The 226,337-nt window shown below is 70.9% G+C and carries 205 protein-coding genes, 6 tRNA genes, 1 other RNA gene, 3 pseudogenes and 1 riboswitch (1 of these 216 only partly in view); of the genes and pseudogenes, 125 read left to right on the top strand and 90 right to left on the bottom strand.

The window, feature by feature from the left end; all coding sequences use genetic code 11:
- A protein-coding gene (locus ACIRU3_RS03335) for an FtsK/SpoIIIE domain-containing protein (protein WP_404051870.1) crosses the window boundary here: on the bottom strand, positions 1–2,323 show its 5' portion. The gene continues 1,400 nt to the left of window position 1, outside the view; only the first 2,323 of its 3,723 coding nucleotides appear in the window; its start codon is at positions 2,321–2,323; its stop codon lies beyond the left edge, outside the window.
- Between the two features lie 406 nt (positions 2,324–2,729).
- On the opposite strand from ACIRU3_RS03335, the gene ACIRU3_RS03340 reads away from it, so the two are divergent.
- From ACIRU3_RS03340 to ACIRU3_RS03355, 4 genes are all read left to right on the top strand, one after another.
- Positions 2,730–4,418 (top strand): serine/threonine-protein kinase, encoded by a 1,689-nt coding sequence (locus ACIRU3_RS03340; protein WP_404050676.1) that lies wholly within the window; start codon positions 2,730–2,732, stop codon positions 4,416–4,418.
- 111 nt (positions 4,419–4,529) lie between these two features.
- On the top strand, positions 4,530–5,762 hold the full coding sequence (locus ACIRU3_RS03345; RefSeq protein WP_404050679.1) for a serine/threonine-protein kinase: 1,233 nt from the start codon (positions 4,530–4,532) through the stop codon (positions 5,760–5,762).
- 84 nt (positions 5,763–5,846) lie between these two features.
- On the top strand, positions 5,847–6,953 hold the full coding sequence (prfB, locus tag ACIRU3_RS03350; protein ID WP_404050681.1) for a peptide chain release factor 2: 1,107 nt from the start codon (positions 5,847–5,849) through the stop codon (positions 6,951–6,953).
- A 291-nt stretch (positions 6,954–7,244) separates the two neighbouring features.
- Positions 7,245–8,111, top strand: coding sequence for a hypothetical protein (locus tag ACIRU3_RS03355; RefSeq protein WP_404050684.1), 867 nt, complete (start codon positions 7,245–7,247; stop codon positions 8,109–8,111).
- Between the two features lie 94 nt (positions 8,112–8,205).
- Here ACIRU3_RS03355 and ACIRU3_RS03360 read toward each other — a convergent pair whose 3' ends face one another.
- On the bottom strand, positions 8,206–8,397 hold the full coding sequence (locus tag ACIRU3_RS03360) for a hypothetical protein (protein WP_404050687.1): 192 nt from the start codon (positions 8,395–8,397) through the stop codon (positions 8,206–8,208).
- Between the two features lie 231 nt (positions 8,398–8,628).
- On the opposite strand from ACIRU3_RS03360, the gene ftsE reads away from it, so the two are divergent.
- The 5 genes from ftsE to ssrA all read left to right on the top strand — a co-directional run bounded on the left by ftsE (position 8,629) and on the right by ssrA (position 12,613).
- Positions 8,629–9,318, top strand: coding sequence for a cell division ATP-binding protein FtsE (gene ftsE / locus ACIRU3_RS03365; RefSeq protein WP_189949054.1), 690 nt, complete (start codon positions 8,629–8,631; stop codon positions 9,316–9,318).
- Between the two features lie 28 nt (positions 9,319–9,346).
- Complete coding sequence (ftsX, locus tag ACIRU3_RS03370) at positions 9,347–10,264, top strand: permease-like cell division protein FtsX (RefSeq protein WP_404050690.1); 918 nt, start codon at positions 9,347–9,349, stop codon at positions 10,262–10,264.
- 67 nt (positions 10,265–10,331) lie between these two features.
- Positions 10,332–11,510, top strand: coding sequence for a S41 family peptidase (locus ACIRU3_RS03375; protein WP_404050692.1), 1,179 nt, complete (start codon positions 10,332–10,334; stop codon positions 11,508–11,510).
- A gap of 77 nt (positions 11,511–11,587) precedes the next feature.
- Positions 11,588–12,130: an SsrA-binding protein SmpB gene (smpB, locus tag ACIRU3_RS03380; RefSeq protein ID WP_404051873.1), complete on the top strand. Its 543-nt coding sequence runs from the start codon at positions 11,588–11,590 to the stop codon at positions 12,128–12,130.
- 114 nt (positions 12,131–12,244) lie between these two features.
- Positions 12,245–12,613, top strand: a transfer-messenger RNA (tmRNA) gene (gene ssrA / locus ACIRU3_RS03385).
- Between the two features lie 71 nt (positions 12,614–12,684).
- On the opposite strand, the gene ACIRU3_RS03390 is transcribed toward ssrA, so the two are convergent.
- Entirely contained in the window at positions 12,685–13,905 is a 1,221-nt protein-coding gene (locus ACIRU3_RS03390) for an MFS transporter (protein ID WP_404050694.1), read from the bottom strand.
- Between the two features lie 84 nt (positions 13,906–13,989).
- Between ACIRU3_RS03390 and ACIRU3_RS03395 the strand changes: the two genes are divergently transcribed.
- The 4 genes from ACIRU3_RS03395 (at position 13,990) to ACIRU3_RS03410 (ending at position 19,885) form a co-directional block, all read left to right on the top strand.
- Positions 13,990–14,961 (top strand): LysR family transcriptional regulator, encoded by a 972-nt coding sequence (locus ACIRU3_RS03395; RefSeq protein ID WP_404050696.1) that lies wholly within the window; start codon positions 13,990–13,992, stop codon positions 14,959–14,961.
- Positions 14,962–15,186: 225 nt separating this feature from the next.
- Positions 15,187–16,437, top strand: coding sequence for a hypothetical protein (locus tag ACIRU3_RS03400; protein WP_404050698.1), 1,251 nt, complete (start codon positions 15,187–15,189; stop codon positions 16,435–16,437).
- Positions 16,437–18,638, top strand: coding sequence for a glycosyltransferase (locus tag ACIRU3_RS03405; RefSeq protein WP_404050701.1), 2,202 nt, complete (start codon positions 16,437–16,439; stop codon positions 18,636–18,638). Before ACIRU3_RS03400 ends, ACIRU3_RS03405 begins: the two co-directional genes overlap by 1 nt.
- Positions 18,635–19,885: an acyltransferase gene (locus ACIRU3_RS03410; protein WP_404050703.1), complete on the top strand. Its 1,251-nt coding sequence runs from the start codon at positions 18,635–18,637 to the stop codon at positions 19,883–19,885. The genes ACIRU3_RS03405 and ACIRU3_RS03410 overlap by 4 nt, the downstream gene beginning before the upstream one ends.
- 67 nt (positions 19,886–19,952) lie before the next feature.
- Here the strand turns inward: ACIRU3_RS03410 and ACIRU3_RS03415 are convergent, their stop codons facing one another.
- Positions 19,953–20,159: a hypothetical protein gene (locus ACIRU3_RS03415; protein WP_404050705.1), complete on the bottom strand. Its 207-nt coding sequence runs from the start codon at positions 20,157–20,159 to the stop codon at positions 19,953–19,955.
- Positions 20,160–20,305: 146 nt separating this feature from the next.
- Between ACIRU3_RS03415 and ACIRU3_RS03420 the strand changes: the two genes are divergently transcribed.
- On the top strand, positions 20,306–21,679 hold the full coding sequence (locus ACIRU3_RS03420; RefSeq protein WP_404050708.1) for a nitrate/nitrite transporter: 1,374 nt from the start codon (positions 20,306–20,308) through the stop codon (positions 21,677–21,679).
- A gap of 85 nt (positions 21,680–21,764) precedes the next feature.
- The gene (locus tag ACIRU3_RS03425) at positions 21,765–22,925 is read left to right on the top strand and encodes a uroporphyrinogen-III synthase (RefSeq protein ID WP_404050711.1); all 1,161 of its coding nucleotides are present in this window, start codon (positions 21,765–21,767) and stop codon (positions 22,923–22,925) included.
- Positions 22,926–22,940: 15 nt separating this feature from the next.
- Here ACIRU3_RS03425 and ACIRU3_RS03430 read toward each other — a convergent pair whose 3' ends face one another.
- Positions 22,941–23,435 carry a DUF1772 domain-containing protein gene (locus ACIRU3_RS03430; protein WP_404050714.1) on the bottom strand — a complete coding sequence of 165 codons (495 nt, stop codon included), beginning with the start codon at positions 23,433–23,435 and terminating at the stop codon, positions 22,941–22,943.
- 365 nt (positions 23,436–23,800) lie between these two features.
- On the opposite strand from ACIRU3_RS03430, the gene ACIRU3_RS03435 reads away from it, so the two are divergent.
- Positions 23,801–24,253 carry a helix-turn-helix domain-containing protein gene (locus ACIRU3_RS03435; protein ID WP_404050717.1) on the top strand — a complete coding sequence of 151 codons (453 nt, stop codon included), beginning with the start codon at positions 23,801–23,803 and terminating at the stop codon, positions 24,251–24,253.
- 27 nt (positions 24,254–24,280) lie between these two features.
- On the opposite strand, the gene ACIRU3_RS03440 is transcribed toward ACIRU3_RS03435, so the two are convergent.
- Entirely contained in the window at positions 24,281–24,820 is a 540-nt protein-coding gene (locus ACIRU3_RS03440; RefSeq protein WP_404050720.1) for a peptidoglycan-binding protein, read from the bottom strand.
- Between the two features lie 328 nt (positions 24,821–25,148).
- On the opposite strand from ACIRU3_RS03440, the gene ACIRU3_RS03445 reads away from it, so the two are divergent.
- The 6 genes from ACIRU3_RS03445 to ACIRU3_RS03470 all read left to right on the top strand — a co-directional run bounded on the left by ACIRU3_RS03445 (position 25,149) and on the right by ACIRU3_RS03470 (position 32,210).
- Positions 25,149–25,742: a CGNR zinc finger domain-containing protein gene (locus tag ACIRU3_RS03445; RefSeq protein WP_404050723.1), complete on the top strand. Its 594-nt coding sequence runs from the start codon at positions 25,149–25,151 to the stop codon at positions 25,740–25,742.
- A 269-nt stretch (positions 25,743–26,011) separates the two neighbouring features.
- On the top strand, positions 26,012–26,596 hold the full coding sequence (locus tag ACIRU3_RS03450; RefSeq protein WP_030167252.1) for a sigma-70 family RNA polymerase sigma factor: 585 nt from the start codon (positions 26,012–26,014) through the stop codon (positions 26,594–26,596).
- A gap of 59 nt (positions 26,597–26,655) precedes the next feature.
- Positions 26,656–27,420: an anti-sigma factor family protein gene (locus ACIRU3_RS03455; RefSeq protein WP_404050725.1), complete on the top strand. Its 765-nt coding sequence runs from the start codon at positions 26,656–26,658 to the stop codon at positions 27,418–27,420.
- Positions 27,421–27,480: 60 nt separating this feature from the next.
- Positions 27,481–29,859: a HelD family protein gene (locus tag ACIRU3_RS03460; protein ID WP_404050728.1), complete on the top strand. Its 2,379-nt coding sequence runs from the start codon at positions 27,481–27,483 to the stop codon at positions 29,857–29,859.
- A 357-nt stretch (positions 29,860–30,216) separates the two neighbouring features.
- Positions 30,217–31,632, top strand: a complete 1,416-nt coding sequence (locus ACIRU3_RS03465) for an NAD-dependent malic enzyme (RefSeq protein WP_404050731.1) — start codon at positions 30,217–30,219, stop codon at positions 31,630–31,632.
- A 296-nt stretch (positions 31,633–31,928) separates the two neighbouring features.
- On the top strand, positions 31,929–32,210 hold the full coding sequence (locus ACIRU3_RS03470; protein WP_067001509.1) for an HU family DNA-binding protein: 282 nt from the start codon (positions 31,929–31,931) through the stop codon (positions 32,208–32,210).
- Positions 32,211–32,343: 133 nt separating this feature from the next.
- Here the strand turns inward: ACIRU3_RS03470 and murA are convergent, their stop codons facing one another.
- Positions 32,344–33,684 carry a UDP-N-acetylglucosamine 1-carboxyvinyltransferase gene (gene murA / locus ACIRU3_RS03475; protein WP_404050734.1) on the bottom strand — a complete coding sequence of 447 codons (1,341 nt, stop codon included), beginning with the start codon at positions 33,682–33,684 and terminating at the stop codon, positions 32,344–32,346.
- A 277-nt stretch (positions 33,685–33,961) separates the two neighbouring features.
- Here murA and ACIRU3_RS03480 point away from each other — a divergent pair, with 277 nt between their 5' ends.
- The 13 genes from ACIRU3_RS03480 (at position 33,962) to ACIRU3_RS03540 (ending at position 50,706) form a co-directional block, all read left to right on the top strand.
- A complete protein-coding gene (locus ACIRU3_RS03480; protein ID WP_404050736.1) occupies positions 33,962–34,534 on the top strand; it encodes a YqgE/AlgH family protein in 573 nt (190 codons plus the stop codon).
- Positions 34,535–34,563: 29 nt separating this feature from the next.
- Entirely contained in the window at positions 34,564–34,854 is a 291-nt protein-coding gene (locus ACIRU3_RS03485) for a DUF3039 domain-containing protein (protein ID WP_404050737.1), read from the top strand.
- 200 nt (positions 34,855–35,054) lie between these two features.
- Positions 35,055–36,347: an extracellular solute-binding protein gene (locus tag ACIRU3_RS03490; RefSeq protein ID WP_404050740.1), complete on the top strand. Its 1,293-nt coding sequence runs from the start codon at positions 35,055–35,057 to the stop codon at positions 36,345–36,347.
- Complete coding sequence (locus tag ACIRU3_RS03495; protein ID WP_404050743.1) at positions 36,344–37,330, top strand: carbohydrate ABC transporter permease; 987 nt, start codon at positions 36,344–36,346, stop codon at positions 37,328–37,330. Before ACIRU3_RS03490 ends, ACIRU3_RS03495 begins: the two co-directional genes overlap by 4 nt.
- Positions 37,327–38,172 (top strand): carbohydrate ABC transporter permease, encoded by an 846-nt coding sequence (locus tag ACIRU3_RS03500; protein WP_404050745.1) that lies wholly within the window; start codon positions 37,327–37,329, stop codon positions 38,170–38,172. Before ACIRU3_RS03495 ends, ACIRU3_RS03500 begins: the two co-directional genes overlap by 4 nt.
- Positions 38,173–38,182: 10 nt before the next feature.
- Positions 38,183–39,817: a beta-N-acetylhexosaminidase gene (locus ACIRU3_RS03505; RefSeq protein ID WP_404051875.1), complete on the top strand. Its 1,635-nt coding sequence runs from the start codon at positions 38,183–38,185 to the stop codon at positions 39,815–39,817.
- Positions 39,818–40,062: 245 nt separating this feature from the next.
- The gene (locus ACIRU3_RS03510; RefSeq protein WP_404050747.1) at positions 40,063–40,956 is read left to right on the top strand and encodes an FAD binding domain-containing protein; all 894 of its coding nucleotides are present in this window, start codon (positions 40,063–40,065) and stop codon (positions 40,954–40,956) included.
- Positions 40,953–42,539, top strand: a complete 1,587-nt coding sequence (locus ACIRU3_RS03515; RefSeq protein WP_404050748.1) for a 2Fe-2S iron-sulfur cluster-binding protein — start codon at positions 40,953–40,955, stop codon at positions 42,537–42,539. The genes ACIRU3_RS03510 and ACIRU3_RS03515 overlap by 4 nt, the downstream gene beginning before the upstream one ends.
- Positions 42,536–44,845 carry a xanthine dehydrogenase family protein molybdopterin-binding subunit gene (locus tag ACIRU3_RS03520; protein WP_404050750.1) on the top strand — a complete coding sequence of 770 codons (2,310 nt, stop codon included), beginning with the start codon at positions 42,536–42,538 and terminating at the stop codon, positions 44,843–44,845. Before ACIRU3_RS03515 ends, ACIRU3_RS03520 begins: the two co-directional genes overlap by 4 nt.
- Positions 44,842–44,970: a hypothetical protein gene (locus ACIRU3_RS03525; RefSeq protein WP_404050752.1), complete on the top strand. Its 129-nt coding sequence runs from the start codon at positions 44,842–44,844 to the stop codon at positions 44,968–44,970. The genes ACIRU3_RS03520 and ACIRU3_RS03525 overlap by 4 nt, the downstream gene beginning before the upstream one ends.
- A gap of 231 nt (positions 44,971–45,201) precedes the next feature.
- Complete coding sequence (locus ACIRU3_RS03530) at positions 45,202–46,362, top strand: SUKH-4 family immunity protein (RefSeq protein WP_404050755.1); 1,161 nt, start codon at positions 45,202–45,204, stop codon at positions 46,360–46,362.
- Between the two features lie 61 nt (positions 46,363–46,423).
- Positions 46,424–46,618, top strand: a complete 195-nt coding sequence (locus tag ACIRU3_RS03535) for a hypothetical protein (protein ID WP_404050758.1) — start codon at positions 46,424–46,426, stop codon at positions 46,616–46,618.
- 239 nt (positions 46,619–46,857) lie between these two features.
- Positions 46,858–50,706 (top strand): S8 family peptidase, encoded by a 3,849-nt coding sequence (locus ACIRU3_RS03540; RefSeq protein WP_404050761.1) that lies wholly within the window; start codon positions 46,858–46,860, stop codon positions 50,704–50,706.
- 270 nt (positions 50,707–50,976) lie between these two features.
- Here the strand turns inward: ACIRU3_RS03540 and ACIRU3_RS03545 are convergent.
- Positions 50,977–51,051: transfer RNA gene (locus tag ACIRU3_RS03545), tRNA-Cys, on the bottom strand.
- Between the two features lie 200 nt (positions 51,052–51,251).
- Between ACIRU3_RS03545 and ACIRU3_RS03550 the strand changes: the two genes are divergently transcribed.
- From ACIRU3_RS03550 to ACIRU3_RS03565, 4 genes and pseudogenes are all read left to right on the top strand, one after another.
- A complete protein-coding gene (locus ACIRU3_RS03550) occupies positions 51,252–52,688 on the top strand; it encodes an MFS transporter (RefSeq protein ID WP_404050764.1) in 1,437 nt (478 codons plus the stop codon).
- Positions 52,689–52,939: 251 nt separating this feature from the next.
- Positions 52,940–53,312, top strand: a pseudogene (locus ACIRU3_RS03555) (type II toxin-antitoxin system death-on-curing family toxin).
- A 202-nt stretch (positions 53,313–53,514) separates the two neighbouring features.
- Positions 53,515–55,308: a DEAD/DEAH box helicase gene (locus tag ACIRU3_RS03560; RefSeq protein ID WP_404051878.1), complete on the top strand. Its 1,794-nt coding sequence runs from the start codon at positions 53,515–53,517 to the stop codon at positions 55,306–55,308.
- A 283-nt stretch (positions 55,309–55,591) separates the two neighbouring features.
- A complete protein-coding gene (locus ACIRU3_RS03565) occupies positions 55,592–56,233 on the top strand; it encodes an IclR family transcriptional regulator (RefSeq protein WP_404050766.1) in 642 nt (213 codons plus the stop codon).
- Positions 56,234–56,303: 70 nt separating this feature from the next.
- Here the strand turns inward: ACIRU3_RS03565 and ACIRU3_RS03570 are convergent, their stop codons facing one another.
- The gene (locus ACIRU3_RS03570; protein ID WP_404050769.1) at positions 56,304–57,851 is read right to left on the bottom strand and encodes a PucR family transcriptional regulator; all 1,548 of its coding nucleotides are present in this window, start codon (positions 57,849–57,851) and stop codon (positions 56,304–56,306) included.
- Between the two features lie 102 nt (positions 57,852–57,953).
- Here ACIRU3_RS03570 and ACIRU3_RS03575 point away from each other — a divergent pair, with 102 nt between their 5' ends.
- The 4 genes from ACIRU3_RS03575 to ACIRU3_RS03590 all read left to right on the top strand — a co-directional run bounded on the left by ACIRU3_RS03575 (position 57,954) and on the right by ACIRU3_RS03590 (position 61,091).
- Entirely contained in the window at positions 57,954–58,892 is a 939-nt protein-coding gene (locus ACIRU3_RS03575; protein ID WP_404050770.1) for a chorismate synthase, read from the top strand.
- Entirely contained in the window at positions 58,889–59,998 is a 1,110-nt protein-coding gene (gene menC / locus ACIRU3_RS03580) for an o-succinylbenzoate synthase (RefSeq protein ID WP_404050773.1), read from the top strand. Before ACIRU3_RS03575 ends, menC begins: the two co-directional genes overlap by 4 nt.
- Positions 59,999–60,038: 40 nt before the next feature.
- Entirely contained in the window at positions 60,039–60,830 is a 792-nt protein-coding gene (locus tag ACIRU3_RS03585) for a S16 family serine protease (protein ID WP_404050776.1), read from the top strand.
- 75 nt (positions 60,831–60,905) lie between these two features.
- Positions 60,906–61,091 carry a DUF5808 domain-containing protein gene (locus tag ACIRU3_RS03590; RefSeq protein WP_404050778.1) on the top strand — a complete coding sequence of 62 codons (186 nt, stop codon included), beginning with the start codon at positions 60,906–60,908 and terminating at the stop codon, positions 61,089–61,091.
- Here the strand turns inward: ACIRU3_RS03590 and ACIRU3_RS03595 are convergent.
- Together ACIRU3_RS03595 and ACIRU3_RS03600 are read right to left on the bottom strand one after the other, a co-directional pair.
- Positions 61,084–61,254, bottom strand: a pseudogene (locus ACIRU3_RS03595) (ATP-binding cassette domain-containing protein); the annotation flags it as partial. The gene ACIRU3_RS03590 and the pseudogene ACIRU3_RS03595 overlap by 8 nt on opposite strands.
- A gap of 38 nt (positions 61,255–61,292) precedes the next feature.
- Positions 61,293–61,778 (bottom strand): Lrp/AsnC family transcriptional regulator, encoded by a 486-nt coding sequence (locus ACIRU3_RS03600; RefSeq protein ID WP_404050781.1) that lies wholly within the window; start codon positions 61,776–61,778, stop codon positions 61,293–61,295.
- A 122-nt stretch (positions 61,779–61,900) separates the two neighbouring features.
- Between ACIRU3_RS03600 and hppD the strand changes: the two genes are divergently transcribed.
- Positions 61,901–63,049: a 4-hydroxyphenylpyruvate dioxygenase gene (gene hppD, locus ACIRU3_RS03605; protein ID WP_404050784.1), complete on the top strand. Its 1,149-nt coding sequence runs from the start codon at positions 61,901–61,903 to the stop codon at positions 63,047–63,049.
- 9 nt (positions 63,050–63,058) lie between these two features.
- On the opposite strand, the gene ACIRU3_RS03610 is transcribed toward hppD, so the two are convergent.
- A complete protein-coding gene (locus tag ACIRU3_RS03610) occupies positions 63,059–64,549 on the bottom strand; it encodes a tetratricopeptide repeat protein (RefSeq protein WP_404050787.1) in 1,491 nt (496 codons plus the stop codon).
- 92 nt (positions 64,550–64,641) lie between these two features.
- On the opposite strand from ACIRU3_RS03610, the gene ACIRU3_RS03615 reads away from it, so the two are divergent.
- Positions 64,642–66,057, top strand: coding sequence for an FAD-binding oxidoreductase (locus tag ACIRU3_RS03615; RefSeq protein ID WP_404050789.1), 1,416 nt, complete (start codon positions 64,642–64,644; stop codon positions 66,055–66,057).
- Between the two features lie 17 nt (positions 66,058–66,074).
- Here ACIRU3_RS03615 and ACIRU3_RS03620 read toward each other — a convergent pair whose 3' ends face one another.
- Positions 66,075–66,488 carry an SsgA family sporulation/cell division regulator gene (locus ACIRU3_RS03620; RefSeq protein WP_404050792.1) on the bottom strand — a complete coding sequence of 138 codons (414 nt, stop codon included), beginning with the start codon at positions 66,486–66,488 and terminating at the stop codon, positions 66,075–66,077.
- 234 nt (positions 66,489–66,722) lie between these two features.
- On the opposite strand from ACIRU3_RS03620, the gene ACIRU3_RS03625 reads away from it, so the two are divergent.
- Both ACIRU3_RS03625 and ACIRU3_RS03630 read left to right on the top strand, forming a co-directional pair.
- The gene (locus tag ACIRU3_RS03625) at positions 66,723–68,222 is read left to right on the top strand and encodes an RDD family protein (protein WP_404050795.1); all 1,500 of its coding nucleotides are present in this window, start codon (positions 66,723–66,725) and stop codon (positions 68,220–68,222) included.
- 74 nt (positions 68,223–68,296) lie between these two features.
- Complete coding sequence (locus ACIRU3_RS03630; protein WP_404050798.1) at positions 68,297–69,070, top strand: RDD family protein; 774 nt, start codon at positions 68,297–68,299, stop codon at positions 69,068–69,070.
- A gap of 71 nt (positions 69,071–69,141) precedes the next feature.
- Here the strand turns inward: ACIRU3_RS03630 and ACIRU3_RS03635 are convergent, their stop codons facing one another.
- Positions 69,142–69,378 carry a hypothetical protein gene (locus ACIRU3_RS03635; protein WP_404050800.1) on the bottom strand — a complete coding sequence of 79 codons (237 nt, stop codon included), beginning with the start codon at positions 69,376–69,378 and terminating at the stop codon, positions 69,142–69,144.
- 361 nt (positions 69,379–69,739) lie between these two features.
- Between ACIRU3_RS03635 and ACIRU3_RS03640 the strand changes: the two genes are divergently transcribed.
- Complete coding sequence (locus ACIRU3_RS03640; RefSeq protein ID WP_404050803.1) at positions 69,740–72,094, top strand: immune inhibitor A domain-containing protein; 2,355 nt, start codon at positions 69,740–69,742, stop codon at positions 72,092–72,094.
- Positions 72,095–72,215: 121 nt separating this feature from the next.
- Positions 72,216–72,545, top strand: coding sequence for a hypothetical protein (locus ACIRU3_RS03645; RefSeq protein ID WP_404050805.1), 330 nt, complete (start codon positions 72,216–72,218; stop codon positions 72,543–72,545).
- 128 nt (positions 72,546–72,673) lie between these two features.
- Here ACIRU3_RS03645 and ACIRU3_RS03650 read toward each other — a convergent pair whose 3' ends face one another.
- Both ACIRU3_RS03650 and ACIRU3_RS03655 read right to left on the bottom strand, forming a co-directional pair.
- Positions 72,674–73,267: an isochorismatase family protein gene (locus ACIRU3_RS03650; protein ID WP_404050807.1), complete on the bottom strand. Its 594-nt coding sequence runs from the start codon at positions 73,265–73,267 to the stop codon at positions 72,674–72,676.
- Positions 73,268–73,394: 127 nt separating this feature from the next.
- On the bottom strand, positions 73,395–74,741 hold the full coding sequence (locus ACIRU3_RS03655; RefSeq protein WP_404050810.1) for a nicotinate phosphoribosyltransferase: 1,347 nt from the start codon (positions 74,739–74,741) through the stop codon (positions 73,395–73,397).
- Between the two features lie 139 nt (positions 74,742–74,880).
- Here ACIRU3_RS03655 and clpS point away from each other — a divergent pair, with 139 nt between their 5' ends.
- The 9 genes from clpS to ACIRU3_RS03700 all read left to right on the top strand — a co-directional run bounded on the left by clpS (position 74,881) and on the right by ACIRU3_RS03700 (position 82,604).
- Positions 74,881–75,198 carry an ATP-dependent Clp protease adapter ClpS gene (clpS, locus tag ACIRU3_RS03660; protein ID WP_067315022.1) on the top strand — a complete coding sequence of 106 codons (318 nt, stop codon included), beginning with the start codon at positions 74,881–74,883 and terminating at the stop codon, positions 75,196–75,198.
- A gap of 12 nt (positions 75,199–75,210) precedes the next feature.
- Positions 75,211–75,816, top strand: a complete 606-nt coding sequence (locus ACIRU3_RS03665; protein ID WP_404050812.1) for a DUF2017 domain-containing protein — start codon at positions 75,211–75,213, stop codon at positions 75,814–75,816.
- Positions 75,817–76,157: 341 nt separating this feature from the next.
- Positions 76,158–77,576, top strand: a complete 1,419-nt coding sequence (locus tag ACIRU3_RS03670) for an amino acid permease (RefSeq protein WP_404050815.1) — start codon at positions 76,158–76,160, stop codon at positions 77,574–77,576.
- A 145-nt stretch (positions 77,577–77,721) separates the two neighbouring features.
- On the top strand, positions 77,722–78,144 hold the full coding sequence (locus tag ACIRU3_RS03675; protein WP_404050817.1) for a Mov34/MPN/PAD-1 family protein: 423 nt from the start codon (positions 77,722–77,724) through the stop codon (positions 78,142–78,144).
- Positions 78,145–78,231: 87 nt separating this feature from the next.
- Complete coding sequence (locus ACIRU3_RS03680; protein ID WP_020940333.1) at positions 78,232–78,327, top strand: putative leader peptide; 96 nt, start codon at positions 78,232–78,234, stop codon at positions 78,325–78,327.
- Positions 78,328–78,445: 118 nt separating this feature from the next.
- Positions 78,446–78,724 (top strand): MoaD/ThiS family protein, encoded by a 279-nt coding sequence (locus ACIRU3_RS03685; RefSeq protein WP_404050820.1) that lies wholly within the window; start codon positions 78,446–78,448, stop codon positions 78,722–78,724.
- A 16-nt stretch (positions 78,725–78,740) separates the two neighbouring features.
- Positions 78,741–79,691, top strand: coding sequence for a PLP-dependent cysteine synthase family protein (locus ACIRU3_RS03690; RefSeq protein WP_404050823.1), 951 nt, complete (start codon positions 78,741–78,743; stop codon positions 79,689–79,691).
- Between the two features lie 269 nt (positions 79,692–79,960).
- Positions 79,961–82,030 (top strand): putative Ig domain-containing protein, encoded by a 2,070-nt coding sequence (locus ACIRU3_RS03695; RefSeq protein ID WP_404050826.1) that lies wholly within the window; start codon positions 79,961–79,963, stop codon positions 82,028–82,030.
- Between the two features lie 121 nt (positions 82,031–82,151).
- Positions 82,152–82,604: a hypothetical protein gene (locus ACIRU3_RS03700; RefSeq protein WP_404050829.1), complete on the top strand. Its 453-nt coding sequence runs from the start codon at positions 82,152–82,154 to the stop codon at positions 82,602–82,604.
- A 132-nt stretch (positions 82,605–82,736) separates the two neighbouring features.
- Here the strand turns inward: ACIRU3_RS03700 and ACIRU3_RS03705 are convergent, their stop codons facing one another.
- Positions 82,737–83,189 (bottom strand): type II toxin-antitoxin system PemK/MazF family toxin, encoded by a 453-nt coding sequence (locus ACIRU3_RS03705; RefSeq protein WP_404050832.1) that lies wholly within the window; start codon positions 83,187–83,189, stop codon positions 82,737–82,739.
- A 239-nt stretch (positions 83,190–83,428) separates the two neighbouring features.
- On the opposite strand from ACIRU3_RS03705, the gene ACIRU3_RS03710 reads away from it, so the two are divergent.
- Positions 83,429–84,181, top strand: a complete 753-nt coding sequence (locus tag ACIRU3_RS03710; protein ID WP_404050835.1) for an MBL fold metallo-hydrolase — start codon at positions 83,429–83,431, stop codon at positions 84,179–84,181.
- Positions 84,182–84,249: 68 nt separating this feature from the next.
- Here the strand turns inward: ACIRU3_RS03710 and ACIRU3_RS03715 are convergent, their stop codons facing one another.
- The gene (locus tag ACIRU3_RS03715) at positions 84,250–85,503 is read right to left on the bottom strand and encodes a PTS transporter subunit EIIC (protein ID WP_404050837.1); all 1,254 of its coding nucleotides are present in this window, start codon (positions 85,501–85,503) and stop codon (positions 84,250–84,252) included.
- Positions 85,504–85,632: 129 nt separating this feature from the next.
- Positions 85,633–86,922, bottom strand: coding sequence for a PTS transporter subunit EIIC (locus tag ACIRU3_RS03720; protein ID WP_404050839.1), 1,290 nt, complete (start codon positions 86,920–86,922; stop codon positions 85,633–85,635).
- A gap of 188 nt (positions 86,923–87,110) precedes the next feature.
- On the opposite strand from ACIRU3_RS03720, the gene ACIRU3_RS03725 reads away from it, so the two are divergent.
- The 3 genes from ACIRU3_RS03725 (at position 87,111) to ACIRU3_RS03735 (ending at position 88,686) form a co-directional block, all read left to right on the top strand.
- On the top strand, positions 87,111–87,344 hold the full coding sequence (locus tag ACIRU3_RS03725) for a glucose PTS transporter subunit EIIB (protein WP_393738207.1): 234 nt from the start codon (positions 87,111–87,113) through the stop codon (positions 87,342–87,344).
- A 77-nt stretch (positions 87,345–87,421) separates the two neighbouring features.
- A complete protein-coding gene (gene rph / locus ACIRU3_RS03730; protein ID WP_404050841.1) occupies positions 87,422–88,159 on the top strand; it encodes a ribonuclease PH in 738 nt (245 codons plus the stop codon).
- A 125-nt stretch (positions 88,160–88,284) separates the two neighbouring features.
- The gene (locus ACIRU3_RS03735) at positions 88,285–88,686 is read left to right on the top strand and encodes a hypothetical protein (RefSeq protein WP_404050844.1); all 402 of its coding nucleotides are present in this window, start codon (positions 88,285–88,287) and stop codon (positions 88,684–88,686) included.
- 28 nt (positions 88,687–88,714) lie between these two features.
- On the opposite strand, the gene ACIRU3_RS03740 is transcribed toward ACIRU3_RS03735, so the two are convergent.
- From ACIRU3_RS03740 to ACIRU3_RS03760, 5 genes are all read right to left on the bottom strand, one after another.
- Positions 88,715–89,467: a DUF1707 domain-containing protein gene (locus tag ACIRU3_RS03740; RefSeq protein WP_404050846.1), complete on the bottom strand. Its 753-nt coding sequence runs from the start codon at positions 89,465–89,467 to the stop codon at positions 88,715–88,717.
- 9 nt (positions 89,468–89,476) lie between these two features.
- On the bottom strand, positions 89,477–90,445 hold the full coding sequence (locus ACIRU3_RS03745; RefSeq protein ID WP_404050848.1) for an ATP-binding cassette domain-containing protein: 969 nt from the start codon (positions 90,443–90,445) through the stop codon (positions 89,477–89,479).
- Between the two features lie 3 nt (positions 90,446–90,448).
- Positions 90,449–91,213: an ABC transporter permease gene (locus tag ACIRU3_RS03750; protein WP_404051881.1), complete on the bottom strand. Its 765-nt coding sequence runs from the start codon at positions 91,211–91,213 to the stop codon at positions 90,449–90,451.
- Positions 91,214–91,262: 49 nt separating this feature from the next.
- On the bottom strand, positions 91,263–92,063 hold the full coding sequence (locus tag ACIRU3_RS03755; protein ID WP_404050851.1) for an ABC transporter permease: 801 nt from the start codon (positions 92,061–92,063) through the stop codon (positions 91,263–91,265).
- 130 nt (positions 92,064–92,193) lie between these two features.
- Positions 92,194–92,610, bottom strand: coding sequence for a hypothetical protein (locus tag ACIRU3_RS03760; protein ID WP_404050852.1), 417 nt, complete (start codon positions 92,608–92,610; stop codon positions 92,194–92,196).
- An 864-nt stretch (positions 92,611–93,474) separates the two neighbouring features.
- Here ACIRU3_RS03760 and ACIRU3_RS03765 point away from each other — a divergent pair.
- Positions 93,475–95,964: a transglycosylase domain-containing protein gene (locus tag ACIRU3_RS03765; protein WP_404051884.1), complete on the top strand. Its 2,490-nt coding sequence runs from the start codon at positions 93,475–93,477 to the stop codon at positions 95,962–95,964.
- Positions 95,965–95,979: 15 nt separating this feature from the next.
- Here ACIRU3_RS03765 and ACIRU3_RS03770 read toward each other — a convergent pair whose 3' ends face one another.
- The 3 genes from ACIRU3_RS03770 to ACIRU3_RS03780 all read right to left on the bottom strand — a co-directional run bounded on the left by ACIRU3_RS03770 (position 95,980) and on the right by ACIRU3_RS03780 (position 97,211).
- Positions 95,980–96,300, bottom strand: a complete 321-nt coding sequence (locus ACIRU3_RS03770; protein ID WP_404050855.1) for a DMT family transporter — start codon at positions 96,298–96,300, stop codon at positions 95,980–95,982.
- Positions 96,301–96,337: 37 nt separating this feature from the next.
- Positions 96,338–96,408: riboswitch (guanidine-III (ykkC-III) riboswitch) on the bottom strand.
- Positions 96,409–96,456: 48 nt separating this feature from the next.
- A complete protein-coding gene (locus ACIRU3_RS03775; protein WP_404050858.1) occupies positions 96,457–96,816 on the bottom strand; it encodes a GroES family chaperonin in 360 nt (119 codons plus the stop codon).
- 65 nt (positions 96,817–96,881) lie between these two features.
- Positions 96,882–97,211: a DUF3618 domain-containing protein gene (locus ACIRU3_RS03780; RefSeq protein ID WP_404050861.1), complete on the bottom strand. Its 330-nt coding sequence runs from the start codon at positions 97,209–97,211 to the stop codon at positions 96,882–96,884.
- A 92-nt stretch (positions 97,212–97,303) separates the two neighbouring features.
- Between ACIRU3_RS03780 and bcp the strand changes: the two genes are divergently transcribed.
- The 4 genes and pseudogenes from bcp (at position 97,304) to ACIRU3_RS03800 (ending at position 99,329) form a co-directional block, all read left to right on the top strand.
- On the top strand, positions 97,304–97,771 hold the full coding sequence (bcp, locus tag ACIRU3_RS03785; protein WP_404050863.1) for a thioredoxin-dependent thiol peroxidase: 468 nt from the start codon (positions 97,304–97,306) through the stop codon (positions 97,769–97,771).
- A gap of 139 nt (positions 97,772–97,910) precedes the next feature.
- A complete protein-coding gene (locus ACIRU3_RS03790; RefSeq protein ID WP_404050866.1) occupies positions 97,911–98,564 on the top strand; it encodes an HNH endonuclease in 654 nt (217 codons plus the stop codon).
- Positions 98,561–99,233 (top strand): annotated as a pseudogene (locus tag ACIRU3_RS03795) (HNH endonuclease). The gene ACIRU3_RS03790 and the pseudogene ACIRU3_RS03795 overlap by 4 nt, the downstream one beginning before the upstream one ends.
- 13 nt (positions 99,234–99,246) lie before the next feature.
- Positions 99,247–99,329 (top strand) — tRNA-Leu (locus ACIRU3_RS03800).
- 40 nt (positions 99,330–99,369) lie between these two features.
- On the opposite strand, the gene rdgB is transcribed toward ACIRU3_RS03800, so the two are convergent.
- From rdgB to ACIRU3_RS03815, 3 genes are all read right to left on the bottom strand, one after another.
- The gene (rdgB, locus tag ACIRU3_RS03805) at positions 99,370–99,972 is read right to left on the bottom strand and encodes an RdgB/HAM1 family non-canonical purine NTP pyrophosphatase (RefSeq protein ID WP_404050869.1); all 603 of its coding nucleotides are present in this window, start codon (positions 99,970–99,972) and stop codon (positions 99,370–99,372) included.
- Positions 99,973–100,017: 45 nt separating this feature from the next.
- Positions 100,018–101,484: an MFS transporter gene (locus ACIRU3_RS03810; protein ID WP_404050871.1), complete on the bottom strand. Its 1,467-nt coding sequence runs from the start codon at positions 101,482–101,484 to the stop codon at positions 100,018–100,020.
- A gap of 81 nt (positions 101,485–101,565) precedes the next feature.
- The gene (locus ACIRU3_RS03815) at positions 101,566–102,918 is read right to left on the bottom strand and encodes a DUF445 domain-containing protein (protein ID WP_404050873.1); all 1,353 of its coding nucleotides are present in this window, start codon (positions 102,916–102,918) and stop codon (positions 101,566–101,568) included.
- A gap of 165 nt (positions 102,919–103,083) precedes the next feature.
- Between ACIRU3_RS03815 and ACIRU3_RS03820 the strand changes: the two genes are divergently transcribed.
- Positions 103,084–104,418, top strand: a complete 1,335-nt coding sequence (locus tag ACIRU3_RS03820; protein WP_404050876.1) for an SGNH/GDSL hydrolase family protein — start codon at positions 103,084–103,086, stop codon at positions 104,416–104,418.
- A gap of 50 nt (positions 104,419–104,468) precedes the next feature.
- Here ACIRU3_RS03820 and ACIRU3_RS03825 read toward each other — a convergent pair whose 3' ends face one another.
- Entirely contained in the window at positions 104,469–104,918 is a 450-nt protein-coding gene (locus ACIRU3_RS03825) for a hypothetical protein (RefSeq protein ID WP_404050879.1), read from the bottom strand.
- Positions 104,919–105,070: 152 nt separating this feature from the next.
- Here ACIRU3_RS03825 and ACIRU3_RS03830 point away from each other — a divergent pair, with 152 nt between their 5' ends.
- Positions 105,071–106,060, top strand: coding sequence for a GlxA family transcriptional regulator (locus ACIRU3_RS03830; protein WP_404050881.1), 990 nt, complete (start codon positions 105,071–105,073; stop codon positions 106,058–106,060).
- 9 nt (positions 106,061–106,069) lie between these two features.
- Here ACIRU3_RS03830 and ACIRU3_RS03835 read toward each other — a convergent pair whose 3' ends face one another.
- Positions 106,070–106,372, bottom strand: a complete 303-nt coding sequence (locus tag ACIRU3_RS03835; RefSeq protein ID WP_404050883.1) for a hypothetical protein — start codon at positions 106,370–106,372, stop codon at positions 106,070–106,072.
- A 166-nt stretch (positions 106,373–106,538) separates the two neighbouring features.
- Between ACIRU3_RS03835 and ACIRU3_RS03840 the strand changes: the two genes are divergently transcribed.
- Positions 106,539–107,123: a GNAT family N-acetyltransferase gene (locus ACIRU3_RS03840; RefSeq protein ID WP_404050886.1), complete on the top strand. Its 585-nt coding sequence runs from the start codon at positions 106,539–106,541 to the stop codon at positions 107,121–107,123.
- 88 nt (positions 107,124–107,211) lie between these two features.
- Here ACIRU3_RS03840 and ACIRU3_RS03845 read toward each other — a convergent pair whose 3' ends face one another.
- Complete coding sequence (locus ACIRU3_RS03845) at positions 107,212–107,724, bottom strand: GNAT family N-acetyltransferase (protein ID WP_404050889.1); 513 nt, start codon at positions 107,722–107,724, stop codon at positions 107,212–107,214.
- 440 nt (positions 107,725–108,164) lie between these two features.
- Between ACIRU3_RS03845 and ACIRU3_RS03850 the strand changes: the two genes are divergently transcribed.
- Both ACIRU3_RS03850 and ACIRU3_RS03855 read left to right on the top strand, forming a co-directional pair.
- A complete protein-coding gene (locus ACIRU3_RS03850; RefSeq protein WP_404050892.1) occupies positions 108,165–109,064 on the top strand; it encodes an inositol monophosphatase family protein in 900 nt (299 codons plus the stop codon).
- A 96-nt stretch (positions 109,065–109,160) separates the two neighbouring features.
- Positions 109,161–109,397 carry a chaplin gene (locus tag ACIRU3_RS03855; RefSeq protein ID WP_404050894.1) on the top strand — a complete coding sequence of 79 codons (237 nt, stop codon included), beginning with the start codon at positions 109,161–109,163 and terminating at the stop codon, positions 109,395–109,397.
- A gap of 83 nt (positions 109,398–109,480) precedes the next feature.
- On the opposite strand, the gene ACIRU3_RS03860 is transcribed toward ACIRU3_RS03855, so the two are convergent.
- From ACIRU3_RS03860 to ACIRU3_RS03870, 3 genes are all read right to left on the bottom strand, one after another.
- Positions 109,481–109,948: a hypothetical protein gene (locus tag ACIRU3_RS03860; RefSeq protein ID WP_404050897.1), complete on the bottom strand. Its 468-nt coding sequence runs from the start codon at positions 109,946–109,948 to the stop codon at positions 109,481–109,483.
- 84 nt (positions 109,949–110,032) lie between these two features.
- Positions 110,033–110,257 (bottom strand): DUF397 domain-containing protein, encoded by a 225-nt coding sequence (locus tag ACIRU3_RS03865; protein WP_404050900.1) that lies wholly within the window; start codon positions 110,255–110,257, stop codon positions 110,033–110,035.
- Positions 110,257–110,901: a hypothetical protein gene (locus tag ACIRU3_RS03870; protein WP_404050902.1), complete on the bottom strand. Its 645-nt coding sequence runs from the start codon at positions 110,899–110,901 to the stop codon at positions 110,257–110,259. Before ACIRU3_RS03870 ends, ACIRU3_RS03865 begins: the two co-directional genes overlap by 1 nt.
- Before the next feature lie 193 nt (positions 110,902–111,094).
- Between ACIRU3_RS03870 and ACIRU3_RS03875 the strand changes: the two genes are divergently transcribed.
- Entirely contained in the window at positions 111,095–112,372 is a 1,278-nt protein-coding gene (locus ACIRU3_RS03875; protein WP_404050904.1) for a transcriptional regulator, read from the top strand.
- On the opposite strand, the gene ACIRU3_RS03880 is transcribed toward ACIRU3_RS03875, so the two are convergent.
- Positions 112,353–113,015 (bottom strand): HAD family hydrolase, encoded by a 663-nt coding sequence (locus tag ACIRU3_RS03880; protein WP_404050907.1) that lies wholly within the window; start codon positions 113,013–113,015, stop codon positions 112,353–112,355. The two genes, ACIRU3_RS03875 and ACIRU3_RS03880, sit on opposite strands and share 20 nt — an antisense overlap.
- 127 nt (positions 113,016–113,142) lie before the next feature.
- Here ACIRU3_RS03880 and ACIRU3_RS03885 point away from each other — a divergent pair, with 127 nt between their 5' ends.
- The gene (locus ACIRU3_RS03885; RefSeq protein ID WP_404050910.1) at positions 113,143–114,180 is read left to right on the top strand and encodes a YDG/SRA domain-containing protein; all 1,038 of its coding nucleotides are present in this window, start codon (positions 113,143–113,145) and stop codon (positions 114,178–114,180) included.
- 45 nt (positions 114,181–114,225) lie between these two features.
- On the opposite strand, the gene ACIRU3_RS03890 is transcribed toward ACIRU3_RS03885, so the two are convergent.
- Positions 114,226–115,239, bottom strand: a complete 1,014-nt coding sequence (locus tag ACIRU3_RS03890) for a hypothetical protein (RefSeq protein WP_404050913.1) — start codon at positions 115,237–115,239, stop codon at positions 114,226–114,228.
- A 179-nt stretch (positions 115,240–115,418) separates the two neighbouring features.
- Between ACIRU3_RS03890 and ACIRU3_RS03895 the strand changes: the two genes are divergently transcribed.
- Entirely contained in the window at positions 115,419–116,213 is a 795-nt protein-coding gene (locus tag ACIRU3_RS03895; RefSeq protein WP_404050914.1) for a class E sortase, read from the top strand.
- Between the two features lie 45 nt (positions 116,214–116,258).
- Here the strand turns inward: ACIRU3_RS03895 and ACIRU3_RS03900 are convergent, their stop codons facing one another.
- The gene (locus ACIRU3_RS03900) at positions 116,259–117,662 is read right to left on the bottom strand and encodes an MFS transporter (RefSeq protein ID WP_404050917.1); all 1,404 of its coding nucleotides are present in this window, start codon (positions 117,660–117,662) and stop codon (positions 116,259–116,261) included.
- A 68-nt stretch (positions 117,663–117,730) separates the two neighbouring features.
- Between ACIRU3_RS03900 and ACIRU3_RS03905 the strand changes: the two genes are divergently transcribed.
- The 4 genes from ACIRU3_RS03905 to ACIRU3_RS03920 all read left to right on the top strand — a co-directional run bounded on the left by ACIRU3_RS03905 (position 117,731) and on the right by ACIRU3_RS03920 (position 120,504).
- A complete protein-coding gene (locus ACIRU3_RS03905) occupies positions 117,731–118,258 on the top strand; it encodes a winged helix-turn-helix transcriptional regulator (protein WP_404050919.1) in 528 nt (175 codons plus the stop codon).
- 51 nt (positions 118,259–118,309) lie between these two features.
- Positions 118,310–118,633, top strand: coding sequence for a DUF6412 domain-containing protein (locus ACIRU3_RS03910; protein WP_404050922.1), 324 nt, complete (start codon positions 118,310–118,312; stop codon positions 118,631–118,633).
- A gap of 155 nt (positions 118,634–118,788) precedes the next feature.
- Entirely contained in the window at positions 118,789–119,505 is a 717-nt protein-coding gene (locus ACIRU3_RS03915) for a YidC/Oxa1 family membrane protein insertase (RefSeq protein ID WP_404050924.1), read from the top strand.
- Positions 119,506–119,646: 141 nt separating this feature from the next.
- Positions 119,647–120,504, top strand: coding sequence for a fumarylacetoacetate hydrolase family protein (locus tag ACIRU3_RS03920; RefSeq protein WP_404050926.1), 858 nt, complete (start codon positions 119,647–119,649; stop codon positions 120,502–120,504).
- Positions 120,505–120,724: 220 nt separating this feature from the next.
- On the opposite strand, the gene ACIRU3_RS03925 is transcribed toward ACIRU3_RS03920, so the two are convergent.
- The 3 genes from ACIRU3_RS03925 to ACIRU3_RS03935 form a co-directional block, all read right to left on the bottom strand.
- Positions 120,725–121,600 carry an LLM class F420-dependent oxidoreductase gene (locus ACIRU3_RS03925; protein WP_404050929.1) on the bottom strand — a complete coding sequence of 292 codons (876 nt, stop codon included), beginning with the start codon at positions 121,598–121,600 and terminating at the stop codon, positions 120,725–120,727.
- 85 nt (positions 121,601–121,685) lie between these two features.
- Entirely contained in the window at positions 121,686–122,186 is a 501-nt protein-coding gene (locus ACIRU3_RS03930) for a heme-degrading domain-containing protein (RefSeq protein ID WP_404050932.1), read from the bottom strand.
- Positions 122,186–123,253, bottom strand: coding sequence for a Gfo/Idh/MocA family oxidoreductase (locus ACIRU3_RS03935; RefSeq protein ID WP_404050935.1), 1,068 nt, complete (start codon positions 123,251–123,253; stop codon positions 122,186–122,188). Before ACIRU3_RS03935 ends, ACIRU3_RS03930 begins: the two co-directional genes overlap by 1 nt.
- 56 nt (positions 123,254–123,309) lie before the next feature.
- Here ACIRU3_RS03935 and ACIRU3_RS03940 point away from each other — a divergent pair, with 56 nt between their 5' ends.
- The 14 genes from ACIRU3_RS03940 (at position 123,310) to ACIRU3_RS04005 (ending at position 137,284) form a co-directional block, all read left to right on the top strand.
- A complete protein-coding gene (locus ACIRU3_RS03940) occupies positions 123,310–124,437 on the top strand; it encodes an ROK family protein (RefSeq protein WP_404050937.1) in 1,128 nt (375 codons plus the stop codon).
- Between the two features lie 274 nt (positions 124,438–124,711).
- Positions 124,712–125,638, top strand: a complete 927-nt coding sequence (locus ACIRU3_RS03945) for a hypothetical protein (protein WP_404050940.1) — start codon at positions 124,712–124,714, stop codon at positions 125,636–125,638.
- Positions 125,639–125,695: 57 nt separating this feature from the next.
- Positions 125,696–126,451, top strand: coding sequence for a GntR family transcriptional regulator (locus ACIRU3_RS03950; protein ID WP_404050941.1), 756 nt, complete (start codon positions 125,696–125,698; stop codon positions 126,449–126,451).
- Positions 126,452–126,580: 129 nt separating this feature from the next.
- The gene (locus tag ACIRU3_RS03955) at positions 126,581–127,705 is read left to right on the top strand and encodes a TIGR03364 family FAD-dependent oxidoreductase (RefSeq protein ID WP_404050944.1); all 1,125 of its coding nucleotides are present in this window, start codon (positions 126,581–126,583) and stop codon (positions 127,703–127,705) included.
- Positions 127,706–127,710: 5 nt separating this feature from the next.
- Positions 127,711–128,409 carry an HAD family hydrolase gene (locus ACIRU3_RS03960; RefSeq protein WP_404050946.1) on the top strand — a complete coding sequence of 233 codons (699 nt, stop codon included), beginning with the start codon at positions 127,711–127,713 and terminating at the stop codon, positions 128,407–128,409.
- A 1-nt stretch (position 128,410) separates the two neighbouring features.
- On the top strand, positions 128,411–129,457 hold the full coding sequence (locus ACIRU3_RS03965) for an ABC transporter ATP-binding protein (RefSeq protein ID WP_404050949.1): 1,047 nt from the start codon (positions 128,411–128,413) through the stop codon (positions 129,455–129,457).
- On the top strand, positions 129,450–130,355 hold the full coding sequence (locus ACIRU3_RS03970) for a 2-aminoethylphosphonate ABC transporter permease subunit (protein ID WP_404050951.1): 906 nt from the start codon (positions 129,450–129,452) through the stop codon (positions 130,353–130,355). Before ACIRU3_RS03965 ends, ACIRU3_RS03970 begins: the two co-directional genes overlap by 8 nt.
- A complete protein-coding gene (locus tag ACIRU3_RS03975) occupies positions 130,342–131,139 on the top strand; it encodes an ABC transporter permease (RefSeq protein WP_404050954.1) in 798 nt (265 codons plus the stop codon). Before ACIRU3_RS03970 ends, ACIRU3_RS03975 begins: the two co-directional genes overlap by 14 nt.
- A gap of 57 nt (positions 131,140–131,196) precedes the next feature.
- A complete protein-coding gene (locus ACIRU3_RS03980) occupies positions 131,197–132,249 on the top strand; it encodes a 2-aminoethylphosphonate ABC transporter substrate-binding protein (RefSeq protein WP_404050956.1) in 1,053 nt (350 codons plus the stop codon).
- 221 nt (positions 132,250–132,470) lie between these two features.
- On the top strand, positions 132,471–133,961 hold the full coding sequence (locus tag ACIRU3_RS03985; RefSeq protein WP_404050959.1) for an alkaline phosphatase family protein: 1,491 nt from the start codon (positions 132,471–132,473) through the stop codon (positions 133,959–133,961).
- Between the two features lie 104 nt (positions 133,962–134,065).
- Positions 134,066–134,845 carry an HAD-IIA family hydrolase gene (locus tag ACIRU3_RS03990; RefSeq protein WP_404050960.1) on the top strand — a complete coding sequence of 260 codons (780 nt, stop codon included), beginning with the start codon at positions 134,066–134,068 and terminating at the stop codon, positions 134,843–134,845.
- Between the two features lie 106 nt (positions 134,846–134,951).
- A complete protein-coding gene (locus ACIRU3_RS03995) occupies positions 134,952–135,512 on the top strand; it encodes a hypothetical protein (protein WP_404050963.1) in 561 nt (186 codons plus the stop codon).
- A 14-nt stretch (positions 135,513–135,526) separates the two neighbouring features.
- Complete coding sequence (locus ACIRU3_RS04000) at positions 135,527–136,183, top strand: class F sortase (protein ID WP_404050966.1); 657 nt, start codon at positions 135,527–135,529, stop codon at positions 136,181–136,183.
- 78 nt (positions 136,184–136,261) lie between these two features.
- Positions 136,262–137,284 (top strand): glycoside hydrolase family 6 protein, encoded by a 1,023-nt coding sequence (locus ACIRU3_RS04005; RefSeq protein ID WP_404050969.1) that lies wholly within the window; start codon positions 136,262–136,264, stop codon positions 137,282–137,284.
- A 66-nt stretch (positions 137,285–137,350) separates the two neighbouring features.
- Here ACIRU3_RS04005 and ACIRU3_RS04010 read toward each other — a convergent pair whose 3' ends face one another.
- From ACIRU3_RS04010 to ACIRU3_RS04025, 4 genes are all read right to left on the bottom strand, one after another.
- Positions 137,351–139,288, bottom strand: coding sequence for a galactose oxidase-like domain-containing protein (locus ACIRU3_RS04010; RefSeq protein ID WP_404050972.1), 1,938 nt, complete (start codon positions 139,286–139,288; stop codon positions 137,351–137,353).
- Positions 139,285–141,306, bottom strand: coding sequence for a glycosyltransferase family 2 protein (locus ACIRU3_RS04015; RefSeq protein WP_404050974.1), 2,022 nt, complete (start codon positions 141,304–141,306; stop codon positions 139,285–139,287). The genes ACIRU3_RS04010 and ACIRU3_RS04015 overlap by 4 nt, the downstream gene beginning before the upstream one ends.
- A gap of 311 nt (positions 141,307–141,617) precedes the next feature.
- Positions 141,618–142,340, bottom strand: a complete 723-nt coding sequence (locus tag ACIRU3_RS04020) for a FadR/GntR family transcriptional regulator (protein WP_404050976.1) — start codon at positions 142,338–142,340, stop codon at positions 141,618–141,620.
- Between the two features lie 131 nt (positions 142,341–142,471).
- Positions 142,472–142,545, bottom strand: a tRNA-Lys gene (locus tag ACIRU3_RS04025).
- A gap of 197 nt (positions 142,546–142,742) precedes the next feature.
- Here ACIRU3_RS04025 and ACIRU3_RS04030 point away from each other — a divergent pair.
- The 6 genes from ACIRU3_RS04030 to ACIRU3_RS04055 all read left to right on the top strand — a co-directional run bounded on the left by ACIRU3_RS04030 (position 142,743) and on the right by ACIRU3_RS04055 (position 148,663).
- The gene (locus ACIRU3_RS04030; protein WP_404050979.1) at positions 142,743–143,882 is read left to right on the top strand and encodes a peptidoglycan-binding protein; all 1,140 of its coding nucleotides are present in this window, start codon (positions 142,743–142,745) and stop codon (positions 143,880–143,882) included.
- 60 nt (positions 143,883–143,942) lie between these two features.
- Positions 143,943–145,112, top strand: a complete 1,170-nt coding sequence (locus ACIRU3_RS04035; RefSeq protein ID WP_404050981.1) for an SPFH domain-containing protein — start codon at positions 143,943–143,945, stop codon at positions 145,110–145,112.
- 138 nt (positions 145,113–145,250) lie between these two features.
- Positions 145,251–145,865, top strand: a complete 615-nt coding sequence (locus ACIRU3_RS04040) for a lytic polysaccharide monooxygenase (RefSeq protein WP_404050984.1) — start codon at positions 145,251–145,253, stop codon at positions 145,863–145,865.
- Positions 145,866–145,966: 101 nt separating this feature from the next.
- Complete coding sequence (locus tag ACIRU3_RS04045; RefSeq protein ID WP_404050987.1) at positions 145,967–146,398, top strand: DUF3592 domain-containing protein; 432 nt, start codon at positions 145,967–145,969, stop codon at positions 146,396–146,398.
- Between the two features lie 87 nt (positions 146,399–146,485).
- The gene (locus ACIRU3_RS04050) at positions 146,486–146,950 is read left to right on the top strand and encodes a DUF3592 domain-containing protein (RefSeq protein WP_404050990.1); all 465 of its coding nucleotides are present in this window, start codon (positions 146,486–146,488) and stop codon (positions 146,948–146,950) included.
- A gap of 39 nt (positions 146,951–146,989) precedes the next feature.
- Positions 146,990–148,663, top strand: a complete 1,674-nt coding sequence (locus tag ACIRU3_RS04055) for an AMP-binding protein (protein ID WP_404050992.1) — start codon at positions 146,990–146,992, stop codon at positions 148,661–148,663.
- 56 nt (positions 148,664–148,719) lie between these two features.
- Here ACIRU3_RS04055 and ACIRU3_RS04060 read toward each other — a convergent pair.
- The 6 genes from ACIRU3_RS04060 to ehuB form a co-directional block, all read right to left on the bottom strand.
- Positions 148,720–148,793: transfer RNA gene (locus ACIRU3_RS04060), tRNA-Lys, on the bottom strand.
- 99 nt (positions 148,794–148,892) lie between these two features.
- Positions 148,893–149,651: an IclR family transcriptional regulator gene (locus ACIRU3_RS04065; protein ID WP_404050995.1), complete on the bottom strand. Its 759-nt coding sequence runs from the start codon at positions 149,649–149,651 to the stop codon at positions 148,893–148,895.
- A 211-nt stretch (positions 149,652–149,862) separates the two neighbouring features.
- The gene (gene ehuA, locus ACIRU3_RS04070; RefSeq protein WP_404050998.1) at positions 149,863–150,639 is read right to left on the bottom strand and encodes an ectoine/hydroxyectoine ABC transporter ATP-binding protein EhuA; all 777 of its coding nucleotides are present in this window, start codon (positions 150,637–150,639) and stop codon (positions 149,863–149,865) included.
- 10 nt (positions 150,640–150,649) lie between these two features.
- Positions 150,650–151,300, bottom strand: a complete 651-nt coding sequence (gene ehuD / locus ACIRU3_RS04075; protein WP_404051001.1) for an ectoine/hydroxyectoine ABC transporter permease subunit EhuD — start codon at positions 151,298–151,300, stop codon at positions 150,650–150,652.
- Positions 151,297–152,016, bottom strand: coding sequence for an ectoine/hydroxyectoine ABC transporter permease subunit EhuC (gene ehuC / locus ACIRU3_RS04080; RefSeq protein WP_404051003.1), 720 nt, complete (start codon positions 152,014–152,016; stop codon positions 151,297–151,299). Before ehuC ends, ehuD begins: the two co-directional genes overlap by 4 nt.
- The gene (gene ehuB, locus ACIRU3_RS04085) at positions 152,013–152,939 is read right to left on the bottom strand and encodes an ectoine/hydroxyectoine ABC transporter substrate-binding protein EhuB (protein WP_404051005.1); all 927 of its coding nucleotides are present in this window, start codon (positions 152,937–152,939) and stop codon (positions 152,013–152,015) included. Before ehuB ends, ehuC begins: the two co-directional genes overlap by 4 nt.
- 47 nt (positions 152,940–152,986) lie before the next feature.
- Between ehuB and ACIRU3_RS04090 the strand changes: the two genes are divergently transcribed.
- A complete protein-coding gene (locus ACIRU3_RS04090) occupies positions 152,987–153,481 on the top strand; it encodes a DUF3830 family protein (protein WP_404051007.1) in 495 nt (164 codons plus the stop codon).
- Here the strand turns inward: ACIRU3_RS04090 and ACIRU3_RS04095 are convergent.
- Together ACIRU3_RS04095 and ACIRU3_RS04100 are read right to left on the bottom strand one after the other, a co-directional pair.
- Entirely contained in the window at positions 153,462–154,850 is a 1,389-nt protein-coding gene (locus tag ACIRU3_RS04095) for an amidase (protein WP_404051010.1), read from the bottom strand. The two genes, ACIRU3_RS04090 and ACIRU3_RS04095, sit on opposite strands and share 20 nt — an antisense overlap.
- 16 nt (positions 154,851–154,866) lie before the next feature.
- Positions 154,867–155,820 carry a D-2-hydroxyacid dehydrogenase gene (locus ACIRU3_RS04100; protein WP_404051013.1) on the bottom strand — a complete coding sequence of 318 codons (954 nt, stop codon included), beginning with the start codon at positions 155,818–155,820 and terminating at the stop codon, positions 154,867–154,869.
- Between the two features lie 130 nt (positions 155,821–155,950).
- On the opposite strand from ACIRU3_RS04100, the gene ACIRU3_RS04105 reads away from it, so the two are divergent.
- The 3 genes from ACIRU3_RS04105 to ACIRU3_RS04115 all read left to right on the top strand — a co-directional run bounded on the left by ACIRU3_RS04105 (position 155,951) and on the right by ACIRU3_RS04115 (position 158,668).
- Positions 155,951–156,754, top strand: coding sequence for a decarboxylase (locus ACIRU3_RS04105; RefSeq protein WP_404051016.1), 804 nt, complete (start codon positions 155,951–155,953; stop codon positions 156,752–156,754).
- Positions 156,751–157,482: a decarboxylase gene (locus tag ACIRU3_RS04110; RefSeq protein WP_404051019.1), complete on the top strand. Its 732-nt coding sequence runs from the start codon at positions 156,751–156,753 to the stop codon at positions 157,480–157,482. The genes ACIRU3_RS04105 and ACIRU3_RS04110 overlap by 4 nt, the downstream gene beginning before the upstream one ends.
- 70 nt (positions 157,483–157,552) lie before the next feature.
- On the top strand, positions 157,553–158,668 hold the full coding sequence (locus ACIRU3_RS04115; RefSeq protein WP_404051022.1) for an LLM class flavin-dependent oxidoreductase: 1,116 nt from the start codon (positions 157,553–157,555) through the stop codon (positions 158,666–158,668).
- Here the strand turns inward: ACIRU3_RS04115 and ACIRU3_RS04120 are convergent.
- Positions 158,647–160,458 (bottom strand): putative bifunctional diguanylate cyclase/phosphodiesterase, encoded by a 1,812-nt coding sequence (locus tag ACIRU3_RS04120; RefSeq protein ID WP_404051025.1) that lies wholly within the window; start codon positions 160,456–160,458, stop codon positions 158,647–158,649. The two genes, ACIRU3_RS04115 and ACIRU3_RS04120, sit on opposite strands and share 22 nt — an antisense overlap.
- A 365-nt stretch (positions 160,459–160,823) precedes the next feature.
- On the opposite strand from ACIRU3_RS04120, the gene ACIRU3_RS04125 reads away from it, so the two are divergent.
- Positions 160,824–162,038, top strand: a complete 1,215-nt coding sequence (locus tag ACIRU3_RS04125; RefSeq protein WP_404051887.1) for a M6 family metalloprotease domain-containing protein — start codon at positions 160,824–160,826, stop codon at positions 162,036–162,038.
- A gap of 150 nt (positions 162,039–162,188) precedes the next feature.
- Here the strand turns inward: ACIRU3_RS04125 and ACIRU3_RS04130 are convergent.
- The 7 genes from ACIRU3_RS04130 to ACIRU3_RS04160 all read right to left on the bottom strand — a co-directional run bounded on the left by ACIRU3_RS04130 (position 162,189) and on the right by ACIRU3_RS04160 (position 168,353).
- A tRNA-Lys gene (locus tag ACIRU3_RS04130) sits at positions 162,189–162,262 on the bottom strand.
- Positions 162,253–162,927 carry a bifunctional DNA primase/polymerase gene (locus ACIRU3_RS04135; protein ID WP_404051889.1) on the bottom strand — a complete coding sequence of 225 codons (675 nt, stop codon included), beginning with the start codon at positions 162,925–162,927 and terminating at the stop codon, positions 162,253–162,255. The genes ACIRU3_RS04130 and ACIRU3_RS04135 overlap by 10 nt, the downstream gene beginning before the upstream one ends.
- A 15-nt stretch (positions 162,928–162,942) precedes the next feature.
- Complete coding sequence (locus ACIRU3_RS04140; protein ID WP_404051027.1) at positions 162,943–163,314, bottom strand: hypothetical protein; 372 nt, start codon at positions 163,312–163,314, stop codon at positions 162,943–162,945.
- Between the two features lie 84 nt (positions 163,315–163,398).
- Complete coding sequence (locus ACIRU3_RS04145) at positions 163,399–164,736, bottom strand: AAA domain-containing protein (RefSeq protein ID WP_404051029.1); 1,338 nt, start codon at positions 164,734–164,736, stop codon at positions 163,399–163,401.
- Positions 164,733–166,331 carry a hypothetical protein gene (locus ACIRU3_RS04150; RefSeq protein ID WP_404051032.1) on the bottom strand — a complete coding sequence of 533 codons (1,599 nt, stop codon included), beginning with the start codon at positions 166,329–166,331 and terminating at the stop codon, positions 164,733–164,735. Before ACIRU3_RS04150 ends, ACIRU3_RS04145 begins: the two co-directional genes overlap by 4 nt.
- Entirely contained in the window at positions 166,322–167,512 is a 1,191-nt protein-coding gene (locus ACIRU3_RS04155; protein WP_404051034.1) for a hypothetical protein, read from the bottom strand. Before ACIRU3_RS04155 ends, ACIRU3_RS04150 begins: the two co-directional genes overlap by 10 nt.
- On the bottom strand, positions 167,409–168,353 hold the full coding sequence (locus tag ACIRU3_RS04160; protein WP_404051036.1) for a phosphatase PAP2 family protein: 945 nt from the start codon (positions 168,351–168,353) through the stop codon (positions 167,409–167,411). The genes ACIRU3_RS04155 and ACIRU3_RS04160 overlap by 104 nt, the downstream gene beginning before the upstream one ends.
- 213 nt (positions 168,354–168,566) lie before the next feature.
- On the opposite strand from ACIRU3_RS04160, the gene ACIRU3_RS04165 reads away from it, so the two are divergent.
- Positions 168,567–169,163 carry a histidine phosphatase family protein gene (locus ACIRU3_RS04165; protein ID WP_404051039.1) on the top strand — a complete coding sequence of 199 codons (597 nt, stop codon included), beginning with the start codon at positions 168,567–168,569 and terminating at the stop codon, positions 169,161–169,163.
- A gap of 129 nt (positions 169,164–169,292) precedes the next feature.
- On the opposite strand, the gene ACIRU3_RS04170 is transcribed toward ACIRU3_RS04165, so the two are convergent.
- Positions 169,293–170,762 carry a hypothetical protein gene (locus ACIRU3_RS04170; protein WP_404051042.1) on the bottom strand — a complete coding sequence of 490 codons (1,470 nt, stop codon included), beginning with the start codon at positions 170,760–170,762 and terminating at the stop codon, positions 169,293–169,295.
- Between the two features lie 265 nt (positions 170,763–171,027).
- Here ACIRU3_RS04170 and ACIRU3_RS04175 point away from each other — a divergent pair, with 265 nt between their 5' ends.
- Entirely contained in the window at positions 171,028–171,441 is a 414-nt protein-coding gene (locus ACIRU3_RS04175) for a hypothetical protein (RefSeq protein WP_404051045.1), read from the top strand.
- Between the two features lie 34 nt (positions 171,442–171,475).
- Positions 171,476–172,345 carry a spermidine synthase gene (locus tag ACIRU3_RS04180; RefSeq protein ID WP_404051047.1) on the top strand — a complete coding sequence of 290 codons (870 nt, stop codon included), beginning with the start codon at positions 171,476–171,478 and terminating at the stop codon, positions 172,343–172,345.
- Positions 172,346–172,406: 61 nt separating this feature from the next.
- Here ACIRU3_RS04180 and ACIRU3_RS04185 read toward each other — a convergent pair whose 3' ends face one another.
- Complete coding sequence (locus ACIRU3_RS04185) at positions 172,407–172,913, bottom strand: hypothetical protein (protein WP_404051049.1); 507 nt, start codon at positions 172,911–172,913, stop codon at positions 172,407–172,409.
- 99 nt (positions 172,914–173,012) lie between these two features.
- Between ACIRU3_RS04185 and ACIRU3_RS04190 the strand changes: the two genes are divergently transcribed.
- The 4 genes from ACIRU3_RS04190 to ACIRU3_RS04205 all read left to right on the top strand — a co-directional run bounded on the left by ACIRU3_RS04190 (position 173,013) and on the right by ACIRU3_RS04205 (position 178,022).
- Positions 173,013–173,720, top strand: coding sequence for a response regulator transcription factor (locus tag ACIRU3_RS04190; RefSeq protein WP_404051052.1), 708 nt, complete (start codon positions 173,013–173,015; stop codon positions 173,718–173,720).
- Positions 173,717–175,093 carry a sensor histidine kinase gene (locus tag ACIRU3_RS04195; protein WP_404051054.1) on the top strand — a complete coding sequence of 459 codons (1,377 nt, stop codon included), beginning with the start codon at positions 173,717–173,719 and terminating at the stop codon, positions 175,091–175,093. Before ACIRU3_RS04190 ends, ACIRU3_RS04195 begins: the two co-directional genes overlap by 4 nt.
- Positions 175,094–175,268: 175 nt before the next feature.
- Positions 175,269–176,735, top strand: a complete 1,467-nt coding sequence (locus ACIRU3_RS04200; RefSeq protein WP_404051057.1) for a cellulose binding domain-containing protein — start codon at positions 175,269–175,271, stop codon at positions 176,733–176,735.
- Positions 176,736–176,915: 180 nt separating this feature from the next.
- Positions 176,916–178,022: an SH3 domain-containing protein gene (locus ACIRU3_RS04205; protein WP_404051059.1), complete on the top strand. Its 1,107-nt coding sequence runs from the start codon at positions 176,916–176,918 to the stop codon at positions 178,020–178,022.
- 66 nt (positions 178,023–178,088) lie between these two features.
- Here the strand turns inward: ACIRU3_RS04205 and ACIRU3_RS04210 are convergent, their stop codons facing one another.
- The 4 genes from ACIRU3_RS04210 to ACIRU3_RS04225 form a co-directional block, all read right to left on the bottom strand.
- Positions 178,089–179,519: a GH1 family beta-glucosidase gene (locus ACIRU3_RS04210; RefSeq protein WP_404051061.1), complete on the bottom strand. Its 1,431-nt coding sequence runs from the start codon at positions 179,517–179,519 to the stop codon at positions 178,089–178,091.
- A gap of 111 nt (positions 179,520–179,630) precedes the next feature.
- Positions 179,631–180,527 (bottom strand): carbohydrate ABC transporter permease, encoded by an 897-nt coding sequence (locus ACIRU3_RS04215; RefSeq protein WP_404051063.1) that lies wholly within the window; start codon positions 180,525–180,527, stop codon positions 179,631–179,633.
- Complete coding sequence (locus ACIRU3_RS04220; protein WP_404051066.1) at positions 180,524–181,549, bottom strand: carbohydrate ABC transporter permease; 1,026 nt, start codon at positions 181,547–181,549, stop codon at positions 180,524–180,526. Before ACIRU3_RS04220 ends, ACIRU3_RS04215 begins: the two co-directional genes overlap by 4 nt.
- The gene (locus tag ACIRU3_RS04225) at positions 181,546–182,874 is read right to left on the bottom strand and encodes an ABC transporter substrate-binding protein (RefSeq protein WP_404051069.1); all 1,329 of its coding nucleotides are present in this window, start codon (positions 182,872–182,874) and stop codon (positions 181,546–181,548) included. Before ACIRU3_RS04225 ends, ACIRU3_RS04220 begins: the two co-directional genes overlap by 4 nt.
- 306 nt (positions 182,875–183,180) lie before the next feature.
- On the opposite strand from ACIRU3_RS04225, the gene ACIRU3_RS04230 reads away from it, so the two are divergent.
- Complete coding sequence (locus ACIRU3_RS04230) at positions 183,181–184,236, top strand: LacI family DNA-binding transcriptional regulator (RefSeq protein ID WP_404051073.1); 1,056 nt, start codon at positions 183,181–183,183, stop codon at positions 184,234–184,236.
- Between the two features lie 1,090 nt (positions 184,237–185,326).
- Here the strand turns inward: ACIRU3_RS04230 and ACIRU3_RS04235 are convergent.
- The 5 genes from ACIRU3_RS04235 to ACIRU3_RS04255 form a co-directional block, all read right to left on the bottom strand.
- Positions 185,327–185,914 (bottom strand): TetR/AcrR family transcriptional regulator, encoded by a 588-nt coding sequence (locus tag ACIRU3_RS04235; protein WP_404051074.1) that lies wholly within the window; start codon positions 185,912–185,914, stop codon positions 185,327–185,329.
- Positions 185,915–186,202: 288 nt separating this feature from the next.
- Positions 186,203–186,275, bottom strand: a tRNA-His gene (locus tag ACIRU3_RS04240).
- Positions 186,276–186,383: 108 nt separating this feature from the next.
- Positions 186,384–186,986: an oligoribonuclease gene (gene orn, locus ACIRU3_RS04245; RefSeq protein ID WP_404051077.1), complete on the bottom strand. Its 603-nt coding sequence runs from the start codon at positions 186,984–186,986 to the stop codon at positions 186,384–186,386.
- Between the two features lie 133 nt (positions 186,987–187,119).
- A complete protein-coding gene (locus ACIRU3_RS04250; RefSeq protein WP_404051080.1) occupies positions 187,120–188,337 on the bottom strand; it encodes a helix-turn-helix domain-containing protein in 1,218 nt (405 codons plus the stop codon).
- Positions 188,338–188,716: 379 nt separating this feature from the next.
- Positions 188,717–188,974: a hypothetical protein gene (locus ACIRU3_RS04255; protein ID WP_404051083.1), complete on the bottom strand. Its 258-nt coding sequence runs from the start codon at positions 188,972–188,974 to the stop codon at positions 188,717–188,719.
- Positions 188,975–189,289: 315 nt separating this feature from the next.
- On the opposite strand from ACIRU3_RS04255, the gene ACIRU3_RS04260 reads away from it, so the two are divergent.
- Positions 189,290–189,817 (top strand): universal stress protein, encoded by a 528-nt coding sequence (locus ACIRU3_RS04260; protein WP_404051086.1) that lies wholly within the window; start codon positions 189,290–189,292, stop codon positions 189,815–189,817.
- A 141-nt stretch (positions 189,818–189,958) separates the two neighbouring features.
- Positions 189,959–190,519, top strand: coding sequence for a GPR1/FUN34/YaaH family transporter (locus ACIRU3_RS04265; protein WP_404051088.1), 561 nt, complete (start codon positions 189,959–189,961; stop codon positions 190,517–190,519).
- Between the two features lie 69 nt (positions 190,520–190,588).
- On the opposite strand, the gene glmS is transcribed toward ACIRU3_RS04265, so the two are convergent.
- Positions 190,589–192,406, bottom strand: a complete 1,818-nt coding sequence (glmS, locus tag ACIRU3_RS04270; RefSeq protein WP_404051091.1) for a glutamine--fructose-6-phosphate transaminase (isomerizing) — start codon at positions 192,404–192,406, stop codon at positions 190,589–190,591.
- A 37-nt stretch (positions 192,407–192,443) separates the two neighbouring features.
- Positions 192,444–192,701, bottom strand: coding sequence for a hypothetical protein (locus ACIRU3_RS04275; protein ID WP_404051094.1), 258 nt, complete (start codon positions 192,699–192,701; stop codon positions 192,444–192,446).
- A 165-nt stretch (positions 192,702–192,866) separates the two neighbouring features.
- On the opposite strand from ACIRU3_RS04275, the gene ACIRU3_RS04280 reads away from it, so the two are divergent.
- The gene (locus ACIRU3_RS04280; RefSeq protein ID WP_404051095.1) at positions 192,867–194,465 is read left to right on the top strand and encodes a fibronectin type III domain-containing protein; all 1,599 of its coding nucleotides are present in this window, start codon (positions 192,867–192,869) and stop codon (positions 194,463–194,465) included.
- Positions 194,466–194,539: 74 nt separating this feature from the next.
- Here ACIRU3_RS04280 and ACIRU3_RS04285 read toward each other — a convergent pair whose 3' ends face one another.
- Positions 194,540–195,421, bottom strand: a complete 882-nt coding sequence (locus ACIRU3_RS04285) for a DUF4429 domain-containing protein (RefSeq protein WP_404051098.1) — start codon at positions 195,419–195,421, stop codon at positions 194,540–194,542.
- A 122-nt stretch (positions 195,422–195,543) separates the two neighbouring features.
- On the opposite strand from ACIRU3_RS04285, the gene ACIRU3_RS04290 reads away from it, so the two are divergent.
- Entirely contained in the window at positions 195,544–197,085 is a 1,542-nt protein-coding gene (locus tag ACIRU3_RS04290) for a beta-N-acetylhexosaminidase (RefSeq protein WP_404051891.1), read from the top strand.
- Positions 197,086–197,147: 62 nt separating this feature from the next.
- Here ACIRU3_RS04290 and ACIRU3_RS04295 read toward each other — a convergent pair whose 3' ends face one another.
- From ACIRU3_RS04295 to ACIRU3_RS04340, 10 genes are all read right to left on the bottom strand, one after another.
- Entirely contained in the window at positions 197,148–198,917 is a 1,770-nt protein-coding gene (locus tag ACIRU3_RS04295) for an IucA/IucC family protein (protein ID WP_404051101.1), read from the bottom strand.
- Positions 198,914–199,444, bottom strand: a complete 531-nt coding sequence (locus tag ACIRU3_RS04300) for a GNAT family N-acetyltransferase (protein ID WP_404051103.1) — start codon at positions 199,442–199,444, stop codon at positions 198,914–198,916. The genes ACIRU3_RS04295 and ACIRU3_RS04300 overlap by 4 nt, the downstream gene beginning before the upstream one ends.
- Complete coding sequence (locus ACIRU3_RS04305; protein WP_404051105.1) at positions 199,441–200,718, bottom strand: lysine N(6)-hydroxylase/L-ornithine N(5)-oxygenase family protein; 1,278 nt, start codon at positions 200,716–200,718, stop codon at positions 199,441–199,443. The genes ACIRU3_RS04300 and ACIRU3_RS04305 overlap by 4 nt, the downstream gene beginning before the upstream one ends.
- Positions 200,702–202,168, bottom strand: coding sequence for a lysine decarboxylase DesA (desA, locus tag ACIRU3_RS04310; protein ID WP_404051108.1), 1,467 nt, complete (start codon positions 202,166–202,168; stop codon positions 200,702–200,704). The genes ACIRU3_RS04305 and desA overlap by 17 nt, the downstream gene beginning before the upstream one ends.
- A gap of 138 nt (positions 202,169–202,306) precedes the next feature.
- Positions 202,307–203,161 carry a siderophore-interacting protein gene (locus tag ACIRU3_RS04315; RefSeq protein ID WP_404051111.1) on the bottom strand — a complete coding sequence of 285 codons (855 nt, stop codon included), beginning with the start codon at positions 203,159–203,161 and terminating at the stop codon, positions 202,307–202,309.
- 44 nt (positions 203,162–203,205) lie between these two features.
- The gene (locus ACIRU3_RS04320; protein ID WP_404051114.1) at positions 203,206–204,252 is read right to left on the bottom strand and encodes an ABC transporter substrate-binding protein; all 1,047 of its coding nucleotides are present in this window, start codon (positions 204,250–204,252) and stop codon (positions 203,206–203,208) included.
- Positions 204,253–204,390: 138 nt separating this feature from the next.
- Complete coding sequence (locus ACIRU3_RS04325) at positions 204,391–205,551, bottom strand: acyl-CoA dehydrogenase family protein (protein WP_404051116.1); 1,161 nt, start codon at positions 205,549–205,551, stop codon at positions 204,391–204,393.
- Positions 205,552–205,556: 5 nt separating this feature from the next.
- A complete protein-coding gene (locus ACIRU3_RS04330; RefSeq protein ID WP_404051119.1) occupies positions 205,557–206,498 on the bottom strand; it encodes a hydroxymethylglutaryl-CoA lyase in 942 nt (313 codons plus the stop codon).
- Positions 206,495–208,429, bottom strand: coding sequence for an acetyl-CoA carboxylase biotin carboxylase subunit (locus ACIRU3_RS04335; protein WP_404051122.1), 1,935 nt, complete (start codon positions 208,427–208,429; stop codon positions 206,495–206,497). Before ACIRU3_RS04335 ends, ACIRU3_RS04330 begins: the two co-directional genes overlap by 4 nt.
- Before the next feature lie 11 nt (positions 208,430–208,440).
- Positions 208,441–210,057, bottom strand: a complete 1,617-nt coding sequence (locus ACIRU3_RS04340) for a carboxyl transferase domain-containing protein (RefSeq protein WP_404051124.1) — start codon at positions 210,055–210,057, stop codon at positions 208,441–208,443.
- Between the two features lie 97 nt (positions 210,058–210,154).
- On the opposite strand from ACIRU3_RS04340, the gene ACIRU3_RS04345 reads away from it, so the two are divergent.
- From ACIRU3_RS04345 to ACIRU3_RS04360, 4 genes are all read left to right on the top strand, one after another.
- A complete protein-coding gene (locus ACIRU3_RS04345) occupies positions 210,155–210,760 on the top strand; it encodes a TetR/AcrR family transcriptional regulator (RefSeq protein WP_404051125.1) in 606 nt (201 codons plus the stop codon).
- Positions 210,761–211,002: 242 nt separating this feature from the next.
- Complete coding sequence (locus ACIRU3_RS04350) at positions 211,003–212,160, top strand: acyl-CoA dehydrogenase family protein (RefSeq protein ID WP_404051127.1); 1,158 nt, start codon at positions 211,003–211,005, stop codon at positions 212,158–212,160.
- Positions 212,161–212,195: 35 nt separating this feature from the next.
- The gene (tesB, locus tag ACIRU3_RS04355; protein ID WP_404051130.1) at positions 212,196–213,062 is read left to right on the top strand and encodes an acyl-CoA thioesterase II; all 867 of its coding nucleotides are present in this window, start codon (positions 212,196–212,198) and stop codon (positions 213,060–213,062) included.
- A gap of 414 nt (positions 213,063–213,476) precedes the next feature.
- Positions 213,477–213,833, top strand: coding sequence for a hypothetical protein (locus ACIRU3_RS04360; RefSeq protein WP_404051133.1), 357 nt, complete (start codon positions 213,477–213,479; stop codon positions 213,831–213,833).
- A 65-nt stretch (positions 213,834–213,898) separates the two neighbouring features.
- Here the strand turns inward: ACIRU3_RS04360 and ACIRU3_RS04365 are convergent, their stop codons facing one another.
- Positions 213,899–214,687, bottom strand: coding sequence for a phosphatase (locus ACIRU3_RS04365; protein ID WP_404051136.1), 789 nt, complete (start codon positions 214,685–214,687; stop codon positions 213,899–213,901).
- Between the two features lie 65 nt (positions 214,688–214,752).
- Complete coding sequence (locus ACIRU3_RS04370) at positions 214,753–216,675, bottom strand: helix-turn-helix domain-containing protein (protein ID WP_404051138.1); 1,923 nt, start codon at positions 216,673–216,675, stop codon at positions 214,753–214,755.
- Between the two features lie 202 nt (positions 216,676–216,877).
- Between ACIRU3_RS04370 and ACIRU3_RS04375 the strand changes: the two genes are divergently transcribed.
- Genes ACIRU3_RS04375 through ACIRU3_RS04385 form a run of 3 tightly spaced genes read left to right on the top strand, consistent with a single transcriptional unit; the run spans position 216,878 to position 221,057 of the window.
- Positions 216,878–218,338: a sodium:solute symporter gene (locus ACIRU3_RS04375; protein WP_404051141.1), complete on the top strand. Its 1,461-nt coding sequence runs from the start codon at positions 216,878–216,880 to the stop codon at positions 218,336–218,338.
- A 56-nt stretch (positions 218,339–218,394) separates the two neighbouring features.
- A complete protein-coding gene (gene speB / locus ACIRU3_RS04380) occupies positions 218,395–219,375 on the top strand; it encodes an agmatinase (protein WP_404051144.1) in 981 nt (326 codons plus the stop codon).
- A complete protein-coding gene (locus tag ACIRU3_RS04385; RefSeq protein WP_404051146.1) occupies positions 219,372–221,057 on the top strand; it encodes a thiamine pyrophosphate-binding protein in 1,686 nt (561 codons plus the stop codon). The genes speB and ACIRU3_RS04385 overlap by 4 nt, the downstream gene beginning before the upstream one ends.
- A 109-nt stretch (positions 221,058–221,166) precedes the next feature.
- Here the strand turns inward: ACIRU3_RS04385 and ACIRU3_RS04390 are convergent, their stop codons facing one another.
- Both ACIRU3_RS04390 and ACIRU3_RS04395 read right to left on the bottom strand, forming a co-directional pair.
- The gene (locus tag ACIRU3_RS04390; protein WP_404051149.1) at positions 221,167–221,520 is read right to left on the bottom strand and encodes a peptidase inhibitor family I36 protein; all 354 of its coding nucleotides are present in this window, start codon (positions 221,518–221,520) and stop codon (positions 221,167–221,169) included.
- 151 nt (positions 221,521–221,671) lie between these two features.
- Complete coding sequence (locus ACIRU3_RS04395; protein ID WP_404051152.1) at positions 221,672–223,987, bottom strand: ArnT family glycosyltransferase; 2,316 nt, start codon at positions 223,985–223,987, stop codon at positions 221,672–221,674.
- A gap of 314 nt (positions 223,988–224,301) precedes the next feature.
- Between ACIRU3_RS04395 and ACIRU3_RS04400 the strand changes: the two genes are divergently transcribed.
- Both ACIRU3_RS04400 and ACIRU3_RS04405 read left to right on the top strand, forming a co-directional pair.
- Positions 224,302–225,225 carry a serine hydrolase gene (locus ACIRU3_RS04400; protein ID WP_404051155.1) on the top strand — a complete coding sequence of 308 codons (924 nt, stop codon included), beginning with the start codon at positions 224,302–224,304 and terminating at the stop codon, positions 225,223–225,225.
- Between the two features lie 53 nt (positions 225,226–225,278).
- Positions 225,279–226,307 carry an esterase-like activity of phytase family protein gene (locus ACIRU3_RS04405; RefSeq protein WP_404051157.1) on the top strand — a complete coding sequence of 343 codons (1,029 nt, stop codon included), beginning with the start codon at positions 225,279–225,281 and terminating at the stop codon, positions 226,305–226,307.
- The last annotated feature ends 30 nt before the right edge of the window (positions 226,308–226,337 follow it).

Genomic DNA, 226,337 nt, shown 5'->3' on the forward strand with positions numbered 1-226,337 from the left:
GAGTGGCGGCCGTGGTCTCGGCGAGGCAGAGGACATGGATCCCGGCCCGCGGCCCGGCCACGGCCAGCCGCGCCAGGGCTTCCCGCAGGGAGGCCCCGCCGGGGTCCCCGTCGACGACGACGAGGGTGTACGGGCCCGGGAAGCCGCCGATTCCGTCCAGCTCGCTGCCTTCCCTGGCCCAGGACGGGCGGCGGGCGGAAGTGGTCCGGTGCGGGGAGGCGGAGGCCGCGGCGGCGTGGTGGGCCGTCCCGGGTGCCGTCCCCGCCGTGGCGGGCGGTACCTGTCCGGCGGGGCCGGTGGACGGTTCGCCTGCGGCCCGGGGTGCCGTGCCGCCCACGTCCGCGGCGGAGCCGGAGAGCGGTCCGGCGGGGCGGCCCGGATCCGCCGCGGAGACCTGGGACGCCGAGGCCGGCTGGGCCGCGGTACGGCCCGTCGCCGCGTGTTCCTCCACCCGGCGCAGGAGTTCCCCGGTGCGGGCCGCCGCCTGTTCTCGGTCGTAGGCCAGCAGCAGGCGGCAGTCCTGGCCGTGACCCGGGCGGACGTGCGGGAGCCAGCCGAGCCAGGACCACTCGGCCGTGCGCTCCTCCTCGGGGCGGCCGCGGTCCGCGCTGATCAGCACAACTTCGAGGAGATCGGGGGAGTGCAGCGCGGCCAGCTGGGCCAGCACCGCGCGGGCCAGCCCGGACAGCCGGGGGCGCGGACCGGCCAGGCCCAGCGCGCCCGCCTCGCGCAGCGCCGCGGTCACCGGTACCGCGGGCAGCACGCCCGAGCCGTCCGGTGTGCTCCGGTCCGCCGTGCCGAGCCGCACGGTGAGCGCCTCCGGGTGACCCGGCCCCCGCTCCCACAGCCGGGGCCCGGGACCCAGCGCCGACAGCAGCAGCGCGGCGGGGTCCGGCCAGGTGTCCGGCAGTTGCGGGAGGTCGGCCGGCGGAGTGCCGGCCGCACCGGCCTCCGTGGCGCCGTACGTCTCCTGCCCGGCCGCCGGCTGCTCACCGCGCGCGCCGGCCAGCCGCCGTGCCCACGCGCCGAGTCCGCCCCGGCGGCGGCCGCCCTGGGGAGCGTCGGTGCCCCGCAGCGGAGTGTCCTTGCGGCCGCTGCCGCTTCCCCCGTGCGGGCCGGAAGAGGCGGTGTCCGGTGCCGCGCCCCGAGTCGTCGCACCGGCGGGTGCGCTGCCGGGCCGGGGGTCCGGGCCGTCGACGCCGTACCGCCCCGCGCGGGTGTCCCCGCCGCGGGCAGCCGTACCGGGCATTCCGGGTGCGGGGGGTGCGCCGCCCGGCCCGCCGGCCCCGAAGCCGTCCCCGCCGCCGGCGGCCGGACCCGGTGCCCACCTGCCTCCGTCCCGGCTCTCGATGCTCGGTGCCCCGGCCTGACCGGGTACCGCCGGCTGTTCGCCGCGCCGGTGCCCCTGAGCCCCCGCGCCGCCGTGCTCCTGAGCCCCCGCGCCGCCGCCCGAGGCGTCCCAGCTCGCCGTGCCGTAGGCGTGATGCGTCGGCCCGGCGGGGCCCTCGGCACCAGCGCCCGGGACGGCAGCCACGCGATCCACGCGCGCGTGTCCGGTGGCTCCGGCAGCGGCGGCCCCGGCGTCCGCACCGGGCACCGAGTCGCCCCCGGATCCGCCCGCCGCTCCCGGATCACGGGTGTCCCCGGCCCCGGGTGCGAGCCTTACGCAGCCCTCCCCGTCCGGCACCGTCCGTACCCGGGCCCCGGGGCCGCCGGACGGAGTGACCCGCAGAGCGGACTCGCCGATCCTCAGCAGTGCCCCCGGAGGGAACCGCACGGCGCGCTCGCCCAGGCGTGTGCCGTCCAGGGCCGTGCCGTTCGTGGAGCCGAGGTCGGCCACCGAGACGCGGCCGTCGGCGGCGACCGTGACCGCGCAGTGGAGGCGGGAGACGTCCGGGTCGTCCAGCGGGACGTCGGCGTCCAGGGAGCGGCCGACGGTGATCCGGCCGCCGTGCAGGAGATGGACCCCGCCCGCGTCCGGGCCCGCGACCACGTGCAGCTGGGTCTGGGCGTCGTCCAGCTCGGGATGCGGCTCGGGGGCCGCCGGGGCGCCCAGGGACAGCACCGCGCCGTCGACCAGGGGAGGCTCGCCGAGGGTGCAGCGGCGCAGGTCGAGCCGCTCCGCGCCCGCGTACAGGACCACCGGGGAGCCACCGGAGTCCCGGCCTGTGCCGCCGTCTCCGGTGACCGCCGCGGCCAGTGCCGATGCCACCGCGGCAAGGTCCGTGCCCGTGGGCGCCGTGACCAGCACGTCCCGGCTCGCGGCGCGGCCCCGCTGCGGGGACGGGCCCGGCGGATCTACGACGGTCAGCCGGATCTGCATCGCCGTCAGCGGTCCCTTCTGCCCGGGCGCGGACATCCCCCACCCCCGCACGAGCACGTCGGCCAGTACTGCACGCATCCTCGCACCTGTCACTGACAACGCGCCCGCGGCCCCGTGCCAAGTGATCTTGATTGGTCAGCTCTGCCCCCAAAAGTGCCTGACCAGTTGCGCATCGATGATCAGTTGAGATCGGTCACGTCCGGGACCTGGCAACCGGTAGACCGGGGTGAGCGTCTTTCCTTCGAACCCGTGGGACCGTCCGACTCCTTCGGATACATCGAACGCATCGAACACATCGAGCCCTTCGAACATGGACGGGAACGCTTACGTAGTGCCATGGGGGGCGGCACTACAGTGGGTCGGAACATCGGCAACACAGGCAAGCAAGCAGCAGGGAGCGCGTGACGTGCGGCCAGTCGGCAGCAAGTACCTGCTCGAGGAGCCGCTCGGGCGCGGCGCCACGGGCACCGTCTGGCGTGCCCGCCAGCGCGAGACCGCGGGCGCCGAGGCGGCCGTGGCCGGCCAGCCCGGCGAGACGGTCGCGATCAAGGTCCTCAAGGAGGAGCTGGCCGGCGATCCGGACATCGTGATGCGGTTCCTGCGGGAACGCTCCGTCCTGCTCCGGCTCACCCACCCCAACATCGTCCGGGTCCGCGACCTGGTCGTCGAGGGTGATCTGCTGGCCCTGGTCATGGACCTCGTCGAGGGCCCCGATCTGCACCGCTACCTGCGCGAGAACGGCCCCTTCACGCCGGTCGCCGCCGCGCTGCTGACCGCGCAGATCGCCGACGCCCTCGCCGCGAGCCACGCCGACGGCGTCGTCCACCGCGACCTGAAGCCCGCCAACGTGCTGCTGCGGCAGTACGACGGCCAGATGCACCCGATGCTGACCGACTTCGGCATCGCCCGGCTCGCCGACTCCCCGGGGCTGACCCGCACGCACGAGTTCGTCGGCACGCCCGCGTACGTGGCCCCGGAGTCCGCCGAGGGCCGGCCGCAGACCTCGGCCGTCGACATCTACGGCGCCGGCATCCTGATGTACGAGCTGGTCACCGGCCGCCCGCCGTTCTCCGGGGGCAGCGCTCTCGAGGTGCTGCACCAGCACCTGAGCGCCGAGCCGCGCCGCCCCTCCACCGTCCCGGACCCGCTGTGGACGGTCATAGAACGCTGCCTGCGCAAGAACCCCGAGGAGCGGCCCAGCGCCGAGAACCTCGCGCGCGGGCTCCGGGTCGTGGCCGAGGGCGTCGGCGTGCACGCGAACTCCGCCCAGATCGCCGCGGCCGAGGGCGTCGGTGCCCTGCTGGCCCCGGACCCGGCCCCGGCCGCCGTCCCGGGCGTGCCCGGCGCCGCCGACCCCACCCAGGTGCTGCCGACGAACGCGCCGCAGGGGGCGTACGACCCGAACGGCGCGACCAGCGTCCTGCCGCCCACCGGCGGCCCCGCCGGCGCCGCCGACCCCACCACCGTCCTGCCGAACACCGGCGCGGCCGACCCGACGTCCGTCATGCCGCCGATGCCCCAGGGGCAGCCGGGCCAGCAGGGGCAGCAGCCCGAACAGCCGCACCCCTGGCAGACCCAGCTGCGTGCCGCCCGGGACCGCAACGAGCAGACGCAGATCCAGTACCTCGCCCCCGACGAGGACCCGCTGCGCCGTCGCCCCCAGCGGCAGGTCGCCCGGCCGCAGCAGCAGCCGCGCCAGGCCCCGCAGGCGCGCCCGCAGCAACCGCAGCAGCGCGGCAGGCAGCGCCCGCCGGCCGGGGGGTACGGCTACCCGCAGCAGCAGCCCCAGCAGTACGCCCCGCAGCAGCAGCCCCAGCGGTACGCACCGCCCGCCCCGGAGCCGCAGCGGCCCGCGCGCGAGCCCCGGCCGGCGCGGCAGCGCGGCGCCAACCCGATGAAGATCCCGGGCCTCGGCTGCCTGAAGGGCTGCCTGTTCACGATCGTCATCCTGATCGTCGCCGGCTGGCTGGTCTGGGAGCTGACCCCGTTGCACACCTGGGTCGGCCAGGGCAGGGGCTACTGGGATCAGCTGAGCGACTGGGCCGGGAAAGTGGGCCACTGGGCCAAGAAGCTGGGCTCTTCCTCCGGCAACTGATCGCTGGTTTGGGAATTTGTCGACATCTGGCGGGTGATTTCCGTCTCCGCGGTGAAGGTTGGCTCCTCGGACGCGTAGTTTTAGCGACAACACGCGTCTGTAGGAGCAGTCTTGGCACGGAAGATCGGCAGCCGGTACTCCGCCAACCAGATTCTGGGGCGGGGCAGCGCCGGCACGGTGTGGCTGGGCGAGGGACCGGAGGGTCCCGTCGCCATCAAGCTGCTGCGTGAGGACCTCGCGTCCGACCAGGAGCTCGTCGGGCGCTTCGTCCAGGAGCGCACCGCCCTGCTCGGCCTGGAGCACCCGCACATCGTCACCGTGCGCGACCTCGTGGTCGACGGCAACGACCTGGCCCTGGTCATGGACCTGGTGCGCGGTACCGATCTGCGCACACGCCTCGAGCGTGAGCGGCGGCTCGCGCCCGAGGCGGCCGTGGCGATCGTCGCGGACGTCGCCGACGGGCTCGCGGCCGCCCACGCGGCCGGCGTCGTGCACCGGGACGTGAAGCCCGAGAACGTCCTGCTGGACATGCAGGGCCCGCTCGGCCCCGGCGGGGCCCATCCGGCGCTGCTCACCGACTTCGGCGTCGCCAAGCTGATCGACTCACCGAAGCGGACCCGGGCCACGAAGATCATCGGCACGCCGGACTACCTGGCCCCGGAGATCGTCGAGGGCCTGCCGCCGCGGGCCGCCGTGGACATCTACGCGCTGGCCACGGTCCTGTACGAGCTGCTCGCGGGCTTCACGCCGTTCGGCGGCGGTCATCCGGGTGCGGTGCTGCGCCGGCACGTCACCGAGACCGTCGTACCGCTGCCCGGCATCCCCGACGAGCTGTGGCAGCTGCTCGTGCAGTGCCTGGCGAAGGCACCCGCCTCCCGGCTGCGCGCCTCGGAGCTGGCGGCCCGGCTGCGGGAGCAACTGCCGCTGCTGGCCGGGATGCCGCCGCTGGACGTGGACGAGCCGGACGCCGAGTCCCCGGAGGAGGGTCCGGAGGAGGCGCCGGCACCGGCACCGGCCGCACCCGGTGAGCCGGTACGGCGCCGGGGCGCGGTGTCCCTGGTGCCCGGAGCCAAACCGGACTCCAACCGGGACACGCACACCTCGATGCGGGTGCCGGCGCCCGACGAGCTGGCCGGGGGAGCGCGGGGCACGGCGCGTGCCCCGCGGGCGTCGGGTGCGCCTCGGCCGGGGTCGGCACGGCATCGCGCCGTCGCCCGGCGCCGCAAGATCACCCTCGGCGTCGCGGGAGTGGTCCTGGCCGCGGCCGTCGGTGTCGGGGCGTGGGCGGCGACCTCGGGGGACGACCGGCCGCCGCAGGACACGCACAGCACGACGACGCCGTGAGCCGCCAGGGGCTCGGCCCCGGCCCGCGGGGGCCGGCCGGCGCACCCTGCCCTGGCCGCTCGGCGGAGCCGTTACGCTGGAGGCGTGGCAGTCGTCGATGTATCCGAAGAGCTGAAGTCCCTCTCCTCGACCATGGAGTCGATCGAGGCCGTCCTGGACCTCGACAGGCTGAGGGCAGACATCGCCGTGCTCGAGGAGCAGGCGGCCGCGCCGTCCCTGTGGGACAACCCGGACGAGGCGCAGAAGATCACCAGCAAGCTCTCCCACCTCCAGGCCGAGGTCAGGAAGGCGGAGGCGCTGCGCGGCCGGATCGACGATCTCGCCGTGCTCTTCGAGATGGCCGAGGAGGAGGACGACCCGGACACCCGCGCCGAGGCCGAGTCCGAGCTCGCCGCCGTCCGGAAGTCGCTGGACGAGATGGAGGTCCGGACGCTGCTCAGCGGTGAGTACGACTCCCGTGAGGCGCTCGTCAACATCCGCGCCGAGGCCGGTGGCGTCGACGCCGCCGACTTCGCCGAGAAGCTGCAGCGCATGTACCTGCGCTGGGCCGAGCAGCACGGCTACAAGACGGAACTCATCGAGACGTCGTACGCCGAAGAGGCCGGCATCAAGTCGACCACCTTCTCCGTGCAGGTGCCGTACGCCTACGGCACCCTCTCCGTCGAGCAGGGCACGCACCGCCTCGTGCGCATCTCGCCCTACGACAACCAGGGGCGGCGCCAGACGTCCTTCGCCGGTGTCGAGGTGCTGCCCGTGGTCGAGCAGACCGACCACATCGAGATCGACGAGTCCGAGCTGCGCGTGGACGTGTACCGGTCCTCCGGGCCCGGCGGCCAGGGCGTCAACACCACCGACTCCGCGGTGCGCCTCACCCACCTCCCCACCGGCATCGTGGTCTCCTGCCAGAACGAGCGGTCGCAGATCCAGAACAAGGCCACCGCGATGAACGTCCTCCAGGCCAAGCTGCTGGAGCGGCGCCGGCAGGAGGAGCAGGCCAAGATGGACGCCCTCAAGGGCGACGGCGGCAACTCCTGGGGCAACCAGATGCGTTCGTACGTCCTGCACCCGTACCAGATGGTGAAGGACCTGCGGACCGAGTTCGAGGTGGGCAACCCGGAGGCCGTGTTCAACGGCGAGATCGACGGTTTCCTGGAGGCCGGCATTCGCTGGCGCAAGCAGCAGGAGAAGTAACTTTATCGACATGACAACTGTCGCCCCTCGGGCGGCAGTTGTCATATGTCTGGGTTTTACATCACACTCACAGGCTCCAACTCATAGCAAACGCCGCCCCATCGGACATTGCGCGCGCAACGGCCTTGACGTTGCTTTGAAAAATGGGAAGGGTGAAGCGTGGCATGCGTATCTCTGGGGCGCATGTGAACCGGGGGAATTGACGCAGATCTCGTCACAGCTGCCTCCGTCGATCACGGCAAGCCCCACGCGCCGCCTCATTGACGAACAGCTACTGGGGGTAGCAACCATATGACGAAGAAGACGCGGATCCGGGTCGCGCGGATAGCCGCCGGCGCCGTGATCGCGGCCGGCGCCTCGCTGACCGCCGCGGGGGCCGCCTCGGCCCTCGACCTCGGTGTCGAGGCGGGTCCCATCAGCATCGGTGTGAGCACCGACGGCGGCGACGACGACGGTGGCGCCTCGGTGGGTGTGACGGAAGGCACGTCCACCGGTACCTCGGGCGGTGACGACACCACCGGCGGCACCACGACCGGCGGTGACGACACCACCGGCGGCACCACGACCGGCGGTGACGACAGCACCGGCGGCACCACCACGATCGGTGGCGTCATCGGTGGCGACGACAGCACCGGTGGCACGACGGGCGGTGACGACAGCAACGGCGGCACCTCGACCGGCGACGACAACGGCGGTACGACGACCGGCGGTGACGACAGCACCGGCGGCACCACGGGCGGTGACGACACCACCGGCGGCACCACGACCGGCGGTGACGACTCCACCGGTGGCAATGGCAACTCGGGCGGCAACGGCAACTCGGGCGGCACTGGCGACTCCGGTGGCAACGGCAACTCGGGTGGCAACGGCAACTCGGGTGGCAATGGCAACTCGGGTGGCAACGGCAGCACCGGCGGCAACGACCACACCACCCCCGACGGCGGTGGCAACGACAACGCGTCCCAGGAGGAGGGCTCCTCGGCCCTCACCGACACGGGCTCGGACACCTCGGCCCAGGGCGGCGACAAGCAGCTCGCCGAGACGGGTGCCGGGCAGACCGCGTTCCTGCTCATCGGTGCCGCGACGATGATCGCCGGCGGTATCGGCTTCCGTGTCCTGCCGCGTCTGGCGAACGGCCGGGGCGGCGCAGCCGCCTGAGCGTAGCCCTACGGTCACTCACTGTAGGCAAGGCGTAGGCCGAAGGGCCCGGAGCACGGCGCTCCGGGCCCTTCCGGGCGTACCTACGGTCTTCTTACGCGGTCTGGTGCGCCAGCAGCGCCACCGCGGCGATCAGCACCGCGAGCAGCGCGATCAGCGCCATGGGGTTCAGCCCCGCGAAGAAATGCTCCTGCTGCAGCCGCTCGCGGTTGGCACGGCACACCGGGCACCGGCCCTCGCTCACGGGCGACGCGCAGTTCGCGCACACCAACCGGTCGTACGTCATGCGCTCGCCCTCCTTGCACCGGCCATCACCCATACAACGCGCACGGGAACGAGAACGTTCCCCTTCCACTCTGCCAGGTTCCCGCGGAAAGGGCGCGGGCGCTCGGAGAAGCCCGAATCCAGGCCGTACAAAAACGCACAAGCCTCACCCAACCCCGACCGGACACTGCGCTTGCGCACCTGGTTCGCGTATGGTCACGCTCATCTACCCCCGGCGACCCGTGGTGCATCCGTGATCCGATTCGACAACGTCTCCAAGGTCTACCCCAAGCAGACCCGCCCAGCCCTCCGGGATGTCTCCCTGGAAGTGGAGAAGGGCGAGTTCGTCTTCCTCGTGGGGTCCTCCGGCTCCGGAAAGTCCACCTTCCTGCGGCTCGTCCTCCGCGAGGAGCGGTGCAGCCACGGCCAGGTGCACGTCCTGGGCAAGGATCTCGCGCGCCTCTCCAACTGGAAGGTGCCGCAGATGCGCCGCCAGCTGGGGACGGTCTTCCAGGACTTCCGGCTCCTGCCGAACAAGACGGTCGCGGAGAACGTGGCCTTCGCGCAGGAGGTGATCGGCAAGTCGCGCGGCGAGATCCGCAAGTCCGTGCCGCAGGTGCTCGACCTCGTCGGGCTCGGCGGCAAGGAGGAGCGGATGCCGGGCGAGCTGTCCGGTGGTGAGCAGCAGCGCGTGGCCATCGCGCGGGCCTTCGTCAACCGGCCCAAGCTGCTGATCGCGGACGAGCCCACCGGCAACCTCGACCCGCAGACCTCCGTCGGCATCATGAAGCTGCTCGACCGGATCAACCGGACGGGCACCACCGTCATCATGGCGACGCACGACCAGAACATCGTGGACCAGATGCGCAAGCGCGTCATCGAGCTGGAGAAGGGCCGCCTCGTCCGTGACCAGGCCCGCGGCGTCTACGGCTACCAGCACTGACGAGGAACGAAAGGCTTAACCAGACGCCATGCGCGCCCAGTTCGTCCTGTCGGAGATCGGTGTCGGTCTCCGCCGCAATCTGACGATGACCTTCGCCGTCATCGTCTCCGTCGCCCTGTCCCTGGCCCTGTTCGGCGGTTCGCTGCTGATGAGCGACCAGGTGAGCACCATGAAGGGCTACTGGTACGACAAGGTCAACGTCTCGATCTTCCTGTGCAACAAGAGCGATGCGCAGTCGGACGTCAAATGCGCCAAGGGCGCGGTCACCGAGGACCAGAAGAAGCAGATCCTCGTCGACCTGGACAAGATGTCGATCGTCGAGCACGTCTCGTACGAATCGCAGGACCAGGCGTACAAGCACTACAAGGAGCAGTTCGGCAACTCCCCGCTGGCCGGCTCGCTGACGCCGGACCAGATGCAGGAGTCGTACCGCATCAAGCTCAAGGACCCGCAGAAGTACCAGGTGATCGCGACCGCGTTCAACGGGCGTGACGGTGTGCAGTCGGTGCAGGACCAGAAGGGCATTCTGGACAACCTCTTCCAGCTGCTGAACCTGATGAACCGGGCGGCGCTCGGCGTGATGGCGCTGATGCTGCTCGTCGCGCTGCTGCTGATCGTCAACACCGTGCGCGTCTCCGCGTTCAGCCGTAGGCGCGAGACCGGGATCATGCGTCTGGTCGGTGCCTCGGGCTTCTACATCCAGGCGCCGTTCATCATGGAGGCGGCGGTCGCCGGCCTCATCGGCGGCGGTCTGGCCTGCGTTTTCCTTGTCGTGGGGCGGTATCTGACCATCGACCACGGCATGGCGCTGTCCACCAAGCTCACGCTCATCAACTTCGTCGGCTGGGACGCGGTGTTGACCAAGCTCCCGCTGATCCTCGCCACCAGTGTGCTCATGCCGGCGTTGGCAGCGTTCTTCGCGCTGCGCAAGTACCTGAAGGTGTGACGCATGCCAAGAGGGCCGTACGGGCGTCCGGCCGTACGGCCCTTCGCGTTGTCCTAGACTCACCGCCATGTCAGGCCGCGACCTGTTCTGCCAGCCCCGCCGCATCCGCCGCGGGGCCGCCCTGACATTGGTCTTCGCCGGTGTCCTGGTCGCGGGCGCCGCCACCGGCTCCTTCCCGGACACCGGCCAGGCGGGCGGCCCGGGCCGCAAGGACTCCGCGGGGGCGGCGCGTACGGTCCCCCGGCACGAGGACGTGCAGGAGGCCGCCGCCGAGGCCATGGCCGACGGCAAGTCGCCGATGGAGGCCGCCGAGCGGGCCGTCAGCCGCAGCGGGGACCGCTGGGGCGCCGTCTACTCCGAGGGCGAGTACCAGGAGTTCCAGGAGGCCCTGGACGGCCAGTACACCGGCGTCGGGCTGTGGGCGCGGCGCGAGCGGGACGGCCGTATCGAGGTGACCAGGGTGCAGCCACGCTCACCCGCCGCGGACGCCGGGATCCACCGGGGCGACCGGCTGCGCAGCGTCGACGGCAGCAAGGTCGACGGGCGGCCGGTCACCGACGTGGTCTCCTTACTCCGCGGCGACGCCGAGGACGCGCCCGCCGGCACGACGGTCACCCTCGGCCTGCAGCGCGGCACGCGCGCGTGGACCGAGACCCTGCACCGGGCCCGCCTGTCCACGGACTCGGTGACCGTCCGCAAGCTGCCCGGCGGGGTCACGGTCATCCGGATCGCCTCCTTCACCAAGGGCTCGGGCGCCGCGGTCCGCGCCGCCGTACGGCAGGCCCCCCTCGGCACCGGAATCGTGCTCGACCTGCGAGGGAACTCCGGAGGCCTGGTCACCGAGGCGGTGGACACCGCCTCCGCCTTCCTCGACGGCGGCCTGGTCGCCACCTACGACGTCGACGGCGCCCAGCGCGCCCTGCACGCCAAAGGCGGCGGCGACACCGCCCGGCCCCTGGTCACCCTGGTCGACGGGGGCACGATGAGCGCGGCCGAGATGCTCACCGGCGCCCTCCAGGACCGGGGCCGCGCCGTCGTGATCGGCTCGCGCACCTTCGGCAAGGGCTCCATCCAGATGCCGACGGAGCTGCCCGACGGCTCGGTGGCCGAGCTGACCGTGGGCCACTACCGCACCCCCTCCGGCCACGCCGTGGACGGCCGGGGCATCACACCGGACCTGGAGACGGGGGCGGAGGCCCTCCGGCGGGCCGAAACGGTCCTCACCGGCCTGGGCGACCCCTCGTAGCTCCCGTAGCTCCCGTTAATGCGCTTCCCCCGCACCCCCTCCATGGTGCGAAAATGGTCGGCACTATGAGCAAGGGAATGTACGTACCGAAGGAGTCCCAGCCCAAGCAGGGCGGGGCGGCCGCGAAGGCCAGGGACGGCGAGAAGGGCGGCAAGCGCAAGATCGTCGCCCAGAACAAGAAGGCCCGGCACGACTACGCGGTCATCGACACCTACGAGGCCGGCCTCGTGCTCACCGGCACCGAGGTCAAGTCGCTGCGTGAGGGACGGACCTCGCTGACAGACGGCTTCGTCCAGATCGACCGGGGCGAGGCGTGGCTGCACAACGCCCACATCCCCGAGTACCACCAGGGCAGCTGGACCAACCACTCCGCGCGCCGCAAGCGCAAGCTCCTCCTGCACCGCGAGGAGATCGACAAGCTGGAGTCCAAGTCCCAGGAGACGGGTCACACGATCGTGCCCCTCGCCCTGTACTTCAAGGACGGCCGGGCGAAGGCGGAGATCGCCCTCGCCCGGGGCAAGAAGGAGTACGACAAGCGGCAGACCCTGCGGGAGAAGCAGGACCGGCGGGAGTCGGACCGGGCGATCGCGGCGGCGAAGCGCAAGGAGCGGGGAGCCTAGCCTTCCAGGCCGCCGGGAATGAGCTGGCATCGTCGTGCGTCGGTCACGTACGATGGGACTGTGCTCCACAGCGAGTGCGCACCCTCTTCACGGAGGGGTTTGAAAAATCAACATGGGGATGATCGGTTTCGACAGCGGATGTCGAAGCAGGGGAAGCGTGTCGAGGAAGCGGCAATGATCTCGTAAACCATATGTCGCAAAAAATAATCGCCAACACCAAGCGCGATTCCTTCGCCCTCGCTGCCTAAGTAGCGACTTGCGAAGTGTCAGCCCGGGGCTGTTCCCGACCCGGATCCTGGCATCAGCTAGGGAACTAAACCTTGATCCCGGTCACGGGGTGAAGAGGGAAATCTAACAGTGACTGGGCCCGTCGGCGACTTGTTCGCGTGATCGCCGGGGCCGAGAAAATCACAGCGAACTGCACACGGAGAAGCCCTGATTCTGCACCGTTGGACGCGGGTTCGATTCCCGCCATCTCCACGATCGGAAGTCTTCCGAGCCTTCCGTACCCCATGTGGGCAAGGGCCCCGTCGCTCAGAGCGGCGGGGCCCTTGTCATGGGCGGCCGACGGTCGCCGCCGAGTCGATCAGCAGGGCGGTGACCGCTGCCACCACCGGGACCGCGAAGGCGGACGACGGTGAGACGTGCTCCACCGCCCACCCGCCGGCCGCCGAGCCGCACGCGATCCCGGTGAGCAGACCGGTCACCACCAGGCTCATCCCTTCGTTCAGGCGGTCCGCGGGGGTACGCGCCTGTACCAGGGTCATCGCCGTCACCATCGTCGGCGCGGTCGCCATGCCCGCCACGAGCAGCCCGCCCGCCAGGAACGTGAGGGAACCGGTGGTGGTGGCCGCCAGCCAGGGCAGAGTCATCAGGGCGGCCATCGCCAGCAGGCAGTGCGAGAAGCGGAGACCGGCCGGCTTCAGCGCCCCGTACAGCAGGCCCGCCGCGCACGACCCCGCCGCCTGCAGCGCCAGCACGACACCGGCCGCCGTACGGTGTCCCTGCGCGTCGGCGTAGGCGATCGTCACGACCTCCATCGAACCGAACACCGCGCCGGTCGCCACGAAGCAGGCCAGCAGCGGCGGTATCCCCGGGCTCTGCAGCGGTGACGGCGCCTTCGAACGGGCCCGCGGCGGGGGCTCGGTCGTCCGCTGCGCGGTGAACAGCAGCATGCCGGCCAGCAGCAGCACGGCACCGGCGAGCGTGCCCGCCTCCGGGAAGAACGTCCCGGTCAGGAAGGACGCCAGTACCGGGCCCAGCATGAAGCACAACTCGTCGGCCGCCTGCTCGAAGGAGTTCGCGGTGTGCAGCGCGCCGGGGTCGTCGCGCAGCAGATGGGCCCAGCGGGCCCGGGACAGTCCGCCGATGTTGGGGGTGGCCGCGGTGGCGGCGTACGCGGCGAACAGGCTCCAGTCCGGGGCGTCGTAGCGCACGCACAGCAGCAGCGCGAGGCTGCCGAGGACGGCCGTGAGCGTGGCCGGTACGGCGATGCGGGCCTGCCCGTGCCGGTCGACGAGCCGCGCGATCCAGGGCCCGGCCACCCCGGTCGCCGCGAGCCCGGTCGCGGTGACGGCGCCGGCGAGGGCGTACGAGCCCCGGGACCCGGCGATCATCACGACCGCGCTCACGCCGAACATGCCTATGGGGAGGCGGGCGATCAGGTTGCCGGCGGTGAAGGCGCGGGTGCCGGGGAGGGAGAAAAGACGGCGGTATCCAGTGAGTTGCTCCTGCCTGTCGTGTATTCGGCTGTCTTCGGTGGTCTGTTGCGGCATGGCTCAACACTCGCCCGGAGTGGATCACGGGGTCCAACACCTTCTCGGCACCGATTCACGCACCTGCGTTGTAAATTCAACGCCATGCCTGCCCCAGCCTCCCTCGATCCCCGCCTCCTGCGCGCCTTCGTCGCCGTCGCCGAGGAGCTGCACTTCACCCGTGCCGCGGCCCGCCTGTACATCGCCCAGCAGGCGCTCAGCCGGGATGTGCGGCGGCTGGAAAGGGAGCTGGGTACCGAGCTGTTCGTGCGCACCACCCGCCAGGTGACGCTCACCGCGGACGGCGAGCGTCTGCTGCCGCACGCCCGGCGGGTGCTCGCCGCCCAGGACGGCCTGCTCGCCGCCTTCGGTCAGGCCCGGCCGCTGCTGGTCGACCTCAACTCCGCGGGTCTGGTCACCGGCCGTCGCGTCCTGCACCGGGCCCGGGAGCTCGCCCCCGACTGCGAGCTGATGGCCCGCTACGAGAGCGGCCTCACGGGAGCGGCGGCCGAGCTGCTCGCCGGACGCCTGGACGCCTCGTTCGGGCGGTTCGCGGGGCTGGACCCGGCCCTGCGCTCCGGCCTGGAGCAGCAGCCCGTGCGTTACGAGCCGATGGCCGTGGTCCTGCCCGAGGACCACCCCCTGGCGGCCCGGCCGGAGGTTCCGCTGGCCGCGCTGGCCGGGGAGACGGTGTACGCCGGTGCCGGGAACCCGCGCACCCGCGAGTGGACCGACCTGGCCCTTCACCTCTTCGAGGGGCGCGGCATCCGTCTGGCGTCCCCCGTTCCGCTGGCGGTCGGGGACGAGGAGTTCGAGCGGATCATGGCCAAGACCCGCAACCTGATTCTGGCTGTGGTGGACTTTCCGGCCATGCCACGCAGTGTGCTTCGGCCACTTGTCGACCCCGTTCCGCTGTCGCCCGTGTCGCTGGTCTGGCGGAAGGGGCTGGTCCATCCCGGGTTGGATGCGCTGCGCAGAGCCGCGACCGAGATCGCGGGGGCTGCAGGGTGGCTGCGACGGCCCGCCGACCGATGGATTCCAGCCATCGACGAGGACGTGATGAGCGTCCACAAGTGACACGTGGCAAACACAGAACCTCCGCGTGCGCTACATTCATGGCCTGAGCACGGTGTGGTAAAGGGGGCGCTCGGACCGGGTGGGGGCCTGGTTCGGTCGACGGGTGCTCGGAGTCGTAAGCGCACCCAGAACTGTCCCGTGGGGGGATGTGCGCGCGTGAAACAGTGGCGAGAAGACGCCCAACCGGAATGGCCCGAAATCGCATCCGCGACGTGGAACATTCCGGTGGCCGGGGGCGAGACGCAGGCGTTTCCGGAGACCGGAGCCCATCCGGGCGCCGGGGCGTTTCCGGACACCGAGATACTCCGGGGCGGTCGTGCCGCCCTGACCGAGGCCGACGAGACGGCCGTGATCCCGCAGGCACGCAGACCCGCCGACTTCCGCCGGGCTTCCGCGCCGGATCACCGGCAGGTTCCCGCGCCGGATCACCGGCAGGTTCCCGCGCCGGATCACCGGCAGGTTCCCGCGCCGGATCACCGGCAGGTTCCCGCGCCGGACCACGGCCGGGCTTCCGCGCCGGATCACCGGCGGGCTCCCGCAGGGCGCCACCGCCAGGCGCCCGCGCCGGACGCAGAGCGGACCGCCGTACTGCCCTCCGTGTCGGCCGACGGCTTCGCCCCGGCTGCCGCCGACGCCTTCCACAAGCCCGCCGGCGCCCTGCGCGACCCCTGGGACGAGTCCGCCACGGCCTCCGCCTCCGTGCCGGCCCCCGCCGGCCGCGTCAGCGGCGATGCCACCCACGACCCGCACGAGGTGACGGTCCAGCTCGACGCCGTCCAGCTCGGCGACGTCCAGCTGAGCCCGGCCGCGAGCGCCCCGCGCGGCGCCGGCCGCGACGACGGCCCGGTCTTCGTCGACGAATCGGGCCGCCGCAGCCGCCGCTTCCGCCGTCTGGGCATGCTCGTCGGCCTCGCCTGCGCCGTCTACGCCGTCGTCATGGTCGTCACTCTGCTGTCCGGCAGCTCGGACGCGCCCTGGCTGCCCGTGCCGCAGAACGAGGACAAGCCGGCCGGCCAGGTGGACACCTCGCCGGCGCCCGCCGACTCGGCCCAGCCCTCCGGCAGCGGCAGCGCCTCGCCCGGCGCCACCCCGACCACCGGCGGCGGTACGACCCCGTCGCCGGGCACCACCGCGTCTGCGCCCGGCAGCAGCTCGGGCACCGACGCCGGCCGGCCGGGCAGCTCGGCCGACCCGCGGCCGACGGCCCCCAAGTCCACCAACGGCTCGGCGGGCAGCGGCGGTTCGTCCCCCGACATCGAGCCCACCACCCCGGCCGGCAGCACCGGGACGACCCCGAGCAGCCCGGCCGACGGCTCGGCCGGTCCCACCGAGTCCCCGGTCGGGGGCAGCGCGGGCGCCGGTTCCGACGGCGACTCGGTGGCCGACGCGCAACCGGCCTCGCCGCCCCTCGCAATCGCCGCGGCGCCGGCCCCCGGCGCCGCCTCCCTCACCCCGTCCCCGGAGCACAACCTCTGATGGCATCCCGCACCCGCCGTCACGGTGCCGAACGCGGAGCCCGTGACGGCTCCCGCCGCCGACGCCTGCCCATGCGCCTGCTGCTGCCGCTGCTCGTCCTCGTCGCGCTCGTCGCGATGCTGATGCTGCGCGGCTACGTCCACAGCGAGATCCTCGCCGACCACCGCATCCAGCCCGAGGCATCCACCGACAAGGTGCCGGAGAAGATCCTGGACGGCGGCCCGGTCATCGACACCCGCAGCGGCCGCACCACCAGCATGCGCATCCCGGACCATCGCCTGGTCCTCACCTTCGACGACGGTCCCGACCCGGTATGGACCCCGAAGGTGCTCGATGTGCTCAAGGAGCACCACGCGCACGCCGTCTTCTTCGTCACCGGCACCATGACCTCCCGCTACCCGGAGCTGGTCAAGCGCATGGTGGACGAGGGCCACGAGGTCGGTCTGCACACCTTCAACCACCCCGACCTCTCCTTCCAGAGCAAGAGGCGCATCGACTGGGAGCTGTCCACCAACCAGCTCGCGATCTCCGGCGCCGCCGGCATCCGCACCTCGCTCTTCCGGCCGCCGTACTCGTCGTTCGCCGACGCCATGGACGACAAGTCCTGGCCGGTGACCCAGTACCTCGGCACCCGCGGCTACATCACGGTCGTCAACAACACCGACAGCGAGGACTGGAAGAAGCCCGGCGTCGACGAGATCATCCGCCGCGCCACCCCGCACGGCGGCAAGGGCGCCATCGTCCTGATGCACGACTCCGGTGGCGACCGCCACCAGACCGTGCAGGCGCTCGACCGGTTCCTGCCCACGCTCCAGCAGCAGGGCTACACCTTCGACAACCTCACCGAGGCCCTGGACGCGCCCAGCGCGCACACCGAGGTGACCGGGCTCGACCTGTGGAAGGGCCGGGCGTGGATCTTCCTGGTCTCCGCCTCGGACAGCATCACCAGCGTTATGGTCGTCGGGCTCGCGGTGATCGGCGTCCTCGTCATCTCCCGCTTCGTCCTCATGCTCCTGCTGTCCGGAGCCCACGCCCGCCGGGTCCGCCGCAAGGGCTTCCGCTGGGGACCGCAGGTGACCGAACCGGTGTCGGTGCTGGTCCCGGCGTACAACGAGGCCAAGTGCATCGAGAACACCGTCCGTTCGCTGATGGCGAGCGAGCACCCCGTCGAGGTGATCGTCATCGACGACGGCTCCACGGACGGCACCGCCCGGATCGTGGAGGCGATGGGCCTGCCGAACGTCCGGGTCGTGCGGCAGCTGAACGCGGGCAAGCCGGCCGCCCTCAACCGGGGGCTGGCGAACGCGCGTCACGACCTGATCGTCATGATGGACGGCGACACGGTCTTCGAGCCGCCCACGGTCCGCGAACTGGTCCAGCCGTTCGGCGACCCCCGCGTGGGCGCCGTCGCCGGCAACGCCAAGGTCGGAAACCGTGACTCGCTCATCGGCGCCTGGCAGCACATCGAGTACGTGATGGGCTTCAACCTCGACCGCCGCATGTACGACATCCTGCGCTGCATGCCGACCATCCCGGGTGCCGTCGGGGCGTTCAGAAGGTCCGCACTGCAGCGCGTCGGTGGCATGAGCGACGACACCCTCGCCGAGGACACCGACATCACCATGGCCCTGCACCGCGACGGCTGGCGTGTGGTGTACGCCGAGAAGGCCCGGGCCTGGACCGAGGCACCCGAGTCGGTCCAGCAGCTGTGGTCCCAGCGCTACCGCTGGTCGTACGGCACCATGCAGGCGATCTGGAAGCACCGGCGCGCCGTGCTGGAGCGGGGCCCCTCGGGCCGCTTCGGCCGCGTGGGCCTGCCGCTCGTCTCCCTGTTCATGGTGCTGGCCCCGCTGCTGGCCCCCCTGATCGACGTGTTCCTGCTCTACGGCGTCGTGTTCGGCCCGACGCAGAAGACCATCGTGGCCTGGCTCGGTGTGCTCGCCGTCCAGGCGGTCTGCGCGGCCTACGCCTTCCGCCTGGACAAGGAACGCATGACCCATCTCATCTCGCTGCCCCTGCAGCAGATCCTCTATCGCCAACTCATGTACGTCGTGCTGCTCCAGTCCTGGATCACGGCACTCACCGGCGGCCGGCTGCGCTGGCAGAAGCTGAGGCGCACGGGTGTCGTCGAGGCGCCCGGAGGCCCGGTGCCGACCCAGCGCAGTCGCCGGAGCAGCAGTGATCGGAGGCCCGTGGCATGACCCACGGATACACGACCGGGATCCCGGAGTCGACGCCGTCCTACGGCATTCCCGAGCAGCGGGTCGCGGAGCCGGCGTCCGCGCCGGCCCCGGCCCCGAAGAAGCCGGGCCGCGACCGCTACCTGGACCTCCTGCGCTCGATCGCCCTGGTCCGCGTGGTGGTGTACCACCTCTTCGGCTGGGCCTGGCTGACCGTGCTGTTCCCCTCCATGGGCGTGATGTTCGCGCTGGCGGGCTCGCTGATGGCACGCTCCCTGAACCGCCCTGCCGCAAGCGTGATCAAGAGCCGGGTCCGGCGGCTTCTGCCTCCCCTGTGGGCGTTCAGCGCGCTGGCGCTGGCGCTGATGCTCGCGGGCGGCTGGAACCCGGTGAAGGACCCGGACAACGGCGGCACGTGGGGCCTGATCAAGCTGATCGACTACGTCGTCCCGCTCGGCGCCCCGCCCTTCCCCTGGCACCTCGGCTCCAAGTCGGGTTTGCTGGAGGACACCTGGGCCGTGCAGGCGGTGGGCCCGCTGTGGTACCTGCGCGCGTACCTGTGGTTCGTGGTCGCGTCCCCGCTGCTGCTGTGGGCCTTCCGCCGCTTTCCGTGGCCGACGCTGCTGGCCCCCCTGGGCCTGACGGCGATCGTCGGCACGGGCCTCGTCACGATCCCCGGCGAGACGGGCAACGCGGTGACGGACTTCGCGGTCTACGGGGGCTGCTGGGTCCTGGGCTTCGCCCACCACGAGGGTCTGCTGGCGAAGATCCCCCGCTATGTGGCGGTCTCGGTCTCGGCCCTGCTGATGGCCTTCGGCCTGTGGTGGGCCTCGGGCCATCTGGGCCCCGACGGCTGGGACCTCAACGACATCCCGCTGGCCCAGGCCTGCTGGTCCTTCGGCTTCGTCGTCATCCTGCTGCAGTACTCCCCGTCCTGGCAGGAGCTGCCCGGCCGGCTGGCCCGCTGGGACAAGCTGGTCACGCTCTCCAACAACCGGGCCGTCACGATCTACCTGTGGCACAACATGCTGATCATGGCCACGGTCCCGATCATCGACCAGGCGTACGACCTCCCGTTCATGCAGAGCGACCGCGCGGTGGCCGCGCTGGACTCCAGCTACATGCTGTGGATGTTCTTCCTGGTCTGGCCCCTGATCGGCCTGGCCATCCTGGCCTTCGGCTGGATCGAGGACATCGCGGCGAAGCGGAGCCCGAGGCTGTGGCCGAACGGGGTCAGGCGCGGCGGGGGCCGCCGCAGGTCCGCGTGAGCCGCTGACACGCGGGCGCGGCCGGGGCAGGCCCCCTGAGCGGGCGTGATCCGGCCGGGCCGCCCGCTCACTCGTCGAACCACGCCACCAGCCGCACGCGGTCGTCGCCGTGCACGCCGGCCAGGGCGCCCATGATCGTCCAGACCGGGCTCCAGGTGCCGTCGGGCGGGACGGCGTCGCGGCGGCGGGAGCGTTCGACGCGGAAGACCGAGGCACCGGACTCCCCCTGCGTCCCCTCCGGCCACAGGCCGGGAAGGGAGGACCGGTCCCTCACCTGTTCCCTCACCGCCTTCCCGGGCCGTGAGTGAGAGCAACGTTCCCTTCCGGTCACCCACAGCCACAGGCAGGAAACGCGCCCTCCCTACCTTCGGGACTCATCACCCGTGAACCACCTGAGCCCCGGAGCCCCGTGGAGGCGTCATGACAGCCCCAGTCCCAACCCGTGGAAGCGGCCGCTGGATCGAGCGCTGGGATCCGGAGGACGAGGGATTCTGGCAGGAGACCGGGGAGAAGGTGGCCAGGCGGAACCTGTGGTTCTCCGTGTTCTCCGAGCACATCGGGTTCTCGATCTGGACCCTGTGGTCCGTGCTCGTGCTCTTCATGGGGCCCGAGTACGGGCTCACCCCCGCCGACAAGTTCCTGCTGACCTCCGTGGTCACCCTGGTCGGCGCCGTCGTCCGGGTGCCCTACACCTTCGCCGTCGCGGTCTTCGGCGGACGGAACTGGACGATCGTCTCCGCCGGCCTGCTGCTGGTGCCGACGATCGCCGCCTTCGTCGTCATGAAGCCGGGGACGTCCTTCTCGACCTTCCTCCTCGTGGCGCTCCTCGCGGGCATCGGCGGCGGCAACTTCGCCTCCAGCATGACCAACATCAACGCCTTCTTCCCGCTCAGGAAGAAGGGGTGGGCCCTCGGGCTCAACGCCGGCGGCGGGAACATCGGCGTCCCGGTCATCCAGCTGGCCGCCCTCGCGATCATCGGGGCCAGCGGTGGGCCGCGCGTGCTGCTCGGGATCTACATCCCGCTGATCGTCGTCGCCGCTGTCCTTGCCGCGGTGTTCATGGACAACCTCGCCTCCGTGAAGAACGACACGGGCGCCGCGAAGGACGCCGCCAAAGACGCCCACACCTGGATCATGGCGTTCCTCTACGTCGGGACGTTCGGGTCGTTCATCGGGTACAGCTTCGCCTTCGGCCAGGTGCTGACCAACCAGTTCGGGCGCACCCCGCTGCAGGCCGCCTACCTCACCTTCATCGGCCCGCTGCTCGGTTCCCTCATCCGGCCCCTCGGCGGCCGGCTCGCCGACCGGTTCGGCGGGGCCCGCATCACCCTGTGGAACTACGTCGGCATGGCCGCCGCCACCGCCGTACTCGTCGTCGCCAGCATGCAGAAATCGCTGCCGCTGTTCGTGTCGGTCTTCGTGGTGCTGTTTGTGCTGAGCGGGCTCGGGAACGGGTCGACGTACAAGATGATCCCCGGGATCTTCCAGGCCAAGGCGGTTGCCAAGGGACTCCGAGGGGAGGCGGCGGCCGCCCACGGCCGGCGGCTCTCCGGCGCCTCGATGGGGCTCATCGGGGCCGTCGGCGCGCTCGGCGGTGTCGGCATCAACCTCGCCTTCCGGCAGTCTTTCCTGTCGTACGGCTCCGGCACCGGCGCGTTCGTCGCCTTCCTCGCCTTCTACGGCGCCTGCTTCGTGGTCACCTGGGCCGTATACCTCCGCCGTCCGGCCGGGCAGGTTCACGCCAACGTTGCAGCTTCGGAGGCGAAGCCGCAGCTCAGCTACGCCGAGGTGTGACGTAACACCGGCGACATCAAGCCGAACCGAGCCTGTCACGCGCCATTGACAGGCTCGTTCGGCATGCAGGCCAGGTAGGAGACTCATGTACGACGAACAGCAGCAGCCCGGACGACCGGGACACGGGCCTCTCGCGGGCTTCACCGTGGGTGTGACCGCCGCGCGACGCGCCGACGAGCTGGGCGCGCTGCTCCAGCGGCGCGGGGCTGCCGTCCTGCACGCGCCCGCCCTGCGCATAGTGCCCCTGGCCGACGACGGCGACCTGCTCGCCGCCACCAAGGAGATCATCGACCGGGCGCCGGACGTCGTGGTGGCCACCACCGCGATCGGGTTCCGGGGCTGGATCGAGGCCGCCGACGGATGGGGGCTCGGAGAGCCGTTGCTCGACCGGCTGCGCGGGGTGGAGCTGCTGGCCCGCGGGCCCAAGGTGAAGGGGGCCGTACGGGCCGCCGGACTCACGGAGGAGTGGTCGCCGTCCAGCGAGTCCATGGCCGAGGTGCTCGACCGGCTGCTGGAGGAGGGCGTCGACGGGCGCCTGATCGCCGTACAGCTGCACGGGGAGCCGCTGCCGGGATTCGTGGAGGCGCTGCGGGCCGGGGGAGCGGAGGTCGTTCCGGTGCCGGTGTACCGGTGGATGCCGCCGGAGGACATCGGCCCCGTGGACCGGCTGCTGGACGCCGTCGTCTCGCGCGGGCTGGACGCGGTCACCTTCACCAGCGCGCCGGCCGCCGCGTCGCTGCTGTCGCGGGCCGAGGAGCGCGGGCTGCTCGGCGAGGTGCTGGTCGCGCTGGGCCATGACGTGCTGGCCGCCTGCGTGGGCCCCGTCACCGCGGTGCCCCTGCAGGCGCGGGGCGTGGACACCGTACAGCCGGAGCGGTTCCGGCTCGGGCCGCTCGTGCAGCTGCTGTGCCAGGAACTGCCCGCACGGGCGCGGGTCCTGCCGGTCGCCGGGCACCGGGTGGAGATCCGGGGCCACGCGGTGCTGGTGGACGGCGAGCTGCGGCCGGTGCCGCCGGCCGGGATGTCGCTGCTGCGGGCGCTGTCACGGCGCCCGGGCTGGGTGGTGGCCCGGGCCGATCTGCTGCGCGCGCTGCCCGGCGCCGGCCGGGACGAGCACGCGGTGGAGACCGCGATGGCCCGGCTGCGTTCGGCTCTCGGGGCACCGAAGCTGATCCAGACCGTGGTCAAGCGGGGCTACCGGCTGGCGCTGGACCCGGCCGCGGACGCGAAGTACGCGGACGAGTGAGCAGCCGGCCCGCGGCTACGCGGGCCCGGCGGCTCCACGCGTCAGCACGAGTGCCCGTGCCAGGCACCCCAGCGCCACCGTGGACAGCACCGTCCGTACGACGTTCCACGCCACCCAGGGGCCCTCGAAGTGCTCCCGCAGGGAAGCGGGATCGCCCTGTCCCGCCAGGCCGTTGTTCAGCGGGATGTTGAAGGCCACCGTGACGAGGAACGCGAGCGCGTACGCCGCCAGGGCCGCCCACACCCATCGGCCGGGCGCCGAGCCCCGCAGTTGCCATGCCGACGCCCCCGTCAGCACCAGCGCCCCCATGAAGCTCAGGAAGAACACCGGGTTCTGGATCACGTCATTGATGTTGCGCATGACCTCGACGTACGTCCGGTCGTCGCTGCGGGCCAGCGCCGGCATCACCGCGCAGGCGAAGACGTAGAAGACCCCGGCGATCAGACCCATGGTGATCGTGGCCGCGCCCAGGACGACCCTGCCGGTCCGTGTTTCCCTCGTGTTCGTCATGCTTCCAGCCAACCGGAGCGGTCCCGCCGCGGACATGGCCGAAGCGCGCACCCTCATACGCGTGCGTCCAGCCGGGTCTCGGGCGCGGCCGCCGTACGACGTTCTGGGTACCGCCTCGGAGCAACGGGCCGAGGGACGCGGGCCGGCGGCCCGCCGCAGGAGGCGCCCGGCCCACCACTCGGGTCCGTTCCTCCCCCGGGCGGGCCCGGCCGCCCCGCCCGGCCGCGCACGTGCGACCGCGAGTGCTCCGGGTCGACGGGCGCGCGCTCTGCCGGACGCCGTCGGCCGGGCGTCAGGCTGACGCCGGACTGTGGCGGGGAGAAGCCGCACCCGCGGGCGGGGCGGCGAGCACACGGGGGGACGGAATGACACGCTGGCAGCCCCTGCCGACTTCGCTGCCGAGAGAGGCACGGCACCTGGTCGAGCAACTGCGCGTCCTCAAGGGCCGTACCGGACTCAGCCTCGCCGGACTGGCCCGGCGCAGCGCCTACAGCAAGTCGTCCTGGCAGCGCTATCTGAGCGGGGCCAAACTGCCGCCGCGGGGAGCGGCGCAGGTGCTGTGCCGGCTGGCGGGAGCGGACCAGGCGCGGCTGATGGCGCTGTGGGAGCTGGCCGATCAGGCCTGGCCACGCGGCCCGTCGGAGCCCGCCGGGCCGCCGGAGACCGAGACAGTGGCCATGGCCGTGGCCGTGGCCGAGCCGGAACCGCACGGCGTGGGGCCCGGGAGGTGGCGGACGGCGGCGCTGGTCGCGTTCGCCGTCATCGTGGTGCTGGTGGCGGGGCTGCTGTGGCGCTGCCCCGGGGGCGGGCGACCGTAGGGCCGCCCGCCCCGGGACTCGGTGCCGTCAGCCGCGCTGGTCGTAGTACGCGAGCTTCCAGGGCCCGGTGCCCTTGATCCGCACCCGGTACTTGCCGCTGATCCGCTTGAAGGTGACGTTCCGTGCGTCACCCTGGTAGGTCACGACGCTGCCCGCGGACGGGCCGACGAGCCAGCGCTGGGCGAAGGCCCAGCTCTGGTCGGTGACGACGCCGTCGTTCTCCGAGAGGCCGTAGTGCTCCTGCCACCACTGGGTGGCCGACTCCGTCTCCGGGCCGAACGAGCCGTCGATCCGGCTCTTGGTGAAGTTGTGCCAGTCGCCGTCGTCGTCCTGCCACTTGGCGCCGTCCGCGTACAGGACGGTCTCCCACAGGGCCGTGGCGTTGCTCTCGGCGTGGTCGTCGACGCCGAGGTCCTCCTCGTCCCCCCAGTCGTCGCCGACCGCGCCGCCGCCGTCGATGCCGTGGTACGGGGCGGCATTCGCGGCCGGCGCCAGGGCCAGGCCGGTGGCTCCGGCGCCCAGCAGCGCGGCCACCGCCATCGTGATGGCCTTCGTGCGCATGCTCATGAACGTTTCCTTTCTGAACCGCCGTCCCCCGTGGGTCCCCCCTGGGGCGGCTCGCTGTGCGTTCGCAGGACAAAGAGTCACGGCGGTGAGGGCGGGCGGCGAGGCCTGACCGGGTATCTGGACCGAACGGGGACGACCCGCGCTCCGGGCACCGGCGTCCCCGCCGGGAACGGGCCGGACGGAAACCCCGTGGGACGGGGCGAAGCGGTGCGGGGAGCGGTCACGGGTGTGCACAGTGCCGGTACGAGGGGTTCCGGCCGCCCGCCGGGCCGGGCACTGTGAGGAGGAGCGACGGAACGGTTCCCCTGTCCTAGGCGGTGACAGGCACATGGCACTGGGTACGGCCACGGTCTCGTACGAGCTGCGCTTCGACGCGGGCCGGATCTCTCTGGATCTCCTCGCGACCACGCACCCGGTGGAACGGCTGGACGCCGTCGAGCCGTTGTGCGCGTGGATCAGCAGGTCCGGGCTGGTGCCGCCGGGCACCGAGCTGGGCCGGGCCGACGACTCCTGGCTGGCGGGGTTCCGGGAACTGCGCGGACACATCGGGCAGTTGGTGCGCGGCGCGGGACCTGCGGACTCGCGGTCGTACGATCGCGCGCTCGGCCGTCTCAACGAGGTCGCCCGTGCCGCGCCCCCGGCCGTGTGCGCGGTGCGCGGTGCGGACGGCACGCTGGTGCGGGAGTTGGAGCGGGCGCCCGAGTGCGCGGGGCTGCTCGCCGTCGTCGCGCGGGACGCCGTGGAGCTGCTGACCGATCCCGTGGCGCGGGCGGCCGTCCGCGAGTGCGAGGGGGACAACTGCCCCGTCGTGTACCTGGACACCTCCCGGGGGCGCCGGCGGCGCTGGTGCTCCAGCGAGGTCTGCGGGAACCGCGAGCGGGTCGCCCGGCATCGGCGCCGGGCGGCCCTCGCGCAGGCCTGAGTGTCCGGTTCGGCCCTTCTGTCGCATTGCACCCTTGCGACACCCGGAGTGATTTCGGCAACATCGCGTTTGCCCGCGGCGCCGCACCGGCGGCTCGGCCATCCCCGACGATGTGTCGGAAATGTAAAGATCACGCGGTGGGAATGTGCTCCCATGTCCCGCTCGTCACGTCAGTTCCAAGAAAACTGTCACCTCACGTTGAACACCACGGCGCCTCCGTCCGTACGGGTGGGCGAGCGACCGACTGGGGGAACCCCCGGACACCGGAGGTGGGCGTGCGCAAGGATGCGGCCGTGGCCAATGAACGTGGATCGAGGGCCCGACATCGCATGTCCTCACAGCCCTCGGAACCGGATGAGGAGCTGATGCGTGCTCTGTACCGCGAGCACGCCGGACCTCTGCTTGCGTATGTCCTCAGGCTGGTCGCCGGAGACCGGCAGCGCGCCGAGGACGTCGTGCAGGAAACACTCATCCGTGCCTGGAAGAACGCCGGTCAGCTCAATCGGGCGACCGGTTCGGTACGCCCCTGGCTGGTGACGGTCGCTCGCCGCATCGTCATCGACGGCCACCGCAGCCGGCAGGCCCGGCCGCAGGAGGTCGATCCGTCGCCGCTGGAGGTCATCCCCGCGGAGGACGAGATCGACAAGGCGCTGTGGCTGATGACGCTGTCGGACGCGCTCGACGACCTGACCCCGGCCCACCGGGAAGTGCTCGTCGAGACCTATTTCAAGGGGCGTACCGTCAACGAGGCGGCCGAAACCCTGGGTATACCCAGCGGCACTGTCCGCTCCCGGGTTTTCTATGCCCTGCGGTCGATGAAGCTGGCACTGGAGGAGCGGGGGGTGACGGCGTGATGAGCGGATACGGGGGTATGCAAGGGTTCGGCACGGGTGGTTCGGGTATGTCTGGGTCCATGCAGGGATCACAGGCCCCGAACGAGCACGAAACCGTCGGCGCCTACGCCCTCGGGATCCTCGACGATGCCGAAGCAACCGCTTTCGAGGCCCATCTGGCCGGCTGCGAGTGGTGCGCCCAGCAACTGGACGAGCTGGCCGGGATGGAGCCGATGCTGGCCGCCCTCGCCGATCTGCCGGGTTCCGGCAGCACGCCCGCGATCGGCGAGTCGCTGTCCGCGAGGCCCAGCCCGCGACTGGCCGACAAGCTGGTCGACGAGGTCTCCGAACGCCGAGCGCAGAAGCGGCGCAAGGGCTTCTACATGGTCGCGGCCGCGGCGGCGCTGATCATCGGCGGCCCCGTCGCCGTCATGGCGGCCAGTGGCGGCAGCGACTCGGGTCAGTCCGGCACACCGCTGGCGGCCACCGCGCAGACCACCTTCGACCAGCTGCCCCACAAGGTCTCGGGCGCGGACAGTGCCACGGGCGCCTCCGCGACCGTCGCCATGGGCGAGAAGAACTGGGGCACCTCGACGGTCCTCCAGCTCAAGGGGGTCAAGGGTCCGCTCAAGTGCTCCCTGGTCGCCGTGGCCAAAAGCGGCGAGCGCCAGACGCTGGGCTCCTGGTCCGTCCCGAAGTGGGGCTACGGCATTCCGGACGCCAAGACGCCGGAGGCCAAGAACCCGCTCTACATAGGCGGCGGCACGGCCCTCAAGCCGAACGAGATCGACCACTTCGAGGTGATGACCTTCGACGGGAAGAAGCTCGTCGAGGTGGACGCGTAGCTTCTGCGGGCCCCCTTCGCGTACGGTTGACGGCTGCCCAGCACGTCAGAAGGGGGCCCGGTGGCCGCTCCTCAGGTTCAGCAGTCCGCGGTCGGCTCGGTACACGACGCACACGACTCCGTACGTGACCGAGAGATCAGCGTCGAGCAGGAACACCTGGACCGGGTGTACCGGCGTCTCGAGGAGAAGATTCACGAGGCCGAGTTCCTGATGAACGACGCGGCCAAGCGCGGCCAGGTCGGCACGCCGGGCGCGCTGGCCGAGCGCGACGCGCAGGTCTTCCGGGCAGGCGTCCACCTGAACCGGCTGAACAACGAGTTCGAGGACTTCCTCTTCGGGCGGATCGACCTGCTGCTCGGCAAGGACGGCAAGAAGGGCCCCGACGGGGCGTACACCGCGGTGGAGCCCGCCGAGGGCGCGGTCCGCCCCGACCGCACCGCCGACATCGCCGAGACCCTGCACATCGGCCGGATCGGTGTGCTCGACGAGGACTACTCGCCGCTGGTCATCGACTGGCGGGCACCGGCCGCCGCGCCCTTCTACCGGTCCACCCCGAAGGACCCCGGCCGGGTCGTACGGCGCCGGGTCATCCGCTCCAAGGGCCGCCAGGTCCTCGGCGTCGAGGACGACCTGATGCGCCCCGAACTGACGGCGTTCCTCGACGACCGCGAGCTGCCCGTCATCGGCGACGGCGCGCTGATGGCCGCCCTCGGCCAGGCCCGCAGCCACACCATGCGGGACATCGTCTCCTCCATCCAGGCCGAGCAGGACCTGGTCATCCGCGCCCCCGCCGCCTCCGTCACCTACGTCGAGGGCGGCCCGGGCACCGGGAAGACCGCGGTCGCCCTGCACCGTGCGGCCTATCTGCTCTACCAGGACCGCAGACGCTATGCGGGCGGCATCCTGATCGTCTCGCCGACCCCGCTGCTTGTGGCCTACACCGAGGGAGTGCTGCCCTCGCTCGGCGAGGAGGGCCAGGTCGCCATCCGCGCGATCGGCTCGCTCGTCGACGGTGTCGAGGCCACGGTGTACGACGCTCCGTCCGTGGCCCGCGCCAAGGGCTCGTACCGGATGCTGAAGGTGCTGCGGAAGGCCGCCCGGGGTGCCCTGGAGCTGGGGCGCGGCGGCGCCGGCCCGGTCGGTCAGCTCGCGCTGGACGACGACGCCGACACCGCGCCCGAGGCTCCCGCGGGCCCGCCCGCGCGGCTCCGGGTGGTCGCCTTCGGGCGCCGCCTCGAACTGGAGGCCGCCGAGCTGGAACGTATCCGCCGCACCACCCTCAGCGGCACCGCGCCGGTCAACCTGCTCCGCCCCCGTGCCCGCAGGCTGCTCCTGGACGCCCTGTGGGCGAAGTCCGGCGCGGCCGGCCGGCACACCGACCCGGAACTGGCCGCCGAGCTGCGTTCCTCCTTCGACGAGGACATCACGAGCGAGGACCCGTTCATCGCCTTCCTCGACGCCTGGTGGCCCGAGCTGACCCCGAAGGGGGTGCTCTCCGCCATGGCGGACGAGCGGTGCCTCGGACGCTGGGCCCGCCGGATCCTCAACCCCGGAGAGGTCCGCAGGGTCGCCCGCTCGCTGAAGCGGGACGGGTACTCCGTGCACGACGTCGCCATGCTGGACGAGCTGCAGGCGATCCTCGGTGTCCCGGCCCGGCCGCGGAAGAAGCGCGAGCTCGACCCGCTGGACCACCTCACCGGCCTGGAGGAGCTGATGCCGGTGCGCGAGGAGACCCAGCGGGAGCGGGCCGAGCGGCTCGCGCAGGAGCGCACCGAGTACGCGCACGTCATCGTGGACGAGGCGCAGGACCTCACGCCGATGCAGTGGCGCATGGCCGGGCGCCGGGGCCGGCACGCCACCTGGACGGTCGTCGGCGACCCGGCCCAGTCCTCCTGGTCCGACCCGGACGAGGCCGCAGAGGCCCGCGACGAGGCGCTCGGGACCCGCCCCAGGCGCCGCTTCCAGCTCACCGTGAACTACCGCAACCCGGCCGAGATCGCCGAGCTGGCCGCCAAGGTCCTCGCCCTCGCCATGCCCGGCTCCGAGGCGCCCTCCGCCGTACGGTCCACAGGGGTCGAACCGAGGTTCACCGTCGTACGGGACTCCCTGGAGAAGACCGTGCGCGCGGAGGCCGAGCGGCTTCTCGACCTGGTGGACGGCACGGTCGGTGTGGTCGTCGCGATGAACCGGCGCGCGGAGGCCCGGCGCTGGCTGGCCGGGCTCGGCGACCGGGTGGTGGCGCTCGGCAGCCTGGAGGCCAAGGGCCTGGAGTACGACGCGACGGTCGTCGTGTCCCCGGCGGAGATCGCCGACGAGTCCCCGGCGGGCCTGCGGGTGCTGTACGTGGCGCTGACCCGGGCCACCCAGCAGCTGACGGTGGTCTCGGCCGACCGGGACGAACCGGACGCGGCGGGCGTGCCGGACCTGCTGCGGGACTGAGAACCTCAGGAACTCTCGGTACGGGAATGGGCGTACGGGATCTGTTTGTTAGCCTTGGTGTGGCACCGGCCCGATCCAAGCCCCCGGGCCCAACCTTCGTCGCTACGAGCGACCACTTGCCGCGAGGCGAGCATGGCGGGTCGGTGTCATGAACGTGTGGGAGGCCCACGTCACTGATGTGACGTGGGCCTCTTTCTTTGCCCCGCCCGTTCTCGTATGGTGGAAGTTGTTTTCCGAAGTTGCCCGCCTCTCATGAACAAAACGTCCGCAATCCAGGGCGACTACCACGTACTCAGGGGTAGGTGCGACGATCGGACGGCACAACTCGCGACACGGTGAAAGCAGAGGAAGTCGGCCATGGCAACGGCGCCCAGCGTCTCCTACTCGATGACCATCCGGCTGGAGGTGCCCGCGAGCGGAACCGCCGTCTCGCAGATCACCAACGTCGTGGAGTCCTCCGGAGGCTCGGTCACCGGCCTCGACGTCACCGCGTCCGGGCACGAGAAGCTCCGCATCGACGTCACGATCGCGGCCACTTCCACGGCCCACGCCGAGGAGGTCGTCGGCAAACTCCGCGGCATCGAGGGCGTCACCCTCGGCAAGGTCTCCGACCGTACGTTCCTGATGCACCTCGGCGGCAAGATCGAGATGCAGTCCAAGCACCCGATCCGCAACCGTGACGACCTGTCCATGATCTACACGCCGGGTGTGGCCCGGGTGTGCATGGCGATCGCCGAGAACCCCGAGGACGCCCGCCGCCTCACCATCAAGCGCAACTCCGTTGCGGTCGTGACGGACGGCTCCGCCGTGCTGGGCCTCGGCAACATCGGCCCGAAGGCCGCCCTCCCTGTCATGGAGGGCAAGGCGGCCCTCTTCAAGCGCTTCGCCGGCATCGACGCCTGGCCGCTGTGCCTGGACACCCAGGACACCGACGCCATCGTCGAGATCGTCAAGGCGATCGCCCCCGGCTTCGCCGGCATCAACCTCGAGGACATCTCCGCGCCCCGCTGCTTCGAGATCGAGGCCCGGCTGCGCGAGGCCCTCGACATCCCCGTCTTCCACGACGACCAGCACGGCACCGCGATCGTCGTCCTCGCCGCCCTGACCAACGCGCTTCGTGTCGCGAGCAAGGCGATCGAGGACATCCGGGTCGTCATGTCCGGCGCCGGCGCGGCCGGTACGGCCATCCTCAAGCTGCTGCTCGCGGCCGGCGTGAAGAACGCCGTCGTCGCCGACATCCACGGCGTCGTGCACGCCGGCCGCGAGGACCTGGTGAACGCCCCGGCCGACTCCCCGCTGCGCTGGATCGCCGACAACACCAACCTCGAGGGCCTCACCGGCACCCTGAAGGAGGCCGTCCGCGGCGCCGACGTCTTCATCGGCGTCTCTGCCCCGAACGTCCTGGACGGCGACGACGTGGCCGCCATGGCCGAGGGTGCCATCGTGTTCGCGCTCGCGAACCCGGACCCCGAGGTCGACCCCGCAATCGCCCGCCAGACGGCCGCCGTTGTGGCCACCGGCCGCTCGGACTTCCCGAACCAGATCAACAACGTGCTGGTCTTTCCGGGTGTCTTCCGCGGTCTGCTGGACGCCCAGTCCCGCACGGTCAACACCGAGATGATGCTCGCCGCCGCGAAGGCCCTCGCCGACGTGGTGAGCGAGGACGAGCTGAACCCGAACTACATCATCCCGAGCGTCTTCAACGACAAGGTCGCGGGTGCGGTCGCCGGAGCGGTGCGCGAGGCGGCGAAGGCGGTCGGCGCGGCGTCGTAGCCGCCCGTACCCTAGGGTGCAAGGGTGCTGTGAGACCGACCTGTGCGGGGCTGTGAGGATCGACACGGCAGCCCCCGCACCGGCGCGTCGTGGAACCCCCCACCGGCGGGTGCCCTCTAGGGTGACGGCCGAGCAGGCGCTGTTCGTGTGACTCCCTAGGGTGTTCTCACGACTCCTACGGGTGCCGGATTGGCTTTCCCGCCGCAGGTAGGGGCAGGATGCGTCTCTGGGCGCGAGCGCATAGGCATCGATCTCACCTCACGCCTCAACGGCAAGAAGAACACGGGAGTAACAACATGAACCGCAGTGAGCTGGTGGCCGCGCTGGCCGACCGCGCCGAGGTGACCCGCAAGGACGCCGACGCCGTTCTGGCCGCGTTCGCCGAGGTCGTCGGCGACATCGTCTCCAAGGGCGACGAGAAGGTCACCATCCCCGGCTTCCTGACCTTCGAGCGCACCCACCGTGCCGCTCGTACCGCGCGCAACCCGCAGACCGGTGAGCCCATCAACATCCCGGCCGGCTACAGCGTGAAGGTCTCCGCGGGCTCCAAGCTCAAGGAAGCGGCCAAGGGCAAGTGACCTTGCGGCCTTGTGCCGACGGGACGGTACAGGGCTGTAAGACGCTGATGGGGCGGCACCCGGTCTTCCGGGTGCCGCCCCATCGTGCTTTCGTCCGAGCGCCGGCCCCGAACGCGGGCCGCACCGGTTTCCGCTAGCCGAGCGCCTTGCCCGGCAGCTCCACCTTCGCGCCGAGTTCCACGAGCTTCTCCATGAAGTTCTCGTAGCCGCGGTTGATCAGCTCGATGCCGTGGACCCGCGAGGTGCCCTCGGCCGCGAGGGCCGCGATGAGGTACGAGAAGCCGCCGCGCAGGTCGGGGATGACCAGGTCGGCGCCCTGCAGCCGGGTCGGTCCCGAGACGACCGCGGAGTGCAGGAAGTTGCGCTGGCCGAAGCGGCAGTCGGAGCCGCCCAGGCACTCGCGGTACAGCTGGATGTGCGCACCCATCTGGTTGAGCGCGGAGGTGAAGCCGAGCCGGGACTCGTACACCGTCTCGTGGATGATGGACAGGCCCGTGGCCTGCGTCAGAGCCACCACCAGCGGCTGCTGCCAGTCCGTCTGGAAGCCGGGGTGCACGTCCGTCTCCAGCGCGATGGACTTCAGCTGGCCGCCCGGGTGCCAGAAGCGGATGCCCTCGTCGTCGATCTCGAAGGCACCGCCCACCTTCCGGTAGGTGTTCAGGAACGTCATCATCGAGCGCTGCTGGGCGCCGCGGATGTAGATGTTGCCGTTGGTCGCCAGCGCGGCGGAGGCCCAGGACGCGGCCTCCAGACGGTCCGGGAGGGCCGCGTGGGTGTAGCCGCCGAGCTGGTCCACACCGGTGATGCGGATCGTGCGGTCGGTGTCCATCGCGATGATCGCGCCCATCTTCTGCAGAACGCAGATGAGGTCCTCGATCTCCGGCTCGACGGCCGCGTTGGACAACTCCGTGACGCCCTCGGCCAGTACGGCCGTCAGCAGCACCTGCTCGGTGGCGCCGACGGACGGGTACGGCAGCCGGATCTTCGTACCGCGCAGGCGCTGCGGCGCCTCCAGGTACTGCCCGTCCGCGCGCTTCTCGATGGTCGCGCCGAACTGCCGCAGCACGTCGAAGTGGAAGTCGATCGGCCGGCCGCCGATGTCACAGCCGCCGAGGCCCGGGATGAACGCGTGGCCGAGGCGGTGCAGCAGCGGACCGCAGAAGAGGATCGGGATCCGGCTCGAACCCGCGTGGGCATCGATGTCAGCGACGTTCGCGCTTTCCACATGGGTCGGGTCGAGCACCAGCTCACCGGGTTCCTCACCCGGACGGACCGTCACCCCGTGCAGCTGGAGCAGGCCGCGTACGACGCGCACGTCACGGATGTCCGGAACGTTGCGCAGTCGACTCGGCGCGCTGCCCAGCAGGGCGGCGACCATGGCCTTCGGTACGAGGTTCTTCGCACCGCGGACACGGATCTCGCCCTCCAGCGGGGTGCCGCCGTGGACAAGCAGGACATCGTCGTTGACGGTCATGAATCTCGCGTTCCGATGAGTCGGGCAGGGGTCGGCCGATCACTTTGCGCAGGGGCCGGAAAGACAGGGTAATCGCCGATCACCCCCCTCCCGTAAGCCCAAGGACCACCCAGTCGCGTCATAGCTGTGTCACAACACGAACCGTTCCCTGCCGGGCACATGGGGTCACCGGTGAACGGGCGTGCGCCGGGGCCGCCCCCGTACGCCCTGAGCTGCGTTCACTCCCGCACCCGGATTGGCTCCCCACTCCAGGGAAAGATGCGGGATCATGTCTGGCATGACCGAGGTGTCCTCGCTCACAGGGCGGCTGCTCGTGGCCACGCCGGCCCTGGCGGACCCGAACTTCGACCGCGCGGTGGTGCTCCTCCTCGACCACGACGAGGAGGGCTCTCTCGGCGTCGTCCTCAATCGCCCCACCCCGGTGGACGTGCGCGACATCCTGGAAGGCTGGGCCGCTCTCACCGGCGAGCCCGGTGTGGTCTTCCAGGGCGGCCCCGTCTCGCTGGACTCGGCGCTCGGCGTTGCGGTCATCCCGGGCGGCGCGGGCGGCGAGCGCGCCCCGCTCGGCTGGCGGCGGGTGCACGGCGCGATCGGTCTGGTGGACCTGGAGGCCCCGCCCGAACTGCTCGCCTCGGCCCTCGGCTCCCTGCGGATCTTCGCCGGTTACGCCGGCTGGGGCCCCGGCCAGCTGGAGGACGAGCTGGTGGAGGGCGCCTGGTACGTCGTCGAGTCCGAGCCGGGGGACGTGTCCTCGCCCGCCCCGGAGAGACTGTGGCGCGAGGTGCTGCGCCGCCAGCGCAACGAGCTGGCGATGGTGGCCACGTATCCCGACGACCCGTCGCTCAACTGATGCCTGTGAGCTTCAGTACCCTTGCTGATATGAGCACTCTTGAGCCCGAGCGCGGGACTGGTACGGGAACCCTCGTAGAGCCGACGCCACAGGTGTCCCACGGCGACGGCGATCACGAGCGCTTCGCCCACTACGTCCAGAAGGACAAGATCATGGCGAGCGCCCTCGACGGGACTCCCGTCGTGGCGCTGTGCGGCAAGGTGTGGGTGCCGGGCCGCGACCCGAAGAAGTACCCCGTGTGTCCCATGTGCAAGGAGATCTACGAGTCCATGGGCAGCGGCGGCGACGACAAGGGCGGCAAGGGCGGCGACAAGAAGTAGGGCTGCCCCCGCCCGGCTGAGGACAGCACGGCCCCCGGGACGCGTCGAGGCGCGTCCCGGGGGCCTTTGTGCTTTCTGGTCACAGAGTGGTTGAGACCTCTTGTCGGCATGTTCATGTTGTCCATAGCCTCCGTGGTGTTGTGCAGAGCGAAACAGTCATTGCATATGTTGCAACGCACTTATCTCCGGAGGAACGCTCCATGAAGCTGTCCGCCCCACTCGCCGCGCTGCTCACCCTCGTCGTCGCCACCGCCTGTGCCCCGCAGTCCTCCTCCAACTCCGCCTCCGACAAGGACGAGAAGACCGGCACTCTCAGGGTCTGGCTCTTCCAGGAGGTCGGGAACGAGCCGAAGAAGAAGGTCGTCGACTCCGTCGTCGCCGCCTTCCGGAGGGACCACGAGGACACCAAGGTCGACGTCGAGTACATCCCGGTCGAGACCCGCGCCCAGCGCGTCAAGGCCGCCTTCAACGACCCGTCCTCCGCGCCCGACGTCATCGAGTACGGCAACACCGACACCGCCGGCTACGTCCACGACGGCGGACTCCTCGACATCACCAAGGAGTTCTCGGCCTGGAGCGAGGCGAAGAACACCGACCCGACGGCCCGGCAGTCGGTCACGGTCGACGGAAAGGTCTACGGCGCGCCCTTCTACGTCGGCGTCCGCGCCCTGTACTACCGCACCGACGTCTTCGGCGAACTCGGCCTGAAGCCGCCGAGGTCCATGGCAGAGCTGGCCACCACGGCCCGTACGATCCGCGCCGCGAAACCCGACCTGTACGGCCTGGTCGTCGGCGGCGCCTACACCTACGGCGCCATGCCCTTCATCTGGGCCAACGGCGGCGACCTGGCCACCGGCAAGGGCGGCTCGTACGCCTCCGCGCTCGACAGCGCCGCGGCCCGCAAGGGCATCAAGGCCTACACCTCCTTGTTCTCCGACGCCAACTGCCCCGCCGCCAAGTGCGCGGGCATGGGCGGCAACGACACGGTGACCGCCTTCGCCGCGGGCAAGGCCGGCATGGCGATCGGCGGCGACTTCAGCCACGCGGCCGTGGAGGCCGGGAAGGTGAAAGGCAAGTACGCCGTCGTACCGCTGCCGGGCGTGGCCCCGGGCTCCGTCGCCCCGGCCTTCGCGGGCGGCAACAACATCGGCGTCCTGAAGAGCACCACCCACCGCACGCTCGCCGTGGACCTCATGGAGCGGCTGGCCGCCAAGAAGACGCAGTCCGCCCTGTTCGACGCGATGGGCTTCCTGCCGACCTTCACGGACGTCCGCGACCGGGCAGCTGCCCGGCAGCCGTTCGTGAAGCCGTTCGTGCAGACGCTCTCGGCCGGCACCAGGTTCGTCCCCGCCTCGCCCGCCTGGTCGCAGATCGACTCCTCGCTCGTCCTGCCGACGATGTTCCAGGAGGTCATCAGCGGCAAGAAGAGCGCGGACGCTGCCGCGAAGGAGGCGGCGGCGAAGATGAACTCCGCGTTCGGCTCTGTCGGATGACGGCGCCCGACAGCTCGTGGGGTGCGGGGCGTCGGTGGGTGCGGGAGGCGGGCGGCCGGTCGCGCCCATACGGCGGCAGCCGCCGATTCGGCCCCGCCCCGCGCACCTCGGCGGGCGGCCGGACGCCCTGGATCTATCTCGCGCCCGCTCTTGTCGTGCTCGGCGGCCTGCTCGTCTACCCCGTCTACCAGCTCGGGCTGATCTCCTTCTTCCAGTACACCCAGGCCCAGGTCAGCGGGGGCGAACCCACCGTCTTCCGGGGGTTCGGCAACTACGCCGACCTGTTCTCCGACGGGCAGTTCTGGCAGGTGCTGCTGGCCACCGTGGTCTTCGCGGCGGCCTGCGTGGTCTCCACCCTCGCCGTCGGCTGCGCGCTCGCCGTGCTCCTCACACGCGTGCGTGCCGTACCCCGGCTGGCGCTGATGCTGGCCGCGCTCGGCGCCTGGGCGACCCCGGCCGTCACCGGCTCCACGGTGTGGCTGTTCCTGTTCGACCCTGACTTCGGCCCGGTCGACCGGGTGCTGGGGCTCGGGGACCACTCGTGGACGTACGGGCGCTACAGCGCCTTCCTGCTCGTCCTCCTCGAAGTGGTCTGGTGCTCCTTCCCGTTCGTGATGGTGACGGTCTACGCCGGGATCCGCGCCGTACCGCATGAGGTGCTGGAGGCCGCGGCCCTGGACGGCGCCTCGCAGTGGCGGATCTGGCGCTCGGTGCTCGCACCGATGCTCCGGCCGATCCTCACCGTCGTCACCATCCAGTCGGTCATCTGGGACTTCAAGGTCTTCACGCAGATCTACGTCATGACGGGCGGCGGCGGCATCGCCGGGCAGAATCTGGTGCTGAACGTGTACGCCTACCAGAAGGCGTTCGCGTCGTCCCAGTACGGCCTCGGCTCGGCGATCGGCGTGGTGATGCTGCTGATCCTGCTCGCCGTGACGCTGGTGTACCTGCGGCTGCTGCGCCGTCAGGGGGAGGAGCTGTGAAACTTCTTCGTGTGCGTGTGCGGCGGCCGTGGCGGTCGGCGGCGGAGGTCTCGGCCCTACTGATCGCGGCCGCCGTCGCCTTCCCGCTGTACTGGATGGTGCTGAGCGCCTTCAAACCGGCCGGCGAGATCGAGTCCGACCGGCCCCGGCCGTGGACGCTCTCGCCTTCCCTGGACTCCTTCCGGCGGGTCTTCGGGCAGCAGGAATTCGGCCGGTACTTCGTCAACAGCCTTGTGGTGGCGGGCAGCGTGGTGATCGTCTCGGCGGTGATCGCGTTTCTCGCCGCGACCGCCGTCACACGATTCCGTTTCCGCTTCCGGACCACCTTGCTGATCATGTTTCTGGTGGCCCAGATGGTGCCCGTGGAAGCCCTCACCATCCCCCTGTTCTTCCTCATGCGGGACTTCGGTCAGCTGAACACCCTCGGCTCGCTGATCCTGCCCCACCTCGCCTTCTCGCTGCCCTTCGCGATCTGGATGCTGAGGGGGTTCGTGAAAGCCGTGCCGGAAGCGCTGGAGGAGGCCGCGTACCTGGACGGGGCGAGCCGCGGACGATTCCTCTGGCAGATCCTTTTCCCGCTGGTCTTCCCGGGCCTCGTGGCCACCAGCGTGTTTTCCTTCATCTCGGCCTGGAACGACTTCCTGTTCGCCAAGTCCTTCATCATCAGCGACACGTCCCGGTCGACCCTGCCGATGGCCTTGCTGGTGTTCTACAAGCCGGACGAGCCGGACTGGGGCGGGGTCATGGCCGCGTCCACGGTGATGACGATTCCGGTGCTGGTCTTCTTCGTACTCGTACAGCGACGCCTGGTCTCGGGACTGGGCGGAGCGGTCAAGGACTGACATGACAGACATGGTGGAAGTGATCCCGGCTCCGGCGCGCTGTTCGTGGAACGCCGCCGGGTACACGAGCCTCGACAGCGAAACGGCCCTGGAGGCCCGGCCCGGCACGGAGGGCGTCGCACGCTGGCTGCGCGCCACCGTCGGTGCGGCGTCCGGCCTGCCGTTTCCGGAGGCGGACGGCCGTGACAACCGCATCGTGCTGAGCATCGAACCCGGCCTGCCCCCCGAGGGCTACCGCGTCGTCATCGACGAGTATCCGTTCCGTATTCAGGGCGGCAGCGCGGCCGGCGTCTTCTACGGAGCCCAGACCCTCCGGCAGCTGCTCGGCCCCGACGCGTTCCGCCGCGCGCCGCTGCGGCCGGACCAGGACTGGGACCTGCCGCGGATCACCGTCGACGATTCCCCCCGTTTCCGCTGGCGCGGCCTCATGCTCGACGTCGCCAGGCACTTCATGCCCAAGGAAGGTGTCCTGCGCTACCTGGACCTGATGGCAGCGCACAAACTCAACGTCTTCCACTTCCACCTGACGGACGACCAGGGCTGGCGGATCGAGATCAAGCGCTACCCGAAGCTGACCGAGGCCGCCTCGTGGCGGGCGCGGACGAAATTCGGTCACCGGGCCTCGCCGCTGTGGGAGGAGAAGCCGCACGGGGGTTACTACACCCAGGACGACATCCGGGAGATCGTCGCCTACGCCGGCGAGCGGCATATCACCGTCGTCCCGGAAATCGACGTACCGGGCCACTCGCAGGCCGCCATCGCCGCATATCCGGAACTCGGCAACACCGACGTCGTCGACACCACCGCCCTGACCGTCTGGGACACCTGGGGGATCTCCTCCAACGTACTCGCCCCCACCGACACCACCCTGCGCTTCTACGAGGGGGTGTTCGAGGAAGTCCTGGAGCTGTTCCCGGCGGACGCCGCCGAGTTCTCGGCGTTCGTTCACGTCGGCGGCGACGAATGCCGCAAGGAGCAGTGGAGCGAGTCGGTGGCCGCCAAGACCCGCATCACGGATCTCGGGCTCGCCGACGAGGACGAGTTGCAGTCGTGGTTCATCGGGCACTTCGACCGGTGGCTCGCCGAACGCGGGCGCCGGCTCATCGGCTGGGACGAGATCCTGGAGGGCGGACTGGCGCCGGGAGCCGCGGTGTCCTCGTGGCGCGGCTACGGAGGCGGGGTCGCGGCCGCGCAGGCCGGGCACGACGTCGTCATGTGCCCGGAGCAGTACGTCTACCTGGACCACCGGCAGGCCCCGGGCGAGGACGAACCCGTGCCGATCGGCTTCGTGCGCACCCTGGAGGACGTCTACCGGTTCGAGCCCGTTCCGCCCCGGCTCACCCCCGAGGAGGCCCGGCATGTGCTGGGCACCCAGGCCAACGTGTGGACCGAGGTGATGGAGGACGCCGCGCGGGTGGACTACCAGACCTTCCCGAGGCTCGCCGCCTTCGCCGAGGTCGCCTGGAGCCGGCTGCCCGCCCCGCAGGAGCGGGACTACGCGGACTTCGAGCGCCGTATGGCCGCCCACTACCGGCGACTTGACGCCCTCGGCGTCGCCTACCGGCCGCCCACCGGACCACGGCCGTGGCAGCGGCGCCCCGGCGTGCTCGGCCGCCCGATCGAGGGCCCGCCCCCGAACCGCTAGGGAACCGATATAGAACAGACAGCATAAAAACCCGCCAGGGTCACCGAAGAGTGGCAATTCGCGCGCACCGGTGATGCCGTGCGAAAACGGACCATCTCGCAGATGAGGGGGGCGAATGCCCCCTAGCGGACCCCCGCGTTCGGGGCTTGCGAAGATGTGCCAGAGTTGCCACGTCCGCCCTGTGAGCACGTACCGTACGGCCACACAGGTGGGACCAGGTGGGGCAGCGGGAAGGGGCAGCCGGTTTGACCACGCACGCACCGCAGGCGGCGCAGGCCGTCACGCTGCCCACGACGCTGGACGAGGCCGTGGCGGCGCTCACCGCCATGCCCACGGCCGTCCCCGTGGCGGGCGGCACCGACCTGATGGCCGCCGTCAACTCCGGTCAGCTCAGGCCCGCCGCCCTGGTGGGCCTCGGGCGGATCAGCGAGATCCGCGGCTGGCAGTACCAGGACGGCCACGCGCTGCTCGGCGCGGGCCTCACGCACGCACGCATGGGCCGCCCCGACTTCGCGGCCCTGATCCCGGCGCTCGCCGCCGCCGCGCGCGCCGCCGGGCCGCCGCACATCCGCAACGCGGGCACCCTCGGGGGCAACATCGCCTCGGCCGCCCCCACCGGGGACGCGCTGCCGGTGCTGGCCGCCCTCGAGGCGACGCTGATCATCGCGGGCCCGGCCGGATCCGGCCGGGAGATCCCGGTGTCGCATCTGCTGGCCGGCGTGGAGATGCTGCGCGGCGGCGAACTCATCGGCTTCGTGCGCGTGCCCCTGCTGCACGCCCCCCAGGTCTTCCTGAAGGCGACCGGACGCACCGGCCCGGGCCGCGCGGTGGCCTCCGTGGCCCTCGTGCTCGACCCGGCCCGGCGCGGGGTGCGGTGTGCCGTCGGTGCCATAGCGCCGATGCCGCTCAGGCCCCTGGAGGCCGAGCAGTGGGTCGCCCGGCTCATCGACTGGGACAACGACCGCGCGCTCGTCCCGGAGGCCCTGAACGCCTTCGGGGAGTACGTCGCCGCGGCCTGCATCCCCGACCCGGCCCCGGAGCCGGACGGCTCCGTGGCCCCGCTGCCGCCCGCCGTACTGCACCTGCGGCGAACCGTCGCCGCGCTGGCCCGACGAGCACTGGGGAGGGCACTGTCGTGACCGACGACCAGCACGGAGAGGGCACGCCCCAGGGCGGCGGACGCTGGAACCCGCTGCCCCAGGGCGACTACGACGACGGCGCCACCGCCTTCGTCAAGCTCCCCGAAGGCGGCATCGACGCCCTGCTGTCCGGTGACAGTCCCCTGGCCGCACCGGGCCACGGCTATGTGCCGCCGCAGATAACGGCCACCCCGGGAGCGAGCGACCCGGCCGCCACCGGTACGTGGACGATGCCCGCCGACGGCCGGCAGTGGCCCGACCCGAACGCCGTGCCCCAGGAGCAGGCGGCGGACGACCGGTTCACCTACCACCCCGCCGCCACGCAGCAGTGGACCTTCGAGGAGCCGGCGGCCTCGCCCGCCCCCGGGCACGACGTCACCGGCCAGTGGTCCATCCCCGTCGCCGGGGGTGATCTTCCCGACGAATCGGGCGAGTTCACCACGTCCTCCCTGGTCGAGCAGTGGGGCGGCACCCCGCCGGCCACCCTCCCCGGCGGCGCGCCCGCGCCCTGGGCGACGGAGACCGCGGGACAGCCGTGGGGACAGCCCGAGCCCGACGCCGGACCCCGCAGGGCCGACGGGTCCCCGGCACCGGAGTACGCGCCCACGGCGCCGTACGCCCCGGCCGGGCCCGCCCAGGCCCCTGACGGCCCCGCCGGCAGCCCGGCGCCGCACGGCGGTTCCGGGGCCCCCTCGGCCGCACCGGAGGCCGGGGAAGCGCCGGACACGGCCGCACCAGAGACCCCTGTGGACCCCGGGCCCCCGGCCGACGCACCGGACACGGCCGGAGCGGACCCGGCCGGTGCGCCGGAGGACACCGAGGCCGCCGAGCCCGCCGCGCAGGCGCGGGCCGACGACGACCCGGATGCTCCGGAACAGGACGCAGCCGCGGGCCCCGCCCGGGGCGCCCCCGCGCCGAACGACGACCACCCCCTCGCCTCCTTCGTCCTGCGGGTCAACGGCACCGACCGCCCCGTCACCGACGCCTGGATCGGCGAGTCCCTGCTCTACGTGCTGCGGGAACGGCTCGGCCTCGCCGGAGCCAAGGACGGCTGCTCGCAGGGCGAGTGCGGCGCCTGCAACGTGCAGGTCGACGGACGCCTGGTGGCCTCCTGTCTGGTCCCGGCGGTCACCGCGGCGGGCAGCGAGGTCCGAACCGTCGAGGGCCTGGCCGCGGACGGGCAGCCCTCCGACGTGCAGCGGGCCCTCGCCCGGTGCGGTGCCGTGCAGTGCGGATTCTGCGTACCGGGCATGGCGATGACCCTGCACGACCTGCTGGAGGGCAACCCCGCCCCGACCGAGCTGGAGACCCGGCAGGCCCTGTGCGGCAACCTGTGCCGCTGCTCCGGCTACCGGGGCGTCCTGGAGGCCGTCAAGGAGGTCGTCGCCGAACGCGAGGCGCACACCGCCGCCGAGGCCGGGACGGACGCGGACGAGGCACGTATTCCGCACCAGGCGGGCCCGGGCTCCGGCGGCGTCAACCCGTCGGCGTTCGAGACACCGGGCGTCTTCGACAGCCCGGGCACATTCGGTGCACCGGGACCGCAGAACCGGCACTACGGCCAGGACGGAGGCCAGGTGTGAGCAACGAAACGGTCACCGCGACCACTGCCGCGGAAGCGGCCCCCGCCGTCGATCCGTTGCCGCACGGCCTGGGCGCCTCGCTGCCGCACGCCGACGCCCGGGCCAAGACCGAGGGCACCTTCCCGTACGCGGCCGACCTGTGGGCCGAGGGCCTGCTGTGGGCGGCCGTACTGCGCTCCCCGCACGCGCACGCGCGCATCGTGTCCATCGACACCACCCACGCGCGCGAGATGCCCGGCGTACGGGCCGTCGTCACCCACGAGGACGTGCCCGGCACCCCCCGCCACGGCCGGGGCACCCCCGACCGCCCGGTGTTCGCCTCCGAGGTCGTACGCCATCACGGCGAGCCCATCGCCGCCGTGGCCGCCGACCACCCCGACACCGCGCGCATGGCGGCCGCCGCCGTCATCGTCGAGTACGAGGTGCTCGACCCGGTCACCGACCCGGAGCAGGCCTTCGAGGCCGAACCCCTGCACCCCGACGGCAACCTGATCCGGCACATCCCGCTGCGCCACGGCGACCCGGACGCGGCCGGCGAGATCGTCGTGGAGGGCCAGTACCGCATAGGGCGCCAGGACCCGGCCCCCATCGGCGCCGAGGCCGGTCTCGCGGTGCCGCGGCCCGACGGCGGCGTGGAGCTGTACCTGGCCTCCACCGACCCGCACGCCGACCGCAACACGGCCGCGGCCTGCTACGGCCTGTCCCCCGATCGGGTGAAGATCGTCGTCACCGGGGTGCCCGGCGCCACCGCCGACCGCGAGGACCAGGGCTTCCAGCTCCCGCTCGGCCTGCTCGCCCTCAAGACCGGCTGCCCGGTCAAGCTCACGGCCACCCGCGAGGAGTCCTTCCTCGGCCACGTCCACCGCCACCCGACGCTGCTGCGCTACCGCCACCACGCCGACGCCGAGGGCAAACTGGTGAAGGTCGAGGCGCAGATCCTCCTCGACGCGGGCGCCTACGCCGACACCTCCGCCGAGGCACTCGCCGCCGCAGTCTCCTTCGCCTGCGGGCCGTACGTCGTCCCGAACGCCTTCATCGAGGGCTGGGCCGTACGCACCAACAACCCGCCCTCCGGCCATGTGCGCGGCGAGGGTGCCATGCAGGTGTGTGCCGCCTACGAGGCGCAGATGGACAAGCTCGCGAAGAGACTGGGCGTGGACCCGGCCGAGCTGCGCCTGCGCAACGCGCTCGCGACCGGAGACGTCCTCCCGATCGGCCAGACGGTGACCTGTCCGGCACCGGTGGCCGAACTCCTCCAGGCGGTCCGTGACTTCCCCCTGCCTGCCCTCCCCAAGGACACTCCCGAGGACGAGTGGCTGCTGCCCGGCGGCCCCGAGGGCGCGGGCGAGCCGGGCGCGGTGCGCCGGGGCGTCGGCTACGGCCTGGGCATGGTGCACATGCTCGGCACGGAGGGCGCCGACGAGGTCTCCACGGCGACCGTGAAGGTCCACGACGGCGTCGCGACCGTGCTGTGCGCGGCCGTGGAGACGGGCCAGGGCTTCACCACGCTCGCCCGTCAGATCGTCCAGGAGACGCTCGGCATCGACGAGGTGCACGTGGCACCGGTCGACACCGACCAGCCCCCGGCCGGCGGGGGCTGCCGCGGCCGCCACACCTGGGTGTCGGGCGGCGCGGTGGAACGCGCGGCCAAGATGGTCCGCACCCAGCTCCTCCAGCCGCTGGCACACAAGTTCGGCATGTCGACGGAGCTGCTCCAGATCACCGACGGCAAGATCACCTCGTACGACGGCGTGCTGTCGACGACCGTCACCGAGGCGATGGACGGCAAGGAGCTGTGGGCCACGGCCCAGTGCCGCCCGCACCCCACCGAGCCGCTGAACGCCGAGGGCCAGGGCGACGCGTTCGTCGGCCTCGCCTTCTGCGCGATCCGCGCGGTGGTGGACGTGGACATCGAACTCGGCTCGGTCCGGGTGGTGGAGCTGGCGGTCGCCCAGGACGTGGGCCGGGTGCTGAACCCGTCGCAACTCGCCTCGCGCATCGAGGCGGGCGTCACCCAGGGCGTGGGCATCGCCCTCACCGAGAACCTGCGTACGCCCCGCGGTCTGATCCGCCATCCCGACCTGACCGGATACGCCCTGCCGACCGCGCTGGACGCGCCGGACATCCGGATCGTGAAGCTGGTCGAGGAACGGGACGTGGTCGCACCCTTCGGCGCCAAGTCGGTCAGCGCGGTGCCGGTGGTGACGTCCCCCGCGGCGATCGCCTCCGCGGTCCGCGCGGCCACCGGACGCCCGGTCAACCGCCTCCCGATCCGTCCGCAGGCCGCCGTGGTGACGCCCCAGTGAGCAGCACGCCGCCCGAGGAGCCGCGCTACGAGCCCCCGCCCGGCGTGGGCAAGTTGTTCCTGTGGATCGTGCTGTTCGCCGTGGCGGCCCTGGCCGTCGTCCTGGGCGGCATCTACTTCACCTGAGGAACCGCCTCCGGGGGAACCGCCTCCCACGCCCCGGGGAATTGGTCCAGACGAATTGTCCCCGTGCGGAACGGACGTGCCCCGGCCGGCGTCCTTTATCCACGGGCGTTGTCAGTGGTGCGGCGTAGTGTCCTGGGCAGTGAGGGACGGCCGCTTCCGACGGGAGGCCGGAGGGCGGCCGGGCATGCCCTGCCCAGGGACCGACGCACCGAGGAAGATCGCGGGGGAGCGATGAGCACGACCGACGCCGGGATTCCGGCGATCACGCTGACCGAGGCGGAGCTGGACCGGTACGTCACGCACGCACCGACGCGCGGACTGCTCACCGGCCCCGGACTGCCCGCGGACACCGACCTGTTGACGTTCTCCCCCCTCCGCGCGCACGGCCTGCGCACCCTCGGCGACGCCACGGACGGCCCCTTCCGCCTGGCGGAGGAGCTGCGCAACCGCCTGGTGATAGGCGAACTTCTCAACCCCGCGGGGATGGAGCGCGAGTCGATCCTGCTCGACGGCGACACGGGCGAGCTCACGACGGCCTACCTCCTCGACCCCTGCGACCCCCGCCCCTTCGCCCCCTCCCTGGACACCCTTCTGCGCTTCGCCGCGGTCACGGAGGAACTCGCAGGCCTCCGAGGCCGTTTCTCCTCACTCTCGGGCCAGTACGGCCCCAAGACGGTGACCGAGGCCTCCCGCCGCCTCCTCACCCTCTTCGAGGAGGGCACGGACGGCGAGGTCCCGGCGTACTGGAAGGCGGCGGCCCTGATCCGTCCGCTGGCGCTCATCGCCGGCCCCGGCACGGCTTCCGGCCTCACCCTGGACGTCCCCGCCCGTGTGCTGGACCAGGAGTTCGGCCCCGGCCGGGTGGCCCGCTTCGAGGAGGTCGACTTCCCCGCCACGCTCACCCACGAGCCGACCCGCCGCTTCCTGCGGGAGACGGGCCTGCCGGAGGAGGCGGTCCTCTTCCACGCCGACACCGACGTCCCGCTGCCCACCCTCACCGAGTACTTCACCGGCGAACGCGCCGACGACTATCCGCTGGACGCCCTCCCCGCCCACTGCGACCACCTGATCCGCCTCGGCTACCTGATCGAGGACAACAGCCTGGTGATCGACGGCAGAACGGGCGCGATCCTCACCTTCAGCGAGCCCGAGGCGACGCTCCACCCCCTGAACACCGACGCCTCCACCCTGGCCTTCACCCTCTGGCTCCTGCACCACGAGCGCACGATCGACGAACACCTGGCCAACGAGCTGACGACGGCCGCCTACGACCACCTGGCCGCGGCCATGATCCAGACCCTGACATCGCTGGACCCCACGGGCCTGTCCGCGAACACCGACTGGCACTACTGGACGGAGCTGTTCCAGGACGAGGCGGGCGGGGTGCTCTGAAGCGTGCGGCCCCTGCGTTCCCCGGCCGTAGGCTCGGTCCACCGAACCGAGGGAGGGAAGCATGCGCATCGTGCGCGTCGTCACCACCGTCGAGGAATTCAACGCCCCCGACGGCTTCACCGACTGGTCCCACGAGAGCCGGTCCAACTACCTGGCCGAGCTGCAGCGCAGCGGGGGCTACAAGGTGCTCGCCCGCACGGAGAGCCTGTCGGCGCCCGACGCGACCGAGAACGTCGCAGCGACCGCGTCCGACTGAACAGCCACAGCGGTTGAAGACCGGCGGGGACGACCCGGCGCCCCTGCTCCAACACCCGGCCCGCAAACCGGCTTCGGACGCCCGTCCTCGGTCGCTCCCCCAGCGGTGCCCTTGCGCGGCCGGTGTCGCAATTGGAGCATGTCGCAGTTGCGACACCTGAGGCCGGTGACAGGTTGAGCTGCATCAACGGATGCTTTCGGACAGCTTGCGCCCCCAGCTGTACGAGAGGTGTCTCACTGATGTCCAGAATCCGCCTGACGGCGGCAATATCGGCAGGGTTGGCACTGGTTGCCGGATTCATGCCAGTCGCATTCGCGGCACAGACGGCGGCTACCGGGACCACCACTCGTCCCGCCGCTGTGCCGGGGGCCCACTCCGTGACCGTCCGGCTGGTGACCGGTGACCGGGTGACCGTGACGACGCTGCCCGGCGGACGGCACACCGCGTCGGTGCGGCCCGCACCCGGGCGCGAGCACATCCCCTTCCAGACGCTGGAGGGGGACGACAAACAGTTGACCGTGATGCCGTTCGACGCCGAGGCGCTGGTGTCGGCCGGCACCCTGGACCGGCAGCTGTTCAATGTGACGGCACTGATCTCCCAGGGCTACGACGAGGCACGCACCTCCGCGCTGCCGCTGATCGTCTCCTCACGGCCGGAGCCGTCGCGGGCCGGGGCCAGGGTCACCGCACGGGCAGCGAAGACAGCCGCGGCCACGGCCGACCGCCTGGTGGCGCTCAACGCGTCGGCGACGCCCTCCCGTGACCTGGAGAGCATCCACGCGCGGTCGGTGCGGGTCGCCGGCCACGACCTGGGGAAGTTCTGGAAGACGCTGAACCCCGGCGGAGCGCCGGACGCCGCCCGCACCGCGGTCACCCCGCGTATCTCGCTGGACGGCAAGGTGAAGGCGCTGCTGGACCGCAGCACGGCGCAGATCAACGCCCCCACCGCCTGGAAGGCCGGCTACGAAGGCCAGGGCGTCAAGGTGGCCGTGCTCGACACCGGTGTCGACGCCAGTCACCCCGACCTCGTCGACCGCATCGCGGAGGCCAAGGACTTCTCCGGCAGTGGGAACACCGGCGACCACTTCGGCCACGGCACCCACGTCGCCTCGATCGTCGGCGGCAGCGGCGCCGCCTCCGACGGCACCCGACGCGGTGTCGCACCCAAGGCCGACCTGCTGATCGGCAAGGTGCTGGACGACAACGGCTACGGCGACGAGTCGGGCATCATCGACGGAATGGAGTGGGCGACCGCCGAGCACGCCAAGGTCGTCAACATGAGCCTCGGGGCGGACGAGCAGACCGACGGCACCGACCCGCTCAGCCAGGCCGTCGACAACCTGACCGCCTCCACCGGCACGCTCTTCGTGATCGCGGCGGGCAACTCGGGCCCGGGCCGGTCCACCGTCGGCACGCCGGGCGCAGCCGACTCCGCGCTGACCGTGGGCGCCGTCGACCGCGACGACTCCCTGGCCTCCTTCTCCAGCCGCGGCCCGCGCTTCGGCGACGACGCGGTCAAGCCCGATGTGACCGCCCCCGGCGTGGGCATCGTCGCCGCCCGCGCGGCCGGCACCACCCTGGGCGACCCGGTCGACGCCAACTACGTCGCGCTGTCCGGGACCTCCATGGCCACCCCGCACGTCGCCGGCGCCGCCGCGCTGCTGGCCCAGCAGCACCCGGACTGGACCGCCCAGCAGCTCAAGGACGCCCTGATCAGCACCGCGCACACGGTGCCAGGCACCAAGGTGACCGAGCAGGGCGGCGGCCGCATCGACGTGGCAGCGGCCATCGGCCCGGTCACGGCGACCGGTTCCGTCACCCTCGCCCCGCTGACAACCGGTGGCACGCAGGGGCAGCAGCAGGCGGCCACCATGCGCTACACCAACACCGGCGATCACCCGCTCACCCTCTCCCTGGTCGCCGATCTGGCCACCGAGACCGGGCACGCGATCCCCGACGGGGTGGTCAGCCCCGACTCCAGCACCGTGCAACTGGCCCCCGGTGCCACCGCCGACGTGCCGCTGCGCACCGACGCGACCCACGCGGTCCGCGGCAAGTTCTACGGATACGTCACCGCGAAGTCCGCCGACGGCACCGTGCTCGCCCACACCACCGTCTCCCTCGTGGTGCACGCCCCCCAGCACCGGCTGACCGTGGTCTACCGCGACCGCGACGGCAAGATCGTGCCCGGCTCACTGCCGACCATCTGGGGCCCCGACGGGTTCGTGAACTACACGGATCGCGAAGCGGGAGTCGCCGTCGTGGAAGAGGGCACGTACAACATCAACTCCGGTTTCTACGACCGGACCGATGACGGCGAAGAGGCCGGTCAGATCGTCGACCCCGAGGTGAAGGTCACCAAGGACATGACGGTGACGCTGAATGCCGCCGATGTCACCGAGGTGAAGATCCGCACGCCGCGCCCCGCCGAGCAGCACGGCGTCCTCAGCACCATGTTCTACCGCCAGATCGACGGTCACGGCCTGCTCCAGGGCGCCCTGTTCTTCGACACCGTCAAGCGGCTCTATGTCAGCCCCACTGCTCCGGTCACCGACGGTGCCTTCGAGTTCTCCTCGCGCTGGCAGATGACGGCCCCGCAGCTGCGGGCCAAGGTCTCGGGCAGCTCACAGCAGTTCGCCCCGTACTACCAGCCGACCTCCCCGGTCTTCGGGGACCAGGGCGCGCGGCTGACCGCTGTGGCCGTCGGCCTGGCGGCGGCGCCCGACTTCCGCGGGGCGCGCGGCAAGCTGGCCGTCGTACGGGACGACAACTCCGCCTGGTACGACCGACGGGCTCTCGCGCAGGCCGCGGCGGCCGCCGGAGCCAAGGCGCTGCTGCTCGTGCAGCCCGAGGGTTTCTCCGACTGGACCCGGTGGCAGCCGAACGGTGACCGGATGGCCCTGCCCACCATGCAGACCTCCTGGAAAAACGGGACGGCTCTGCTGGAGCGCATGGCGAAGGGCGCCGCGACGGTGGAGTTCTCCGGCACCGTCCGCAGCCCGTACCTGTACGACGTGATGCAGGTCTCGAAGGGCTCCATCCCCAAGCAGGTGGTCCACACCGTCTCGGATCGGAACAGCGCGGAGGTCCGCAGTACGTACACCCGCACCGGTGCCTCGTCGTGGGCGAGCGAACAGCGTTTCGGATGGCGGCCGTTCGAGGACACCGCGTGGAACCAGTACAGCCGCTACGTTCCGGTGGGACAGGAACGCGTCGAGTACGTGAGCGCCGGGGACACGCTGTGGCAGCACGTCGTGCACCACAGCGTCGTCGACAACGTCGACTTCCCGCTGCAGGCCGGCATGCATGACGACCCGCACACCTACCAGCCCGGCCGGCGCGCCACGGAGCGGTGGTTCGGAGCAGTGGTCCGCCCGTCGATCCCGCGTGGCAAGGGCCTGCCGTCGGTGCGCAACGGCGACACCCTGTCGGTGTACGTCCCGGAATTCAATGACTCCGGCCCCGGCCACTGGTCGTTCGCGGAGAGCGACCCCTTCGGTGGAATCGGCGGCGGCGTCGGCACGGCTTCCGTGAACGACACGGCCAAGGCAGTGCTGTACCGGAACGGGGAGCAGATCGCCACGTCCGACAACGGTGCGTGGGGCAACTTCGAGGTGCCCGCGGGCAACGCCGAGTACCGGCTCGACCTGACCACCGCCCGCGTCTCGGACGACTGGCACTTCGGCACCCACAGCAACACCTCGTGGACGTTCCACTCGGGCACCGCGGCCGACACGACCCTGCTGCCGCTGCTCCAGCTCGACTACGACGTACCGGCCGACGCACAGAACGCGGCCGGCGCGGCGCGCGCGCACGCCCTCGGCCTGACCGTCCGCATGCAGGACGGCATGGCAACCCCCCGCGGGGTGACGCTGAAGGTCGAGGCGTCGTACGACGACGGGAAGAGCTGGGCCGCCGCGCGCACCGCGCGGGACGGCGGTGCCGGTCGGTTCACCGCCACCGTGCAGCGGCCGTCGAGCGTACACGGCGACGCGTACGTGACACTGCGGGTCACCGCCACGGACGCCGACGGCAACAGCGTCCAGCAGACCGTGAATCGCGCCTACCTGCACCACGGGACCGCGTGAGCCGCCGGGAACGCTGAAGCCGACCGGTCCGGCTGAACCACGGCGGGTGCCAGGGCCCTCAGGACCCTGGCACCCGCCGGGTCGTCTGCGCCTGGCGACGGGCCTTCTGATCTTGTGCTGAGCCCAGGTCCAGATCGACTCCGAGCGCCTCTCTGACGCTCCGATGCAGGGCAGAAATGGTTTCCCCGGCGGGATTCGAACCTGCAAACGGCCGGAAGGGTGGCACCCGGCATGGGGTGCCACCCTTCCGCTCCGCCTGCTCAAGGCAGATGGAGGCCGTGGCGGGAATTGAACCCGCGTACCTCGCTTTGCAGGCGAGTCCCTGGGCCACTCGGGCACACGGCCGTGTCGGTCGCCTTGGTGGCGGGCCGGACTTGGTGCATTGACCGTACGGTGGGGCCGAGGAGCCGTTCAAGGGAAGCTCCGGTGCTGCAACGAGGCTGCCACACGGCGTTCATGAAGCGTGGGGTGTACGACCAAGGTCGCAGGGCGGGTGGGACCACCGACAGGGGTCAAACCGGGTTGTGGGACTTACTCTGGCGAGCATGACCGCCCTCGAATCTCCTGACACCGCTGTGGTGGCTGATGCCGCCGGCACAGAGGGCGGTGTGCTGAGCCGGTCGTACCGGGCACTCAGCATCGGGATCGTGTCCGTCGTGCTGCTCATCGCGTTCGAGGCGACCGCCGTCGGGACCGCGATGCCCGTCGCGGCGCGGGAGCTTGACGGGGTGGCGCAGTACGCGTTCGCCTTCTCGGGGTATTTCACGACCAGCCTCTTCGGGATGGTGCTCGCCGGGCAGTGGTCCGACCGGCGAGGCCCGCTCGGGGCACTGACCACGGGCATCGGCGCCTTCGCCGCGGGGCTCGTCGTCGCCGGGACGGCCCAGGTCATGTGGGTGTTCATCCTGGGACGGGCCGTACAGGGGTTCGGCGGCGGGCTGGTCATCGTCGCGTTGTACGTCGTCGTCGGGCGCGCCTACCCCGAGCGGCTGCGGCCCGCGATCATGGCCGCCTTCGCCGCCGGCTGGGTCGTACCGTCCATCGTCGGGCCCCTCGCCTCGGGCGCCGTGACGGAGCACCTGGGCTGGCGGTGGGTCTTCCTCGGCATACCCGTCCTGGTGGTCTTCCCGCTCGCACTGGCGCTGCCGCAGATACGGCGCAGAGCGGCAGGGCCGGTGGAGGGCACCGAGGACTCCGCCTCCTTCGACCGACGCCGTATCCGCCTCGCCCTCGCCGTCTCCCTCGGCGCCGGGCTCCTCCAGTACGCCGCCCAGGACCTGCGGTGGCTCTCCCTGCTCCCCGGGCTCGCCGGAGCCGCCCTGCTGGTGCCCGCCGTCCTCGGCCTGCTGCCGCGCGGCACCTACCGCGCCGCCCGCGGGCTGCCCTCCGTCGTGCTGCTGCGCGGGGTGTCCGCGGGGTCCTTCATCGCCGCCGAGTCCTTCGTCCCGCTGATGCTGGTCACCCAGCGGGGGATGTCGCCGACGCTGGCCGGCTTCTCGCTGGCCGCGGGCGGGGGAACCTGGGCGCTGGGCTCGTGGGTGCAGTCCCGGCCGCGCGTGGAGCCGTACCGGGAGCGGCTGATGACCGCGGGGATGGTGCTGGTGGCCGCCGCGATCACCGCCGCGCCGAGTGTGCTCGTGCAGGCCGTGCCCGTCTGGACCGTCGCCGTCGCCTGGGGCTTCGGCTGCTTCGGCATGGGGCTGGTGATCTCCTCCGCCAGCGTGCTCCTGCTCCACCTGTCCGCCCCTGCGGAGGCCGGCTCCAACTCCGCCGCGCTGCAGATCTCCGACGCCCTCTCCAACGTCGTCCTCCTGGCGGCGGCCGGTGCGGCCTTCGCGGCCCTGGGCGGCGGCAGCACGGCAGCCGCCACGGCCACCGCGTCCGGCGCCGCTCACCCCGCCGCCTTCGCCGCGGTGTTCCTTCCGATGGCGGGGGTGGCGCTGGTGGGGGCATGGGTGACCAGGCGATTGCGGGAGCGCTGAGCCCTCCGCGAACCGGTCGCCGGGCCCTGGCGGCGCGCCCTGGCCCTTCCGCATGCATGAGCTGACCCTCTCTCCCCCGACCCCGCCGTCCAGCAGGAGCTGGACGACCTCGCGGACGCGTCCGGCCGCCCGACCGAGGAGGTGGTGCCGGGGGCCGTACGCAGGTGTCTGCACGAGGAGGGGACAGCCGTCCGCGCCCTCGCCGAGCGCCTCGCCCACAGCCACGCCGACCTGCTGAGGAGGCTCGGCGAATGAGCCGCCATCTCACCGTCGCCGACGCCACCGCCATCGCCGAGGTCGCCTTCGGCGGCCGTCCGCCCGAGGCGCGGGAGCCCGGGCTGCCGGCCTCCGCCCTGCACCGGCCCCGCGCCCGGATGTTCGGTACGGCCGCCTACGAGGACCTGTAGGAGCAGGCCGCCACCCTGCTGCACGCTCTCGCCGCCAACCCCCCTGGTCGACGGCAACAAGCGCACCGCCTGGCCGGCGACGGCCGTCTTCCTCGCCCGCAACGGGGTCGATCTCGCCGACGCCGACCAGGACACCGCATACGACCTGGTCATCGATGTGGCCTCCGGCAAGGCGAGCGACGTGGCGGTGATCGCGGGGCGGCTGCGGCGGCTGTGACGTGGATCCCACCCTGGGGGGACCAGGCCCCGTCCGGCCGTTGACGGCGGCAGGGCGCCGGTAGGGTGGCCCGGTTGTCATACGTAGCCGAGCCGCCCGCCCGTCACCCACCACCGCCCCGACCGACACTCCTCCAGCGCCGAAAGCCTGGGGGGACCCCAGCGCGTCGGCCCTTGGAATCGACCCCTTGACCACGGAGACCGTGACTACTACAGCCGCTTCCTCCTCCCACCACCTTTCCCCCGCCTTCCCGGGCCGCGCGCCCTGGGGTACCGCCAGCAAGCTGCGTGCCTGGCAGCAAGGGGCGATGGAGAGGTATGTCCAGGAGCAGCCGCGCGACTTCCTCGCCGTCGCCACGCCCGGCGCCGGCAAGACGACCTTCGCGCTGACCCTCGCCTCCTGGCTGCTGCACCACCACGTCGTGCAGCAGGTGACCGTGGTCGCGCCGACCGAGCACCTGAAGAAGCAGTGGGCGGAGGCCGCGGCCCGGATAGGGATCAAGCTCGACCCCGAGTACAGCGCGGGCCCGATCGGCAAGGACTACGACGGGGTCGCCGTCACGTACGCCGGTGTCGGTGTGCGCCCCATGCTGCACCGCAACCGGGTGGAGCAGCGCAAGACGCTCGTCATCCTCGACGAGATCCATCACGCGGGTGACTCCAAGTCCTGGGGCGAGGCGTGCCTGGAGGCGTTCGAGCCCGCGACCCGCCGGCTCGCGCTGACCGGTACGCCGTTCCGGTCCGACACCAACCCCATCCCCTTCGTGACGTACGAGGAGGGGCAGGACGGGATCAGGCGGTCCGCCGCCGACTACACCTACGGCTACGGCAATGCCCTCGCCGACCATGTCGTCCGGCCCGTCATCTTCCTTTCCTACAGCGGCAACATGCGCTGGCGCACGAAGGCCGGCGACGAGGTCGCCGCCCGGCTCGGCGAGCCGATGACGAAGGACGCGATCAGCCAGGCCTGGCGTACCGCCCTGGATCCGCGCGGTGACTGGATGCCCAGCGTGCTGCGCGCCGCCGACCAGCGGCTGACCGAGGTCAGGAAGGCCATCCCGGACGCCGGTGCCCTCGTCATCGCCTCCGACCAGGACTCCGCCCGCGCCTACGCCAAGCTCATCCGCGAGATCACCGGCACCAAGGCCACCCTCGTCCTGTCCGACGACGCCGGCGCCTCGAAGCGGATCGACGAGTTCAGCGCCAACACCGACCGCTGGATGGTCGCGGTGCGCATGGTGTCCGAGGGCGTCGACGTGCCGCGGCTCGCGGTCGGCGTGTACGCCACCACCATCTCGACACCCCTCTTCTTCGCGCAGGCCGTCGGGCGTTTCGTACGGTCCCGGCGGCGTGGCGAGACCGCCTCGGTGTTCCTGCCGACCGTTCCGGACCTGCTGACCTTCGCCAACGAGATGGAGAAGGAGCGGGACCACGCCCTCGACAAGCCGAAGAAGGAGGGCGAGGAGGACCCGTACGCCGAATCCGAGAAGGAGATGGAGGAGGCGAACAAGGAACAGGACGAGGACACCGGCGAACAGGACATGCTGCCCTTCGAGGCGCTGGAGTCCGACGCCGTCTTCGACCGGGTCCTCTACGACGGCGCCGAGTTCGGCATGCAGGCCCACCCGGGGAGCGAGGAGGAGCAGGACTACCTCGGGATCCCGGGACTGCTGGAGCCGGATCAGGTGCAGATGCTGCTGCAGAAGCGGCAGGCCCGGCAGATCTCGCACAGCCGCAAGAAGCCGGACTCCGAGGCCGATCTGCTCGAACTGCCCGCCGAGCGGCGCCCGGTGGTCAGCCACAAGGAGATGATGGAGCTGCGCAAGCAGCTCAACACCATGGTCAGCGCGTACGTCCACCAGAGCGGCAAGCCGCACGGGGTGATCCACACCGAGCTGCGGCGGCTGTGCGGTGGCCCGCCGAGCGCGGAGGCGACGGCCGGACAGCTGCGGCAGCGGATCGCCAAGGTGCAGGAGTGGGCCACGCGCATGCGCTGACCCCGTCGTCCGTGTGCGTATCAGGACGAATGCTGGCAGTCCGTCCCCACGCCTGCCCGGATTCTGGACGGAGACTTCCGCTCAGCGAACCGGCTTCGCTACTGTCCCGCTACGCACACGCCCCGTGGCAGCGCCGCCGCGGAGCGCAGCCGTGAAGCGACATGACCCGGAGCCGCCGGGCCGTCCTGCCGATCGGCGGCCTCTGAGGCGCGTCGCCGACGGGACTCGGTGATGCATCCGTCGCCCAGGGGTTGCCGACCTCACCATCAAAGGAGTGGGCGTCGTGACCGCGGAGACCTCTCAGACGCTCGACCGGGGACTGCGTGTCCTCAAGCTGCTGGCCGACACGGACCACGGACTGACCGTCACCGAGCTTTCCAACAAACTGGGCGTGAACCGCACTGTGGTGTACCGGTTGCTCGCCACGCTGGAGCAGCACGCACTGGTGCGCCGTGATCTGGGCGGGCGGGCCAGGGTCGGGCTCGGAGTGCTGCGCCTCGGCCGGCAGGTGCATCCGCTGGTACGGGAGGCCGCGCTGCCCGCGCTGCGCTCGCTCGCCGAGGACATCGGCGCGACGGCGCATCTGACGCTGGTCGACGGGACGGAGGCGCTGGCGGTCGCCGTGGTCGAGCCGACGTGGACGGACTATCACGTGGCCTACCGGGCCGGTTTCCGGCATCCGCTGGACCGGGGAGCCGCGGGCCGGGCGATTCTGGCCGCACGGCAGTCGCAGTCGGCCGATCCCGGGTACACGCTGACGCACGGCGAGCTGGAGGCGGGTGCCAGCGGCGCCGCGGCCCCGCTCGTCGGTGTGACGGGTGTGGAGGGCAGCGTGGGCGTGGTGATGCTGGCGGACTCCGTGCCCGAGAGGGTGGGGCCGCGCGTGGTCGACGCGGCACGGGAGGTCGCGGAAGCGTTGCGCTGAGCGGGACCGCGGCCGGACCGTACGGCGGACAACCAGGTTCCCGCGCACCGGGAGCGGTGCGCGCGGCGGCTCAGGCGCCGGCTGTGCCGAGCCCGGCCAGCGTCCTCAACTGCAGCCACAGCACCAGCCGTTCGTCGGGGTCGTCCAGGTCGACCCCGATGTGCTGCTGGAGCTGTCTGAGGCGGTACCGGCAGGTGTTGGGGTGCACCGCGAGCAGCCTGGCCGCGCCCGCCATGTCGCAGCCCGCGTCGAACCAGCAGACGAGCGTGCGGGCGTACTCCGTACCGTTCCCGGCGTCGTACGCCAGCACCCGCCGCCAGGTGCCCGCGCTCAACTCCCGCCGTTCGCCCATCACTTCGGAGAGCCGCAGCAGCGTCACGCGCGGCCGCACCTCGTCCACCGTGGCGACCGGCAGGTCCGCGTCCAGTACCCGCAGCACCAGGTCCGCGTCGGCCCGGGAGTCCGCCAGGCCGCCCGCGTCCGGCACCACCTCGCCCAGCGCCGCCCGCACCGGCACCCGCAGCGCCTGCCCGGCCCGTCCGACGATGTCCTCGGCCAGCTTCCGGTGCCGTTCACCGGGCGCCGGGAGCACGGCGTACACCACCCCGTCCGCCAGCACGCACGCCTGCCGCCCGTAGCGCGCCTCGCACTGCAGCCGTACGACGTCCAGCAGGCGCAGCGCGGTGCGTTCGGCGTCCGGCACGCTCGCTGCGGCGTCCAGCACGAACGCGGCCACCCGGGCCGGGCCCTCGATCCCGAGCCGCTGGGCGGCCGTCGGCGCGTCGGCCGTGCCGTCCAGCAGGCGGCGCAGCAGGTCGCCGCCCCGGTGCCGGGCCAGTTCGCGGGCCGCGCGGGCCCGGAGCAGGAGCAGCGCGGCCGTGGAGGCGCCCTGGGCGAGGGTGTCCTCGGCATCGGGGGCGAGCGCGCCGGCGTCGATCACCCACACCGAGCCGAGCGTCTCCCCGGCGGCCCGCACCGGCATCGCCAGCCGGGGCAGGCCGGAGCCGGTCAGCGCGGGCAGCCGCACCGGCCGGTCGGCCGCGAACAGCCGCCGGTACTGCTCGGTGTTCTCCGTGCTGGCCGGCACCTGCAGGCCGAGGATGCCCTGTCGCCGGTCCTCGTCCACCTGCTGCCCGGGGACGGTCGAGTAGGCGAGGATCCGCTGCCGGGGGTCCTCGACGGCGGTGGCCCCGCCGGCCGCCGCCGCGATCGCGTCGGCCAGGGCGAACAGGTCACCGAGGCCGGTGTCGGTGGCGGTGGCGGGCCGGGCGCCGATGGCCGAGGCCAGCAGCAGGTGCACCTGGTGCCAGGCCGCGTCCTCGGCGACCGACAGCAGCGCCACGCCGTGCGCCTCGGCCTCCCCGACCGGCCCGTCCGCGCCCCGCACCACGACCCCGGTCAGCCCGGCCTCCGCCGCCGCCCGCACCAGCGGCCCCGCCTCGGCCGCCCGTACTCCGACCGCCAGCAGCAGCGCCCCGGGCAGCCGGGGAAGCGGGGCCCGGCCGTCGTAGAGCACCGCCTCGGTGACCGGCACGTCCTGTCCGGCGGGGGCGGTGTGCAGGTGCAGGGCGGGGCCGCCGACCACGTCCAGGAGGTCGCCCAGGGTGCACGCGTCCATGGCAGTCCTCGAAGGGCGGCTTGGCTGATACTGAAACGAACGTACGCATCCCTTGGCCGCTCGCACAACACGCGGCTCTCCGCCGCCTCCGAGACTCGTGCCATGACAGCAGGAGTCCTGGCAGCAGGAGTCACCCTTCGCAGCGTCCGCGACGTCGCCGGGCTCACGGCCGTGGCCGACTACTTCAGCGACGTCTGGCAGACCGCCCGCACCGCCCCGCCCTATCCGGCCGAGGTGCTGCACAGCCTGGTGCACGCCGGCGGTGCCGTGCACGCCGCGTACGACGGGCACCGGCCGGCCGGTGCCTCCGTCGCCGTGCTCGCACCGGAGCGGGGCACGTACTCCCTGGTGGCCGCAGCCGACCGGGGCCTCGGGTCCGTGGTGAAGCGGGCCCAGCGCGAGTGGGCCGTCGGCGTCGGCGCCCGCACCATGCGCTGGACCTTCGACCCGCTGGTCGGCCGCAACGCCCGCTTCAACCTCGTGAAGCTGGGGGCCGTCGGCACGGACTACCTGGTCGACTTCTACGGCCCCATGGCGGACGGCGTGAACGACGGCGACGAGAGCGACCGGATGACGGTGAGCTGGGACCTCACGGCGCCGTCGGCCTCGTACGGCACGGAGACCTCGTACGGCACCGAGACCTCGTACGGCACGGAAGCCCCGTTCGCCACGGAGGGCTCGTACGGCACGGAGGCCTCGCACGGCACCCTGACCCCGCACGGTACGGACGGCTCGTACGACGTGCGGGACCGCGATCTGGCGCCCGCCACCCACACCGCCCCCGACGGCGGCACGCTCGCCCGCCGCGACCTCGGCGACCGGTTCGTCTTCTGCCGCGTCCCCGACGACATCGTGGAGCTGCGTGCCGTCGACCCCGTCCTGGCGCTGCGCTGGCGCTACGCCGTGCGCGAGGTCCTTACGGAGGCCTTCGCGGAGGGCTTCCGGGCGACGGACATGTCCCGCGACGGCTGGTACACGCTCACCCGCCCCCGCTCTCGGCTGCGCTCGAGCGGGGGGACCCCCGTGGAGGGGGCCGCATGAAGCTGGAGCGCGTGGAGATCGTGCATGTGGCGATCCCGCTGGTCACGCCCTTCCGTACGTCCTTCGGCACGATGACGACGAAGGACACCTTTCTGCTGCACGTCGTCACCGACGAGGCCGAGGGCTGGTCGGAGTTCGCCGCCGACCCCGAGCCGCTGTACTGCTCGGAGTTCGTGGCCGGAGCCGAACTCGTGCTGCGCGACTTCCTGCTGCCCCGCGCGGCCGCTCTCCCGCACCTCACCACCGCCGCGCTGGCCCCCGCGACGGCGAAGATCAAGGGGCACGAGCTGGCGAAGGCGGCCCTGGAGACGGCGGTCCTGGACGCGGAGCTGCGCTCCTACGGCATGCCGCTCGCGACCTTTCTCGGTGCCGTACGGGACCGGGTCCCCGCCGGGGTCTCCGTCGGCATCAAGAACTCGGTGCCCGAACTGCTGGACGACGTCGAGCGCCACCTCGCCGAGGGGTACGTCCGCATCAAGCTGAAGATCGAGCCCGGCTGGGACGTCGAGCCGGTCCGGGCGGTCCGCGAGCGCTTCGGCGCCGGGCTGCCCCTCCAGGTCGACGCCAACACCGCCTACACCCTCGCGGACGCCGAACACCTGCGGAGGCTGGACGAGTTCGGGCTGCTGCTGATCGAGGAGCCGCTGGAGGAGAACAACCTCCACGCCCACGCGCGGCTCCAGCAGCGGCTGACCACCCCCGTCTGCCTGGACGAGTCCCTGCACCACGCCCGCGACACCGCCTCCGCGATCGCCATGGAGGCCTGCCGGGTGGTGAACGTCAAACCCGCCCGGGTCGGCGGCTACCTGGAGGCCCGCCGGGTCCATGACGTGGCCCTCGCGCACGGGGTCCCGGTGTGGTGCGGCGGCATGCTGGAGACGGGCATCGGCCGCGCCCCCAACCTGGCCCTGGCCGCCCTGCCCGGCTTCACCCTGCCCGGCGACACCTCGGCCTCCTCGCGCTACTTCGCCGAGGACATCACCGAGCCCTTCGTCCTGGTGGACGGCCATCTTCCGGTTCCGGCCGCGCCCGGCATCGGCATCGAGCCGCTCCCGGACGCGCTGCGGCGGTTCACCCGGGAGCGACGGGACCTGTACGCCGCATGAGGGGCCGAGGGCGCGGAGGGCCGTCACGTAGATTGATCCTGTGCTCTCACGTCTCACGCGCCCCCAGGCCGTCGCCGTCTGCGCCCTGCCCGTCGTGGCCCTGCTCGCCACGGCGGTGTTCGCGCCGCTGCCGTTCTCGGTGGCGCAGCCGGGGATGACGGCGAACGTGCTCGGCGAGAACCAGGGCACCCAGGTGATCACCGTCTCCGGTGCGCCGACCCGGAAGACCAGCGGGCAGCTGCGGATGACGACCATCGAGGCGACCGGCCCGGACGCCCAGGTCTCCCTCGGGGACGTGTTCGGCAACTGGTTCCGTACGGACCGGGCCGTCATGCCCCGTGACTCGGTCTACCCGAGCGGCAACAGCGTCAAGGAGATCGAGAAGCACAACGCGGAGCAGATGCAGCAGTCCCAGGACGCGGCGACCCAGGCGGCGCTGAAGTACCTGGACCTGAGCGCCGACAAGGTCAAGGTCGACCTGAAGCTCGCCGACGTGGGCGGGCCCAGCGCGGGACTGCTGTTCACCCTGGGGATCATCGACAAGCTCGACGGTGACGGCGGCGGCGGTGACCTCACGGGCGGCCGGAACATCGCCGGTACGGGGACGATCGACGCCGCGGGGAAGGTCGGCGCGGTCGGCGGGGTGGCCCTGAAGACGCAGGCGGCCCGCCGGGACGGGGCCACCGTCTTCCTGGTGCCGAAGGCCGAGTGCGCCGATGCCAGGTCCGAGCTGCCCGAGGGGCTGCGGCTGATTCCGGTGACCACGCTCGAGACCGCGGTGGACTCCCTGGTGGCGCTGGAGAAGGGGACGGGCTCGGTCCCGAGCTGCTAGCGCGTTGACCTGCGGGTATCCTGGGTTCAGGGGGATCCGGACCTCGTCAGGGGACCGGCTCTCGTCAGGCGGGTCATGGATCGGGACGAACGCCGCTACGTGTTCGGGATCTTCTGCTTCGACCGGGACGATCCCGCTCTGCTGGTGCCCAGGCGCCACGGGTGGGGGACCACCCTGAACTACGGTCACCCGATGGCCTGGGTCTGGACGGCCGCCGTCCTTGCCGTCGTCGGCTTGATCATCTGGCTGGGCGGACGCTGACCGCCGCCCCGCGTCTCGGGAACAGCCCCGAGGACCGGACGGCGTACCCGACCCGGCGGCGCAGCCCCACCGGGTCGATGCCTGTGACGTCCTCGCCGTCGATGCGGACACGGCCGCCGGTCGGCTCGGTCAGCCGGTTGATCATCCTGAGCGTCGTGGACTTCCACGAACAGACCGATCGTCGCCGACGACGGGACGTGTCTACTGGTTCCCTTCCCTGCTGTCCTCGGATGCCTGTTCCACCAGCGGGATGATCCGCAGCGGAACGGGGTTCTCCATGACGATCGCCGTGGAGGCCCGGACGATGCCGTCAAAACCGACGACCAGGTCGATCACCCGCTGGAGATCGGCGTTCGAGCGGGCCACCAGGCGGCACAGCATGTCGCCGCTGCCGGTGGTGGTCAGCAGCTCCAGCACCTCCGGCACCGTCGCCAAGTACGCCCGGACATCGGGCCCTTGGCCCTGGCGGATCTGCAGCGTGGCGAACGCGGTGACCGGGTAGCCGAGGGCCGCCGGGTCCACCTGCGGCCCGAATCCGCGGATCACTCCATTCGACTGAAGACGGTCCAGCCGGGCCTGGACCGTCCCGCGGGCGACCCCCAGCCGCCGGGACATCTCCAGCACGCCGATGCGCGGCTCCCGAGCCAGAAGCACGATGATCCGCCCGTCCAGATGATCGATCGCCACAGCCCCTCCCGGGGTGGTCATCCTGTACAGAGCGACTGCAGAAACGGTCACACCACTGCGCAGATTGTCCAGTGAACAAGGAAACTATTGCGCACCTTGCAGGCTGGGGCCACCCTTCCGCTATGACGCAGACCACAGACCACACTCCCGTCACGACCGCCCGGCAGGCCGACCCCTTCCCGGTCAAGGGAATGGACGCGGTCGTCTTCGCCGTGGGCAACGCCAAGCAGGCGGCGCACTACTACTCCACCGCCTTCGGCATGCAGCTGGTCGCCTACTCCGGACCGGAGCACGGCAGCCGCGAGACCGCGAGCTATGTCCTGGAGAACGGCTCCGCCCGCTTCGTCTTCACGTCGGTGATCAAGCCGAGCACCGACTGGGGCCGCTTCCTCGCCCAGCACGTGGCCGAGCACGGCGACGGCGTCGTCGACCTGGCCATCGAGGTCCCGGACGCCCGTCGCGCGTACGACTACGCGATCGAGCACGGTGCCCGCTCCGTCGCCGAGCCGTACGAGCTGAAGGACGAGCACGGCACGGTCGTCCTCGCCGCGATCGCCACCTACGGCGAGACCCGCCACACCCTTGTCGAGCGCACCGGCTACGACGGCCCGTACCTGCCCGGCTTCGTGGCGGCGGACCCGATCGTCGAACCGCCCGCCCAGCGCACCTTCCAGGCCATCGACCACTGCGTCGGAAACGTCGAACTCGGCCGCATGAACGAGTGGGTGGCGTTCTACAACAAGGTCATGGGCTTCACGAACATGAAGGAGTTCGTGGGCGACGACATCGCCACCGAGTACAGCGCGCTGATGTCGAAGGTCGTCGCGGACGGCACCCTCAAGGTCAAGTTCCCGATCAACGAGCCCGCGATCGCCAAGAAGAAGTCCCAGATCGACGAGTACCTGGAGTTCTACGGCGGCGCCGGCGTCCAGCACGTCGCGCTCAACACCAACGACATCGTGCAGACCGTCCGCACCATGCGCGCGGCCGGCGTCCGGTTCCTCGACACCCCGGACTCGTACTACGACACCCTCGGCGAGTGGGTCGGGGACACCCGTGTCCCGGTCGACACCCTGCGGGAACTGAAGATCCTGGCCGACCGCGACGAGGACGGCTACCTCCTGCAGATCTTCACCAAGCCGGTCCAGGACCGGCCGACCGTCTTCTTCGAAATCATCGAGCGGCACGGCTCGATGGGCTTCGGCAAGGGCAACTTCAAGGCGCTGTTCGAGGCGATCGAACGCGAGCAGGAGAAGCGCGGCAACCTGTAGGCCCTGCGCCTAGGAGGTACCGGCGGGCAGGGGCTCGTCCGGTACCTCTCCCAGTTCCTGCAGCGCCGCCTGCGCCGCGGGAACCCGCAACGGCGAGAAGTACGGGTTGATCCGCAGCGCCTCCTGAAGATGCCGCCGGGCAGACCCGTCCTCCTCCAGATCGCGCTCGATCATGCCCCGGTGGAACGCGTACAGCGCGCTGCGCACCCCGCCCCCCTTGGCCTTGTCCGTCGCCATCGAGGCGTACACCATCGCCTGCGTGTCGTCGCCGGCCCGGTGCAGTGCCCAGCCGAGGGCGTCGGCCACCTCGATACCGGGCTGGCGCTGCCACTCCTCCTCCAACCGCGCCACCGCCTCCTGCGCGTCCCCGTGGTCCGCCTCGAACTGCCCGACCAGCAGCTCCATGTCCACCCCGCCCGCCGTCGCGCGCCGCACCCGCTCCCGCAGCAGGTCGTACTGGTCCCGGGCGGCTGAGTACTGCCCCAGCGACTCGTACAACTCGCCCAGTTCCAGCGTGTCCTGGGGATCCGGCTGCTTGACGAGGGCCGTCCGGTACGCGGCGAGCGCCTCGTCGGTGCGGCCCAGCGCGGCCAGCGCCCGCCCCTGCCCGGCGCGCGCCGCCCGCTGGTCGGGATCGAGGCGTACGGCCGCCTCGAAGTGCCGCAGCGCGTCCTCCCGGTCGCCCCGCTCCCAGGCCAGCTGCCCGACCCCGGTCAGATAGGCGGCCTGCTCCGCGGGTGTGCCGGCGGCCGCCGCCGCGTCCGTCAGCTGGGCCACGGCGTCCTCGCGCCAGCCCCGGTCCCGGTAGACCGCCGAGGCCCGCGCCATCACCGCGGGCCGCGCGGACCCGCCGGTGCGCAGCCCCATCAGCTTGTCCAGGGTGCTCCGGGCCGCCTGGTAGTCGCCGAGCCCGGTGTAGGCGTCGATCAGCGGCGGATACGCCGTCCAGCGTTTCGGCCCCAGCTTCAGCGCCTGCTCGCCGTACCGCTTCGCCGTCGGAAAGTCCCGGCGTGCGTTCGCCAGCGCGGCCAGCCCGCCCAGCGCCTCCGCGTTCTCCCGGCTCCCGGTGGTCCGTGCCTCCATCGAGGTCCGCAGCGCGCGCTCCGCCTTCGGATAGTTCGCCGCGTCGGCGCTGCGCCGCCCCTGCTCCAGGTACGCGGCCCCCAGCACCGCCCATGCCTGCGCGTCCCGCGGACGCGCCCGCACCCTGCTCTCCTGCTGCCGGATGAGCGCCGCCAGCTGGGGCAGCGCGGCCGGCACCCCGGAGGTGACCGCGGTCAGCGCCTGCGCCGGCACCTGGGCCCGCGGGCCCGGCGCGGGCGGTGCGGCCCGCCGGTGCGGCTCGGCCGGCAGCAGCGTCAGGACCGCGCCCGCCGCGGCCCCGCCCGCCAGCGCGGTGACCAGCACGCGCCGCAGCCACCGCCGGGAGCGGCGCGGCGGAGGCGGCTCGGCCACCAGGGACGTACCGGGACCGGAGCGGCCGTACTGTCGGATCTCCATACCGCTCACTCTGCGTCAGCGCGCCGAGGACATCCGGGTGGCCCAAGGGAGGCACGGACGGGGTTCACACCGATGGCCCCGGGTGCGACGCTGTGATCATGAGCCGTATCGAAGCGCATCGCGACGACGATGCCGCAGCAACCGGTAATCTCACCGACCGGCTCCTGGCCGGCCTGCCCGCCGAGGCCGTTCTGACCGACCCCGACATCACCGCCTCCTACGCCAACGACATGGCGAGCTTCTGCCCGGCCGGCGCCCCCGCCGTCGTCGTCCTGCCGCGCACGGTCGAACAGGTCCAGCACGTCATGCGCACCGCCACCGAGCTGCGCGTCCCGGTCGTGCCGCAGGGCGCCCGCACCGGCCTGTCCGGCGGTGCCAACGCCACCGACGGCTGCGTCGTGCTGTCCCTGACCCGGATGGACCGCATCCTGGAGATCAGCCCCGTCGACCGGATCGCCGTCGTCGAACCGGGCGTCGTCAACGCCGCGCTCTCCCGCGCGGTCGAGGAACACGGCCTGTACTACCCGCCGGACCCCTCCAGCTGGGAGATGTGCACCATCGGCGGCAACATCGGCACGGCGTCGGGCGGCCTGTGCTGTGTGAAGTACGGAGTGACCGCCGAGTACGTCCTCGGCCTGGAGGTCGTCCTCGCCGACGGCCGCCTGATGTCCACCGGACGCCGTACCGCGAAGGGCGTGGCGGGCTACGACCTGACCCGGCTCTTCGTCGGCTCCGAGGGCTCGCTCGGCATCGTCGTCCGCGCGGTCCTGGGGCTCAGGCCCAAGCCGCCCCAGCAGCTCGTCCTGGCCGCCGAGTTCGCGTCCGCGGCCGCCGCCTGCGACGCGGTGTGCCGGATCATGGAGGGCGGTCACGTGCCGTCCCTCCTCGAACTGATGGACCGTACGACCGTCAAGGCGGTCAACGACCTCGCCCACATGGGTCTCCCGGAGACCACCGAGGCGCTGCTGATGGCCGCCTTCGACACCCCGGACCCCGCCGTCGATCTCGCCGCCGTCGGCGCGCTGTGCGAGGCCGCCGGCGCCACCCAGGTCGTCCCGGCCGAGGACGCGGCCGAGTCCGAACTCCTCCTCCAGGCCCGGCGGCTCTCGCTGACCGCGCTGGAGGCGGTGAAGGGCACGACGATGATCGACGACGTGTGCGTGCCCCGCTCGAAGCTCGGCGCGATGCTGGAGGGCGTCGAACGGATCGCCGCCAAGTACGGGCTCACCATCGGCGTCGTCGCACACGCCGGCGACGGCAACACACACCCCACCGTCTGCTTCGACGCCCTCGACCCCGAGGAGTCCCGGCAGGCCCGCGAGTCCTTCGACGAGATCATGGCCCTCGGCCTGGAACTCGGCGGCACCATCACCGGCGAACACGGGGTGGGCGTGCTGAAGAAGGAGTGGCTGGCGCGGGAGATCGGCCCGGTCGGAGTGGAGATGCAGCGGGCGGTGAAGCAGGTCTTCGACCCCCTCGGCATCCTCAATCCCGGCAAGCTGTTCTGATCTCTCCCGTACCGCCCTCACCGGGCGAGCAGCTGGTCGAGCGCGTCGTCCATGCCCAGCTGCCCGCCCTCACTCCCCGGGGGCACCGCCCGCAGCGTCCGCTCCAGCCAGGCGGAGACCTGGGCGGCCGGACCCTCCAGCAGGGCGTCCCCGTCCGGCGAGCTGAGCGCCATCAGGACGACACTGCGCCCGTCGACCTTGGTCGGCCACACCCGCACATCCCCGTGCCCGCACGGCCGGAACACCCCCTCCACCAGGAGTTCCCGGGCGAACGTCCAGTTGACGGGGTGCTCGGAGTTGATGTGGAAGGCGATGTGGATGGCATAGGGGTCTTCGGAGCGGTAGCTCAGCCGGGCCGGGACCGGGATGCTCCGCTCGGGCGACAGGATGAGCTTCAACTCCAGCTCCCGCTCCACCACGGTGTGGTTCATGACCTGTGTGTCCTCTCTGCCGGGGCCGCTCGGAGTGGGCCCGTACCGGGGGAGAGAGGGCAGGGGCCCGGCCATTACGCGGGTTCCGGGAAATCTTTCCGGCGCGGGTGTGGGAGCCGTGTACGGCGTTGCCCGGAAAGGGGCGGGTCCGGCGGGACTGGCGGTGCGGCATGCCCGGGTCTGATAGATGTGGAGGCTCCCAGCAAACCCCCGAGCAGATACGGGACGACGGACATGAGCGCCCCAACCCCGGCCCCCGGTGACGACAGGCCCCGTGAGGGCTACTACCCGGACCCGTCCATCCCCGGCTACGTCCGGTACTGGAACGGCGCCTCCTGGGTGCCGGGCACCAGCCGGCCGGCGCCGAAGGACGGCGAGCCGCTCGCTCCGCCGCCCGGCGCGCGCCCGGCGGCCGCGTCCGTCGAGGAGACGGGCCCGCACTTCTTCGACGAGGACCCGCAGCCGGGGCCCTCCGGGCAGGACCAGGTCTCCGCCTGGGGTGCCGACCCGAGGATCCCCGCCGACACCCCGTCCCAGCCGGCGGGCCAGGCCGCCCGGGCCGACGGCACGGCGTCGATCCCGCCCGCGGAGGACGCGCCCGACCCCGGCGGCACGTTCATCTTCCGCCGCCCGGTCCCGGGCCCCGCGGCGGTCACGGACGACGGGACGATGACATTCCGCCCGGTGCACGGACAGGGACCAGGGCACGGACAGGGACAGGGACAGGGACAGCAGCCCGGCCCCGGCGGTGCCCCCGGCCAGGGCGCCGCGGGCACTTCCGGCGCGCCCGGTTTCGGCCCGGGGCCGGGAGGCCCGGGTGCGGGTGGCTTCGGGACTCAGGGTCCGGTCGGGGCACCGCACGCGGGACCGGCCGGCTCCAGCGGCCCGAGCGGCGCCGGAGCGGGCGGACTCGGCGGCCCCGGCGTGCAGGGCCCCGTAGGGGCGCCCCCACCGCAGGCCGGCTTCAGTGCCGGAAAGGCGGCCGCCGCCCGGGCCGCTGCCGCCCAGCCCCCCCAAGCTCCCCAGGCGCCCCGGGCTTCCGCGGCCCCCGCCGCCGTAGCCCCCTCGGTGCCCCAGCAGTCCATGCCTCAGCAGGCGGCGGCAACTCCGATGGCCCCGGGGCCCGGTGGCGGTCAGGCCTCCTGGGCCCAGCAGGTGCACCAGCTGGCCGGGGGCGCGGACGAGCAGCCCGTGGCGCCGTGGAAGCCGCCGGTGGACGACGTGTTCCAGGCGGCGGCCCGCCGGCAGGCCGCGGCCCGGCCGGCCGGTCTCGGCAAGCGGTTCGCCGCCCGCCTGATCGACAGCCTGGTCATCGGTGCCGTCACCGCCGCCGCGGCGGTACCGCTCGGCGGCCGGGCGGTCGACCACGTCCAGCAGAAGATCGACGAGGCCAAGCTGTCCGGCCGGGCCGTCACCGTGTGGCTGCTCGACGGCACGACCGGCACCTCCCTCGGCATCGTCCTCGCCGTCCTGCTCCTCTTCGGCGTCCTGTACGAGGTGCTGCCCACCGCCAAGTGGGGGCGGACTCTCGGCAAGAAGCTGTGCGGTGTGGAGGTCCGGGACATCGAGGCGCACGAGCCGCCGACGTTCGGCGCGGCCCTGCGCCGCTGGCTGGTCTACAGCATTCCCGGCCTGCTCGGCATCGGGATCGTCGGCGTGCTGTGGTGCCTGTTCGACCGGCCCTGGCGCCAGTGCTGGCACGACAAGGCGGCCCACACCTTCGTCGCGGACTGACCTGAGCGGGCCGCCGTACCCCGTACGGCCGCCCGCCGGGTGCGGAGCCGGGGAGTTCGCGGTCCACTCGGGCCATGAGCAGCGAACCGCCCGCCGGCTCCGGAGAGCAGCCCCCCGAGGACGACCCGTTCAGGAAACGGCCCCCGTCGGACCAGGGGCCGGGCTCGCCGTACGACACCCCGCACGGCGCCCAGCAGCCCCCGCCCCCCGGGGGCCAGCCCCCGCCGGGCGGTGGACAACCACCTCCGCCGGGCGGTCAGCAACCGCCCCCGGGCGGTCAGCCGCCGCCCTACGGTGGCGAGCAGCCGCCCCCGTTCGGTGGTGGCAGCCCGTACGGCGGCGGCCCCTACGGAGGTGGCGGGCCGTACGGCGCCGGCGGTCCCGGCTACCCCTCCGATCCGCTGGCGGGCATGCCTCCGCTCGCCGACAGCGGCAAGCGGACCCTCGCGCGGATCATCGACATCATCCTCGTCACCATCGTCGCCGTACTGGTCAACCTGCCCTTCGGGATCACGGTGAACAGCGACGCGATCGAGACCAGCAAGGTGTTCGTGGAGGCGGTGATCGGCATCGTGCTCTATGTCGGCTACGACACCTTGATGACGGCCAAGTGGGGGCAGACCCTCGGCAAGAAGTGGCTGGGCATGAGGGTGGCCGACCTCACCGACGGCTCCACGCCCTCCACCCAGACCGCTCTGATCCGGGCGCTGGTGCTCTGGCTCCCGGCCCTGTTCTGCTGCTCCTGCCTCTGGATCGCGGTCAGCGGCGGCTGGAGCTTCTTCGACAAACCGTACAAGCAGGGCCTGCACGACAAGGCGGCCAAGACGGTGGTGGTCGAGGTCGGTTGAGGTGTTATGGGTGCCCATACGAGAGCGGCGGGTCCGTGACGGTCACGGACCCGCCGCTCTCGTGACGGCGGTCAGAGCGTGGTGGGGACCCGCTCGCTCTCCGGGGCGGTCTCGGCGGACGGTGCGACGGAGCGCGGCTTGGGCAGTGGCACCGTCATCGCGACGAGCAGTCCGAGCGCGAGCGCGGCCAGGGCGATGACGGTGACCCCGAGGCCCGAACTCGTCTGGGACAGCAGCAGCATGGCGAGCGTCGAGAAGATCACGGTGCACGAACCGTAGGCGAGCTGTGCGGCGGTCGGACGAGGCATGGCAATCGTGTCCTCGGAAGGTGAAGATGGGGGGCGCCATTCGACTCTCTTCGCGTGCATGCCCGAGCCGGACGCCTGGTAAGCGTGACCTAACCCACGGTACGGGTGCACAGGGGGCGCACGGAGTCATGGGGTCTGCCGAGCGGGCCGGCTCACGCGCCGCTCGACCGACACTCCAGCGTGTTCGTAAAGCGAACGCCGACTCCGCATAGTGCACTTGTCCTGCTCAAGTCAAGGTCTGTCTTTTCTTCTAAACCTCTAGTCAAATTACGTCACTTGAACACGCGTTGAACGTGCGCGCGCGGACCCTCCATGACCCGGGACCCCCTGTCCGTGTGCGCGGCGCGGGGGAGGAACTCAAGTGACCAGTAGATCCTGGACGTTCAGAGCAGCCGCAATCGGTGTGGCGCTCGCGGCGGCTTCCGCCACCTTCACGACCTTCGCCGTCGCGGAGGCGAGCACCACGACCCGGTCCGCCGCCGTGAACCGGCACGACCCGGCACCGGTGAAGCAGCAGAAGCACGACCTCGACGGCCCCATGAGCAAGACCCAGAAGGCTCAGCGCCAGGAGGCCCTGAACCAGCTCATATCGGGCAAGACCAAGGCCAAGGACCGCAACGGTTCGAAGGTCGTCCAGCTCAAGAGCAAAAAGGGCGACAGCAAGTACGTCGAGCTGAGCCGCGAGAAGACCGACAAGATCTTCACGATCCTGGTGGAGTTCGGGGACCAGACGGACCCCAAGTACGGCGGCACCCCCGGCCCGCTGCACAACAAGATCGCCGCGCCGGACCGCAAGAAGGACAACAGCACGGCCTGGCAGAAGGACTACAACCAGAAGCACTACCAGGACCTCTACTTCGGCACCGGCAAGAAGACCGAGTCGCTGAAGAAGTACTACGAGAAGCAGTCCTCGGGCCGCTACTCGGTCGACGGTGAGGTCTCGGACTGGGTCAAGGTCCCGTACAACGAGGCCCGCTACGGCAACAACGCCTGCGGCTCCACCAACTGCCCGAGCGTGTGGAACGTCGTCAGCGACGGCCTGAACTCCTGGGTCGCCAAGCAGAAGGCGGCCGGCAAGTCCGACGCCGCCATCAAGGCGGACCTGGCCAAGTACGACCAGTGGGACCGTTACGACTTCGACGGCGACGGCAACTTCAACGAGCCCGACGGCTACGTCGACCACTTCCAGATCGTGCACGCCGGTGAGGACGAGTCCGCGGGCGGCGGCGCCGAGGGCAAGGACGCGATCTGGGCCCACCGCTGGTACGCCTTCGGCACCGACGCCGGTGCCACCGGCCCCGCGGACAACAAGCTCGGCGGCGCGCAGGTCGGCGACACCGGTGTCTGGGTCGGCGACTACACCATCCAGCCGGAGAACGGCGGACTCGGTGTCTACGCCCACGAGTACGGCCACGACCTCGGTCTGCCGGACGAGTACGACACCAACGGTGGCGACAACTCCACCGGCTTCTGGACCCTGATGTCCTCCGGTTCCTGGCTGGGCACCGGCAAGGAGTCCATCGGTGACCTGCCGGGCGACATGAACGCCTGGGACAAGCTGCAGCTGGGCTGGCTGAACTACGACTCCGCCAAGGCCGGCGTCTCCTCCTGGCACAAGCTGGGCCTCGCCGAGTACAACACCAAGTACCGCCAGGCGCTGGTCGTCTCGCTGCCCCAGAAGGCGGTCAAGACCGAGATCGTCACCCCGGCGCAGGGCGCGACCCAGTGGTGGAGCGGCAGCGGTGACAACCTCAAGAACACGCTGACCCGTTCGGTCGACCTGACCGGCAAGGCCTCGGCCACGCTGGGCCTGGACGGCTGGTTCGACATCGAGAACGGCTACGACTACCTCTACACCGAGGTGTCGACCGACGGCGGCGCCAACTGGACCGCCCTGGACGGCACGGTCGACGGCCAGGCCATCCCGCGCGACGGCTCAGGCAAGCCGGCCCTGACCGGCACGGTCGACGGCTACAGGAAGCTGTCGTACTCGCTGGACGCCTACGCGGGCAAGAAGGTCGACCTGCGCTTCCGCTACCAGACCGACGGCGGTGTGGCGCAGAAGGGCTTCGCGGCCGACGAGATCACGGTGACCGCGGACGGCGCGGCGCTCTTCTCCGACAACGCCGAGACGGCGGACGCGGCTTGGACCGCCACCGGCTTCTCCCGCATCGGCGCGTCCTTCACCAAGGACTACAAGCAGTACTACATCGCCGAGAACCGCCAGTACGTGTCGTACGACAAGACCCTCAAGGTCGGCCCGTACAACTTCGGCTCGGCGGCGCGCCCGGACTGGGTGGAGCACTACCCGTACCAGAACGGTCTGTTGATCTGGAAGTGGGACACCTCCCAGGCGGACAACAACACCAACGTCAACGACCACCCGGGCACCGGTCTGATCCTGCCGGTCGACGCGCACTGGAAGGCGCTGAAGTACTCCGACGGCACCCTGCTGCGCAACCGCATCCAGGCCTACGACTCGCCGTTCAGCCTGGACGCCACGGACGGCTTCACGCTGCACAAGGCGGACAAGGCGACCAAGATCAAGTCGCAGAAGGGGGTGTCGGTCTTCAACGACCACACCAGCTCCTACTACGACGCGTCTAACCCGACCGGTGGTGTCAAGATCACTGACACCAACACGAAGATCAAGATCGGCAAGCAGGCCAAGGATGGCTCGACGATCGAGCTGGAAGTCGGCCCCGCGGTGAAGTAGCGGATAATTCCGCAGGTCAGAAGCGTATCGGCGGTGACCCCCTGGCGGGTCGCCGCCGATCGTGTTTAGGTGCGTCCTGTGGCTCGCTTATTGACACCGACCGAAACGGGGATGTGACCGCATGGCCGCAGGAGGCTTCTGCAAGCTGCCGAACGGCACGGTGGTGGTGGCACTCAACCTGCCCAGCCCCGCCGACGGCGCCGCCGGGGTACGGGTGCTGGTGCACGCCCAGAACCGTGCCCGGGCACTGACCCGCCTGCGCAACCTGGGCCTGCGCGCGATCTACCTGCGGGGCAACGCGGCCCCGCCGAGCCCGGACGAGATCACCGCGGTGCTGCACCACCCCGACGGCCTGATATGGCGTACGGCCGCGGACAACGGTGTCACCGTGCCCGAGCTGTGGCACCCCATCCGAGCGTTGCTTCGCAGGTCGGCGGTGGTGCAGAGCTGAGGGGGCCGGGCGGGGAGCTCGGGCGGCTAGTCGGCTGCGGGTCCGCTGTGGCCGGTCGCGCGGTTCCCCGCGTTCCTGGTCGGGCCGCCTTGCCCGGCGCTGCCGGATCCCCGCGGCTCAACGGTGTCCTAGCCGCTGACGACCGGCTTGCCGGTGAGTTCGACTCCCGCCTCGCGCAGCTCCTCCAGGGCCCGCTCGGTCGTCTCCGGGCCCACTCCCGCGGTCAGGTCCAGGAGGACCTGGGTGCGAAAGCCCTCCCGGGCGGCGTCCAGCGCGGTGGCGCGTACGCAGTGGTCCGTGGCTATGCCGACCACGTCGACCTCGTCGATGTGCCGGTCCCGCAGCCACTCGGCCAGCGTGACCCCGTTCTCGTCGGCGCCCTCGAAGCCGCTGTACGCCGCCGAGTACGCCCCCTTGTCGAACACCGCGTCCACCGCCCCGGACGCGACGGCCGGCGCGAAGTTCGGGTGGAAGCCCACCCCCTCCGTGCCCGCGACACAGTGCGCGGGCCAGGAGCGGACGTAGTCGGGGTTGTCGGCGAAGTGACCCCCGGGCGCGATGTGATGGTCGCGGGTGGCCACCACGTGGCGGTAGCCGGAGCCGGCCGCCTGGCCGATCAGCTCGGTGACGGCGGCGGCGACGTCGGCACCACCGGCCACCGCGAGGCTGCCCCCTTCGCAGAAGTCGTTCTGCACGTCTACGACGATCAAGGCGCGGCGCATGGTGGGTGTCCTTCGCTGCGGGTCCCCCCTGCTCCAAGAGGCCGGGGGAAGGTTAAGTAACTGAGCCTAGAGACTTTGGAGCCTGTTCGGGAGGGGGCGTTGACAGGGGACGGACGGCGGTCGCGCTCTAGCTACCCGAGCGCCCCTGGACGTACTCCGTCGGAATGACGGGTTCCCCCCGGGAGAGCTGCGTAGCGGACAGCGGCAGGTTGCCCCGCGCGGCGATGTGCCGCTCGCGGGCCGCGTCGAGCGGCTCGCGCGCGACGACCTCGCCGCCCTTGACCAGCTGCACCAGCAGCTGCCGGTCGTCCGGCCCGGCAGGCAGCGGCCCGGTCCCGATCACCTCGGCCTCGGCCACCCCGTCCTCGTCCAGCCGGCGCACCGCCCACTTGCGTCCGCCGATGGAGGTCTTGCCCCCGCTGGACTTCTTCGCGACCGCCACCAGCGGCGCCTCCGGGTCGCCGGACTCGGCCCGGGCGACCAGCTTGTAGACCATCGAGCAGGTCGGGTGCCCGGAGCCGGTGACCAGCTGGGTGCCGACGCCGTACGCGTCCACGGGCGCCGCCGCAAGCGAGGCGATCGCGTATTCGTCCAGGTCCGAGGTCACGATGATCTTGGTGTCCCGGGCGCCCAGCTCGTCCAGCTGATGCCGCACCCGGTGCGCGACCAGCAGCAGGTCGCCGGAGTCGATGCGCACCGCCCCCAGCTCGGGTCCGGCCACCTCCACCGCCGTACGGACGGCCTCGGCGACGTCATAGGTGTCGACCAGCAGCGTGGTGCGCCGGCCGAGGGATTCCACCTGGGCCTGGAAGGCGTCCCGCTCGCGGTCGTGCAGCAGGGTGAAGGCGTGCGCCGAGGTACCGACGGTCGGGATGCCGTACCGGAAGCCGGCCGCGAGGTCGGAGGTGGTCGCGAAGCCGCCGATGTACGCGGCCCGTGAGGCGGCCACGGCGGCCAGCTCGTGGGTGCGGCGGGCGCCCATCTCGATCAGCGGCCGGCCGGCGGCGGCGGAGGCCATCCGGGAGGCGGCGGCCGCGATCGCCGAATCGTGGTTGAGGATGGAGAGGATCACGGTCTCCAGCAGGACGCACTCGGCGAAGGAGCCCTCGACCCGGATGATCGGTGAGCCGGGGAAGTACACCTCGCCCTCGGGGTAGCCCCAGATGTCACCGCTGAAGCGGTAGCCGGCGAGCCACTTCAGGGTCTGCTCGTCCACGATCCTCCGCTCCCGCAGGAAGCCGAGGACACCCTCGTCGAAGCGGAAGTTCTCGACCGCGTCGAGGACGCGTCCGGTACCCGCCACCACCCCGTAGCGGCGCCCGTCCGGCAGCCGCCGGGTGAAGACCTCGAACACGCTGCGCCGCTCGGCCGTACCGGCATTCAGAGCGGCCTGCAGCATCGTCAGCTCGTACTGGTCCGTGAAGAGCGCCGTCGAGGGAACGTCCACCGGCAGCCCAAGGTCCGCCACGTTCACCGAATCCTCCCCAAGATCGTGACATTCCGGCAACCCCGGGCCCGGCCGGGGGTCCGGGGGTCGCCCCCCGGTGAGTGCAGCATGGCAAGCATCGTAACCCCATTTCGTCAGTGTGACGATTTATGGGGCGCGTGGCAGCATGGGCTGTGTGACGTCACCCGCGCCCGTAGAGATCGAACGCACCGAGTCGGCGGAGGAGGTCTTCGCCGTACCCGAGCCCGACGTCCCCTGGGTCACGATCGTCCACAACGACCCGGTCAATCTGATGAGCTATGTGACGTACGTATTCCAGGCGTACTTCGGCTATCCGAAGGACAAGGCCACCAAGCTCATGCTCGACGTCCACCACAAGGGCCGAGCGGTCGTCTCCAGCGGCAGTCGCGAGGAGATGGAACGCGACGTGCAGGCGATGCACGGCTACGGTCTGTGGGCCACCCTCCAGCAGGACCGGAAGTAGCGAACGCCCTTCATGCCCGGACACTTCGAACCGATCCCCGGCGGCGGTGCCGCCGTCGCGCTCGACGACGTCGAGATCTCCATCATCCGGTCGCTGGCCGTCCAGCTCCTGGAGCTCATCGGGCCCGGCCCCGGCGCGGACACCCCCGAGGACCCGCTGGCCGAGCTGTTCGCCGAGGGCCCGAGCGAGCCGCCCGCCGACCCCGTCCTGCGCAGGCTCTTCCCGGACGCCTACAGCGATCCGGAGAAGGCGCCCGACTCCCCGGCCGAGGCCGAGGAGCGGCGTGCGCACTCCGCAGAGTTCCGCCGCTTCACCGAGAACGACCTCAGGACCGGCAAGCGGGAGAACGCCCTCGCGGTGATCCGCACCCTGAACGAGCTGTCCCCGGTGGACGAGGGCGGAGCGATCCTCAAGCTGTCCCCGGAGGAGTCGAGGCGGTGGCTCGGCGCGCTCAACGACCTGCGGCTGGCGATCGGTGCCCGGCTGGACATCACCGACGAGGACGACACCGATCTGCTCTACCGGCTCCCGGACGAGGACCCGCGCAAGCCGATGGTGATGGCCTATCTGTGGCTGGGCGGCCTCCAGGAGACGCTTGTGACCACCCTTTTGGCATAACGTGTCGGATTTCATGTTCGCTCAGAGGACGCTCAAATCCGGATAACGATCGCGTCACCGTCTCGGCCTGATTTGCCGCTTTAGGGCGTTCTTTGTCCGCTTTTCCCTGTGCGATGCGCCACAATGCGCCCCTGTGATCAATGTTGCGGCCGTGATAAATCTTCACGACCGCCCGGCCGACACCACCCATGTCCGGCCGGGTGCGCCACCGAGCCGGCGACCGCCGGCCAGGCAGGAGCGGACTCGCGAGAACCCGCTCAGCTCCATCAATCCGGGGGGATCGAAACCCGATCCGAGGCCGACGAAAGGCCCGGTTCGGCATGGAGAAAGGCGCACCACACATGACCTCTGAGAAGGTCACCGAAGCCCCTGAGGAGGGCTACGAGCGCGGTCTCGGCAGCCGTCAGGTCCAGATGATCGCGATCGGCGGCGCGGTCGGCGTCGGCCTGTTCCTGGGAGCCGGGGCGAACATCGCCAAGGCCGGTCCCAGCCTGATCTTGATGTACGCCCTCGCCGGCGTCATCATCTTCTTCATCATGCGGGCACTCGGCGAGCTGCTGCTCTACCGCCCGGTTTCCGGCTCCTTCGCGGAGTACTCCCGCGAGTTCCTCGGCCCGTTCTTCGGCTACTTCACCGCCTGGACGTACTGGCTGATGTGGGTGGTCACCGGCATGGCCGAACTGACGGCCGCCGCCATCTATGTCAACTACTGGTTCCCGTCGGTCCCGCAGTGGGTGACGGCGCTCGTCTTCCTGGTGATTCTCTTCGGGGTCAACCTGATCTCCGTGAAGCTCTTCGGTGAGCTGGAGTTCTGGTTCTCGATGGTCAAGGTCACCGCCCTGATCGGCATGATCGTGATCGGCCTGGGCGTGCTCACCTTCGGCTTCAGCGCCGCCGGTGACACCGCCACCGTGTCGAACCTGTGGCAGTTCGACGGCTTCTTCCCCAAGGGCATCGGCTCCTCCCTGATGACCCTGCAGGGCGTGATGTTCGCCTACCTCGCCGTCGAGCTGGTCGGCGTGACCGCGGGCGAGTCCGAGGACCCGGAGAAGACCCTCCCGAAGGCCATCAACACCCTGCCCTGGCGTATCGCCCTGTTCTACGTGGGTGCCCTCACCGTCATCCTGTGCGTGGTCAAGTGGACCGAGTTCGCACCGGGCGTCAGTCCCTTCGTGAAGGCGTTCGCGATGATCGGCATCCCGGCCGGCGCCGGCATCGTCAACTTCGTGGTGCTCACCGCCGCCCTGTCGTCGTGCAACTCGGGCATGTACTCCACCGGCCGCATGCTGCGCACCCTGGCGGACAACGGCGAGGCCCCGCGGGTCTTCTCCAAGCTGTCGTCCACCAAGACCCCGGCACTCGGCATCACCGTGTCCGTCGCCTTCATGGGCATCGGCGTGGTCCTGAACTACATCGTCCCGGAGAAGGCGTTCGGCTACGTCACCTCCGTCGCCACCGCGGCCGGCATCTGGACCTGGCTGATGATCCTGATCAGCCACGTCCTCTACCGCCGCGCGGTCGTCGCGGGCCGGCTGCCCGCCTCGTCCTTCCCGGCGCCGGGCGGCTCGGTGTGCTCGTACATCGCCATCGTGTTCCTGCTCTTCGTCACCGGCCTGATCGCGTACGACGGCGACTCCCGCGTCTGCCTCTACGTGATGGCGGTCTGGGCGGTCGCGCTCGGCATCGGCTGGCTGGTCCTGAAGAACCGCAGGCCGGAGATCGCCGACCGCGACGAGCGGGCCTTCGAGAAGGTGGGCTGACCACCGGGGAGACCATCCCCATGGACGTCCGGCCGCCGGGAGTACTCGTGGCACCCCTGGCGGCCGCCGCTCAGGACGTCCATCATGTGGGCCGTCCCGTACCACACCTCGGTACGGGACGGCCCCTCTGCTTATCCTGACCCCCATGCTGACCATCACCCAGGCGCTGTACGACCAGATCGTCGCCCACGCACGCGGGGACCACCCCGACGAGGCGTGCGGCGTGGTCGCCGGCCCGGCGGGCGCCGGCCGCCCCGAGCGCTTCATCCCCATGCTGAACGCGGCCCGCTCGCCCACCTTCTACGAGTTCGACTCGCAGGATCTGCTCAAGCTCTACCGCGAGATGGACGACCGCGACGAGGAGCCGGTGATCATCTACCACTCCCACACGGCGACCGAGGCCTACCCCTCCCGGACCGACATCGGCTACGCCAACGAACCCGGCGCCCACTATGTCCTGGTCTCCACCGCCGACACCGACGGCCTCGGGGAGTTCCAGTTCCGCTCCTTCCGGATTCTCGACGGCGAGGTCACCGAGGAAGACGTCGAGGTCGTGGCTGCGTACTGAGGGTCCCTGACCACAGTTCGGTCAGAGTTCATCCAGCATGCGAGATCACATTCCAGGACCCGGACCGGGAATCGATACGATGAGCCCATGGTTCTGAACGACGTGAGCGAGAAGACGCCGGGCATCCTGCTCGTGGCGCGGCTGCACGTCGACCTGTGCAGGCTGAACAGCGCCATCTGTTGACGTTCCCCGCCGCCGTACGGCCGCTGCCGTGGCGCTTCCCCGGTGCCGAAAAGCCCGGGGGACCCCCGGGCGCGCGCACACCGAATCGACGAACCCTTTCCGACAGGAGCCCGCAACCATGGCCATCGAGGTCCGCATCCCCACCATCCTCCGCACGTACACCGACGGCCAGAAGGCGGTCGACGGCGCCGGGGAGACCATCGCCGACCTGTTCGCCGACCTCGAGACCCGGCACGCGGGCATCCAGGCCCGCATCGTGGACAACGGCCAGCTGCGCCGCTTCGTCAACGTGTACCTGAACGACGAGGACGTCCGCTTCGTCGACGGCATCGACACCAAGCTGACCGACGGCGACACCGTGACGATCCTGCCGGCCGTCGCCGGTGGCATGGCCTGATCGGCCGCTGAGCCCGATGCGCTACGACTCCCCGCTGGCTGCGGTGGGCAACACCCCTCTGGTGCGCCTGCCGCGGCTGTCGCCGTCCGCCGACGTCCGGATCTGGGCCAAGCTCGAGGACCGCAACCCGACCGGCTCGGTCAAGGACCGCCCGGCCCTGCACATGATCGAGCAGGCGGAGAAGGACGGCCGGCTCACCCCGGGCTGCACGATCCTGGAGCCCACCTCCGGCAACACCGGCATCTCCCTCGCGATGGCCGCCAAGCTCAAGGGCTACCGCATGGTGTGCGTGATGCCCGAGAACACCTCGCAGGAGCGCCGGGACCTGCTCGGCATGTGGGGCGCCGAGATCATCTCCTCCCCGGCCGCCGGCGGCTCCAACACCGCCGTGCGGGTGGCCAAGGAGCTGGCCGCCGAGCATCCCGACTGGGTGATGCTCTACCAGTACGGCAACCCGGACAACGCGGGCGCCCACTACGCCACGACCGGCCCGGAGATCCTCGCCGACCTCCCGTCCGTCACCCATTTCGTCGCGGGCCTCGGCACGACCGGCACCCTGATGGGCGTCGGCCGCTATCTGCGCGAGCACAAGCCGGACGTGAAGATCGTCGCCGCCGAACCGCGCTACGACGACCTGGTCTACGGCCTGCGCAACCTCGACGAGGGCTTCGTGCCGGAGCTGTACGACGCCTCCGTCCTCACCACCCGCTTCTCGGTGGGCTCCGCCGACGCGGTCACCCGCACCCGTGAACTCCTCCAGCAGGAGGGCATCTTCGCCGGTGTCTCCACCGGTGCCGCCCTGCACGCGGCGATCGGTGTCGGCAAGAAGGCGGTGAAGGCCGGCGAGAGCGCCGACATCGTCTTCGTCGTGGCCGACGGCGGTTGGAAGTACCTCTCCACCGGTGTCTACACGGCGGCCACCACCGAGGAGGCCATCGAGACGCTCCAGGGTCAGCTCTGGGCATAGCGCCCCTGTTCTACGGGCCAACTACGCGCCATCCCCCTCCTATGAGGGGGCCAATCCCCTCCTATGGAGGGGCAAAGAATTCCCTGCGGTACTGCCGGGGGTCCGCGCCCCGGGTCTACGTTCCTCCCGCACCCTGTCATGTCACGCTCATCCGACATCCAGGGCGTCTGTGAGTGTCATGCTCATGACTCGCGGCCGCCGCCGCTACGCGCGTCACGGGCCTGCCAACCAGTGCGAGAAACCCCACTTCCCGATGGAGGCAGTACCCCATGCGTGAGTCACGCCCGAGCGGGCGGAGACGGAGTCTGCGAAGACTCGTCTCCGTCGCCCTCCCCGCCCTCGCCCTGACCGTCGCCGGACTGGCGGCGGCACCCACGGCCGGTGCCCAGGCCGCCGCCGCTCCCGCGCCCCACATCTCCCGGGCCGCACAGAACGCCAAGGCCCTGATCGCCCCGGAGCACCAGACCTTCCACTCCACCGGCAAGGCCGGACAGAAGGTCCCCACGACCCGTCTGTGCGCCACCGCGAAGCCGGGCCACGCGTCCTGTTTCGCCCAGCGCCGCACCGACATCAGGCAGCGGCTCGCCTCGGCGCTCGCCGCGGCCGCGCCCTCAGGCCTCTCCCCGGCCAACCTGCACAGCGCCTACAACCTGCCCTCGACGGGCGGCAGCGGCCTGACGGTCGCCGTGGTCGACGCCTACAACGACCCCAACGCCGAGTCGGACCTGGCCACTTACCGCTCCACCTACGGCCTGTCCGCCTGCACCAAGGCCAACGGCTGCTTCAAGCAGGTCAGCCAGACCGGTTCGACCACCTCGCTGCCCTCCAACGACACCGGCTGGGCCGGCGAGGAGGCCCTCGACATCGACATGGTCAGCGCGGTCTGCCCGAACTGCAACATCACCCTGGTCGAGGCCAATTCGGCGAACGACACCGACCTCGGCATCGCCGAGAACGAGGCGGTCTCGCTCGGCGCCAAGTTCGTCTCCAACAGCTGGGGCGGCTCCGAGGACTCCTCCCAGACCAGCGAGGACACCCAGTACTTCAAGCACCCGGGCGTCGCGATCACCGTCTCCTCCGGTGACGAGGCCTACGGCGCCGAGTACCCGGCGACCTCCCAGTACGTGACCGCCGTCGGCGGCACCGCGCTCACCACCTCCTCCGGCTCCCGCGGCTGGAGCGAGTCGGTGTGGAAGACCAGCTCCACCGAGGGCACCGGCTCCGGCTGCTCCGCCTACGACCCGAAGCCCGCCTGGCAGACCGACACCGGCTGCACCAAGCGCATGGAGGCCGACGTCTCCGCGGTCGCCGACCCGGCCACCGGCGTGGCGGTCTACGACACCTACGGCGGCTCCGGCTGGGCGGTCTACGGCGGCACCAGCGCCTCCGCCCCGATCATCGCCGGCGTCTACGCACTCGCGGGCACCCCGGGCTCCGGCGACTACCCGGCGAAGTACCCGTACACCCACACGAGCAACCTGTACGACGTGACCAGCGGCAACAACGGCTCCTGCACCACCTCGTACTTCTGCACCGCCCGCACCGGCTACGACGGCCCGACCGGCTGGGGCACCCCGAACGGCACCACCGCCTTCACCGCCGGCACCAGCAGCGGCAACACGGTGACCGTCACCAACCCGGGCAGCCAGTCCACCGCCACCGGCGGTTCGGCCGGCCTGCAGATCCACGCCACCGACAGCGCGGGCGCGACCCTGACCTACAGCGCCTCCGGTCTGCCGGCCGGCCTGTCGATCAACAGCTCCTCCGGCCTGATCTCCGGCACGGCCTCCACCGCCGGCACCTACCAGGTCACCGTCACCGCGACCGACTCCACCGGCGCCTCCGGCTCGGCCTCCTTCACCTGGACGGTCGGCTCCGGCGGGGGCGGCACCTGCACCTCGGCCCAGCTGCTCGGCAACGCGGGCTTCGAGTCGGGCAACACCACCTGGAGCGCCAGCAGCGGTGTCATCACCACCGACTCCGGTGAGGCCGCGCACGGCGGCTCCTACAAGGCCTGGCTCGACGGGTACGGCTCCTCGCACACCGACACCCTGTCCCAGTCGGTGACCATCCCGTCGGGCTGCAAGGCCAGCTACACCTTCTACCTGCACATCGACACCGCCGAGTCCGGCAGCACCGCGTACGACAAGCTGACCGTGACCGCCGGTTCGACCACCCTGGCGACGTACTCGAACGTCAACGCCTCCGGGTACGCGCAGAAGACCTTCGACCTGTCCTCGTTCGCGGGGCAGACGGTCACCCTGAAGTTCAGCGGAGTGGAGGACTCCTCGCTGCAGACCAGCTTCGTCGTGGACGACACCGCCCTGACGACCAGCTGAGCCGTACGGCCCCCGGTCCCGCACGCGGAAGTGCTGCGCGTGCGGGATCCGTCCGCGCCGGTGGTACGTCACATCTGTACCAAGAGGCCGGTCGGCCGGCCACGGCAGAAAGGCGGACACCATGCGCCGTACGACGCCCATCGCACTCGCGGCGGCAGCGTTGCTCCTCGCGGGCTGCGGCTCCCGGAGCGGCGGGGACAGCGGCAGCGACAACGGCAAGGTCTCACCGTCGGCATCCGCCACGAAGCCCGGCGGCTGCGTCACCCACGCGGAACTGACCGCCGCCGACAACGGCCGCACCGTCTGCCTGACCAAGGGCGACGAGCTGCGGCTCACCCTCGACGGCACCCGGAGCCGCCCCTGGAAGGCGGTCGCGGCGAACGGCAGCGCCCTGGAGGCGATCAACTCCGGTTTCGTCATCCAGCCGGGCGACGCCACGGCCGCCTACCGGGCGGTGACGTCCGGAAAGACCGAGCTGACGTCCTCCCGCCCCCTGTGCGCCGAGCCCACCGCCCCCGGCCAGGTCTCCTGCAAGGGCATCCAGGAGTGGAAGGTCACCGTGACCGTGAGCTAGGGGGCGTCGTTCGGATCACCCCGGGTCCGCGACGCCCGGCACGGCACCTCGCCGCGTTGTCGCATCACCCGAGTACGTCCAGGACGCGGGTGATGCTCCGCCTTGCGATGCACCGCACCATGCGCCGCGGCACTAGCCGGCGAGATGCCGTACCTGGTCCCACAGGACCGGGTCGACCACGCCCACCCGGCGCCGGAAGTCCCAGACCGGCACCTCGCGCAGCTCGTCGGTCTGCAGGAAGCTGGGCCGGCCGTGGGCGTCCCCGACCGAGCCGGGCGGCAGCGGGATCACCCCGGCCCGCTCGTCGTGGTACTTGCTGGTGATCTTCGCGACCGTGGCCCGGTTGCCGCGCACGGCCAGCACCAGACAGGGGCGGTCCTTGACCTCGGGCCGGTCCTCGTAGGGCACGTTCGCCCACCAGATGTCCCCCGGGTGCGGACGTGCCGTCAGCGTCCGTTCCCGGCGCCCGGGCGGCCGCAGCCGGCGCCCGCCCGGCCGGCTGCCCCGGCCCCAGCCGTCGACGAGCGTGGCGACCAGCGCGAGCAGCACCACCGCCGCGAGCGCCAGCCACCAGGACGTGTCCATACGGACGACGTTACCGGCGTGCGCCCGACATCGCGCGCCCTCTTGCTTGCCTCATGCGCCCCCGGTCCAGCCGAACCGGTGACACCACAGGTGAGTTCGCCCACAACGGCCCCTGGCGGAGGAGCGACCGGCCCTTTTGCGCCTTACGCTCGACAAACCGCACGACCCCTGTCTGCCCCCCTGCCCGACCCCTCTCTCCGCCCGCTCATCGGTATCCCGCCAACGGAGGTTTCTGCTTCATGAAGCTCACCGTCGTCGGCTGCTCGGGGTCGTTCCCGTCCGCGGAATCGGCCTGTTCGAGCTACCTCGTAGAGGCCGACGGCTTCCGGCTGCTGCTCGACATGGGCAATGGCGCCCTCGGCGAGCTGCAGCGCCACTGCGGTCTCTACGACCTCGACGCGATCTTCCTGAGTCATCTGCACGCCGATCACTGCATCGACATGCTCGCCTACTTCGTCGCGCGCTACTACCGCCACGACGGCGGCCGCTGCGACCCGATCCCGGTCCATGGCCCCGAGGGCACCGAACACCGGCTGACCACGGCGTACGCCGACACCCCCTCCGCCTCCTCCATGAGCGAGGTCTTCGACTTCCACACGGTCAAGCCGTCCACGTTCGAGATCGGCCCGTTCACCGTGCACACGGAGCGGATGCGGCACCCCGTGGAGGCGTACGCCATCCGCGTCGAGCACGGCGGGCGGTCGCTGACGTACTCCGGCGACACCGGCGTCAGCGAGGCGCTGGACGAGCTGGCCCGGGACACGGACCTCTTCCTGTGCGAGGCCGCTTTCACGCACGGCAAGGAAAGCATCCCCGACCTGCACCTCAACGGCCGTGAGGCGGGCGAGTCGGCTGCCCGCGCGGGCGCCCGCCGCCTGGTCCTCACCCATATCCCGCCGTGGACCGATCCGCAGGTCAACCTGGCGGACGCACGCGAGGTGTTCGCGGGTCCGGTGGAGCTGGCCGCTCCGCGGGTCACGTACGAGATCTAGCCGGTACGCGCACGAAGGCCCCGGAACCTGGTCGGTTCCGGGGCCTTCGTCATGCCGTGCGGCGGGCCTCACGCCTTGGTGAGATCCTCGACCTCCTCCTCGGGCTCGCGGCCCGGGGTCTTCAGGTCGAACTTGAGGATGGCGAAGCGGAACACCGAGTAGTAGATCGCGGCGAACACCAGGCCGATCGGGATGATCAGCCAGGGCTTGGTGGCGAGGTTCCAGTTCAGCACGTAGTCGATCGCGCCGGCGGAGAAGTTGAAGCCGGCGTGGACGCCCAGGGCCCAGGTGATCGCCATGGACGCGGCCGTCAGCACCGCGTGGATGACGTACAGGAGCGGGGCGATGAACATGAAGGAGAACTCGATCGGCTCGGTCACACCGGTGACGAACGAGGTCAGCGCGAGCGAGATCATCATGCCCATCACCGCCTTGCGGCGCTCGGGGCGGGCGCAGTGCGCGATGGCGAGGGCGGCGGCCGGCAGACCGAACATCATGATCGGGAAGAAGCCGGACATGAACATTCCGGCGGACGGGTCGCCGTGCAGGAAGCGGTTGTAGTCACCGGTGAAGACCTGACCCGCCGTGTCCTTGTAGGTGCCGAGCTGGAACCAGGCCACGGTGTTCACGAACTGGTGCATGCCGATCGGGATGAGACCGCGGTTGACCAGACCGAACAGGGCGGAGCCGACGGCGCCCAGGCCCGTCATCCACTCGCCGAAGTGCGTGATGCCCTTGCCGACGGGCTCCCAGACCAGGCTGAAGAAGACACCGACCAGTGTGCCGACGAAGGCCATGAGGATCGGCACCAGACGGCGGCCGTTGAAGAAGCCGAGCCAGTCCACCAGCCTGGTGCGGTGGAACCGCTGCCACATCACCGCCGCGAGCAGACCCATGATGATGCCGCCGAGGACACCGGGGTCGTTGTACGTCGCCGCGACGATGTTGCCCTTCTCGATGTGCTCCTCGGTCAGCGGGAAGGCCTGTATCACCTTGCTGTAGACGAGGAAGCCGACCAGTGCGGCGAGCGCGGTGGAGCCGTCCGACTTCTTGGCGAAGCCGATGGCCACACCTATGCAGAACAGGATGGGCAGGCTGCCGGTGATGGCACCGCCGGCCGCGTTGAACACGGTCGCGACCTTGTCCCAGCCCAGGCCGTCCTTGCCGAAGATGTCATCCTGGCCGAGCCGGACCATGATGCCCGCCGCCGGCAGCACGGCGATCGGGAGCTGCAGGCTGCGGCCGACCTTCTGCAGGCCCTGGAACAGGCCGGATCCCCGCTTCTTTGCGGGAGCCGCCGTTGTCGCGGTGGCGGTGCTCATACGTCCTCCATCGGGTGGTCTACACCACTCACTGGTGTAGACCTGTTGTAGCACGATGAAGGCGGTATAAGGAACCCGCGAATCCGCTGTCGAAGCGCTACGCGCAGTACGGGTCCAAGTCGCCTGTCGTCAGACCTTTGTGACGTCCTCGACCTCCTCCTCGGGCTCGCGTCCGGGGGTCTTGAGATCGAACTTGGTGATCGCGAACCGGAAGATGCCGTAGTAAACGGCCGCGAAGCACAGGCCGATCGGGATGATCAGCCAGGGTTTCGTCGCCAGGTGCCAGTTGACGAGGTAGTCGATCAGGCCCGCCGAGAAGCTGAAACCGTCGTGCACCCCGAGCGCCCAGGTCACCGCCATCGACGCACCGGTGAGCACGGCGTGGATCGCGTAGAGGAAGGGGGCGATGAACATGAAGGAGTACTCGAGCGGTTCGGTGATGCCGGTCACGAACGAGGTCAGCGCGACCGAGAGCATCAGGCCGCCGACCTCCTTGCGGCGGCCGGGTCTGGCGCAGTGTGTGATCGCCAGGGCGGCGGCCGGCAGGGCGAACATCATGATCGGGAAGAAGCCCGAGGTGAACTGGCCCGCGTTCGGATCGCCCTCCAGGAACATGTTGATGTCGCCGTGCACGGCCTTTCCGGCGGGCGTGATGTAGGTGCCGAACTGGAACCAGATGGGCACGTTCAGGAACTGGTGCAGGCCGACGACGAGCAGGGCGCGGTTGGTGACGCCGAAGAGGCCCGCGCCCCAGGAGCCGGAGTCCCGCAGCCAGTGGCTGAAGCTCTCCAGGGCGTTGCCGATGGGCGGCCAGATCCACAGGCACAGGGCCGCGAAGAGGATCCCGGCGAACGCCATGATGATCGGCACGAGCCGGCGGCCGTTGAAGAAGCCGAGCCAGTCCACCAGCCTGGTGCGGTGGAAGCGGGCCCAGAAGAAGGCGGCCATCAGGCCCATCACGATGCCGCCGAAGACGCCGGGGTTCTGGAAGGTGAAGGCCGTCGCCGGCCCCTCCTTCACCTGGCAGCCGACGTCCGGGATCACCGTCGAACCGGCGGGGCAGTCCTGCGGGAACTGGTGCAGCACGCCGTAGTAGACGAGGAAGCCCGCCACCGCCGCGAGCGCCGTCGAGCCGTCCGCCTTCTTCGCCATGCCGATCGCGACGCCCACACAGAACAGCAGCGGAAGCCCGAGCGAGCCGTCGAGCAGGGCGCTGCCCGCCCCCTTCATCACCTTGGCGACGGTCGTCCAGCCGAGGCCCCCCGCTCCGACCACGTCCCGCTGGGACAGCCCGATCAGGAGGCCCGCGGCCGGCAGGACCGCGATGGGCAGCTGCAGGCTGCGGCCCATCTTCTGCATGCCCTGGAACAGCCGGTTCCGGCGGGCACGTCCGGGGGTGACCGTGCTCTCGGCGCTCATCGGCGTCCTCCCTGAACCGCTCGACCCGGACGAGGGTTTGGTGCCTGTCCCTGCGGTGGTGTAGACCAGTTGGCGGACGGTTCCGCTGTCGTGATCGCCATCATTCGGCACGCACGGCATGACCGCTCGCGAAGTTGGGCCAACTGTGGGTTACTGCGACAAAGCGGTTCGGATCAGGGAGAAGGAACATGGCCAGCAAGGCTGAGAAGATCGTCGCCGGCCTCGGCGGCATCGACAACATCGAGGAGATCGAGGGCTGCATCACCCGGCTGCGCACCGAGGTGTCCGACCCCTCGCTGATCGACGAGGCCGCCCTGAAGGCCGCCGGTGCCCACGGTGTCGTCAAGATGGGCACCGCCATCCAGGTCGTCATCGGCACCGACGCCGACCCGATCGCCGCGGAGATCGAAGACATGATGTGAGCCTCCGGGTTCACCTGTAAGGGGCTCTTCCCCCCGGGGGAGGAGCCCCTTCCGCCGCTCCGGATAGGCTCGTGGGCATGTCTCGAATCGACGGCCGCACCCCCGAACAGCTCCGCCCGGTCACCATCGAACGCGGCTGGAGCAAGCACGCCGAGGGCTCCGTCCTCGTCTCCTTCGGCGACACCAAGGTGTTCTGCACCGCCTCGGTCACCGAAGGAGTCCCGCGCTGGCGCAAGGGCAGCGGCGAGGGCTGGGTCACCGCGGAATACTCCATGCTGCCCCGCGCCACCAACACCCGCGGCGACCGCGAGTCCGTCAAGGGCAAGATCGGCGGCCGCACCCATGAGATCTCCCGGCTCATCGGCCGCTCCCTGCGCGCCGTCATCGACTACAAGGCGCTCGGCGAGAACACCATCGTCCTCGACTGCGACGTCCTCCAGGCCGACGGCGGCACCCGCACCGCAGCCATCACCGGCGCCTACGTGGCCCTCGCCGACGCCGTCACCTGGGCCCAGGGCAGGAAGCTGATCAAGGCCGGCCGCCAGCCGCTGACCGGAACCGTGAGCGCGGTCTCGGTCGGCATCGTCGGCGCGGTCCCCCTCCTCGACCTCTGCTACGAGGAAGACGTACGCGCCGAGACCGACATGAACGTCGTCTGCACCGGCGACGGCCGCTTCGTCGAGGTCCAGGGCACCGCCGAGGCCGAGCCCTTCGCCCGCGACGAACTGAACGCCCTGCTCGACCTCGCCGTCACCGGCTGCACCGAACTGGCCGCGATCCAGCAGGCCGCCCTGGCCGCCACCCTCGAAAAGTAAAGGGCACGCCAAAAAACGGGGGGCGCGAGGGCAACCCCCGCACTCTCCCCGGCGTCCCTAGGGGTACGGGCGCACGGCCCACACCGTGCGCCCTGCCAACCGCACCAGGGGAGGGGAACACCACCATGGCCGCCAGCCGACGCCGAGGCCGTATCACCGCAGTTGCCGCCGTCATAGCGACCGCCGCGCTCACCACAGGCCTCACCACTGGCTGCGACGCCGTGAACAAGGCCCTGGACTGCGTACAGACCGCCGACGCCATAGCCGACAGCGTCACCGACCTCCAGCAGGCCGTGGAGAACGCCTCCAACGACCCGACGCAGCTCGACGAGGCCCTCGCCTCCATCGACAAGAACCTCGACAAGATCGGCGACAAGACCGACAACGCCGACGTCAACAAGGCGGTCGACGACCTGAACAAGGCCGTCGCCAACGTCCGTACGTCCATCAAGAACGGCGACAACACACCGAATGTCAGCCCGGTGACGGACGCGGCCGGCGAACTGACCAAGGTCTGCACGTCGTAGCGGCGCCCGAGGGAACGGCCGGGGAGGCTCAGTACTCCCCGTGCCTGCGCCGACCCCGCCCCTGCGCCCGGTCCTCGCGCCGGGCCCGGTGCAGCTCGTGCCGCGACTCCCTGCGCTCCAGCCGCTCCTGCCGGCGCTGCTCCTTCAGCCGCTGCCGCTCGGCCCGGGTCACCTTGCGCTCCACGCCGACACCGCCCCAGAACGCGAAGCCGCCGATGACCACCCGCGGCGCACCGGGCTCGGCCCGCTCGTCACCCCTGGGGTGCTCGAAGCCGCCCATCACACCGATCCCGCGCACGACGACCTCGACGCCCGGCGGCACGATCACCTGCACCCCGCCCATGACCGCCACACAGTTGATCTCGACCTCGCGGTCCGCGAAGTCCGCCTCCCGCAGGTCGATCTCGCCACCGCCCCAGAAGGCGAAGCAGTTGAACCGCTTGGGCACCGTCCAGCGCCCCTTGCGCTGAAACCCCGACAGCACGGCGACCGCCCCCGTGGACGACCCCTCGCCGCCGACGATCCGGCCGGCCCAACTCCCGCTCTCCACCGGCTCCTTGGTGAAGGAGACCGGGACGGGCGCCATGGCCCCGCCCGTCGGAAGGTCTCGGGTGATCGGCGTCAACTCGGCGTACGTACGCGCCTTGTACGTCGCCTCCAGCCGCTCCTCGAACTCCTCCATGTCCAGGCGCCCCTCGGCCAGGGCGTCCCGCAGGACCTCGGCGACCCGCTCACGGTCGGCGTCGGATGCGCGGAGTTCCGGCACTGCGTCGTCGGTCATGGCAGAAGCCTACGAGACCGCCTTCTCGGCGTACATCTTCGCGATGACAGCCTCGATGTCCGGCTCCCGCACCGACAGGTCCACCAACGGATACGCGGCCGCGACCGACGCCACGAGCGGCGCCGCCGACTGCCCCGCCGGGAACGCCAGCCACTGCCGCGGCCCCTCCACCCGCACCACCCGGCAGGACGGCACATCGATCGGCGGCAGCTCCCGCTCCAGGTCCACCACCAGCGTCCGCTCGCCCTCCCCGGCCTCGTGCAGTCCGGCCAGCGGACCGTCGTACATCAGCCGCCCGTGGTCGATCACCATCACCCGCGAGCACAACTGCTCGATGTCCTGCAGATCGTGCGTCGTCAGCAGCACCGTCGTCCCGCGCTCGACGTTCAACTCCTTCAGAAAACCCCGCACCTTGGCCTTGGACACCACATCGAGACCGATCGTCGGCTCGTCCAGGTACAGCACCTCCGGATCGTGCAGCAGGGCCGCCGCGATGTCCCCGCGCATCCGCTGCCCCAGCGAGAGCTGCCGCACCGGCACGTCCAGCAGATCGCCCAGCTCCAGGAGTTCCACACACCGGTCCAGGTTCTCCCGGTAACGGGCGTCCGGGATCCGGTACATACGGTGCGCCAGCCGGTAGGAATCGATCAGCGGCAGATCCCACCACAACGTCGTCCGCTGCCCGAACACCACCCCGATCCGGTGCGCCAGCCGCGTCCGTTCCCGCGACGGATCGATCCCCGCCACCCGCACCCGGCCCGCGCTCGGCGTCAGGATGCCGGTCAGCATCTTGATCGTGGTCGACTTCCCGGCACCGTTCGGACCGATGTAGCCGACCATCTCACCGCGCGCGACGGCGAAGGAGATCGAGTCAACCGCCCGCACCTGCCGCCGCTCCCGCTTCAGAAACCCCGCCTTCTTGCGCACCTCGAAGACCTTCTCGACCTGCTCCAGTGAGATGAAGTCGCCGTCCCGCACCCGCTAGCTCCCTGTGCTCCGATACGAACGAAGTCCCGCCCGCCAGGCCAGCCCCGCCAGCGCACAGCAGGCCGCCGCCACCAGCGGCGACGCGAACGCCACCCACTCCGGCAGACCCAGCGGATACGGCCGCCCCAGCACATACGTGGCCGGCAGCCAGTTGACGAAGGCCAGCGGCAGCACGAACGTCACCCCGCGCACCAGCTCCTTCGCGAACACCGTCGGCGGATACTGCAACAGCGTCGTACCGCCGTACGTGAAGGCGTTCTGCACCTCCGAGGCGTCCTGCGCCACGAACTGGAACGCCGCCCCCGCCACGAACACCGCGCAGAAGATCCCGAACCCGCTCAGCACCGTCACCGGCATCAGCAGCAGCTTCGCCGCCGTCCAGTCGATGTCCACCCGGGTCAGCGACCAGCCCAGCACCAGCGACCCCTGCGTCACCCGCCCCAGCCGGCGCAGCGCGAACCGGTCGGCCGCCACCTGCGCCAGCACCGGCGCCGGCCGCACCAGCAGCGAGTCCAGCGTGCCGTCCCGCACCCGCCGCCCCAGCCGGTCCATCGACCCGAGCACCAGATCGGCCAGCCCGAAGGACACCGCCGACAGCCCGTACAGGAACGCCACCTCCGGGAGCGCATATCCACCCAGCGCATCCACCCGCGAGAACATCAGCATGATCGCGACGAAGTCGAAGAACGTCGCCGTGAAGTTCCCGAACGTGGTCATCACGAAGGAGGCGCGATAAGCCATCGTGGACCGCACCCACATCCCCGCGACCAGCCGATAGGCCCGCGCACCCTCCGCCACCCGGCTGCCCTCACCCACCCTGGACCACCACCCGCCGCGTCGCCACCGACTGCACCAGCCGGCCCGCACCCAGCAGCGCCACCGCCCACGCCCCCTGGAACAGATAGGTGCCCAGCGGATCCGCATGCCCCAGCAGCACATCCGCCGGCGCCTGCAGCAGCGACGACCACGGCAGGGCCCGTACGACCTCCCCGAGCACCCCCGGGAAGACGTTCAGCGGCAGCAGCATCCCCGAGCAGAAATACCCGAGCAGCCACGCCATCTGCGCCACGCCCGTGCCGTCCAGCAGCCAGAACGCACTCAGCGCCACCAGGAAACGGATCCCGAAGCCGACCAGCATCGCCAGCAGCACGGCGACCAGGAAGGCCACCCAGGTGCCGACATCTGTGGGCAGGTACACCTCAAAGCAGAGCGCGCCGAACACGAACGGCACCAGCCCCCGCCCCAGCAGCTGGAAGAACGCCCGGCCGAGATCGGCGGCAAGCCACCACACCTGCAGATCCACCGGCCGGTACAGGTCGATCGCCACATCCCCCGTACGGATGCGTTCCATCAACTCGTCCTCGACACCCCCACCACCGATCGCGAGGGTCGAAAGGAGGGCCTGTCCCAGCCACACATACGTCCCGACCTGCGCCTGGTCATAGCCTCCGAGGTGCGGCTTCTCGTCCCACAGCGCGCGATACGTGTACACGAGAATCAGCCCGAAGGCCGTGTTGGTGAACACCCCTGCCGCCGTCGCCGCCCGATACGTCGCGTACCGTCTGAATCCACCCGCCGCGACGGCCCCGTACAACCGTCCCGCGCCCACAGCAGTCGACCTCCCTGGACCGCTCGACACCGAAGCGCAGGAGCCTAGTCCGGAGGCTCGGTGGCCGGCCACGCATTTTCGCCCCGAAGCGTGCCGGAATCAGGGAACGGAACGCCTGGTGCGAGAGTCTTCAAACAGGGGGCGCAGAAGCGTACGAGGCGTACGGGAAACGTACGACGCGAAACAGGAGTCCGTGCACGACATGAGCGACGAGCCGCAGCCGCAGCCGCAGCAGCAGAGCAGGGGCGGGGCACCGGGAGAACCGCTGCCGGCTGAAGGGCCCGGAGAGCCGGGTGCCCGTACCCGCGACAGCGAGGAGCGGGTCTCCGAGGCACCCGGCAGCGGTGCCGATGCCATGAGCGGTCGTGGGGGCCGGGAGGGTCAGGAACGCGTGCGGGCTGGTCAGGGGAAGGACCGGGAGACTCAGGGCCGGGACGGGCAGAGCCCGGCCGGTCGGAGCGGCCGGGACCAGGACGGTTCGGCCGGCCGGCCGCCGGCCCGGCAGGGGGCTGATCAGGGTCAGGGTCAGGGCCAGGAACAGGGCCAAGGCGCCCAGGACCGGCTGGGTCAGGACCGCGACCGGGCGGGCTCGGCCGATCGCCCGGCTCAGGACACTCCGAGTGCTCAGGGTGCTGACGGACGGACGGGCGCGACGGCCGGGGCGGACACCACGTCCGGCGGCCGGTCGCTGCCCGGTGCGGACCAGGCGGCGCGGGCTCGCCGGGCGGCCGCGGCCGCCCAGGCCGGCCGAGCGGGCCGGACCGGAACCGAGGGCCGGGCCGTCGACGCAGGCCCGACGCCCGAAGGATCCCAGAAGCCTCAGCGGTCCCAGCAGTCTCAGACGCCCTCGGAGCCCCAGCGGCCTGCCGAGTCCCGTCAGCCCGGAAAGTCCCAGGCATCCGAGAGGCCTCAGGACTCCGAGCAGACCCAGGAGTTCCAGAAGCCCCAGACAGCCGACAGGCCCCAGGGGGCCGCAGGGTCTCCCCGCCCCGGGCAGACGCCGGCGACGTCCGACCCGTCCCAGAAGCAGGCCGAGCAGTCCCGGGCGGCGCAGCGCCCCGGAGTGCCCCAGCAGTCCGCGCGGCCCCGGGCGGCCGACACGTCGCACGACTCCGCGCAGCCCACCGCAGCCGACAGCACCCAGGTCCTGAGGCGCGTCAACGCACCCCGGGCACCCCAGGACACCCCCGCGGCCCAGGAGAACCGGACCACCGAGACCGGCACGCCGGCCGCCGCCTCCCCGGCACCCGAGAGCACCCAGGTCCTGAGGCGTGTCACGGCCCCCCGGCAGGGCGAACCGACCCAGGCGAACCGGCCCGGCAAGGCCGCCGCCGCGGCCGGCGCAGCCATGGCCGGCGGCGGCGCACCATCGGCCCAGGCCGCCGCGGCAAGCGGTGCCGCCCGGGCCGCCATGGCAAGCGCCGCCCCCGCGGCAGCCGCCGCCCCCAAGGCACCGGCCCGCCCCGCGGCCGGCACCGCCTCACGCACCACCCCCGACCAGGCCCCCACCCCCCTCGCCGACAGCGGCGGCCCCGGCGGCCCGGGCGGCTCCGGCGGCAGTGGCAAGGCCAACAAGCCCAAGCGGCCCAAGCGGACCGGCTGGCGGCGGATCATCCCCACCTGGCGCATGCTGCTCGGCACCTTCGTCATCGGCGTCCTGCTGATCATCGGGCTCTTCTTCCTCGGCTACTCCCTCGTGAACATCCCGCCCGCCAACGCCCTCGCCACCAAGCAGAGCAACGTCTACCTCTACGCCGACGGCTCCCAGCTCGCCCGCGACGGCCAGATCAACCGCGAGAACGTCACCCTCGCCCAGATCTCCAAGGACGCCCAGCACGCCGTACTCGCCGCCGAGGACCGCGACTTCTACACCGAGTCCGCCATCGACCCCAAAGCCATGCTCCGCGCCGGCTGGAACACCGCCACCGGCAAGGGCAAGCAGTCCGGCTCGACCATCACCCAGCAATACGTGAAGAACTACTACCTGGCCCAGGAACAGACCGTCACCCGCAAGGCCAAGGAGTTCTTCATCTCCATCAAGCTGGACCGCAACAAGTCCAAGGGCGAGATCCTCGAGGGCTACCTCAACACCAGCTACTTCGGCCGCAACGCCTACGGCATCCAGGCCGCCGCCCAGGCCTACTACGGCAAGGACGCCGCCGACCTCGACCCGGCCCGCGCCGCCTACCTCGCCGCCCTCGTCAACGCACCCAGCGAGTACGACGTCGTCGCCCACCCCGAGAACAAGGCCGCCGCCGTCGCCCGCTGGAACTACGTCCTGGACGGCATGGTCAAGAAGGGCTGGCTCACCGACGCCGAGCGCGCCGGCATGAAATTCCCCATGCCGAAGGAACAGACCATCTCCACCGGCCTGTCCGGCCAGCGCGGCTACCTCGTCGAAGCGGTCAAGGACTACCTGACCGAGAACGACATCCTCACCAAGGAACAGCTGGAGGGCGGCGGCTACCGCATCACCACCACCTTCCAGAAGGACAAGCAGAACGCCTTCGTCAAGGCCGTCGACGACCAGCTGATGTCCAAGCTGGACAAGAAGAACCGCAAGGCCGACAACTACGTCCGCGCCGGCGGCGCCTCCGTCGACCCCAAGACCGGCAAGATCGTCGCCCTGTACGGCGGCATCGACTACGTCAAGCAGTACACCAACGGCGCCACCCGCGGTGACTTCCAGGTCGGCTCCACCTTCAAGCCGTTCGTGTTCACCTCCGCCGTCCAGAACGGCTCGACCACGCAGGACGGCCAGACCATCACCCCGAACACGGTCTACGACGGCACCACCAAGCGCCCCGTCCAGGGCTGGAGCGGCGGCGCCTACGCCCCCTCCAACGAGGACGAGAAGTCGTACGGCGACATCACCGTCCGCAAGGCCACCGACCTGTCGGTCAACTCCGTCTACGCACAGATGGCCGTCGACGTCGGCCCCGCCAAGGTCAAGGAGACCGCCGTCGACCTCGGCATCCCCGCAGGCACCCGGGACCTCCAGCCCTACCCGTCCATCGCCCTCGGTACCGCCACCGCCAGCGTCCTGGACATGGCCGAGGCGTACGCCACCCTGGCCAACCACGGCAAGCACGGCACCTACACGATGATCGAGAAGATCACCAAGGACAGCACCGAAGAGGTCAAGCTGCCCGACCGGCAGACCAAGCAGGCCGTCAGCCGCGAGGCCGCCGACACCACCACCGCCGTCCTGCAGAGCGTGGTCGACAACGGCACCGCCACCGGCGCCCAGGCCGCGGGCCGCCCCGCGGCCGGCAAGACCGGCACCGCCGAAGAGGACACCGCCGCCTGGTTCGCCGGCTACACCCCCGACCTCGCCACCGTGGTCTCCGTCATGGGCCAGGACCCGGTCACGGCCAAGCACATGCCGCTGTACAACGCCCTCGGCCAGCCCCGCATGAACGGCGGCGGCCCGCCCACCGACATCTGGGCGCAGTACACGCGCAAGGCCCTCAAGGGCGAGACGGCCACCGACTTCGACCTCGAACTCCAAGAGGGCGCCGACGTGATCCAGACCCCCAGCACCGAGCCCTCCACCCCGCCCGGCACCGACGCCGGCCAGGACAACGGCGGCACGACCGACGGCGGCCAGGACAACGGGGGCACCACCACCACCGACGGCGGCCAGGACAACGGCGGCACGACCGACGGCGGCCAGGACAACGGCGGCACCACCACCGACGGCGGCACCACCACGGACGGCGGAACGCCCACCACCGACGGCGGCACCACCACGGGCGGCGACACCACCGGCGGAACACCCGGCGGCGGCACGACAACCGGCGGCGGCACCCCCGGCGGAACCACCTCAGGAGGGACCGACACCGGCGGCGGAACAGACGTCGGCACCACCGACGGCGGCGTCACCGCAGGCCAACCCTAGGAACACCGGAAACCGTCAGTGACCGCCGGTCGCCTTCAGCCCCACCACGGCGACCAGCAGCAAACAGACGAAGAAGATCCGGGCGGCGGTGACCGGCTCACCCAGCACCACCATGCCGAGCACCGCCGCCCCGGCCGCACCGATCCCCACCCACACGCCATAGGCGGTACCGATGGGCAGCGACCTGGCGGCGTACGACAACAGCACCATGCTCGCCACGATCCCCGCACCGGTGAACAGACTCGGCACCAGCCGAGTGAACCCGTCGGTGTACTTCATCCCGATCGACCAGCCCACCTCGAGCAGACCGGCCACGACAAGCAGCACCCAGGCCACGACAACACACCTCCGAGACGAACGACGACTCTCTTCCGGTGCGTCGTCTTTGCCTGCATCCCGGTACGGCGCGTCTCGTCGGGCTCCTTCGAACATAGCAAAAAACCAAAAAAAGGGGCCGGTGACCGCAGTCACCAGCCCCTTCACGCCACTGAATCACAGATAGAGGCCGGTGGAATCCTCTGTCCCCTCGAACCGGTCCGCGGCCACCGCATGCAGATCCCGCTCCCGCATGAGCACATACGCCACACCCCGCACCTCGACCTCGGCCCGGTCCTCCGGATCGAACAGGACACGGTCGCCCGTCTCCACGGTCCGTACGTTCTGCCCCACCGCGACGACCTCGGCCCAGGCCAGCCGCCGTCCGACCGCCGCGGTCGCGGGAATCAGGATGCCGCCCCCCGACCGCCGCTCGCCCTCACCGGTCTCCGTCCGCACGAGAACCCGATCGTGCAGCATCCGGATGGGCAGCTTGTCGTGATGAGGGTTGCTGTGCTCGTTTCTGTTGGCGCTCACGCCTCGAACCTACCTGCCCCAGACCGGCCCGTACGACCCCGGGCAACCGCTCGCCACACCCCGAGTCAGCCCCGACGCCGCCGCGAGCCCACCGCGACCAGCCCCACAACCCCCACCACAACAAGGGCGACCGGCACGACCCGCTCCAGCCTCGGCGCGCCCTCCTTGTCCACAAACTGCCCCCGCACCTCACTCACCACCCGATTGACCTGGACATAAGCCCGCCCAACCGTGTGATCGATATTGGCGACGACCTTGGCCTTGGCATCCCCGACGATCGTTTTCGGATGCACCCGCACCCCGATCTCGTCGAGCGTCTCGGCCAGCACGTCACGACGGCGCTTGATGTCCGCCTCGATCTGCGCCGGGGTTCTGGTGTCCGACGTGTCCGCCACCGTACGGCCTCCGAAGTCTCCTGATGCTGTCCCGGACAGTCTGTCAGCTCCAGCCCCCACCGCGCCGCAACGCCCCCCGTTACGCTGGACCGATGAGCGAGCGACTCCAGCCCGGCGACGTGGCCCCCGCCTTCACCCTCCCCGACGCCGACGGCAACGAGGTGTCCTTGTCGGACCACAAGGGCCGCAGGACCATCGTCTACTTCTACCCCGCGGCCCTCACCCCAGGCTGCACCAAGCAGGCCTGCGACTTCACCGACAACCTCTCCCTCCTCGCCGGCGCAGGCTACGACGTCATCGGCATCTCCCCGGACAAGCCCGAGAAGCTGGCGAAGTTCCGCGAACAGGAGTCCTTGAAGATCACCCTGCTCGCCGACCCCGACAAGAAGGTCCTCGACGCCTACGGCGCCTTCGGCGAGAAGAAGAACTACGGCAAGACGTACATGGGCGTCATCCGCTCCACGGTCATCGTGGACGAGGAGGGCAAGGTCGAACGGGCCCTGTACAACGTCCGCGCGACCGGTCACGTAGCCAAGATCATCAAGGACCTCGGGATCTGAGAAACCCCCTCTCCGCCACTGGCGGCCCGCACCGGACGACCTGGTGCGGGCCGTTTCGCATTCCGGGCGTGACCGTCCGATAAACGGTTCGTTACTCCGTACGGGCTGCGAACACGCGGCCGGAGACGAAGGGGGCTCGATGGGGGCCAGTGCGTACACCAGGGACCGGCTGGAGGAGGCGGCTCGCGGGGCGCGGACGCTGTCGGAGGCGTTGGAGAGGCTGGGGGTGGATCCGAGGAGTGCGACCCGGCGGTATGTGCTCGGGCGGATGAAGAAGCTGGGGGTGGATGTGTCGCACTTCGAGAGGGAGGGGGTGAAGTGGACGAGGGAGGTTCTTGAACAGGCGGTGGCTGGCTCCACGAACATGTGTGAGGTACTGCGTCGGCTCGGGTTGGAGGTCGTCGGCGGGCATCACACGCACATCAGCCGCCGGATCAAGGCATGCGGGATCGATACGTCGCACTTCCAGGTGCCGACGCGGCGCGGGAAGCCCTGGCGCCCCCGAACGCCAGACGGCCTGCTCGTCCAGCAGCCGAGCGGACACGCCCGACGCATCCCGAGTGACAGGCTCAGGTGGGCGATGACGGCCATGGGGGTCCCTGAGCGCTGCGCCCTCTGCGGCACGGAGGCGGTCTGGCGAGGCAGGCCGCTCCCGCTGGAGGTCGATCACGTCGACGGTAACTGGCGGGACAGCCGCACTGAGAACCTGCGCCTGCTGTGCCCCAACTGCCACTCGGTGACGGACAATTACCGAGGACGCGGCAAAGGGCGCCCCAAGGACGGGGCGGCATGAGTGGCCGCCTGCAGTACACGCGCGAGCGACTGGCCGAAGCCGCCGCTCAGTGTTCGAACATCGACGAGGTCATCGCCTTCTTCGGTACCAAGCCTTATGGCAACCTTCGGCGCCATCTCTTCCGGCGCTTCGACCACTTCGGGATCGACGTCTCCCACCTGTCGCGGGAGAAGCGAGCGGGTGCGGCACCTGCCAAACCAGCCGCCGATGTGCTGCGCCGTGCAGTGGAGGGAGCGACTTCCATCGCGGAGGCCCTGCGTGCCCTTGGAATGGAGCCCTACAACAACAGGCTGCGCACCCTGCTTCAGCCACTGGGTGACGGAGGATGATCTCGACACGTCCCACTTCTTGGGGCAGGCGCATCGGCGAGGCCGTCCCGGCTTCGTGCCCGTCAGGCGCGCTGCGGACATCCTGATCCGGCATGACGGCAGCCGCCGGACGCGGACCCACCTGCTCCGCCGTGCGCTGCGCGAGGTCGGCGTGCTGGAGGCGTGCGCCGAGTGCGGTATCGGCCCTGAGTGGCTCGGCAGGTCCATGACGCTGGAGGTCGATCACGTCAACAGGGACTGGAGCGACGACCGGCGCGAGAATCTCCGGCTGTTGTGCCCCAACTGTCACGCGACCACCAGTACGTGGTGCAGGGGTGGGAGGCGCCCGCATCCCCGGTAGCATGGGCGGGCACGCGGCCGTTGCTGAATGGTATAAGCAGAGGTTTTAGGTGCCTCGGGGCATTTGCCCATGTGGGTTCGACTCCCATCGGCCGCACGCCCAGAGGGGCCGTCGCTACGACGGCCCCTCCCCTGTGTCAGCCCAACAACTCCCGCACAACCGGCACCAACCCCCGGAACGCCTTCCCCCGATGGCTGATCGCGTTCTTCTCCTCCGGGCTCAGCTCCGCGCACGTCCGCGTCTCGTCCTCCGGCTGCAGGATCGGGTCGTAGCCGAAGCCGTTCGCGCCCGACGGAGCGTGCCGCAGGACACCCCGCAGCTGTCCCTCGACCACCCGCTCCGTGCCGTCCGGCAGGGCGAGCGCCGCCGCGCAGGCGAAGTGGGCGCCGCGGTGTTCCTCGGCGATGTCGGAGAGCTGGGCGAGGAGGAGGTCGAGGTTGGCTGTGTCGTCGCCGTGGCGGCCGGCCCAGCGGGCGGAGAAGATGCCGGGGGCGCCGCCCAGGACGTCGACGCAGAGGCCGGAGTCGTCGGCGACGGCGGGCAGGCCGGTGGCCCGGGCGAGGGCGTGGGCCTTGAGGAGTGCGTTCTCGGCGAAGGTGACGCCGGTTTCCTTGACGTCGGGGATGTCGGGGTAGGCGTCGGCGCCGATCAGTTCGTGGGGCAGTTCTGCTTCGGCGAGGATGGCCCTCAGTTCGGTGATCTTTCCGGCGTTGCGGGTGGCGAGGATCAGGCGGGTCATGGGGGTCAGTATTCCTGGCGGGTCCGGCCCAGGGTGTCCCGGTCCTCACGTCTTGCCGGCTGCGGTTGCGGTGAGCGGGCGGGCGATGTCTTCCAGGGAGCGGCGTTCGGCGTTGACCGCGAGGAAGGCGGCGACGAGGCCTGCGGCGCACATGAGGGCTGCGCCGATCTGGAAGGCGAGGACGGTGTCGCCGACGTTGCCGGTGCTGGTGAGGTCGGCGAAGAGGAGAGGGCCGCTGATGCCGCCGGCGGCGGTGCCGAGGGCGTAGAAGAAGGCGATGGCCATGGCGCGGGTTTCCATGGGGAAGATCTCGGAGACCGTGAGGTAGGCGCTGGAGGCGCCTGCCGAGGCGAAGAAGAGGACCACGCACCAGCAGGCGGTCAGGGTGGTGGCGTCGAGGGAGCCTCGGCCGAAGAGCCAGGCCGTGCCGAAGAGCAGCAGTCCTGACAGGAGGTAGGTGGTGGAGATCATGATTCTGCGGCCGATGGTGTCGAAGAGTTTGCCGAGGAGCAGGGGGCCGCAGAAGTTGCCGATGGCGATGACGGCGAAGTAGTAGCCGGTGTGGTCGGCGGGGATGTTGAAGAAGGTGGTGAGGATGGCGCCGAAGCCGAAGGTGATGGCGTTGTAGAGGAATGCCTGGCCGATGAAGAGGGAGAAGCCGAGGGCGGCGCGTTTGCGGTACTGGCCGAAGACGGTTCGGGCGATCTCCCTGAACGTGATGCTTTTGCGCTGGTGGATCTTCAGTTCGCCCTGTGGCTCGGTGAGTGGCTTGCCGGTCTCCGTCTCGATCTGTCGTTCGATGTCGGCGACGATGTCTTCGGCTTCCCGTTCGCGGCCGTGGATGAGCAGCCAGCGTGGGCTTTCGGGGACGTGTCGTCGTACGAGGAGGATGACGAGGGCGAGGACGGCGCCGAGGGCGAAGGTGAGGCGCCAGCCGATGTTCGCGGGCAGTAGGTCGGTGTTGAGGGCGACGATGGAGAGCAGGGAGCCGCCGACGGCGCCGAGCCAGAAGCTGCCGTTGATGATGAGGTCGACGCGGCCGCGGTATTCGGCGGGGATGAGTTCGTCGATGGCGGAGTTGATGGCGGCGTATTCGCCTCCGATGCCGAAGCCGGTGAGGAAGCGGAAGAGGAAGAACCACCAGGCGGTGAAGGAGATCGCGGTGAGTGCGGTTGCCGCGAGATAGACCACCAGGGTGATCATGAAGAGCTTTTTGCGGCCGTATCGGTCGGTGAGGCGGCCCCAGAACAGGGCGCCCGAGCAGGCGCCTGCCACGTACAGCGCGGCGGCGGTGCCGGTGATCTGGCCGGAGGTGACGGGCAGGCCGCTGCCGGGTTCGGCGAGGCGGCCGGCGATGTTGCCGACCACGGTGACTTCGAGGCCGTCGAGGATCCAGACGGTGCCCAGTCCGATCACGACCGTCCAGTGCCAGCGGGACCAGGGCAGGCGGTCGAGTCGGGCGGGGATGTCGGTGGTGATGGTGCGGCCGGTGGCGGCCTGGGCTGTGGGCATGGGCTCTCCTCTTCGTCGAGGATGGGTGACGAGTGCCCGTGTCCGGCGGAATCAGCCCGTGTGTCCCCCCGCCCGGCGGAGTCAGGCGCCGAGCGTCTGTGTGGCGATGTAGATCAGCAGGCCGGCGAGTGAGCCGACGACTGTGCCGTTGATTCGGATGAACTGCAGGTCGCGGCCGATGTGGGCTTCGATCTTGCGGGTGGTGTGTTCGGCGTCCCAGCCGGCGACGGTGTCGGTGATCAGGGAGGTGATTTCCTTGCGGTAGGTGGTCACGATGTGTACGGCGATGCCTTCGACCCAGTTGTCGACCTTTTCCTGCACCTTGGGTTCGTCGGCCATGCGGGCGCCGAGGGAGAGCAGGGCGGCTCGTACGCGCAGTCTGAGTTGGCTGCGTTCGTCGTCGGCTGCTGCGACGAGCATGGCGCGGACGGAGGTCCAGGCGGATGCGATCAGGTCCTGTACTTCTGCGCGGCCGAGTACTTCGCCTTTGAGCCGTTCGACGCGGGTGCGGGTGTCGGTGTCGGACTGGAGGTCGGAGGCGAAGTCGGTGAGGAAGCGGTCGAGGGCGCCGCGTGCGGGGTGGGAGGGCATGTCGCGCATTTCGGTGGCGAAGCGGAGGAGTTCTTTGTAGACGCGTTCGCCGACTTTTTTGTCGACGAATCGGGGGGTCCAGCCGGGTGCGCCGCCTTCGACGGCGACCATCACGTCGTCGCGGTGGAGTACGAGCCAGTCGTGTGCGCGGGTGACGACCAGGTCGACGACTCGTTTGTGCCCGCCGTCGGCGACGATCTTCTCGAGCATTTTGCCGATGCCGGGTGCGATTTCCTGTGCGCCCGCGCGGCGGGTGATGGCCTCGGTGACGACGGCTTGTACGTCGGAGTCGCGCAGGACGGTGAGGGCGCCTCTGAGTGCGGTGGCGAGTTCTGCGGTGACGCGGTCGGCGTGGTCGGGTTCGGCGAGCCAGGTGCCGAGGCGGCTGCCGATGCCGACGGCGCGCAGTCGTTGTCGTACGACGTCCTGGGAGAGGAAGTTCTCGCCGACGAATTCGCCGAGTGAGATGCCGAGCTGGTCTTTTTTGGTCGGGATGATGGCGGTGTGGGGGATGGGCAGGCCGAGGGGGTGCCGGAAGAGGGCGGTGACGGCGAACCAGTCGGCGAGTGCGCCGACCATGCCGGCTTCGGCGGCGGCGGCCACGTATCCGGTCCAGGGGCCCACGCCGGCGTTCGAGCCCCATGTGGCCAGGACGTAGACGACGGCCACGAAGAGCAGCATTCCGGTTGCTGTGAGCTTCATGCGCCGTACCCCGCGCTGACGCTCTTCGTCGGCCGGGGTGAAGGCGGTCATGGTGCGGTACGAGGTCGTCCGGTTCGGTGTTTCCGTCTCCGTGTGTTCCATCAGCTCCATCAGCTCCACCCGTTCGGTGATCCCGCACACAATTGTCCCTTCCTGACCGACTCCCGGAACGGAACAGGAGTTCCCGGCGTCTGTCTGAGCGGGGGTTTGGGCAGGGTCCTGTCAGGTCTCCCGACCTCATGACGCATCATGGGGTCATCTGATCGGAGCCTTGGGCTCCCATCTCCCGAGGAGAACAACAGAAGCATGACCAAGTGTCATGGTTATGCGGTCCTGAGTGCGCTTGTCGCACTGGTCGTCGTCCTGTCCGCCGTCATCTACATCACCGTGGCCGCCGACGACGGCACTTCCCGCGGCACCTTTGCCGACAGCCGTCCGCATCACGACTCCTCGGTCGCTCCCGCCTCGACCGGCACCTGGGTGGGTGCCTGGTCCACGTCGCCGGTGGGTGGTGAGCCGGGTACGGAGACCGGGGGTCTGGCCGGGCGTTCGGTGCGCAACGTGGTGCATGCGAGCACCGGGGGGACGAGTGCCCGTATCACGCTGTCGAATCTCTACGGGCAGTCTCCGCTGACCATCACGCATGCCTCTCTTGCTCTTTCGGCGGGGGACGGCACCGCGGCGGCCGACGCAGAAACGATGCGGCGCCTCACCTTCAACGGCCGCACCGGTGTCGTCGTCCCGGCCGGCGGCCAGGTGGTGAGCGACGCCGTACGTGTCACCGTCCCGCACGACACGGACGTCCTGGTCACCACCTACTCGCCCACGCCGTCCGGGCCGGTCACCTACCATCCGCACGCGCGGCAGGTGTCGTACGTCGCCCAGGGGGACCGCACGGAGGACGCGACCGGTACGCCGTACAGCGAACAGACCCCGTACTGGCGCTATCTGACGGCCCTTGACGTCCTGAGCAACGAGGCCGCCGGCACGGTCGTGGTCTTCGGTGACTCCATCACCGACGGCATAACGTCCACCGTCGGCGCCAACCGGCGCTGGACGGACATCCTCTCCGGCCGGCTGCGCACGGCCGTCGAGAGCGGGGACGCCCTGCCGCGCTACGGCATCGTGAACGAGGGCATCAGCGGCAATCAGGTCCTCGCCGACGGCCTGGGCCGTCCGGCGGAGAACCAGAGCGGCCTCGGCCGTTTCGGCCGGGACGTGCTCTCCCGTACCAACGTCAAGGTCGTCGTCATCGACCTCGGCGTCAACGACATCCTGCGCAACCCGGATCTCGCCGACCCGAACCGGATCGCCGACGGCCTGCGCACTCTGGTCCGCCAGGCCCACGCCCGCGGTCTGAAGGTCGTCGGCGCCACCCTCATGCCCTTCAGAGGCCACCGTGGCTTCACCCCGGCCCGGGAGGCGGTGCGCCGGCAGGTCAACGCCGAGATCCGGAGCGGCCGGGTGTACGACGCGGTCGTCGACTTCGACCAGGCCCTCAGGGACCCCTACGATCCTCGCCGCCTGCGCCCCATGTACGACTCCGGTGACCATCTGCACCCCAGTGACCTGGGCTTCCGCAAGATGGGTGAGGTCTTCGACCTGACCGCGCTGAAGGGGGCGGGGCAGGCGCAGCTGTAGTCACGTGCATGTCCCGGAGACGCACGGAATCAGTCGTCGGCGGCAGAGGGTCAGGCTCCGGTCGTCGACCCCGGGCGCACGATCATCAGGATCGTCACGGCCGCCCACAGCAGGTTGAACACTCCGGTGAACATGGCCAGCCGTGCGGTCTTCTCACGGGTGCCGGCGCCCTCCACGAGCGCGGTCTGGGCCGGCAGCACCAGCGTGGCCAGCACGAGGGCGGCCAGCGCCGTCAGCGCGATCGACACGATCAGCCAGGCGCTGCCCAGCACGCGCATGCTGCTCGCGGTGGCGAACCCGAAGACCGGGACGACGACGCCGACGACGGCGTAGACCCGGCAGATCCGGTGCAGCAGTTGCAGCGTCTCCGTGGCCCGGGTGTCGTCGGGGGCGGCCAGGGCCCGGCGGGCGGCGGGCGGGAACATGCTGGCGGCGACGGTGACGGGACCGATGGCGACGATCGCGGCGAGGACGTGGACGGCGAGGAGGAACTTGGTCACGGTGGGACGCTAGGCGGGTGGCGGATCTTGGAGAAGTGGCGGGATTGCCAGAGGGCGACGGATTCTCGCCAGCCTGTTTCTCACACGTACTGACGGGGGCAGGGCAGCAGGGCCTGGTTGGCGCCAATCCGTCGAATGGCTAGGTTCTTGCCATGCATACTGTCGCCGTTCTGGCGCTGGACCAGGTGATCCCGTTCGACCTGTCCGTCCCGATCGACACCTTCGGCTGGGCTCGGCTGCCCGATGGCCGGCCCGCCTACCGGGTGCGGGTCTGCTCCCCGGCCGGTGAAGTGAGCGCGGGCGCCGGCGCCTTCGCGGTCCGGGCGGCGCACGGCCTGGAGGCGCTGGCGGAGGCCGACACGATCATGCTGCCGGGCGTCGCCGACCCGACCGTGCCGCTGCCGCCGGGCGTGGCGGAGGCGGTGTGCGCGGCGGCGGCGAACGGCACCCGCATCGCGTCGATCTGCGTGGGCGCGTTCGTCTTCGCGGCGACCGGCCTGCTGGACGGACGGCGGGCGACGACGCACTGGTGCGCGGCCGCGGACCTCGCGGCGAGCTACCCGGGGATCACCGTCGACCCGAACGTCCTCTACGTCGACAACGGCCAGTTCCTCACCTCGGCGGGCGCGGCCGCGGCCATGGACATGTGCCTGCACATGATCCGCAGGGACTACGGCTCGGCGGTCGCCGCGCACACGGCCCGGATGTCCGTGATGCCGCTGGAACGGGAGGGCGGGCAGGCCCAGTTCATCGTCCACGACCTGCCGCCGGCGCCCGCCGGTGCCACCCTGGAGCCCCTCCTGGCCTGGCTGGAGGACAACTGCGACCGCGACCTCACCCTGGACGAGATCGCGGCACAGGCCCGTACGAGCAGCCGTACCCTCAACCGGCGCTTCCGCGAACAGACCGGCACGACACCGCTGCAGTGGCTGCACCGGGCGCGGGTGCGGCGGGCGCAGCACCTGCTGGAGACGACGCCGTACCCGGTGGAACGGATCGCCGTACAGGCGGGCTTCGGGTCGCCGACGGCCTTCAGGGAGCGGTTCCGCCGGGTGGTGGGGACGAGTCCGCAGGCGTACCGGAGGTCGTTCCGGGCGGCGGAGGAGGGGGCCGTGCGGGAGAACGGTTCCGTGAGGGCGTAGGGGGGCGGATCAGCCCCGGCGGTCGGCGACGGCCCAGGAGGTCAGGGCCACGGCGCCGGCGACGCCGAACACGGACGGCCAGGCGCCGACCTTCTTGGCCAGCGGGTGGGACGCGGCGAACGCGGCGACGTACGCGGCGGTCAGCGCACCGGCGGCCTTCCCGCCCGCCTGCCGGCGCCACTGCTGCGCGGCGGCGGCTCCCGCGACGGCCAGGACGGCCCCGCCGAGCTGCCGCTTCTTGGTCCAGCGGGCGACGCCGTAACCGCCGACGAGTCCGGTCGCGGCGACCACCGCACTGGGAACCCTGGCCATGAGTGCCTCCTCGTAAGCCTTTTCTGCTGCCTTGGTCTGTTTCTTCTGCCTGCGCCGAGGCTAACGCGCGGCCGCTTCGGCACCCTGACCTTGAGTCGAGGCTTGTCAAGTTTCCGGATCGGAGCGGACGCCTTGCCGCCCACTGGCCCCGTGCGAAGATCGCGGGGTGAACGACACGCACCGAGTGAGCCGAGTGAGCCGGGTGAACGGCATACGCTTCCGCCTCGCCGACGATGCCGACCTCACCGCACTCGTTCACCTGCGGGACGACGCCGCCCGCTGGATGCTGGCGCAGGGCATCACCGGCCAGTGGCAGCCGGGCGAGCTGGACGAGAGCCACTTCCACCGGGTCGTACGGAGCGGAGAGGTCTGGCTCGCGGAGGCCGAGGGCCACCTGGCCGGGGCCTGGGAACTGTGGTGGGAGGACGAGGCGGCCTGGGGACCGCAGCCGCCGGTGGCCGGTTACGTCCACCGCCTGATGGTGAACCGCGGCAGCACCCCGCCCGGAACGGGCCTACAGCTCCTGCGAGCCGCTGAGCGCCGCGTGGCCGCAGCGGGGCGGGCGTTGGTACGCCTGGACTGCCTGGCCGGCAACGCGCGCCTGAACACGTACTACCTGAACGCCGGTTACCGGATCGCCGGCCACAAGGCGGGCAAGCCACAGCCGGGCGGCGCGCCCAAGTCGTTCACGCTTCTGGAAAAGGCCGTGGAGGCGGAAAGCGAAGCGGAACGCCCCCTCCCGCGCCGGTGACGGTACGACGGATGCGGGTCACCGCGTTGCGGAGAAGGAAGGGGCGGTCGGCGCATGCCGTGGAAGACGGCGGTGCCGGGGTGGGGGATCAGATCCCGAACGGAGCGGCGTAGCGCACGGTTCCGCCGGGCAGCGGAAGGCCGGCGTCGAGGCTGAGCGCCATCAGGGCGTCGTCCGGGACGTCGATGGTCAGGCCGATGCCCTGGCCGGAGGCCCGGGTGAAGCCGAACCGCGGGTAGTACGCCGGGTGCCCGAGGACGACCACATGGTGCTCGCCCAGTGACCTTGCCGCGGCCAGGGCCGCGCGGATGGCCGCGGCCCCCGCACCGGTCCGCTGCCGCTCCGGGCGGACGGCGCACGGGGCCAGGCACAGGGCCGGTGTGGCGTCGATGTGGCAGCGGGTCAGCAGAGCGTGGCCCACGGGGTGGCCGGCCTCGTCAGCCGCGACGAGGGACAGGCCCTCGATCCAGGCGGCCGGGTCGGCGCGCAGGGCGTCGACCAGGTCGGCCTCCGCAGGCGTGGGGAACGCGGCGAGGATGATGTCGCGGACGGCGGGGATGTCGGCGCCGGTCTCGGCACGGGTGATCCAGCTGTTGCCCATGGTGATGGGGGATCCGTTTCAGGAGGTGTTCGTGTACGTGCCCCGCGAGCTCACGCTCCCGGCGAGGGCGGACAGGAGTGGACGGGAGTGGTCAGGCCACGGCCCGGGACGTGAGAGAGACCCGGACGCTGCGGACGGTGGCCTTGAGCGCGGTCATCAACCTCACCTCCCTGTTTCTCGGCTCCTGAACAAGTACGAACAATGCAACCGTACACGGCGCCGGCTGCCGGGAGGCGCGGGTGCACCGTTGCACCGACCTCGTAGCGCGATGCGGGGGGCACGGCTGGCACGGGGCCACGGGGCCACGGGGCCGCGGGGCCGCGGGGACACGGACAGGGTCGGCCATCGAGGCTGCCGTGAGTGGACCAGCCGAAGCCCCTCCACAAGGCCGTGGCATCCTTCCTCGGGACCGTCCCCGAGCAGACCGGCGGTGAAGCCCGGTGAACGACCGCGACGCGCATCCCGATCCGGACCTGAACCCGGACCTGAACCCGGACCTGGACCTCGACCTGGACCTCGACCGGGCACTGACGGTCGCGACCGAGCTGGCCGCCTGGGCGTCGGTGGTGATCCGCAGCCCGCGGGCCGGCGGGGTGAGGGAGAAGGCGAGCCCGGCGGACATCGTCACGCAGACGGACGAGACGATCGAGGCCCACGTCCGCTCGGTCCTGCGGGCGGCCTTCCCGTCCCACGGCATCGAGGGCGAGGAGTACGGCACCCACGAGCCGGCCGACCCGAACGCCCCGTACTGGGTCGTGGACCCGGTCGACGGCACCACGAACTACGCCCACGGCATCGGCTGGTGCTCCTTCTCCCTGGGCCTGGCGGCCCCCGACGGAACCCCGTTGCTCGGCTTGGTGGCCGACCCCTGGCGAGGAGAGACCTTCACGGCGATCCGAGGAAGAGGTGCCCGCCTGAACGGCACCCCGACCCGGGCGGCCACCCACACCACCCTCACGGGCCACGTCTTCCTGACGGAATGGGCAGCCCACGCCCACTGGCCGGGCCTGGACGCTCTGTTGGGTGCCTTGTCGCACCGTCACTGCACGGCCAGGGTGATGGGCTCGACGGCTCTCTCCCTGGCCCAGGTGGCCGCAGGCCGGGCCACCGCCGCGGCGATCGGCGAATTCCACGCGGTGGACGGCCTCCCGGCGTACCTGATCGCGACGGAGGCGGGGGCGGTGGCACTCCCGCGGGTTCCGGTCTACGACGAGCCGTTGCTGCTGATGGCGCGGGGGGTGGCGGAGGAGATGGGGGAACTGTGGCTTGCGGTCCGCAGAGACGAGATCCAGCCCGGTTCAGCCCCTGCCGATGGCCGAGTTGGGGGCAGTTCCAACTGAACGAGTGGTTTCTCCGGACTGCGTCTGGGACGGCGTTTTTCCGCTGAGCGCCGGGAGAGCTATGGAGCGATCGCCCTCCATACGAAGGAGAACACCATGCGTGGACGTACCGCACTGGCTGCCGCCGCTCTCGCTGCTACCGCAGTCCTCGGATGCGCAGGCGCCGCGGCCGCAGACGCCGGGGCTCAAGGCGCTGCCGTGCACTCTCCCGGAGTTCTGAGCGGAAACGTGGTCCAAGTGCCCGTACACGCGCCCATCAACGTGTGTGGCAACACCATCAGTGTCATCGGGCTTCTCAACCCTGCGTTCGGCAACGTCTGCGTCAACGAGTAGCGCTTGTCCGCAGGGCCGGCACGCGGCACTCCGCCGCGTGCCGGCTCGCGTCAGCTTCGGGCACGATCGATCCCTTGCGGTAACTACCGGATAGGGCAGGCGATGTCAGGCTTCGAACGGTTCGGAGAACACGTCACCACAGAAAGCGACAGGTAGGAGGGCCGTTCGAGATAGAACCCGAGCGACACATCGGCCCCCGAACTCAGTTTTTCAGTAACGGAGTTGGCCAGTAACGCAAGATCGATGAAGTTACGCTCCCATTCGGAGGAAAACCGGGGCGCGTACTCTTCCACGCGCGCCCCGAGCCAGGCGGCAGCGTCCTTCGCTTCGTCCCACGTGCTGCGAATCAGGGAACGCGGCTTGACGAGCCAATGCGCCGGCTCCAGGGGAGGAAGGTCCACGGTCGGGAACTCCGCTGCGACCTCGCGATATCGCTGAATCAGCTCCGCCTTGCTCCCGGCCGGTGGCGGCTCGGGATGCGGAGGCCGCCGGAGGGCCTCCTGGTCGAAACGCTCTTTCGCCCCGACCCATAGATAGCCGTGGTGATGCACCAGTCGTTCCTGTCGGGCGTCGAAGGTCGAAGGGTGACCGGTCCCGGTTCCATACCGGGGAGCCGGGACCAGCCAGGGGATGGGTCAGACAGGGAGCCCGAACCTCGCCGGATCGATACCGGCCGCGTCCAGCTCCTCCGTTGTGAACCGCAACGGCTCCACGTCCGGCCGCTTGCTGTCACCCAGGGCCCAGGCGTCGTCGCCGATCCGGGCCAGGGTCACGCACCCTTCGGTGCAGGGACCTCCGCAAGCCTTCGCAAAGGAGGCTGCGCTGATGTCGAGGCCGTACAGCTTGGTTCCGTCCAGCATTACTGCACCTTCCTGCTCGGCTGACGCGGCCATGACTGACCGCCGCCGCCCTTGATGGGCGGGAGTTTGTGGGGAGGTGAGGCAGAAGCCTCAGTGATCGGAGGCCTTTCCGAACCCAGCGCAGCGTCAGCACTTACACGGCGGCCATGCGGATCAGGTTGCGGTGCGGAGGCCAGGCGGGACCGGCCCAACTCGATCAGAGGGATGATCGTTCGCGGTGCGCACAGGTCCCCCTCGTAGCGCGGTGGAATCATCCAGTACGCGCCGGGCGGCTGTTGACGGTCGAGGCGTGGCACTCCGAGATAGGTGCCATGGCCGAGGCAGGTGGCGATGTCGTCGTATGCCCAGACCAGACCTGCATGGCCTTGGACCAGGGCGTAGTACGTCCCACCCGCGACGCGGTGGTCGTAGATGATGGAACCTCCCAATACTTCGCCAAGGGAGACCGCGACCTGGTCCGGGTCCCTCGAAGCCAGAGCGGCATGAATCACGTCGGCCGGCATGCGCACGGCGGCAAACCGATCACCGAGAGGCAGGAGTGCGACTCCCTGGATTGCCCACTCGGACCGCGCCTGCTCTGGTGCCGGATGAGCTCGGGCGAGCCACGCGGCAATGGCTCTGTCGAGCGCCTCCTGTGTATCCACGCGCATGCCTCCTGTGTCGGGTTCGATCAGGTACGGCACACAGAGTTCTGGAATCGGACGACATATTCGAGGACTTGGATAGGCCTCTGGGAGGACTTAGGAAGGGCTTCGTTTGCTCCTCCTGGGGTAAAGGCCGCTCAACAAGGGACGCCATGTGGGACCGTTGGAGGAGCCAGCAGCAGGAGGTGTCCACGTGCCCAGGTCCACCGGTAACGTCCGGCTCAAGGCTGCTCGCGTTGCTGCCGGGTTCAACTCGCAGCAGGATCTGGCCGACGCCCTTACTCGGCACGCCAAGGGCATGGGCATTCGCGGGCTGTCGATCGGGGTGCGGCAGGTCCGGCGATGGGAGTCGGACACTCCTCCGTGGCCGCAGCCGGACTGTCAACGTGTGCTTGTCCAGCTGCTGGGTCAGAGCATGGAAACGCTAGGTTTCACGCCCCCGTGGGGTTCCGAGGGCTCGCAACAGGCTGGCCACTCGCGACGCACCTTGGTCACGGGTGGCGCAGCGACCCTGGGCCTGGCAGTCCTACCCGGCAGGGCAGGCGGCGCACCACAACCCGACACAGCCGGAACCGACTTCCAGGCAGTGACTCGTTCTCACCGGCGCCTCTACTGGTCCGTCAGGCCGACCCAGCTGCACCCCGCCGTTGTCGCCCACGCCACGCTCGGCTGTGCTCTACTGCCAGAGACGAGGGACTCGACTCGTCGCATAGTGGCGGCAGCTCTGGCCGAGACGTACCTGCTGGCGAGCAGGATCGAGTTCTTCGACCTGCGTGAACCGAGCAGGGCCAACGAGACCCTCCTACTTGCTCTGCAAGCCGCTGGGGAGGCCGACGCCCCGTTGCTCGGCTCGGCGATCATCGCGCACATGGCCTTTGTCCCGGGCTGGGTGGCGGACCGTGACGGAGCCCTGGAGCGCATGACCGCAGCCCGCACATACGCCCGCCGTGCTCTCGCTTCCGCAGAATTCCTGGCATGGCTCGATGCTGTAGAGGCCGAATGCGAAACTAGGTGTGGGAACACCCGCACAGCACTGAACCTGATCGGTCACGCCGAGGACGTATTGGCTGCCGGTAATGGCCACTCCTCGCCGGAGTGGATGGACTGGTTCTCCCCAGCTCGTCTGGCGGCCTTCAAGGGCAACACGCAAATGATCGCGGGCCACTTCCCGCAAGCTAGGGAGAGCTTGCACCATGCCTTGACCTCGATGACTCCTGCCGAGGACAAACAGCGTTCTGTGGTCTACGGCGATCTGGCAGCCGTGGAAGCAGCATCAGGAAACCCGGAGCTGGCGTGCAGCTACGCGGGACAGGCCCTCGACCAGTTGGCGATCACCTGGTACGCCACTGGCATGGACCGAGTGCGCGAGGTTCGTCGCACACTCGTGCCCCATCAGCATGAGCGCTGTGTTCGTGACCTGGATGACCGGCTATACGACTGGGCGACGACGCTCAACGCCCTGAGTCGTTGAACTGACCGATTAGCACCGGCAGTTCCTGCAGACTCTCGACACGGAAGGTTGGCAACTCCCTTGCCTCGCCGGTGCTCCACTGAATAGTCGCCCAGGGCCCGCGATGCACTAGCGCGGTCTGCATGCCGGTCTGTCGCGCGGGCCGGATGTCGTTGTCGCATCGATCCCCGACATACAGGATCTCGTCCACGTCGAACGGCACGGCCTCGGCAACCTGCTTGAAGAACTCAAGGTCGGGTTTGCTGGCCCCCCAATCATCCGACGTGCCGATCAGATCGACGTCGCGTGAGAACAACTCACGCAGGATCCGCCCGGCCCGCACGGTCTGGTTTCCGGCGATGCCTAGCCACAGCCCGTCGGACCGCAGCTTGGCCAGGGCGGGTCGGACATCTGAATACAGATCGTCTTCCCCGAAGGTCTCCGGTTGCCCCGCGGCGGCCCGCTTGTCCCGCTCCTCATAGAGATGGAACCCAGGCTGAAACTCCTGGAAGACGTCCCGGTAGTCCCGCCCCTGTGCGATCACTGCCCCGAACATCGCATGGAAGGTGTGCCTCGGGACCCCCAACCAGTCGGCCCAGGCCCCATACTCCCGGGTCTCGTCCACAAGGCACTCACCTACGTCGAAGACCACTGCGCGAATCATGGGGGCAGGGTACCGGGGTGGTTAAGTCCCCGGGCGGCGAGCGTTAGATGGACATGCTGCATCCGCGACCAGCCCAACTTGTGCGTCATGTGTGACATGAGCGATCAACCTGGGTCACTATGGGGCGATGGGAGAGCGAGTCATAGGTCACATAGCTGGCGTAGTCCCTGGTGCGGTCTTCCCGCGCCGGACGGATGTGAAGCGGGCCAACCTGCACAGCGACACCATGCGGGGCATCTCGCGACTGAAGGATGCCGACGGCAGCTATGTCGCGGACGCGATCGTCTTGAACGGCGGCTACGAAGACGACGAAGACGATTGGGTTTCGATCAAGTACACCGGCGCTTCTCCGGACAAAGAGAAGAGCAAGGACGGTAAGACGCTGCTGCGGAGCCAGTCTTGGGAGTATCGGGATAATGTCGCGCTCAAGCTTAGCTTCGAGCGCGGTCATCCTATTCGAATCATCCGCGGACCTGAGGGCGACGCGCGCTATTCGTTGCCCGGCAGCTATAGGTATGACGGCCTGTATCGGATCACTGAGTCTCGCACAGCCTTCTCCAAGTCGCTGGCCCCCGACGGCTCCCCTATTGAAATATGTCAGATTGAGCTGAAGCGACTTCCAGACTCAGAGCAAGAGTTGACCCTCGTCGAACGGCAGATAGCCTCCGTGCTGGTGAGGCAGGAGGAACTCCTAAAAGGGCGGCCGCTCCAGACTCCCGTCGCCCAAGGCGAGGTTGAGTTTCTCGATGGTGAGCGTTTCCCCGCGACACGTACCACCTCCATCCAGCGGATTGTGCGCGATGCTGCTGCGGCGAGGCGCATCAAGGACCTGTATGAGAATGAGTGTCAAATATGTGAAATGCGTTTGGTGGGGCCAGATGAGAAGCCCTACAGTGAAGGCGCCCACATAAAGCCACTGGGTAATCCGCATAACGGGCCGGATGTTGAGAGGAACATCCTCTGCCTCTGCCCCAACTGTCATGTACGCCTTGATATCGGTGCCATCGTCATTGGTGACGATTGGTCGATCATCGTACGTGCCGGAATGTTCGGTGAAAACATACGAACAACGCTCAAGCGGCACAAGCAGCACAGGGTGCACGAAGAGTACGTTGGATATCACAGGGACTGGTGGCAGAAGAAGACCGGCCCCAGCCAAGCCTGAGGCCGGGGCCTGCCCTGGGTGGGCCTGAGTTCGGGGTCGAGTTGTCTACTCGACCCCGTGGCACCCTCCGTATGCGAGGGCTGACCCACACCAACACCCCGCCCCCCTCTGCGGCGGCCAAGCCACAGCCCGCCCCCGCGCCGCCAGCGTCGTCGCGTACTGCGGCAACAGCGTCACGTCGTCCGGGGACGCTCCCTCCGAGGCGGCGAACGCCTCGAAGGACGGGACCGTGCCGGTGACGATGCCCAGGTTGGCCGTGCCCGAAGAGGCCAGCTCGCGGAGCGAGGACTCTATGGTCGACAGGTGCTCGTCGTGGGAGGGGTACTCCGTGGTCAGGTCCGGGTACGCCGAGGTCAGTTCCGTCAGCTCGGCCGCCGGCCAGTGCAGCACCGCCACCGGGAACGGGCGGGACAGTGCCTCCCGGTAGGCGCCCAGTTCCGCTCGCAGCCGTGAGATCTCCGCCTCCAGCTCCGCCGGGTTGGACGAGCCCAGGGACCACACCCGCTTCGGGTCGTGGAGTTCGTCCAGGGAGACCGGGGAGGCGTGAAGGGTGTCCGCCAGGGTGTCCCAGTCGTCGTGGGCCAGGCCCAGCATGCGGCGCACGCGGTGGCGGCCGTACAGCAGCGGATGGGTCGAGTACGGGGTTTCCGTCGAGGCCGTCAGCAGCAACCTCGCCGCCTCCGTGAATGTCTCCTCCGCCGCCTCCAGCTCGTCATGCGACTCCAGGGACTCGGCCACGATCACCCACGGCGCCGGATCCCGCGGAGCGGCCGCGCGGATTCCGTCGATGATCGCCCTCGCCTCTGCCTCATGGCCGTACTCCCAGAGGTTCGACGCCTTCAGGGCCCGTACCAGAGCAGGGCTCTCCAGGCCGCCGGGAGATGACAGCAGGCGGTCGTAGAGCGTGGTCGCGGCGGGGCGGTCGCCGGACAGTTCCAAGTGGGCCGCGGCGCGCAGGAGAAGGGCCTCGGCGTCCTCGGGATACAGGCCGGCGGTCCGCTCCAGGCGTGCCGCTTCGGCGGTGTGGTCGACGTTCTCGGCAGGCGTGTCGGGGCGCATGGGGGACACCGTACTGCCGACCAGGGACGTAGGAGGAGTACGCACTGGTCATCGGTGCCCCCCGAGATCTACCCGTTGATGAAGGCGGTGTCGGGGAGTGCCGGGAACGAGAACCCTCTCGGCTCTGGTGAGTTGGAGGGGCGGGCCCTATCGTGCGGGCGGCTCCTGGAGAGGCGGGTGTGCGGATGCGTGTCGTGCAGCACCGTGATCGGCGCAGGCGGGCGAGGTGGCGGCGGGGGCTGTGGGGCGGGGGCGAGGTGCTCGTCACCGTCGGGGCCGTGCTCATGCTGCTCGTCGTGCATCAGCTGTGGTGGACGAACCGGGAGGCGAGGCAGGGGGCCGAGCGGAAGGTGGAGGCCCTGGAGAAGGAGTGGGGGAGCGGCGGCGGGGGCGGTTCCGCCTCGGGTGGTACGCCTGTCGCGCCGGCGCCGGCGTCGTCGCCGTCAGCCGCGACGAAGGCTCCCCAGAGGGCGGGGCAGAGGTCGTACACCCCCGTCATCGTCTCCGGTCGGCCCCGCCGCTCTCAGGCGTACGCCATCCTCACCATCCCCCGGCTGCGGCTCCGTGTCCCCGTCGCCGAGGGCGTGAGCAAGCCGGACGTCCTCAACAAGGGGTACGTCGGTCACTACCCCGGCACCCAGCAGCCCGGCCAGGCAGGCAACTTCGCGCTCGCCGGGCACCGGAACACCCACGGGGAGCCCTTCCGGTACCTCCCTCGGCTGAGGCCGAGGGACACCATCCAGGTCGAGACGAAGACGGCCACGTACACGTACGCGGTCGACAAGGTCCTTCCGCAGACCTCCGCACGCGACTCGGGTGTGCTGCGGCCCGTGCCGCACTCCCTCGTGCGGCCCGGACGCGGGTACGACCGGCCCGGCTACTACGTCACCCTGACCACCTGCACCCCGGAGTTCACCTCGCGGTACCGGATGGCGGTGTGGGGGAAGCTGGTGTCCATGCGGCCTCGCGCGTAGGGAGCCGGGGAGTCCGGAGAGCCGGGGAATCGGGGAGCGTGCGTCTCACGCCCGCTCCCGCAGCACCGCCACGCTCACCGCCCCGAGCGCGGCCAGGACCGCCGACACCACCATCGCCACGTTCGCGCCGTGGGCCAGGCCGCCGCCCGAGGACGTGACGAGCGCGATCGTCAGGGCCACGCCGGCGCAGGAGCCGATGTAGCGGAACGTCTGCTGGGCCCCGGAGCCCATCGCGGCCCGCTCCCGCGGTACCGACTCCACCGCCACCAGCGGCAGCGCCGCGTTCAGCAGGCCGCTGCCCACGCCGCCGATCACCAGGCCGGGCAGCATCCGGGTCCACGAGCCCGCGCCGATCGCGCCCAGCATCGTCAGCGCGCCCACCGCGTGCAGCAGGAAGCCGAGCGCCAGCTGCCATCGCGGGGACACCCGGCCCGCCAGCCGCTTCGCCTGCAGGGCCACCACGAAGGACAGGCCGGACCACAGCAGGAACAGCCAGGCCGTGTCCATCGCGGACAGGTGCTGGGTCTGCTGCAGGAGAGCGGGGAGGTAGCTGAAGAGGCCGATCACGGTCAGGCCGGTGAAGAGGCCGCCGGCGGAGGAGGCCAGGAAGCGGGGGTGGCGGAGGAGAGAGAGGTCGATCATGGGGGTCCGGGAACGGCGCTCCAGGACCGCGAACAGCGCCAGCAGGACCACCGCCGCCGCCAGCAGCAGGACCACCGGGGTCCGCAGCCAGCCGTCGCGGCCCAGGGTGAGCGCGGCCACCAGGGCCACCAGGGCCGAGCCGAAGGTCAGGGCGCCGGGGAAGTCGGGGCGGCCGCCGCGCGGTGCCTTCGACTCCGTCAGCGGCCGGATGCCCAGCGCGGCCACCAGCAGTGCCGCCGCGCCCAGAGCGCCGTAGGCCACCCGCCAGGTCGGCATCGCCCCGGCGATCAGCGGTCCCGCCGCGATGCCGCCGCTCACGAAGGCGCCCCACACGCCGGTCGCGTGCAGCCGGCCGCGCGGGCTCGGGAACGCCGTCACCAGCAGGCCCAGGCTGCTCGCCAGGATCGCCGCGCTTGCCGCGCCCTGGGCGATACGGGTCAGCGTGAACAGGAAGGTGGAGGTCGTCAGGCCGCCCAGGGCCGTGGTCAGGCCGAGGGCGAGGGTGCCGGAGAGGAAGACGCGGCGGCGGCCGTAGTCGTCGGCCAGGCTGCCGGCCACCAGGAGGAGGGCGGCCAGGCCCAGCGGGGTGCCGTTCAGCAGCCAGGCCTGGGCGGAGAGCGGGGTGTGCAGATCGGCCGCCGTGTCCCGGAGCGTGACCACCGGAGCCGTGTAGGTCATGAGGGCCACGGCGGTCGCGGCGCTGGTCAGGGCCAGGGTGGCCCGGGGGTGCGGGGGTGCTGAGAGGGGAGTGTCCCGCCGCTCGGCCGTGGGCCGGACGGTGAGAGTTCTTTCATTGAACCTAGCCATGTGTCATACCGTAACACCGTCAGTTCGGTGATTGAACCAACGCCGGGAAAATGGTTACAGTGGACCGCATGGCACTGGGCAAGGACTACGTGACGCAGGAATGCTCGATCGCCCGCGCGCTCGAGGTCGTCGGCGAGCGGTGGACGCTCCTCGTCGTCCGCGACGCGATCTACGGCGTCCGGCGCTACAACGACTTCCTGGTCCACCTCGGCATCCCGCGCGCCGTTCTCTCGGCCCGGCTGAAGATGCTCACCGAGGAGGGGATCCTGGTGAGGCGCCGGTACCAGGAGGCGCCGCCGCGTGACGAGTACGTCGTCACCGAGCGCGGCATCGCGCTGTGGCCGGCGCTTCGGGCCCTCGGGCTGTGGGGGCGCGAGCACTTCCAGGAGGCCCGGCTGCGGTCCTTCCGGCATGCGGAGTGCGGCACCGAACTCGGGTCGTACGGCGAATGTCCCGCGTGCGGAACCGTCGTGCCCGTCCCGGACGTTGTCATGGTGCCGGAGCCGGGACTCGCTCCCGATCCGGTGGACCCGGTCAGCAGGGCGCTGCTCAAGCCGAAGAGGCTGTTGGAGCCTCTGGAGACCGATCCTGTATAACCGATACGGGGAGTAGAACCGCAGGTCAGTGCAAGGGGAGGGGGAGCGGTCGTGCGCAGTCGTGTCGCCGTCGCGCGTCCCGTCGTCCTGCTGCTGGTCCTGGTGAACCTGCTCCTGCTCCAGGCCACGCTCCTCGACACCGGCAGCCTCTCCACCGCCGTCGCGCTCGCCGCGACCGCCGCCGCCGGCTCCGCGCTCGCCGTCTGCTCGCTCGTCGCCGCCCGCTGCGCCCCCGCCGTCGCGCCCACCCGGGTCCGTACGGCGATACGTGACCGGGACCGGCGTACGGCCTTCCTGCCCCAGCGCGACCCCGACGCCTCGGGGCGCCGTCGGCCCCGGGCACCCGGACACGCCCTCGCGACGACCTGCGCGTAGGGCACCACTTCACCGAAGCCGAAGCCGAAGCCGAAGTCACTGTGACCCCGCGCGGGTCGTCATGCCGCCATGCCATGTCCCGGCACCAGCAAGGTCCCGGCGCATGCCATGTCCACGCACCCGGCACGACGCACCCCAGCACGGAGGGTCCACTCATGTCCGTTTTCGCCCGCTTGGTCGAGCAGCTCGCCGACCTGCTCCAGCCGCTCTTCCACGCCTCGGCGGCCGCCGCCGCGATCGTCCTGTTCACCGCGCTCGTACGACTGCTCGTGCATCCCCTGTCCCGGGCGGCCGCCCGCGGCCAGCGCGCCCGCACCGCACTGCAGCCGAGAGTCGCCGAGCTGCGCAAGAAGCATGCCGATGACCCCCAGCGGCTGCAGAAGGCGGTGCTGGAACTGCATGCCGAGGAGAAGGTCTCGCCGCTGTCCGGCTGCCTGCCCAGCCTGCTCCAGCTGCCCGCCTTCTTCCTCCTCTACCACCTCTTCTCCAACTCCTCGATCGGCGGCGAGACCAACGGGCTGCTGACGCACTCGCTGTTCGCCGCGCCGCTCGGCGGCCGCTGGGCCGACGCCCTCGCCGACGGCGGGATCTTCGGGACGGCTGGGCTCGTCTACCTCGCGCTGTTCGCCCTCGTCGCGGCCGTCGCCGCCTTCAACTTCCGCCGCACGAAGCTGATGATGGCGAAGAACCCGGTCACCGTCGCGGCCGGTGGGGGCGATCAGGTGCCGGGGCTCGGCGCGGTCAACAAGGTCATGCCGTTCATGTCCTTCTTCACGCTCGTCACCGTGGCGGTGGTGCCGCTCGCGGCCGCGCTGTACGTCGTCACCAGTACGACCTGGAGCGCGATCGAGCGGGCCGCGCTCTACCGCTGAGCCCTCGGCCGGAAGGCCGCGGTTACGGTCCAGTACCTGAACAAGGTCTTGCGGACTGGACCAGGTGATTGGAGGATCGACCAGTCCTCCGATGGCTGCACACATCGGTCGGGCGCCCCGCTATCGAGGGAGATGGTGACCATGAAGCTGCTGCGAGTCGGTACGGCCGGTGCGGAGCGACCCGCGCTGCTCGACGCCGAGGGAACCCTGCGGGATCTGTCGGGCATCGTGGACGACATCGACGGGGCGCTCCTCGCCGACGACGGCGCGCTCGGCCGGGTACGGGCGGCGGCCGAGGCCGGCGAACTGCCCGCGCTGGACGCGGCGGGCCTGCGGATCGGGCCCCCGCTCGGCCGGATCGGCAAGGTCGTGTGCATCGGGCTGAACTACCACGACCACGCCCGCGAGACGGGCGCGGAGCCGCCCGCCGAGCCCGTGATCTTCTTCAAGGCCGCGGACACGGTCGTCGGGCCGAACGACACCGTGCTCGTGCCCCGCGCCTCCACCAAGACCGACTGGGAGGTGGAGCTGGCCGTCGTCATCGGACGGACGGCCCGCTATCTGGAGTCGGCCGAGCAGGCGCTCGCGCATGTCGCCGGGTACGCGGTGGCGCACGACGTGTCCGAGCGTGAGTTCCAGATCGAGCGGGGCGGGACCTGGGACAAGGGGAAGAACTGCGAGACGTTCAACCCGCTGGGCCCCTGGCTGGTCACCGCGGACGAGGTGGCCGACCCGCAGAACCTGTCGCTGAAGCTGTGGGTGAACGGGGAGCTGAAGCAGGACGGCACGACGGCCGAGCAGATCTTTCCGGTGGCGGAAGTCGTGCGGTACGTCAGCCACTTCATGACGCTCTACCCCGGGGATGTCATCAACACCGGTACGCCGGCCGGGGTTGCCATGGGGCAGCCCGAGCCGAAGCCGTATCTGCGGGCCGGGGACGTGGTGGAGCTGGAGATCGCGGGGCTCGGCCGGCAGCGGCAGGAGCTCAAGGACGCCTGAGGGGCGGGGAACGGCGCCTCGGCCGGCGACTGCGGGTCCGTTGCGGCCCGTCGCTCACGCGGCGGAGCCGCATGCCGACAGCCGCATGCCGACAGCCGCATGCCGACAGCCGCATGCCGACAGCCGCATGCCGACAGCCGCATGCCGACAGCCGCATGCCGACACGGCCCCGAGCCCTTGAGGCGTCCCCCAACGGCCCGAGCCCCCGAGGCGTCCCCCATCAGGCCAGCAGTGAGGCGAGCCTCCGCCATGCCTCTCGCGGCAGGCCGTCCCGCGAGCCCTCGTCGATCACCTGGATCGCCACATGGTCCGCGCCCGCCTCGTGGAAGGCCTCGATGCGGGAGCGGATGCCGGCCTCGTCGCCCCAGGCGAAGAAGGTGTCGATCAGACGGTCGCTGCCGCCGTCCTTGAGGTCGTCCTCGGTGAAGCCCAGACGCAGCCAGGTGTCGGTGTAGTTGGGCAGGGCGAGATACAGGGCGAGGGTGTCGCGGGCCGCGGCACGGGCCCTGCCCGGGTCGGTCTCCAGGATCACCTTGAACTCCGGGGCCAGCAGCGCGCTGTCGCCGAGGATCTTGCGGGCCTGGGCCGTGTGCTCGGGCGTGACCAGATACGGGATCGCGCCGGCCGCGCGCCTGCCGGCGAGGTCGAGCGTCTTCGGCCCGAGGGCGGCCAGCACCCGGCGGTCGGCAGGCACCCCGGCGGCGTCCAGGGCGTCGAGGTAGGCGACCAGGGCCGAGTACGGGCGGCGGTACTGCTCGTGGAGCCTGGCGTGGCTGACCCCGAGGCCCAGCACGAAACGGCCGGGGTGGGCGGCCTCGACCCCGGCGAAGGCCGCGGCGCTCTCGGCGGCCTCGTACTGCCAGATGCTCTGGATGCTGGTGCCGACGGTCAGCGTCGAGGTCGCCTCCAGCAGAGGGACGGCGTGCCGGGCGGCGCTGCTGCCGCCCAACCAGGCGGCGCCGAAGCCGAGTTGTTCCAGCTCGGCGGCGGCCTCGCCGATCTCGGTGCGGCGGGAGGGGTCCTCGTCGCGCAGGCCGTGGCTCCAGATTCCGTACCGCCCGACGGATTCCTTGAGAAGGTGCGGGGTGTTGCTCATGGGCCTGGTTCCCTCCGGTCGGTGGTGATGCCGTAACGCATGTGACATCAGTGACAACCGGAGGGTGCCCCGGGGTAATCCCCGATCAGCTCTCCAGGAACTGCCCCAGCGCCTCCACCACGAAGCGGTGGTCCTGCAGCTGAGGGAGGCCCGAGACGGTCACCGAGCCGATGACGCCGACGTTCTCGACGTTGATCGGGAACGAGCCGCCGTGGGCCGCGTAGCTGTCCGGGTCCAGACGGGAGGACTCCTCGAACGTCGTGCCCTTGGCCCGGAAGCGGGCGCCGACCAGGTAGGAGGCGGCGCCGTAGCGCTCGACGACCCGGCGCTTGCGGGCGATCCAGGCGTCGTTGTCCGGGGTCGAGCCGGGCAGGGCCGCATGGAAGAGCTGCTGGCCGGCGCGGTGGATGTCGATGGCGACCGGGGCCTGGCGCTCCCTGGCCAGCTCGACCAGGAGAGAGCCCAGGGCCCAGGCGTCGTCGCAGGTGAACCGGCGGAAGACCAGGCGGCGTTCCTGTGCCTCCAGCTCCTCCACGCTCGGGGTGATCTCGGGGGCGAACTTCGGGGTGATCTGCGGGTGATGCATCAGAGGGTCACCGTCACCTTGTCGCGGGCGGACCGGCGGGCCGCCTCCAGTACGTCGAGGGCCGCGGCCGCTTCCAGCGCGGTCACCGGGTTGGGTCCGGCACCGGTCAGGGCTGCCGCCACGGCCGCATAGTAGGCCGGGTAGTCGCCGGGCAGGGTCCGCACGGGACGGCCGCCGCCGGTCAGCGGGGATTCGCCGGCACCGAGCCGGCCCCACAGGGGCTCGGGCTCGGCGCCCCACCGGGGACCGGGCCGCAGCCCCTCGCGCAGGGCCGCCTCCTGCGGGTCCAGGCCGTACTTCACATAGCCCGCCTCCGAGCCCAGCACCCGGAAGCGCGGACCGAGCTGGGCCGTCGTGGCGGAGACGTAGAGGTGGGAGCGGACGCCGTTCGCGTGGGTGAGCGCGATGAAGGTGTCGTCGTCCGTCTCGGCGCCGGGGCGGCGGATGTCCGTCTCGGCGTAGACCTCGGTGGCCGGGCCGAAGAGGACCAGGGCCTGGTCGACGACATGGCTGCCGAGGTCGTAGAGCAGACCTCCGATCTCTGTCGGGTCGCCGGACTCGCGCCAGCCGCCCTTCGGCTGCGGGCGCCAGCGCTCGAAGCGGGACTCGAAGCGCCGGACATCGCCCAGTTCGCCCTCGTCCACCAGGTGACGCAGGGTCAGGAAGTCGTTGTCCCAGCGGCGGTTCTGGAAGACCGACAGCAGCAGGCCGCGCTCCTCGGCGAGGGCGGCCAGCTCGCGCGCCTCGGCCGCCGTGCCCGCGACCGGCTTGTCCACGACCACCGGCAGGCCCGCCTTGAGGGCGGCGGTGGCGAGCGGGACGTGCGTCCTGTTCGGGGAGGCGATGACGATCAGGTCCAGCCCGTCGGCGCGGTCGAACAGCTCGTCGGGGGTGCCGGCGACGCGCACGTCCGGGAACTCGGCGCGGGCCTGCTCCTGCCGCTCGGGGTTCGAGGTGACCACCGTGTCCAGGGCGAGGCCCTCGGTGGCCGCGATCAGCGGGGCGTGGAAGACGGAGCCCGCGAGGCCGTAGCCGACGAGGCCGACGCGGAGGGGGGTACCAGTCATGGCCCCTACTTTGGCAACGCTGTTGCCAAAGTGCAAGCGGTGGGGAGAATGGTGGCGTGAACAGGACGAAGAGCGGCGAGCCGGTCGGAGCGAATCTCTTTGCGGTGCGCAGTCACAACACCGCGCTGGTGCTGGATCTGCTGCGGGCGGCCGGGGTGGAGGGCATCAGCCGTCTGGAGCTGGCCGAGCGGACCGGGCTGACCCCGCAGGCCGTCAGCAAGATCACCGCGCGGCTGCGGCAGGAGGGGCTCGCGGCGGAGGCCGGGCGGCGGGCGTCCACCGGGGGCAAGCCGCGCACCGTGCTGCGGCTGGTGCCGGAGGCCGGGCACGCGGTGGGCGTCCATCTGGACCGGGACGAGCTGCGGGCCGTACTGGTGGATCTCGACGGGGCCGTGGTGGGTGAGCGGCGCGCCGTGGTGGACCTGGGGGCCGGGGCGGAGGCCGTGCTGGGGGTGGTGGACCAGGTGGCCGAGGGGCTGGTGGGGGAGGTGCTGGGGGGTGAGGGGCTCTCCGGTGCCGGTTCGCTGCTCGGTGTGGGGGTCGCCCTGCCCGGTCCCCTCGATCACGCGCGCGGGGTGCTGCACCGGGTCACCGGGTTTCCGGAGTGGGAGGGGTTTCCGCTGCGGGACGCGCTCGCCGAGCGGCTGGGGGTGCCGGTCGTGGTGGACAAGGACACGAACGCGGCGGCGCTCGGGCTGTCGGTCGGGGGCGAGGGCGGATCCTTCGCCTACCTGCACCTCGGTACGGGCCTGGGGGCCGGACTGGTGATCGGCGGGAGCGTGCATCGCGGGGCGCGGACCGGGGCGGGCGAGTTCGGGCACCAGGTGGTGCAGCTGGACGGGCCGGCGTGCGGGTGCGGGAACCGGGGGTGCGTGGAGGTGTTGTGTCTGGGGGCCGTCGGACGGGGTGACGTGGAGGAGGCGGCGCGGGTGCTGGGGGTGGGGGCCGGGAATCTGGTCGGGCTGCTGGACATCGACCTGGTGCTGCTCGGGGGACGGACCGTCGCCACGGCGCCGGAGGCGTTCGTCCGCGGGGTCGCCGAGGTGCTCGATGCCCGGGCGCGCAGGGAGGGGGTGCTCGGGGGGACGGTCCCGGTGCGGGTCGCATCCGGCGGGGAGCGGGTCGTGGCGGAGGGGGCGGCACAGCTGCTGCTGGGACCGCTGTTCGGGCGGGCGGACGGGTGAGGGGTTCCGCCGGTCTGGGGCCGGCAGCCGGGCCTCAAGGAGCCCGCAATGCGGCCGAGGGTGCTGCAAACCGCCCAGAGGTGCGGGGAGCGGCGCGACGAGCCCCCACCGGCCTGCGGTTGGAGGAGTCCCGCGGCTTCGTGGGTTCGGGGCCTCCGCCCTGCGGCGGAGGGTGCTGCAAGCCGTCGGCCGGTCCGCTGATCGAGCGGACTTGGTGCCCCTCTCCGGAGTGGCACCCCGATACCCCGGGAACCCCCGGCATGGTCATGTGTTCATGCGACTGCGTACGTCTCTGCCCCTCTGCCTCGCCGCAGCCGCCGTCCTCGTTCCCGTGTCGCCGGGCGGCGCCCACGCGGACACGACGTCCTGTGCGGCGCCGGGCGGCCGCGCCTTTCCGCTGACCACCCGGATCCACGGCGGCCCCGGCTCCTACGAGGCGGGTGGAGGCTACGGCACCTGGTACATCGACCTGACCAACACCACCGGCCAGGCCTGCACCGGCATCCACCCGGTCGTGGTCCTCGTCGACAACAAGCGCGTCCTGAAGTCGTCCCAGCCCAAGCTGGACTTCTACGACGGCTCCCGCGCCCGGCCCGTCACCTTCGAGAGCACCGACGAGCAGGAACTGGTCGGCGTGCTGGACGCGGAGGGGTTCGACGGGTTCGCCGTGAAGCCCGGCACGACCGTCACCGTCAAGGTCAGGCTCTCGCTCACCTCCGACGCCGTACCCGACCAGGTCACTGCCAACGCCGCACTCGTACGCCGCCGGGGCGAGGACGGCGACTGGGTCGGGGAGTCCAACGACTACCGCTTCGGGATCGGGGAGGACGGGCCGGACGGGGACGGCGAGGCAGGGGTGGGAGAACCGGAGGGTACGGGGTCGAGCCCAGCCGCCACTCCGCAGCCCACCCCCCAGACCACTCCGCGGGCCAGCCCCCAATCCACGCCCCAGGGCACTCCGAGCGCTTCCGCTCCGGAGGACGACAGCTCGTTCCTCCTCGCCCAGGAGGCGCAGGGGGGTCAGTGGGGTCAGGGGGCCCAGGGGGCTCAGGAGGCGGGAGAGCGGGCCCGGGAACTGGCCCGGACCGGCCCCGGTCCCGGCCCCGGCTTCGGTCTCGCGCAGGGTCTGCTCGCCGCCACCGCCACCGCGCTCGTCACCGTCGGCACAGGCGTGTACCTGCTTGCCCGCCGGCGTCGCTGAGCCACGAGCCACGGGCCGCCGTGCGGCGGCCCGGCCCCCGTCTGCGACGATCACTGCGTGGACTACCCGAACGACCAGGCCCCCGGCGCCCCCGTCCGCTCCGGCATCCCCGAGCACGGGCGCATCCCCAAGTACTACGCGGTCAAGGCGCGCATCGCCGGACTGCTCGAGGAGCTGGGCGAGGGCAGTCTCATCCCGACCGAGCGGGATCTCGCCGAGCGGTACGACGTCGCCCGCGAGACCGTACGGCAGGCCGTGCGGGAGCTGGTGCTGGAGGGACGGCTGAGGCGCCGGGGGCGGGGAACCGTCGTCGCCGGGCCCAAGCTGGCCCAGCCGCTGTCCCTCGCCAGCTACACCGAGGGAGTGCGCAGACAGGGCCGCACACCGGGTCGTACGCTCGTCACCCTAGATCGCTTCCCCTGTCCGGAACCCCTCGCCGCCGAGGCCGGACTCACCCGGGGCGAACCCGTCTGGCACCTGGAGCGGGTGCTGCTCGCCGACGACGAGCGGGTCGGTCTGGAGAGCACCTATGTCGCCGTCGACCGGGTGCCGCGGCTCGACGCCGATTTCGATCCCGACTCCTCCTTCTACGCCTACCTGAAGGACCAGGGCATCGATTTCGGAGACGCCGACGAGCGCCTCGAGACGGTGCTGGCCACCCCCCGCGAGGCCCTGCTCATCGGCACCCCGCCCGCCCTGCCGATGCTGCTGATCCACCGCGTGTCCCGGGACACGGAGGGACGGCCGCTGGAGCGCGTGCGCACCCTGTACCGCGGGGACCGGTTCTCCTTCACCGCCCACCTGCGCGGCTGAAACAAGCCCTTCGCATCCTCGCCCAGATAACGAGAAGATAACGGGTCTAGCCCAAACGTGATGGGTCGTTCACGCTCTCGTTGTCAGCCGGACCTTTCCGGTTCCCCGTTCGCGAGGAGCGTTGCCGTCGTGAGAGTGACAGTCGTCGGAGCAGGCGTGGTGGGCACCATGCACGCCTTGCAAGCAGTGGAGCGCGGCCATGAGGTTGTCCAGATCGAGCGTGAGGCGGAGGCGCGGGGCGCCTCGCTGCGCAACTTCGGACAGATCTGGGTCAGTGGTCGCGCCGGTGGAGAAGAGCTGGAGACCGCGCTGCGGGCGCGGGAGCTGTGGGAGGAGATCGGCGGGCGCGTGCCCGCACTGGGATTCCGTGCCAACGGGTCACTGACCCCGGTGCGCGGGGACCTCGAACTGGCCGTCGCCGAGGCCGCCGTGGCCCGCCCCGACGCAGCCGCCCGCGGCTACAAGCTGCTGACCCCGGGCGAGGCCCGCGCCCTGAACCCCGCCCTCCGCGGCGAGTTCACCGCGGCCCTCTACTGCGAGCGCGACGCCGCCGTCGAGCCGCGCACCGCCCAGCTCGCCCTGCGCGAGGAGCTGCTGAAGTCCCCGAACTACACCTTCCTGCCGGGGCGCGAGGTGCGCGAGGTGGTCGGTGCCGGGACCGTCCGGGACGACCACGGCGACGTGCACCACGCGGACGCCGTCGTGCTGTGCACCGGCGCCTGGCTCGGCGGACTCGTCCGCGAGCTGGCCGGACCCGGCCTCCCCGTGCGCCGCGTCCGCCTCCAGATGATGCAGACCGAGCCGCTGGGCGAGACGCTCACCACCTCCGTCGCCGACGCCGACAGCTTCCGGTACTACCCGGCGTACTCCTCCCCGGCACTGGACGCGCTCAACGCCGGCCAGCCGCAGCCGCAGACCGCCGCCGAGCACAAGATGCAGCTGCTCATGGTGCAGCGCGCCGACGGCGGACTGACCATCGGCGACACCCACGAGTACGAGCACCCCTTCGCCTTCGACACCCTGGAGGACCCCTACGACCACCTCACCGGCGTGGTCGAGTCCCTCCTCGGCCGCCCGCTGCCGAAGATCCGGCGCCGCTGGGCCGGCGTGTACGCGCAGTGCACCGACACCAGCCGGGTCGTGCACCGGCAACAGGTGAGCGACGGAGTGTGGCTGGTCACCGGGCCCGGCGGGCGCGGCATGACCTGCTCGCCCGCGATAGCCGAAACCACCGCGAACGAACTGGGCTGGTGAGGAAGTTGACCACAGATCCCCGCGACATCCGTCTCGTCGTCCTCGACATGGCGGGCACCACCGTCGCCGACGGCGGCCTGGTCGAGCGCGCCTTCGAGGCCGCCGCGGCCGAACTGGGCGTCGAGCCCGGCTCCGCCGACCACGAGGAGAAGCTGGACTACGTCCGCGCCACCATGGGCGAGTCCAAGATCTCCGTCTTCCGGCACCTCTTCGGCGCCGAGGACCTCGCCCGGCGCGCCAACACCGCCTTCGAGAAGGCGTACGGCGACCTCGTCGACGCAGGCCTGATCGCCCCGGTCCCCGGCGCCCGCGAGGCCATCGAGGACATCGCCGGCAGCGGCCGTACCGTCGTCCTGAGCACCGGCTTCGCCCGCGTCACCCAGGACGCGATCCTCGCCGCCCTCGGCTGGCAGGACCTCGTACCGCTCACCCTGTGCCCGGCCGACGCGGGCGGCCGCGGACGGCCCTTCCCCGACATGGTGCTGGAGGCCTTCCTGCGCACCAAGGCCGCGGACGACGTCCGGCAGATCGCCGTCGCCGGCGACACCTCCTACGACGTGCTCAGCGGCGGACGTGCCGGAGCGGGCCTGGTCGCGGGCGTCCGCACCGGTGCCCACGGCGACGAGGAGTTCCGCGCGGCCGGCGCCACCCACATCCTCGACTCGGTCGCCCAGCTGCCCGGCCTGCTCACCGGAGCCCGGTGAGATGGGCATCCGCTTCGACTCCGTCACGGTCGCCTATGACGGCAACGTCGTCCTCGACTCCCTCGACCTGACCGTCGAGCCCGGCGAGGTGATGGCGCTGCTCGGGCCGTCCGGCTCCGGCAAGACCACCGCGCTTCGGGCGGTCGCCGGGTTCGTGCGGCCCGCCTCCGGGCGGGTGTTCCTCGGCGACCGTGACGTGACGGACCTGCCGCCCCACCGGCGGGGCATCGGGATGGTCGTCCAGCAGTACGCGCTCTTCCCGCACATGCGGGTGGACGAGAACGTGGCCTTCGGACTGAAGGCCCGCAAGGCTCCCAAGGGCGAGATACGGGGGCGGGTCGCCGAGGCGCTGGAGATGACCGGCATGGCCTCCTACGCCCGACGCCACCCGCGGGAGCTGTCCGGCGGCCAGCAGCAGCGCGTCGCCATCGCCCGCGCACTCGCCATCCGGCCGGACGTGCTGCTCCTGGACGAGCCGCTGTCCGCACTGGACGCCCAGCTGCGCTCCGGGATGCTGGCCGAACTCGCCCGACTGCACCGGGAACTGCCGGACGTCTCCATGCTGTACGTCACCCACGACCAGGTGGAGGCCCTCACCCTGGCCGACCGGATCGCGGTGATGGACGCCGCGCGACTTCAGCAGTGCGGCACTCCTCGCGAGCTGTATCGGGCGCCGAAGAGTGAGTTCACCGCTTCCTTCGTGGGCGGCGCGAACCTGCTGCCGGTGACCGTGGGGGCCGCAGGCGTCTCCTTCGCGGGGACCGAGCTGAAGGTCGACACGGCGGAGGCGGTCGCGGGGGCGCGGGCCACGCTGTGTGTCCGTCCGCATCTTGTGGGGCTGGGGGACGGCCCCAATCAACTCCTGGGCACCATAAGGGAGATCCAGTGGCGGGGAGCCACTCATCGGCTGTACGTCGAGGTCGACGGGCACAGTGTCATGGCGGATCTGCGTGAACTGAAGCACCCGCCGGCCCACGGGGACACGGTGAGGCTCCACTTCGCACCCGATGACGCGATGCTCCTGCCCGCAGGAGTGAGCCATGGCTGAGGCCGCACAGAACGCGCGGGCCGCCCGGGGCCGGTCGCACCCACGCGGCGGTGACCGCGAACCGAACACAGCCCCGCGCCCCTTCGGGGCGCTCCTGTGGACCCTTCCCCCCGTAGCCGCCCTCGCGCTCTTCTTCCTCTACCCCCTCGCCCTGGTCGTCCAGCAGTCCTTCCGGCCCGACACGGGCGGCACCTCCGTACAGCCGTACGTCGACGTCTTCACCTCGGAGGCGTTCCGGCACGCGCTGTGGACCACGGTGTGGCTGGCGCTCGCGGCCACCGCCGGCTGCCTGGTGCTGGGCTTCCTGCTGGCGCTGGTCATCGCCTTCGTGCCGTTCCCCGGCGCGAAGGCGGTCGCCCGGTTCGTCGACGTCTTCCTGTCCTTCCCGTCCTTCCTCATCACGCTGGCGCTGCTGTTCATCTACGGCAGCGTCGGCATGGCCAACGGCCTGTGGACGGACGTCACGGGCGCGGCGGACGGACCCTTCCAGTTCCTCACCACGCCATGGGGGGTGCTGCTGGCGGAGGTCACCTACTTCACGCCGTTCGTGATGCGGCCGCTGCTCGCCGCCTTCTCCCAGCTCGACACCGCACAGCTGGAGGCGGCCAGTTCGCTCGGCGCCCGCGCGCCCCGCATCGTGCGGCGGGTGATCCTGCCGGAGGCGCTGCCCGCGCTCGCGGCCGGCGGCAGCCTCGTCCTGGTCCTGTGCCTCAACGAGTTCGGGATCGTGCTCTTCACCGGGGCGAAAGGGGTCACGACCCTCCCGATGCTCGTCTACAGCAAGGCGATCCTGGAGTCCGACTATCCGGGCGCGTGTGTGGTCGCCGTCGTCAACGTCCTGATCTCCGTGGGGCTCTACGGCCTCTACCGGGTGGTGAGCCGTCGTGCTGGTGCATAGCCGCAAGGGCAAGTGGGCGGTCTGGGCGGTGTTCCTCGTCCTCTTCCTGCCCCTGTTCGCCCTCCCCCTCCTCGTCGTCCTCGGCGCCTCCTTCGCCACCCACTGGTCCAGCGTCCTGCCCTCGGGCCCGACCACAGCCCACTACCGCGCCGCCACCCGCGGCGAGGCCCTCCAGGCACTGACCACCAGCCTGGTCACGGCCGTCACCGCGAGCCTGCTCGCACTGGCATCCGGCACCTGGGCCGCGCTGGCCGGAGCGGCCCTGAAGAAGAGCCACCGCCGGGTCCTCGACGCACTGTTCGTGCTGCCGGTCGCCGTGCCGTCGGTGGTGGTCGGACTGTCGGTCCTGGTGGCGTTCTCCAAGCCGCCGATGCTGCTCAACGGCACCCGGTGGATCGTGATCGTCGCCCACACCGTGCTGGTCACCGCCTTCGCCTACCAGTCCGTGTCGGCGGCGATCACCCGCCTCGACCCGGCGTACGAGCAGGCCGCCGCCTCCCTCGGGGCCCGGCCCGCATACGTCCTGTGGCGGGTTCGGCTGCCGCTCCTGCTGCCCTCGCTCACCGCCGCCGCAGGCCTCTGCTTCGCCCTGTCGATGGGCGAGCTGAGCGCCACGATGATGCTCTACCCGCCCGACTGGACCCCGCTTCCGGTCCTGATCTACTCGGCCACCGACCGGGGCGCCCTGTTCGTGGGCTCCGCCGTCGCGGTGGTCCTCATGGCCGCCACCCTGCTCGTCCTGTTCGCCGTCTCCCGGGTGCGCACCAGAGCCTCGTTCCGCTGACCCCGTAATCCGCCACCGCCCCAAACCCCTTCCGCCGCGCAAGGAGTTCATCCCGCCATGCCCAGAAACACCCTCAAGCTCGCCATCGCCGTCTCCCTCGTCGCAACCCCGCTGCTGTCCGCCTGCGGGGGCTCCGCCGCCTCCGACGAGAAGGTCGTCACCGTCTACAGCGCCGACGGCCTCAAGGGCGAGAACGGCGACGGCTGGTACGACAAGGTCTTCGCCGACTTCACGAAGCAGACCGGGATCAAGGTCAAGTACGTCGAGGGCGGCTCCGGCGAGATGGTGCAGCGCGCCGTCCGCGAGAAGAACAACCCGCAGGCCGACGTGCTGGTCACCCTCCCGCCGTTCATCCAGCAGGCCGACGGCAAGGGCCTGCTGCAGAAGTACGAGCCGAAGGACTCCGTGATGGTCAGCGGGGGCGACAAGGCCTCCGACGGCACCTGGACCTCCGTCGTCAACAACTACTTCGGCTTCGTCTACAACAAGAAGGAGCTGAAGCAGGCGCCGAAGACCTGGGAGGAGCTGCTGGACGCCAAGTACAAGAACAAGCTCCAGTACTCCACCCCGGGTGTCGCCGGTGACGGCACCGCCGTCCTGATCAAGGCGATCAACGACTTCGGCGGCAAGGACGCGGCCCTCGCCTACCTGAAGAAGCTCCAGGCCAACAACGTCGGCCCGTCCGCCTCCACCGGCAAGCTCGCCCCGAAGGTCGACAAGGGTGAACTCCTGGTCGCCAACGGCGATGTGCAGATGAACTATGCCCAGTCCAAGACCATGCCGGGCCTCGGCATCTGGTTCCCGGCGAAGCAGGGCGGCAAGCCCACCACGTTCGCGCTGCCCTACGCGGCCGGCCTGGTCACCAAGGCCCCGCACGGCGAGAACGGCAAGAAGCTGCTCGACTTCATGCTCGCGCAGAAGCAGCAGCAGGAGGTCAGCGAGATCGGCGGCGGCTTCAGCGCCCGCTCGGACGTCAAGGCCGTCGACGCCAACGCCATCGCGCTCGCCAAGCTGATGGACGGCGTGGAGATCTTCACGCCGGACTGGAACGACATCGACAAGAACCTCACCGCCTACGTCGAGGACTGGAAGTCCGCCACCGGCAGCTGAGCCCTCCAGGGCCTCGGCCGCCCAACGAGTTCCGCCCCGCGTACGTATGCGTCCCGCCGTCGTGGCTGGTCGCGCCCGCGCGGCGGTAAGCCGCAGGTCAAAGACAGGCCTGCGCCCTGGGAGTTGGCCGCCCCGTCGGCTGCTCCGCACCGCCCCTGGTACCGCCGGGGGCGGTGTCATGACCACTCCTTGCACGTCCACCCTCTCCTCCGGAGGACTCCGTGCCCACCCTGTCCCGCCGTACCTTCCTCGTCTCCGCCGCCGCTGTCGCCGTGGCGGCCGGCCCGCTCACGGCCGTCGCCCGCGCCGCGGCCAAGACGCCCAAGGTCCTGGTCATCGGCCTGGACGGCGCTCTGCTCCAGCGCATCAAGGACGCCGACGCCCCGAACCTCGACGCCCTGATGGCCGCGGGGGTCACCGCGCCCAGCAGCATCTACGCCAACCCGCTCGCGCCGACCCTGTCCGGCCCCGGCTGGTCGACGATCATCACCGGTGTCTGGCCGGACAAGCACAACGTCAAGGACAACAACTTCACCGGCTCCCGGTTCACGCAGTACCCGGACTTCCTCACCCGTGCCGAGACCGCCGAGCCGCAGCTCGTGACGTACGCCGTCGCCTCCTGGGCGCCGATCACCGACACGGTCTTCTCCCCGAAGGTCGACACCCGTGTCTCCACCCCGAGCGCCGAGTACGACACGGGCACGACCTCCCGCGCAGTGGCCCAACTGCGGGACGGCAACCCGGACGCGGTCTTCGTCCACCTCGACAACATCGACCACGCCGGCCACAGCTACGGCGCCGCCTCCCAGCAGTACCTGGACGCCGTCCACACCGCCGACGCCCAGGTCGGCCAGATCGTCGCCGCCGTCAGGTCCCGGGCGACCTACGCCGGCGAGGACTGGCTGATCATGATCACCGCCGACCACGGTCACACCGACGCCGGCGGCCACGGCGGCTCCACCCTGCAGGAGCGCCAGACCTTCCTCATCGCCACCGGGCCCACCCTGGCGGCCGGTTCGGTCCGCTACGACGTGAAGATGCCCGACGTCGCCGCCTCCGCGCTCGCCCACCTCGGCATCGCCCTCGACCCCGCCTGGGGCCTGGACGGCCGCCCGGTCCAGCAGCCCCTCCCCGACGACTTCGACGCGCTGCGCGGCCAGTTGCAGACCCGGGTGGACGAGACCGGCATCCCGGCGGGCCTCCTCGGCTTCACCCACACCCCGCCCGCCGGCTGGTCCGTCGACAACTCCGCGATGGGCACCGGCGGGGTCACCGAGTGGCGCGGCTGGTCCTTCACCACCGACGAGTTCTGGACCCAGGCCCAGCGCGACCAGAGCCGCGAGTCCAACATCCGCGCCCGGAACGTCTTCGCGGTCGCCGACGGCGACGAGTGGAACGACAAGGCCCTCACCGGCACCTTCGACTCCACCCTCGTCAGCCCCGCCCACCCGGTCACCGGCGGCCGCGCCGCCACCCTCACCTACACCACCTACTACCGGCAGGAGTCCCCGCAGAAGGGCGAGGTCCTCGTCTCCTACGACGGTGCGACCCCCGTCTCCGTGCGCACCTACACCGCCGACGTCCCCTCCCGCACCGAGACCGTCACGCTCCAGGTCCCGGCCGGGGCGACCACGGCCCGCGTCCGCTTCCGTTACACCGGCGGGAACAACTGGTACTGGGTGATCGACGGGGTGCGGATCACTCAGTCCTGACCAGGGTCAGGATCAGGCCGTTCTGATTAGGCTGGGGGCGTCGGTACGCCGTGGTTCCGGCGCCCCCGCTTCTTGATCCGTACGCACGCAGGAGACGCACGCACATGGCAGACCGCAAGCCCATCGAGTCATGGCTCACCGACATGGACGGCGTCCTGATCCACGAGGGGGTTCCGATCCCCGGCGCCGACGCCTTCCTGAAGAAGCTGCGCGACTCCGGGCGGCCGTTCCTGGTGCTCACCAACAACTCCATCTACACCGCCCGTGACCTGCACGCCCGGCTGCGGCGGATGGGCCTGGAGGTTCCGGTGGACAACATCTGGACCTCCGCCCTGGCCACCGCCCAGTTCCTGGACGACCAGCGTCCCGGCGGCAGCGCCTACGTCATCGGCGAGGCGGGCCTGACCACCGCGCTGCACGACATCGGCTACATCCTCACCGACCACGAGCCGGACTTCGTGATCCTCGGCGAGACCCGCACCTACTCCTTCGAGGCCATGACGAAGGCGGTGCGCCTCATCAACGACGGTGCCCGCTTCATCGCCACCAACCCGGACAACGTCGGCCCCTCCACCGAGGGCGCCCTGCCCGCCACCGGCTCGGTCGCCGCCCTGATCACCGCGGCGACCGGCAAGAAGCCGTACTTCGTGGGCAAGCCCAACCCGCTGATGATGCGGGCCGGCCTCAACGCGATCGGCGCCCACTCGGAGTCCTCCGCCATGATCGGCGACCGCATGGACACCGATGTCCTCGCCGGTCTGGAGGCCGGGATGCGCACCTTCCTGGTGCTGACCGGCGTCACACAGCCCGACGACATCGACCGCTACCCCTTCCGCCCCTCCCAGGTCGTCGACTCCATCGCGGACCTGGTCGAACTCATCTGAGCAGGGACTTCCAAACCCCGCCCCACCCGTATGGAGTAATCGCGCGCCTCCCGAGGATGCGGAGGCGCGCCTTACGGGGGAGCCTCCCAGTATCTGGAGGTTCACGATGGGCTCACTACGCCTCACTCTCTGTACCGGGCTCCTGGTCGTCGCCGCCCTCACCCCGACCGCGCACGCGGTCGACGACGGCCCCGGAGTCTCCGTGACCCCGGCCTCCCCGGCACCGGGCGACGACGCGTCGCTACGGGTGCGTGGCTGCACCGGATCGCAGGGCACCGCGGCCTCGACCGCCTTCGTCTCCGACGCACGGCTGACCGGCAGCCAGGGCACGCTCGGCGGCGAGACCCGGATCCGGTCCTCGCTCCAGCCGGGCGCCTACACGGTACGGATCAGCTGCGGCGGCGCCCTCATCACCGGCACGGTCACCGTCGTGGACAAGTCCTCCGCACAGTTCACGGACTCCGCCGGCTCCGGCAGCCCCGCCACCGGCGCCTCGCCCGTCGCCCCGGTGCGCGCGGGCGGCGGCGGCACCGCGCACTTCGCCACGGTGGCCACCAGCGGGTCGGGCCCCGACACCGTCCAGGCGGTGACCGGCCTGGCCCTCGCCGGGGCTGCCGCGGCCGCCGTCGGGCTGCTCAGGGCCCGCCGGAGCCGCGGTACGGACTGAGGCGTGCCGCGGCCATGTCCGACGACCACGGGCGCGCCTCCGGCACCGGACGCCTGATCACCGGCCTCGCCTGGGCGCTCCTGCTGCTCGGGCTGTGGCTGTGGGGGCGCGGCCTGACCGACGGCCCGGCAGGACCCACCAGGGGTGATGTGACCGGGCTCGGCACCGGCGCGGTCCGGCTGCCGCCCGCTGCCCGGCCGCTCGGCGCCGCGGCCCCGCAGCGCATCGACATCCCCGAACTGGGCGTGCAGGCCCCGGTGACGGCCAGGGGCCTGGACGACCGGGGCGCCGTCGACCCACCGCCGCTGGACCAGCCGGGGGTGGTCGGCTGGTACGGCTCCGGGACCACGCCCGGCGCGGCGGGGACCGCGCTGATGGTGGGCCACGTCGACACCGCGACCCGGCCCGCCGTCTTCTACAAGCTCAGCACCCTGAAGCCCGGCGAGACGGTCCGCGTGGTCCGCGCGGACGGCAAGGTCGCCGCCTTCACCGTCGACGACATCCGCGTCCTGGCCCGCGACGACTTCGACGCCCAGCAGGCCTACGGCCCCCGCAAGCCCGGCCGCGCCGAACTCCGCCTGCTCACCTGCGGCGGCACCTTCGACCGCACCAGCGGCAGCTACACCGCCAACGTGGTGGTCTCGGCGTACCTCACCGGCACCGGCCCGTGATCCCCGTGCGACCTCGTGACCGGCACGGCCGGTATGCCAGGATTGGCACTCGGAACGATGCGCCCAGGGGGGAATCGCATGTACGACACCAGGGGGGCCCGGAGTTCGGCACGGGCACGGGCGTCCGCGGTGCTGCTGGGGGCGGCACTGCTGCTCGCCGGGTGTTCCTCCGGAGACGGGGACAACGCCGGTGCAGGCGCCGGGATCACCCAACAGCCCAAGTCCGCCGACCCGTTCTGGGTGAACCCGGACGGCAGCGCGGCCCGCCAGGTCGCCACCTACGAGAAAGCCGGCAAGAAGACCGAGGCCCAGCAGATCCGCAAGATCGCCGAGCATCCGACGGGGGAGTGGATCGGCACGGAGAACCCCGAGCGGGAGGCCCGTGGCTTCACCGAGGCCGCCGAGAAGTCCGACCGCACGGCCCTGCTCGTCCTGTACAACATCCCGCACCGCGACTGCGGCCAGTACTCACAGGGTGGCGCGGCCGACGGCAACGCCTACCGCACCTGGATCGACGGCGTCGCCCGGGGCATCGGCGACCGCCCCGCCACCGTCGTCCTCGAACCGGACGCCGTACTCCACCTCGTCGACGGCTGCACTCCGGAGGAGTTCCACGAGGAGCGCTACGACCTCCTCAAGGGTGCCATCGCCAAGCTCAAGTCCCTGAAGAACACCAAGGTCTATCTGGACGCGGGCAACGCCGGCTGGGGCCACCCCGACCAGATCTTCCAGCCCCTCCAGTGGGCCGGCATCGCCCAGGCCGACGGCTTCTCCGTGAACGTCGCCAACTTCTACTCCACGAAGGACTCCATCGCCTACGGCAAACAGCTCTCGGCGAAGGTGGGCGGCAAGCACTTCGTCATCGACACCAGCCGCAACGGCAACGGCCCGTACACGACCGGCGACCAGGCCGAGCGCTGGTGCAACCCGCCCGGCCGGTCCCTGGGAGAAACGCCGACGACGAAGACGGCGGACCCCTCGGTGGACGCCTATCTGTGGGTGAAGCGTCCGGGCGAGTCGGACGGCACCTGCAAGGGAGGGCCGAAGGCGGGGGCCTGGTGGGCGAGTTATGCGCTGCGGCTGGCGACGTCCAGCAAGTGAGCGTCGAGGGGGGGCGCCTTCCTGTCCGGACGGCGCCCCCTTCGCACTACGGGATCTTGACCCCTCCTACGGGATCTTGACCCACTGGGCCTTGCTCGGTGTCCCCTGGTCGTCATCCGCGAACAGCATGTACCACCCCGACTGCACCAGATTCCGGCCCTGCGGCACCGTCACCGTGATCTTGTCACCGGACGTCTTGAAGTCCACTGCGATCGACCGCTGATCCACGTCCGTCACATGGGTGGAGGCGCTGGGCCGGATCAGCCGCATCTTCTTGATGCTCGAGGCATGGCGGGAGGTGAACGTCCCCGACCCGCCCCGGGCGATGGTCTGCGGCCCGCCGCTCAGCGAAGGCCGGGAGTCCCGGTACAGATAGGGCGGGGTGTAGATCTCGATCCGCTGCTCGAACTTGGCCGGCTTGGTGTTCGCCTTGTCCGCGTACAGCGAGTCGGACCCGAAGAACATCACCCGCCCGTCCGGCAGCAGGAGCGACCCGGAGTGGTAGTTCCGTCCCACCAGCGGATCGGCGACCTGCGTGAAGCTGTTGCTGTCCGGGTGGTACAGCCGCGCCTGGAGGATGTTGGTGTCGCCGCGCCCCCGGTAGTCCTCCGAGCCGCCCGACACCAGCACGGTGTCGTCGGGCAGGATCGAGGACTGCGGATACCGGGTCCCCTTCTCCAGCTCGGGCCCGTCCACGAACTTGGGATCCTGGGCCTTCAGATCGATCAGCCGCGTCTTCTTGCTGGACAGCTTCGACTCACCGACTCCACCGCCACCGATCACCATGAACTTCTCGTCCTGGGCCGGCGGCAGCAGCACCGTCCCGGACGTCTCCATCCTGTTGGAGTCGCCGAGCCCGGGCAGCTTGGTGAACTTGTTGGTGTCGACGTCCCAGATGCCCGGTACACGGCCCACGTTGTCCGGGCCGTACCCCGCGTTCGAACCCGAGTAGAAGATCTTCCCGTTCTGCATCAGGAACAGCGCCGGATACGTGGGGAACTGCCGGAGCTTCTTCGTGTACGTCCACTTCTTGGTCTTGGGGTCGAAGACCTCGTTCTTGCCCGGGACCAGCTGACCGATGTCGTCGAGACCGGAGACGCTGAGGACCTTGCCGTCCGACAGGGTCGTGAGCGTCGGGTACCAGCGGGCCTCGTTCATCGGGTCGACCTTGATGTACCGCTCGGCGACCGGATCGAACTCGTAGGCGTCGCGGATGCCCTGGAAGTCCTTCTTGTCGAGGGCGAGCTTCTGCGCGATGCCGTACGTGTTGCGCGCGTCGGTGCCGGTCAGGCCCTGCACCCGGTAGTTGTCCTGGGTGCCGGTCTCGTACTTGGAGCCGCTCTGCCTCGCCTCGACGTAGATCCGGCCGAGCCCCGGGTCGTTGCGCACGAACGCGCCGGTCTTCGGGTCGAAGACCTTCTTCGCGCGCGGCACGAGCACCGGGTCCTTCGACACGAAGGTCTTGCCGTTCTCCTTGCCGGTGAACTTGGTCCCCGCGGGCAGCGTTATCGGCTTGTCCGGGTTCTCGTTGTGCACGACCATCAGGCCGCCGGCCTTGGTGACGTCGCCCTTGAGCTTCTCGTAGCGCTTGGTCCCGCCCGCGATCAGCAGGTTGCCGTTGGCCAGCTGGGTGTGGCCGGTGCAGAACAGGTCGGCGGGCGTCGGCACCTTCTTGATCGTGCCCTTGACCGGGTCCCAGATCCGGGTGTCGAACTTCTTCGCGTCGAAGTTGTCCTGGTTGTTGCCCGAGCCGGCGACCAGCAGCACCTTGCCGGTGTGCAGAAGCGCCGCGTGGATGGTGTCCTGGCGGTACTCCTCGGGGAAGTCGACGATGTCCCAGTGCCCGTTCGAGGCTTTGTACTCGGGCTTGTTGATCTTGTACTGGTGGTACTGCTCGGTTCCGAAGCGGTAAAGCCACGGCCCGTTCATCCCGGCCAGCGCGAGTACCACCGCCGTGCCTATCGCGAATCGACGAGCGCGGCGGCGGCCGGCCTGGTCCTTCATTCCTTACGTCCCCCAAGTCCACCAAGGGCGATCTGCATGGTCTGGTCGTTGTCCCCCGGACTTCCCGGTCCTTGGGGGGTGGCGGCCCAGGTGGGCCGCCGCTGTGGTGCGTGCGGCGAAAGGGCCGCGTACTGCGCGGGTACGGCGTCCTGCGGTTCGGCCGCGGGTGCCGGTGCCGGTGCCGGAGCAGGCGCCCCCGTCCCCGCCGCGTGCCGGGGCTTGTTCTTCGACTGCCGCATCTCGTGGCGCCAGACGAATATCGGGAACGCGGTGATGAGCATGGCGAACGCCGCCCAGGTCACCATCGCCGGGTGGGAGTGCCCGAACACGAACCCGGCGGTGACGGACGCACCGAAGATCACGATGAAGTACCAGTGGTACCGGAAGGTGGCGAACCAGGTGTCCGGGCTCGCCGAATCGCCCTTGGGGGTGACCACGAACTTGCTCTTGCGGCGCAGCAGGGAGTCGATGAGCGCCTTCGCGTAGAGCGGCGCGGACAGGGCCGACATCACCATGCCGGCCACACCGCCGGAGCCCTCCGGCTCGTGCGGGGAGACGTTGTGGCGGCGGTTCCAGATGTACAGGCCGATCTGCAGCGCGGAGGCGTTGCCGTAGAGCATCAGCCACACGGTCGGGTCGATGTTCACACCCGACGCGCCCAGGCCCAGGAACAGCGCACAACTCAGCGCCGCGAGGATCCAGTTGAGGGCGGACATCGGATAGAAGATGATCATCATCGTGTAGTTGAAGAGCTTGCCCGGCGGCAGCGAGTACCAGCCCTTCCAGTACTGCTTGAGGATCGTCTCGTACGTTCCCCGCGACCAGCGCATCTGCTGGGTGAAGAAGTCCGTCCAGGCGGCGGGGCCCTCGCCGACCGCGAGCACGTCCGGCGTGTACACCGATTTCCACTTGCGGCCGGTGACCGGGTTCTTCGCCCGGTGCATCTCGAACCCGGTGGCCATGTCCTCGGTGATCGAGTCGTACAGGCCGCCGATCTGCTTGATCGCCTTGATGCGTACGGCGTTCGACGTGCCCACGAACATGGGGGCGCCGTACTTGTTGCCCGCGCGCTGGATCAGCGCGTGGAAGAGGAACTGCTGCGACTCGGCGGCCTTGGTGACGAAGTTGTCGTAATTGCCGTACACCTGCGGGCCGATGACGAAGCCGACGTCCGGGTCACGGAAGAAGCCGAGCATCCGCTCCAGGTAGTTGGGCAGCGGGACATGGTCGGTGTCCACCGAGGCGAAGAAGTCGTACTGGTCGCCGTGCGCCTCGATCCAGGCGTTGTAGTTGCCGTGCTTGGTCTTGGCGCGGTGCGGGCCCTTGGGCTGGTTCCACCTGGCGACGCCCTTGCGGGAGAAGTGGTGGACGCCGAGCCGGGCGCAGACCTCCTTGACGGCCGGGTCGTCGCCCTCGTCCAGCAGCCACACGTGCATCAGGCCCCGGTGGCGCAGCTTGACCGCCGCCTCCAGGGTCTTGGTCACCATCTCCAGCGGTTCCTTGCCGGGCACGAAGGAGGTGAGGAAGGCGACGCGGGTGCCGGTCTCCGGCACGACCGGGACCGGGTCGCGGGCGACCAGGGTGGCGTGCGCGTTCGACAGCACGTTCATGCAGCGGAAGAACTCGATCAGGCCGATCGAGACCAGCATGACGACGTCCAGCGCCGGCAGGAAGTCGTAGGCCGGGTAGTCGCGCTCGGTCCAGTGCTCGGGCTGCAGCAGCCAGGCCAGCAGGACCAGCGAGAGGAGCGGGGCCGCGCCCAGCATGAGTGCCGCGCGTATGCGGTGCGGCTCCTGCGAGAGCAGGGACCGGTACTGCACCTTGTACGGCTTGCCGGGGTCGGGCTGAGTGAGGGGACCCGCGAGGCGGCTGTAGTGCTCGTAGTCGTATCTCGGCAGGCTCTTCCTGATCCGGCGGAACTGGCCGGTCCGGTGCGAAACCGCACGGAGTTGGGTGGTCTGGGACGGGTCGTTGTGCTGTTCGTGGCTCTGCCGGGCGCCCGTCGGCGTCGACGTCATGAGTCATTCCCCCCACACGCAGGTCACTGCGTGTTCGTCGGTCCTTCCGCCCGGTCGGGGTCCCCTCGGCCGTCCCGGGCAGGTCAGTGGTGGGTCGCGGTCACCACGTCTTTCACACCCTATAGACACGGGATCGCGACCTTCCGGTTGCATGATGCCCCCCTCGGCACCGGTTCATGAACGGGGCCCCCTCCCCGTCGGCCGGCAACCGGTTTCTTCCCCCCAACTACCGCGTTTCCGCGGCATCATGAACCACCAGGGTTCTACGGCGTCCAGCATGATCGCAAGACGTGAAACGCGGTGTTTACCGGTCAAACCCGTTCATTGCGGCGCGGGTGGGGCTCGGGAGGCTCGGGTGCGCCGGTGGGGGAGAGGCGGGCACGGATGTTGCCGAAGTGGTCTCTTATGGCCTCCTCCGCCCGTATGGAATCGCCGGAGCGGACCGCGTCCAGGATCTCGCGGTGCTGACGGCAGGTGACCCGAGGGTCCTGCGGTACGTCCACCAGATCCCGCTGTACCCGGTGGAAGGCATCCCAGAACGCCTCCAGCACCTCGCTCAGCAACACGTTGTCCAGCCCCCGGTAGAGGGTGGCGTGAAAGGCACGGTCGGTCTCGGCGAGGCCGCGGCCCTCGGCGGCCTCCCGTTCCATACGGTTCGCGAGGCCCTCCAGTTCAACTAGGTCGGCCTCCGGCAGCCGCCCGGCCAGTCGTGAGACCAGTCCCGTCTCGACGGCCTCGCGCAGCTCCAGCAGCTGGAGCAGGGAGTCCTCGCCCCGGTAGTGCCCGGCGACCGTACGGAAGGCGAGCCCCTCGATCATCGGGGCGAGCGACATCGGGCCGACATAGGTCCCGAACCCGTGCCGGATCTCCACGATCCCCATGGCCTGCAGCGCCTTCAGTGCCTCCCGCACCGAGTTCCGGCTCGCCCCGAGGTACTCCATGAGCTCGGGCTCGGTCGGCAGCGGGGCGCCCGAGGGCAGCCGTCGGTCGATGATGAGCTTCTTGATCCGCTCCTGAAGGTCCCGGGCTGCCATGGCCAGAGGGTATCCGGCCATTCGGGGGGAGGGCCCGGTTCCGGTCAGGCCCCGGGGATGCCCGGGGTGCATTCGGGGTGCGTGCGGCCATGCGAAAGGCCCCTCGCTTTCGCGAGGGGCCTTTCGGTCGGTGCGCCGCCAGGGACTCGAACCCCGGACCCGCTGATTAAGAGTCAGCTGCTCTAACCAACTGAGCTAGCGGCGCCTACTGACGAGAGAACTCTACCTGACCTGGAGGGGTGCTCCGGACCACCTCCATGTGTCCCCCCGGGTGGCGGCCCCGGGCCGCTGTGGGGGCTGTACATCATTCGGACCGTCAACATGCGCGTCCCGGCGACAGTTGTGAAACTGATCAACGTGCACACTCGCGGACAAATCACCCCGGAATGTGAGGCAGATCGCATGACCGCTCCGGAGTTCGAAGACGTCGACCCCGTGAGCGACTGCGGCTGCCCCGGCTGCGTTCACGGGCGGACGAGCCCTCGCCCCCTGTCCGGCCGCTTCGGCGGCCACCCGGCCGCCCGAGGGGTGGTGGTCGTGGCTGCCGCCGCCGCGTCCGCCGCCCTCGGCGCCGTCACCCCGGCCGCCGCCGTCACGGCTCCCCACGCCCCGCCCCGTCCCGGCACTCCCGTGACGGACGGCGTGCCCGAGACCCCGCAGGGGGCCAGAGGCCCGCTGCGGCTCCCGGCCGGCCAGCCGGGCAAGCCCGTCACCACCCGGGTTCCCGCCACCACCCGGACCCAGATCATCAACCGGGCCAAGGTGTGGGTCGCCGCGAAGGTGCCGTACAGCATGACCGCCTACTGGACCGACGGTTACCGGCAGGACTGTTCGGGCTATGTCTCCATGGCCTGGGGCCTGACCTCCAACGAGTGGACGGGCAGCCTCGACCAGTTCGGGGTGAAGATCACCAAGGAGGAGCTGCAGCCCGGCGACATGCTCCTCTTCCACAACCCGGACAACCCCGAGAAGGGCTCCCACGTCGTGATCTTCGGCGGCTGGACGGACTACACGCACACCTACTACACGGTCTACGAGCAGACACCCCCGCACGCCCGCAGCCAGCCCACCCCGTACCCCTACTGGACCAATGCCGACAAGTACGTCCCCTACCGCTACAAGGGCCTGACCGACGCCACCGCGGACGCGCGGCGGGCGGCCGACAGCAAGGCGCCGGGGCGCGTGCCGGGCACCGGATACTTCGGTACCGGCGCGCACGGCACGTACGTCACCCGGCCCGGCGGGACGCCGGCCGCCCACACGTCCGGAGCGGCCGGGCCGACGCGGCCCGCCTCGCACGGCGTTCCCGGCTATCCCGGCCGGAACCTCTTCCGCCCGGGCGCGGAGAACGAGTACGTCACCCAGCTGGGGAAGCAGCTGGTGAAGAAAGGGTTCGGCAGCTTCTACGCCACCGGGCCCGGTCCGGTCTGGGGCGAGGCGGACCGGCGGGCCGTGGCGGCGTTCCAGCGCAGCCAGGGCTGGCGGGGCGGCGCGGCTGACGGCTACCCGGGCCCGGAGACCTGGCGCCGGCTGTTCGCCTAGGCGCCCCCTGATCCCACTCCCACTGTCATGACGCATCTGGCGCGGAGGCTGGAGGCACGCATGAGTACGACCACGTCACACACGTCCGAGTCCGAGGAGCATCCGGAGGGCGCGGCGGCCACGGGGGGTCTCGACTTCGGCGCGGGGGGCGCCGGGGGGACGGCCACCCGTCCGGCCCGGCTGATCCAGAACGAGGTGACCACCGAGATCCCCGTCCACCTGCTCTTCCGTGACGACCCCGATCCGGTGTCGGTGCCCCTGAAGCCCGCGGTGGTGGGCCGCCGGCAGGGCACCGGCGAACAGCCGCGCCTCGGGCGCCCGGCCCCGGCGCGCAGCCGGACGGTGCCGCAGGTCGACCCGGAGCTTGTGGAGCGTCCGGCGCGGGCACTGCCCGGCCTGGCCGGGTTGCTGGCCGGGGCGGGCGGCATCGTGGGGTGCCTGGCCACCTCCTGGTGGGCCGGCGTGCTGCCGCCGCTCGCGATGGAGGCGCTGCGCCTGCCGTCGTGCACGGGCTCGGGTCTCGGGCCTGCGCAGTGGGCGGCGTACGCCGGGGCCGGTGCGCTCGGTGCGCTCGGCTTCGGCGGGCTCGCCCGGGGCCGGACCGGACAGGCGCGGCTGCTCGGGCTGTTCGGCCGCTACCGGGGGACGGTCCGGCGCACCGGTCTGCTGTGGGTGAACCCGTTGCTGGTGCACCGCCGGGTGAATGTGCGGCTGCGGCACTGGCGCAGCGAGGCGATGCCGGCGGCGGACGCGAGCGGGGTGCCGCTGCGGGTGGTGATGCTGGTGGTGTGGCGGGTGCGGGACACCGCGCGGGCGGTGCTCGGCATCGACGACCACGAGACCTATCTGCGCGAGTGCGTGGAGGCTGCGCTGGCCCGGGTTCCGGTGGACCTGCCGGGCGGCGCGCGGGGCGGGCCGGCCGCGGCGGGGGAGGCGCTGACCCGGCTGGTGGCGGCGGACGCGGGGCCGGTCGGTCTGGAGGTGTTCTCGGTGCAGCCGGTCCGGGTGGAGTACGCCCCCGAGGTGGCCGCCGCGATGCACCGGCGCCAGATCGCCGCGCTGGAGGCCCGGCAGCGGTCCAGCATGCTCAACTCGGTCGTGGACTCGGTCGAGGACACGGTGACCCGGCTGACCGTGCGCGGACTGGTCGAACTGGACGACTACGAGCGCAAGGTGCTGGTGCGGGACCTGACGGTGGCGTTCTGCTCGGGCCGCGCGGAGCTGACGTGAGGGGCCTCGGGGGCGTACGACGGCAACTCGCGATTGGTATGGACATGTTCAACTAACGGCAATAATCTGAGACTTGGTCTAGACCTACCGCACAGCTCGGCTCAGTGAACCTCCCCCACGTTCTCCAGGAGCGGCAGCATGCGCACGAAGACCAGATTCTCCGCGTTGTCCGCAGTCGTGCTGGGTGTGGTGACCGCCGGAGCCTTCGCGCTCTCCACCGGCGGCGCCAGCGGGCACGGCTACACCGACCTCCCCATCAGCAGGCAGAAGCTCTGCCAGAACGGCACCGTGACGAACTGCGGCCCGATCCAGTGGGAGCCGCAGAGCGTCGAGGGCCCCAAGGGCTTCCCGGCCGCCGGTCCCGCCGACGGCCAGATCTGCAACGGCGGCCTGAGCCAGTTCGCCCAGCTCAGCTCGCCCACCACGCCGTCCGGCGCGGCCTGGCCCACCACGAGGGTGACCGGTGGTCAGTCGTACACCTTCCGCTGGCAGTTCACCGCCATGCACGCCACGACGGACTTCAAGTACTACGTCACCAAGGCGGGCTGGAACCAGAACCACGGTCTCTCCCGCTCCGACCTCAACCTCACCCCGTTCCTGACGGTGCCGTACAACGGCCAGCGCCCGCCGGCCACCCTCAGCCACAGCGGCACACTGCCGGGCGGGCTGAGCGGACACCACGTCATCCTCGCGGTATGGACGATCGCCGACACGGGCAACGCGTTCTACGCCTGCTCGGACGTCACCTTCTGATCCCCCCTCGGGTAGGGTCCGCGTGCGCCGGTACGACTGGTTCCGGATCAGCCGCCGGCGCACGCTGGACCTGACAACCGACGTACGGGGGTACGCGCGCCATGGGCGCCTTCTTCGACATATGCATGCTCGTGATGCTCGGCATCTTCGGCTGGGCCGCCGTGGCGCTGGTCCGCCGGACGCGGCAGCGGCGCTCGGCCTGGGAGAGCGGGCTGACCGCGCAGGCCCGGGTGGTGCGGGCCTGGGCCACCACCCAGATGGTCAACAACGTGGCCCGGCGGGTGCAGTGGCACGAGTACGACTACTACACCCAGGACGGCCGGCTCGTCCGCTTCCGGGAGAGCGGCGGCCCGCGCGACCGCGCCGAGGGCGAGCTGACCCTCGTCTACTACGCCCCGCACGAACCGGACAAGGCCACCGCCTCCGAGCCGCAGCCCGGGAAGGACGCGGCCGGCACGGCCGTCTGGCTGACCATCCTCGCGGCGGGCGCCTTCTTCCTGATCTACGAGTGGGCGACGCTGCCCGGATTCTGAGCTTCGCTTGAGGCCAACCGCCGTGCGGCGGGGGTAGGTTCCCGCCACGCCGATCGTTCGAACGGTGTCCTGACCACGGGGGACCTCATGGAACTGCTCTTCTACGCCGTACCCGGCATCATGATCGCCTTCCTGGTGTACGCCGCGTACCTGCTGATCCGGCGCGCCCGGCGGATCAGCAGGATCTGGCAGCACGGCCTGACGGCCGAGGCCCGCTGCCTGCGGTCGTACACGACGACCAGTGGCGGCGGCGGGGACACCTCCGTGCACACCACCCTCCACCATGTCTACGAGTTCACCACGCGCGACGGCCGCACGGTCCGTTTCGACGAGGGGAACGGCCCCTCGACGATCGTGGAGGGCGACTTCGTCACGGTGCGCTACCTCCCGGAGTTCCCCGAACGGGCCACCGCGCTCCCGCCGTCCCGTGGCAAGCTCGCCTTCGGCACGGGCTGCGGAGTGGTCTTCATCGGCATGGCCATCACCTTCTGCGTGGTGTTCATCGCCGTCGCGCACATGATTTTCTCCGAGTCGGAGGGGCTGATGCCGTAGCCCTCCACAACTGACGGACAGTCAATTACCGTGCCCGCCATGGAACCCAGGACGAGCACGGTCGCCGAACTGGTCGCGGCGCGGTGGGGGGACCACCGGCCCGGGCTGTGGTGCGAGGAGCGGGTGCTGAGCCACCACCAGGCGGCCGCCGGCGCCGCGGCCCGGGCGGCGCTCCTCGCCGACCTGCTGTCCCCGGGTGCCGTACCGCATGTCGGCGTACTGCTCGACAACACCGAGGAGTTCCCGCTGTGGCTCGGTGCCGCCGCCCTCGCCCGAGCGGCCGTCGCCGGGATCAACCCCACCCGGCGGGGTGCCGAGCTGGCCCGGGACATCCTGCACACCGAGTGCCCGGTGCTCGTCACCGAGCGGGCGCATCTGCCGTTGCTGGCCGGGCTTGAGCTGCCGGGTCTGCGGATCCTCGTGACCGACACCCCGGAGTACGGCGACCTGCTCGCGCCCTATGCCGGCGCCGTGCCCGATCCGTCCCGGGCCGGCCCGGCCGACCGGCTGCTGCTCTACTTCACCTCCGGCTCGACCGGCGCGCCCAAGGCCGCCATCTGTTCCCAGGGCCGGCTGGCCGCCGCGGGGTATGCGCTGGTCGGGCAGTTCGGGGTGCGGGCGGACGACGTGCACTACGTCTGCATGCCGATGTTCCACGGCAACGCGGTGATCGCGGACTGGGCTCCCGCGCTGGCGGCCGGGGCGGGGGTGGCGCTGCGGCGGCGGTTCTCGGCTTCCGGGTTCCTCACGGACGTGCGCCGCTACCGGGCGACGTACTTCACCTATGTCGGGCGGGCCGTCCAGTACATCCTTGCCACCGAGCCGCGGCCCGACGACCGTGACAATCCGCTGCGGACGGGCTTCGGGACGGAGGCCGGCGCGGTGGACGCGGCCGCCTTCGAGCGGCGGTTCGGGGTACGGCTGGTGGAGGGATACGGGTCGTCGGAGGGCGGGGCGGCGATCCAGTGGGCCCCGGGGACCCCGGCCGGGGCGGTGGGGCCGGCGGGTGCCGGTCTGGTGGTGCTCGATCCGGCCACGGGGCGGGAGTGCCCGGTGGCCGACTTCGACGCCGCGGGGCGGCTGCTCAACGGCGACCGGGCCATCGGGGAGCTGGTGAACCGGGGGCCTCATCCCTTCGAGGGGTATTGGCGGAATCCGGCCGCCGAGGCCGAGCGGCGGCGCGGGGGAGGGGCGTACTGGACCGGGGATCTCTTCTACCGGGATGCCGAGGGATACCTGTACTTCGCCGGGCGCACCGACGACCGCATCCGGGTCGACGGGGAGAATCTGGCCGCCGCGACGATCGAGAACATCGTCGCCCGGTACGAGGGCGCGGTGGCCGTCGCCGTGTACGGGGTGCCGGATCCGGTGACCGGGGATCAGGTGATGGCCACCGTCGCCGGGCGGTTCGATCCGCGGTCCTTCGAGGACTTCCTGCGGGTGCAGGCCGACCTCGGGACCAAGATGGCGCCCCGGTTCGTGCGGGTGGTGGAGCGGCTGCCCGTGACGGCCACCAACAAGATCGAGAGGGCACGGCTGCGGCGCGAGGGGTTCCGGTGCGCCGATCCGGTGTGGTGGCGGCCCCCCGGGGAGGACACCTACCGGCGGCTGACCGTGCAGGACGTCGAAGGGCCCCTCGCCCGCGCGAAGGGCCCCTCGGTGGGGGGTGTGGGTGGCGGAGCCCCCACCCCGCGCGGCGCAGCCGCGCAATAACAGAGACGGCGAGCCGGATCCGCGTGGTGTGCGGACGTGGCTCGCCGTCGTCGTTGTGCGCCGCCAGGGACTCGAACCCCGGACCCGCTGATTAAGAGTCAGCTGCTCTAACCAACTGAGCTAGCGGCGCATGACTCTCGCCTTCCGCTTCTCGCGGCCGGCGACGAAGAAAATACTACCTGGTCCGCCGGGGTGCTCATGACCAGCCAGAGGGACGACCGGAAAGGTCCTAGAGCGTCAGGGACAGCAGCAGCGGTGCCGCGCTCCGGTTGAGGGCGTCCGCGGCCTGGCGGAGGCGGTGGGCGTGCTCCACCGGGAGGGACAGTGCCAGGCAGCCGACCGACGAGCCCGCGGTGATCGGGACGGCCGCGCAGACCGTGCCGATCGCGTACTCCTGGAGATCCAGGACCGGAACCGTCGGCGGCTGGGACTCCAGGCGGGAGAGCAGCAGCTTGTCGCTGGTGATGGTGCGCGAGGTGAGGCGGGCCATCTTGTGCCGGGAGAGGTGATCGCGGCGGGCGTTGTGGTCCAGCTGGGTCAGCAGGCTCTTGCCGACCGCGGTGGCGTGCGCGGAGTAGCGGAAGTCGACCCACTCGTTGACCGCCGGGGTCGTCGGCCCGGCGGCGTACTGGGTGACCTTGACCTCGCCGTCCACGTACCGGCTCATGTACACGGCCGCGCCGACGGAGTCCCGCAGCCGGTCCAGGGTGTGCTGGAGCTTGTCGCGCAGGGCCCGCTCGCGGTCGTGTGCCGAGGTGAGGCGGCGCAGGGTCTCGCCGGTGACGTACGCCCCGTCGGCGATCTGCTCGACATAGCCCTCGCGGCGCAGCATGCGCAGCAGCGCGGTCAGCCGCTCGGGAAGCAGCCTCGTACGGCGGGCCAGCTCCGTGTCGGTGACGCCGGCGGGATGACGGGCCACGGTCTCCAGCACGCGCAGCGCGTCCTGGGCGGAGTGATACGGGGCGGTCGGCTCGTGCATCAGCGCCACGGTTTCCCCCTGCGCTCGCCTGTCTGTGGCCGCGAAATCCGGTCGGCGGATCGCTACCACGATAACGGGCAAAGGGCTGTTGGGGAGAGGGTGTTGGCGAGATTGTGGTGCTCGCCGTGCCCCTCCCAACTGCGATGCAGATCCACTGGCATATGCCAGGGTCATCACCCAACGCCCGGACCTCGACACTTCCCGCCCTCACGCCTCGTAGTCACAGCACCGCGCTGAGGAATTCCCGGGTGCGGTCCCGCTCCGGGTCGCCGAAGATCTTCTCCGGTGAACCGGACTCGATCACCCGCCCCGAGTCGAACATCAGTACCTGATCGGAGATGTCCCGGGCGAAACCCATCTCGTGGGTCACGCAGAGCATCGTGATGTCGGTGCTGCGGGCGATGTCCCTGAGCAGATCGAGCACGCCCGCGACCAGCTCGGGGTCGAGCGCAGACGTCACCTCGTCCAGCAGCAGCACCCGCGGCCGCATCGCGAGCGCCCGGGCGATCGCCACCCGCTGCTGCTGGCCGCCGGAGAGCCGGGTGGGCCGTGCGTCGCACTTGTCGGCCAGCCCCACCAGGTCCAGCAGCCCGCGCGCCCGCTCCTCCGCCTCGTCCCGGGACATGCCGAGCACCTGCACCGGCGCCTCGGTGATGTTCCGCAGCACGGACATGTTCGGGAACAGGTTGAACTGCTGGAACACCATCCCGATCTTCTTGCGGACCTCCCGGACCTGCTTCTCGGGCGCCGGGAAGAGGTGCTCCCCGTCGACGGTGATCGTGCCCTCGTCCGGCTTGGTGAGGGTCATCAGCAGCCGCAGGATCGTGGTCTTGCCGGACCCGGACGGCCCGATCAGGGTCACGTGCCTGCCGGGCTCGACGGAGAAGCTCAGCTGGTCGAGGACGGTGTTCGTCCCGAAGCGCTTGGTGACGCCCGCCAGACGGATCAGCTCACCGCCGCCCGCGTCCGGGCCGGCACTCGCGTCGGGTTCTTTCATCAAGGGGGTGTCAGCGGACAAGGCGTCGCTCCAGGGCTCGCAGAAGAAGGGAGGCCAGGTAGGAAATGAGGATGAAGGCCGCACCGATCACGGTGAGCGGCTCGGTGAACTGGAAGTGCTGCTGGGAGAAGAGCCGGGCGCGCCCGAGCATCTCCAGCACGGTGATCACCATCAGCATCGGCGTGTCCTTGAGCATGGCGATCACGTAGTTGCCGAGGGCGGGGATCACCCGGCGGATCGCCTGCGGCAGGATCACCGCGGTCCAGGTCCGCCGCAGGGGCAGGTTCAGCGCCGTCGCCGCCTCCCACTGGCCGACGGGCACCGCCTCGATACCGGCCCGGTAGACCTGCATCGTGTACGTCGAGTAGTGCAGGCCGATCGCGAAGACGCCGGTGGCCAGCGCCGAGAAGGTCAGGCCCCACTCGGGCAGCACATAGAACAGGAAGAACAGCTGCACCAGCAGCGGGGTGTTGCGCACGAACTCCGTGACCACCCCGACCGGCCAGCGCACGAACCGGCTCGGCGTCCGCATCAGCAGCGCCCACACCAGACCGAGGCTGAAGGACAGCAGCGAACCGAGGGCCAGGGCCTGCAGGGTGACCAGCAGCCCGTCCCAGAACTTCGGCATGAAGTCGCTTACGGCGTTCCAGTCCCACTTCATGCGACCCGACCCCCCACTCCGGTCGTCTGCGCCCGCTTCAGCTCACGCGCCGCCGACTCCGTACCGGCGTCCTTGCCGACCCCGGCCTTGAGCCGCTTCTCCAGACCGCGCATCAGCCGCGTGAGCACGAAGGCGATGGCGAAGTAGATCAGCAGCACGTACGTGTAGATCTCCGCGCTCTGCTGCAGTGCCAGACGCACCAGGTTGGCGCTGAACGTCAGATCGCCCATGCCCATGACCGACACCAGCGCGGTGCCCTTGAGCAGTTCGACCAGCAGGTTGCAGAAGGACGGGATCATCTCCGGCACCGCCTGCGGCAGCACGATCAGCCTGAGCCGCTGCCAGGGCGTGAAGCTGAGCGCGATCCCGCCCTCCCGCTGCGCCGGGTCGACCGCGTTCAGCGCGCCGCGCACGATCTCCGAGCCGTACGCGCCGTACGTCAGCCCGAGCGCCAGCGTGCCCGCCCACATCGGCACCAGCTGCCAGCCGAAGGCGATCGGCAGCACGAAGAACACCCAGAAGATCATCACCAGTGCCGAGGTGCCGCGGAACACCTCGGTGTAGAAGCCGGCGACGAAGCGCACGATCCACAGCCGGTGGGTGCGCGCGACGCCGACGACGAAGGACACCGCCGTGGCCAGCAGTGCGCCGAACACCAGCAACTGGACGGTGGTCCACACGCCTCTCAGTACGAGTTCCCAGAGCCCCGAGGTCATCCGCCGCACAGCTCCTTCGCGGTCAGGTCCGTCAGCTCGGCCTTGGTGAAGCCGAAGGGCCGGAGGATGCGGAACAGCTCCCCGCTCTTCCTCAGCTTGCGCAGCTCGACGTTGAAGGCGTCCCGCAGGTTCGTCTCGGCCGACCGGAACGCGAACGCGCCCCCGTCGACGTGCGGTTTGCCCTTGACCAGCGGAGTGAACGGCCGGGTGGCCTCCGCCTTGGCGGACTTCTTCACCACCTCGCGGGTGGTGAGCGCCGTACCGGCGAAGGCGTCGACGCGCCCGGCCTCGACCGCGTTCAGTCCGGCGACCTGGTCCGGGACGATCAGGATGTCGCTCTCCTTGTACCCGGCCTCCACCGCGTACTGGATCTCCGCGTACCCGGTGCCGGTGGCGAACTTCGCCTTCTTCTCCACCACGTCCCGGTAGGTGTGCAGGCCCTTCGGATTGCCCTTGCGGACGATGAAGGAGTCCAGCATCTGGTAGTCGGGATCCGCGAAGATCACCTGCTGGCAGCGTTCGGGATTCACGTACATCCCGGCGGCCACGACATCGAACTGCTGGGAGTTCAGCCCGGGGATCAGCGAGCCGAACTCGGTCGGCACCGGCTGTACCCGGTCCACGCCGAGCCGCTTGAACACCGCCTTCGCCAGTTCGGGCGCCTCCCCGGTGAGTTGCCCGTCCTTGTCGATGTACCCGAAGGGGATCTCACCGGCGATCCCGAGCCGCACGACACCCTGCGCGCGCAGCCGGTCGAGCAGGTCGCCGCCGTTCTCCGCGGACGCCGAGGCCACCCGCGTACAGCCCGCGGCACCCAGCGCGCCCACCGCACCGAATGCCGCGACTCCCGCGAGCACCGAGCGTCTGCTGTGTCTGTGTTCCGACCGGATCGTGCGTATCTCGTTCCCAAGTGGTGGAGCCATGGCGGCGCGGCTACCCAAGCGCACCCGTCCTATGCACCCTTGGTTTCATGGCCGATCGATTCGTCACCGTCTCGCTCGACAAGCGGGACGTGCACTGCACGGCACGACTGCTGGACGACCGCGCGCCCCTGACCTGCGCGGCAGTGTGGGAGGCACTGCCACTGGCGGGGGACGTCTACCACGCCAAGTACGCGCGCAACGAGATCTACGCCCTCTTCCCGCCCTTCGCCTCCACGGAACCCCCACTGGAGAACCCGACGGTCACCCCGATCCCCGGCGACCTCTGCTACTTCTCCTTCGCGGGTACCGAACTGGGTACCGGTGCCTACGGCTACGACCGTGAGGTCCGCCCGGACACCACCGTCGTCGACCTGGCCCTGTTCTACGAGCGCAACAACCTGCTGCTCAACGGCGACGTGGGCTGGGTGCCCGGGATCGTCTGGGGCCAGGTCGTGGACGGCCTGGAGGCGATGGTCGCGGCCTGCAACGACCTGTGGCGCGGCGGGGCGGCGGGGGAGACGCTCAGCTTCCGGAGAGCGTGAGCCCCGCCTCGTAGAGGGCGTGCGAGGCCCGCAGTACCAGGTCGTCGCGGTGCCGGGCCGCGACGATCTGCATGCCGGCCGGCAACCCGTCGCCGTCGGCACCCACGGGGACCGTCGCGGCCGGCTGCTGGGTGAGGTTGAAGGGGTAGGTGAACGGTGTCCAGCCGGTCCAGCGCCGCAGACCGGATCCCCTGGGCACCTCCTCGCCCGCCTCGAACGCCGTGAGGGGCAGGGTCGGGGTGACCAGCAGGTCGTACCGCTCGTGGAAGCCGCCCATCCGGCGGCCGAGGTCCATGCGGACGTCCACCGCGGCCAGGTAGTCCAGCGCGCTCGACCGCGCGCCCTGGGCGCAGATCTCGCGCAGGCCGGGGTCGAGCAGCTGCCGCCGGCGCGGCGAGAAGCTCTGGGTGAGCCGGGCCGCGCCGCCGAACCACAGGGTGTGGAAGGCGTCCACCGGGTCACTGAGGTCCGGGTCGGTCTCCTCGACGTACGCGCCGAGGTCCGCGAGTCCGGCCACCGCCCGCCGTACCGCCGCCGCGACCGGGGGGCGGACGGCCACCTGGCCGCCCAGGGAGGGGGAGTAGGCCACCCGCAGCCCGCGCACGCCCTTGTCCAGGCCCGCGGTGAACGACCGCGTCGGCGGGGGCAGCGCCGACCAGTCGCGGGCGTCGGGGGTGCCGATGACGTCCAGCATGAGCGCCGCGTCCGCCGCGTCCCGGGTCATCGGGCCCACGTGCGACAGCGTCCCGAACGCGCTCGCCGGATACAGCGGCACCCTGCCGTACGTCGGCTTCAGGCCGAAGATCCCGCAGAACGCGGCCGGGATACGGATGCTGCCGCCGCCGTCCGTGCCCAGCGACAGCGGGCCCGCGCCGAGCGCGACGGCCGCCGCGCTGCCGCCGCTGGAGCCGCCCGCGGTGCGCGAGGGGTCGTACGGATTGCGGGTCGCGCCGGAGAGCGGGGAGTCGGTGACGCCCTTCCAGCCGTACTCGGGTGTCGTGGTCTTGCCGAGGAAGACCGCGCCGTGCTCGCGCAGCCGGGCCACGGACGGCGCGTCCTCGTCCCAACGGCCCTGCTCGGAGATGGTCTTCGAACCGCGCAGGGTGGGGTGGCCGCGCAGCAGCAGGATGTCCTTCACCGTCACCGGCACCCCGTCCAGCAGCCCGGCCGGCTCGCCGCGCCGCCAGCGCTCCGCCGACTCCCGCGCCCGTGCGAGCGCGTCCTCCTCGGTGAGCCGCACGAAGGCGTTCACCTCCGGCTGGATCCGCCGTGCTCGTTCCAGGGCCTGTTCGGTCGCCTCCACCGGGCTGAACTCGCCTTTGCGGTAGCCGTCGAGGAGTTGTACGGCGGTGAGGTCGGTGAGCTGCATGCACCCTCCCGGTGGGTCAGTGGCCCGGTACGTAACCACGTTTCTTGTCGACCACGTTCACCAGGGATCTGCCCGCCGCCCAGCGTTCGTACAACTCCACGAACTGGCTGCCGAGTTCATCCCGCCAGCCGATCGTGTCGCCGCTCATGTGCGGGGAGACGATCAGCCCCGGCAGCCCCCACAACGGGCTCTCCCGGGGCAGGGGTTCGGCGGTGAACACGTCCAGGGCCGCGGCCGCGATCCAGCGCCGCTGCAACGCCAGGGCGAGCGCGTCCTCGTCGACCAGCTGCCCGCGGCCGACGTTCACGAAGACCGCCGAAGGCTGCATCACGCCGAACCGGTGGGCGTCGAACATGCCGTGCGTCTGCTCCGTCAGCGGTGCGGCGGCGATCACCCAGTCCGCGCGGGAGATCAGCCGGTCCAGGTCGCCCGGGCCGTGGATACCGGTGCGCGGGGTCCGCCCGACCAGCGCCGTCGTCACGTCCAGCGCCTTCAGGGTGCGGGCGATCGCCCGGCCGATCGGCCCGGAGCCGACGACACACGCCCGCGTGCCCGCCACCCGCCGGGTCTCCCGGTGCTGCCAGGTCCGCTCCCGCTGCAGCTCCAGCGTGCGCGGCAGATCCTTGGCGACCGCCAGCAGCACGGCGGCCACATACTCGGCGATCGGCTGGTCGAAGATCCCGCGCGCGTTGGTCACCACCGTGTCCGACGCGGCGAGTTCCGGACACATCAGGTGGTCCACGCCCGCGCTCGCCGTGTGCACCCAGCGCGGCCGCGGTCCCTGCCCCGGCCAGGCCTCGCGTACCGCGTGCGAGGTGAAGTCCCACACCAGCAGCACGTCCGCCACGGGCAGCCGCGCGGCGAGACCGGCCGCATCGGTGTGCACGACCCGGGCGCGGCCGGTGAGGCGGCCGAGCCGCGGCGGCGGATCGGCGTCCAGGACGAGGAGAGTGGGCGGGGTCAGCGTCATACGGGGCGACTCCGGGCGTCTGACATGCGCGGATTGACCACGCTCGCACCTGAATCTACCTTCGTCAACACGGGCGTCCCCACCGACCGTTGCCCTCCGTCTCCTCCTAGCGTGAGGCCGGTGCCTTGCCATGGACATTTCCTTTCTCGGCGGCCCCCGGGCCCAGCGTGGTGTCGGTGTCGTGGCGCCCTTCGACTTCGCCCTCGACCGCGAGCTGTGGCGCTGGGTGCCCGACGAGGTGTCGCTGCATCTGACCCGGACCCCGTTCGTGCCGGTCGAGGTGAGCCTCGACCTGGCCCGGCTGGTCAGCGAGCACGAGACCCTCGGCGAGGCGGTGCGCGCGCTGACCGCCGTCGCCCCCGAGGTCGTCGCCTACGCCTGCACCTCCGGCAGCTTCGTCGGCGGTGTCGCCGGCGAGCGCGCCATGTGCGAGGCGATGACCAGATCCGGCGCGCTGCCCTCGGTGACCACCTCGGGCGCACTGCTGGAGGCCCTGGCGGAGCTGCGGGTCCGCCGGGTCGCCCTCGTCACCCCGTACACGGTGTCCGTCACCCGCGCCCTGGAGGAGTACGTCGCCGAGGCCGGGGTACTGGTCACCGGCTGTGCCTTCATGGGGCTGACCCGGCACATCTGGCAGGTGCCGTACCGGGACGTGGTCGCGATGGCCCGCGACGCGGTCCGTCCCGGCTCGGCCGACGCGCTGTTCATCTCCTGCACCAACCTGCCGACGTACGACGTCATCCCCCAGCTGGAGGCCGAGCTGCGCATCCCCGTCCTGTCGGCCAACCAGGTCACGATGTGGGCGGCGCTGCGCCGACTGGGTACCCGAGCCGTGGGGCCCTATCAGGCGCTGCTCGACGAAGCCGCGCGTGACTGGCCCGCAGTGCCGGAAGAAAGCCAGGACCGCCAGGAACACGGAGAAGGGCTGACATGACTGCACTCGGATTCCTCTACCCCGGCCACTCCGGCGAGGCCGACTATCCGCGCATCGAGCAGCTGCTGGGCAGCGACATCCGGGTGGACCTGGTGCACACCGACATCGGTGAGGACGCACACCGGGTGGACGCGCTGCGCGAGATGGGCTCCACCGAGCGGCTCGCCGCGGGCATGGAGGAACTGCGGCTGTCCGGCGCCGAGACGGTGGTGTGGGCGTGCACCAGCGGCAGCTTCGTGTACGGCTGGGAGGGGGCGCAGGAGCAGGTGCGGGCGCTGGCCCGGCTGGCCGGGATGCCGGCCTCCTCGACGTCCTTCGCCTTCGTGCACGCGGCCCGGGAGCTCGGGGTACGACGGGTCGCCGTGGGCGCGACCTACCCGGAGGACGTGGCAGCGCTGTTCGCGGACTTCCTGCGGGCCGGGGGCCTGGAGGTGACCGGGCTGCGCTCCTCGGGGATCGTCACGGCCGCGGAGGTGGGCACGTGGGGCGAGGAGGAGGTGCTGACCCTGGCACAGGCGGCGGACGCCTCCGACGCTCAGGCCGTGCTGCTGCCGGACACGGCGCTGCACACGGCCGCGCATCTCTCGCTGCTGGAGAAGGCACTGTCCAAACCGGTGCTCACGGCGAACCAGGTGTCGGTGTGGGAGGCGCTCAGGCTGGCCGACCGCCGGGTGAACGCGCCCAGGCTGGGGACGCTGTTCACCAGGGAACCGATCGTGCAGGTCTGATCCGACGCCGGCCCGACGCGGCCCGGAATAAACGGGGACAGCCTCCTGTTACCGCCGAGAACGACAGCTCATGGCCGGACAACAGGAGGCACACACCGTGTCGGCAGACGAGATTCGGGGCGCGACGCACGGGACCGCCCCCGTCCCCCTCTCCGTACTGGACCTGGTGACCGTCGGTGCGGGCAGCACCGCCACCGACGCACTGCGCACCAGCGTGGAGCTGTCCCGCTTCGCCGAGTCGCGCGGCTTCCACCGGTACTGGGTGGCCGAGCACCACTCCATGCCCGGCGTCGCCTCCTCCTCGCCCGCCGTGATCCTCGCCCACCTCGCCGCCCGCACCGACCGCATCCGGCTCGGTTCCGGCGGCGTCATGCTGCCCAACCACGCACCCCTGGTGATCGCCGAGCAGTTCGGCACGCTGGAGGCGATGGCACCGGGCCGCATCGACCTGGGCCTGGGCCGGGCACCCGGCACGGACGGGGGCACCGCGGCCGCCCTGCGCCGCACCGAGACCCTCGCCGAGGGCGCCGACGACTTCCCGCAGCAGCTGGCCGAACTCACCCGCTTCCTGGACGACGACTTCCCCGACGGACACCCCTACCGGCGGGTCCACGCGATCCCCGGCCCGGTCCAGAGCACCACCCCCGGCGGCGTCCAGTCCCCGCACCGCCCGCCGATCTGGCTGCTCGGCTCCTCAGGGTTCAGCGCCCGCCTCGCCGGACTGCTCGGGCTGCCCTTCGCCTTCGCGCACCACTTCTCCGCGCAGAACACCATCCCGGCCCTCGACCTGTACCGGCAGACCTTCCGGCCCTCCGAGGTGCTGGCCGAGCCGTACGCCCTCATCGGCGTCTCCGCCCTCGCCACGGACGACGAGCGCGAGGCCCGCCGGCAGGTCAGGGCGACGGCGCTGAACATGATCCGGCTGCGCACCGGCCGCCCGGGCCTCTTCCCCGACCCGGACGACGCCGAGAAGCACGAGTTCAGCCCGATGGAGGAGGACTTCGTCGCCTCCTGGAGCGGCAACATCGTGCACGGCACGGCGGACGAGGTCCGCTCCGGCCTGGACGACCTGCACAAGCGCACCGGAGCCGACGAGCTGATGCTCACCTCGCACGCGCACCGCGGCGAGCTGCGGCTGCGCTCCTACGAACTGATCGCCGACGCCTACGGCTTGCCCACCGCGTAGGTCTGCTCGCCCAGCAGCTCGGAGATACGATCCGGCGGCACCGGACGGGAGTACAGCCAGCCCTGCCCGGTGTCGCAGCCGATCCGGCGCAGCCGCGTGGCCTGCGCCGAGGTCTCCACGCATTCCGCGGTGACCGTCAGCCCGAGGCGGTGGGCCAGCTGGATCATCGCCTCCACGATCACCTCGTCGGCCGGGTTGGGCGGCGCGGCCACCGTGCTGGTGTCCACCTCGTACTGGAAGCCGCGCACGAAGGAGCCGTCCAGCTTCAGCACCGACACCGGCAGCCGGCTCAGATAGGCCAGGTTCGAGTAACCGGTGCCGAAGTCGTCGATCGCGATGCGCACGCCCATGTCGCTCAGGGCCTGGAGGGCCTGGAGCGGGCGGCCCGACGAGCCCATCACGGCCGACTCGGTCAGCTCCAGCTGGAGCAGGTGCGGGGCGAGCCCGGTCTCCGCCAGCGTCTCCGCCACGTCCGCCACCAGGTCGGAGTCCCACACCTGGCGTACGGCCACGTTCACGCTGACGAAGATGGGCGGCTCGCCGGGGTGGTCCAGCTGCCAGCGGCGGGCCTGCCGGCAGGCGGTCGCCAGCGCCCAGCGGCCCAGCTGCACGATCGAACCGTCTTCCTCGGCCAATCCGATGAACCGATTCGGCGTCAGTGTGCCGAACTGAGGATGATTCCAGCGGATCAACGCCTCGACCCCGCTCAGCCGTCCGTCGTCCATGCCCACCAATGGCTGGTACTCAAGGGTGAATTCGCCCCGCTCGATGGCGGGGCGGAGGGTGGAGGAGAGGGCCTGGCGGGTCATCAGATGCGCGTTGCGCTCGGGGTCGAACAGGGTCCAGCGGGCCTTGCCGTCCGCCTTCGCCCAGTACAGCGTCGTGTCGGCCGCCTGCATCAGCCCCGTGGCGGTCGTGCCGGCCGCATGCCGTTCCACGACGCCGATGGACGCGGTCAGCGACAGCCGCTGCCCGGCCAGGTCGAAGGGTGCCTCCAGGGCTCGCAGCGCGGACTCGGCGAGGTCGGCGAGCTGCTCGGTCCCGGTGGAGTCCTCGACCAGCAGGGCGAATTCGTCGCCGCCGAGCCGGGCCACCAGGGGGGTGCCGGCGCGGGCGTACCCGGTCTCGTCGGCCACCCGGGTGAGCCGCTCGGCGACGGCCGCGAGCAGCCGGTCGCCGACGCGGTGGCCGAGGGTGTCGTTGACGGCCTTGAAGCCGTCGAGGTCCAGGTAGCACAGGCCGATCCGGCCGGTGCCGCTCTGCTCGTACGACTCCGCCTCCAGTGCGGCCGTCAGGCGCTCGAAGAACAGGGTGCGGTTGGGCAGCCGGCTCACCGGGTCGTGCATCTGCAAGTGCCGTAGCCGGGCCTGGAGTTCGCGGCGGGCGCTGATGTCGGCGACCGACACGAGGACGCCGGGCCCGCCGTCGGCCAGCGGAGTGACGGTGACCTGCACCCACACCGAGTGCCCGTCCGGGTGTTTCAGGCGGCGGCTGCACCGCAGCCGCGCCTGCCGGCCGCGCAGGACCTCGCAGTAGGCGTGCCAGGTCCGGGTGTCGGAGGTCAGGTCCACCAGATCGGCGGCGACCCGTCCGGCCATTGCGTCCGGGTCCCCGCCGAGCAGCTCGCCGAAGGCGGCATTGGCGCTGACGACGAGACCCTCGCGGTCGACGACGGCCATGGAGAGCGGGGCAGCCGCGAAGACACGGCGATAGATGGATTGATCACTGTCTGTAACGGCCGACCGGTCGAGGTCTGCCGCGGGCGTCGGCCCTTCGGACGTTCCGCTCACCGCTCGCTCCCGCAGTGCACTCGATCCCTGTCCGTGCCGGAAAGTGTGCCGATCATAGAGGCTGGCCCGGAGGCCTTCCAGCCACTCTCCAGTGTCCCGGACAGAGCACAGGTTCTGACAGATCGTTTCTGCCCGCACCTGGGCGGGTTCTTCAGGCCCCCGACCAGTTGTGACGTTCCGTGAGTGTTTCGGGGTGTCGGCCGCCGGTGTACGCCGGCGCCCAAACGGGCGTACTCACCCTTCTGGTTCAGGCAAACAGGACGAATGGTAATGAACTATCACAGTCTGGATGCGGTGTCCCGTGAACCGCATTCGGAGGTCTTTTCGTGCCCAAGCTGCGCAGCACCGCCGCCGTGTTCACCACGATGTCGGCGCTCGCCGCCACCTCGATTCTCACCGGCCCGTCGGTCGCCGAACCCTTCTCGACGGCTCCGTGTGCCCTGCATCGCAGCGAGGCGCACCACTCGGAGGGCGTCGACACCTGGGACCACGATTACATCCGCCCCGCCGGCGCGCTCGACGCCGTCATGATCTTTCTGTCGTTCCCGGACGCCACCCCGGACACCACCCCCGCCGAGCTGGCCGCCGACCACTTCCCCGCCACCAGCCGTTTCTTCGAGCGGGCTTCCTACGGCAGGTTCACGCTGCGCCCGCACCCGCTCGGGCACTGGCTGCGCATGCCGCGACCGTCGGCCTCGTACGCCATGCGGCGCGACTGGAGCGCCGACGACCGTGCCGCCTATCTGCGCGACGCGTTCGCCGTGGCCGACAAGGAGGTCGACTTCTCCCGCTACGACGTCGTCTATTTCGTCGCCGACCCGGACGCGCCCGGCGTCGACTCGGACGCGACGAAGGTCGTCAATCTCGATACCCCCATGCACGTGGACGGCACGGATGTACGAAGGGTTGTCACCGTCTTCGAGAAGCACCCGCCCGACCGTCTGGTGCTCGCCCACGAGACCGGTCATGTCTTCGACCTCCCCGACCTCTACCACCGGCCGGGTGACGGCAAGGGCGACTGGGACACCTATGTCGGCGACTGGGACCTGATGGGCAGCCAGTTCGGACTGTCCCCGGACCTGTTCGCCTGGCACAAGTGGAAGCTGGGCTGGCTGGACCCGCGCCAGGTGGTGTGCGTACGGGGTGCGGGGCCGACCCGGCTGACCCTGGAGCCACTGGGCGCCGGCCCGGGCGTCCCGGCGCAGGGCACGGCCGGAGCCCCGGCCTTCGGGCTCGGGCACGGCACGAAGCTGGCGGTCGTGCGCACCGGCGCCGACGGTGTGCTGGCCTTCGAGGCGCGCAGCCCGGAGGGCAACGACCATGCGGGCTGCCGGCCGGGCATCCTGGTGTACCGGGTGCACGCCGGCGCGGATTCCGGCGACGGCCCGGTCGAGGTGGTGGACGCCCACCCGCACACCGAGGCGTGCTGGGAGGACTCGGTCTACCCGCCCCTGGCCGACGCCCCGGTCTCCCTCGGGGAGAGCTTCACGGTGCCCGGGGAGGGTGTGAACGTGGAGGTGGAGAGCCGGACGGCGTCCGGGGCCTGGACGGTGAAGATCACACCGGGGGCGCAGGGCTGAGCTTCGGGAAACGGCTGTGGGCCGACCTCGCGGGGGTGTGGGTGGCGGAGCCCCCGCAACGCGCGGCCAAGCCGCGCAGAAGAAGCCGCGCAGAAACAGAGATGGCGAGAAGATTCGCGTTTCCGCGAACACTCCTCGCCATCGTCATCGTGCGCCGCCAGGGACTCGAACCCCGGACCCGCTGATTAAGAGTCAGCTGCTCTAACCAACTGAGCTAGCGGCGCCTGCTGACGTCGTAGACCTTAGCATCCTGATCGGCGGGAGGAAAAATCGATATCCGTACGGCCGCACGGGCGGCCCGGACCGCCGCCCAGAGCAGAACCTCGGGGCCCGGCAGCCAGGGATGACGTGTGTCGGGGGCGACCAGCCACCGGGAGCCGCCGGGTGCCGGGGACTCACCGCCGGACGGTGCCGGGACGGTCACCGCGTCTCCCGTGCCGTGGCAGAGCAGCGGCGGCACCGCTTCCGTGCGGTTGGACCCCCACTCCTCCCAGGTCAGCAGCGAGGGCAGCCGCTGGGCCGTACCCGGGGCCGCGAACAGCAGCATGCGGCCCCGGAACACCGCGACCGGCCCGGAACCCGGCCCCTCGCCCCATAACCGGTCCAGCATCCGGCGCCCGAAGATCGCCGGGGCGCTCACCACGTCGAATACGCTGCCGCAGGGCAGGACCACCGGGGCGTCCGGGCGTTCCTGCCACAGGGTGAGAGTGCTTCGCGGGTACGTCGTCGCCGAGGCGAGCCAGGCGGCTCCGTCGGAGGTGGCACAGGTGACGTTCGGTGTGCTGCTCATGCCACCTACATGTACCGGCCGTGAGCGGGTGGTTCTCCTGGGTTGCGGAAAACCGGGACAAGGACGGGTGGGGAGGAGTATCTTGCCCGCCTGGCATATGCCAGGCGGGCTGGACTAGACGGGATCGACGGGCGTCCGGTCCTCCGCGTCGACCCCCCGCATCAGGTCCCGCCCGAACTCCACCATCTTCTTCGCGTAGTCCTCGGTCCACTCCGCCCGCCGGGCGATGTCCGCCGCTGTCAGCCGGTCGAACCGGCGCGGGTCAGCGAGCTGGGCCGCCGCGATGGCCTGGAACTCCACGGCCCGGTCGGCCGCCGCACGGAACGCCTGGGTCAGCTCCGTCGCCCGCGCCAGCAGCTCCCGGGGATCCTCCATCGACTCCAGGTCGAAGAAGTGCTCGGGATCGCCGGCCGCCTCCGCGGGCTCGAAGAGCAGGGGCGCGGGGCGTAGCCGCGGTTCGTGCCGACGCGGCGTGGGCTCCGCCATGTCTCGTCTCCTCCTCGTACGGTTCGATGGGCACCGCCTTCAGGTGGGCCACCGTCCATTGTCTCGCGCGGGCGCAAGGGGACCTCAGGGGCGCCAGCTCACCCGGTGTTCCGCCAGATGGGCGAGCACGGCGTGATTCGCCTCCCACCCGTCCGGAAACTTCACCAGCGTGCCCAGCTGGACCGGTTCCGTGGACGGGTAGTCGTCCAGCAGGTCGCCGACCCCCGCGCGGCAGACCACGATGCAGGCGTGGCGGTGGCGGGAGGCCAGGACGCACAGGCGGCCGGTCTCCAGATGGAAGGCGGTGGCGTCGGGGCGGCCGGAGAGGGGGTGGAGGACGACCGTGACGTCGTACTCGCGGCCCTGGAGACGGTTCGCCGTGTCCACCGTCACATCGGCCACGCCCAGGTCGGCCAGTGCCGAGCGGACCGACGCCGCCTGGTCGCGGTGGGCCGTACCGACGGCGATGCGGTCAGGGGTGAGCGGGGAGGGGGCAGGGGAGCGTTCCGAGACGGCCGCGCCGTCCCGGTCCAGCAGGCGCCGTACGACCGTGGCCACCGCCCGTACCGCCTCCGGGTCCGTGCGCGGGGTGTGCCGGGCGGGCAGCTCCAGCAGGCCCCAGCCGGATTCCGCCGCCTCGTCGATCACCCGGTCCGGGCCGGAGCCGTCGGAGGGGACCGCGAAGGCGAGACGGCGGTCCTCGTGGCCGGTGCCGCTGCGGAACGGGGTGTAGGGGTAGAAGGCGTCCGAGACCAGCGGGGCCGCGGACGCCGGCAGGCGCCAGGAGACCGGGAGCCGGTGCTGAGGAAGGCCCGGGTTGTGCGCCAGAAGGGTGGTGACCGCCGAGGCCGAGGGGTCGTACGACAGACCCGCCCACTGCTCGCTGCCCACGATCGCGAACGGGTCCAGCTGGCCCGGGTCGCCCACGAACAGCGCACGCTCGAACAGGCCCGCCACGGCCAGCAGGGAGTCCGAACGCATCTGGTACGCCTCGTCGACGATCGCGTGCCGCCACGGCTCGTCCACCTTGACGTGCGCCCACTTCGCGGCCGTGGACAGGACGACCGGGATGCCGTCCAGCTCCGCCGCCTTCGCCGACGTCCGCACCTGCGGCAGCTCGTCCAGCGCCTTGTCGTACGGGTCGGCGTCGCTGCTGTGCAGCCGGCCCACCGGCAGCTCGGGATTCTTCTCGGCGAGCCGCAGCACCAGGTCGTCCACCTGCGCGTTGGTCTGCGCGATCACCATCAACGGGCGGCCGGCGTCGGCGAGTTCGAGGGCCGCGCGGACCACCAGGGTGGACTTGCCGGCCCCGGGCGGCGAGTCGACGACCACACCCCGCTCGGTGCCCCGCAGGGTGTCGTGGAGGATCGCGTCGGTGGCGCGTGCCGCCGCGGCCGAAGGGTCGAAGCCGACGGTCGTCACAGGACGTCCTCCTCGGTCGCGGTGTCGGGCGCTTCCTGCACGGCCTCGCCCGGCGGGCCGCCGTGCGTCCACGGGGTCTCCTCCGGGTCGGGCAGCTTCGCGCCGCCGCGCTGCTCGTGCTCGAAGACGGTGAAGCAGACAGCGTCGCCCTTCTCCGGCACCGACCCGGGCTCGGGCTCCTTGCCCCGGCCCATCTTGTCCACGATCCGCAGGACGAGAACGCCCTCGTCCGCGGAGCCCTCGTAGCCGGCGAACTCCGCCGCCTGCGGCTTGCCGCCCAGTGAGCGGTAGACCTTCGCGCGCTCCGCCAGATGCGGCCGGTCGTCCGTGCGGACCGTCACCAGCGGGCGCGGGCTGGGCCGCTTGCCCTCGCTGTACGCCATGACGACATCGGTCACCTCGCCGGCGAACGCCTCCCCGGCCAGCCGCCGCCCGGCCATCACCAGCGGGTCGTCCAGGGCCTCCTGCGCCTCCAGCCGGGCCTGCTCACGCTCGCGCGTGGCCAGCTTGTTCGCCGCCGTCACCGCGTCGTCGCGGCGCGGCTGCGGGGGTTCGCCGGCCACGACCCGGTCGCGGTGGCCGGTGAACGACCAGCGGTCGCGGGTCCATCGCTCCTCGACGTGCGCGCCCTGCGGCAGCGCCCGCAGCAGGTCCAGGCCCCGCCACACCGCGTCCCAGGTGGGCCGGGTGCGGCTCGCGACCAGGTCCCGGATCTCCCGCTCGGCCGCGGTGAGCGCGGCCAGCCGGTCGTCCGCCTCCAGGGCGTCCTCGGCGGCCGCGAGGGCGGAGCGGGCGCGGTCGTAGCGCTCGATGGCGGGGGCCAGCAGCCTGTTGTCGAACGCCGGGTCGGTGGCCGGGCCGGCCGGCGGGCACAGCAGCTGACCGTCGGCATCGCGCGCGAGTTCGGCCCGGCGGGCGGCCTCGGCGCCGGTGCCGTCCGCGGGAGGGTCGATCCAGGCGAGCAGCGCGCCCAGGTGCTGGTCCTCCAGACCGGACTGGCCGCTCGCCCAGTGCCGGGACAGCACGTCGGTCAGGGCCGGCAGGAGCGAGGACCCGGGTACCCGGGCCCGCTCGCCGTAGTGCGTGAGCCACCGGCCGAGCAGGGGGACCCGGGGAGGTGCCGGATGCGGCGTGTCCGGGTCCTGCTCGGCGGTGCGGCGGAAGCGCATGGAGCGGCCGAGCAGCCGTACGAAGTCCAGGCCCGCCCGGCTCGGCACGATCAGCTGGGGCGCGTCCGCGCACAGCTCCACCTCGACCTTGACCCGCTTGCCGGTCTCCGGGTCGGTCTCGGTGCGCTCGGCCGCCTCGACGGCGTCCGAGTAGGAGTCGATGTACGGCAGGACGACGTCGGCCAGCTCGGCGAGGAACGCGAAGCGCAGGTCGCGGTCGCGGGGCTGCGGGACGACCAGCAGACGCGGCGCGTCCCGGTCGGTGCCGACCAGCGCGCCGAGCGGGGCGCCGGCCTCACCCGCGGTGGTGAGCGGTACGAACACCAGGGGGTGCTCGGACAGGTGCCGGTGGCGGACGGTCGCGGCGGGCTGGGCGCGGCCGGTGCTGACGGCCTCCAGCCGGGCGAGGGTGGCGATCAGGGACACGGGGCCACCGCCCGGCCTGCCGGGGCCAGTGCCTCCGCGCGCAGGGCCGCAGCCCGGCGCAGGGCCGCCACGGCCGGGTCGCCGGGGTCACCGCTCTCGCCACGGGCCGCCGCCAGGACGTCCTCGACCGTGGTCAGGCCACCCAGGTCGGCGCGCAGGGGCCGGCCGAGGCGGGTCACCGCGTCGGCCGCGCGGGAGCGTTCCCGGCAGTGGAAGGCCAGTTCGCAAGCCGACAGGCACTCCGGCGCGTACGTCGCCGGGACCGCCTCGACAGCCGCCGTCAGCTCCTCGGCCGGGCGGTCCGGCGCGAAGCACATGCCCTCGGGCAGGGCGTCGGCGATCTCCTCGATACGGGTGAGCCGGGCCAGCTGGCGGGCGGTGACCGCGCGCTGCTTGCGCACGTCCACGGCGGAGGCGGTGGCCAGGTTGGAGAAGTCCTTCGGGCACACCAGCAGCACCCGGTGCCGCACCCGGGGGGCAGGATCGAGACGTGCCGCGACCCCTTCCAGGGCCAGCACGTACACCGCCGCCTGCCTCGCGGCCGCGCCCACCTTCGCAGGGTCGGCCGAACCGTCCAGCATCGGGAAGGACTTGATCTCCACGACCGTCCAACTGCCGTCGGGGTGCACCACCACCGCGTCCGGCTCCAGGAAGGCGAGCGAGCCCGCCACGTCCAGCGCCAGCATCGGGTGGTCCAGCAGCGTCCAGCCGCCCGCCGCCACGGCCTCGCGCAGCGCCAGCGCCGTACGCGCCGTACGGCCCTCGGGGCCCGGCGCGGACAGATCGGGGACGGCCGCCGCGGCGGGCGGCTCGGCGCCCGGGTCCAGCCGGGAGTGGACCAGCCGCAGCAGCTCCGCGCCGCCGTCCGCCTTCACCCGCGCCTCGAACGCGTTGCCCCGGGTCAGCGCGAACTGCGACTGCCCGAAGCCGGAGGGTGCGCCCAGCGCGCTCGCCAGCGCAGCCTTGTCCACTCCGGCGCCGTCCAGGATCGCCCGTCTGCGGCACCCGGGGTTCGCGGCGAGCGCCGCGAGGGCGCGCGCGTCCAGGGCCTTGGCCGGTACGTCGGGGCCGCGCAGCTCAGCGAGCCGCTGCCGGAGCCTCTTCCCCCGCGTCGCTGGGGGAGGTGTCCGGTCCGGCTCCGGATGCGAGCCGCGACCCGCGCTGCCGTGGAATTCGCTCACCCGCGGAAGTCTGGCATTCGCCACTGACAATCGGGGAACCCGTGCCCGCCGGGACCGCCGGGGCACGGGAGGCCAGGCGGGTCCGCAGCAGATCGACGCCGCGGATCACCTGCGGCGCGAGCAGCAGGCCGACGCCCATCACGGCGACGCCCGCGGCCGCGTCGAGGAAGTAGTGGTTGGCGGTGCCCATGACCACGATCGCGGTCAGCAGCGGGTAGGCGACGCCGAGGACCTTCGTGAGGCGGGTGCCGCCGTGGCGCCACAGCATGACCCCGCACCACAGCGCCCAGCCCACGTGCAGGCTCGGCATCGCCGCGTACTGGTTGGTCATGGCGCCCATGCCGCGCGGCGCGCTGGCCTCGCCGCCCCACCAGCCGTACGAGCTGTACTGGGCCATCGTGTCGACGAAGCCGTGGCCCGCGGAGAGCAGCCGGGGCGGGCAGGTGGGCAGCAGGGTGAAGCCGATCAGGCCGATGAACGTGGACGTCATCAGCCAGGTGCGGGCCGCCCGGTAGTGCTCGGAGCGGGCCTTGAACAGCCAGACGAGGATCACGGGCGTGACCAGGTAGTGCAGGGAGGCGTACCAGAAGTCGGCCGGTATGCCGAGCCACGCCTCGCGCGTGAACAGCCGGTTGAGCGGGTGTTCGGCGTTGAGGTACAGGGCCTTCTCTATGCGCAGGATCGCCACGCCGTGGTCGACGGCAGAGGAAACGTTGCCGCGGGCGAGCAGACGGCCGGCCGAGTAGCAGCCGTAGACCAGCAGGATCAGGGGCAGCTCGGTCCACCACCGCAGCCGGGTCCGCGGGGCCACCTCGGTGCCCGGTGTCTCGGTCTGCGGCATCCGATCGCCCTCCCCCTTCTGCTGTGTGCCGCCCCGGCGGGCGACCGTGCCACTTTACGTTGTCCATATCCCGGCCCTGCGGGCGCTTCAGCCCTCAAAGACGCCGGGATCTCCCGGCGGGTTGCCCCTGCCAGGGGTGAGCGATGATGGAGGAACCCCGCCTCCCATTTCCCCGGCGTCCGCGTGACGTCCCGCTCCCGGAAAGGTCCCCCCATGGCACCGCGCATCCTGCTGGCCCGGCACGGACAGACGCAATGGTCGCTGTCCGGCAAGCACACGGGCAGGACCGACGTGCCGCTCCTGGAGGAGGGCCGGCGCGGCGCCAAGCTGCTCGGCGAGCGGCTGCACCGGACGCCCTTCGAGGGGCTGCCCGGGGTGGAGGTGCGGACCAGTCCGCTGGTCCGCGCGCGTGAGACGTGCGAGCTGGCCGGGTTCGGCGAGCGCGCGGAGTCCTGGGACACGCTCATGGAGTGGGACTACGGCGCCTACGAGGGCATGACGCCCGCCGAGATCCAGGCCGTGCGGCCGGGGTGGCTGATCTGGCGGGACGGTGTCCCCGAGGGGGAGAGCATCGCCGAGGTCACCGCGCGCGCGGACGAGGTCGTCGGATGGGCCCGCTCGGCCGACCGTGACGTCCTGGTGTTCGCCCACGGGCACATCCTGCGGTCGATCGGCGCACGCTGGCTGGGGCTGCCGCTGGACTTCGCGGCGCGCATACGCCTGAACCCGACCTCGCTGTCGGTGCTGGGCTGGGCCTACGGCGAGCCCGCGATCGAGAGCTGGAACGACCTGGGGCACCTGACGGGCTGACCGGTCGCCCGGTGCCGCGGCCGGGCGGGGGCGGGTCTCGCCCAACCCCCGCGCGCGGGTGCGGGGCCGCGGGTCCACCAGGGGCGCGGGAAGCGCGCGATCAGCTCCCACGCGCCCGCAGCCGTGTCGCTATGCTCGCCCGACCCGTGGCATCGACGCATGCCGGTCGAGGAACTCGGAGACGCCCGACGCCCGCCGATGAGGCAGCAGCACCCGGGCCGTCCCCGCCAGCATGGTCTGAATGCGGGAGGACTGGACCTGGTCCAGCAGGGACAGGACGTGCAGGGCGGCGCTCGCCGCCTCGTCGGGGCGGCCCTCACGGGCCAGGTCGTCGGCCAGCTCGGCGGTGTAGAGGGCGATGTTGCGGGTGAAGTGGGGGTCCTGCAGCTGGGCCGCGCGCCGGGCGTGGCGGGCCGCGCGCCGCCAGTCGCCGAGCGTCGACCAGCACTGCGCCTCCAGACCCTCCAGCTCGGCCTCCCCGTAGAAACTCATCCACTCGGGGTCGACGTCCGAGCGGCCACGCTCGAAGAGGGCGTGCGCGCGGGCCAGCGCCTGTTCGCAGCCGGTACGGTCGGCGAGCCCCGCCCAGCCGCCCGCCTCACGCAGGGCGAGCAGCGACATCAGCCGGGGGGAACCCAGGGGGCGGGCGACGCGCTGGGCGGCCTGCGCGGCGCGCACCGCCTCACGGGGGCGGCCGGCGTCGCGGGCCAGGAACGCCGTGTTGCAGAAGGCGTGCGCCTCCAGGCCCGGGTCTCCGGTCATACGGGCGGTCGCGAGTGCCTCCGCGTAGTGTGAGCGGGCGTCGTCGAAGCGGCCGGAGTCATGGGCCAGCCACCCCACGGAGATGGCGAGTTCACCGGCGCCCGAGTGCAGCCGCTCGGCGGTCGTCTGCCGGGTCGCGCCCGCGTCCAGGAGCGCGTAGGCGGCGCGCAGCGGCGCGGCCGCGCGCCGGTACAGGCCGTCCGCGCCGTGCCGGTCGTCGAGCAGCCGGATGCGGCGTACGGCCTCCTCCAGGGCGGCCGCCTCGGGGGTTCCGGCGCGGCGCAGCGGCCGGGCCGCCGCCGCGGCGTCGGTGGTGAGCCCCAGCGGGCCCAGCGTGGCGGCGGCCACCGTGGCGCCTCCGCCGGTCATGAATGCGCGACGCAGCACGTCGCTCTCCTCGTGGTTCAGGGGGTCGTTCTCGTACGGCTCGTGCGGGTCGTACGGGTTCTGCGGGTCGTACCGGTCCTGCGTGTCATACGGCTCGCGGGCCCCCGGCGTCTCAGCGGTGCCGGACGCCGGGGGGTCCTCCGCGGTCGTACGTGCCGCGCGTCCGCGGACGGACGAGCGCGGCGCGAAGCCGAGGTCGGTGAGCGTGCGACCGGCGAACATGTGCAGGAACACCCGTTCGTACGCGTAGTTCGGGCAGCGGATCTCACCCGCCTCGACCCTGCCGATGTAGCGCGCGTCACAGCTCACCCGCTCGCCGATCTCGCGCGCGGCCCGCCGCACCAGCGCCGCGAACTCGGCTGGTGAGCGCCGGCCGCGCAGCTGCCGGAAGGCGAGGTTCGGCCGGGGTGGCCGTTCGGGCTGTGACGAGGCCTCGGTTGACGACGCCATGGCCGGTCCTCTCGTGCGAACCGTCGAACCATGCCGGATCCGGGGTGGATTCGGGCTGAGTTGTCCGTGTGACACCCTGGTTCCGGCGAGCAAGAACGTACCTGCTGTGTTGGACTCGCCACGCTGTGTTTGGCTACAAACCGGATATCTCATCCACGATCCGCCATGAACTGCCATCCTTTGCGGCGCACTTGCGCCGTAGCCGTTGACGCGCTCGCGCGTTGGACCCCATGGACTGCAAGAGGGCAGCGTGGTGGAGGTCGGCATGGAGACCAGCCAGAGCAATGATCCCTGTCTGTCGTCGGGTACGTCGCCGTCGACGGCTACGGGTGAGACGGCGTGCGACCTCGTCACGGTGCCGGCCCGGCAGGGGCTGGAGGCGGTCGACATCCTGCGGCGGGGGGCCGCGGACGGGGTGGGGCCGGTTCTGCACGACGACGGGTGCGACACCCTCGGTTTCCTGGTGCCCGCGGGCACGGCCGCCTGCTGGGACGTGCCGGGCAGCACCTGCACCGAGACGGACGGGCGGGGGCTGCGGCTGAACCCGGAGCCGCCGGTGGAGGGCTCGGACTGGCTGCTGCCGCCCGGCGAGGCCGACCTCGCGACCGATCCGGTGGTGCTGCGCCGGGCCCTCGGGGAGGCGGCCCGGCTGATCGAGGCGGCCGACAGCTGCCGGTGAAGCGCGGGCCCGCGGCAGCTGCGAAAATGGACCGATGGGCAGGTCCAGGAACAACCGGCGCAGACCGGCCGCCGTCGAGGCCGTGGTGGAAGCGGTCGACGGCGGGCTCGCACAGCTCATACCCGACCCGGACCGCTCCCGGGCCTGGACGCTGCTGATCGACGGGGCGCCCCAGTCGCATGTCGACCTGGACGACCCGGCCTACCTCTCCTTCGAATACCAGCGCCGCCTCGGCCATGTCATCGACCTCGTCGCCCCGCCCGGGAGGCCGGTGCAGGCGGTGCACCTCGGCGGCGGCGCGCTCACCCTCGCCCGGTACGTCGCGGCCACCCGCCCGCGCTCCACCCAGCAGGTCGTCGAGCGGGACGCGACCCTCGTCCAACTGGTCCGCCGAGAGCTGCCGTTGGACCCGAACGCCCGGATCCGGGTGCGGTCGGCGGACGCCCGCGCGGGGCTGGCCAAGGTACCGGACGGCTGGGCCGACCTGGTCATCGCCGATGTGTTCAGCGGCGCCCGGACCCCCGCCCACCTCACCTCCACCGAGTTCCTGGACGAGGTCCGGCGGGCCCTGAAGCCCTCCGGCGTCTACGCCGCCAACCTCGCCGACGGCCCGCCGCTCGCCCATCTGCGCGGCCAGATCGCCACCGCCGCCGCCCGCTTCCCCGAACTCGCGCTGATCGCGGATCCGGCCGTGCTGCGCGGCAAGCGCTTCGGCAACGCCATCCTGGCCGCCTCCGACCTGCCGCTCCCGCTCGCCGAACTCACCCGCCGCGCCGCCTCCGACCCGCACCCCGCCCGGGTCGAACACGGCAAGCAGCTCATCGACTTCACCGGCGGCGCCGCACCCGTGACGGACGCGGCGGCAGTGGCTTCCCCGGCCCCGCCGCCCTCGGTGTTCCGCTAGCCGTAGCCGTAGCCGTAGCCGTAGCCGCGGCTCAGAAGTGCAACCCTCGCGCAGGCACGCCTCAGTACGTGCCCACCTCCACCCGCGGCGGCCCGTCGTGCCAGGTGCAGAACACCGACACCCGGTCCGCGCCGCTGCTGAACTCCACCCGGATCCACGTCTCCGTCTTCCACACCTGCATCGACCAGCCCGTACCCGGCGTCGCCGAGACCAGGGTCGCGCTCGACCTGCCCAGGTCGAAGACCGCCCGGCCGCCGTCCGTGTCGTAGGCCTTGACCCGACCGGAGGCGGTGGCGGTGGAGGACGGACCGGTGCCGGGCGTCGGCGTCCGGGAGGGGTCGGAGGCCGACGGCTCGGACGACGGGCTCTTCGACGGGGACGGCCGGGTGGTCGGCGGGTCCAGCGGCTTCGAGCGCTGTGTGGTGGTGTCCGCCGCCGTGATCGGCAGGGCGCGCGGCGGGTCGTACGCCGTTCCGGCCATCACCGTGTGCACACCCCACCACGACAGCGTGACCGCCGCGCCCGTAGCGAGCAGCCACGCGAGTACGTGTACGAGTCCTCTGCGCATCGCGGGCCATACTGCCTCAGCGGTACCGCCGCGCGCACTCGTCCCGAGTTATCCACAGGTGCCGGACCGCTCTCCGCCGCATGGCGTACGGTGCGGCGCATGGCAAGTGTGCTCGTGGTCGAGGACGACCAGTTCGTACGCTCGGCGCTCATCCGGCATCTGACCGACGCCTCGCACACCGTGCGCAGCGTCGGTACGGCACTGGAGGCGCTGCGCGAGGTCGCCCATCTCCGTTTCGACGTGGTCATCCTGGACCTCGGACTGCCCGACCTGGACGGTTCCGAGGCGCTGAAGATGCTGCGCGGCATCACCGACGTGCCCGTCATCATCGCCACCGCGCGGGACGACGAGACGGAGGTCGTCCGGCTGCTGAACGCCGGTGCGGACGACTATCTGACCAAGCCGTTCTCGGTCGAGCACCTGTCGGCACGGATCGCGGCCGTGCTGCGCCGGGCCCGCTCCGCAGCCGGCGAGGCCCCGCCGTCCGCTGTCATCCGCGTCGGCGGGCTCACCGTCGATCCGCTGCGCCGCCAGGCCGAGTTGGACGGCGCCCGGCTCGACCTCACCCGCCGCGAGTTCGACCTGCTCGCCTTCCTCGCCGGCCGCGCCGGTGTCGTCGTGGCGCGCAAGGAACTCCTCGCCGAGGTCTGGCAGCAGTCCTACGGCGACGACCAGACCATCGACGTCCATCTGTCCTGGTTGCGCAGGAAATTGGGGGAGACGGCCGCCAAGCCGCGCTATCTGCACACCCTCCGGGGTGTCGGCGTGAAGCTGGAGCCGCCTGGGGGAGGGGAGCCGCCGCGATGAGATGGGCTCTGGTCAAGGTGTGCCTGGCGGTGACCACCATGGTCGTGGTCGCCTTCGCCGTGCCGCTCGGTCTCGTCATCAAGGAGATGGCCCGCGACCGCGCCTTCTCCAACGCCGAGCGGGAGGCCGCCGCGGTCGCCCCCGCCCTGTCCATCACCACCGACCGGGACAAGCTGGAGCGGGTGGTGGCCTCCGCCGGCGCTGACTCCGGGATGGCCGTGCATCTGCCCGCCGCCGACGGCCGGCCAGCACTCGACCTCGGCCGGCAGCGCGCCGCCGGCCGGGACATCCAGGCCGTGCGGAAGCTGGGCCGCGCCTCCACCACGTCGGTCACCGGCGGGTCCACCCTGCTGCAGCCGGTCGCCCTCAGCTCCGGCACCATCGCGGTCGTCGAGGTGTACGTCCCGGAGTCCGAGACGAGCAACGGTGTCGGCACGGCCTGGGCGGTGCTCGCCGCCGTCGGCCTCGCGCTGATCGTCGGCTCGGTCGCGGTCGCCGACCGGCTCGGGGTGCGCATGGTGCGGCCCGCGCAGCGGCTGGTCGAGAGCGCACACGAGCTGGGGGACGGCAAGCTGGGTGCCCGGGTGCCGGAGGAGGGGCCGACCGAACTGAGACTCGCGGCGGTCGCGTTCAACTCCATGGCCGACCAGGTCGTCCAGCTGCTGGCCAACGAGCGAGAGCTGGCGGCCGACCTCTCGCACCGGCTGCGCACCCCGCTGACCGTACTGCGACTGAACGCGGCCTCCCTCGGCGCCGGGCCCGCCGCCGAACAGACCCGGACCGCCGTCGCCCAGTTGGAGCGGGAGGTCGACACCATCATCCGTACGGCCCGGGAGGCCAAGCCGCAGACCGCGGCGGCCGGGCCCGGCGCCGGGTGCGACGCGGCCGAAGTGGTCCGCCAGCGCATGGAGTTCTGGTCCGCGCTCGCCGAGGACGAGGACCGCAAGTGGCGGGTGGCCGGCGTGGAGCGGCCGGTGCGCATACCCGTGGCCCGCGCCGACCTGGCCGCCGCGCTCGACGCGCTGCTCGGCAATGTCTTCCGGCACACCGCCGAGGGCACCGCCTTCGCGGTCGACGTGCACAACGGCGAGGACGCGGTGATCGTGCTGGTCTCGGACGCGGGCCCCGGCATACCCGACCCCGAGGCGGCGATGGCCCGCGGCCGCGGCTCGGGCAGCGCGGGGTCGACCGGCCTCGGTCTCGACATCGTGCGCCGGCTCGCCGAGTCCACCGGCGGCGACGTCCGTATCGGCTCCTCGGTGCTGGGCGGCACCGAGGTGCGGATCTGGTTCCAGCTGGACGGGCGCAAGCCGGGGGGCAGGGGGCATCGGGCAAGCGTGCGCAGGCGCCGGCGTACGGCCGCGGCCCGCTGACCCGCACAGGTCCGGGGACCGGCAGATTGGTCTCGACCTTTAACCGTCCCCGATGCCTTCCTTAAGCGCACCCTAAGGACTTCAACCGCCGTCCCTATCAAGCCGTTTGTCCGATTCCGGATCGCTAGCGTGCTGCCGCACCCCACCCCCGTGAACACCGAAGGCAGGCACGCGCATGAGCACGCACCGGCGCAGGATCAGTGGCAGGAACAAGGCGATCGGCGGCCTGGTGGCAGCGGCCGTGGTCGGTGGCGGCGCGGTCCTGCTGACCGGCACCGCGCAGGCGGCCGGCGTCGGCGCCGCGTACACCAGGACGAGCGACTGGTCGACCGGGTACACCGCGCAGTACGTCGTCACCAACAACAGCGGCCAGGCTGAGAAGACCTGGACGCTGGAGTTCGACCTCCCCGCGGGTGCGAAGCTCAGCTCGCTGTGGAACGGCGAGTCGAGCGTCAGCGGACAGCACGTCACGGTGCATCCCGCCAAGTGGGACACGGCGGGCCTCGCGCCGGGCAAGTCCGTCACCGTCGGCTTCGTGGTCAGCGGCACCGGCGACCCGGCGGGCTGCCGTATCGACGACGCGCGGTGTTCCGCGGACGACGGCGCCACCCCCGAGCCGAGCGGCCGCCCGACCCAGACCCAGGCGCCGACCCCGACCCCCACCAAGAGCGCGCCCCCGACCCAGAGCGCCACCCCCACCCAGAGCGCGACGCCCACCCCCACCGGGAGCACCGGCAGCGGCACCACCGCCTCCGCCGGCTTCGCCCCGTACGTCGACACCTCCCTCTACCCGGCGTTCGATCTCCTTGCCGCGGCCGATGCGACCGGAGTGAAGAACTTCAACCTCGCCTTCATCACCGACGGCGGCGGCTGCACCCCCAAGTGGGGCGGTGTCACGGACGTCACCGGCGACGGCGTGGCAGCGCAGATAGGCTCCCTGCGCGCCAAGGGCGGTGACGTCCGGGTCTCCTTCGGCGGCGCCTCCGGCTCGGAGCTGGCCACCACCTGCTCCTCGGCGGACGCCCTGGCGGCGGCGTACGGCAAGGTCGTCGACGCCTTCAAGCTCACCAAGGTCGACTTCGACGTCGAGGGCGGCGCGCTGCCCAACACCGCCGCCAACACCCGTCGCGCCCAGGCCATCGCCAAGCTCCAGGCCCAGCACCCGAACCTGGACGTCTCCTACACCCTGCCGGTGATGCCCGAGGGCCTGACCCAGGACGGCGTGAACCTGCTCGCCAACGCCAAGTCCAACGGCGTGAAGATCGACACCGTCAACATCATGGCGATGGACTACGGCGCCTCCTACAGCGGCGACATGGGCACCTACGCGGAACAGGCGGCGACCGCCACCCAGGCGCAGGTCAAGAGCGTGCTGGGACTCTCCGACTCCGCCGCCTGGAAGGCGGTCGCGGTCACCCCGATGATCGGCGTCAACGACGTCTCCTCCGAGGTCTTCAAGGTCGAGGACGCCACCCAGCTGGCGGACTTCGCCAAGTCCAAGGGCCTCGGCTGGCTCTCCATGTGGTCCGCGACCCGCGACAAGCAGTGCGAAGGCGGCACCAAGCCCACCGCCGACGCCACGTGCAGCTCGATAGCCCAGGACAAGTTCGCGTTCTCGAAGGCGTTCGGGACGTACAAGTAGTCGCGCTTTTTGCCGATGCGTGAGTAAGGGGCCCGGCGGATCACGATCGCCGGGCCCCGCCCCATTTTCCCCTGCTGTTTCTCCTGCCGCCGCAACGGGTCAATTCCGGTGGTGGCGCGGCGAATTGCGTCGCTACGATGCCCGAGCCGTCGTGCGCCGGCGGAGAATCGGGGGAGAGTCATGGGCTCCATACGCACGCGTCTGTTCGCCCTGCCCTTGGCAGGGGTGTCCCTACTGGCCCTGGTGGGTGCGGCGGGCTGTGAGAAGTCTGATCCGTCCGTCTCCTTCACGCCGGAATTCGTGCCGGTGACCTTCACGCTCGACGCCTCGGGAAAGATCAGCGTTTCCGTGGGCCGCTCCTTTGTCACACCGATCGGCACGTTCAGCGTGGACGGGGGTGCGGAGCACCAGTTCGCGACCAGTCCGAAGGGTTATCTCACCACCGTCATCCGATACCTGGACAAGAAATTGGGACTGGTCGAGTCCGGTTATCTGGTCCATACCGACCACAAGGTGGAACCGGCGCTCGACGGAGTCGCCCTGGCCCCGGCGAAAGGCATTCTCAGAGCCGACTTCACGCACCGGAAGACCGGCGGCGAACTGAAGATCTCCGACACCCGGCAGAACACACCGGTCCCCACCGCGTCGGCATCCTCCTGCCCGGCCGGCGAGAGCGTTCCGGTCACCCTGCCCAAGGTGTCGGCCGGCGACTCCGTCGCGGACACGGTGGCCGCGCTCTCCGCCGTCTGCCTCGCGGTCCAGTACGCCATCGAGACCGCCGACCGGTCCGACGGCACGGTGTCCCGGGTGGTGATCCCCACCGTCCCCGAGGGCTCCGTGCAGCTGCCGCCGGCCGCCGAGGGGGCCCCGGGCCCCGGCGACAAGGTCACCGCGAGCACCGTGCAGGCGGCCACGGTCTACGTCGCCGGACCCGCCGGCACACCGAGCCCCTCGGCGACCGACGGCTCGTCCTCCCCGACCGACAGCAGTCCCTCACCCGAGGACACGCCCGACGCCACCCCGGACGCGCTCCCCACCGGCACCACCGGGGTCCGTGCCGAGGCCGACGCGCCCGTGCGCTCGGCACCGAGCACCACGGGCGCGCAGGTCAGCAGTGTCGTGGCCGGCAACGACTACCCGGCCCTGTGCGCCCGGCAGGGCGAAGAGGTCACAGCCCACGGCAGGACGAGCGGCGTCTGGGTGCAGCTGCGTCTCGCCGACGGCGGGACCGGCTGGGCCACGGCCACCGCCTTCGCCGGCGAGACCGGAACCCTCGCGTCCTGCTGACCCGGGGCGCGGGCCGCAGCCACGGCAGACCGTGGCCCGCGCCGCCAGGGACCGCGCCCCGGCCCCTCAGAAGGCGGACTCCACCGGCGGCAGCGACCCCGTCCGTGCCGCGCCGCCGTACCAGCGCGCACTCGACTTCGGCGTCCGCTCCAGCGTGGCGTAGTCCACGTAGACCGCCCCGAACCGCTTTCCGAAGCCGTACGCCCACTCGAAGTTGTCCAGCAGAGACCACAGGTAGTACCCGCGGACGTCGGCGCCGTCGGTGAGGGCACGGCGGACCGCCGACAGATGGCCGTGCAGGTAGGCGATGCGCTCGGGGTCGTGCACCCGGCCGTCCGGGTCGGGCTTGTCGTCGTAGGCGGCGCCGTTCTCGGTGACGTACAGCGGCAGGCCCGGCGCCTCCCGCGCGTAGCGCATGATCAGCTCGTGCAGGCCCGTCGGGTCGATCGTCCAGCCCATCTCGGTGCGCTCGCCCGGGGTCTGGTGGAACAGCACGTCGTCGGCGCCCGGCCAGGGGGAGTGGCTGCTGGCGCCGTGACCGTCCGCGCGCGGGCCCTCGATCTTGCTGGGCGCCGCCGAGACGAGGGTCGGCGTGTAGTAGTTCAGGCCGAGTGCGTCGAGCGGCGCGTTGATCGTGCGGACGTCCCCGTCGAGGACGTACGACCAGTCGGTGACGGACGCGGTCGCCGCGAACAGCGACTTGGGGTACGCCCCGTGCAGCATCGGGCCGTGGAAGATCCCGTTGGCCAGGTCGTCGATCCGGCGGGCCGCCGCCAGGTCGGCCGGGTCCTGCGAAAGCGGCCGCACCACCGAGGAGTTGAGGCTGACGGCGATCTGGTTGCGGGCCGGCATCACCGAGCGCAGGGCCGCCGCGCCCAGCCCGTGTGCCAGGTTGAGGTGGTGGGCCGCGCGCAGGGCGGCCGCCGGGTCGGTGCGGCCGGGAGCGTGGACGCCGGAGCCGTAGCCCAGGAAGGCGCTGCACCAGGGCTCGTTGAGGGTGATCCAGTGCTCCACCCGGTCGCCCAGCGCCTCGCCGACCAGCTGCGCGTACTCGGCGAAGCGGAGCGCGGTGTCCCGCTCCGGCCAGCCGCCCGCGTCCTCCAGCTCCTGGGGCAGGTCCCAGTGGTAAAGCGTGATCGCCGGCTTGATCCCGGCGGACAGCAGCTCGTCCACCAGACGGCGGTAGAAGTCCAGGCCCACCTGGACCGCCGGGCCCCGCCCGGTGGGCTGCACCCGGGACCAGGAGACGGAGAAGCGGTAGGCGTTCAGGCCCAGCTCCGCCATCAGCGCCACGTCGTCGCGGTAGCGGTGATAGTGGTCGACGGCGACGTCACCGGTCTCGCCGCCGGCCGTCCTGCCCGGCGTATGGCTGAAGGTGTCCCAGATCGAGGGGGTGCGGCCGTCCTCCCGCACCGCCCCCTCGATCTGGTACGCGGAGGTCGCGGCGCCCCAGAGGAAGGCGGGAGGAAAGGTCACGGGGGTAACGGGTTCAGGCATGGAAGCGCTCCCATTGAGGTCGTAGGAGACCGACGAAGAGGGTGGGGGAGAGGGGGGACGAAGGGGGCCGGGGCGGCGGTGGCCCGGCCCCTGGGGCCTGGGGGAGGACGGTCAGCCCTTGATCGCGCCCTGCATGATCCCGCCCACGATCTGCTTGCCGAACAGCAGGAAGGCGATCAGCAGCGGCAGGGTGCCCAGCAGCGCGCCCGCCATGATCACCGCCTGGTCCGGGACATAGCCGGTGCCCAGCGAGTTCAGGGCCACCTGCACGGTCGGGTTCTGCTGGTTCAGCGCGATGATCGGCCACAGGAAGTCGTTCCAGGCGAACACGAAGGTCAGCAGGCCGAGTACGGCCATCGCGGGCCGTGCCGCGGGGAAGACGACGTGCCAGACGACCCGGATGCTGCTCGCCCCGTCCACCCGGGCCGCCTCGATCAGCTCCGAGGGCAGCGCCTGCACCAGATACTGCCGCATGAAGAACGTGCCGAACGCGGTCACCAGGCTCGGCAGGATCACCGTCTGCAACTGGTTCGACCAGCCCAGGTCCGACATCCACAGATACAGCGGTACGACGGCCAGCTGCGGCGGGATCATCATGGTGCCGATGGTCAGCAGCAACAGCAGGCCGGAGAACCGGAACCGCAGCTTGGCGAAGGCGAAGCCGGCCAGCGTGGAGAACAGCACGGTGCTCACGGTGATCGTGCCCGCCACGATCACCGAGTTGAACATCGCGGTGCCGAGTCCCGCCTGGTCCCAGGCGGTCTGCAGGTTCTTGAACAGGTTGCCGCCGAACCACAGCGGCGGCGGGGTCTCGGCCAGCCGCCGGTCGGTGCGCGAGGCCGCGATCGCCGTCCACACCAGCGGCGCCAGCGAGACCAGCGAGAAGACGGTCAGCACGACGTACGTCACCGGGCCCGCGTGCAGCTGCTTGCCCGCGCCCATCAGCCGGCGCCGCCGCTCCGGCTCGGCCTCGGCCGGCTGCGGGAGGGTCAGTTCACTGGTCGTCATTGGGACTTCCTCAGCCGTCGGGTGAGCAGCAGATTGACCGCGGCGATGACCAGCAGGACCAGGAACATCGACCAGGCGATCGCGGACGCCTTGCCGAGGTTGCCGATGATCCAGCCCTGGTCGTACATGTACAGACCGAGCGTCTGGTACTGGTGCTCGGAGCCGCCCTTGGACCCGCTGACCCCGCCGAACAGCAGGGGCTCACCGAAGAGCTGGGTCGCGCCGATGGTGGAGACGACGACCGTGAACAGGATCGTGGGCCTGAGCTGCGGGATCGTCACATGCCGGAACTGCTGCCAGCGGTTGGCCCCGTCGATCGCCGCCGACTCGTACAGATCGGTCGGGATCGCCTGCATCGCGGCCAGGTAGATCAGCGCGTTGTACCCGGTCCACCGCCAGATCACGATCGACGACACCGCGAACTGCGAACCCCAGTCCGACTCGCGCCAGTTGACCGGATCCACCCCGAAGAAGTGCAGGATCCAGTTGATCATGCCGCCGTCCCAGGAGTACAGCAGCGTGAACACCAGGGTCGCGGCCGCCACCGAGGTGGCGTACGGGGTCAGCATCACCACACGCCACACGGTCGAGCCGCGCAGCTTGTAGTTCAGCAGATGGGCCAGCCAGATCGCCGCCATCAGCTGGGGAACCGTGGAGATCAGACCGATGGTGAACGTGTTCGTCAGGGCGTTCCAGAAGAAGTCCGAGGACCACAGGTTCTGGTAGTTGTCCAGGCCCGCCCAGGTCTGGTGGTCCAGCGCCGACAGCTGCACGTCGTGCAGCGAGTACCAGGCCGTGTACAGCAGCGGGACCAGCGTGAACGCCCCGAACAGGACGAAGAAGGGGGCGACGAACGCGTACGGCGACGCCTTCATGTCCCAGCGGTACAGCCGGCTGCGCCAGGACTCGGCGCCCGCCGGCGTACCGCGACCGTGAGCGCCCCGGGCCGCGCCCGGCGCATCGCCGGACGCGGCCTCGGCGCTCGACGCGGTGTGCGTGAGAGCCTGCTTGGAGCCGGTCACTGGCCGAGCACGTCCTTGACTTCCTTGGTGGCGGCGTCCCAGCCCTGGTCGGGGTTCTTGCCCTTCTGCTCGACCTGGAGGATGCCGACGTCGGTGATCGCCGTGTTGATCGGCTGGTCCTTGACGCCGAAGTACTGGACCGGGATGGTCTTCGCCGAGTCGGCGAAGATCTGTGTGATCGGCGCGTCGGAGAAGTAGGCCGTGGTGTCGGCGGCCGGCTTCAGGGTCGCGTACGCCGACGGGGTCGACGGGAAGCTGGCCTGCTTGGCGAAGACCTTCGCCTGCTGCTCGGGCGCGGTCAGCCACTTGGCCAGGGCGACGGCCTCCTTCTGATGCTTGCTCGCCGTCGGCACGCCGAGGAAGGAGCCGCCCCAGTTGGACGCGGTCGGGGCCGCCGCCACGTCCCAGTTGCCCTTGCCTGAGTCACCGGACTTCTGCTCGATGTAGCCGATCATCCAGGCCGGGCAGGCGACGCTGGCGAAGGTGCCGTTGGCGAAGCCCTGGTCCCAGGTCGGGTCGAACTGCTTCAGCTTCGCCGACATGGTGCTGGTGGCGACGCTCATGGCGGTGTCCCAGGCCTTCTTCACGCCGTCGGACTTGTCCCAGATGACGTTGCCGTCCTTGTCGTAGTAACGCTCGCTGCCGCCGCCGAGGGCCGCGTTGTAGACCGAGGAGGCCGAGTCCACGAACTTGGAGCCCTTGGGCGCCTTCTTCATGTACGCCTTGCCGACGTCGACGTACTTCGCCCAGTCGCCCTTCCACTGCTCGGCGAGCTTGTTGCGGTCCGTCTCCAGGCCGGCCTTCTTGAACAGGTCCTTGCGGTAGCAGATGGCCATCGGGCCGGTGTCGGTGCCGAGCCCGATGAGCTTGCCGTCCTCGGTGGTGGCCTGGGCGTTCTTCCAGTCCAGCCACTGCGACTTGTCGACGTCCTTGCCGAGGTCGACGAACTTGTCCCCCTGCGTCTGAACGGCCTCGGTGACGTTGCCGACCTCGATGGCCTGGATGTCGTCGGTGCCGGAGCCGGCCTGGAGGCGGGTGAGCACCTTCGGCCAGTAGACGTCGGTACGAGTGGTGACGTTCTCCTTGATGTTGATGTCGGGATGGAGCTTCATGTACTCGTCGTAGAGGCCGGCCTGCTTGTAGCCGAAGACGCCGAAGGTGCCGATGGTCAGCGTGATCTTGCCCTTGCCACTGCCGTTGCCGCCGTCCGAGTTCGACGAGCCGTCGTCCGAGTCGTCGGCGCAGCCGGCCAGCAGCCCTGTGGTCAGCGCGGCGACGGCCACGAAGGCCCCCAGCCTGCGGGACCGGCGGATGCTCGTGCGCATTGCGTCCTCCTGTTGCCTGACGTGCCGACCCCCCGGCCAACTGCATGGAATCGGGCCCGTTCGTACGCGCTGCGGCTCGGGCGGGGAACGTGCGGGATGTGTATGTGTCAGGTACTGTGGGAGCGCTCCCACCAGTGATGTGTTGAAGAGTCGTCGGTTCGGGGCGGGGTGTCAAGGGAGCGGGCAAGGGCAACCGCGTTCAGTTATCGGGCTGTTAACCGGACCCGCTCGGGCCGGCACCGGCGCCGGACGGGCCTGTTAGATTCCAGGCCAGCTGGGATGCTGGTGTCGAGAAAGGCGGAGCCCATGGCAGGCCACGGAGCGCGGAGCCGGAGCGGTGGGCGGCCCACGCTCGAGGAGGTTGCCGCCCGGGCCGGGGTCGGCCGGGGCACGGTCTCGCGCGTGATCAACGGTTCGCCCCGGGTCAGTGACGCGACCCGCGCGGCGGTCGAGGCCGCGGTCGCCGAACTCGGCTACGTGCCCAACACCGCGGCCCGCGCCCTCGCGGCCAACCGCACCGACGCCATCGCGCTGGTCGTCCCCGAGCCGGAGACCCGGTTCTTCGCGGAGCCGTACTTCTCGGACATGCTGCGGGGCGTCGGCAGCGAACTCTCCGACACGGAGATGCAGTTGCTGCTGATCTTCGCGGGCAGTGACCGGGAGCGGCAGCGTCTCGCGCAGTACCTGGCGGCCCACCGTGTGGACGGTGTTCTGCTGGTCTCGGTCCACGCCGACGATCCGCTGCCCGACCTGCTCGCCCAGCTGGAGATCCCGGCGGTGATCAGCGGTCCGCGCTCGGCCGCCGAGACGCTCACCTCGGTGGACTCGGACAACTACGGCGGGGGCCGCTCGGCCGTGGAGCACCTGCTCGCCCGGGGCTGCCGCCGGATCGCGCACATCACCGGCCGCCTGGATGTCTACGGTGCCCAGCGCCGCGTCGACGGCTACCGTGACGCCCTGCGGGACGCGGGCCGGAAGGCGGACGAACTCCTCGTCGAGCCGGGGGACTTCACCGAGGAGGGCGGCCGGCGGGCGATGACCACGCTGCTGGAGCGGTACCCGGACCTGGACGCGGTCTTCGCCGGGTCCGACGTGATGGCGGCGGGGGCCCGGCAGGTGCTGCGCGAGGTGGGACGCCGTATCCCCGACGACGTGGCGCTGGTCGGTTACGACGACTCGGCCATCGCCCGCCACATGGATCCGCCACTGACCAGCGTCCGTCAGCCCATCGAGGAGATGGGCCGCGCGATGATCGACCTGCTGCTCGCGGAGATCGCCGACCGCCGCCCGGCCGTGTCCCGGGGGCTGGAGCGGCGGCACGCGGTGCTGCCCACGGAGCTGGTGGCGCGGGCGTCGTCGTGAGCGGGGCTCACGGGCGGCCCGCGGACGCCGTGCGCCGGTCCGCGGCCGCACCCTTCGCCGGCCGATTCCTCACCACTTCGCCCGTGTCGCTCATCATGCGGGACGCGGCTTGTTCATTCTCGTCCAACGTCTCGTGAGATCCATTTCCATGGTGCTCACGGCGTCCATGAATTCCTGGAGAATCTCCTCGGTCACCTCAAGTGTGATGGGGAGACCTCCCTTCAGTAGAATTCCCTTGACCGCGCCCCGGTGGGCCGGTGCCGGCAGGTAGGTGTAAGAACCCAGCCGCATGGACTGCCTTCCGGCCGGATGTGACACGTCCTTGGCGGGTTCGATCGCTTCCCCCCTCGATGTCTTCGTCATATTGCCACTAACGCCGCTTTTCGGCGGTGGATGCGCGGCGAACGGGTGAAGGATTAAGCGGACAAGCACCTTGTTCCGGTACCGGCCGACCCTGTGTGCAACTGTATGAAGAATGAAAAGGCGGGTGGTGTGCTGCGGGTGGAATTCAGTGGAGAAATGTTTCCCCTGAGTGCGGCGGGGATTCGGCGATGCCGGGCGAGAACGAAGCGGGCCACCCGGATGGGCGCTCCGCCCTCCTGCGGACCCGTACCTCAGGTGTCCTTGCCGTCGGTGGATGTCGAGGCATCGCTCAATGCTCGGACGTTGCGCTGCAATACCTCCACCATGCGCCGCCGCCGTCGCAATTCCCTGCTGTCGATCGGCCGCATTCGACACTGGTACGGTGGCACGAAAATTGACCCTGTGGTGCATAGGGAAGCGCAAACGATTAGCGTCCAGACGACGATGTTCCACATGTTTTCTCCTCCGGGACCCGCAAACAAGGTCGCAGCCTATCCAAGACGGAACAGGCCGCAGGAAATACACGCGATACTCGGTGAGGTGTCACTCGAAGAGCCGGAAGGGGAGTTGTCCGATTCCCTGGAGGCAGCATCGTTTCTCCTCTTTCCCGTCGCCGGAAATGCTTACCGGACTTCGAGAACTTGCCCCGGTGGTCCCGGGTGGCGATCCACCGGGTGATGGCCGACAAAATGAGCCGAGAACTCACCGGAGAATCCGGAGCCCCGGATCAGTCGCGGGGGCGTACCGACTCCCAGCCCCGCTCCAGCAGGTCGAACGCCGCGTCGACGGCGGCTTCCGGGCTGGGGGAGGTGCCGGCCAGGGCGCGGGTCTCCAGGGCGAGGTGGGCCAGGGCCGCGCAGGCCGGGTCGTCGGCAGGGGCGCCGATGTCGGCGGCGAGGGCCTCGGCGAGGGCGCGTTCGTGCCGCATCCACATGCCGCGGTGGTAGTCGATCAGCGCCGGGGTGCTGTGGACCAGCCGCTGGAAGGCGGCGATCTGCTCCTCGTGCTCCGTCTTGAAGGACCGTGCGCCCAGCATGTGGGTGCGCAGGGCCTCGACGGCAGAGGTGTCCGGTGACCGCTCCCGGACCGCCGCGACCAGGGCGGACTCGATGTCCGGGTCCATGTCGAAGAGCAGCGCCTCCTTGCTCGGGAAGTGCTTGAAGAGGGTCGTCGTGGAGACGTCCGCGGCCTCGGCCACGTCCCTGATGCTCACCTTGTCGAAGCCGTGCTCCAGGAACAGCTCCAGGGCCGCGTCCGCCAGCGCCTTGCGGGTTGCGGCCTTCTTGCGTTCGCGGCGTCCCATGGTCTCGGTCATGCCCGCAGGGTACCCGCTCGATTGCCTCGCTTCAGAAGGTGAGTCGTTGCACTTGTTTATCGAGTGTGCCTCGCCCGGTGGGCATCGAGTGTGCTCAAGCCCTCTGGGTGCCGGTCGACATCGGCGCGGTCATGTTCGCCGCCGTGGAGCGGCGCACCCCCGAACCTCTGCTCCCGCCCGGCGGGTTCACGGGCCACCGCAACTCCCCGCTCGTCGTGGGCCTGTTGCCCCGGAAACGAAATCAGCCGGTGACCCGTCCTTCGACGGAGTCACCGGCTGATTACTCAGGGTGAGTGACGGGACTCGAACCCGCGGCATCCTGGACCACAACCAGGTGCTCTACCAGCTGAGCTACACCCACCATGACCGGCAGTTCGGGGAATGCTTTCCCCGACCGGCCGAGAAGAAGTCTACAGGGTCCGCAGGGGTGCTCGCGCACAGGTTTTCGCGCGCACCTCCGAGGTCGCCGCTACTGCCCGGGCACCACGTGCTTGGCGGCGATCGACCTGGCGGTGTCGGAGTCCGGGCCGGGCTGCGGGACGAAGACGGCCTCGCGGTAGTAGCGCAGTTCGGCGATCGACTCGCGGATGTCGGCGAGGGCGCGGTGGTTGCCGTTCTTCTCCGGGCTGTTGAAGTAGGCCCGCGGGTACCAGCGCCGTGCCAGCTCCTTGATGCTGGAGACGTCCACGATCCGGTAGTGGAGGTAGTCCTCCAGGGTCGGCATGTCCCGCAGCAGGAAGCCGCGGTCGGTGCCGACGGAGTTGCCGCACAGCGGGGCCTTGCCGGGCTCCTTCACATGCTCCCGGACATAGGCGAGGACCTGCTCCTCGGCTTCGGTCAGCGTCGTGCCGCCGGCCAGCTCCTCCAGCAGCCCGGACGCGGTGTGCATCTGACGCACCACGTCCGGCATCGTCTCCAGCGCCGAGTCCGGGGGACGGATGACGATGTCCACCCCCTCGCCGAGTACGTTCAGCTCGGAGTCGGTGACGAGGGCGGCCACCTCGATGAGAGCGTCGTCGGACAGCGAGAGGCCGGTCATCTCGCAGTCGATCCACACCATGCGATCGTTCATGTGTCTCACCTTACGGCGAGCCGCCGCGAGCCGGACCGGGCATGCGGTGACGACCTTGTCGTGGGCGGTCACGCGAGGCACATGAACAAGGGGGGCGGAGTACTGCTCCGCCCCCCTTGTCCCTGCGATCCGTTCAGTTGCCGCTGCGCGGACCCGGTAGCAGGCTCACCGCACCGGCGGCCTGGCGTCGGCTCTGCATCGGCACCCCGCTGTCCCGCTCCGGGTGCAGCAGGGCGGGAGTGCCCAGCGGCCCGTGACCGGGCAGACCGACGGGTGCGCCCGCCGGGCCGGACTGGGGCACCGGCGGCTCCGGGTCACCGTGCCTGTCCCCCTGCGGCCGGCGGGCCCGGTAGGCGGCCCGGTAGGCGGCGGGGGACGAGCCGAGCTGACGGCGGAAGTGCCCGCGCAGCGCGACCGGTGAACGGAAGCCGCAACGGCCCGCCACCTCGTCCACCGAGTAGTCCGACGTCTCCAGCAGCCGCTGCGCCTGCAGCACCCGCTGGGTGATCAGCCACTGCAGCGGGGCGCTGCCGGTGAGCGAGCGGAACCGGCGGTCGAACGTACGGCGGCTCATATAGGCGCGTGCCGCCAGTGTCTCCACGTCGAACTGCTCGTGGAGGTGTTCCAGCGCCCAGGCGACGACCTCGGCAAGCGGGTCGGCGCCGATCTCCTCTGGTAAAGACCTGTCGAGGTAGCGCTCCTGACCGCCGCTGCGGCGCGGCGGGACCACCAGACGGCGGGCGAGCGCGCCGGCCGCCTCGTTGCCGTGGTCCGTCCGCACGATGTGCAGACACAGGTCGATCCCCGCGGCCGTACCGGCCGAGGTCAGTACGTCGCCGTCGTCGACGAACAGTTCACGTGGATCCACGTGAACCGACGGATAGCGCTTGGCCAGCGTCGGCGCGTACATCCAGTGTGTGGTCGCCGGGCGGCCGTCCAGCAGGCCGGCTGCCGCCAGGACGAAGGCCCCGGTGCACAGCCCGACGATGCGGGCACCCTCTTCGTGCGCGCGACGCAACGCGTCGAGCGCCTCCTCCGGCGGCGGCGAGGTGATCGAGCGCCAGGCCGGTACGACGACCGTACCCGCCCGCGAGATCGCCTCGAGCCCATGCGGTGCGGTGAGTTCCAGGCCCCCTGTGGTCCGCAGCGGGCCTTCCTCGCCGGCGCAGACAAGCAGTCTGTAGCGCGGCACGCCGGCGTCCTGGCGGTCAATCCCGAACACCGACAGTGGTATGGAACTCTCGAAGATGGGGCCGCCGCTGAACAGCAGCACCGCGACGATCTCCTTGCGGCGTCGCCCGGAGAGTTTCCGGGCCGCGGCTTCCGGCGCGGCAGTGGAGTCGTGGCTCATCCTGCTAAGCCCCCCTCGGTGGTCGCGGCTCCTCGGTTGTGTCGCTCCTGCACGTTTCCCCTCGGTCCTGCACGAGTCCCCCGCCGTAAAGACAGTCAAGATCGAATCTACTGGCCTCCGCGGTCTCACGGTGGCCAGTTCGACACGCCGGACATTGTCGACATGACAACTTGGCGTGAAGCATTCGATCACGAAGGGTTGCACTCGTGGGCCGTGCAGGGAAGTGCGCCTTGTCGCAGTGGCCAAACCGCGTAGGGTGCGCGGGTCGCCTCAGACCCTTTCCCTGCAGGTGGAACGGGGGTTGGGGGGTGGGTGCGACCCCTCCGGAGCGGTATTCAGAAGTTGGCCGAAAAGAAGCGCTCAGGGGTGCAAAAACCGGTCAGTCGACCGGTGTCTCCCCCTTGGTGTGACGTCCGCCTCTTTGCGCGGTGCAACGCTCGGACCGCCGCAGCAGAACGCGGCAGACGGCCGTGACGGCGGCGAGGCCGAGGGCGGTACCGGCGGCGCCGGCGAGCGAGGTGCCGTACCAGACGAGGATCACGGGAACGAGGACACAGCTGAAGGCCGCCCAGCGGATCACGTCGCTCGTGGTGTCCGCGGCGGGGCGCGGGTCGGTGGTGGAGCGGCGTCCGGACATCTCGTACTCCCTGTGGCGGTGGCTCACCGGGTTCAACGCGTGTTCGATCGGTCGGTCACCGGCAGTCGCTCCGGGGATCCTGTGCAAACCGCCTGTACGGGGCAGCAACCATTGCGTTACGGGCGCCGCTCGTGCATGCTCCGGGGAACCCCCACGGACATCCGGGGACCGCTCACGGAGCGTGCGCAGGAACTGTGCAGAGGAGGCGTGCCGCCGTACCCTTGGGGGTATGGGGTTGGGAAGACGAATCCCGGACACAGCTCCGCTGCACGATGTCACCCCCCACCCACAAAGGATCACAACGCCGAGACAGCCATGGCCGGTCACGAATTCTTCGAACCCGCGGACCGCAAGCGGCCCGTCGCCGATCCCACGGCGGCCGAGCCCCTGGCGGCGGAAGACTCCCGTCCTTCGTGCGACCCCGCCTTCAAGCACGGCGTGGTCGTCGGCTTCGACGGCTCGACGTCCAGTGAGCGCGCCCTCGCCTATGCGATCGGCATGGCTCACCGCTCCCGATCGGGTCTGATCATCGTCCATGTGGCCAACCGGCTGCCCACCACCGTGTGGGCCGGCTGTGAGCCGCCCGTCTTCGTCGACGTGCCGGACCACCGCACCGAGGTGCTCGGTCTGGAACTGGCCTGCGCGGAGTATCTGGCCGAGGTGCCCTGGATCCTGGTCGAGCGCGGCGGGGACATCTGCCACGAACTCGAAGAGGTGGGACGGGAGTACGAGGCCGACGCGATCGTGGTCGGCTCGACGCACGGCATCGTCGGCCGGATCTTCGGCTCCGTGGCCGGGCGGCTCGCCAAGCGGGCGCAGCGGCCCGTGATCGTCATTCCCTGAGCTTTCCGACTCTCCGTCAACTGCCTTTGTGCCGACTCCCTTTGTGCAGCGCGAAACTACTCGCGCGTAGAGGTGTTTGTGCCCTTGTGAAGGGCATATATCGGTCACCGCGCAACTGCACATGCAAGAAGGGAGCCCGCAGTGGACAACGACGTCTCCGCGGGAAGCGGAAACACCACGGTGGTCGGCCGACTCGCTCTGGGGATAACCCTGTTGGCGTTCGGGCTCGGCACGACCGGCGTGATCGACGGCGTGGGGGCATCCGACGCCGTGTCACTTGCTCATTATGTGGGCGGCGTCGCCCTCTTCCTCGTCGGTCTGCTGGCCTTCCGCGATCGTGACAGCGCCTCAGGCACCGGCTTCGTGGCCCTCGGCGCGCTCTGGTTCACCTGGGCCGTCGCGGGTCAGATGTCGGCCAACGGGGCCGGACTCTTCCTGCTTCTGTTCGCCCTCGTGGCTCTCACCCTGACCCTCGCGGGCGGGGACACCCTCGGACAGGCCATGCACGGGTTGCTGTTCCTGGCGATGCTGCTGCTCGCCGTCGCGCAGTTCGCGGACAGCTCCTCGCTGGCCAAGGTCGGCGGCTGGGTCGCCGCCCTTGGCGGCGCACTGGCCTGGTACGCGGCGACGGCGGCGCTCGCGCACTGGCCGACGACGCTGCCCCGGCGTGCTGCGGGCCGGGGGGTGACGGCCACCGGCTGATGAGAGCAGCACTGAAGGGACCCCCACGTGACGGTGGCACACGTGGGGGTCCGTTCTGTCCGGGGTGGGCTACTCCACCGTCACCGACTTGGCGAGGTTCCGCGGCTTGTCGATGTCCCGGCCGAGGGCTTTCGCCGTGTGGTACGCCAGCAGCTGCAGCGGGATGCCCATCAGGATCGGGTCCAGTTCGTCCTCGTTCTTCGGGACCACGATCGTCTGGTCGGCCTTCTCCTGGTGCTGGTGGGCCACCGCGAGGATCCTGCCGCTGCGGGCCTTGATCTCCTCCAGGGCCGCGCGGTTCTTCTCCAGGAGATCGTCGTCGGGGACGATCGCGACCGTGGGGAGAGCCGGCTCGATGAGGGCCAGGGGGCCGTGCTTGAGCTCGGAGGCAGGGTAGGCCTCGGCGTGGATGTACGAGACCTCCTTCAGCTTCAGGGAGGCCTCGCGGGCCACCGGGTAGCCCCGGACGCGGCCGACGAAGAGCATCGAGCGGGCCTCGGCGTACTGCTCGGCCAGCTTCTTGATCTCCTCCTCCTGCTTCAGGATCTCGGTGATCTGCTCCGGCAGCTTGCGCAGCCCCTCGATGATCCGCTTGCCGTCGCGGACCGAGAGGTCGCGGGTGCGGCCCAGGTGCAGCGCGAGCAGGGCGAAGGCGACCGTGGTGTTCGTGAAGCACTTCGTCGACACGACGCAGACCTCCGGGCCCGCGTGGACGTAGATCCCGGCGTCCGCCTCCCGTGCGATCGCCGAGCCGACGACGTTGACGACGCCGAAGACCCGGGCGCCCTTGCGCTTCAGCTCCTGCACGGCGGCCAGCACGTCGTACGTCTCACCCGACTGGGAGACCGCGACGTAGAGGGTTTCGGGGTCCACCACCGCGTTGCGGTAGCGGAACTCGGAGGCCGGCTCGGCGTCGGCGGGGATGCGGGCCAGCTCCTCGATCATCTGGGCGCCGATCATGCCCGCGTGGTACGAGGTGCCGCAGCCGAGGATCTTCACGCGGCGGATCTGCCGGGCCTCGCGGGCGTCCAGGTTGAGCCCGCCGAGGTGCACGGTGGAGAAGCGGTCGTCGATGCGGCCGCGCAGTACGCGGTCCACGGCGTCGGCCTGCTCGTGGATCTCCTTGTGCATGTAGGTGTCGTGGCCGCCCATGTCGTACGAGGCGGCCTCCCACTCCACGGTGGTCGGCTCGGCCGCGGTGCGGGTGCCCTCCGTGGTGTAGGTGCGGAAGTCGTCGGCCTTGAGGGTGGCCATCTCGCCGTCGTCCAGCGTCACTATCTGCCGGGTGTGGGCGACCAGAGCGGCGATGTCCGAGGCGACGAACATCTCCTTCTCGCCGATGCCGAGGACCACCGGGGAGCCGTTTCGGGCCACCACGATGCGGTCGGAGAAGTCGGCGTGCATCACCGCGATGCCGTAGGTGCCCTCGATCAGACGCAGTACCTGGCGGACCTTCTCCTCCAGGGTCTCGGCCTGGGAGCGGGCGATCAGGTGGGTGAGCACCTCGGTGTCGGTCTCGGAGAGGAACTCGACGCCGTCAGCCTCCAGCTTGCGACGCAGGTCGGAGGCGTTGTCGATGATGCCGTTGTGCACGACGGCGACCTTCTGGTCGGCCGACATGTGCGGGTGGGCGTTCAGGTCGGAGGGGGCGCCGTGGGTGGCCCAGCGGGTGTGGGCGATGCCGGTGGTGCCCTTGAACCGCGCCGGGACCTTCGCCTCCAGGTCGCGCACCCGGCCCTTGGCCTTGACCATCTTCAGGCCGGCCGTTTTCGGGGAGGTGACGACGATGCCCGCCGAGTCGTAGCCCCGGTACTCCAGGCGCTGCAGGCCCTCCAGGAGCAGGGGGGCCACGTCACGCTTCCCGATGTATCCGACAATTCCGCACATATATAGGTATCCCTCAGCCTGTCGTCCCGACTGGTTCTCAGCCGTAGACCATGCGGCGCAGCTGCCTGAGCGTCAGCTCCGGCGGCGCCACCGCCCGGTATTTCAGGTCCGCCTCGATCTGTTCGAAGATCTCCGTGTTCTGCAGGCCCTGGGTCTGCAGCTCGCGGTGGCGGCGACGGACGTAGTCCCGCGTCGTCTCGTCGAAATAGGCGAGCACGTCCTGGATCACCCGCAGCGCCTCGCCCCGGTTCAGGGGCGTGGACCGCGCCAGATGATCGACAAGTTCCTCGTGCACCCGGTAGATCCTGAGGTACCGGCGCCAGTTTCGCAAGAATCGTGCCCGATTTCGGGCAACGGCCTGTTGAAACTCTTATGGTGCTCTGTTCGCAAGCTGTCCATCCTGCGTCTTGTGCCGCGTTGCCCGGACGCACGAGTTTCAGACGCCATGGACATTCCTCGTATGGGAGTACCCGAGAAGCTGGCCGAGCGCATGAGCATGGCCGAGCAGCACGAGTACCTGCGCGCCAGATTCTCGCGGCGCACCATGATCAGGGGCGGCGCCGTCACGCTGGGCGCCGTCACCGGTGGCGCCTTCGTCGCGGGCGGCACGGCCCAGGCCGCCGTACCGACCCAGGGGGTACCTCCCACGCCCTTCAGGCAGTGGGGGAGCACCGCCCCCGTCACCGAGTCGGTCGACGGCGCGCACGTCGCCCCGTTCGGCCGCCACCTCGCGTGGGGCAACGACCCGCGCACCGAGATCACCGTCTCCTGGCAGGTCCCGGTCGCGGTGAAGAACCCGTTCATCCGCATCGGCGCCCACCCCTGGGACCTCTCCCGCAAGATCCCCGCCGAGGTCCGCAGCCTCTACACCCCGGCCGGCGTCGGCGCGAGCGGCGACCACACCCAGTACTACGTCCACGCCAAGCTCAGCCACCTGCGCCCCGGCCAGACCTACTACTACGGCGTGGGCCACCAGGGCTTCGACCCGGCCGAGCGGCACCTGCTGGGCACCCTGGGCACCTTCACCACCGCCCCCGCCCACAAGGCGCCGTTCACCTTCACGGCCTTCGGCGACCAGGGCGTCAGCTACCACGCCCTGGCCAACGACAGCCTGATCCTGGGCCAGAACCCGGCCTTCCACCTGCACGCCGGCGACATCGCCTACGGCGACCCGTCCGGCGCGGGCAAGACCACCGACACCGGCTTCGACTCGCGCACCTGGGACCAGTTCCTGTACCAGACCGAGTCGGTCGCCAAGCAGGTCCCGTGGATGGTCTCGTACGGCAACCACGACATGGAGGCCTGGTACTCGCCGAACGGCTACGGCGGCGAGGAGGCCCGCTGGACCCTGCCCGACAACGGTCCGGACAAGAAGAACCTGCCGGGCGTCTACTCCTTCGTCTACGGCAACACGGCGATCATCTCGCTGGACCCCAACGACGTCTCCTTCGAGATCCCGGCGAACCTGGGCATCTCTGGCGGAACCCAGACGAAATGGTTCGAGGGCCAGCTGAAGAAGTACCGCGCCTCGAAGGACATCGACTTCATCATCGTGTTCTTCCACCACTGTGCGTACTGCACCTCCACCGCGCACGCCTCGGAGGGGGGCGTGCGCCAGGAGTGGGTGCCGCTGTTCGACAAGTATTCGGTCGACCTGGTCATCAACGGCCACAACCACCAGTACGAGCGCACGGACGTGATCAAGGACAACAAGGTCGTCAAGAAGCTGCCGATCGGCGAGACGGCCTACTCCGAGACCGAGGGCGTGGTGTACGTCACGGCGGGTGCGGCGGGCCGCAGCCTGTACGCCTTCAGCGCCCCGGACTCGTACGAGGGTCACGAGAACGAGGTCGACTCCGTGGCCTCCTTCGTCAACCTCAAGGACGGCAAGCAGAACGAGACCGTCGCCTGGTCGCGCGTGCGCTACCTGAACTACTCGTTCCTGCGCGTGGACGTCACCCCCGCACCGCGGGGCCGCTACACCACGCTGAAGGTCCAGGGCATCGCCGAGACCGGTGACCGGATCGACCACTTCACGGTGGCGCGCCGGGCGAAGTAGGCATCCCTCTGCGGCCTCCGGGCGCGGGCCACGGCCCCGCCCGGACGGCAGGGCACAGGCATCGCGGGCGGTCCTCACATGCGCTTGAGGACCGCCCGCTTGGCCAGGGTGAACTCCTCGTCCGTCAGCACCCCCGAGCGGTGCAGCTCGCCCAGCTCGCGCAGCCGCCGGAGCAGTGCGTCATGGTCGTCCTCGGCCGAGGGCGTCTTCGTGAGCCGGGGCGGCTCGGGCCGTGGGTCCGTCCCGTCGGCCGGGGCCGACGGGTGTGGCAGCCGGGCCCGGACGGCCGCCGCCACCAGGGCCATCAGCGGGTCCTTCTTGAAGCCCCACAGCTCGACCGCGTTGGGGTCGTACTTGGGGGGTGCCGTGGCGGGGGCGCCGCGTACCCGGAACCGCAGATGTCCGTTCTCCAGACCGGCGGCCGGCTGCCATTCCACGCCGACGATCTCGCCGAGCGGGATCGCCCGGGGTCCGGTGGCGGACTTGGCCTCCTCCGTCTTCCAGTTCCACTCCAGCCGCACCCACTCCCCGTCGAAGCCCGCCGTGGCGTCGCCGGCGGACGCGGACACCGGGAGCGGCGGGCCGGGCAGCAGGAACCCGGACACCGGGTCGGCGGAAACCCCCTCCAGCAGCAGGGCATTGCGCACCGCGTCCGCGAAGTACTCGGCGACGCCGTACCGGTCGGACTCCACGGTGAGCAGATAGGGGTCGTCGCCCTCGGCGAGCCGGCCGCCGGTGGCGTGCAGCAGCGGGTCGGCGCCGTCGCGCAGCCTCAGCCGCAGCCGCCCCGACTTCCTGCCCTGCTCGAAGGAGACGGCCGCCAACGCGCCCAGTGGGACGACGAGTTCACCCAGTGACCTGCGCAGCAGGCCGATGTTCTTGTCCCGGCCCGGGGTCAGCCGCAGGGTGTCGCCGTCGAAGGCCCAGGTGCCGTCCTTCTGGATGATTTCCGCCATGCGGGGATTGTTTCACCGGATCTGCGGGAGAGTGGTCTTTACCATTCCTGAAGGGAGCGCATGTGAGACGGCACCACAGCACGACTCCCCGACTGACCCGTGTCCTCGGATCTCTGCTGCTCATGGCGGCGGCAGGCGTGTTCACCGTCGGCGCGGCGCCCGCGCCGAAAGCCGTGGCGGCGACCCCGCTGGACCGGGTGGTCCCCGCGCCCGCCTCGGCCGAGCCCGGCGGATCCCCGTACCGCATCACCCGCGCCACCCATGTCCGCGTCGACGGCTCGGCCGAGGTCCGCCGGATCGGCGAGTACCTCGCCGGCATCCTGCGGCCGTCCACCGGCTACCCGGTGCCGGTCACCGAGCAGGGCACCGGCGGCATCCGGCTCAGCCTCGTACAGGGTTCGTTCGGTGCCGAGGGTTATCGCCTGAGCAGTACCCCCCTCGGCGTCTCCATCACCGCGAGCGCCCCCGCCGGCCTCTTCCACGGCGTCCAGACCCTGCGCCAACTGCTCCCGGCGGCCGTCGAGAAGAAGACCGTCCAGCGCGGCTCCTGGCCGATCGCGGGAGGCACCATCGAGGACCGCCCGCGCTACGGCTACCGCGGCGCCATGCTGGACGTCTCCCGGCACTTCTTCACGGTCGACCAGGTCAAGCGCTACATCGACCAGTTGGCCCTCTACAAGATCAACACGTTGCATCTGCACCTCAGCGACGACCAGGGCTGGCGCATCGCCATCGACTCCTGGCCGCGCCTGGCGACCTACGGCGGCTCCACCCAGGTCGGCGGGGGCCCGGGCGGCCACTACACCAAGGCCGACTACCGGGAGATCGTCCGCTACGCGGCCTCGCGCTATCTGGAGGTCGTCCCCGAGGTCGACATGCCCGGCCACACCAACGCGGCCCTCGCCTCCTACGCGCAGCTGAACTGCAACGACACCGCACCCCCGCTGTACACCGGCACGGAGGTCGGCTTCAGCTCGCTGTGCGTGCCCAAGGAGGTGACGTACCAGTTCGCGGACGACGTCATCCGTGAGCTGGCCGCGCTCACCCCGGGCCGCTATCTGCACATCGGCGGCGACGAGGCGCACTCCACCAGCCACGCCGACTACGTGAAGTTCATGGACCGCGTGCAGCCGATCGTCGCCAAGTACGGCAAGACGGTCATCGGCTGGCACCAGTTGACCGGCGCCACCCCCGCCAAGGGCGCCCTCGCCCAGTACTGGGGCCTGGACGACACCAGCGCGGCGGAGAAGGCCCAGGTGGCCAGGGCCGCCCAGAACGGCACCGGGCTGATCCTGTCCCCGGCCGACCGGATCTACCTCGACATGAAGTACACCGCTGACACCCCGCTGGGCCTGGACTGGGCGGGCCTGGTGGAGGTGAAGCGCTCCTACGACTGGGATCCCGGCAAGTACCTTCCCGGAGCGCCGGATTCGGCCGTCAAGGGCGTCGAGGCACCCCTGTGGTCCGAGACGCTCACCCGGTCCGCCGACATCGAGTACATGGCCTTCCCGCGTCTGGCCGGAGCGGCGGAGCTGGGCTGGTCCCCGGCGGCCACCCACGACTGGGAGCGTTACAAGGTGCGTCTCGCGGCCCAGGGTCCGCGCTGGAGCGCCCTCGGAATCACGTACTACAAGTCGCCCCAGGTGCCTTGGCCGACCGGCTGAGCACACACTGACGGGCACCCCCAAGGACCGTACTCCGGGGTGCCCGTCCGTCTGTGCGACCGTCAGAGACCGGCGATCGGGTTCCTCAGCGTGCCGATGAGCTGCAGGGCGCCCGAGGGGTCGGCCAGGTCCACCATCTGCCGGTTGTTGCGCAGCTGGAGCCGGTTCAGGCAGGACAGCGCGAACTCGGGTGCGAACATGTCGTACTGGCGGAACTTCTCGCCCAGTTCGGGCGTCGCCTCCTGGTACGCGCGGGTGACCTCCGCGACCGTGCGCCAGAAGTCCTCCTCCGCCAGGATCCCCTCGCCGGCGAGGCCGGCCGCGAGGAACCGGAAGAAGCAGTCGAAGACGTCGGTGAAGATCGACAGCAGTTTCGTGTCCTCCGGCACCTCCACGCGGATCCGCCGCACCTCCGGCGGCAGGACCGCGTCCGGGTCCATGACGGCGATCTCCTCGGCGATGTCCTTGTAGATCGCGCGCTGCACGACCCCGTCCTTCAGCACGAGGATCACATTCTCGCCGTGCGGCATGAAGACCAGGTCGTAGGCGTAGAAGCTGTGCAACAGCGGGGTGAAGTAGGCCTGCAGGTACTGCCGCAGCCACTCGGCGGGCGCGAGGCCCGAGCGTTCCATCAGCGCGCCCGCGAAGGAGGCTCCCTCGTGGTCCACGTGCAGCAGGGACGCCATGGTCGCGAGGGACTCGCCCTCGCGCAACGACGGCACCGGGCTCTCCCGCCACAGCGCGGCCAGCATCTTGCGGTACGGCGAGTAACGGTCGGTGGCCTGCTCGTACTCCAGGTGCCGGTAGCCGACGGCCGCCCGCTCCCGGATGATCGTGAGCCCGGTCGACTTCAGCACGCTGTCGTTCTCGATCAGCTGGGCGAGCCAGTCGTTGATCGCCGGGGTCGCCTCCATGTAGGCGGCGGAGAGCCCGCGCATGAAGCCCATGTTGAGGACGGACAGGGCCGTCTTCACATAGTGCTTGTGCGGGTCGGAGGTGTTGAAGAAGGTCCGTATGGACTGCTGGGCCAGGTATTCGTCGTCGCCCTCGCCCAGGCACACCAGGTGCCGGCGGGCCACCTCGGCGGCGAAGGTCACGCTGAGCTTGTTCCACCACTGCCAGGGGTGGACGGGTATGAGCAGGTAGTCGGCGGGGTCCAGGCCCTGGCCGGTGAGCCGGTCGTGGAACCGCCCGAGGGTGGCCGCGCCCAGCTCCTGGCGGACGAAGTCCTCGTACTCGATCCCGACGCCGGCGGTGAAGGCGGCCCGCGAGCGGTGCGCGGCCAGCCACACCAGCCGGACGGGGCTCGCGGTCTCCGGGGCGTACGACAGGTACTCGTGGATGCCGAAGCCGAGCCGCCCGTTGTTGGCGACGAAGCAGGGGTGGCCCTCGGTCATCCCGGTCTCGATCGCCTGGAAGCCGCTTCCCGCCAGCTCGGCGGAGGTGATCTGCGGCTTGGTGAGCTTGTAGCAGGTGCCGGACAGGGTGGAGGAGATCTCCTCCAGGTAGACGGGGAGGATCTCGTCGCTCAGCCCCAGCGCCTGCTTCAGCTCGATGAAGAAGTCCAGTGCGGCGAGGGGGAGTTCGGCTCCGTCGCGATGGCGTGTGATCGAGCCGGCGTCGACGTCCCAGTGGTCCAGGCCCCGCAGGGTGGCCGTGAACCGGTAGGCGGTCAGTCCGTCGTCGCTGCGGACGACGTACCGGTCGCCGTCCCGCTCGGGCGTGAAGAGCCGCTCGTGGGCGAACTCGGCGAGTGCCTTCCGTACGAGCAGCCGGTTGGCGGTGTCCCAGCGCTCGGGGGACAGGTGTGCCACGGTGTCGGTGAGGTTCATGCGGCCGCCCCCGTCGCCGCGACGAACCGTTCCCGCGTGCAGAAGCTCAGCAACGCCTGCTTCTCCGGCTTCCGGATCTCCCGCTCGGGCACGAACCCGACGGCTTCGTTCAGGGCGTGCACGGCCTTGTTGCGCACATCGGGCTCGACCACGACCCGCCTGGTCTCCGGGTCCTCGAAGAGGTGCGCCATCACGGAGGTGATGACGGCTCGGGTGAACCCGTGCACGGGGGTGTCGGTGGGCGCGACGAGGAAGTGCATGCCGACATCGCCCGGCTGCGGCTCGTACAGCCCGACCAGCTCCCGGTGGGCGGGGTCGTACCACTCCATCAGGAAGACGGGCTCCCCGTCGCGCAGCCCGAGGAGGGCGTGCTGGTGCTCGTCGGCCGCGATCTCCATGTAGGCACGCTCGACGTCCTCCAGCTTCGCGTCCTGCATCATCCAGAACGCCGCCTTGGGATGCGTGACCCAGCCGTGCAGCAGCTCGGCGTCCTGCAGCGGGTCGAGCGGGCGGATCGTGAAGGTCATACGGCGAACTCCTGGAAGGCGATGGTCTTCTCGACCGGGTAGTACTCCGTGCCGAGCAGCTCACGGATGATGTACGCGTTCCGGTACGCGCCCATGCCCAGGTCGGGGCTGGTGATGCTGTGGGTGTGGACGCCGGCGTTCTGCAGGAAGACGCCGCGGCCGGTGGTGTCGATGGCGTAGTTGCGGGCGAGGTCGAAGTTGCCCTGGGAGTCGTAGCGCAGGCGGTCGCGGACCGGCTTGAGGAACTCCGGCTCGCAGTATCTGTAGCCGGTGGCCAGGACCAGGCCCTCACTGGTCAGCTCGTAGTCCCTGCCCTGCTCCTCCTGGCGCAGGCCGAGGGTGTACGTGCCGTTCTCGTGACGGGCCGCGGTGAGCGCGGAGTTGGTGAGCAGGCGGGTGGGGACCGGGCCGCCGAGGTTCTTCTGGTACAGCAGGTCGAAGATCTCGTTGATGAGGTCGCCGTCGATGCCCTTGAACAGGCCCTTCTGCTGGGCCGTGAGCCGGTAGCGGGTGGCCTCCGGCAGCGCGTGGAAGTAGTCGATGTACTCCGGGCTCGTCATCTCCAGCGTGAGCTTGGTGTACTCGAGCGGGAAGAAGCGCGGGGAGCGGGTGACCCAGTTCAGCTGGTAGCCGTGGACGTCGATCTCGCTGAGCAGGTCGTAGTAGATCTCGGCCGCGGACTGGCCGCTGCCGACCAGGGTGATCGACTTCTTGCGCTGCAGCTCCGCCCTGTGCTGCAGATAGCGGGAGTTGTGGACGAAGTCGCCGCCGAGGCCCTGGCAGGAGTCCGGGATGTGCGGCGGGGTGCCGGTGCCGAGGACGAGGTGCCGGGCGCGGAACGTCTCACCGGTGTGGGTGTGGACGACGTAGCGGTCGTCCTCGTACGTCACCTCGGTGACGGTGGTGCTGAAGCGGACGTTGCTGAGTTTGTTCGCCGCCCAGCGGCAGTAGTCGTCGTACTCGACCCGCAGCGGGTAGAAGTTCTCGCGGATGTAGAACGAGTACAGTCTGCCCTTCTCCTTCAGATAGCTGAGGAAGGAGTACGGCGAGGTGGGGTCGGCCAGGGTGACCAGGTCCGACATGAACGGGGTCTGGAGGTGGGCGCCCTCCAGGAACATGCCGGCGTGCCATTCGAAGTCGGGCTTGGAGTCGAGGAAGACTCCGTCCAGTTCGGCGATCGGCTCGGTCAGGCAGGCGAGGCCGAGGTTGAAGGGGCCGAGCCCGATCCCCACGAAGTCGTAGGTCTTGCTGTGGGCTTCAGGACGCGCGGTCAAGGGACTCTCCCAGGTACTGCTCGGCGTGGCCGGCGATCAGGTCGAGGACGGCGGTGATGTCGGCCGGCGTCGTTTCGGGATTGAGCAGGGTGAACTTCAGGTAGTGGCGGCCGCCGACCTTGGTGCCCGCGACCACGGCGTCGCCGGAGGCGAACAGGGCCTTGCGGGCGTAGAGGTTGGCGCGGTCGATCTCGGCCGGGTCGGTGACGGCCGCCGGGATGTAGCGGAAGACCAGCGTGGAGAGGGAAGGCTCCACGACGACGTCGTAGCGGGGGTCGGCGGCGAGCAGTTTCCAGCCCTCCTGGGCAAGCTCGCACACCTGGTCGAAGAGCTCGCCGATGCCGTCGGCGCCCATGACCCGCAGCGTCATCCACAGTTTGAGGGCGTCGAAGCGCCGGGTGGTCTGCAGGGACTTGTCGACCTGGTTGGGGATGCGCTCCTGCACCATGCGGCGCGGGTTCAGGTACTCCGCGTGGTAGGTGGCGTGGCGCAGGGTGGCCGCGTCCCGGACCAGCACGGCGGAGGAACTCACCGGCTGGAAGAAGGACTTGTGGTAGTCGACGGTGACCGAGTCGGCGCGCTCGATGCCGTCGATGCGGTCCCGGTGCCTGAGGGAGGCGAGAAGTCCGCAGCCGTAGGCCGCGTCCACGTGCATCCACGCGCCGTACCGGGCGCACAGCTCGGCGATCTCCGGGAGCGGGTCTATGGAGCCGAAGTCGGTGGTGCCGGCCGTGGCGACGACGGCCATGGGGACGAGGCCGTCCTTCTCGCAGCGCTCCAGCTCGTGGGCGAGCGCGAGGGTCTGCATGCGCTTGTCGTGGTCGACGGGGATGGAGACGACCGAGTCGGGGCCGAGACCGAGCAGCTTCGCGGACTTCCTGACGCTGAAGTGGCTGACCTCGGAGGCGAAGATGCGCAGTTTGGCGAGCGGGGCTCCCTCTCCCCATCCGTCCGGCCCCGGCTTGGCCTCTTCCCGGGCCAGCAGCAGCGCCTGCAGGTTGGACTGGGTGCCGCCGGAGGTGAACACGCCGTCGGCGGCCGGGCCGAGGCCGATGCGCGCGGTCGTCCAGTCGATGAGCTTGCGTTCGATGAGGGTGCCGCCGGCCGACTGGTCCCAGGTGTCGAGTGAGGAGTTGACCGCGGAGAGCACGGCCTCGCCGAGCACCGCCGGGATGACCACCGGGCAGTTGAGGTGGGCGAGGTAGCGGGGGTGGTGGAAGTAGACCGCGTCCCGGAGGTAGACGTCCTCCAGCTCGTCCAGGACCGCGGCGGTGTCGCCCAGCGGCCGGTCCAGGTCGATCGCGTCGATGCGGGGAGTGAGGGCGTCCACGGTGACGCCGGTGAACGGACGGTCGGTGGTGGCGAGTTTGGCCGCCACCCGCTCGACTCCTTCGGTCACGGAGCGGCGGTAGTGCTCCGCGGTGAGGCCATTGAGCAGGTGCGAGCGCATGTGGGGGTCCTCCGAGGGGACTGTCCGTGCGGAAACGGTTAGAGGGGCGAAGCTCCGCGTCTTAACTTAGGTTAGCCTAACCTAAGTTAATCGCCCAGGGCTACGCCCCTGCCGTGACTGCCGTCACTGCGGTGGGAGTTACTCCGCCGCGCGCAGCTGCTCCTCCGTCATCCCCTGCCGCCAGTAGCCGACAAAGGTGACACGCCGCCGGTCGACCCCGCGCTCACCGACGAAGTGCCGGCGCAGTGCCTTGACCTGGCCGGACTCGCCCGCGATCCACACGTACGGACGTTCGCTCGAGGGCAGTCGGGCGGCCCGCAGGGCGTCGACGGCCATGGGGGCTCCGTCGTGCCGTACGAGCCAGGTGATCTCCGCGTACGCCTCGGTCGCCACGTCCTGGATGTCACCGGCGTGCGAGACCTCCAGCCAGGCGCGGAGGCGCGTGCCGGCCGGCAGGGACTCCAGGACGGCGGTGGCGGCCGGCACGGCGGTCTCGTCGCCCCACAGGACGACGAGGTCGGTGTCCTCGGGCGGGCGGAAGCGGATGGCGCGGTTGTCGGCGACCGCCGGGCCGAGCAGCAGCACACGGTCGCCGGCGGCGGCCCGCGAGGCCCAGCGGGAGGCGGGCCCGGCGGGGGTGGGGGAGCTGGGGTCCACCCCGTGCAGGGCGAAGTCGATGTCGATCTCGGCGGTACTGCCGTGGGCGTCCCGCCGCAGGGCCCGCAGCGTGTACGAGCGCATCACGGCCCGCACGTCGTCCGGGAGTTCACGCCAGCCCTGCCACCAGCCGTCCCCCAGCTCCAGCGGTACGACGGGTTCGGCCTGCCCCGGATGCGGCAGGAAGAGCGACAGGGACTGATCCCGCCCCTGCGAGTGGAAGGCGTGCAGATCGGCCCCGGCGAAGCTGACCCGGACCAGAGACGGCCCGAGCCGCCTCGTCCGCACGACCTGAAGAGAGAAGAAACGGAACGGGGCGGCTACGGCCGTCGTCATGTGGGCTCCTGAGGCTGGGATTCAGGAAGGGATGTGAGCGGGGTTCAGCTGACCTTCTTGGCCTTCTCCAGGGCCTCCGCCAGGTTCGTCAGCAGCGGGACGCACTTGTCGTACGACAGGATCGGCTCGGGCGAGCGCGCGATGACCTGGCCGGCCTTGACCGCGGGCAGCTTCTTCCAGGTGGCCTTGGTGATGTCGGCCGGCTGGATGGTCGAGGAACGGTCGTCCATCATGATGATGTCGGCCTTGTACTTGTCGACGTTCTCCCAGCTCAGCGACTCGTACCAGCCGCCGCCCTGCTTCTTGGCGCTCTCCGGCGGCTCCACGAAGTTCACGCCGAGGGCCTTGAAGTACTCCAGGTCGATGGAGAGGTTGGTGCCGGAGACGTAGAAGAGCTGGTCGCTCGCGGAACCGGCCATCACCTTGATGCCGGGCTTCGCCTTGGCCGCGGCGCGCAGCCGGGCGGCGGCTTCCTCGAACTTCTTCTTGGCGGCGGTCGCCTTGGCGGCCTTCATGTCGGCGCCCAGCGACTCGGCCAGTTCCCACATGCGCTGCAGCGGCTGGGTGAGCTGGCGGTCGTAGACGGAGATGCCGACGCTGGGGGCCAGCTGGGCGATCTTCTTCTTCGACTCGTCGGGGACGTACCAGAGGGTGCCCGCGTTGTCGAACATCGTCGAGATGAGGACGTCGGGCGCGAGGGCCGCGTACTTCTCGATGTTGAACTGGCCCCAGGTGTTGCCGAGGACCGTCAGCTTGCTGATGTCCATGTCGCCGGCCTGGACGTCGGCCTTGCCCGCGGTGGTCTTCGTCGGGCCGAAGACGCCCTTGACCTGGACGCCGTAGTCGTACAGAGCGGCGGCGACACCGGTGAACGCGACGATGTTCGCCGGGATCCTGTCCAGCTTCACGGTCGTGCCGCGGTCGTCCTTGAAGCTCCAGGGGCCGGACTTGCCGCTCTTGGCCGCCTTCCCGGAGTCCGCGTCTTTGCCCTTGTCGTCACCGCAGGCGGCGAGCGCCGCACCGAGTCCGAGGGCGCCGCCCGCGGCGAGCAGGCCGCGGCGAGTGAGGTGGGTGGCACGGGCATGGGACATGGGTATGACTGCTTTCGAACGGGGCGAGGCGCCCGCCGGACAAGTTCGAAGGTAGGTTAGCCTAACCTCAGCTGATGTCCAGTGGTGGGGATGCCTCGCACCCGAACCCGTCGGCGGCCGTGCGCCGCCGGAACTGCCTCAGCCCACCAGCCCCAACTCCCGCGCGATCAGCATCCGCTGGACCTCGCTCGTGCCCTCGCCGATCTCCAGGATCTTGGAGTCGCGCCACATACGGGCCACCGGATACTCGTTCATGAAGCCGTAGCCGCCATGGACCTGGGTGGCCTCGCGGGCGTTGTCCACGGCGACGGTGGAGGAGTAGAGCTTGGCCAGGGCCGCCTCCTTCTTGAAGGGCTCGCCGGCGACCAGCCGGCTGGCCGCGTCGCGCCAGGCGAGGCGGGCCGTGTGGGCCTTCATCTCCATGTCCGCGATCTTGAACTGGATGGCCTGGTTGGCGCCGATCGGACGGCCGAAGGCGTGGCGTTCCTTCGCGTACTTCACCGACTCGTCCACACAGCCCTGGGCCAGACCGGTCGCCAGGGCCGCGATGGCGATACGGCCCTCGTCGAGGATGCGCAGGAACTGGGCGTAACCCCGGCCCTCCTCGCCGAGCAGGTTGGCGGCGGGCACACGGACGTCCTGGAAGGACAGTTCACGGGTGTCGGAGGCGTTCCAGCCGACCTTCGAGTACGGGGCGGCGACCGTGAAGCCGGGGGTGCCCGACGGCACGATGATGGACGAGATCCGCGGCTTGCCGTCCGGCTTGCGGCCGGTGACCGCGGTGACCGTCACCAGTCCCGTGATGTCCGTGCCCGAGTTCGTGATGAAGCACTTGGTGCCGTTGATCACCCACTCGTTCGTGTCCGGGTCCAGGCGGGCCGTGGTGCGGGTGGCCCCGGCGTCGCTGCCGCCGTCCGGCTCCGTCAGGCCGAACGCGCCGAGGATCTCGCCGGAGCACAGGCGGGGGAGCCACTCGCGCTTCTGCTCCTCGGTGCCGAAGAGGTGAAGGGGCATGGCGCCGAGCGAGACACCGGCCTCGAGGGTGATCGCCACGGACGAGTCGACCCGCGCCAGTTCCTCCAGGGCGATGCCGAGGGCCAGATAGTCGCCGCCCATGCCGCCGTACTCCTCCGGGAACGGCAGCCCGAACAGGCCCATGCGGCCCATCTCGCGGACGATCTCGTACGGGAACTCGTGCCGCTCGTAGAAGTCGCCGATCTTCGGCGCCACGACATCGTGGGCGAACTCCTCCACCGTGCGGCGGAGTTCCTCCAGCTCGGGGCTGAGACGGTGGTCCATGCTGATCACTGGTCCTTGTGGGAGAGAGCGCGGACGGTGCGGGACGGGCTGGGGCGGCCCAGCTGTTCGGCCATCCACACGCTCGTGGCGGTCAGACGGCCGAGGTCGACCCCTGTCTCGATGCCGAGTCCGTGCAGCATCCATACGAGGTCTTCGGTGGCGAGGTTGCCGGTGGCGGACTTGGCGTACGGGCAGCCGCCGAGGCCGCCGGCGGAGGCGTCGACGGTCGTCACCCCGTGTTCCAGGGCCGCGTAGGTGTTCGCGAGCGCCTGGCCGTAGGTGTCGTGGAAGTGCACGCCGATCGTGTTCGTCGGCACGCCCTTCTCGTTCAGCAGGGCGAGCAGTTCGAGGACGTGGCCCGGGGTGGCGACCCCGATGGTGTCGCCGAGGCTCAGCTCGTCGCAGCCCATGTCCCGCAGCGCCGTGCAGACGCGGGCCACCTGGTGGAGCGGGACCGCCCCCTCCCAGGGGTCGCCGAAGCACATCGAGACATAGCCGCGCACGTGCGCGCCCGCGTCCTTCGCCTGCCGCACCACCGGTTCGAACACGGCCAGCGACTCGTCCACCGTGCGGTTGAGGTTGGCCTTCGCGAAGGACTCCGTGGCGCTGGCGAAGACCGCGATCCGGCGGGCGCCGAGCGCCAGCGCCCGCTCCAGGCCGCGCTGGTTGGGCACCAGTACGGGCAGCTCGGCGTCGAGGTCACCGACGAGCGGGAACAGCTGCTCGGCATCGGCGAGTTGGGGCACCCACTTGGGATGCACGAAGCTCGTCGCCTCGATCGTGGTCAGCCCCGCGTCGGCCAGGCGGCGGATGAACTCCGCCTTCACCTCGGTCGGTACGGACGCCTTCTCGTTCTGCAGACCGTCGCGCGCGCCGACCTCGTGGATCCGCACCCGCGCGGGCAGGTCCTGGGCCGGTACGACCATGGGCAGTCCGTCGGTGCTCATTCCGCCGCCTCCTTGGGCGCGATGACGGCCAGCACCTGGTCCATGGCGACCGTGCTGCCCGGGGTCACGTCCAGCTCGGCGACCGTGCCGGCGTGCGGGGCGGAGACGACGTGCTCCATCTTCATCGCCTCCACCACCAACAGGCTCTGGCCCGCGGCGACTTCGTCGCCGACGGCGACCTTCACGACGGTCACCGTGCCGGGCATGGGAGCGGTGAGCGAGTCGGCGCCCGCGTGCGCCGCCCCGGTGAGGGAGGCGGCCACCGGGTCGTGGTCGCGCACCTGCCAGGCGTCGCCGTCCCGGCCGATCCAGTCGCCCGCCCGGCGGAAGGAGTGCCGGACGCCGCCGAGGGTGACGGACACCCGGTCCTCGGTGACGGTGTGCGTGCCGTGGCCCGCATGGGAGACCGGTTCGAGTCCCGGTACTCGCAGGGGGAAGGCCACGGGCTTCGGTGCTCCGCCGAGGCGCCAGCCGCTCGGCACCGAGAAGGGGTCGGTCCAGCCGTCGCCTCGGGGCCGCAGCGCCTCCCGCCGTACGGCCGCCGCCGCCTCGTACACCTCCTCCGGTACGTCCGTGGAGACCAGCTCGTCCACCACCCGCTCCACCAGCCCGGTGTCGAGCTCGCCCGCCACCACCGCCGGATGGGCCAGCAGCCGCCGCAGGAAGCCCGCGTTGGTCTGCACGCCCAGCGTGACCGTCTCGGCCAGGGCCGACCGGAGCCTGCGCAACGCCGTCTCGCGGTCGGGGCCGTACGCGATGACCTTGGACAGCATCGGGTCGTACAGGCTGCCCACCTCGGTGCCCTCGCTGAGCCCGGAGTCGGTGCGGATGCCGTCGCCCTGGGGTTCGTCCAGCAGAAGCACCGTGCCGCCGGACGGCAGGAAGCCGCGCGCGGGGTCCTCGGCGCAGATCCGGGCCTCGACCGCGTGCCCGGTCAGCCGGACGTCCTCCTGGGCGAAGCCCAGCCGCTCCCCGGCCGCCACCCGCAGCTGCCACTCCACCAGGTCGAGACCGGTGATGAGCTCGGTGACCGGGTGCTCCACCTGGAGACGGGTGTTCATCTCCATGAAGTAGTACGACGACGGGTCGCCGCCCGGCACGATGAACTCCACCGTGCCCGCGCCCCGGTAGCCGCACGAGCGTGCCGCCTGGACGGCCGCCTCGCCCATCGCCGCCCGGGTCGCCTCGTCGAGGAGCACGCTGGGCGCCTCCTCGATGATCTTCTGGTGGCGCCGCTGCAGCGAGCACTCGCGCTCGCCGAGATGGACCACGCCCCCGTGGCCGTCGGCCAGCACCTGGATCTCGATGTGCCGGGGCCGGTCGACCCACCGCTCCACCAGGAGCGTGTCGTCCCCGAAGGAGGCGCGCGCCTCGCGGCGGGCGGCCGCGATCTCCTCCTCCAGCGCGGTCACGTCCCGCACCAGACGCATGCCCTTGCCACCGCCGCCCGCCGAGGGCTTGAGCAGGACGGGGGTCCCGATCTCCCGGGCGGCGTCGGCCAGTTGGGTGTCGGACAGCCCGCTGCCGCTGGAACCCGGCACGACCGGCACCCCGGCCGCCTGCACCGTCTCCTTGGCGCGGATCTTGTCGCCCATGAGGGCGATCGCGTCCGCCGGCGGGCCGATGAAGACCAGGCCCGCCTCCTCGCACGCGCGCGCGAAGCCCGCGTTCTCGGCGAGGAAGCCGTACCCGGGATGGACGGCCTGTGCGCCGGTGCGGGCGGCGGCCTCCAGCAGCCGCTCCACCGACAGATAACTCTCGGCGGCCGGCGCCGGGCCGATCCGTACGGCCGTGTCGGCCTCCCGGACGTGCCGCGCGTCGGCGTCGGCGTCGGAGAAGACCGCCACCGAGCGCACGCCCAGCGAGCGGAGCGTACGGATGACGCGTACGGCGATCTCGCCCCGGTTGGCCACGAGCACTGTGTCGAACACGGTTCCCCTCCTCACATCCGGAAGACGCCGAACTGGGGGTCTCCCAGCGGCGCGTTGGCGCAGGCGGTCAGGGCGAGGCCCAGCACCTGACGGGTCTCCAGCGGGTCGATGACGCCGTCGTCCCACAGGCGGGCGGTGGCGTAGTAGGCGTTGCCCTGGCGCTCGTACTGCGCGCGGATCGGCGCCTTGAAGGCCTCTTCCTCCTCGGCCGGCCAGTCCTCGCCGCGCGTCTCCAGCTGGTCGCGCTTGACCGTGGCCAGCACGGAGGCGGCCTGCTCGCCGCCCATGACGGAGATCTTGGCGTTGGGCCACATCCACAGGAAGCGAGGGGAGTAGGCCCGGCCGCACATCGAGTAGTTGCCGGCGCCGTACGAACCGCCGACCACCACCGTCAGCTTGGGCACGCGCGTGGAGGCGACGGCCGTGACCATCTTGGCGCCGTGCTTGGCGATGCCGCCCGCCTCGTAGTTCCTGCCGACCATGAAGCCGGAGATGTTCTGCAGGAACACCAGCGGGATGCCGCGCTGGTCGCACAGCTCGATGAAGTGCGCGCCCTTCTGGGCGGACTCGGAGAAGAGGATGCCGTTGTTGGCGACGATCCCGACCGGGTGGCCGTGGATCCGGGCGAAGCCGGTGACCAGCGTCTGCCCGAACTCGCTCTTGAACTCGGCGAACCGGGAGCCGTCCACCACGCGCGCGATGATCTCGCGCACGTCGTAGGGGGTGCGGGAGTCCACGGGCACGGCGCCGTAGAGCCCGTACGGGTCCGCCTTCGGTTCCGTGACCGGGGTGACCTCCCAGGGCAGGGACTGCCGGGCGGGCAGCGTGGCCACGATGTTCCGCACGATCCTGAGGGCGTGCGCGTCGTCCTCGGCGAGGTGGTCGGTGACGCCGGAGATTCGGGAGTGGACCTCGCCGCCGCCCAGCTCCTCCGCGGTGACGACCTCGCCGGTGGCCGCCTTCACCAGCGGCGGGCCGCCGAGGAAGATCGTCCCCTGGTTGCGGACGATCACGGCCTCGTCGCTCATGGCCGGGACGTACGCGCCGCCGGCCGTGCATGACCCGAGGACGGCCGCGATCTGCGGAATCCCGGCGCCGGACATCCGCGCCTGGTTGTAGAAGATCCGCCCGAAGTGCTCCCGGTCCGGGAAGACCTCGTCCTGCATCGGCAGGAAGGCACCCCCGGAGTCCACGAGGTAGACGCACGGCAGCCGGTTGTCGAGGGCCACCTCCTGGGCGCGCAGGTGCTTCTTCACCGTCATCGGGTAGTACGTGCCGCCCTTGACGGTGGCGTCATTGGCGACGATCACGCACTCGCGTCCGCTGACCCGCCCGATCCCGGCGATCACTCCGGCGGCCGGTGCCTGCCCGTCGTACATCCCCTCGGCCGCCAGGGGCGCCAGCTCCAGGAAGGGCGACCCGGGGTCGAGCAGCGTGTCCACCCTGTCCCTCGGCAGCAGCTTGCCGCGCGCGGTGTGCCGGGCGCGCGCCTTCTCGCCGCCGCCCAGGGCCGCTGCGCTCAGCTTGGCGCGCAGTTCCTCGACGAGTGCGAGGTGGCCCTGTTCATTGGCCCGCCAGGCCTCCGACGCGGGATCTGCCGCGCTCGTCAGCTCCGGTGCCTCCTGCATTTCTGCGGTCCCCTCACCCAGTGGTCGTACTGTTAATGAGCGTTAACCATTTCCTCCAGGTTAACGACCGCTAACCTCGCTGTCTAGAATTGCTGGCATGGTCACCAGAACCGACGCCCCCACCCGTCGCGAGCAGATCCTCAAGGAGGCCGCCCGGCTCTTCGCCGAGCGCGGCTTCCACGGTGTCGGTGTCGACGAGATAGGCGCCGCGGTCGGCATCAGCGGCCCCGGTCTGTACCGGCACTTCCCGGGCAAGGACGCGATGCTCGCGGAGCTGCTGGTGGGGATCAGCGGGCAGCTGCTGACCGGAGCCAAGCGGCGCCTCGCCGAGGCCGACGGACGGACCGGCGCCTCGGCGGTCCTGGACTCGCTCATCGAGGGCCACATCGACTTCGCCCTGGACGACCGCCCCCTCATCACGCTGCACGACCGTGAGCTGGACCGCCTTCGCGACAGCGACCGCAAGCTGGTGCGGCAGCTGCAGCGGCAGTACGTGGAGCTGTGGGTGGAGGTGGTGCGGGAGGTGTATCCCGGACTGACCGAGCCCAGCGCCCGCTCGGCGGTCCACTCGGTGTTCGGCCTGCTGAACTCGACCCCCCACCTCGGCCGCGCCGGCACCCTGCCCGGCCGGGGCGCGACGGCCGCGCTGCTGCACCGGATGGCGCGGGGGGCGTTCACCGCGGCGGGTGCTGCCGCGGGCTGAGCCGAGCCGGCCCGACGGAGCCGCCGACGGCCGGCTCGTACATCTGCGGGGACTCGGTGCCGTTCGGTCCCTGGACGGTGGAGACTTCCCGGATTCGCCGGTACGGCACGGCCGGGGACTGGCCCGGCCGCCCGCCCGGCCCGCCCGGGTGGGCAACGTCACCCTGGACGGCTGAACGTACTCGCCGGTATCTTGAGATCTGAGCAAGCGCTTAGACATATCGAGGTACGTGGAGGTGGGCCGTGCGCCGTACGGTTTTCAACGAGGATCACGAGGCGTTCCGGGAGACCCTTCGCGCCTTCATCGAGGCCGAGGTCGTACCGGTGTACGACGAGTGGTTCGCCGCGGGCCAGGCGCCGCGCGACTTCTATTACAAGCTCGCCGAGCTGGGCGTCTTCGGCATCAAGGTCGACGAGGAGTACGGCGGCGCCGGCATCGACTCGTACAAGTTCGAGGCCGTCCTGTACGAGGAGACCGCCCGCGCGGGTGTCAACTTCGGCGGTTCCGGCGTGCACGTCCTGCTCGGCCTGCCCTACATCAAACTGCTCGCCACCGACGAGCAGAAGAAGCGCTACCTGCCGAAGTTCGTCTCCGCCGAGGAGATGTGGGCCATCGCGATGACCGAGCCGGGCACCGGCTCCGACCTCGCGGGCATGAAGACCACTGCCAAGCTCTCCGAGGACGGTACCCACTACGTCCTCAACGGCGCCAAGACCTTCATCACCGGCGGCGTGCACGCCGACCGCATGATCGTCTGCGCCCGTACCGCCGCGCCCACCGCCGAGGACCGCCGCCACGGCATCTCCCTCTTCGTGGTGGACACCAAGGCCGAGGGCTACTCCGTCGGCCGCAAGCTGGACAAGCTCGGCCTGAAGACCTCCGACACCGCCGAGCTGGCGTTCGTCGACGTCAAGGTCCCCGTCGAGGACCTTCTCGGCGAGGAGAACAAGGGCTTCTACTACCTCGGCCACAACCTGGCCTCCGAGCGCTGGGGCATCGCCTTCGGCGCGTACGCGCAGGCCAAGGCCGCCGTCCGGTTCGCCAAGCAGTACGTCCAGGACCGCGTCGTCTTCGGCCAGCCCGTCGCCGCCTTCCAGAACACCAAGTTCGAGCTGGCCGCCTGTCAGGCCGAGGTCGACGCGGCCGAGGCCGTCGCCGACCGCGCCACGGAGGCCCTCGACGCCGGCGAGCTGACCCCCGCCGAGGCCGCCTCCGCGAAGCTCTTCTGCACCGAGGTCGCCCACCGCGTGATCGACCGCTGCCTCCAGCTGCACGGCGGCTACGGCTTCATGAACGAGTACCCGATCGCCCGCCTGTACGCGGACAACCGCGTCAACCGCATCTACGGCGGCACCAGCGAGATCATGAAGTCGATCATCGCCAAGGACATGGGTCTGTAAGGTCCCGGCAATCACTGGCCGGTACAACTAAAGCCATGAGCCAGGCACTCCAGGACCTCCTCGATCTGCTCGACCTGGAGCAGATCGAGGAGGACATCTTCCGCGGCCAGTCCCGCTCCGCCGTCGTACCCCGTGTGTTCGGCGGGCAGGTCGCGGCGCAGGCGCTGGTCGCCGCCGGGCGGACGGTCCCCGCGGACCGGCCCGCCCACTCCCTGCACGCGTATTTCCTGCGTCCGGGCGACCCCGGTGCGCCGATCGTCTACAGCGTCGACCGCATCCGCGACGGGCGGTCCTTCACCACCCGACGCGTGGTCGCCGTACAGCACGGCAAGCCGATCTTCCATCTCTCGGCGTCCTTCCAGACGTACGAGGAAGGCCTCGACCACCAGACCCCCATGCCGCCCTCGCCCGACCCCGAGACCCTTCCCACCTCCGCGGAACGGCTGCGCGGCTACGACCACCTCGCCCCCGAGGTCGTCGAGCGCTTCCTGGAGGCCCGTGAGGCGATCGACCTGCGCTACGTGGACGAGCCGCCGTACGGGAGGTTCGGCGAGCCGCGCGAGCCGCACAGCCAGGTGTGGTTCCGCAGCACCGGCAAGCTCGACGACGATCCCCTGCTCCACGTCGTCCTCGCCACCTACGTCTCCGACATGACCCTCCTCGATTCCGTGCTGCTCGCGCACGGGCGCGGCGGCTGGGCCGTCGGGGACGTCGTCGGGGCGTCCCTGGACCACGCGATGTGGTTCCACCGGCCCTTCCGCGCCGACGAATGGCTGCTGTACGACCAGGAGTCGCCGTCCGCGCACGGCGGCCGTGGCCTCGGCCAGGCGCGTATCTACACGCAGGACGGGCGGCTGGCCATATCGGTCATCCAGGAGGGTGTGGTCCGCGTTCCCCGGTGACCCGGGCGGAGCTGTTGAATCTCGAACGCATATCCGTCGCAACGGAGTTGGGCACCCGGCGGCGGGCCGCGTGCTCGGCCCCGCTCCGGGCCCCGTGCAGGGCCCCTTGCGGCGCATGGTCGCTCGAGGTGACGAGTGACGCATGGGGTACTAGGCTCTTCGAGTGAGAGCCGCAGTGCACGTCGTGCCCGGCCGACGAGGATCCGTACCCCTCGGACCTCAGCCGCAGCACCCCCCGGCGCAACCACGCAGGGGTGGCTGCAGGCGTCGACATCGTTGGCATGTCCCGTGCCGCTCGGAATGCTGCGGCGACACCTGAAGACCGCGCCGCACGTCCCCTGTTGGCGGCGACGGCCATCACCTCGCGCTCTCTCCATGAGCCGCGAGAGACGATGGAGATGAAAGGTATTTCCCATGCGATCACAGCGCACGAGGCGTCTTGTCGCGATGTCCGCAGCCGGTCTGCTGCTGGCCGGCGGAGCCGCGATCGGCGCGGCGGGCACCGCCTCGGCGACCCAGTCCTACGACCACGGCTCCTACAGCTGGGACAGTGGCAACGGACGTCATCATGGCGACAACAGCTGGTGGAACGATGATGACGACTACGGCGGCTACGGCGGCGACCACGGCGGCTACGGCGGCGGTGACCACGGCGGCTACGGCGGCGGCGGTTACGGCGGCGGTGGCAACGGTGGCGGCGGCTACGGTGGCGGCGGTGGCGGTGGCCACGGCGGCGGTGGTGGCGGCGGCCACGGAGGAGGCGGTCACTGAGGCGACCACGAACTGATCACGGCGTGCGGCCCCGCCGACGGGGCCGCACCTCGTCTGTCGCGAGGTCAGGCCAGACCCGCCTCCGCCAGCAGATACGCCGTCATCGGGTCGTAGTGACGGGGGCTGACCACATGGTCGTCGAGCGGCACCGCCACCTGGAGGGTGCCCTCGGACTCGGCGAGGAACAACGCGGGGTCGTTGCAGTCGGCGTACCCGACGGAGTCGACGCCGTGCTGTCCGGCGTATCCGGCCCAGCCGTGGTCGGCGACCACCAGGTCCGGCAGCGGCCGGCCCTCGCGCTCAAGTCCCGTCAGAACGGCCCGCATCGGCTCGCCGGAGTGCGTGTGCCACAAGGTGGCGCCGTGCTCCAGGACGGCCACGTCCGCGAACTGCATGACGTACCCCTCGTCCGTCTGCAGCCCGTCCGGGATGACGACGATCTCGCAGCCCGCGGTGCGCAGCGCGGCGGCCGTGGCCCGGTGCACGTCGAGCAGGCCGCCGGGGTGCCCGGTGGCGAACAGCACCCGCTGCTGCCCGTCGGCCGCCTTGCGCAGCCGGAGCGCGAGGCGCTCCAGGGCGTCCACGGTCAGCTCGGGGTCGATGGTGTCCTGCCCGTACCGGTACTCGGGATCGTCGTTGACGCCCACCCGTTCGGCCATGACCGCGAGCACGTCCTGCTCGTCCGTCCAGCGGTCACCCAGCTCCAGACCGAACCAGTAGTTGCGGTCGCCGTTGGCCAACTTGCGGTAGTGGGAGAGGTTGTTCTCGCGGGGTGTGGCGACGTCCCCCGCGATACGGGTCCTCACCAGGTGGTCGACGAGCTGGGCGCGGCTGGGTGTCCCGGATATCGGCATGCCTCCCATTGTGAGGCAGCGGCCTGTTGGCGTCTTCGGCATATCGCACCTCGGACGGGGTCCGCTCACCGCTGCCGCAGCGCGAACCACAGCTCCATCCGTACGTCCGGGTCGTCCAGATCCGCCTCCAGCAGCGCCGCGCACCGGGCGATCCGCTGCCGCACGGTGTTGCGGTGCACGTCCAGCGCCACCGCCGTACGGTCCCAACTGCCGTGCAGGGACAACCAGGCACGCAGGGTCTCGGCGAGCGCGGGCTGAGCGGCTAGCGGGGCGAGCAGCGCCCGGGCGTGGGCCCGGGCGTCGGCCCGGGGCACCAGGTCCTCGAGCCCGGGCCGGGCGCCGTGCCGGACCAGCGGGGTGCGGGTGGCGCGGGCGCGGGCCAGGGCGCGCATCGCCTGGGTGTCGGCGGCCGCCCACTCCCGCGGGCCGACGGGCGCGCTGACCCCGAGCGTCCAGCCCGGTTGCGGGGCCGGTTCCCGCTCGCCGGGCACCAGCACCCGTACGACCTCACGGGCAAGGTCGACCAGCGGCGACCCCAGCGCCGCACCCAGCGCGGAGGCGGCCACGGCGTCCGGCACCTGGGCCTCCGGCCGGGCGTGCACCACGACCCACCGACCCTCGCCCAGAAGCGGTGCCACCTCCTCAGGCACGGAGCCGAGCAGCAGCCGTACGAGCGCGGAGGACCGGGCCGCTCCGGTCCCGCTCTGGTGCTCGCCGGTGAGCAGGGAGAGCAGGACGGCGGCGACGGAGGCGATGGTGTGGCCCCCGGGTTCGCGGTGCGGGGTGGCCACACCGAGGACGAAGCCCTCTCCGGCGCCGAGGGCGTAGGCGGCGAGGTGGGTGTCGCCGTGGGTGTCGGTGGCGGAGGTGGGGACCGGCCGGCCGGCGGATGCCGGCGGAGCGGCGGTGGGAGCCGGTCGGCCTGCGGCCGTCGGGGAAGCGGTGGTGGTGGGCCGGGCCGCGCCTGTGGAGGCGGCCGGGCCAGGGGCGGAGGGCGCGGAAGCGGCGCGGTCGACGGGTGACCGGTCCGCCATCGGGCCGGCACCGGTGCCCGCGCCGGTCTGTGTCCCGCTCCCGGTACGGCCGCCTGCCGCGCTGCCCGTGCCGTGGCCCGCCGAGTCGCCGGTTCCGCCGCCCGCTTGCCTCCCGTCCGCCGCACGACCAGCCGCCGGGCTCCCCGCCCCATGGCCCGCCGAGCCGGCCGTTCTGCCGTCCGCCTGGCTGCCGGCGCCGCTCCGGACGGGCCCGGGCCCGGGGCCGTCGGCCGGCGTGCGGTCCGCCCCCGGTACCGCCCGGACTGCCGGCCGGACCACTTCCGCCAGTCCCGCCAGCGCCTCGCGGACGCCCTCCGCCGGCTCCCGGCCCGCCCCGGCGATCTCGGTGCCGTCGGGCCCGTACAGGATCGCGTGCCCGCCCAGACGCTGGGCGAGCTGGCGCAGGACCGAGGGGACCGGGTCCGGGCGGGACGCGGCGGCCGCCAGGCTCTGCTGGGCCTCCGTGACCCTGCGCAGCTCGGCCAGGCGGGCCTGCGCCATCAGCTGCCAGACCGCGCGGGCGACACCCGAGAAGGTCGTCTGCGGCGGAACCTCCAGGAGGGGCAGGTCATGGGCGTCGCAGGCGGCGACCAGGGCGCGCGGGACCGTGTCGTGCACGGGCGCCAGGCCGAAACCGAGGGCCGCCCCGCCGGCTGCCACGATCCGGGAGACGTAGTCGTCGAAGTACTCCCGCAGTCTCGAATCCGCTCGACCGGGGGGACCCCCTTCCGAGCCCGCCGACTCCGGGATGTGCACCCCGGCGGTCAGCAGCAGCTCGCCGCCCAGCAGATACGGGTACGGGTCGGCCATCTCCGAGGTGTGCGCCCAGTGGATCACGATGTCCGGATCCGAGGGGCCCGCGATCTGGCGCAGCGCGAGATCCTCCCGGGCCAGCAGCGCCGAGAGCGGTACGGGTGGGGTCGGTGGGACGGCTGGGGCGATCGTCTCCGGCATGGTGTGCGTTCCCTCCATCCGGCCCCGTTCATATGGATGAAACGTACACTTCGCAGTCGCTTTCCGGCCACCTAGTGTCAAGTCAGCACGGCAGCCGCGGGTACGGGCGGATGTCCCCGCGAGCCGCTGCCGTCGCTCCTTTCCCAGGACCTACTCGTCTCTGCACGACACGCCACCGACAGTGCGCGAAGGAGGGCCCCACATGGCCGTCGACTACACAGTGATCGTCGTCTATCTCGCCGGCATGCTGGCCATGGGCTGGTGGGGCATGCGCCGCGCCAAGTCGAAGAGCGAGTTCCTGGTGGCCGGCCGCCGCCTCGGGCCCGCCATGTACTCCGGCACGATGGCCGCGATCGTCCTCGGCGGCGCGTCCACCATCGGCGGCGTCGGTCTCGGCTACAAGTACGGTCTCTCCGGTGCCTGGATGGTCTTCGCCATCGGCCTCGGCCTGCTGGCCCTGTCGGTCTTCTTCTCCGCGCGCATCGCCCGTCTGAAGGTCTACACGGTCTCCGAGATGCTGGACCTGCGCTACGGCGGCCGGGCCGGCGTGATCTCGGGCGTCGTCATGTGGGCCTACACCCTCATGCTCGCCGTCACCTCGACCATCGCCTACGCGACCATCTTCGACGTGCTCTTCGACATGAACCGCACGATCGCGATCATCCTCGGCGGCTCGATCGTCGTCGCGTACTCGACGCTCGGCGGCATGTGGTCCATCACGCTGACCGACATGGTGCAGTTCGTGGTCAAGACGATCGGCGTGCTGCTGCTCCTGCTGCCCATCGCCGTGGTCAAGGCCGGCGGCTTCTCCGGGATGAAGGCCAAGCTGCCCACCTCGTACTTCGAGCCGCTGGGCATCGGCGGCGAGACGATCTTCACCTATGTGCTGATCTACACCTTCGGCATGCTGATCGGCCAGGACATCTGGCAGCGGGTGTTCACCGCGCGCAGTGACAGGACCGCCAGGTGGGGCGGCACGGTCGCGGGCACCTACTGCCTGGCCTACGCCCTCGCCGGCGCGGTGATCGGTACGGCCGCCAAGGTTCTCTACCCCAAGCTCGGCAGCCCGGACGACGCCTTCGCCACCATCGTCAAGGACGAGCTGCCGGTCGGTGTGCGCGGCCTGGTGCTGGCCGCCGCCCTCGCCGCCGTGATGTCGACGTCCTCCGGCGCCCTGATCGCCTGCGCGACCGTCGCCAACAACGACATCTGGTCCCGGCTGCGGGGCGTGGCGCGCCGTGACGGCGAGGAGCACGACGAGGTCAAGGGCAACCGCGTCTTCATCCTGGTCATGGGTGTCGGAGTGATCGGCACGGCGATCGCGCTGAACAACGTCGTCGAGGCCCTGACCGTCGCCTACAACCTCCTCGTCGGCGGCCTGCTCGTCCCGATCCTCGGCGGCCTGCTGTGGAAGCGGGGCACCGTGCAGGGTGCGCTCGCCTCCGTGATCGTCGGCGGCCTCGCCGTGATCGGCCTGATGGCGGGCTACGGCATCCTCGCCAACGAACCCGTCTACTACGGACTGCTCGCCTCCCTCGCCGCCTATGTCGCCGTCTCCCTGGCGACCAGGCCCACCGACGAGGCCATCCTCACCACCTGGCGCGAGCGCCTGGCGGGACGGTCCCCCGAACTCGCTTCCGAGCCGGTCCCGGCTCACCAGTAGAGTCGTATGACAAGCAGCGCATGCGCGACGAAGCGCAGGAAAGAAGGCATTTCATCATGAGCGGCAACGAGACGCCCCGCGGCCCCGTCGACTCCTCCCGCGTCCCGCGGTACGCCGGCCCCGCGACCTTCGCCCGGCTGCCCCGCCTGGACGAGGTCGGCACCGCCGACGTCGCCGTCGTGGGCGTGCCGTTCGACTCCGGCGTCTCGTACCGGCCGGGCGCCCGCTTCGGCGGCAACGCGATCCGCGAGGCGTCCCGGCTGCTGCGCCCCTACAACCCGGCGCAGGACGCCTCCCCGTTCGCCCTCGCCCAGGTCGCGGACGGCGGTGACATCGCCGTGAACCCGTTCAACATCAACGAGGCCGTGGACACGATCGAGGCGGCCGCGGACGAGCTGCTCGGCACCGGTGCCCGGCTGATGACCCTGGGCGGCGACCACACCATCGCGCTGCCCCTGCTCCGGTCGGTGGCCAAGAAGCACGGCCCGGTGGCGCTGCTCCACTTCGACGCCCACCTGGACACCTGGGACACCTACTTCGGTGCCGAGTACACGCACGGCACCCCGTTCCGCCGCGCGGTGGAGGAGGGCATCCTCGACACCGAGGCGCTCTCCCACGTCGGTACCCGCGGCCCGCTGTACGGCAAGCAGGACCTCACCGACGACGAGAAGATGGGCTTCGGCATCGTCACCTCCGCGGACATCTACCGCCGCGGCGCCGACGAGGTCGCCGACCAGCTGCGCCAGCGCATCGGCGACCGGCCGCTGTACATCTCCATCGACATCGACTGCCTCGACCCGGCCCACGCGCCCGGCACGGGCACGCCGGAGGCGGGCGGCATGACCTCCCGTGAACTCCTCGAGATCCTTCGCGGGCTGGCATCGTGCAACCTGGTCTCGGCGGACGTCGTCGAGGTGGCACCGGCGTACGACCACGCCGAGATCACCTCGGTGGCCGCCTCCCACACGGCCTACGAACTGACCACCATCATGAGCCGCCAGATCGCGGCGGCCCGGAAGGACGCGGAAGCGAAGTGACTCACGACCACGACCTGGTACTCCGCCCGACGGCGGCACAGATCTCGACCGCTCTGAATCCGCCCCCCGGGCGCAACGGCGGAGACCTGGTCGTGGAGACCCTGGCCGGGCTGGGCGCGACCACGGTCTTCGGCCTGCCCGGCCAGCACGCGCTGGGAATGTTCGACGCCCTGCGCCGCTCCTCCCTGCGCTACATCGGCCTGCGGGTGGAGAACAACGCGGGCTTCGCGGCGGACGCGTACGGCAGGATCACCGGCGAGGCGGCACCGCTGCTGCTCTCGACCGGCCCGGGCGCGCTGACCTCGCTCGCCGCGCTGCAGGAGGCCGCCGCCGCCTCCGCCCCGGTCCTGGCGATCAGCAGCCAGATCCCGACGGCGGGTCTGGGCGGCGGCCGCCACGGCTACCTCCACGAACTCCCGGACCAGGCAGCCTCGTTCCGGGGCGTGGTGAAGTCGGTCCACACGGTCCGCACCCAGTCCCAGATCCCCTCCGCCGTCGCGGCGGCCTGGCAGTCGGCTCTGACGGCCCCGCACGGCCCGGTGTGGGTGGAGATCCCGCAGGACGTACTGCTCGCCGAGACCTCCCTGCCGGTGGTGACGGCGATGGACGCGACCCCGGACGACCTGGCCCCGCGCCCCGAACTCACCGCGGTGGCAGCGGACTTGCTGTCCCGTGCCGCCCGCCCGGCGATCATCGCGGGCGGCGGGGTCGTACGCTCGGACGCCTCGGGCAAGCTTCTGCAGCTGGCCGAGATGCTGGACGCACCCGTCGTCACCACCTTCGGCGGCAAGGGCGCGTTCCCCTGGGAGCACCCCCTCTCGCTCCAGTCCTGGCTGGAGGACCGCCACACGACGGACCTCCTGGAGGACGCGGACGTCCTCCTGGTGGTCGGCTCGGGCCTCGGTGAACTCTCCTCGAACTACCACACGTTCAAGCCCCGGGGCCGAGTGATCCAGATCGAGGCGGACCTCGGCAAGCTGGAGTCCAACCATCCGGCCCTCGGGATCCACGCGGACGCCCGCCTGGCGCTGCAGGCCCTGCTGGAGACGGTGAGGGAGCGCACGGACGCATCGGCGCCGCAGCGGGTGCGGGAACTGCTGTCCCGCGTCGGCGAGCGCATCGCCTCCCAGGAACTGACCCTGGAACAGGACGTGTTGCGATCGGTCCGCCGGGCGCTGCCCGACGGCTCCCCGTCCCTCTGGGACATGACGATCCTGGCGTACTGGGCATGGTCGGCCTTCGACCCGCGCAGCACGAACCTGATGCACTCGGCCCAGGGCGCCGGCGGCCTCGGCTACGGCTTCCCCGCGGCGCTCGGCGCGGCGGCCGCGGACCCGACCCGGCCGGTCCTGGCGGTGTCCGGCGACGGAGGCGCCCTGTACTCGATCGCCGAGCTGGCGACGGCGAAGCAGTACGACCTGCCGGTCACCTGGCTGATCGTCGACGACGGCGGCTACGGCATCCTGCGCGAGTACATGACGGACGCCTTCGGCCAGGCGACGGCCACGGAACTGACCCGCCCGGACTATGTGGCGCTCGCCGAGTCCTTCGGTGTCCCGGGGGTGCGTACGACCGCCGAGACCCTGGAGACCGACCTGGCGAAGGCGCTGGCGACGCCGGGCCCGTCGGTGGTCGTACTCCCTGCCGTACTCCGGATGTTCGCGCCCACCCACCTGGGCTAGCGCCTGCCGTCGGACTCCCGCGGCAGGCGGAAGCCCGACGAAAGGCCCCAGGACCGGGGTGCCGCTCTCGGGAGGCACCCCAGCCGGAGGTCAGGTCTCGCCGGCGGCATCAGCAGGCGCCCGGGCCCACCCCGTCGATCCGGCCGCCGAAGTCGCCCCTGTACTGCGAGCGCCAGTCGCCGTTGAAGACGTCCCGCTTCTCTGCCGGGTCCCAGTTGATGAAGCAGGCGCGGGTGGAAGCGACGAACGAGCCCACCCTGTCGTGGAGGTTGGGCGGCATGTCGCGGTAGCCGCTGCGGGCCGTCCACTCCCAGTAGTCCCCGCCGAAGCCCTCCCCGCTCCAGAAGCAGACCGAGCCGTCGGGACAGGAGGGCGCGGCGGCCTGGGCCGAGGCGGTCTGGGCGGGCAGCACGAGGGCGGCCAGCGCGAGGGCGGCGGCAAGCGGCCAGGAACGAAGCTTCACGAGGCTCTCCAGAAAGGGGAGTTGGCAGCACCTCGGCGGACATGCCGAGGTGCTGCCATGCTCCTGTTCCCGACCCGGGACACGCCCGGATCCAAGATCGGCATCACCGGTGTGAGCTAACTAGTAGCACTGGTGGAGCCGGAAGACGCGGTCAGCTCACGTCGGACGCCTCCAGGCGGTAGATCGTCGACTGGTTCGACTGGTTCGACTGGTTCGACTGGTTCGACTGGTTCGACTGGGTGGAGGCGGGTGAGGAGGACGAGGAGGAAGTGGACGAACTCTGGCTGTACGCACTCTCCTTCACCGCCGTCCCGTGCTTCTGCACCCAGGCGGTGACCTCGGAGCTGGTGCTGTCGCCGCCGCCGGGGCCGCCGCCGATGCCGCCGCCTCCGAGCTGGATGTAGTGCAGCTCGCCCTTCTTCACCAGTTCCTTCAGCTTGGTCAGAGTCATCGCCTTGTCCGTGCCGGACCAGCCCCACATGGAGACGACCGGCTCTCCGCTGCTCACGATCAGCTGGGCCGCGCTCTGCGAACTCGACACCGCCAGCAGCCACTTCGCGCCGTCCTGGTGCTTCTTCAGGTAGGCGATCAGTTCGGTGCTCGCGCCCCCGCCCATGCCGCCCCCGCCCATGCCGCCTCCGCCGAGGCCGCCCGTGCGGCCGCCCATGCCGCCTGGCTGCTGACCGCCTGCGCTGCCGGTGCCGGTTCCGCCTGCGGTGCTGCCGCCGCTGCCTTCCGGTGTCGTACCCGTCGATCCGGTCGCTCCGCCGGGGAGTTCGCCGTTCTGGCCGCCGGGGAAGCCGCCGCCGCCCTGCCCGTTGCCCCCCGGCATCTCACCGGCAGCGGATCCGCCGGGGGCGCCGCTCGGTGCCGTTCCGCCCGGGAAGCCGCCGCCCGCCTCGGCGTTGCCGCCGCCGGGGAAGCCGCCCCGGTTGCCCCCGCCGGGGCCGCCGCCGAAGCCGCTCCCTGTTGAGGGGCCCGCCGTCGGGTTCGTACCGCCCATGCCACCGCCGCCGGACTCCGACGGCACCGACCAGGCGTATGCCGCCGGTCCCGCCACGGCCGCCACGACCGCCGCCGCCACGGCGGCCGCCAGCAGCCGTACCCGGTTGCCGGTGCGGAAGAGGAGCAGGCCCACGACGGCCGCCGCCATGACCACGCCGACCGTCGGCCACAGCCAGGTGTGCCAGCCGGAGGCCCGGCGGAGCAGGACGATCGCCCACAGTGCGGTGACCGCGAGTGCGGCCGGCAGGACCCATGCCCAGCGCTTGTCCGTCCGGAAGGCACGCCACAACTGCACGCCACCGCCGCCGCACAGCGCGGCGATGCCGGGCGCGAGAGCCGTCGTGTAGTACGGGTGCATGGTGCCTTCGGCCAGGGCGAAGGTCAGGTAGTGCAGGCCCGTCCAGCCGCCCCACAGCAGCAGCGCGGCGCGCGTGAGGTCGGTCCGCGGGGCGCGCCCGCGCAGCACCAGGCCGCCGACGCAGGCGATCGCCGCGAAGGGGATCAGCCAGGAGATCTGGCCGCCGAGGATGTCGTTGAAGAGACGGCCCGCACCGGCGGTGCCGGAGAAGCCGCCTCCGCCCCCGCCGCCGCCTCCGCCGTTGCCCTCGCCGCCGAAGACCCGGCCGAGGCCGTTGTAGCCCATGATCAGGTTCCAGGCCGTGCCGTCCGTCGAGCCGCCGATGTACGGGCGCTCCGCGGCGGGGACCAGGGACACCGCCGCTGCCCACCAGAAGCTGGACACGGCCAGGGCGACGCCCGCGAGCAGCAGGTTGACGAGCCGTTTCACCAGCGGGAGCCGGGCCGCGTACAGGTACACCGCGACGACCGCGGGCAGCGCGATGTAGCCCTGCAGCATCTTGGTGTTGAAGGCGAGACCGAAGCAGACCGCCGAGCCGAGCAGCGGCAGCAGACGGCCGCCCGCGACCGCGCGCAGGGCGAGGGCCGCGCCGCCGACCATCAGCAGGACCAGCAGCGTGTCCGGGTTGTTGTCCCGGTTGATGGCGACGGTGATGGGGGTCAGCGCCAGGACCAGCGCGGCCAGCGCGGCCGCCGCATGCCCCCACACCCGCTTCACGGACGCGTGCAGGATCCAGATCGTCGCCAGCGCGGCCACGATCAGCGGCGCCATCATCTGCCAGGTGCCGAAGCCGAAGAGACGGCACGACAGACCCATGACCATGAGGGCGAGCGGCGGTTTGTCGACGGTGAGGAAGTTGCCCGCGTCCAGCGAGCCGAAGAACCACGCCTTCCAGCTCTGCGTGCCGCTGAGCACGGCGGCGCTGTAGAAGCTGTTGAGGCCGGAGCCGGACAGGTTCCAGGAGTAGAGCACCGCCGCCAGGATCATGATCGCGATCAGTGCGGGGAGCGACCATCGGGGCGCCCGGTCCGGCGGTACGTCGGGTGACGGCGGGCGCGGGGTCTCGGCCGTCGGGTGGGGGAGGGAATCGGTGGCAGATGTCACCAGTGCACCTTGCAGCCCGGCGATGGGCACGCGCTGTGGCCCACCTGGGCGGAAGCTGTGGGCCGGTGGGAGCCGGGCCGGGGACGGCCGGCGTCGGGGCGCAGGCTTCGGAAACCTCTTCACCCCTCGCCCGGGGGCGGGGGCGTTTTACTCCCCATCCCCTTCTCCCCCCTTCATCCCCTTCACGTCTCGAACTCGCGACCCACGAACACTGGTACAACCTTCCGTCGTGCCGGTGAGTCGAATCAGCCGGCGCACGGGTGCGCTCAACGGCGTTCAGGGGGACGCCCGTAGACGTTCAAGGGGAACTTTCAATGACTTTCCGGACATCCGGCCGTGCGGGCGTGCTCGCGGCCGCCGTCAGTGCCGCAGTGCTCATACCGGCCGTCACCACCGCCGTCCCGGCCGCTGCCGCGACGCCCACCGTCAGCTGCACGTCCTCGAAGGCGGGCCTGGCCACCAAGCTGCAGAAGGACATCACCGCGGCGCTCGCGAACCGCAAGGGCACCGTCGCGGTCGGCCTGTACGACCGCGGCACCGGCACCACCTGCGGACTGCGTGCCACCACCGCCTACGACTCGGCCAGCGTCGTCAAGGTCACCGTCCTCGCCACGCTGCTGTGGGACGCCAAGAAGCACAACCGGTACCTGACGGACACCGAGAACAATCTCGCCACGGCGATGATCACCAAGTCGGACAACGACGCGACCAGCAAGCTGTGGAAGCAGCTGGGCCTGACGAAGATCAAGGGCTTCCTGTCCGCCGCCAAGATGACGAAGACCACGCCCGGCGCGAACGGCTACTGGGGCCTGACCCAGATCAACGTCACCGACGAGCAGAAGCTGCTCAAGCTCGTCACCGCCAAGAACACCGTGCTGAGCGACAACTCCCGCGCCTACATCCTGAAACTGATGGGCAAGGTCATCTCGTCCCAGCGCTGGGGCACCCCCGCCGGTGCGCCCTCCTCGGTCTCCGTGCACGTCAAGAACGGCTGGCTGCAGCGCTCCACGCACGGCTGGCGCGTGCACAGCGTGGGCACCTTCAACGGCGGCGGCCACGACTACATGATCACCGTGCTGACGCAGGACAACAGCACCATGAGCTACGGCGTCACCACCATCCAGAACGTCGCCAAGGCCATCCACAAGGACCTGGTGCCGACGACGTCCGGCGCCGCCCGCTACACCCCGACCAGCGCGCCGCAGGAGGCGTTCGTGGCGGTGCCGTCGCAGGGCTGACGCTTCACGAGGAGGTCTCCCGCCGGTCACCGGACCGTCCTACGGTGACGCCCATGCGCCTGAGAACCGTACTCGCCACCCTCACCGCCGGCCTGGCGGCGGCCACCTGTCTGACCGCCGCCGGGCCCGCCAGCGCCAACTCCGCCCAGAGCAATGCCTGTTCGCCCACCGTCTCCCTCGACCGCTTCTCCGACGCGCTCGACAAGACGACGTACCAGGGCACGTTCGTCGGCAACTTCTCCGCGCTCGCGGTGGACCGGGACGGCTCCCTCGCCGCGCTGGAGGACCGCTCGTCCCTCTTCAGCCTGGCCCCGAAGACCCTCCAGCCGGCCGCGGCCGTCCACCTCGCCGACGAGAAGGGCGCCGACCTCGACTCCGAGGGTCTGGTCATCGATGTCGACGGGACCCGGCTGGTCAGCTCCGAGACCGAGCCGTCCGTGCGCCGCTACTCCCGCGACGGGAAGATCCTCGGCCGCCTCCCGGTTCCGTCCTCGCTCCTGGTCGCCCCGGCCGGCCGCGCCACGGGCAACCAGACCTTCGAGGGCCTGACCCTGCTGCCCGGCGGCCGCACCCTGCTGGCCGCCATGGAGTACGCGATCTCGGGCGACTCCACCGGCATCGTCCGCTTCCAGACCTGGACGCGGCACCACGGCAGCTTCCGGCTCGCCGCCCAGTACGCCTACCGCACCGACGAGGGCCTCGGCGTCCCGGAGGTCCAGGCCACCCCCGACGGCCGCCTCCTCGTCCTGGAGCGCGGCTTCACCGCCGGTGTCGGCAACACCGTCCGCCTCTACCTGGCCGACCCCCGCCACGCCACGGACACCAGCGGTATCGAGAACCTGACCGGCCGGCCGGGCGTCCGCCTGATCAAGAAGACCCTGCTGACCGACATCGTCACCTGCCCGACCCTGGGCGCCACGGCCAAGCAGCCCCAGCCGAACCCCCTCCTCGACAACATCGAGGGCATGACCGTCACGGGGCGTGACCACCGGGGTCGTCTCAAGGTCCTGCTGGTCAGCGACGACAACCAGAACGCGGCCCAGACCACGCGGTTCTATCACCTGCGCGTACGGACCCCCTGACGGCAGGCGGCCCAGGGGTCCGGACGGGAT

It is taken from the genome of Streptomyces sp. NPDC101151, assembly GCF_044768335.1.
Classification (GTDB): Bacteria; Actinomycetota; Actinomycetes; order Streptomycetales; family Streptomycetaceae; genus Streptomyces.

Coding starts and splice junctions, on each gene's coding strand:
- ehuA (WP_404050998.1), bottom strand. CDS start 150,639: ATGAAAGAACCCGACGCGAGTGCCGGCCCGGACGCGGGCGGCGGTGAG.
- ACIRU3_RS03445 (WP_404050723.1), top strand. CDS start 25,149: ATGGCACTGGGTACGGCCACGGTCTCGTACGAGCTGCGCTTCGACGCG.
- speB (WP_404051144.1), top strand. CDS start 218,395: ATGAGCGGCAACGAGACGCCCCGCGGCCCCGTCGACTCCTCCCGCGTC.
- rph (WP_404050841.1), top strand. CDS start 87,422: ATGTCTCGAATCGACGGCCGCACCCCCGAACAGCTCCGCCCGGTCACC.
- ACIRU3_RS03930 (WP_404050932.1), bottom strand. CDS start 122,186: ATGCATCACCCGCAGATCACCCCGAAGTTCGCCCCCGAGATCACCCCG.
- murA (WP_404050734.1), bottom strand. CDS start 33,684: ATGACCGTCAACGACGATGTCCTGCTTGTCCACGGCGGCACCCCGCTG.
- ACIRU3_RS03750 (WP_404051881.1), bottom strand. CDS start 91,213: ATGTGGGTGCGGTCCACGATGGCTTATCGCGCCTCCTTCGTGATGACC.
- ACIRU3_RS04180 (WP_404051047.1), top strand. CDS start 171,476: ATGGGCAGGTCCAGGAACAACCGGCGCAGACCGGCCGCCGTCGAGGCC.
- smpB (WP_404051873.1), top strand. CDS start 11,588: ATGTACGTACCGAAGGAGTCCCAGCCCAAGCAGGGCGGGGCGGCCGCG.
- ACIRU3_RS04010 (WP_404050972.1), bottom strand. CDS start 139,288: ATGAAGGACCAGGCCGGCCGCCGCCGCGCTCGTCGATTCGCGATAGGC.
- desA (WP_404051108.1), bottom strand. CDS start 202,168: ATGCGCTCGCACCTGCTCAATGGCCTCACCGCGGAGCACTACCGCCGC.
- ACIRU3_RS04165 (WP_404051039.1), top strand. CDS start 168,567: ATGGCACCGCGCATCCTGCTGGCCCGGCACGGACAGACGCAATGGTCG.
- ACIRU3_RS03470 (WP_067001509.1), top strand. CDS start 31,929: ATGAACCGCAGTGAGCTGGTGGCCGCGCTGGCCGACCGCGCCGAGGTG.
- ACIRU3_RS04260 (WP_404051086.1), top strand. CDS start 189,290: ATGGCCGGTCACGAATTCTTCGAACCCGCGGACCGCAAGCGGCCCGTC.
- hppD (WP_404050784.1), top strand. CDS start 61,901: ATGACGCAGACCACAGACCACACTCCCGTCACGACCGCCCGGCAGGCC.
- ACIRU3_RS03410 (WP_404050703.1), top strand. CDS start 18,635: ATGACCCACGGATACACGACCGGGATCCCGGAGTCGACGCCGTCCTAC.
- ACIRU3_RS03635 (WP_404050800.1), bottom strand. CDS start 69,378: ATGCCTCGTCCGACCGCCGCACAGCTCGCCTACGGTTCGTGCACCGTG.
- ACIRU3_RS03570 (WP_404050769.1), bottom strand. CDS start 57,851: ATGGACGCGTGCACCCTGGGCGACCTCCTGGACGTGGTCGGCGGCCCC.
- rdgB (WP_404050869.1), bottom strand. CDS start 99,972: ATGACCCGCCTGATCCTCGCCACCCGCAACGCCGGAAAGATCACCGAA.
- ACIRU3_RS03965 (WP_404050949.1), top strand. CDS start 128,411: ATGGGCATCCGCTTCGACTCCGTCACGGTCGCCTATGACGGCAACGTC.
- ACIRU3_RS04175 (WP_404051045.1), top strand. CDS start 171,028: ATGGAGACCAGCCAGAGCAATGATCCCTGTCTGTCGTCGGGTACGTCG.
- ACIRU3_RS03700 (WP_404050829.1), top strand. CDS start 82,152: ATGCGCCGTACGACGCCCATCGCACTCGCGGCGGCAGCGTTGCTCCTC.
- ACIRU3_RS04020 (WP_404050976.1), bottom strand. CDS start 142,340: ATGGCAGCCCGGGACCTTCAGGAGCGGATCAAGAAGCTCATCATCGAC.
- ACIRU3_RS04345 (WP_404051125.1), top strand. CDS start 210,155: ATGGTCACCAGAACCGACGCCCCCACCCGTCGCGAGCAGATCCTCAAG.
- ACIRU3_RS04125 (WP_404051887.1), top strand. CDS start 160,824: ATGTCGGCGCTCGCCGCCACCTCGATTCTCACCGGCCCGTCGGTCGCC.
- ACIRU3_RS04030 (WP_404050979.1), top strand. CDS start 142,743: ATGACCGCTCCGGAGTTCGAAGACGTCGACCCCGTGAGCGACTGCGGC.
- ACIRU3_RS04360 (WP_404051133.1), top strand. CDS start 213,477: ATGCGATCACAGCGCACGAGGCGTCTTGTCGCGATGTCCGCAGCCGGT.
- clpS (WP_067315022.1), top strand. CDS start 74,881: ATGGGCTGTGTGACGTCACCCGCGCCCGTAGAGATCGAACGCACCGAG.
- ACIRU3_RS03505 (WP_404051875.1), top strand. CDS start 38,183: ATGGTGGAAGTGATCCCGGCTCCGGCGCGCTGTTCGTGGAACGCCGCC.
- ACIRU3_RS03900 (WP_404050917.1), bottom strand. CDS start 117,662: ATGGCTAGGTTCAATGAAAGAACTCTCACCGTCCGGCCCACGGCCGAG.
- ACIRU3_RS04365 (WP_404051136.1), bottom strand. CDS start 214,687: ATGCCGATATCCGGGACACCCAGCCGCGCCCAGCTCGTCGACCACCTG.
- ACIRU3_RS03435 (WP_404050717.1), top strand. CDS start 23,801: ATGACACGCTGGCAGCCCCTGCCGACTTCGCTGCCGAGAGAGGCACGG.
- ACIRU3_RS04400 (WP_404051155.1), top strand. CDS start 224,302: ATGACTTTCCGGACATCCGGCCGTGCGGGCGTGCTCGCGGCCGCCGTC.
- ACIRU3_RS03705 (WP_404050832.1), bottom strand. CDS start 83,189: ATGGACACGTCCTGGTGGCTGGCGCTCGCGGCGGTGGTGCTGCTCGCG.
- ACIRU3_RS04290 (WP_404051891.1), top strand. CDS start 195,544: ATGGCGGCGGCAGGCGTGTTCACCGTCGGCGCGGCGCCCGCGCCGAAA.
- glmS (WP_404051091.1), bottom strand. CDS start 192,406: ATGTGCGGAATTGTCGGATACATCGGGAAGCGTGACGTGGCCCCCCTG.
- ACIRU3_RS04000 (WP_404050966.1), top strand. CDS start 135,527: ATGTCCGACGACCACGGGCGCGCCTCCGGCACCGGACGCCTGATCACC.
- ACIRU3_RS03905 (WP_404050919.1), top strand. CDS start 117,731: ATGGCACTGGGCAAGGACTACGTGACGCAGGAATGCTCGATCGCCCGC.
- ACIRU3_RS03695 (WP_404050826.1), top strand. CDS start 79,961: ATGCGTGAGTCACGCCCGAGCGGGCGGAGACGGAGTCTGCGAAGACTC.
- ACIRU3_RS03575 (WP_404050770.1), top strand. CDS start 57,954: ATGACAGCAGGAGTCCTGGCAGCAGGAGTCACCCTTCGCAGCGTCCGC.
- ACIRU3_RS03535 (WP_404050758.1), top strand. CDS start 46,424: ATGCGCATCGTGCGCGTCGTCACCACCGTCGAGGAATTCAACGCCCCC.
- ACIRU3_RS03765 (WP_404051884.1), top strand. CDS start 93,475: ATGGCAAGCGCCGCCCCCGCGGCAGCCGCCGCCCCCAAGGCACCGGCC.
- menC (WP_404050773.1), top strand. CDS start 58,889: ATGAAGCTGGAGCGCGTGGAGATCGTGCATGTGGCGATCCCGCTGGTC.
- ACIRU3_RS03375 (WP_404050692.1), top strand. CDS start 10,332: ATGTCAGGCCGCGACCTGTTCTGCCAGCCCCGCCGCATCCGCCGCGGG.
- ACIRU3_RS03725 (WP_393738207.1), top strand. CDS start 87,111: ATGGCCAGCAAGGCTGAGAAGATCGTCGCCGGCCTCGGCGGCATCGAC.
- ACIRU3_RS03490 (WP_404050740.1), top strand. CDS start 35,055: ATGAAGCTGTCCGCCCCACTCGCCGCGCTGCTCACCCTCGTCGTCGCC.
- ftsX (WP_404050690.1), top strand. CDS start 9,347: ATGCGCGCCCAGTTCGTCCTGTCGGAGATCGGTGTCGGTCTCCGCCGC.
- ACIRU3_RS04090 (WP_404051007.1), top strand. CDS start 152,987: ATGGCCGATCGATTCGTCACCGTCTCGCTCGACAAGCGGGACGTGCAC.
- ACIRU3_RS04295 (WP_404051101.1), bottom strand. CDS start 198,917: ATGAACCTCACCGACACCGTGGCACACCTGTCCCCCGAGCGCTGGGAC.
- ehuB (WP_404051005.1), bottom strand. CDS start 152,939: ATGGCTCCACCACTTGGGAACGAGATACGCACGATCCGGTCGGAACAC.
- ACIRU3_RS04035 (WP_404050981.1), top strand. CDS start 143,943: ATGAGTACGACCACGTCACACACGTCCGAGTCCGAGGAGCATCCGGAG.
- ACIRU3_RS03980 (WP_404050956.1), top strand. CDS start 131,197: ATGCCCAGAAACACCCTCAAGCTCGCCATCGCCGTCTCCCTCGTCGCA.
- ACIRU3_RS03465 (WP_404050731.1), top strand. CDS start 30,217: ATGGCAACGGCGCCCAGCGTCTCCTACTCGATGACCATCCGGCTGGAG.
- ACIRU3_RS04050 (WP_404050990.1), top strand. CDS start 146,486: ATGGAACTGCTCTTCTACGCCGTACCCGGCATCATGATCGCCTTCCTG.
- ACIRU3_RS03530 (WP_404050755.1), top strand. CDS start 45,202: ATGAGCACGACCGACGCCGGGATTCCGGCGATCACGCTGACCGAGGCG.
- ACIRU3_RS04040 (WP_404050984.1), top strand. CDS start 145,251: ATGCGCACGAAGACCAGATTCTCCGCGTTGTCCGCAGTCGTGCTGGGT.
- ACIRU3_RS03830 (WP_404050881.1), top strand. CDS start 105,071: ATGCATACTGTCGCCGTTCTGGCGCTGGACCAGGTGATCCCGTTCGAC.
- ACIRU3_RS04140 (WP_404051027.1), bottom strand. CDS start 163,314: ATGGCGGAGCCCACGCCGCGTCGGCACGAACCGCGGCTACGCCCCGCG.
- ACIRU3_RS03550 (WP_404050764.1), top strand. CDS start 51,252: ATGACCGCCCTCGAATCTCCTGACACCGCTGTGGTGGCTGATGCCGCC.
- ACIRU3_RS03835 (WP_404050883.1), bottom strand. CDS start 106,372: ATGGCCAGGGTTCCCAGTGCGGTGGTCGCCGCGACCGGACTCGTCGGC.
- ACIRU3_RS03890 (WP_404050913.1), bottom strand. CDS start 115,239: ATGCGCCCCGACACGCCTGCCGAGAACGTCGACCACACCGCCGAAGCG.
- ACIRU3_RS03440 (WP_404050720.1), bottom strand. CDS start 24,820: ATGAGCATGCGCACGAAGGCCATCACGATGGCGGTGGCCGCGCTGCTG.
- ACIRU3_RS03670 (WP_404050815.1), top strand. CDS start 76,158: ATGACCTCTGAGAAGGTCACCGAAGCCCCTGAGGAGGGCTACGAGCGC.
- ACIRU3_RS04375 (WP_404051141.1), top strand. CDS start 216,878: ATGGCCGTCGACTACACAGTGATCGTCGTCTATCTCGCCGGCATGCTG.
- ACIRU3_RS04185 (WP_404051049.1), bottom strand. CDS start 172,913: ATGCGCAGAGGACTCGTACACGTACTCGCGTGGCTGCTCGCTACGGGC.
- ACIRU3_RS03420 (WP_404050708.1), top strand. CDS start 20,306: ATGACAGCCCCAGTCCCAACCCGTGGAAGCGGCCGCTGGATCGAGCGC.
- bcp (WP_404050863.1), top strand. CDS start 97,304: ATGAGCGAGCGACTCCAGCCCGGCGACGTGGCCCCCGCCTTCACCCTC.
- ACIRU3_RS03665 (WP_404050812.1), top strand. CDS start 75,211: ATGCCCGGACACTTCGAACCGATCCCCGGCGGCGGTGCCGCCGTCGCG.
- ACIRU3_RS04100 (WP_404051013.1), bottom strand. CDS start 155,820: ATGACGCTGACCCCGCCCACTCTCCTCGTCCTGGACGCCGATCCGCCG.
- ACIRU3_RS04340 (WP_404051124.1), bottom strand. CDS start 210,057: ATGCAGGAGGCACCGGAGCTGACGAGCGCGGCAGATCCCGCGTCGGAG.
- ACIRU3_RS04225 (WP_404051069.1), bottom strand. CDS start 182,874: ATGCGCACGAGCATCCGCCGGTCCCGCAGGCTGGGGGCCTTCGTGGCC.
- ACIRU3_RS04280 (WP_404051095.1), top strand. CDS start 192,867: ATGGGAGTACCCGAGAAGCTGGCCGAGCGCATGAGCATGGCCGAGCAG.
- ACIRU3_RS03990 (WP_404050960.1), top strand. CDS start 134,066: ATGGCAGACCGCAAGCCCATCGAGTCATGGCTCACCGACATGGACGGC.
- ACIRU3_RS04315 (WP_404051111.1), bottom strand. CDS start 203,161: ATGACGACGGCCGTAGCCGCCCCGTTCCGTTTCTTCTCTCTTCAGGTC.
- ACIRU3_RS03945 (WP_404050940.1), top strand. CDS start 124,712: ATGCGACTGCGTACGTCTCTGCCCCTCTGCCTCGCCGCAGCCGCCGTC.
- ACIRU3_RS04235 (WP_404051074.1), bottom strand. CDS start 185,914: ATGACCGAGACCATGGGACGCCGCGAACGCAAGAAGGCCGCAACCCGC.
- ACIRU3_RS03845 (WP_404050889.1), bottom strand. CDS start 107,724: ATGGGCAACAGCTGGATCACCCGTGCCGAGACCGGCGCCGACATCCCC.
- ACIRU3_RS04005 (WP_404050969.1), top strand. CDS start 136,262: ATGTACGACACCAGGGGGGCCCGGAGTTCGGCACGGGCACGGGCGTCC.
- ACIRU3_RS04285 (WP_404051098.1), bottom strand. CDS start 195,421: ATGGCGGAAATCATCCAGAAGGACGGCACCTGGGCCTTCGACGGCGAC.
- ACIRU3_RS03355 (WP_404050684.1), top strand. CDS start 7,245: ATGACGAAGAAGACGCGGATCCGGGTCGCGCGGATAGCCGCCGGCGCC.
- ACIRU3_RS03610 (WP_404050787.1), bottom strand. CDS start 64,549: ATGGAGATCCGACAGTACGGCCGCTCCGGTCCCGGTACGTCCCTGGTG.
- ACIRU3_RS03790 (WP_404050866.1), top strand. CDS start 97,911: ATGGGGGCCAGTGCGTACACCAGGGACCGGCTGGAGGAGGCGGCTCGC.
- ACIRU3_RS04330 (WP_404051119.1), bottom strand. CDS start 206,498: ATGAGCACCGACGGACTGCCCATGGTCGTACCGGCCCAGGACCTGCCC.
- ACIRU3_RS03425 (WP_404050711.1), top strand. CDS start 21,765: ATGTACGACGAACAGCAGCAGCCCGGACGACCGGGACACGGGCCTCTC.
- ACIRU3_RS03480 (WP_404050736.1), top strand. CDS start 33,962: ATGACCGAGGTGTCCTCGCTCACAGGGCGGCTGCTCGTGGCCACGCCG.
- ACIRU3_RS03360 (WP_404050687.1), bottom strand. CDS start 8,397: ATGACGTACGACCGGTTGGTGTGCGCGAACTGCGCGTCGCCCGTGAGC.
- ACIRU3_RS04205 (WP_404051059.1), top strand. CDS start 176,916: ATGGGCTCCATACGCACGCGTCTGTTCGCCCTGCCCTTGGCAGGGGTG.
- ACIRU3_RS04300 (WP_404051103.1), bottom strand. CDS start 199,444: ATGACCTTCACGATCCGCCCGCTCGACCCGCTGCAGGACGCCGAGCTG.
- ACIRU3_RS03720 (WP_404050839.1), bottom strand. CDS start 86,922: ATGAGCGCCGAGAGCACGGTCACCCCCGGACGTGCCCGCCGGAACCGG.
- ACIRU3_RS04015 (WP_404050974.1), bottom strand. CDS start 141,306: ATGACGTCGACGCCGACGGGCGCCCGGCAGAGCCACGAACAGCACAAC.
- ACIRU3_RS03740 (WP_404050846.1), bottom strand. CDS start 89,467: ATGACCGACGACGCAGTGCCGGAACTCCGCGCATCCGACGCCGACCGT.
- ACIRU3_RS04115 (WP_404051022.1), top strand. CDS start 157,553: ATGGCCGGACAACAGGAGGCACACACCGTGTCGGCAGACGAGATTCGG.
- ACIRU3_RS03915 (WP_404050924.1), top strand. CDS start 118,789: ATGTCCGTTTTCGCCCGCTTGGTCGAGCAGCTCGCCGACCTGCTCCAG.
- ACIRU3_RS04160 (WP_404051036.1), bottom strand. CDS start 168,353: ATGCCGCAGACCGAGACACCGGGCACCGAGGTGGCCCCGCGGACCCGG.
- tesB (WP_404051130.1), top strand. CDS start 212,196: ATGAGCCAGGCACTCCAGGACCTCCTCGATCTGCTCGACCTGGAGCAG.
- ACIRU3_RS04215 (WP_404051063.1), bottom strand. CDS start 180,527: ATGACGACCAGTGAACTGACCCTCCCGCAGCCGGCCGAGGCCGAGCCG.
- ACIRU3_RS03920 (WP_404050926.1), top strand. CDS start 119,647: ATGAAGCTGCTGCGAGTCGGTACGGCCGGTGCGGAGCGACCCGCGCTG.
- ACIRU3_RS03485 (WP_404050737.1), top strand. CDS start 34,564: ATGAGCACTCTTGAGCCCGAGCGCGGGACTGGTACGGGAACCCTCGTA.
- ACIRU3_RS03690 (WP_404050823.1), top strand. CDS start 78,741: ATGCGCTACGACTCCCCGCTGGCTGCGGTGGGCAACACCCCTCTGGTG.
- ehuD (WP_404051001.1), bottom strand. CDS start 151,300: ATGAAGTGGGACTGGAACGCCGTAAGCGACTTCATGCCGAAGTTCTGG.
- ACIRU3_RS03735 (WP_404050844.1), top strand. CDS start 88,285: ATGGCCGCCAGCCGACGCCGAGGCCGTATCACCGCAGTTGCCGCCGTC.
- ACIRU3_RS04405 (WP_404051157.1), top strand. CDS start 225,279: ATGCGCCTGAGAACCGTACTCGCCACCCTCACCGCCGGCCTGGCGGCG.
- ACIRU3_RS03620 (WP_404050792.1), bottom strand. CDS start 66,488: ATGAACCACACCGTGGTGGAGCGGGAGCTGGAGTTGAAGCTCATCCTG.
- ACIRU3_RS04320 (WP_404051114.1), bottom strand. CDS start 204,252: ATGTCCCATGCCCGTGCCACCCACCTCACTCGCCGCGGCCTGCTCGCC.
- ACIRU3_RS03675 (WP_404050817.1), top strand. CDS start 77,722: ATGCTGACCATCACCCAGGCGCTGTACGACCAGATCGTCGCCCACGCA.
- ACIRU3_RS03455 (WP_404050725.1), top strand. CDS start 26,656: ATGCAGGGATCACAGGCCCCGAACGAGCACGAAACCGTCGGCGCCTAC.
- ACIRU3_RS04190 (WP_404051052.1), top strand. CDS start 173,013: ATGGCAAGTGTGCTCGTGGTCGAGGACGACCAGTTCGTACGCTCGGCG.
- ACIRU3_RS03925 (WP_404050929.1), bottom strand. CDS start 121,600: ATGAGCAACACCCCGCACCTTCTCAAGGAATCCGTCGGGCGGTACGGA.
- ACIRU3_RS03650 (WP_404050807.1), bottom strand. CDS start 73,267: ATGCGCCGCGCCTTGATCGTCGTAGACGTGCAGAACGACTTCTGCGAA.
- ACIRU3_RS04195 (WP_404051054.1), top strand. CDS start 173,717: ATGAGATGGGCTCTGGTCAAGGTGTGCCTGGCGGTGACCACCATGGTC.
- ACIRU3_RS03590 (WP_404050778.1), top strand. CDS start 60,906: ATGGATCGGGACGAACGCCGCTACGTGTTCGGGATCTTCTGCTTCGAC.
- ACIRU3_RS04210 (WP_404051061.1), bottom strand. CDS start 179,519: ATGCCTGAACCCGTTACCCCCGTGACCTTTCCTCCCGCCTTCCTCTGG.
- ACIRU3_RS03810 (WP_404050871.1), bottom strand. CDS start 101,484: ATGCCCACAGCCCAGGCCGCCACCGGCCGCACCATCACCACCGACATC.
- orn (WP_404051077.1), bottom strand. CDS start 186,986: ATGAACGATCGCATGGTGTGGATCGACTGCGAGATGACCGGCCTCTCG.
- ACIRU3_RS03395 (WP_404050696.1), top strand. CDS start 13,990: ATGCCTGCCCCAGCCTCCCTCGATCCCCGCCTCCTGCGCGCCTTCGTC.
- ACIRU3_RS03495 (WP_404050743.1), top strand. CDS start 36,344: ATGACGGCGCCCGACAGCTCGTGGGGTGCGGGGCGTCGGTGGGTGCGG.
- ACIRU3_RS03855 (WP_404050894.1), top strand. CDS start 109,161: ATGCGTGGACGTACCGCACTGGCTGCCGCCGCTCTCGCTGCTACCGCA.
- ACIRU3_RS04110 (WP_404051019.1), top strand. CDS start 156,751: ATGACTGCACTCGGATTCCTCTACCCCGGCCACTCCGGCGAGGCCGAC.
- ACIRU3_RS04230 (WP_404051073.1), top strand. CDS start 183,181: ATGGCAGGCCACGGAGCGCGGAGCCGGAGCGGTGGGCGGCCCACGCTC.
- ACIRU3_RS03680 (WP_020940333.1), top strand. CDS start 78,232: ATGGTTCTGAACGACGTGAGCGAGAAGACGCCGGGCATCCTGCTCGTG.
- ACIRU3_RS03645 (WP_404050805.1), top strand. CDS start 72,216: ATGGCCGCAGGAGGCTTCTGCAAGCTGCCGAACGGCACGGTGGTGGTG.
- ACIRU3_RS04170 (WP_404051042.1), bottom strand. CDS start 170,762: ATGGCGTCGTCAACCGAGGCCTCGTCACAGCCCGAACGGCCACCCCGG.
- ACIRU3_RS03970 (WP_404050951.1), top strand. CDS start 129,450: ATGGCTGAGGCCGCACAGAACGCGCGGGCCGCCCGGGGCCGGTCGCAC.
- ACIRU3_RS04105 (WP_404051016.1), top strand. CDS start 155,951: ATGGACATTTCCTTTCTCGGCGGCCCCCGGGCCCAGCGTGGTGTCGGT.
- ACIRU3_RS03715 (WP_404050837.1), bottom strand. CDS start 85,503: ATGAGCACCGCCACCGCGACAACGGCGGCTCCCGCAAAGAAGCGGGGA.
- ACIRU3_RS04095 (WP_404051010.1), bottom strand. CDS start 154,850: ATGCAGCTCACCGACCTCACCGCCGTACAACTCCTCGACGGCTACCGC.
- ACIRU3_RS04055 (WP_404050992.1), top strand. CDS start 146,990: ATGGAACCCAGGACGAGCACGGTCGCCGAACTGGTCGCGGCGCGGTGG.
- ACIRU3_RS04325 (WP_404051116.1), bottom strand. CDS start 205,551: ATGGACCACCGTCTCAGCCCCGAGCTGGAGGAACTCCGCCGCACGGTG.
- ACIRU3_RS03820 (WP_404050876.1), top strand. CDS start 103,084: ATGACCAAGTGTCATGGTTATGCGGTCCTGAGTGCGCTTGTCGCACTG.
- ACIRU3_RS04255 (WP_404051083.1), bottom strand. CDS start 188,974: ATGTCCGGACGCCGCTCCACCACCGACCCGCGCCCCGCCGCGGACACC.
- ACIRU3_RS03685 (WP_404050820.1), top strand. CDS start 78,446: ATGGCCATCGAGGTCCGCATCCCCACCATCCTCCGCACGTACACCGAC.
- ACIRU3_RS03430 (WP_404050714.1), bottom strand. CDS start 23,435: ATGACGAACACGAGGGAAACACGGACCGGCAGGGTCGTCCTGGGCGCG.
- ACIRU3_RS04200 (WP_404051057.1), top strand. CDS start 175,269: ATGAGCACGCACCGGCGCAGGATCAGTGGCAGGAACAAGGCGATCGGC.
- ACIRU3_RS03405 (WP_404050701.1), top strand. CDS start 16,437: ATGGCATCCCGCACCCGCCGTCACGGTGCCGAACGCGGAGCCCGTGAC.
- ehuC (WP_404051003.1), bottom strand. CDS start 152,016: ATGACCTCGGGGCTCTGGGAACTCGTACTGAGAGGCGTGTGGACCACC.
- ACIRU3_RS03880 (WP_404050907.1), bottom strand. CDS start 113,015: ATGATTCGCGCAGTGGTCTTCGACGTAGGTGAGTGCCTTGTGGACGAG.
- ACIRU3_RS03390 (WP_404050694.1), bottom strand. CDS start 13,905: ATGCCGCAACAGACCACCGAAGACAGCCGAATACACGACAGGCAGGAG.
- ACIRU3_RS04250 (WP_404051080.1), bottom strand. CDS start 188,337: ATGAGCCACGACTCCACTGCCGCGCCGGAAGCCGCGGCCCGGAAACTC.
- ACIRU3_RS04370 (WP_404051138.1), bottom strand. CDS start 216,675: ATGCCGGAGACGATCGCCCCAGCCGTCCCACCGACCCCACCCGTACCG.
- ACIRU3_RS03710 (WP_404050835.1), top strand. CDS start 83,429: ATGAAGCTCACCGTCGTCGGCTGCTCGGGGTCGTTCCCGTCCGCGGAA.
- ACIRU3_RS03995 (WP_404050963.1), top strand. CDS start 134,952: ATGGGCTCACTACGCCTCACTCTCTGTACCGGGCTCCTGGTCGTCGCC.
- ACIRU3_RS03885 (WP_404050910.1), top strand. CDS start 113,143: ATGGGAGAGCGAGTCATAGGTCACATAGCTGGCGTAGTCCCTGGTGCG.
- ACIRU3_RS03935 (WP_404050935.1), bottom strand. CDS start 123,253: ATGACTGGTACCCCCCTCCGCGTCGGCCTCGTCGGCTACGGCCTCGCG.
- ACIRU3_RS04045 (WP_404050987.1), top strand. CDS start 145,967: ATGGGCGCCTTCTTCGACATATGCATGCTCGTGATGCTCGGCATCTTC.
- ACIRU3_RS03540 (WP_404050761.1), top strand. CDS start 46,858: ATGTCCAGAATCCGCCTGACGGCGGCAATATCGGCAGGGTTGGCACTG.
- ACIRU3_RS03865 (WP_404050900.1), bottom strand. CDS start 110,257: ATGCTGGACGGAACCAAGCTGTACGGCCTCGACATCAGCGCAGCCTCC.
- ACIRU3_RS03625 (WP_404050795.1), top strand. CDS start 66,723: ATGAGCGCCCCAACCCCGGCCCCCGGTGACGACAGGCCCCGTGAGGGC.
- ACIRU3_RS03630 (WP_404050798.1), top strand. CDS start 68,297: ATGAGCAGCGAACCGCCCGCCGGCTCCGGAGAGCAGCCCCCCGAGGAC.